Source organism: Tardiphaga alba (assembly GCF_018279705.1).
GTDB classification, from domain to species: domain Bacteria; phylum Pseudomonadota; class Alphaproteobacteria; order Rhizobiales; family Xanthobacteraceae; genus Tardiphaga; species Tardiphaga alba.
This window is the reverse complement of the sequence record NZ_CP036498.1, coordinates 1801987-2032672: the sequence shown is the minus strand read 5'-3', so window position 1 is coordinate 2032672 and position 230686 is coordinate 1801987. Positions and strand designations below refer to the sequence as shown.

At 62.5% G+C, this 230686-nt stretch carries 216 protein-coding genes, 1 other RNA gene, 3 pseudogenes and 1 riboswitch (2 of these 221 running past the window's edge); of the genes and pseudogenes, 101 read left to right on the top strand and 119 right to left on the bottom strand.

The window, feature by feature from the left end; genetic code table 11:
- The 3 genes from RPMA_RS09570 to RPMA_RS09560 all read right to left on the bottom strand — a co-directional run.
- Window positions 1–464: the 5' portion of a TRAP transporter small permease gene (locus RPMA_RS09570; protein ID WP_211912588.1), read on the bottom strand. Its footprint begins 148 nt before the window's first position; 464 of the gene's 612 nt are visible here — the first part of the coding sequence; it begins with the start codon at window positions 462–464; its stop codon lies off the left edge, out of view.
- Window positions 465–615: 151 nt separating this feature from the next.
- Entirely contained in the window at window positions 616–1632 is a 1017-nt protein-coding gene (locus tag RPMA_RS09565; RefSeq protein WP_211912587.1) for a TRAP transporter substrate-binding protein, read from the bottom strand.
- 192 nt (window positions 1633–1824) lie between these two features.
- Window positions 1825–3393 (bottom strand): 2-isopropylmalate synthase, encoded by a 1569-nt coding sequence (locus RPMA_RS09560; RefSeq protein ID WP_211912586.1) that lies wholly within the window; start codon window positions 3391–3393, stop codon window positions 1825–1827.
- Window positions 3394–3818: 425 nt separating this feature from the next.
- Here RPMA_RS09560 and RPMA_RS09555 point away from each other — a divergent pair, with 425 nt between their 5' ends.
- On the top strand, window positions 3819–4712 hold the full coding sequence (locus RPMA_RS09555) for a dihydrodipicolinate synthase family protein (protein WP_211912585.1): 894 nt from the start codon (window positions 3819–3821) through the stop codon (window positions 4710–4712).
- A gap of 220 nt (window positions 4713–4932) precedes the next feature.
- On the opposite strand, the gene RPMA_RS09550 is transcribed toward RPMA_RS09555, so the two are convergent.
- From RPMA_RS09550 to RPMA_RS09540, 3 genes are all read right to left on the bottom strand, one after another.
- Window positions 4933–5886 carry a polyphosphate kinase 2 family protein gene (locus RPMA_RS09550; RefSeq protein WP_211912584.1) on the bottom strand — a complete coding sequence of 318 codons (954 nt, stop codon included), beginning with the start codon at window positions 5884–5886 and terminating at the stop codon, window positions 4933–4935.
- Between the two features lie 132 nt (window positions 5887–6018).
- Window positions 6019–6723 (bottom strand): NUDIX hydrolase, encoded by a 705-nt coding sequence (locus RPMA_RS09545; RefSeq protein WP_211912583.1) that lies wholly within the window; start codon window positions 6721–6723, stop codon window positions 6019–6021.
- Between the two features lie 33 nt (window positions 6724–6756).
- Window positions 6757–7809, bottom strand: coding sequence for an ABC transporter substrate-binding protein (locus tag RPMA_RS09540; RefSeq protein WP_211912582.1), 1053 nt, complete (start codon window positions 7807–7809; stop codon window positions 6757–6759).
- Between the two features lie 128 nt (window positions 7810–7937).
- Here RPMA_RS09540 and RPMA_RS09535 point away from each other — a divergent pair, with 128 nt between their 5' ends.
- A complete protein-coding gene (locus RPMA_RS09535) occupies window positions 7938–8387 on the top strand; it encodes a cupin domain-containing protein (protein ID WP_211912581.1) in 450 nt (149 codons plus the stop codon).
- Between the two features lie 50 nt (window positions 8388–8437).
- On the opposite strand, the gene RPMA_RS09530 is transcribed toward RPMA_RS09535, so the two are convergent.
- Both RPMA_RS09530 and RPMA_RS09525 read right to left on the bottom strand, forming a co-directional pair.
- Window positions 8438–9226 carry an ABC transporter permease gene (locus tag RPMA_RS09530; RefSeq protein ID WP_211912580.1) on the bottom strand — a complete coding sequence of 263 codons (789 nt, stop codon included), beginning with the start codon at window positions 9224–9226 and terminating at the stop codon, window positions 8438–8440.
- Entirely contained in the window at window positions 9223–10047 is an 825-nt protein-coding gene (locus tag RPMA_RS09525) for an ABC transporter ATP-binding protein (RefSeq protein WP_211913588.1), read from the bottom strand. The genes RPMA_RS09530 and RPMA_RS09525 overlap by 4 nt, the downstream gene beginning before the upstream one ends.
- A gap of 200 nt (window positions 10048–10247) precedes the next feature.
- Here RPMA_RS09525 and RPMA_RS09520 point away from each other — a divergent pair, with 200 nt between their 5' ends.
- Window positions 10248–11030: an ATP-binding cassette domain-containing protein gene (locus RPMA_RS09520; RefSeq protein WP_211912579.1), complete on the top strand. Its 783-nt coding sequence runs from the start codon at window positions 10248–10250 to the stop codon at window positions 11028–11030.
- On the top strand, window positions 11027–12583 hold the full coding sequence (locus RPMA_RS09515; protein WP_211912578.1) for an ABC transporter permease/substrate-binding protein: 1557 nt from the start codon (window positions 11027–11029) through the stop codon (window positions 12581–12583). The genes RPMA_RS09520 and RPMA_RS09515 overlap by 4 nt, the downstream gene beginning before the upstream one ends.
- A 171-nt stretch (window positions 12584–12754) precedes the next feature.
- Here the strand turns inward: RPMA_RS09515 and RPMA_RS09510 are convergent, their stop codons facing one another.
- From RPMA_RS09510 to RPMA_RS09455, 12 genes are all read right to left on the bottom strand, one after another.
- Window positions 12755–14371 carry a sulfatase-like hydrolase/transferase gene (locus RPMA_RS09510; RefSeq protein WP_456243461.1) on the bottom strand — a complete coding sequence of 539 codons (1617 nt, stop codon included), beginning with the start codon at window positions 14369–14371 and terminating at the stop codon, window positions 12755–12757.
- Window positions 14372–14784: 413 nt separating this feature from the next.
- A complete protein-coding gene (locus RPMA_RS09505) occupies window positions 14785–16017 on the bottom strand; it encodes an ABC transporter substrate-binding protein (protein WP_211912576.1) in 1233 nt (410 codons plus the stop codon).
- A 91-nt stretch (window positions 16018–16108) separates the two neighbouring features.
- Window positions 16109–16852, bottom strand: coding sequence for a FadR/GntR family transcriptional regulator (locus RPMA_RS09500; protein ID WP_211912575.1), 744 nt, complete (start codon window positions 16850–16852; stop codon window positions 16109–16111).
- Window positions 16853–16905: 53 nt separating this feature from the next.
- Window positions 16906–17763: an SDR family oxidoreductase gene (locus tag RPMA_RS09495; RefSeq protein ID WP_211912574.1), complete on the bottom strand. Its 858-nt coding sequence runs from the start codon at window positions 17761–17763 to the stop codon at window positions 16906–16908.
- A gap of 81 nt (window positions 17764–17844) precedes the next feature.
- Complete coding sequence (gene ilvC / locus RPMA_RS09490) at window positions 17845–18864, bottom strand: ketol-acid reductoisomerase (protein ID WP_211912573.1); 1020 nt, start codon at window positions 18862–18864, stop codon at window positions 17845–17847.
- Window positions 18865–19014: 150 nt separating this feature from the next.
- Complete coding sequence (locus RPMA_RS09485; RefSeq protein ID WP_211913587.1) at window positions 19015–19617, bottom strand: LysE family translocator; 603 nt, start codon at window positions 19615–19617, stop codon at window positions 19015–19017.
- Window positions 19618–19622: 5 nt separating this feature from the next.
- Window positions 19623–20495, bottom strand: a complete 873-nt coding sequence (locus tag RPMA_RS09480; RefSeq protein WP_211912572.1) for an EamA family transporter — start codon at window positions 20493–20495, stop codon at window positions 19623–19625.
- A gap of 9 nt (window positions 20496–20504) precedes the next feature.
- Window positions 20505–20882 carry a type II toxin-antitoxin system PemK/MazF family toxin gene (locus RPMA_RS09475; protein WP_211912571.1) on the bottom strand — a complete coding sequence of 126 codons (378 nt, stop codon included), beginning with the start codon at window positions 20880–20882 and terminating at the stop codon, window positions 20505–20507.
- Window positions 20869–21231, bottom strand: coding sequence for an AbrB/MazE/SpoVT family DNA-binding domain-containing protein (locus tag RPMA_RS09470; protein WP_211912570.1), 363 nt, complete (start codon window positions 21229–21231; stop codon window positions 20869–20871). The genes RPMA_RS09475 and RPMA_RS09470 overlap by 14 nt, the downstream gene beginning before the upstream one ends.
- Window positions 21232–21286: 55 nt before the next feature.
- Complete coding sequence (gene ilvN, locus RPMA_RS09465) at window positions 21287–21829, bottom strand: acetolactate synthase small subunit (RefSeq protein WP_211912569.1); 543 nt, start codon at window positions 21827–21829, stop codon at window positions 21287–21289.
- A gap of 195 nt (window positions 21830–22024) precedes the next feature.
- A complete protein-coding gene (locus RPMA_RS09460) occupies window positions 22025–23803 on the bottom strand; it encodes an acetolactate synthase 3 large subunit (RefSeq protein ID WP_211912568.1) in 1779 nt (592 codons plus the stop codon).
- Window positions 23804–23988: 185 nt separating this feature from the next.
- Window positions 23989–24366 (bottom strand): hypothetical protein, encoded by a 378-nt coding sequence (locus tag RPMA_RS09455; RefSeq protein ID WP_211912567.1) that lies wholly within the window; start codon window positions 24364–24366, stop codon window positions 23989–23991.
- An 8-nt stretch (window positions 24367–24374) separates the two neighbouring features.
- On the opposite strand from RPMA_RS09455, the gene RPMA_RS09450 reads away from it, so the two are divergent.
- A complete protein-coding gene (locus RPMA_RS09450; protein ID WP_211912566.1) occupies window positions 24375–25475 on the top strand; it encodes a tyrosinase family protein in 1101 nt (366 codons plus the stop codon).
- 67 nt (window positions 25476–25542) lie between these two features.
- Here RPMA_RS09450 and RPMA_RS09445 read toward each other — a convergent pair whose 3' ends face one another.
- From RPMA_RS09445 to miaA, 3 genes are read right to left on the bottom strand one after another with little or no spacing between them, the layout of a single operon-like run.
- Window positions 25543–25851 carry a HigA family addiction module antitoxin gene (locus tag RPMA_RS09445; RefSeq protein WP_211912565.1) on the bottom strand — a complete coding sequence of 103 codons (309 nt, stop codon included), beginning with the start codon at window positions 25849–25851 and terminating at the stop codon, window positions 25543–25545.
- A gap of 8 nt (window positions 25852–25859) precedes the next feature.
- The gene (locus RPMA_RS09440; RefSeq protein WP_211912564.1) at window positions 25860–26156 is read right to left on the bottom strand and encodes a type II toxin-antitoxin system RelE/ParE family toxin; all 297 of its coding nucleotides are present in this window, start codon (window positions 26154–26156) and stop codon (window positions 25860–25862) included.
- Window positions 26157–26208: 52 nt separating this feature from the next.
- Window positions 26209–27132, bottom strand: coding sequence for a tRNA (adenosine(37)-N6)-dimethylallyltransferase MiaA (gene miaA / locus RPMA_RS09435; protein WP_211912563.1), 924 nt, complete (start codon window positions 27130–27132; stop codon window positions 26209–26211).
- Window positions 27133–27135: 3 nt separating this feature from the next.
- Between miaA and serB the strand changes: the two genes are divergently transcribed.
- Entirely contained in the window at window positions 27136–28038 is a 903-nt protein-coding gene (gene serB / locus RPMA_RS09430) for a phosphoserine phosphatase SerB (RefSeq protein ID WP_211912562.1), read from the top strand.
- Between the two features lie 210 nt (window positions 28039–28248).
- Here the strand turns inward: serB and RPMA_RS09425 are convergent, their stop codons facing one another.
- From RPMA_RS09425 to RPMA_RS09375, 11 genes are all read right to left on the bottom strand, one after another.
- The gene (locus tag RPMA_RS09425) at window positions 28249–29763 is read right to left on the bottom strand and encodes a Do family serine endopeptidase (protein ID WP_211912561.1); all 1515 of its coding nucleotides are present in this window, start codon (window positions 29761–29763) and stop codon (window positions 28249–28251) included.
- Window positions 29764–29950: 187 nt separating this feature from the next.
- Window positions 29951–30151: a DUF2065 domain-containing protein gene (locus RPMA_RS09420; RefSeq protein ID WP_211912560.1), complete on the bottom strand. Its 201-nt coding sequence runs from the start codon at window positions 30149–30151 to the stop codon at window positions 29951–29953.
- A gap of 151 nt (window positions 30152–30302) precedes the next feature.
- Window positions 30303–31193 carry a protease modulator HflC gene (hflC, locus tag RPMA_RS09415; RefSeq protein ID WP_211912559.1) on the bottom strand — a complete coding sequence of 297 codons (891 nt, stop codon included), beginning with the start codon at window positions 31191–31193 and terminating at the stop codon, window positions 30303–30305.
- Window positions 31190–32341 carry an FtsH protease activity modulator HflK gene (gene hflK / locus RPMA_RS09410; RefSeq protein WP_211912558.1) on the bottom strand — a complete coding sequence of 384 codons (1152 nt, stop codon included), beginning with the start codon at window positions 32339–32341 and terminating at the stop codon, window positions 31190–31192. The genes hflC and hflK overlap by 4 nt, the downstream gene beginning before the upstream one ends.
- A gap of 151 nt (window positions 32342–32492) precedes the next feature.
- On the bottom strand, window positions 32493–33026 hold the full coding sequence (locus tag RPMA_RS09405; protein ID WP_211912557.1) for a dihydrofolate reductase: 534 nt from the start codon (window positions 33024–33026) through the stop codon (window positions 32493–32495).
- On the bottom strand, window positions 33023–33817 hold the full coding sequence (locus RPMA_RS09400; protein ID WP_211912556.1) for a thymidylate synthase: 795 nt from the start codon (window positions 33815–33817) through the stop codon (window positions 33023–33025). Before RPMA_RS09400 ends, RPMA_RS09405 begins: the two co-directional genes overlap by 4 nt.
- A gap of 165 nt (window positions 33818–33982) precedes the next feature.
- A complete protein-coding gene (locus RPMA_RS09395) occupies window positions 33983–34966 on the bottom strand; it encodes a tripartite tricarboxylate transporter substrate binding protein BugD (RefSeq protein WP_211912555.1) in 984 nt (327 codons plus the stop codon).
- 127 nt (window positions 34967–35093) lie between these two features.
- Window positions 35094–36659 carry a tripartite tricarboxylate transporter permease gene (locus RPMA_RS09390; protein ID WP_211912554.1) on the bottom strand — a complete coding sequence of 522 codons (1566 nt, stop codon included), beginning with the start codon at window positions 36657–36659 and terminating at the stop codon, window positions 35094–35096.
- 13 nt (window positions 36660–36672) lie between these two features.
- Window positions 36673–37173, bottom strand: a complete 501-nt coding sequence (locus RPMA_RS09385) for a tripartite tricarboxylate transporter TctB family protein (RefSeq protein ID WP_211912553.1) — start codon at window positions 37171–37173, stop codon at window positions 36673–36675.
- Window positions 37174–37264: 91 nt separating this feature from the next.
- Complete coding sequence (locus tag RPMA_RS09380; protein WP_211912552.1) at window positions 37265–37801, bottom strand: chromate transporter; 537 nt, start codon at window positions 37799–37801, stop codon at window positions 37265–37267.
- Complete coding sequence (locus RPMA_RS09375) at window positions 37798–38373, bottom strand: chromate transporter (protein ID WP_249225605.1); 576 nt, start codon at window positions 38371–38373, stop codon at window positions 37798–37800. The genes RPMA_RS09380 and RPMA_RS09375 overlap by 4 nt, the downstream gene beginning before the upstream one ends.
- A gap of 283 nt (window positions 38374–38656) precedes the next feature.
- Here RPMA_RS09375 and RPMA_RS09370 point away from each other — a divergent pair, with 283 nt between their 5' ends.
- The 4 genes from RPMA_RS09370 to RPMA_RS09355 all read left to right on the top strand — a co-directional run bounded on the left by RPMA_RS09370 (window position 38657) and on the right by RPMA_RS09355 (window position 41434).
- A complete protein-coding gene (locus tag RPMA_RS09370) occupies window positions 38657–39166 on the top strand; it encodes an SspB family protein (protein ID WP_211912550.1) in 510 nt (169 codons plus the stop codon).
- 96 nt (window positions 39167–39262) lie between these two features.
- Entirely contained in the window at window positions 39263–40678 is a 1416-nt protein-coding gene (gene fumC, locus RPMA_RS09365; protein ID WP_211912549.1) for a class II fumarate hydratase, read from the top strand.
- A gap of 307 nt (window positions 40679–40985) precedes the next feature.
- Window positions 40986–41174 (top strand): DUF4169 family protein, encoded by a 189-nt coding sequence (locus RPMA_RS09360; protein ID WP_211912548.1) that lies wholly within the window; start codon window positions 40986–40988, stop codon window positions 41172–41174.
- On the top strand, window positions 41171–41434 hold the full coding sequence (locus tag RPMA_RS09355; RefSeq protein ID WP_211912547.1) for a ribbon-helix-helix domain-containing protein: 264 nt from the start codon (window positions 41171–41173) through the stop codon (window positions 41432–41434). The genes RPMA_RS09360 and RPMA_RS09355 overlap by 4 nt, the downstream gene beginning before the upstream one ends.
- Window positions 41435–41494: 60 nt before the next feature.
- Here the strand turns inward: RPMA_RS09355 and RPMA_RS28410 are convergent, their stop codons facing one another.
- The 6 genes from RPMA_RS28410 to RPMA_RS09340 all read right to left on the bottom strand — a co-directional run bounded on the left by RPMA_RS28410 (window position 41495) and on the right by RPMA_RS09340 (window position 48243).
- Window positions 41495–43111, bottom strand: a complete 1617-nt coding sequence (locus tag RPMA_RS28410; protein ID WP_328516574.1) for an AsmA family protein — start codon at window positions 43109–43111, stop codon at window positions 41495–41497.
- Window positions 43090–43569 (bottom strand): hypothetical protein, encoded by a 480-nt coding sequence (locus RPMA_RS28405; RefSeq protein WP_328516573.1) that lies wholly within the window; start codon window positions 43567–43569, stop codon window positions 43090–43092. The genes RPMA_RS28410 and RPMA_RS28405 overlap by 22 nt, the downstream gene beginning before the upstream one ends.
- Before the next feature lie 128 nt (window positions 43570–43697).
- A complete protein-coding gene (locus tag RPMA_RS28400; protein WP_328516572.1) occupies window positions 43698–44147 on the bottom strand; it encodes a hypothetical protein in 450 nt (149 codons plus the stop codon).
- Window positions 44147–45148 carry an AsmA family protein gene (locus RPMA_RS28395; protein ID WP_328516571.1) on the bottom strand — a complete coding sequence of 334 codons (1002 nt, stop codon included), beginning with the start codon at window positions 45146–45148 and terminating at the stop codon, window positions 44147–44149. Before RPMA_RS28395 ends, RPMA_RS28400 begins: the two co-directional genes overlap by 1 nt.
- Before the next feature lie 176 nt (window positions 45149–45324).
- Entirely contained in the window at window positions 45325–46641 is a 1317-nt protein-coding gene (locus RPMA_RS09345) for an MFS transporter (RefSeq protein ID WP_211912546.1), read from the bottom strand.
- Window positions 46642–46827: 186 nt separating this feature from the next.
- Window positions 46828–48243 carry an FAD-binding oxidoreductase gene (locus RPMA_RS09340; protein ID WP_408056517.1) on the bottom strand — a complete coding sequence of 472 codons (1416 nt, stop codon included), beginning with the start codon at window positions 48241–48243 and terminating at the stop codon, window positions 46828–46830.
- An 82-nt stretch (window positions 48244–48325) separates the two neighbouring features.
- Here RPMA_RS09340 and RPMA_RS09335 point away from each other — a divergent pair, with 82 nt between their 5' ends.
- Complete coding sequence (locus RPMA_RS09335; RefSeq protein WP_211912544.1) at window positions 48326–48832, top strand: thioesterase family protein; 507 nt, start codon at window positions 48326–48328, stop codon at window positions 48830–48832.
- Between the two features lie 122 nt (window positions 48833–48954).
- On the opposite strand, the gene RPMA_RS09330 is transcribed toward RPMA_RS09335, so the two are convergent.
- The gene (locus tag RPMA_RS09330; protein WP_211912543.1) at window positions 48955–49131 is read right to left on the bottom strand and encodes a DUF1328 domain-containing protein; all 177 of its coding nucleotides are present in this window, start codon (window positions 49129–49131) and stop codon (window positions 48955–48957) included.
- 282 nt (window positions 49132–49413) lie between these two features.
- On the opposite strand from RPMA_RS09330, the gene RPMA_RS09325 reads away from it, so the two are divergent.
- The 6 genes from RPMA_RS09325 to RPMA_RS09300 all read left to right on the top strand — a co-directional run bounded on the left by RPMA_RS09325 (window position 49414) and on the right by RPMA_RS09300 (window position 54465).
- A complete protein-coding gene (locus RPMA_RS09325; protein WP_211912542.1) occupies window positions 49414–51852 on the top strand; it encodes an ATP-dependent helicase in 2439 nt (812 codons plus the stop codon).
- Window positions 51853–51854: 2 nt separating this feature from the next.
- Entirely contained in the window at window positions 51855–52136 is a 282-nt protein-coding gene (locus RPMA_RS09320) for a type II toxin-antitoxin system HicB family antitoxin (RefSeq protein WP_211912541.1), read from the top strand.
- Between the two features lie 52 nt (window positions 52137–52188).
- Window positions 52189–52383 carry a type II toxin-antitoxin system HicA family toxin gene (locus RPMA_RS09315; RefSeq protein WP_211912540.1) on the top strand — a complete coding sequence of 65 codons (195 nt, stop codon included), beginning with the start codon at window positions 52189–52191 and terminating at the stop codon, window positions 52381–52383.
- Between the two features lie 8 nt (window positions 52384–52391).
- Window positions 52392–52682 (top strand): type II toxin-antitoxin system HicB family antitoxin, encoded by a 291-nt coding sequence (locus RPMA_RS09310; protein WP_211912539.1) that lies wholly within the window; start codon window positions 52392–52394, stop codon window positions 52680–52682.
- A gap of 99 nt (window positions 52683–52781) precedes the next feature.
- Window positions 52782–53702, top strand: coding sequence for an ABC transporter ATP-binding protein (locus RPMA_RS09305; RefSeq protein WP_211912538.1), 921 nt, complete (start codon window positions 52782–52784; stop codon window positions 53700–53702).
- A gap of 1 nt (window position 53703) precedes the next feature.
- Complete coding sequence (locus RPMA_RS09300; RefSeq protein ID WP_211912537.1) at window positions 53704–54465, top strand: ABC transporter permease; 762 nt, start codon at window positions 53704–53706, stop codon at window positions 54463–54465.
- Window positions 54466–54522: 57 nt separating this feature from the next.
- On the opposite strand, the gene RPMA_RS09295 is transcribed toward RPMA_RS09300, so the two are convergent.
- Window positions 54523–54849, bottom strand: a complete 327-nt coding sequence (locus tag RPMA_RS09295; RefSeq protein WP_211912536.1) for a hypothetical protein — start codon at window positions 54847–54849, stop codon at window positions 54523–54525.
- 270 nt (window positions 54850–55119) lie between these two features.
- Here RPMA_RS09295 and RPMA_RS09290 point away from each other — a divergent pair, with 270 nt between their 5' ends.
- Entirely contained in the window at window positions 55120–55908 is a 789-nt protein-coding gene (locus RPMA_RS09290; protein ID WP_211912535.1) for a L,D-transpeptidase, read from the top strand.
- Here the strand turns inward: RPMA_RS09290 and RPMA_RS09285 are convergent, their stop codons facing one another.
- Complete coding sequence (locus RPMA_RS09285; protein ID WP_211912534.1) at window positions 55909–58188, bottom strand: spermidine synthase; 2280 nt, start codon at window positions 58186–58188, stop codon at window positions 55909–55911.
- 184 nt (window positions 58189–58372) lie between these two features.
- Between RPMA_RS09285 and RPMA_RS09280 the strand changes: the two genes are divergently transcribed.
- Together RPMA_RS09280 and RPMA_RS09275 are read left to right on the top strand one after the other, a co-directional pair.
- On the top strand, window positions 58373–59974 hold the full coding sequence (locus RPMA_RS09280; protein WP_211912533.1) for a phytoene desaturase family protein: 1602 nt from the start codon (window positions 58373–58375) through the stop codon (window positions 59972–59974).
- A gap of 204 nt (window positions 59975–60178) precedes the next feature.
- Entirely contained in the window at window positions 60179–61078 is a 900-nt protein-coding gene (locus tag RPMA_RS09275) for a 50S ribosomal protein L11 methyltransferase (protein ID WP_211912532.1), read from the top strand.
- A gap of 91 nt (window positions 61079–61169) precedes the next feature.
- Here RPMA_RS09275 and RPMA_RS09270 read toward each other — a convergent pair whose 3' ends face one another.
- Window positions 61170–61346: a hypothetical protein gene (locus tag RPMA_RS09270; protein WP_211912531.1), complete on the bottom strand. Its 177-nt coding sequence runs from the start codon at window positions 61344–61346 to the stop codon at window positions 61170–61172.
- Window positions 61347–61538: 192 nt separating this feature from the next.
- Here RPMA_RS09270 and RPMA_RS09265 point away from each other — a divergent pair, with 192 nt between their 5' ends.
- Together RPMA_RS09265 and RPMA_RS09260 are read left to right on the top strand one after the other, a co-directional pair.
- On the top strand, window positions 61539–63377 hold the full coding sequence (locus tag RPMA_RS09265) for an aminopeptidase P family protein (protein ID WP_211912530.1): 1839 nt from the start codon (window positions 61539–61541) through the stop codon (window positions 63375–63377).
- A gap of 85 nt (window positions 63378–63462) precedes the next feature.
- The gene (locus RPMA_RS09260; RefSeq protein ID WP_211912529.1) at window positions 63463–64722 is read left to right on the top strand and encodes a multidrug effflux MFS transporter; all 1260 of its coding nucleotides are present in this window, start codon (window positions 63463–63465) and stop codon (window positions 64720–64722) included.
- 179 nt (window positions 64723–64901) lie between these two features.
- Here the strand turns inward: RPMA_RS09260 and ligA are convergent, their stop codons facing one another.
- The 8 genes from ligA to RPMA_RS09220 form a co-directional block, all read right to left on the bottom strand.
- Window positions 64902–67052: an NAD-dependent DNA ligase LigA gene (ligA, locus tag RPMA_RS09255; protein ID WP_211912528.1), complete on the bottom strand. Its 2151-nt coding sequence runs from the start codon at window positions 67050–67052 to the stop codon at window positions 64902–64904.
- A 100-nt stretch (window positions 67053–67152) separates the two neighbouring features.
- On the bottom strand, window positions 67153–68826 hold the full coding sequence (gene recN, locus RPMA_RS09250) for a DNA repair protein RecN (RefSeq protein ID WP_211912527.1): 1674 nt from the start codon (window positions 68824–68826) through the stop codon (window positions 67153–67155).
- A gap of 13 nt (window positions 68827–68839) precedes the next feature.
- Window positions 68840–69733, bottom strand: a complete 894-nt coding sequence (locus RPMA_RS09245) for an outer membrane protein assembly factor BamD (RefSeq protein WP_211912526.1) — start codon at window positions 69731–69733, stop codon at window positions 68840–68842.
- Between the two features lie 259 nt (window positions 69734–69992).
- Window positions 69993–70967, bottom strand: coding sequence for a UDP-3-O-acyl-N-acetylglucosamine deacetylase (gene lpxC / locus RPMA_RS09240; RefSeq protein ID WP_211912525.1), 975 nt, complete (start codon window positions 70965–70967; stop codon window positions 69993–69995).
- A gap of 359 nt (window positions 70968–71326) precedes the next feature.
- The gene (gene ftsZ / locus RPMA_RS09235; protein ID WP_211912524.1) at window positions 71327–73084 is read right to left on the bottom strand and encodes a cell division protein FtsZ; all 1758 of its coding nucleotides are present in this window, start codon (window positions 73082–73084) and stop codon (window positions 71327–71329) included.
- A gap of 99 nt (window positions 73085–73183) precedes the next feature.
- On the bottom strand, window positions 73184–74512 hold the full coding sequence (ftsA, locus tag RPMA_RS09230) for a cell division protein FtsA (RefSeq protein ID WP_211912523.1): 1329 nt from the start codon (window positions 74510–74512) through the stop codon (window positions 73184–73186).
- Entirely contained in the window at window positions 74509–75513 is a 1005-nt protein-coding gene (locus RPMA_RS09225; RefSeq protein ID WP_211912522.1) for a cell division protein FtsQ/DivIB, read from the bottom strand. The genes ftsA and RPMA_RS09225 overlap by 4 nt, the downstream gene beginning before the upstream one ends.
- Before the next feature lie 376 nt (window positions 75514–75889).
- Window positions 75890–76861, bottom strand: coding sequence for a D-alanine--D-alanine ligase family protein (locus RPMA_RS09220; RefSeq protein WP_249225603.1), 972 nt, complete (start codon window positions 76859–76861; stop codon window positions 75890–75892).
- 222 nt (window positions 76862–77083) lie between these two features.
- On the opposite strand from RPMA_RS09220, the gene RPMA_RS09215 reads away from it, so the two are divergent.
- The gene (locus RPMA_RS09215; RefSeq protein ID WP_211912521.1) at window positions 77084–77893 is read left to right on the top strand and encodes a bestrophin-like domain; all 810 of its coding nucleotides are present in this window, start codon (window positions 77084–77086) and stop codon (window positions 77891–77893) included.
- A 7-nt stretch (window positions 77894–77900) separates the two neighbouring features.
- On the opposite strand, the gene murB is transcribed toward RPMA_RS09215, so the two are convergent.
- The 3 genes from murB to RPMA_RS09200 all read right to left on the bottom strand — a co-directional run bounded on the left by murB (window position 77901) and on the right by RPMA_RS09200 (window position 81550).
- A complete protein-coding gene (gene murB / locus RPMA_RS09210; protein ID WP_211913585.1) occupies window positions 77901–78782 on the bottom strand; it encodes a UDP-N-acetylmuramate dehydrogenase in 882 nt (293 codons plus the stop codon).
- A 46-nt stretch (window positions 78783–78828) separates the two neighbouring features.
- Window positions 78829–80232: a UDP-N-acetylmuramate--L-alanine ligase gene (gene murC, locus RPMA_RS09205; RefSeq protein ID WP_211912520.1), complete on the bottom strand. Its 1404-nt coding sequence runs from the start codon at window positions 80230–80232 to the stop codon at window positions 78829–78831.
- Between the two features lie 145 nt (window positions 80233–80377).
- Window positions 80378–81550: an MFS transporter gene (locus RPMA_RS09200; RefSeq protein WP_211912519.1), complete on the bottom strand. Its 1173-nt coding sequence runs from the start codon at window positions 81548–81550 to the stop codon at window positions 80378–80380.
- Between the two features lie 118 nt (window positions 81551–81668).
- On the opposite strand from RPMA_RS09200, the gene RPMA_RS09195 reads away from it, so the two are divergent.
- The gene (locus tag RPMA_RS09195; protein WP_211912518.1) at window positions 81669–82574 is read left to right on the top strand and encodes a LysR family transcriptional regulator; all 906 of its coding nucleotides are present in this window, start codon (window positions 81669–81671) and stop codon (window positions 82572–82574) included.
- 131 nt (window positions 82575–82705) lie between these two features.
- Here the strand turns inward: RPMA_RS09195 and murG are convergent, their stop codons facing one another.
- From murG to rsmH, 9 genes are all read right to left on the bottom strand, one after another.
- Window positions 82706–83806, bottom strand: coding sequence for an undecaprenyldiphospho-muramoylpentapeptide beta-N-acetylglucosaminyltransferase (gene murG / locus RPMA_RS09190; protein ID WP_211912517.1), 1101 nt, complete (start codon window positions 83804–83806; stop codon window positions 82706–82708).
- Window positions 83806–84954 (bottom strand): putative lipid II flippase FtsW, encoded by a 1149-nt coding sequence (gene ftsW, locus RPMA_RS09185; RefSeq protein WP_211912516.1) that lies wholly within the window; start codon window positions 84952–84954, stop codon window positions 83806–83808. The genes murG and ftsW overlap by 1 nt, the downstream gene beginning before the upstream one ends.
- A gap of 285 nt (window positions 84955–85239) precedes the next feature.
- Window positions 85240–86637, bottom strand: coding sequence for a UDP-N-acetylmuramoyl-L-alanine--D-glutamate ligase (gene murD / locus RPMA_RS09180; protein WP_211912515.1), 1398 nt, complete (start codon window positions 86635–86637; stop codon window positions 85240–85242).
- Window positions 86638–86641: 4 nt separating this feature from the next.
- A complete protein-coding gene (gene mraY, locus RPMA_RS09175; RefSeq protein WP_211912514.1) occupies window positions 86642–87724 on the bottom strand; it encodes a phospho-N-acetylmuramoyl-pentapeptide-transferase in 1083 nt (360 codons plus the stop codon).
- Window positions 87725–87734: 10 nt separating this feature from the next.
- On the bottom strand, window positions 87735–89171 hold the full coding sequence (locus tag RPMA_RS09170) for a UDP-N-acetylmuramoylalanyl-D-glutamyl-2,6-diaminopimelate--D-alanyl-D-alanine ligase (protein WP_211912513.1): 1437 nt from the start codon (window positions 89169–89171) through the stop codon (window positions 87735–87737).
- Window positions 89168–90625, bottom strand: coding sequence for a UDP-N-acetylmuramoyl-L-alanyl-D-glutamate--2,6-diaminopimelate ligase (locus RPMA_RS09165; RefSeq protein WP_211912512.1), 1458 nt, complete (start codon window positions 90623–90625; stop codon window positions 89168–89170). The genes RPMA_RS09170 and RPMA_RS09165 overlap by 4 nt, the downstream gene beginning before the upstream one ends.
- Before the next feature lie 91 nt (window positions 90626–90716).
- The gene (locus tag RPMA_RS09160; RefSeq protein ID WP_211912511.1) at window positions 90717–92477 is read right to left on the bottom strand and encodes a peptidoglycan D,D-transpeptidase FtsI family protein; all 1761 of its coding nucleotides are present in this window, start codon (window positions 92475–92477) and stop codon (window positions 90717–90719) included.
- Window positions 92474–92869, bottom strand: a complete 396-nt coding sequence (gene ftsL, locus RPMA_RS09155; protein ID WP_211912510.1) for a cell division protein FtsL — start codon at window positions 92867–92869, stop codon at window positions 92474–92476. Before ftsL ends, RPMA_RS09160 begins: the two co-directional genes overlap by 4 nt.
- Before the next feature lie 2 nt (window positions 92870–92871).
- Window positions 92872–93864 carry a 16S rRNA (cytosine(1402)-N(4))-methyltransferase RsmH gene (gene rsmH, locus RPMA_RS09150; protein ID WP_249225602.1) on the bottom strand — a complete coding sequence of 331 codons (993 nt, stop codon included), beginning with the start codon at window positions 93862–93864 and terminating at the stop codon, window positions 92872–92874.
- A 495-nt stretch (window positions 93865–94359) separates the two neighbouring features.
- Here rsmH and RPMA_RS09145 point away from each other — a divergent pair, with 495 nt between their 5' ends.
- Window positions 94360–95184: an N-acetylmuramoyl-L-alanine amidase gene (locus RPMA_RS09145; RefSeq protein WP_211912508.1), complete on the top strand. Its 825-nt coding sequence runs from the start codon at window positions 94360–94362 to the stop codon at window positions 95182–95184.
- A 14-nt stretch (window positions 95185–95198) separates the two neighbouring features.
- On the opposite strand, the gene RPMA_RS09140 is transcribed toward RPMA_RS09145, so the two are convergent.
- Together RPMA_RS09140 and RPMA_RS09135 are read right to left on the bottom strand one after the other, a co-directional pair.
- Complete coding sequence (locus RPMA_RS09140; protein WP_211912507.1) at window positions 95199–95576, bottom strand: hypothetical protein; 378 nt, start codon at window positions 95574–95576, stop codon at window positions 95199–95201.
- Window positions 95576–95908 (bottom strand): hypothetical protein, encoded by a 333-nt coding sequence (locus RPMA_RS09135; RefSeq protein WP_211912506.1) that lies wholly within the window; start codon window positions 95906–95908, stop codon window positions 95576–95578. The genes RPMA_RS09140 and RPMA_RS09135 overlap by 1 nt, the downstream gene beginning before the upstream one ends.
- A 51-nt stretch (window positions 95909–95959) precedes the next feature.
- Between RPMA_RS09135 and rnpB the strand changes: the two genes are divergently transcribed.
- An RNA gene (rnpB, locus tag RPMA_RS09130) (RNase P RNA component class A) lies at window positions 95960–96450 on the top strand.
- A 161-nt stretch (window positions 96451–96611) separates the two neighbouring features.
- Here rnpB and RPMA_RS09125 read toward each other — a convergent pair.
- Complete coding sequence (locus tag RPMA_RS09125; protein ID WP_211912505.1) at window positions 96612–98201, bottom strand: DHA2 family efflux MFS transporter permease subunit; 1590 nt, start codon at window positions 98199–98201, stop codon at window positions 96612–96614.
- 12 nt (window positions 98202–98213) lie between these two features.
- Window positions 98214–99434 (bottom strand): HlyD family secretion protein, encoded by a 1221-nt coding sequence (locus RPMA_RS09120; RefSeq protein WP_211912504.1) that lies wholly within the window; start codon window positions 99432–99434, stop codon window positions 98214–98216.
- A gap of 175 nt (window positions 99435–99609) precedes the next feature.
- On the opposite strand from RPMA_RS09120, the gene RPMA_RS09115 reads away from it, so the two are divergent.
- Window positions 99610–100233, top strand: coding sequence for a TetR/AcrR family transcriptional regulator (locus RPMA_RS09115; RefSeq protein ID WP_211912503.1), 624 nt, complete (start codon window positions 99610–99612; stop codon window positions 100231–100233).
- Window positions 100234–100242: 9 nt separating this feature from the next.
- On the opposite strand, the gene RPMA_RS09110 is transcribed toward RPMA_RS09115, so the two are convergent.
- Complete coding sequence (locus RPMA_RS09110; protein WP_211912502.1) at window positions 100243–101499, bottom strand: extensin-like domain-containing protein; 1257 nt, start codon at window positions 101497–101499, stop codon at window positions 100243–100245.
- A 176-nt stretch (window positions 101500–101675) separates the two neighbouring features.
- Window positions 101676–103079, bottom strand: coding sequence for an aldehyde dehydrogenase family protein (locus tag RPMA_RS09105; protein WP_211912501.1), 1404 nt, complete (start codon window positions 103077–103079; stop codon window positions 101676–101678).
- 558 nt (window positions 103080–103637) lie between these two features.
- Here RPMA_RS09105 and RPMA_RS09100 point away from each other — a divergent pair.
- The gene (locus RPMA_RS09100) at window positions 103638–104333 is read left to right on the top strand and encodes a L,D-transpeptidase (RefSeq protein WP_211912500.1); all 696 of its coding nucleotides are present in this window, start codon (window positions 103638–103640) and stop codon (window positions 104331–104333) included.
- Between the two features lie 72 nt (window positions 104334–104405).
- On the top strand, window positions 104406–105956 hold the full coding sequence (locus tag RPMA_RS09095; protein ID WP_211912499.1) for a DUF4403 family protein: 1551 nt from the start codon (window positions 104406–104408) through the stop codon (window positions 105954–105956).
- 195 nt (window positions 105957–106151) lie between these two features.
- Here the strand turns inward: RPMA_RS09095 and RPMA_RS09090 are convergent, their stop codons facing one another.
- From RPMA_RS09090 to RPMA_RS09080, 3 genes are all read right to left on the bottom strand, one after another.
- Window positions 106152–106700 carry a PRC-barrel domain-containing protein gene (locus tag RPMA_RS09090; protein WP_211912498.1) on the bottom strand — a complete coding sequence of 183 codons (549 nt, stop codon included), beginning with the start codon at window positions 106698–106700 and terminating at the stop codon, window positions 106152–106154.
- A 115-nt stretch (window positions 106701–106815) separates the two neighbouring features.
- Window positions 106816–107193, bottom strand: coding sequence for a PRC-barrel domain-containing protein (locus RPMA_RS09085; protein ID WP_211912497.1), 378 nt, complete (start codon window positions 107191–107193; stop codon window positions 106816–106818).
- Window positions 107194–107291: 98 nt separating this feature from the next.
- Window positions 107292–107855, bottom strand: a complete 564-nt coding sequence (locus RPMA_RS09080; RefSeq protein ID WP_211912496.1) for a hypothetical protein — start codon at window positions 107853–107855, stop codon at window positions 107292–107294.
- A 185-nt stretch (window positions 107856–108040) separates the two neighbouring features.
- On the opposite strand from RPMA_RS09080, the gene RPMA_RS09075 reads away from it, so the two are divergent.
- Complete coding sequence (locus RPMA_RS09075; protein WP_211912495.1) at window positions 108041–108778, top strand: response regulator; 738 nt, start codon at window positions 108041–108043, stop codon at window positions 108776–108778.
- Between the two features lie 2 nt (window positions 108779–108780).
- Complete coding sequence (locus RPMA_RS09070; protein ID WP_211912494.1) at window positions 108781–110094, top strand: ATP-binding protein; 1314 nt, start codon at window positions 108781–108783, stop codon at window positions 110092–110094.
- 82 nt (window positions 110095–110176) lie between these two features.
- Here the strand turns inward: RPMA_RS09070 and RPMA_RS09065 are convergent, their stop codons facing one another.
- Entirely contained in the window at window positions 110177–111640 is a 1464-nt protein-coding gene (locus RPMA_RS09065) for a hypothetical protein (RefSeq protein WP_211912493.1), read from the bottom strand.
- Between the two features lie 215 nt (window positions 111641–111855).
- On the opposite strand from RPMA_RS09065, the gene RPMA_RS09060 reads away from it, so the two are divergent.
- From RPMA_RS09060 to RPMA_RS09025, 8 genes are all read left to right on the top strand, one after another.
- Window positions 111856–112374 carry a lytic transglycosylase domain-containing protein gene (locus tag RPMA_RS09060; protein ID WP_211912492.1) on the top strand — a complete coding sequence of 173 codons (519 nt, stop codon included), beginning with the start codon at window positions 111856–111858 and terminating at the stop codon, window positions 112372–112374.
- Window positions 112375–112439: 65 nt separating this feature from the next.
- A riboswitch (TPP riboswitch) is annotated at window positions 112440–112595 on the top strand.
- The gene (locus RPMA_RS09055; protein ID WP_211912491.1) at window positions 112583–113629 is read left to right on the top strand and encodes an FAD-dependent oxidoreductase; all 1047 of its coding nucleotides are present in this window, start codon (window positions 112583–112585) and stop codon (window positions 113627–113629) included. (Overlaps the previous riboswitch by 13 nt.)
- On the top strand, window positions 113620–113817 hold the full coding sequence (thiS, locus tag RPMA_RS09050; RefSeq protein ID WP_211912490.1) for a sulfur carrier protein ThiS: 198 nt from the start codon (window positions 113620–113622) through the stop codon (window positions 113815–113817). The genes RPMA_RS09055 and thiS overlap by 10 nt, the downstream gene beginning before the upstream one ends.
- Before the next feature lie 156 nt (window positions 113818–113973).
- Window positions 113974–114756 (top strand): thiazole synthase, encoded by a 783-nt coding sequence (locus RPMA_RS09045; RefSeq protein ID WP_211912489.1) that lies wholly within the window; start codon window positions 113974–113976, stop codon window positions 114754–114756.
- Window positions 114743–115351 carry a thiamine phosphate synthase gene (locus RPMA_RS09040; protein ID WP_211912488.1) on the top strand — a complete coding sequence of 203 codons (609 nt, stop codon included), beginning with the start codon at window positions 114743–114745 and terminating at the stop codon, window positions 115349–115351. The genes RPMA_RS09045 and RPMA_RS09040 overlap by 14 nt, the downstream gene beginning before the upstream one ends.
- A 27-nt stretch (window positions 115352–115378) precedes the next feature.
- Window positions 115379–117307 carry a phosphomethylpyrimidine synthase ThiC gene (thiC, locus tag RPMA_RS09035; protein ID WP_211912487.1) on the top strand — a complete coding sequence of 643 codons (1929 nt, stop codon included), beginning with the start codon at window positions 115379–115381 and terminating at the stop codon, window positions 117305–117307.
- A 676-nt stretch (window positions 117308–117983) separates the two neighbouring features.
- Window positions 117984–118919, top strand: coding sequence for a YiiG family protein (locus RPMA_RS09030; protein WP_211912486.1), 936 nt, complete (start codon window positions 117984–117986; stop codon window positions 118917–118919).
- A 128-nt stretch (window positions 118920–119047) separates the two neighbouring features.
- A complete protein-coding gene (locus RPMA_RS09025; protein WP_211912485.1) occupies window positions 119048–119356 on the top strand; it encodes a helix-turn-helix domain-containing protein in 309 nt (102 codons plus the stop codon).
- Window positions 119357–119394: 38 nt separating this feature from the next.
- Here RPMA_RS09025 and RPMA_RS09020 read toward each other — a convergent pair whose 3' ends face one another.
- Window positions 119395–119589 carry a hypothetical protein gene (locus RPMA_RS09020; protein ID WP_211912484.1) on the bottom strand — a complete coding sequence of 65 codons (195 nt, stop codon included), beginning with the start codon at window positions 119587–119589 and terminating at the stop codon, window positions 119395–119397.
- A 105-nt stretch (window positions 119590–119694) separates the two neighbouring features.
- On the opposite strand from RPMA_RS09020, the gene RPMA_RS09015 reads away from it, so the two are divergent.
- The 3 genes from RPMA_RS09015 to RPMA_RS09005 all read left to right on the top strand — a co-directional run bounded on the left by RPMA_RS09015 (window position 119695) and on the right by RPMA_RS09005 (window position 120908).
- Window positions 119695–119979 carry a hypothetical protein gene (locus tag RPMA_RS09015; RefSeq protein WP_211912483.1) on the top strand — a complete coding sequence of 95 codons (285 nt, stop codon included), beginning with the start codon at window positions 119695–119697 and terminating at the stop codon, window positions 119977–119979.
- A gap of 57 nt (window positions 119980–120036) precedes the next feature.
- Window positions 120037–120258, top strand: coding sequence for a type II toxin-antitoxin system RelE/ParE family toxin (locus RPMA_RS09010; protein ID WP_211912482.1), 222 nt, complete (start codon window positions 120037–120039; stop codon window positions 120256–120258).
- An 89-nt stretch (window positions 120259–120347) separates the two neighbouring features.
- A complete protein-coding gene (locus RPMA_RS09005) occupies window positions 120348–120908 on the top strand; it encodes a collagen-like protein (RefSeq protein WP_211912481.1) in 561 nt (186 codons plus the stop codon).
- 168 nt (window positions 120909–121076) lie between these two features.
- Here RPMA_RS09005 and RPMA_RS09000 read toward each other — a convergent pair whose 3' ends face one another.
- Window positions 121077–122144 carry an alpha/beta fold hydrolase gene (locus RPMA_RS09000; protein ID WP_211912480.1) on the bottom strand — a complete coding sequence of 356 codons (1068 nt, stop codon included), beginning with the start codon at window positions 122142–122144 and terminating at the stop codon, window positions 121077–121079.
- A 263-nt stretch (window positions 122145–122407) separates the two neighbouring features.
- Between RPMA_RS09000 and RPMA_RS08995 the strand changes: the two genes are divergently transcribed.
- The 4 genes from RPMA_RS08995 (at window position 122408) to RPMA_RS08980 (ending at window position 124548) form a co-directional block, all read left to right on the top strand.
- Window positions 122408–122653: a DUF2188 domain-containing protein gene (locus tag RPMA_RS08995; protein ID WP_211913583.1), complete on the top strand. Its 246-nt coding sequence runs from the start codon at window positions 122408–122410 to the stop codon at window positions 122651–122653.
- Window positions 122650–123108 carry a DoxX family protein gene (locus tag RPMA_RS08990; protein WP_249225601.1) on the top strand — a complete coding sequence of 153 codons (459 nt, stop codon included), beginning with the start codon at window positions 122650–122652 and terminating at the stop codon, window positions 123106–123108. Before RPMA_RS08995 ends, RPMA_RS08990 begins: the two co-directional genes overlap by 4 nt.
- A 129-nt stretch (window positions 123109–123237) precedes the next feature.
- Window positions 123238–123861, top strand: a complete 624-nt coding sequence (locus RPMA_RS08985; protein ID WP_211912479.1) for an MSMEG_1061 family FMN-dependent PPOX-type flavoprotein — start codon at window positions 123238–123240, stop codon at window positions 123859–123861.
- Between the two features lie 117 nt (window positions 123862–123978).
- Window positions 123979–124548 (top strand): hypothetical protein, encoded by a 570-nt coding sequence (locus tag RPMA_RS08980; RefSeq protein WP_211912478.1) that lies wholly within the window; start codon window positions 123979–123981, stop codon window positions 124546–124548.
- A 79-nt stretch (window positions 124549–124627) separates the two neighbouring features.
- Here the strand turns inward: RPMA_RS08980 and bfr are convergent, their stop codons facing one another.
- Together bfr and RPMA_RS27975 are read right to left on the bottom strand one after the other, a co-directional pair.
- Window positions 124628–125113, bottom strand: a complete 486-nt coding sequence (bfr, locus tag RPMA_RS08975) for a bacterioferritin (protein ID WP_211912477.1) — start codon at window positions 125111–125113, stop codon at window positions 124628–124630.
- A gap of 144 nt (window positions 125114–125257) precedes the next feature.
- Window positions 125258–125547: pseudogene (locus RPMA_RS27975) on the bottom strand ((2Fe-2S)-binding protein).
- Window positions 125548–125901: 354 nt separating this feature from the next.
- Between RPMA_RS27975 and RPMA_RS08970 the strand changes: the two are divergent.
- Both RPMA_RS08970 and RPMA_RS08965 read left to right on the top strand, forming a co-directional pair.
- Entirely contained in the window at window positions 125902–126222 is a 321-nt protein-coding gene (locus RPMA_RS08970; protein WP_211912476.1) for a hypothetical protein, read from the top strand.
- Window positions 126223–126430: 208 nt separating this feature from the next.
- Window positions 126431–126724 (top strand): hypothetical protein, encoded by a 294-nt coding sequence (locus RPMA_RS08965; protein WP_211912475.1) that lies wholly within the window; start codon window positions 126431–126433, stop codon window positions 126722–126724.
- A gap of 94 nt (window positions 126725–126818) precedes the next feature.
- Here the strand turns inward: RPMA_RS08965 and RPMA_RS08960 are convergent, their stop codons facing one another.
- From RPMA_RS08960 to ettA, 4 genes are all read right to left on the bottom strand, one after another.
- The gene (locus RPMA_RS08960) at window positions 126819–128012 is read right to left on the bottom strand and encodes a lytic murein transglycosylase (protein WP_211912474.1); all 1194 of its coding nucleotides are present in this window, start codon (window positions 128010–128012) and stop codon (window positions 126819–126821) included.
- A 50-nt stretch (window positions 128013–128062) separates the two neighbouring features.
- Window positions 128063–128677, bottom strand: coding sequence for a TIGR00645 family protein (locus RPMA_RS08955; RefSeq protein WP_211912473.1), 615 nt, complete (start codon window positions 128675–128677; stop codon window positions 128063–128065).
- A gap of 112 nt (window positions 128678–128789) precedes the next feature.
- Window positions 128790–129560 carry a trans-aconitate 2-methyltransferase gene (gene tam / locus RPMA_RS08950; RefSeq protein WP_211912472.1) on the bottom strand — a complete coding sequence of 257 codons (771 nt, stop codon included), beginning with the start codon at window positions 129558–129560 and terminating at the stop codon, window positions 128790–128792.
- A 14-nt stretch (window positions 129561–129574) separates the two neighbouring features.
- On the bottom strand, window positions 129575–131224 hold the full coding sequence (gene ettA, locus RPMA_RS08945) for an energy-dependent translational throttle protein EttA (protein ID WP_211912471.1): 1650 nt from the start codon (window positions 131222–131224) through the stop codon (window positions 129575–129577).
- 231 nt (window positions 131225–131455) lie between these two features.
- Between ettA and RPMA_RS08940 the strand changes: the two genes are divergently transcribed.
- Window positions 131456–131653 carry a hypothetical protein gene (locus tag RPMA_RS08940; protein ID WP_211912470.1) on the top strand — a complete coding sequence of 66 codons (198 nt, stop codon included), beginning with the start codon at window positions 131456–131458 and terminating at the stop codon, window positions 131651–131653.
- A 114-nt stretch (window positions 131654–131767) separates the two neighbouring features.
- Window positions 131768–132727 carry a D-2-hydroxyacid dehydrogenase family protein gene (locus RPMA_RS08935; RefSeq protein WP_211912469.1) on the top strand — a complete coding sequence of 320 codons (960 nt, stop codon included), beginning with the start codon at window positions 131768–131770 and terminating at the stop codon, window positions 132725–132727.
- Window positions 132728–132803: 76 nt separating this feature from the next.
- Here the strand turns inward: RPMA_RS08935 and RPMA_RS08930 are convergent.
- Window positions 132804–134125 (bottom strand): annotated as a pseudogene (locus RPMA_RS08930) (L,D-transpeptidase).
- 358 nt (window positions 134126–134483) lie between these two features.
- On the opposite strand from RPMA_RS08930, the gene RPMA_RS08920 reads away from it, so the two are divergent.
- The gene (locus tag RPMA_RS08920; RefSeq protein WP_211912466.1) at window positions 134484–135281 is read left to right on the top strand and encodes a hypothetical protein; all 798 of its coding nucleotides are present in this window, start codon (window positions 134484–134486) and stop codon (window positions 135279–135281) included.
- A gap of 11 nt (window positions 135282–135292) precedes the next feature.
- Here the strand turns inward: RPMA_RS08920 and sseA are convergent, their stop codons facing one another.
- The 3 genes from sseA to RPMA_RS08905 form a co-directional block, all read right to left on the bottom strand.
- Complete coding sequence (sseA, locus tag RPMA_RS08915; protein ID WP_211912465.1) at window positions 135293–136147, bottom strand: 3-mercaptopyruvate sulfurtransferase; 855 nt, start codon at window positions 136145–136147, stop codon at window positions 135293–135295.
- Window positions 136148–136248: 101 nt separating this feature from the next.
- On the bottom strand, window positions 136249–136659 hold the full coding sequence (locus tag RPMA_RS08910; protein WP_211912464.1) for a rhodanese-like domain-containing protein: 411 nt from the start codon (window positions 136657–136659) through the stop codon (window positions 136249–136251).
- Window positions 136656–137837, bottom strand: coding sequence for a vWA domain-containing protein (locus RPMA_RS08905; protein WP_211913580.1), 1182 nt, complete (start codon window positions 137835–137837; stop codon window positions 136656–136658). Before RPMA_RS08905 ends, RPMA_RS08910 begins: the two co-directional genes overlap by 4 nt.
- Window positions 137838–138140: 303 nt before the next feature.
- Between RPMA_RS08905 and RPMA_RS08900 the strand changes: the two genes are divergently transcribed.
- From RPMA_RS08900 to RPMA_RS08885, 4 genes are all read left to right on the top strand, one after another.
- Window positions 138141–138599, top strand: coding sequence for a PDC sensor domain-containing protein (locus RPMA_RS08900; protein WP_211912463.1), 459 nt, complete (start codon window positions 138141–138143; stop codon window positions 138597–138599).
- Complete coding sequence (locus tag RPMA_RS08895) at window positions 138500–140053, top strand: sensor domain-containing diguanylate cyclase (protein ID WP_211912462.1); 1554 nt, start codon at window positions 138500–138502, stop codon at window positions 140051–140053. The genes RPMA_RS08900 and RPMA_RS08895 overlap by 100 nt, the downstream gene beginning before the upstream one ends.
- Before the next feature lie 154 nt (window positions 140054–140207).
- Window positions 140208–140450: a GlsB/YeaQ/YmgE family stress response membrane protein gene (locus RPMA_RS08890; RefSeq protein WP_211912461.1), complete on the top strand. Its 243-nt coding sequence runs from the start codon at window positions 140208–140210 to the stop codon at window positions 140448–140450.
- A gap of 83 nt (window positions 140451–140533) precedes the next feature.
- Entirely contained in the window at window positions 140534–141376 is an 843-nt protein-coding gene (locus RPMA_RS08885) for an AAA family ATPase (protein WP_211912460.1), read from the top strand.
- A gap of 33 nt (window positions 141377–141409) precedes the next feature.
- On the opposite strand, the gene RPMA_RS08880 is transcribed toward RPMA_RS08885, so the two are convergent.
- Window positions 141410–142549, bottom strand: a complete 1140-nt coding sequence (locus RPMA_RS08880) for an MFS transporter (protein ID WP_211912459.1) — start codon at window positions 142547–142549, stop codon at window positions 141410–141412.
- A gap of 198 nt (window positions 142550–142747) precedes the next feature.
- Between RPMA_RS08880 and RPMA_RS08875 the strand changes: the two genes are divergently transcribed.
- Window positions 142748–143305: a TetR/AcrR family transcriptional regulator gene (locus RPMA_RS08875; protein ID WP_211912458.1), complete on the top strand. Its 558-nt coding sequence runs from the start codon at window positions 142748–142750 to the stop codon at window positions 143303–143305.
- 96 nt (window positions 143306–143401) lie between these two features.
- Here RPMA_RS08875 and RPMA_RS08870 read toward each other — a convergent pair whose 3' ends face one another.
- A complete protein-coding gene (locus RPMA_RS08870) occupies window positions 143402–143995 on the bottom strand; it encodes a GNAT family N-acetyltransferase (protein WP_211912457.1) in 594 nt (197 codons plus the stop codon).
- Window positions 143996–144126: 131 nt separating this feature from the next.
- Complete coding sequence (locus tag RPMA_RS08865) at window positions 144127–145062, bottom strand: SMP-30/gluconolactonase/LRE family protein (RefSeq protein ID WP_211912456.1); 936 nt, start codon at window positions 145060–145062, stop codon at window positions 144127–144129.
- Between the two features lie 186 nt (window positions 145063–145248).
- On the opposite strand from RPMA_RS08865, the gene RPMA_RS08860 reads away from it, so the two are divergent.
- The 3 genes from RPMA_RS08860 (at window position 145249) to RPMA_RS08850 (ending at window position 148888) form a co-directional block, all read left to right on the top strand.
- On the top strand, window positions 145249–146070 hold the full coding sequence (locus tag RPMA_RS08860) for an enoyl-CoA hydratase/isomerase family protein (protein ID WP_211912455.1): 822 nt from the start codon (window positions 145249–145251) through the stop codon (window positions 146068–146070).
- 226 nt (window positions 146071–146296) lie between these two features.
- On the top strand, window positions 146297–147520 hold the full coding sequence (locus RPMA_RS08855; RefSeq protein ID WP_211912454.1) for an ABC transporter substrate-binding protein: 1224 nt from the start codon (window positions 146297–146299) through the stop codon (window positions 147518–147520).
- Between the two features lie 150 nt (window positions 147521–147670).
- On the top strand, window positions 147671–148888 hold the full coding sequence (locus RPMA_RS08850; protein WP_211912453.1) for an ABC transporter substrate-binding protein: 1218 nt from the start codon (window positions 147671–147673) through the stop codon (window positions 148886–148888).
- 7 nt (window positions 148889–148895) lie between these two features.
- Here the strand turns inward: RPMA_RS08850 and RPMA_RS08845 are convergent, their stop codons facing one another.
- Window positions 148896–149258, bottom strand: coding sequence for a hypothetical protein (locus RPMA_RS08845; protein ID WP_211912452.1), 363 nt, complete (start codon window positions 149256–149258; stop codon window positions 148896–148898).
- Between the two features lie 113 nt (window positions 149259–149371).
- Between RPMA_RS08845 and RPMA_RS08840 the strand changes: the two genes are divergently transcribed.
- Window positions 149372–149581 carry a hypothetical protein gene (locus RPMA_RS08840; protein WP_211912451.1) on the top strand — a complete coding sequence of 70 codons (210 nt, stop codon included), beginning with the start codon at window positions 149372–149374 and terminating at the stop codon, window positions 149579–149581.
- 273 nt (window positions 149582–149854) lie between these two features.
- Here the strand turns inward: RPMA_RS08840 and RPMA_RS08835 are convergent, their stop codons facing one another.
- Both RPMA_RS08835 and RPMA_RS08830 read right to left on the bottom strand, forming a co-directional pair.
- On the bottom strand, window positions 149855–150958 hold the full coding sequence (locus RPMA_RS08835; RefSeq protein WP_211912450.1) for a helix-turn-helix transcriptional regulator: 1104 nt from the start codon (window positions 150956–150958) through the stop codon (window positions 149855–149857).
- A 221-nt stretch (window positions 150959–151179) separates the two neighbouring features.
- A complete protein-coding gene (locus RPMA_RS08830) occupies window positions 151180–152352 on the bottom strand; it encodes an MFS transporter (RefSeq protein WP_211912449.1) in 1173 nt (390 codons plus the stop codon).
- 63 nt (window positions 152353–152415) lie between these two features.
- On the opposite strand from RPMA_RS08830, the gene RPMA_RS08825 reads away from it, so the two are divergent.
- Complete coding sequence (locus RPMA_RS08825; protein WP_211912448.1) at window positions 152416–153213, top strand: AraC family transcriptional regulator; 798 nt, start codon at window positions 152416–152418, stop codon at window positions 153211–153213.
- Window positions 153214–153441: 228 nt separating this feature from the next.
- Here the strand turns inward: RPMA_RS08825 and RPMA_RS08820 are convergent, their stop codons facing one another.
- The 4 genes from RPMA_RS08820 to RPMA_RS08805 form a co-directional block, all read right to left on the bottom strand.
- Window positions 153442–153915, bottom strand: a complete 474-nt coding sequence (locus tag RPMA_RS08820; protein WP_211912447.1) for a RidA family protein — start codon at window positions 153913–153915, stop codon at window positions 153442–153444.
- 30 nt (window positions 153916–153945) lie between these two features.
- Window positions 153946–155610 (bottom strand): benzoate-CoA ligase family protein, encoded by a 1665-nt coding sequence (locus RPMA_RS08815; RefSeq protein WP_211912446.1) that lies wholly within the window; start codon window positions 155608–155610, stop codon window positions 153946–153948.
- A gap of 145 nt (window positions 155611–155755) precedes the next feature.
- Window positions 155756–156571 (bottom strand): alpha/beta hydrolase, encoded by an 816-nt coding sequence (locus RPMA_RS08810; RefSeq protein WP_211912445.1) that lies wholly within the window; start codon window positions 156569–156571, stop codon window positions 155756–155758.
- 11 nt (window positions 156572–156582) lie between these two features.
- Window positions 156583–157083 carry a MarR family winged helix-turn-helix transcriptional regulator gene (locus RPMA_RS08805; RefSeq protein WP_211912444.1) on the bottom strand — a complete coding sequence of 167 codons (501 nt, stop codon included), beginning with the start codon at window positions 157081–157083 and terminating at the stop codon, window positions 156583–156585.
- A gap of 348 nt (window positions 157084–157431) precedes the next feature.
- On the opposite strand from RPMA_RS08805, the gene RPMA_RS08800 reads away from it, so the two are divergent.
- The 6 genes from RPMA_RS08800 to RPMA_RS08775 all read left to right on the top strand — a co-directional run bounded on the left by RPMA_RS08800 (window position 157432) and on the right by RPMA_RS08775 (window position 162529).
- A complete protein-coding gene (locus RPMA_RS08800) occupies window positions 157432–158604 on the top strand; it encodes an ABC transporter substrate-binding protein (protein WP_211912443.1) in 1173 nt (390 codons plus the stop codon).
- A 90-nt stretch (window positions 158605–158694) separates the two neighbouring features.
- Entirely contained in the window at window positions 158695–159615 is a 921-nt protein-coding gene (locus RPMA_RS08795; RefSeq protein WP_211912442.1) for a branched-chain amino acid ABC transporter permease, read from the top strand.
- 12 nt (window positions 159616–159627) lie between these two features.
- Window positions 159628–160611, top strand: coding sequence for a branched-chain amino acid ABC transporter permease (locus tag RPMA_RS08790; RefSeq protein WP_249225600.1), 984 nt, complete (start codon window positions 159628–159630; stop codon window positions 160609–160611).
- A complete protein-coding gene (locus RPMA_RS08785; RefSeq protein ID WP_211912441.1) occupies window positions 160608–161360 on the top strand; it encodes an ABC transporter ATP-binding protein in 753 nt (250 codons plus the stop codon). The genes RPMA_RS08790 and RPMA_RS08785 overlap by 4 nt, the downstream gene beginning before the upstream one ends.
- Window positions 161360–162058, top strand: a complete 699-nt coding sequence (locus tag RPMA_RS08780; protein WP_211912440.1) for an ABC transporter ATP-binding protein — start codon at window positions 161360–161362, stop codon at window positions 162056–162058. Before RPMA_RS08785 ends, RPMA_RS08780 begins: the two co-directional genes overlap by 1 nt.
- A gap of 12 nt (window positions 162059–162070) precedes the next feature.
- Window positions 162071–162529 (top strand): cupin domain-containing protein, encoded by a 459-nt coding sequence (locus RPMA_RS08775; protein ID WP_211912439.1) that lies wholly within the window; start codon window positions 162071–162073, stop codon window positions 162527–162529.
- Window positions 162530–162734: 205 nt separating this feature from the next.
- Here RPMA_RS08775 and RPMA_RS08770 read toward each other — a convergent pair whose 3' ends face one another.
- From RPMA_RS08770 to RPMA_RS08750, 5 genes are all read right to left on the bottom strand, one after another.
- Window positions 162735–163985 (bottom strand): flavin-dependent oxidoreductase, encoded by a 1251-nt coding sequence (locus RPMA_RS08770; protein WP_211912438.1) that lies wholly within the window; start codon window positions 163983–163985, stop codon window positions 162735–162737.
- Window positions 163986–164043: 58 nt separating this feature from the next.
- Window positions 164044–166395, bottom strand: a complete 2352-nt coding sequence (locus RPMA_RS08765; RefSeq protein WP_211912437.1) for a bifunctional salicylyl-CoA 5-hydroxylase/oxidoreductase — start codon at window positions 166393–166395, stop codon at window positions 164044–164046.
- 288 nt (window positions 166396–166683) lie between these two features.
- Complete coding sequence (locus RPMA_RS08760) at window positions 166684–167535, bottom strand: enoyl-CoA hydratase family protein (protein ID WP_211912436.1); 852 nt, start codon at window positions 167533–167535, stop codon at window positions 166684–166686.
- Window positions 167536–167573: 38 nt separating this feature from the next.
- The gene (locus RPMA_RS08755; RefSeq protein ID WP_211912435.1) at window positions 167574–168332 is read right to left on the bottom strand and encodes an SDR family NAD(P)-dependent oxidoreductase; all 759 of its coding nucleotides are present in this window, start codon (window positions 168330–168332) and stop codon (window positions 167574–167576) included.
- A 221-nt stretch (window positions 168333–168553) separates the two neighbouring features.
- Window positions 168554–169579, bottom strand: coding sequence for an AraC family transcriptional regulator (locus RPMA_RS08750; RefSeq protein ID WP_408056516.1), 1026 nt, complete (start codon window positions 169577–169579; stop codon window positions 168554–168556).
- 234 nt (window positions 169580–169813) lie between these two features.
- On the opposite strand from RPMA_RS08750, the gene RPMA_RS08745 reads away from it, so the two are divergent.
- On the top strand, window positions 169814–170263 hold the full coding sequence (locus tag RPMA_RS08745; protein WP_211912433.1) for a cupin domain-containing protein: 450 nt from the start codon (window positions 169814–169816) through the stop codon (window positions 170261–170263).
- A 100-nt stretch (window positions 170264–170363) separates the two neighbouring features.
- The gene (locus RPMA_RS08740; RefSeq protein WP_211912432.1) at window positions 170364–171896 is read left to right on the top strand and encodes a flavin-containing monooxygenase; all 1533 of its coding nucleotides are present in this window, start codon (window positions 170364–170366) and stop codon (window positions 171894–171896) included.
- Window positions 171897–172027: 131 nt separating this feature from the next.
- Here RPMA_RS08740 and RPMA_RS08735 read toward each other — a convergent pair whose 3' ends face one another.
- Window positions 172028–173203: an acyl-CoA dehydrogenase family protein gene (locus RPMA_RS08735; protein WP_211912431.1), complete on the bottom strand. Its 1176-nt coding sequence runs from the start codon at window positions 173201–173203 to the stop codon at window positions 172028–172030.
- A 351-nt stretch (window positions 173204–173554) separates the two neighbouring features.
- On the opposite strand from RPMA_RS08735, the gene RPMA_RS08730 reads away from it, so the two are divergent.
- From RPMA_RS08730 to RPMA_RS08710, 5 genes are all read left to right on the top strand, one after another.
- Window positions 173555–174382 carry an alpha/beta fold hydrolase gene (locus RPMA_RS08730; protein WP_249225599.1) on the top strand — a complete coding sequence of 276 codons (828 nt, stop codon included), beginning with the start codon at window positions 173555–173557 and terminating at the stop codon, window positions 174380–174382.
- Window positions 174379–175656, top strand: a complete 1278-nt coding sequence (locus RPMA_RS08725; RefSeq protein WP_249225598.1) for an acyl-CoA dehydrogenase family protein — start codon at window positions 174379–174381, stop codon at window positions 175654–175656. Before RPMA_RS08730 ends, RPMA_RS08725 begins: the two co-directional genes overlap by 4 nt.
- Window positions 175657–175764: 108 nt before the next feature.
- Entirely contained in the window at window positions 175765–177279 is a 1515-nt protein-coding gene (locus RPMA_RS08720; RefSeq protein ID WP_211912430.1) for a class I adenylate-forming enzyme family protein, read from the top strand.
- A gap of 100 nt (window positions 177280–177379) precedes the next feature.
- A complete protein-coding gene (locus RPMA_RS08715; protein ID WP_211912429.1) occupies window positions 177380–178474 on the top strand; it encodes an NAD/NADP-dependent octopine/nopaline dehydrogenase family protein in 1095 nt (364 codons plus the stop codon).
- Complete coding sequence (locus tag RPMA_RS08710) at window positions 178471–179454, top strand: 3-hydroxybutyryl-CoA dehydrogenase (protein WP_211912428.1); 984 nt, start codon at window positions 178471–178473, stop codon at window positions 179452–179454. The genes RPMA_RS08715 and RPMA_RS08710 overlap by 4 nt, the downstream gene beginning before the upstream one ends.
- Before the next feature lie 82 nt (window positions 179455–179536).
- On the opposite strand, the gene RPMA_RS08705 is transcribed toward RPMA_RS08710, so the two are convergent.
- From RPMA_RS08705 to RPMA_RS08665, 9 genes are all read right to left on the bottom strand, one after another.
- Window positions 179537–180298, bottom strand: a complete 762-nt coding sequence (locus tag RPMA_RS08705; protein ID WP_211912427.1) for an ABC transporter permease — start codon at window positions 180296–180298, stop codon at window positions 179537–179539.
- Between the two features lie 10 nt (window positions 180299–180308).
- Complete coding sequence (locus tag RPMA_RS08700; RefSeq protein WP_249225597.1) at window positions 180309–181106, bottom strand: ABC transporter permease; 798 nt, start codon at window positions 181104–181106, stop codon at window positions 180309–180311.
- On the bottom strand, window positions 181106–181942 hold the full coding sequence (locus RPMA_RS08695; RefSeq protein ID WP_211913574.1) for an ABC transporter ATP-binding protein: 837 nt from the start codon (window positions 181940–181942) through the stop codon (window positions 181106–181108). Before RPMA_RS08695 ends, RPMA_RS08700 begins: the two co-directional genes overlap by 1 nt.
- Before the next feature lie 118 nt (window positions 181943–182060).
- Window positions 182061–182312, bottom strand: a complete 252-nt coding sequence (locus tag RPMA_RS08690) for a DUF3297 family protein (protein ID WP_211912426.1) — start codon at window positions 182310–182312, stop codon at window positions 182061–182063.
- Window positions 182309–182785 carry a glutathione peroxidase gene (locus tag RPMA_RS08685; RefSeq protein ID WP_211912425.1) on the bottom strand — a complete coding sequence of 159 codons (477 nt, stop codon included), beginning with the start codon at window positions 182783–182785 and terminating at the stop codon, window positions 182309–182311. Before RPMA_RS08685 ends, RPMA_RS08690 begins: the two co-directional genes overlap by 4 nt.
- A gap of 7 nt (window positions 182786–182792) precedes the next feature.
- Window positions 182793–184196, bottom strand: a complete 1404-nt coding sequence (locus RPMA_RS08680) for an amidase family protein (RefSeq protein ID WP_211912424.1) — start codon at window positions 184194–184196, stop codon at window positions 182793–182795.
- A gap of 747 nt (window positions 184197–184943) precedes the next feature.
- On the bottom strand, window positions 184944–185510 hold the full coding sequence (locus tag RPMA_RS08675) for a c-type cytochrome (RefSeq protein ID WP_211912423.1): 567 nt from the start codon (window positions 185508–185510) through the stop codon (window positions 184944–184946).
- A gap of 81 nt (window positions 185511–185591) precedes the next feature.
- The gene (locus tag RPMA_RS08670; RefSeq protein WP_328516570.1) at window positions 185592–187049 is read right to left on the bottom strand and encodes a PQQ-dependent sugar dehydrogenase; all 1458 of its coding nucleotides are present in this window, start codon (window positions 187047–187049) and stop codon (window positions 185592–185594) included.
- A gap of 132 nt (window positions 187050–187181) precedes the next feature.
- Window positions 187182–187436 carry a DUF6894 family protein gene (locus RPMA_RS08665; RefSeq protein ID WP_211912422.1) on the bottom strand — a complete coding sequence of 85 codons (255 nt, stop codon included), beginning with the start codon at window positions 187434–187436 and terminating at the stop codon, window positions 187182–187184.
- Between the two features lie 257 nt (window positions 187437–187693).
- Here RPMA_RS08665 and pqqA point away from each other — a divergent pair, with 257 nt between their 5' ends.
- The 16 genes from pqqA (at window position 187694) to RPMA_RS08585 (ending at window position 204039) form a co-directional block, all read left to right on the top strand.
- The gene (gene pqqA, locus RPMA_RS08660; RefSeq protein ID WP_089267584.1) at window positions 187694–187774 is read left to right on the top strand and encodes a pyrroloquinoline quinone precursor peptide PqqA; all 81 of its coding nucleotides are present in this window, start codon (window positions 187694–187696) and stop codon (window positions 187772–187774) included.
- A 98-nt stretch (window positions 187775–187872) separates the two neighbouring features.
- On the top strand, window positions 187873–188802 hold the full coding sequence (gene pqqB, locus RPMA_RS08655) for a pyrroloquinoline quinone biosynthesis protein PqqB (protein WP_211912421.1): 930 nt from the start codon (window positions 187873–187875) through the stop codon (window positions 188800–188802).
- An 18-nt stretch (window positions 188803–188820) separates the two neighbouring features.
- A complete protein-coding gene (pqqC, locus tag RPMA_RS08650; RefSeq protein ID WP_211913572.1) occupies window positions 188821–189576 on the top strand; it encodes a pyrroloquinoline-quinone synthase PqqC in 756 nt (251 codons plus the stop codon).
- A 9-nt stretch (window positions 189577–189585) separates the two neighbouring features.
- Window positions 189586–189903 (top strand): pyrroloquinoline quinone biosynthesis peptide chaperone PqqD, encoded by a 318-nt coding sequence (pqqD, locus tag RPMA_RS08645; protein WP_211912420.1) that lies wholly within the window; start codon window positions 189586–189588, stop codon window positions 189901–189903.
- On the top strand, window positions 189900–191111 hold the full coding sequence (gene pqqE, locus RPMA_RS08640; protein WP_211912419.1) for a pyrroloquinoline quinone biosynthesis protein PqqE: 1212 nt from the start codon (window positions 189900–189902) through the stop codon (window positions 191109–191111). The genes pqqD and pqqE overlap by 4 nt, the downstream gene beginning before the upstream one ends.
- A complete protein-coding gene (pip, locus tag RPMA_RS08635) occupies window positions 191101–192081 on the top strand; it encodes a prolyl aminopeptidase (protein ID WP_211912418.1) in 981 nt (326 codons plus the stop codon). The genes pqqE and pip overlap by 11 nt, the downstream gene beginning before the upstream one ends.
- A gap of 101 nt (window positions 192082–192182) precedes the next feature.
- On the top strand, window positions 192183–192866 hold the full coding sequence (locus RPMA_RS08630; protein WP_211912417.1) for a DUF4286 family protein: 684 nt from the start codon (window positions 192183–192185) through the stop codon (window positions 192864–192866).
- A 133-nt stretch (window positions 192867–192999) separates the two neighbouring features.
- Window positions 193000–194982 (top strand): cache domain-containing protein, encoded by a 1983-nt coding sequence (locus RPMA_RS08625; RefSeq protein ID WP_211912416.1) that lies wholly within the window; start codon window positions 193000–193002, stop codon window positions 194980–194982.
- A 90-nt stretch (window positions 194983–195072) separates the two neighbouring features.
- The gene (locus RPMA_RS08620; RefSeq protein WP_249225596.1) at window positions 195073–195696 is read left to right on the top strand and encodes a hypothetical protein; all 624 of its coding nucleotides are present in this window, start codon (window positions 195073–195075) and stop codon (window positions 195694–195696) included.
- 5 nt (window positions 195697–195701) lie between these two features.
- On the top strand, window positions 195702–196151 hold the full coding sequence (locus tag RPMA_RS08615) for a DsrE family protein (RefSeq protein ID WP_211912415.1): 450 nt from the start codon (window positions 195702–195704) through the stop codon (window positions 196149–196151).
- A 218-nt stretch (window positions 196152–196369) separates the two neighbouring features.
- Window positions 196370–199222, top strand: a complete 2853-nt coding sequence (locus RPMA_RS08610; protein WP_211912414.1) for a bifunctional transaldolase/phosoglucose isomerase — start codon at window positions 196370–196372, stop codon at window positions 199220–199222.
- Window positions 199223–199286: 64 nt separating this feature from the next.
- Window positions 199287–200306: a phosphogluconate dehydrogenase (NAD(+)-dependent, decarboxylating) gene (gene gnd, locus RPMA_RS08605; RefSeq protein WP_211912413.1), complete on the top strand. Its 1020-nt coding sequence runs from the start codon at window positions 199287–199289 to the stop codon at window positions 200304–200306.
- A 14-nt stretch (window positions 200307–200320) separates the two neighbouring features.
- On the top strand, window positions 200321–201835 hold the full coding sequence (gene zwf, locus RPMA_RS08600) for a glucose-6-phosphate dehydrogenase (RefSeq protein WP_211912412.1): 1515 nt from the start codon (window positions 200321–200323) through the stop codon (window positions 201833–201835).
- Window positions 201836–201972: 137 nt separating this feature from the next.
- On the top strand, window positions 201973–202710 hold the full coding sequence (pgl, locus tag RPMA_RS08595) for a 6-phosphogluconolactonase (protein ID WP_211912411.1): 738 nt from the start codon (window positions 201973–201975) through the stop codon (window positions 202708–202710).
- 25 nt (window positions 202711–202735) lie between these two features.
- Window positions 202736–203215, top strand: a complete 480-nt coding sequence (locus tag RPMA_RS08590; RefSeq protein ID WP_211913570.1) for a gluconokinase — start codon at window positions 202736–202738, stop codon at window positions 203213–203215.
- Window positions 203216–203226: 11 nt separating this feature from the next.
- Window positions 203227–204039 carry an HAD family hydrolase gene (locus RPMA_RS08585; protein WP_211912410.1) on the top strand — a complete coding sequence of 271 codons (813 nt, stop codon included), beginning with the start codon at window positions 203227–203229 and terminating at the stop codon, window positions 204037–204039.
- Window positions 204040–204230: 191 nt separating this feature from the next.
- Here RPMA_RS08585 and RPMA_RS08580 read toward each other — a convergent pair whose 3' ends face one another.
- Both RPMA_RS08580 and malQ read right to left on the bottom strand, forming a co-directional pair.
- Complete coding sequence (locus RPMA_RS08580; protein WP_211912409.1) at window positions 204231–206030, bottom strand: glycoside hydrolase family 15 protein; 1800 nt, start codon at window positions 206028–206030, stop codon at window positions 204231–204233.
- A 24-nt stretch (window positions 206031–206054) separates the two neighbouring features.
- A pseudogene (gene malQ, locus RPMA_RS08575) lies at window positions 206055–208003 on the bottom strand (4-alpha-glucanotransferase).
- Between the two features lie 246 nt (window positions 208004–208249).
- Here malQ and RPMA_RS08570 point away from each other — a divergent pair.
- Genes RPMA_RS08570 through treY form a run of 6 tightly spaced genes read left to right on the top strand, consistent with a single transcriptional unit; the run spans window position 208250 to window position 222217 of the window.
- Entirely contained in the window at window positions 208250–210166 is a 1917-nt protein-coding gene (locus RPMA_RS08570) for an alpha-1,4-glucan--maltose-1-phosphate maltosyltransferase (RefSeq protein WP_211913569.1), read from the top strand.
- Window positions 210167–210177: 11 nt separating this feature from the next.
- A complete protein-coding gene (gene treS / locus RPMA_RS08565) occupies window positions 210178–213486 on the top strand; it encodes a maltose alpha-D-glucosyltransferase (RefSeq protein WP_211912408.1) in 3309 nt (1102 codons plus the stop codon).
- Entirely contained in the window at window positions 213483–215624 is a 2142-nt protein-coding gene (glgB, locus tag RPMA_RS08560; RefSeq protein WP_211912407.1) for a 1,4-alpha-glucan branching protein GlgB, read from the top strand. The genes treS and glgB overlap by 4 nt, the downstream gene beginning before the upstream one ends.
- A 3-nt stretch (window positions 215625–215627) precedes the next feature.
- Window positions 215628–217706, top strand: coding sequence for a glycogen debranching protein GlgX (glgX, locus tag RPMA_RS08555; protein WP_211912406.1), 2079 nt, complete (start codon window positions 215628–215630; stop codon window positions 217704–217706).
- Window positions 217703–219454, top strand: a complete 1752-nt coding sequence (treZ, locus tag RPMA_RS08550; protein WP_211912405.1) for a malto-oligosyltrehalose trehalohydrolase — start codon at window positions 217703–217705, stop codon at window positions 219452–219454. Before glgX ends, treZ begins: the two co-directional genes overlap by 4 nt.
- Window positions 219455–222217, top strand: coding sequence for a malto-oligosyltrehalose synthase (treY, locus tag RPMA_RS08545; RefSeq protein WP_211912404.1), 2763 nt, complete (start codon window positions 219455–219457; stop codon window positions 222215–222217). It begins immediately after the preceding gene.
- A 210-nt stretch (window positions 222218–222427) separates the two neighbouring features.
- Here treY and RPMA_RS08540 read toward each other — a convergent pair whose 3' ends face one another.
- Window positions 222428–222736 carry a polyhydroxyalkanoic acid system family protein gene (locus RPMA_RS08540; protein ID WP_211912403.1) on the bottom strand — a complete coding sequence of 103 codons (309 nt, stop codon included), beginning with the start codon at window positions 222734–222736 and terminating at the stop codon, window positions 222428–222430.
- 146 nt (window positions 222737–222882) lie between these two features.
- Here RPMA_RS08540 and RPMA_RS08535 point away from each other — a divergent pair, with 146 nt between their 5' ends.
- A complete protein-coding gene (locus tag RPMA_RS08535; RefSeq protein ID WP_209842552.1) occupies window positions 222883–223047 on the top strand; it encodes a DUF3309 family protein in 165 nt (54 codons plus the stop codon).
- A 63-nt stretch (window positions 223048–223110) separates the two neighbouring features.
- On the opposite strand, the gene ligD is transcribed toward RPMA_RS08535, so the two are convergent.
- The gene (gene ligD / locus RPMA_RS08530) at window positions 223111–225813 is read right to left on the bottom strand and encodes a DNA ligase D (protein ID WP_211912402.1); all 2703 of its coding nucleotides are present in this window, start codon (window positions 225811–225813) and stop codon (window positions 223111–223113) included.
- 97 nt (window positions 225814–225910) lie between these two features.
- On the opposite strand from ligD, the gene ku reads away from it, so the two are divergent.
- Window positions 225911–226795 (top strand): non-homologous end joining protein Ku, encoded by an 885-nt coding sequence (gene ku, locus RPMA_RS08525; RefSeq protein WP_211912401.1) that lies wholly within the window; start codon window positions 225911–225913, stop codon window positions 226793–226795.
- Window positions 226796–226797: 2 nt separating this feature from the next.
- Window positions 226798–227055: a hypothetical protein gene (locus tag RPMA_RS08520; protein WP_211912400.1), complete on the top strand. Its 258-nt coding sequence runs from the start codon at window positions 226798–226800 to the stop codon at window positions 227053–227055.
- A gap of 109 nt (window positions 227056–227164) precedes the next feature.
- Here the strand turns inward: RPMA_RS08520 and RPMA_RS08515 are convergent, their stop codons facing one another.
- A complete protein-coding gene (locus tag RPMA_RS08515; protein ID WP_408056515.1) occupies window positions 227165–227479 on the bottom strand; it encodes a DUF6496 domain-containing protein in 315 nt (104 codons plus the stop codon).
- 148 nt (window positions 227480–227627) lie between these two features.
- On the opposite strand from RPMA_RS08515, the gene RPMA_RS08510 reads away from it, so the two are divergent.
- Entirely contained in the window at window positions 227628–227894 is a 267-nt protein-coding gene (locus tag RPMA_RS08510) for a hypothetical protein (RefSeq protein ID WP_211912399.1), read from the top strand.
- Between the two features lie 8 nt (window positions 227895–227902).
- Window positions 227903–228841: a 4-hydroxy-tetrahydrodipicolinate synthase gene (gene dapA, locus RPMA_RS08505; RefSeq protein ID WP_211912398.1), complete on the top strand. Its 939-nt coding sequence runs from the start codon at window positions 227903–227905 to the stop codon at window positions 228839–228841.
- A gap of 11 nt (window positions 228842–228852) precedes the next feature.
- On the opposite strand, the gene RPMA_RS08500 is transcribed toward dapA, so the two are convergent.
- From RPMA_RS08500 to RPMA_RS08490, 3 genes are all read right to left on the bottom strand, one after another.
- Complete coding sequence (locus RPMA_RS08500) at window positions 228853–229116, bottom strand: hypothetical protein (RefSeq protein ID WP_249225595.1); 264 nt, start codon at window positions 229114–229116, stop codon at window positions 228853–228855.
- A 137-nt stretch (window positions 229117–229253) separates the two neighbouring features.
- Window positions 229254–229511 (bottom strand): hypothetical protein, encoded by a 258-nt coding sequence (locus RPMA_RS08495; protein ID WP_211912397.1) that lies wholly within the window; start codon window positions 229509–229511, stop codon window positions 229254–229256.
- Window positions 229512–229599: 88 nt separating this feature from the next.
- On the bottom strand, window positions 229600–230686 hold the 3' portion of the coding sequence (locus tag RPMA_RS08490; protein WP_211912396.1) for an OFA family MFS transporter. It continues 572 nt past the right edge of the window; the window shows 1087 of its 1659 coding nt (coding positions 573–1659); the start codon falls outside the window, past its right edge; it ends in the stop codon at window positions 229600–229602.

Here is a 230686-nt window from a genome sequence, read left to right as displayed (position 1 = left end):
GGAATACAGAGATAGACGATCCAGCTCGGAATCTCGAGATCCGGCGAGGTCTGGTCGGTCTCCGACAGGCCGACGACGAAATTGGCGCCCATCGTGCCGATGATGCCGGTGAACAGCGCGCCGCACAGAAGGCCGAACAGGATGGTCGCCTTGCGCCAGCGCGGATTGAGTTTCAGCACCAGCACATCGACGCCCACATGGATGCCGGTGCGCACGCCGTAAGCGGCGCCGAACTTCGCCATCCAGACGAACATGTAGATGCAGGCTTCCTGCGCCCAGGAAAGGTGAATGCCGGCAAGGAACTTGTAGACCGCCATGGCGCCTGGCAGCGTGCGGTTGGAGACCACGAAATCCGTAGTGTAGCGATGCGCCACCGCGATGAAGATGACAAATGTCGCAGCGCCGATCAGCGTCGCGATCAGGGTCTCCTCGAGACGATCGAGGATGCGTAACAAGAATTTCAAGCTCGGTCCCCTTCCCCACACTCCCACCCTCATGGTGAGGAGCGCGCCACTTTGGCGCGCGTCTCGAACCATGAGCGCCACACGCTCACCCTTCGAGACGCGGCCCAAGTGGGCCGCTCCTCAGGATGAGGGTCTTAGCTCCGGGCCAACCTCAGTTCGTCTTCGCGTTCGCCTCCTTCTGGAAGTCCGCGATCAACTGCTTGCCGACGCGCGAGGCCATGTCGGCCGTGACAGGCTCCATCGCCTTCATCCACTCGGCGCGCTCTTCCGGCTTCAGCTCGTAGAAGGTCGTGGTGCCCGCCTTCTTCATGGCAACGATGGCGTCGTCGTTTTCCTTCTGCGACAGGCCGTTGGCATAGGCGGTGGCCTCGTCCATCGCCTTCTCCACCTGCGGCTTCACATCCGCGGGCAAACCGTCCCAGAATTTCTTGTTCACGATCACGGCGTAGCCGATGTAACCGTGATTGGAGAGCGTCATGTGCTTCTGCACTTCGTGCATCTTCTGCGTATAGACATTGCTCGGCGTATTCTCGTTGCCATCGACCACGCCTGTCTGCATGGCCTGGTAGACTTCCGAGAAGGCCAGAACCTGCGGAATGGCGCCGAGCGCACGCATCTGGGCTTCCAGCACCTTGGACGACTGGATGCGCAGCTTCATGCCCTGGAAATCGGCGACCTTGTGCATCGGCTTGTTCGAGGTCATGATCTTGAAGCCGTTGTCCCAGTAGGCGAGGCCCTTGATGCCCTTGGGCTCCAGCTTCGCCAGCAGGCCCTTGCCGATCGGGCCGGTGGTGATGCGCTGCAGAGCGGCCTTGTCCGGCAGGATGTAAGGCAGGTCGAACACCTCGAATTCCTTGACGCCGAGCGGGCCGAATTTCGCGAGCGACGGCGCCAGCATCTGCACGGCACCGAGCTGCAGCGCCTCGACCTCTTCCTTGTCCTTGTAGAGCTGCGAGTTGGGATAGACTTCGACCTTCACCTTGCCGTTGGTATATTTCTCGGCAAGCTCCTTGAACTTGTCGGCGCCCTGCCCCTTCGGCGTGTTCGGCGCGACGACATGGCTGAACTTGATGACGATGGGCGACTGGGCCTGGGCCGGCCCGACAAGGGCAAGTGCTGCGACGGAAGCTGCGGCAGCGATGAATTGGCGCGTGGTGAGATGGCGCATGGTTTTCTCCCTGATGGCCGCGCGGACTGGTTCAAATCGCCGCTGCGCTTGGATGCCACAGGCAGATGTAGCGCCATCAGAAGGCGATGACCACTGCTCCATTGGTCAGGGGTTGCAGGAACGGCTTCACTGCAATGCAAAAACGCGGCGCACGTGAGGACGCCGCGTTTCGCGAGGCGGGAAATACGAGCATCAGCTCGCCGCGGCCACCGGCGCCGGCTTGTCGCGCTCGCGCTTCATGACGATCTTGTTCAGCGCGCCGAGATAGGCCTTGGCCGAGGCGACCAGCGTGTCCGGATCGGCGGCACGGGACGTCATCGAGCGGCCGTCATGGGCGAGACGCACCGAGACTTCGGCCTGCGCGTCGGTACCTTCGGTGACGGCGTGGACCTGATACAGTTCCAGCGTCGCTTCATGCGGCACCAGCGCCTTGATGCAGTTGAACACCGCATCTACCGGGCCGTTGCCCTCGGCTTCCTCGATCTTGTTTACGCCCTCGATGTTCAGCTTCATGGTCGCGCGTTGCGGACCGTGGGTGCCGGCGATCACCGTCAGCGAGCTCAGCTTGATGCGATCGTGGGCCTGGATGATTTCCTGATCGACCAGCGCCTCGATATCCTCGTCATAGATATCCTTCTTGCGGTCGGCCAGGGCCTTCATGCGGATGAAGGCGTCCTCGATCTGGTTCTTGCCCAGCTTGTAGCCCAGTTCCTCCAGACGATGCACGAAGGCATGACGGCCGGAATGCTTGCCCAGCACGATGGACGAATGCTTCAAGCCGACCGAGGCCGGCGTCATGATCTCATAGGTCGAGGCGTCCTTCAGCACACCATCCTGATGGATGCCGCTTTCATGGGCGAAGGCGTTACGGCCGACGATGGCCTTGTTGTACTGCACCGGGAACGAGGTCGCAGCCGACACCACCTTCGACGCACGCGTCAGCGTGGTCGGATCGATGTTATTCCAGTACGGGAATTTGTCGTTGCGCACATTGATGGCCATCACGACTTCTTCCAGCGCCGCATTGCCCGCGCGTTCGCCGATGCCGTTGATGGTGCATTCGATCTGGCGCGCACCGCCATCCAGGCCGGCCAGCGTATTGGCGACCGCCATGCCGAGATCGTTATGGCAATGCACCGAGAAGATCGCCTGATCGGAATTCGGCACGCGCTCGCGGATGGTGCGGAACATGCGGGTGTATTCTTCCGGCGTGGTGTAGCCGACGGTGTCCGGCAGGTTCACCGTGGTGGCGCCGGCCTTGATGACGGCTTCGGTGATGCGGCACAGGAAGTCGATGTCGCTGCGGGTGGCATCCTCCGCCGACCATTCGACATTGCTGACCATGTTGCGCGCGCGGGTGACGCCGGCCACCGAAGCGTCGATCACCTGCTCCGGCGTCATGTTCAGCTTGACGCGCATATGCAGCGGCGAGGTCGCGATCACCATGTGCACGCGGGCACGATCACCGGCGGGCTTCACCGCTTCGGCGCAGCGATCGATGTCCTTCGGATTGACACGGCCGAGGCCTGCGATGACGGCCTTCTTCGAGCGCTTGGCAATCTCGTGCACGGCTTCAAAGTCGCCTTCCGACGAGATCGGGAAGCCGGCCTCGATGATGTCGACGCCCATATCGTCGAGCATCTCGGCGATTTCCAGCTTCTCTTCGAACGTCATGGTGGCGCCGGGGCACTGCTCGCCGTCGCGCAGGGTGGTGTCGAAAATGAAAACGCGGTCCTTCTCGGACTTCGGGGTGGTGGTCATGGGATCTTCCTTAAAAATCGGGGCGCTGTCTGTGGGGGGCGCCGGAGGTTTGCTGTGTTCGGTTCGCATCCCCTAAGTGCCCAGGCATGACTGCCCAGCCGGCGCTCAGGGGCCGATAAGGAGAAGCAGACCGCCGAGAAGGAGGGCTGGAGACGACGCAATGGCGCGCGGGGCAGCGGAAACCGCTCCCGTCGTGTCGCCAGCAATGTCAGTCCGGTTCAGCATCGTATCCTTCGAGGTCACGTTTCAGTGTCGGCGGAAACCATTGACGGTTCCTTGCCGGACGCGACGGGTTTGTTCTAGACGCAAATGCTGCCGCGTCGCAACGTCTAAGAGGGTCAGGAGAGCTGACCTAATCGGCCATTTGCCTTGCGCTCCACTTATGGGCAGGCGACAAATTTTGCTGCAACTGCGAGGACCCAATCATGAGCTTCACCAAAGGCCTGTCCGCCTTCCCCATCACGCCCATGAATGCAAACGGCCGGGTGGATACGCCGGCCTTGCAGCGCCTCGTGGCGCCGCTGGCGGCGGCCAAGGTGGATTCCATCGGCCTGCTCGGCTCCACCGGCTCCTACCCATTCCTCACCCGCGACGAACGCCGCCGCGCCACCGATGCCGCGATCGCGGAAGTGAATGGCCGGGTGCCGGTGCTGGTCGGCATCGGCGCGCTGCGCACCGATGAGGTGGTCCATCTCGCCCGCGACGCCAAGGCGGCGGGCGCTGCCGCCGGCCTGCTGGCGCCGGTGTCCTATACGCCGCTGACGGGCGACGAGGTCTATGAGCTGTTCAAGATCATCGCCGGCGAGACCGGCCTGCCGCTAGTCATCTACGACAATTTTGCCACCACGCATTTCACCTTCACGCCGCAGCTTGTCGGCCGCATCGCACGCATTCCCGGCGTCGCCACGCTGAAGGGCACCGCGCCCGATGCCGATGCGATCGCCGATCACCTGAAGCAGCGGCGCGCGGCAGTGCCGGCCGGTTTCCCCATCGGCTATGCCGGCGACTGGAACGTGACCGAAGCGCTGCTGGCCGGCGGCGACGCCTGGTACTCGGTCGCGGCGGGACTTTTCCCGCAAAGCTGCCTCGCCCTCACCCGCGCGGCGCTGGCCGGCGATGCGGCCGAGGCCCGGCGGCTGAACAGCGCACTGCAGCCGCTGTGGGATCTGTTCAAGCAGTATTCCAGCCTGCGGGTGATCTATGCCGCGGTGGATACTCTCGGCATCTGTGATGCGAAGCCACCAAAGCCGGTGCTGCCACTGCCCGATGCCGCGCAGGACAGAGTGGCAAAGGTGCTGAAGGAGCTGGCGCTGAGCTGAGCTCTTCTCCCTCCCCCAAGCGGCGAAGCCGCGCCGTGGGGAGGGTGGATCGACGGCGAAGCCGTCGAGACGGGTGGGGTCTCTCCCCACGTGACGTCCGTGCGTGAGGAGAGACTCCACCCGGCGCTACGCGCCACCCTCCCCACTGCGCGGCTTCGCCGCTTGAGGGAGGGAGGCCATCGGCCGCCGCGCGTCGCGACGACCTCTCTCTTCCTTGCCGCTACGCCTTCGCTGCCTTCTTCGCCCGCACGCGGGACGGGGCTTTCTTCACGACGGGGCCGCCCTCTTTCTCCAGGGCTTCGCGGACCATCTTGAATTCCTTGAGGTCGTCGCCGTCTACCGTGGGGAATTTCAGGTCGAGCTTTTCCAGCGCATGCACGATGGCCGAGCCGATCACCACGCGCGCGAACCATTTGCGATCCGCCGGCACCACATGCCAGGGCGCATGCTCCGTCGCCGTGTGGCCGATCATGTCCTGATAGGCCTCCTGATACTGATCCCACATGGCGCGCTCGGAAATGTCGGCCATGGAGAACTTCCAGTTCTTCGAAGGCTCGTCGAGACGCGACAGGAAACGCTCGCGCTGTTCGTCCTTGGAAACGTTGAGGAAGAATTTGAGCACCACGGTGCCGTTGCGTGCGAGATATTTCTCGAAGGCCGTGATGTCCTCGAAACGCTCCTTCCAGATATGCTTGCCGACCAGCTCCTGCGGGATCTTTTGCTTGGCAAGGATATTTGGATGCACGCGCACCACGAGGCATTCCTCGTAATAGGACCGATTGAAAATACCGATCCGCCCGCGCTGTGGCAGCGCCACGGTGTGGCGCCACATGAAATCGTGATCGAGTTCGTTCGACGACGGCTGCTTGAACGAATGCACCTCGCAGCCTTGCGGATTGATGCCGTCAAACACGGCCTCGATGGCGCTGTCCTTGCCGGCGGCATCCATGCCCTGGAAGATCAGCAGCAGCGACCACCGGTCCTGCGCATAGAGCTTCTCCTGCAGCTCCTGCAACCGGCGAGCATTGACTTCGATCATGCGCTTGCCGGTATCCTTGTGGAGACCACCCGACGCATCGGTGTCGTGATCCTTCAGACGAAAGGGCTTCGACCCGTCGATGCGATAGGGATCGACATAGGACTTCAGGGTGGCTTTGGCGGATTTGACGGACATCGGGCACTCCAAGAGCAATTGCGCCAATGTAACCCGAAATCTGTAGGGTGGGCAAAGGAGCGCAGCGACGTGCCCACCTTCAAGTGCTCGGCTGGTACAGGCGGGCACGGCGCAAGAGCGCCTTTGCCCACCCTACATGGCAGCGAATTGCGCTTGCAGAAATGCCGTGACGAAAACCGGCATGGTGGCGGTGAAATCGGCCGGACTGCGCACGAGATGAATATCGCTCAATTCCGGCTCGGCCTGCGCAGCGAGATTGGCCTTGAGTTTTTCGCGCAGCGCTTCGCCTGACAGATCGGATGTCAGCACCCGCATCATCGCCAGCGCATGATCGGTGACTACGCAGCACCAATCGTCAGCAATGAGATAGTCCGCCTCGGTCAAGCCCAGCTCTTCCTCGACCTCGCGGATCACGCTGCCGGCGACATCGACGACACCGTCGCGCAGATCGCTGAGATCGGGCGTGCCCGATGCGAAATAGATGCGCCCGGCATTGGCCGTATGCGCGCCCATCTCGCCGAGCACGAACGCACCATCGGCACTGCGGAGCGCGCCCATGCCGAAACCGTTGAACACGTCACGATCGGGAAAGCCCCAATCGCGCCAGGCGAGAAAGCTGGCAAAATCCGTTTCGAAATAGTCGCTGGAAAGCCCCTCGCCCGTGAACAGCGGATGGCGCGCGAGCAATACGCGACCGTTGAACATCTGCGGCTTCCCGGCGCGTTGTTCCGCGAAATACGCATCGATATCGGCGCGCCGTTCATCGGCGAACGGCCAGCGCCAGTCGGTGCGAGTGAGGTCGAGCCGGGCAACGCGGTGAATGGCGGGAGCCGTCATGCGGCGGACTGCCTGCGTTTTCGGTTAGACGCCTTACTTCGCATTCGTCCCCGTCTTGTTGTACTGCTCGACATATTTGTTCGTGTAGGTCTTGCTCACATCGATATTGGCCTTCGCCACCTCGGGCGAGCCCTCGCTGAAGACTGCCAGCACCGCCGCCGCACCTTTCGGATCCATCAGGCCGGTTTCCGAATACATCGGGATCGTGTTCTTGAGCGCTGCGAGATACAGCTCCTTGTCCTTGCCGACCATGGTCTCTGGCATCTTCGCCATGATCTCTTCCGGCGAATGGGTGTGGATCCATTTCAGCGTGTTCATGATCGCCGTGGTGAGCGCCTGCACTTCCTTGTCGTGGCCCTTGATCCAGGCCGTCGTCGTATAGAGCGCCCCACCGGGATATTCGCCGCCGAACACATCCAGCGTGTCCTTCTGGGTGCGGGTATCGCTGAGAATCGTGAGGTCTTTGTGACTGCCCTGCAGCACGGTGACGGCGGGATCGAGCATCACGGCGGCGTCGATCTGGCCCTGCTGCATCGCTGCCACCGCGGTGGCGCCAAGGCCGATGCCGATCACTGCGGTGCCCTGGGGATCGAGGCCGTTTTTCTTGAGCTGATATTTCAGGAAGAAGTCCGTCGATGACCCCGGCGCGCTGACGCCGACTTTCTTGCCGGCGAGATCCTTGATCGAGGTAATCTTGCCCGTTTGTTTGGGCGACACCACCAGCACGAGGCCGGGATAGCGGTCATAGACCACAAAGCTCTGCAACTCCTGCTTCTTCGCTGCGAGATTGACGCAGTGATCGAAATAGCCGGACACGACATCGGCGCTGCCGCCGAGCACCGCCTTCAGCGCATCGGAGCCGCCCTTGAGATCGACCAGCTCGACAGCGAGCCCGGCCTTCTCATATTCGCCGAGCTGCTTGGCAAGGACGGTGGGCAGATAGCACAGGCACGCACCGCCACCGATGGCGATGGTCACCTTGCTCTGCGCTGCAGCGGGATGGATGGCGAACAGCGACAGGACAGCGGCGAGCAGGACACGTCCCAGGAATAAACGGCGCGATCCGGTTTTGATGTTTGTTGTCATTGCTTCCTCCGCTGCATTGCGGCGGAGGATAGATGAGCCTCGGCCGGTTGGAAAGCCGGTGCTGGTCAACGCGATCAGACGCGCCTAGCATCTCACCACTAACAAAAATTCATTTCGGGGAAACATCCATGTCTCGCATCACCACGGCCCTTCTGCTCGCCTCCACCTTCGTAGCCGGCGGCATCGCCACCCATCTCGTGCCGAAAGCCTTCGCCGCAGAGAACATCACCGCACAGGTGATTTCCGTGCCGGAACTGACCGGCGACGCGCTCGGGCCGGCCGCGCAGTCCGGCTTCCGCTCAAAAATGTTCGTGGCCGCCGACGGCGTCACCATCTCGGTTCAGGACGGCAATGTGCCCAAGCACATGCATCCCAACACCAACGAGATCCAGTACATCCTGGAAGGCACCGGCACGGTCTGGCTCGGCGACAAGGAAGTGAAGGTGAAGGCCGGCGACATGATCGTGATCCCGAAGGGCACGCCGCATGGCGGCACCAAGCCCGACGGCAAGCCGTTCCGCGCCATCGCCATCAAGACGCCCCCGCAGGCGCCGGACGATACGAAGCAGCTGCCGTAAGCGGCTCGCACACACGTTACACCGGGGGCACGCCCCCGGTGTAACTGCGATTACCCGCGCCCGTCATTCACATCCGGCTTCCACACCAGCAGCCGCTTCTCGACCACGGTCACCAGCATGTCGATGGCGATGACGAACACCGCCAGCACGAACATGCCCGCGAATACGCCGGCGACATCGAAGGTGCCTTCGGCCTGCTGGATCACATAGCCGAGCCCGGCCGCCGAACCGAGATATTCGCCGACCACGGCGCCCACGACCGCAAAGCCCACCGAGGTGTGCAGCGACGAGAACATCCAGGACAGCGCCGACGGCCAGAACACATGGCGCATCAATTGCCGCTCGCTCATGCCGAGCATGCGGCCATTGGCGAGCACCGATGGCGAGACTTCCTTGACGCCCTGATAGACGTTGAAGAACACGATGAAGAACACCAGCGTGACGCCGAGCGCCACCTTCGACCAGATGCCGAGGCCGAGCCACAGCGCGAAGATCGGCGCCAGCACCACGCGCGGCAGAGCATTGGCCATCTTCACATAGGGATCGAAGATTGCAGCCAGCAGCGGCTGGCGCGCGAACCAGAAGCCGATCAGCACGCCAAGCGTCGAGCCGATCACGAAGGCGAGCAGCGACTCCAGCAGCGTGATGCCGAGATGTTTCCAGATCATGCCCGAGGCGAACCAGGACACCACCTGGCTGAACACATCCACCGGCGTGGAAAAGAAGAATGGCGGCAGCAGCACGCGGCCGAAGATCTCCACGCTGGTGAGCAGATGCCACAGCGCGATGCCGACGACGGCGACCATGATCTGACATGTCAGCAAGACCGGGCGGTTCATGCGGCACCTCCCGTGCCGGACGCCTGCGCATAGGTCGTCATCACCTCGGCCTTCAGCACGCTCCAGATCTCGCGATGCAAAGCGTGAAAATCCTTGTCGAGACGGACCTCGAAAATATCGCGCGGCCGGGGCAGCGACACGCGCCAGTCGCCGATGATGCGCGCGCTCGGGCCGGCCGACATGATCACGACACGATCGGCAAGCGCGATGGCCTCTTCGAGATCGTGGGTGACGAACAGCACCGCCTTGCGATCCCGCGTCCACAGATCGAGCAGCAGATTGCCCATCACCTGCCGGGTCTGCGCATCCAATGGCCCGAACGGCTCGTCCATCAGCAGAATTTTCGGATTGCGGATCAGCACCTGCGCCAGCGCCACGCGCTTGCGCTGACCGCCGGACAGCATATGCGGATAGCGGGCTGCGAAGGCGCCGAGGCCGACGGCATTGAGCCAGGTTTGCGCGCGCTCGACCGCCTCCTCCCGCGCGACGCCGGCCACCTCGAGCCCGATGGCGACATTGTCGCGCGCGGTCTTCCACGGGAACACTGCGTCGGCCTGGAAGAGATAGCCGGCCTGTGTGTTGAGACCGCGGAGCGGCTGATCGAAGATACGGACATGGCCGGAGACCGGCTGCAGCAGACCGGCGGCCACATTGAGCAGCGTGGATTTTCCGCAGCCGGTGGGGCCGACAATGGCGACGAATTCGCCATCCGCGACACGCAGCGTCGCCTGCTCCACCGCCGTATAGACTTTGCCGCCGGCGACATCGAATGCCACCGTCGCGTCATCGAGCGCCACCGCCATCGATGCCGCGGCTTCCATTGCCTGCACGCGCGTTCCCCCGGAGCTTGTAATTGCCGATCTGGCTTAGCGTTGCGAGGCGAGGAATTCAACGCTGCGAATTTGGTGCGCCTGCGCCCGGCATGTTAGCGTTGTGCCATGAGTTTGCATGGCACAACAGCATCGACGCGCGATCACCCTCCCCTGCAGGGGAGGGTTGGAGATCGCTGGCGGCAACACGCATGACGTCACCGCTCATCAGCTTCAGGCACGCCACCAAACGCTTCGACAATGACCGTGTCACCGCCGTCGATGACGTCTCTCTCGACGTCGCCGCAGGCGAATTCCTGGCGGTGGTCGGCGGCTCCGGTTCGGGCAAGACCACGCTGCTGCGCCTCGCTAACCGGCTGATCGTGCCGGATGGCGGTGAGGTCCATGTGGCGGCCAAGAATATCTCCAATGTCGATCCGATCGCGCTGCGCCGGAGCATCGGCTATGTCGTGCAGAGCGGCGGCCTGTTCCCGCATATGACCATCGCCGACAATATCGGCATCACGCCGCGGCTGATGGGCATACCGGCCGGCGAGATCGCGGCGCGTGTCGATGAGCTGCTCGATCTCGTCCAGCTCGACCGCACCGCGCATCGCGACCGCTATCCGCACGAACTCTCCGGCGGCCAGCGCCAGCGCGTCGGCGTGGCGCGTGCTTTGGCAGCGAAACCCGAGATCGTGCTGATGGACGAACCATTCGGCGCGCTCGATCCGCTGACGCGCGACGCGCTCGGCGACGAGTACCAGGCGCTGCATCGGACGCTCAAACTCACCACGATCATGATCACCCATGACATGACCGAGGCGATACTGCTTGCGGATCGGATCGCGGTGATGAAATCGGGGCGCCTGATTGCCGCCGGCACGCCGGCCGAACTGTCCGCGAGCAAGGACGCCTATGTCAACGAACTGCTCGGCACCCCGCGCCGACAGGCCGAGCGGCTGAAGCACCTGATCGCGGGGGATGGCGCATGAACCTCCTCGACGATCCCCGCTGGAGCGCGGCGCTCGGCCACCTGCCCGATTATCTCGGCAGCCATGTGCGTGTCAGCCTCGCGGCATTGGCGCTCGGCCTCATCATCAGCCTGCCACTGGCGGTTTTCGCGCGACATCGGCCGGTGTGGCGCGGCGCATTGCTTGGCGTGGCCAGCGTCGTGCAGACCGTACCGGGCCTCGCGCTGCTGGCGCTATTCTATCCGCTGCTGCTGGCGCTGGCGGCGCTGTCGCTGAACTGGTTCGGCGTCAGCTTCTCGGCTTTCGGCTTCCTGCCCGCGGTGCTGGCGCTGGCGCTGTATTCGATGCTGCCAGTGCTGCGCAACACCATTACGGGCCTCAACGGCGTCGATCCCGCGCTCCTCGAGGCCGCCGAAGGCGTCGGCATGACGCCGCGGCAGACGCTGACCATGGTAGAACTGCCGCTGGCGCTGCCGGTGATCATGGCGGGCATCCGCACCGCGGCGGTGTGGGTGATCGGCACCGCGACGCTGTCGACCCCGATCGGACAGACCTCGCTCGGCAATTACATCTTTGCGGGATTGCAGACGCAAAACTGGGTGCTGGTGATTTTCGGCTGCGTGGCAGCGGCCGTGCTGGCGCTGGCGGTGGATCAGCTGCTAGCACTGATCGAAAGCGGCATGCGCCTGCGCAGCCGCCTGCGCATGATGGCCGGCGTGATTGGCATCGCCGCGCTGGTGATCGCGACACTGGCACCGAGTTTTGCACGCTCCGGCACCCGTATCGTGGTGGGCGCCAAGACCTTTACCGAGCAATATGTGCTGGCCGCCCTGATGTCGCAGCGCCTGCAGGCGGCGGGGCTGGCAACGTCAACGCGGCAGGGCCTCGGCTCCAGCGTCATCTATGATGCCCTCGCCTCGAACGATATCGATGTCTACATCGATTATTCCGGCACGCTGTGGGCCAACCAGTTTCACCGCAGCGAAATTCTGCCGCGCGAGCAATTGCTGGCGGAGCTGAAGACGACGCTGGCGAAGGCCGACATCACGCTGCTGGGCGAACTCGGCTTCGCCAATGCCTATGCGCTGGTGATGCCGCGCGCCAAGGCGGACGCGCTGGGGATCAAGACCGCCACTGATCTCGCCGCGCGCGCCGGCAGCATGACGATTGCGGGCGACTATGAATTCTTCTCGCGGCCGGAATGGGCAGGCTTGCAGAAGAGCTACGGCCTGTCGTTCAAGGCGCAGCGCGTGATGCAGCCGGACTTCATGTATGCGGCGGTGGCGTCCGGCGAGGTCGACGTGATCGCCGGCTATACGAGCGACGGGCTGATCGCGAAATATGATCTGGTGGTGCTGGATGATCCCAGGCACGCGATCCCGCCTTATGATGCGATCATGCTGCTGTCACCGAAGCGCGCGGGTGATGAGAGGCTGCGCGGCGCGCTGCAGGTGCTGCTAGGCAAGATCGATCTGCCGCTGATGCGCGAGGCAAATCTGCGAGCCGCGGGGAACGATGCGACGAGTTCGCCGGAGAGTGTGGCGCGGTGGATGTGGGAGAGGATTGGGAAATGACCCAATGCTTGTCGTCACCCGGCCGTGCGCGCAATTGCGCGCCAGGACCGGGTGACCCAGTAGACACTGGCGGTGATGATAGAAATGCGTCGGCGGTGTTTACTGGATCCCCGCTCCGCGCGCGCCTTCGGCGCGCTAGGCGGGGATGACAGCAGCCACCGCAATTAGCCTCTACAAATTCTTGATCATCCCCGCGTCGATCAAAATCCGGTTGAACCGGCTTGCTTCGTCCCCGCCCTTGCAGCCGTAGAATACGCCCTTGCAGCGCTGCATGATCTTCTTCTGCTCGACGAAGGACGGATCGAGCGGCACGCGGGCGGCTTCCTGGATCATCAGCGGCAAATAGGCGGCATCGAGGGTCGGCAGCGCCGATGACAGCTCCGGCCGGTAGTTCAGCGCATCGATCGCGTAATAGGTCGTGTAGTAGCGCGGATCGTGATTCATGATGCGGTCGGCGCGCTTGGCCTGCTTGATATCTGGCTCCAGCAGTTTCTGCGCAATCGCCGGCTGGTGATCGCCGAAGCGCACCAGCAGGAACGGCTCGTTCGGATGATCCTTCTTCAGCTGGGAGACGAAGGCATTATAGTCCGACGCCGTCATCGCCTGGCGGCGGATATATTCGTCGACCTCCGCCGTATTACCCGGCGCCTGCCAGCCTGATGGCGTGAGATCATCGCGATAGGTCGTGGTCCACGGGAAATGATTGGCGGTGAGATAGACCAGCACGAAGATCGGCTGATCGGGCTTGCTCTCGCGCGCAATCAGATCCTTCGCCTGATCGAAATAGAACTTGTCGGGCTGCATGTCCTCGGTGACGCCCATGTCAGCCATGTCGATGAAGCCGTCGATCCCGGCGCCCTGCTGGAAACTGCGGGCGCTGAGGAAATTGCCGAAAGTCGGATACAGCGAGAAGGTCCGGTAACCGCAGCGCTGCAGCGCCTGCGGCAGGCCGCGCGAAATCTTTCCGGCAGCGATGCGGGTGACGTAGAATTTCATCGCGCCGAAGGAGCGCGCGGACAGGCCGGTGAAGATGTTGAATTCGGTGTACCAGGTCGGCCCGCCCGAGGACTCCGTGATCAGCTTACGCTGCTGGCCGTCAGCCGACGTGAAGAAGTCCTGATAGCCGGCGGGCACCTTGATGCCCGGCGCCGCGGAGATGTCGAACGAGGACTCGTCCAGCACCATCACGATATTCGGCCGCTTCACGCCCGGCTCGCATGCGGTCATCGGCGCCGCTTGCGCGGAGCCGACGAGGCTCTTGGCGTCCGCCTCGATCCAGCCCGTGGCCGTCAGATGCGAGACGGCGACGACGCCGGAGCGCGCGAGATTGGAAATGTGGTTGACGCCCTGGAACGGCTCCCACGGCTTCTCGGGATTGGCGGCCGACATGCCGATGATCCCGAGCACGCAGGCGCCGGCACAGCCAAGCGCAGTGCGACGGCGCAGGAAAAACGGATCGGCGCGCCAGATCACCCACAGCACCGGCAGGGCCACCGCCGCCGCGATCAGCAGCCATGTCCGCAATTGCGGGAAGATCGACTGCATGAAGGAGATGGTGTCGCGGTCGATGATCAGGAAATCGAGGAAGGTCAGCGTCAGCTGGGTGATGCCGTATTTGAACTGCGACAGCACGATCAGCGCCGCGACCAGCAGCAGCGCCAGTATGGCGCTGACGCCGGGGCGCTTGAAAACGGCGAGGAACAGGAAATTCAGCAGTGCCCAGGTCAGCAGCGCCAGCGTATTGGCGAAGGGACCATATTCCACCGAGGCCAGGACATAGACCGCCATGCCATGAATGGCGGCAATCAGCGCCGTGCGCAACGGCGCCGCACGTGCGACACCCCAACAGACCGCAAGCCCCGCTTTGAGGCTGCGGCCGGCGCGTGCCGGCAGAGATTGGGCCGACAAGGTTGGGATCGACGACGGCAGCATGACTTGCCTGCGAACACCCGGCAAGGAAGCTGCCCTGCCCGGCCAACGCCGGTGGGCTCATGCCGCAACCGGACCCGCAGCATGTCACAAAACCGTAATCTCGGTGTCATGAACAGGCAATGAACCTTTCGACGCAGGCGGCGCGTCCGGGCGCTGCCTGCGTCGATATCCAACCGTCTTGGCCGGGCTTATCCCGGCCATCCACGTCTTGGTCCTCGGCAAAGACGTGGATGCCCGGCACGAGGCCGGGCATGACGGAGTTTTGAGGGTTACCGTCCAGCCACCGTCGGTGCTTCGCCCTTGATGATGTCGCCGAACCGCTGCCAGCGCTCGCCCTTGAAGCTCATCATCTGGAACTGGTCGATGGGCGAGTAGTCGGTCGCGGAGGTGTTCACAGTGACGCCCGGCAGCAGGCCATCCAGTTCCAGGCCCTTCAGATTGGCCGCCTGCTTCATCAGGTTCTCGTGGGTGAGATCGTCGCCGCACTGCTGCAGCGCGGCCACCATGGTTTGGGCGATGCTGTAGCCGGTCAGCACGGTGCTCTCTGTCGCCTTGCCCTCGGGAATGTACTTCTCGACATAGGCATGGAATTTCTTCATGCCCGCATCGTCCTTCCACTGCGGATCGGTGGGATCCTTGGCGAAGGTCGCCGACGTCACGTCCTGCGCATTCTCGAAACCGGCCGGACGGATTACGCTGCCGAGCGACGATGAGGCATTCGGAATGATATGCAGCGGCTTCCAGCCGAGCTCGGCGACTTTCTTGATCGACTGCGCGGCGAACTTGCCAACGGCGAAGGAGAACAGCGTGTCGGCACCAGATGCCTTCAGCTTGACGATGTGGGAGTCCACGGTCGGCTCGGAAACTTCATAGCTGGTCTCCATCACGATCATCGACGATGCCTTGTCGCCAAGACCTTCTTTCAGCCCCTTCACATAGTCCTTGCCGAAATCGTCGTTCTGGAAGAACACGCCGATCTTGGCGTTCGGCTTTTCCTTCAGGATATACTTCGCATAAGCGAGCGCCTCGGCGTGGTAGCTCGGCAGCCAGCCCATGGTCCACGGAAACTGTTTTGGATCGTTCCAGCGCGTGGCGCCGGTTGCGAGGAAGAGCTGCGGCGTCTTCTTGGCGTTGAGATATTTCTGGATCGCCGCATTGGCCGCCGTGCCGACATTGCCGACGATCGCCATCACCTCGTCGCTCTCGACGAGCTTGCGGGTCTGTTCGACCGTCTTCGGCGGCGAGTAGCCGTCGTCATAGCTGATGAAATTGATCTTGCGGCCATTGATGCCGCCCTGCTCGTTGATCAGCTTGAAATAGGCCGCGTAGGACTTGCCGAGAATGCCATAGGCAGAGGCCGGGCCGCTATAGGGCACGGTGTTGCCGATCTTGATTTCGGTGTCGCTGGCGCCAGGGCCGTATTTCTTCTGCGCCAGCGCAGGACTTGCGGCCATCATGCCGGCAGCCGCAAGCACGGCAATGGAGATCGTGGAGATACGCATTTTCTAATCCTTCTTTTGCGTTTCCTGGGATGCGGACCTTGCCGCGTGAGGTCTGGGCCTTCCCGTTGATCGGGATTTGTCGGCGAGCCCGTCAGGTAGTCCTGTCTGGTATTCCTGCGTCCTGCGCTTCGGCGGCGGCTTCGTTCAGCGCTTGAATGTCGGCAGCGGCCGTATGCACGTGGTGGTGCACGAGCTTGATCACCGTGGCCTCGTCGCGGGCCTCGATGGCGGCGAAGAACGCGCGGTGGTCATCCAGCGAGCGCTGGCGCAGCTCGGCTGATGCAAAATAGCGGCGGCGCCCGCGCGTGCTCATCAGCATGAGGGGCGTGATGGTGCGCACGAGAATACGGTTCTGGCTCGCAGCCGCCACGGCGAGATGGAATTCGACATCCTCGTCGGCCATGTTGCGGTCATTGGCGGCGAGCACCGCATAGGTGTCGAGCAATCCGGCGAGCTTGGCGAGATCGGCCTCGGTGCGGCGCTGGCAAGCCAGCCGGAATGCCTGCTCCTCGCAGATGATGCGCGCCTCGATGGCATCGCGCGTCAGCTGTGCATCGAAGGCCATGCCAAGATCGGCCTGCAGCACCAACGCGTCGAGCCCGCCGTCTTCCGGCGAGGTGCGCAGGAAGATGCCGGACTTCGCCTTGCGCTCGGTGATCCGCATGGAATCGAGCACCGCCAGCGCCTCGCGCACGGAGCTACGGGTGACGCCGAAGCGGTCCGACAGATTGCGCTCGGACGGCAGCCGGTCACCCTTGGCGAGGCGATGATGCCGGACATATTCCAGCGTCTTGCGAACGGTATCGGAGGTTTCGGAAGTCAGGGTCGTGATCATGGAGATGACCCTACCAATCTGGCCCTACCAGATCAAGTCTTGACGGCTGCGGCTCATGGGCGCGGTTTGGGGGACAATCCGAGCTGTCCGGCAACGAGCCGGTCGGCCCAGCGCCGCGGCAGCAATCCGGCGATAAAAGTCTGGATCGGCTCCGGCGATGCCACCACGCGGGCGCGGGGCTTCGCATCGGTCAGCGCGCGATGAACCAGCGCCGCGATCCGCTCCGGCGGCAGCCCCCTCTCCGCCATCTGCGCCAGCATGCCACGCAACTTCGTTAGCGTTGGAAGATACGGCGAGTTCGCAAAGCGCGCGATGTCGAGCGCCTCCGCCTTGTCCCAGATCGGCGTCCTGACTGGGCCCGGCGCGATGGTGATGACGTCGATGCCGAACAGCATCAGCTCGCGGCGCAAGCTCTCGCTCAGCCCTTCCAGCGCGAATTTCGAGGCACTATAGGGCGACAGCAAGGGATTGCCGAACTGGCCGGAGACCGAGCTCATCATCACGATGCGACCGGGCGCGCCGTTCAGCATGGTGTCGGCGCCGAGCAATGGCAGAAAGGCCTTGGTAGCAATCACCGGGCCCATCACATTGATTTCCATCTGCGTACGGAATTCACTGACATCGAGATCGAGCAAGGCGCCGGGGACGACGACGCCGGCATTGTTGACCAGGCCAGCGAGCGTTTCTTCATTGAGCGTCGCGCGGACCTGATCAGCGGCCGCCCTCACCGCAGCTTCGTCCGTGACATCGAACAGCAATGGCGTGAAGTGAGCGCCGAACTCCGCTTGTAAGCGCTCGGCATCAACCCGCTTGCGGACGCTGCCGAATATGCGGAAGCCGCGGGCGAGCAACAGCTTTGCTGTGGCGTAACCGATGCCGGTGGAAACGCCGGTGACGACGACGGAGCGCATGAGATCACCTCGGACAGAGACCCAATGAAAAACGGGACCGCGTTGCCGCGGTCCCGTTGATAGCTACGACGAATGTAGCGCTTAGTTCTTGGTCTTGTCGACCAGAGCCTTTTCCTTGATCCACGGCATCATGTCACGGAGCTTGCCGCCCACTTCCTCGATCGGATGTGCGGCAGCGCGGGCGCGGGTCGCCTTGAACGAGGCCTGGTTGACCTTGTTTTCCAGCATCCAGTCGCGGGCGAACTTGCCGGACTGAATGTCGGTGAGGACGCGCTTCATCTCGGCCTTGGTCTCCGAGGTGACGATGCGCGGGCCGGTGACGTATTCGCCGTATTCCGCGGTGTTCGAGATCGAGTAGTTCATGTTGGCAATGCCGCCTTCATAGATCAGGTCGACGATCAGCTTCAGTTCGTGCAGGCACTCGAAGTAAGCCATTTCCGGCGCGTAGCCGGCTTCCACCAGCGTCTCGAAGCCGGCGCGGATCAGCTCGACGGTGCCGCCGCACAGAACGACCTGCTCGCCGAACAGATCGGTTTCGCACTCTTCCTTGAACGAGGTCTCGATGATGCCGGCGCGGCCACCACCGACAGCCGAAGCGTAGCTCAGGCCGAGGTCATGGGCGTTGCCCGACACGTCCTTATGGATCGCGATCAGGCAGGGCACGCCGCCGCCGCGCTGATATTCCGAACGCACGGTGTGGCCGGGGCCCTTCGGCGCGATCATAAGCACGTCGAGGTCTTCGCGCGGATCGAGCAGGTTGAAGTGCACGTTGAGGCCGTGGGCGAAGACGAGCGCAGCGCCGTTCTTCATGTTGTCATGCAGGTGCTCGCGATAGATGTCGCCCTGCAATTCGTCCGGGGTGAGCATCATGACCAGGTCGGCCCATTTGGCGGCGTCGGCGACTTCCATCACCTTGAAGCCGGCAGCTTCCGCCTTCTTGGCCGAAGCCGAGCCCTTGCGGAGCGCGATCACGACTTCCTTGACGCCGGAATCCTTCAGGTTCAGCGCGTGGGCATGGCCCTGGCTGCCGTAGCCAACGATGACGACCTTCTTGCCCTTGATCAGGTTCAGGTCGGCGTCGCGATCGTAATAAACACGCATGGGTCGTTCCTCTGTTCGGCAACTTTATTTCAAGCGCCCGGTCGAAAGGTCATTGCCGGCTGGCAGATGACCGTGAATTGCCGCCGGTTTCTAGGGCGACGGATGCCGCGAGACAAGCCCGCGACGGTGATTTTGCTGGCCAATTCTCTCTCATATCTCGGCCAGCACGGGATAGAGCGAAGCGAGCAATAATATTGCCATGGTGACGTTGAAGATGCGGACTGCGCGGGCCGACTTGACCAGCGGTTGCAGTGCGGTGCCGCACAATACCCAGGTCACCGAGGACATGGCACCGATCAACAGCGACACCAGCACCTGCAGCGCGACATTCCACGGATAGGCCGAGATCGCCGCATAGGCGGTGATGATGCTGATGGCCATTACCCAGCCCTTGGCATTGACCCACTGAAACAGCGCCGCCCCGATGAAGCTCATGGGCCGCCGCCGCTCCGCCTCCCCCGGCTCCGGCGGGCCCGAGCGGGCGATGGCATAAGCGAGATAGACCAGATAGGCCGCGCCGGCATATTTCAGCGTCGTCTGCAGCCAGGGCAGCGAAGCGAAGACGGCGCCGAGGCCGAGCCCGGTGACGCCGATCATGAAGGCATAGCCGCAGGTGACGCCCACCACATGGGGCAGCGTGCGGCGGAAGCCGAAATTGAGCCCGGAGGCGAGCAGCATGATGTTGTTCGGGCCGGGGGTGAAGAACATCACGACAGCGAACACCAGAAATGCCCAGAGCAAATGCAGCGACAGCTCCATCACGCCACCTCGCGCATAACAGGCGGACGGCGCGACAGCAGCATTACGGCGATGCCGAGTACGACCACGATCATGCCAGACAGACGCAACGGACCGAAGGTCTCGCCGAATGTGAGGCTGGACGCGGCGGCGCCGATGAACGGCACCAGCAGCGCGAAGGGCACGACCTGCGCAGCCGAGTAATCACGCAGCAACCGGCCCCAGATCCAGTAGCCGAGCGAGGTGCCGCCCAGCGCGAGGAACAGCACGCAGGCGATCACTTTCAGCGAGACATGGGTGAGCGAATGCCACGTCGTCGCAGCGCCATCGACGGTGAACAACACGACCAACAGCGGCAGCATCGCAACGAGGCTGATCCATGAAAACAAATCGAGCATCGGCACGCCCTGCGCGCGGCGCAGCAGCAGGTTGGAAAACGCAAAGCTGATCGGCGCCGTCATCAGGACGATGAACGGAAACACGCTGAAGTCATAACCGACGGTGAAGCAGATCATCATGAGCCCGCCCATGGCGACAACGATGCCAATCACCTGTTGCCGCGTGGGCAACTCCTTCAGCAGCAGCGCCGCGAGCGCAACCGTGAACAGCGCCTGGCTCTGCACGATCACCGCGGTTAGCCCCGCCGGCACGCCGTGGGCCATGCCATAGGTCTGCGCCAGAAACTGCGCCACCAGCAGCCAGCTCGTCGCGACCACGAGCTGCCACGACAGTTTCGGCCGCGCGAGCAACAGACATGGCAGTGCCGTGATGCCGAAGCGCAGCGTCGTCAGCAGCGTCGACGACATCTCCTCGACCGCCATCCGGGTCAGCACGAAGCCAACGCCCCAGATCACGGCGACAGCGATCGCCAGGAAGATGTCGAGAGGTTTCATGAGGTCATTTCAAGCGCGTTCAGGCCTGCCCGGTGTTTCGACCAAAACGCCAAAATCCATCCCGAGCATGACGGCAACCTTGATCCTCACATCTCGCAGGGTTTTGGCAGGCGCTTTCTCGACAATCGCGAACATACGCTCCGTACGATCAATAGAGCGGATCTGATCGACCATGATCTCGCCCGCAATCTCCAAGCCGGCCGGCAACACGACGTTTGTCGGCCAGTTGCGAATCTTCAGTGTGATGGGACAGATCACCGCGCGTCGGGACGTTTCATGAAACTCCCGTGATGTCAGAACGAGCGCAGGACGCCTCCCGGCCTGCTCCGTCCCGCGGACATCATCCAGATCGACCCATGCGATATCGCCGGCATCAGGAAGGATCATTGCGCTTTCCAGCCCGACGTTTCACCGACGACGCGCTCACCCTCACAGGCTTGCCATCCGGCCCCGGCACGATCAGCCCGCGCGAATAATCGTCGTCGATGATTTCGGCGCCCCGGTCCGGTCCCCAATCCACCGTCTCCGGCTCGTTCTCGGGCCCGAGCCGCTTCATTTCGGCGATCATTTCGGCAAGCAGTTGCGCAGATGTCTTACCGACCGCACGCAGCCGCAAACCATCGCGCTCCACTGTGAGAACGAGTTCGCTTCCTTCAGCGACGCCGATACTATCGGCGGCACTTCGCGGCAGCCGGACACCGAGGCTATTTCCCCATTTGGCGACTTTGACTTTCATCGGTCCGCTCCTTGTTGGGATATACAATGTATATCCCAACAATCTCCCCGTCCAGTTACATCCCCTCCGCGCCGCGGGTGATGGCGGCGACGCCGGTGCGCGAGATCTCGACCAGGCCGAGCGGGCGCATCAGGTCGATGAAGGAATTGATCTTCGACGACGAGCCGGTGATCTCGAACACAAAGCTCTCGATCGACGCATCGATGACGCGGGCGCGGAACGCTTCGGCGAGGCGCAGCGCTTCGAGGCGCTGCTCGCCGATGCCGCGGAGTTTCACCATCGCAAGCTCGCGCTCGATGGCGCGCCCGGTCAGCGTCATGTCGACCACGCGATGCACCGGGATCATGCGATCGAGCTGATGCTTGATCTGGGTGATGACCATCGGCGTGCCGGTGGTGACGATGGTGATGCGCGAGACGTGCTTGTCACTCTCGGTCTCCGACACCGTGAGACTTTCGATGTTGTAGCCGCGGCCGGAGAACAGGCCGATGACGCGCGCAAGCACGCCCGGCTCGTTGGCGACCAGCACCGAGAGCGTGTGCGTCTCGTTAGGATCGTGACGCTCTTCGATGAAATAGGCGGAGGCAGGCTGTTCCATTGTCGTTTCCTGTCGAAGTCTCGATCGGCTTTCGCCGCAAAATCTCTGTCGGCGCCCTACTCTTACTGTCATCCCCGCGAAAGCGGGGATCCAGTAAACACCGGCCATGCAGCTCCATCACTGACGCTGAGGGTTACTGGATCGCCCGGTCAAGCCGGGCGATGACAGTGAGGTGTGAGGCTCGTTCTCAATCCGTCAAACCAGCGCCTTGCCGCCGGCGAAGGCCGCGGCAGTGGCTTCGTCATTGGCTTCGAGCGGCAGCAGCATTTCGTTATGCGCCTTGCCCGACGGGATCATCGGGAAGCAGTTCTCCAGATTGGCCACGCGGCAATCGAACAGGACCGGCTTCTTCACCTTGATCATGTCCTGGATCGCACCATCGAGATCGCCCGGCTTCGAGCACTGGAAGCCGACGCCGCCATAAGCTTCGGCGAGCTTCACAAAATCAGGCAGCGCTTCCGAATAGGAATGCGACAGGCGGTTGCCATGCAGCAGCTGCTGCCACTGGCGCACCATGCCCATATACTGGTTGTTGAGGATGAAGATCTTGATCGGCAGTTCGTGCTGAACCGCAGCCGACAATTCCTGCATCGTCATCTGCACCGACGCATCGCCGCCGATATCGATCACCAGCGAATCCGGATGCGCGACCTGCACGCCCAGCGCCGCCGGCAATCCATAACCCATGGTGCCGAGACCGCCGGAGGTCATCCAGCGATGCGGCTCCTCGAAGCCGTAGAACTGCGCCGCCCACATCTGATGCTGGCCGACTTCGGTGGTGATGTAGGTGTCGAGATCTTTCGTGTTCTCGAACAGCCGCTGGATCGCGAATTGCGGCAGGATCACATCGTTGTTCTTCTTGTAGGCCAGCGAATTGCGCGCGCGCCAGCGCCCGATCTCGAACCACCACGGATCGATCGCCGGCTTCTTCGCTTCAGCCTTGAAGACCTGCAGGATGTCACCGAGCACATTGGCGCAGTCGCCGATGATCGGCACATCGACGCGAATGTTCTTGTTGATCGAGGACGGATCGATATCGATGTGGATCTTCTTCGAATTCGGCGAGAATGCATCGGTGCGGCCGGTGATACGGTCGTCAAAACGCGCGCCGACGCAGAGCATGACGTCGCAATCATGCATCGCCATATTGGCTTCGTAGGTGCCGTGCATGCCCAGCATGCCGAGCCAGTTCGGCCCGGATGCCGGATAGGCGCCGAGGCCCATCAACGTCGAGGTGATCGGGAAGCCGGTAACGTCCACCAGCTCGCGCAGCAACTTCGACGCACCGACGCCCGCATTGATGACGCCGCCGCCGGAATAGATGATCGGCCGCTTCGCATTGGCCAGCATGGAGACGGCCTTGCGGATTGCTGCCGCATCACCCTTCACGCGCGGCGCATAGGAGACATGGACGTCGGACTTGCGCGGCGGATGATACGTGCCGGTGGCGAACTGCACGTCCTTCGGCACGTCGACGACAACCGGGCCGGGACGGCCGGTGGTGGCGACATAGAAGGCTTCATGCAGGACTTTTGCGAGATCGTTGACGTCACGGACCAGCCAGTTGTGCTTGGTGCAGGGCCGCGTGATGCCGACGGTGTCGCATTCCTGGAACGCGTCATTGCCGATCAGGTGCGTCGGCACCTGGCCGGTGATGCAGACCAGCGGGATCGAATCCATCAGCGCGTCGGCCAGCGGCGTCACCATATTGGTGGCGCCGGGGCCCGAAGTGACCAGCACGACGCCCGGCAGGCCGGTGGAGCGGGCATAGCCCTCGGCCGCGTGGCCGGCGCCCTGCTCGTGGCGAACGAGAATGTGCTCGACCTCCTCCTGCTGGAAGATCTCGTCATAGATCGGCAGCACGGCCCCGCCGGGATAACCGAAAATGTGCTTCACGCCGTGATCCGCGAGCGCGCGCACGATCATCGCGGCGCCGGTCATCTGGTTGGGATCGTGGGGAGTGCTGTCGCTCATGGTCGGCTCCGGATGCGCGCTGGGCGCTTTGGTCGATGAGGTCTGGTTGGTTCGTTGTGGCTATGGTTCAGGCAATAAAAAAGGGCCCCGTTCAGGACCCTGTGCGCACCGCTCGGATCGTGGGTAGCCGTCAGCTACCCCCGGCGATGCGCCAGGGTACCACGATAATAAGAAGATTTGTAACTTTATTGCGCATGACTTGGTCGTTTGAGTTCGAAACTTGCGCGGGTTATATGCGACTGGTAGCCTCTGTCAATTCCTGATTGTTCAATTTTCCTCGGAGGCATGCAATGCAGTCTCGCAGAAAATTTTTGACCGGAGTAACAACTACGGCGTTTGTTATATCGATCAACACCTTTTCCTTGAGCCAAGCCAATACTAAAATCCGCCGAAACGTCGTCGACTTTGAAAAGGACGAAGGCGCCCTGCAGGCCTTTCGCGATGCGGTCGATGTGCTGAGGAAGCGCGATGACTACAGCAAGCGTCCGGCGATCGACGGCTGGGAATCGCTTGCGATCAACCACAATCTCTGGTGCTTCGGCCAACCGGATTATGAAATTCATTTCGGGTGGTGGTTTTTCTACCTTGGCATCGCGCCTATCTCATCCATCTCGAGAAGGCCCTGCAGGCCGCGATCCGCGAACCGCAACTCCGTTTGCCCTATTGGAACTGGATGCAGCGCGCGACGCTTCCTGCCAGCTTTGCCGAACCGACCTACACCAAAGGCAGCCAGACCAGAAACAATCCCCTGTATGACGCCACGCGTTTTGGTCCGGTCGGGCAAGGCAAGCCCATCAACTATCAAGACATGGGCGTTCCGAGTAAAAGCGAAGCCGCATTGATATCCGTGACACGCTTCGAGCAATTCGGCGGAAAAGCGCCTGCTCCTAACGCCCGCAATTCGGGCGCTCTGGAATCCGGCGCTCACAACTATATCCACACCGCCATCGGATATGACGACGCCACCGACAAAGTCGGCAATATGGCGATCGGACTCTCGCCGCGTGATCCCGCCTTCCTGCTACACCACGGCAATATTGACCGGTTGTGGGAAGTCTGGCGAAACGCAGGGCAGCGTCGTGCCAATCCACCCGATTCAACGTGGTTGAACCACCACTTCGCTTTCCCGCGCAGCAACGATTTTGAATTCGCTGACTACAAGGTCGCAGACCTCCAGAATACGGTGACGTCGCCGGGAGACTATCGCTACGACCGCGAGCGCCTCGAAGAACAGGTCGTCGCGACGGTCTCCGATCAGGTCTTGCGGAGATTTACGCTGCCGCTCAGCACATCGATCTCCCGCGAGATTTCGGGGCCAGGTCTGGCGATCGAACTACCGGGCAATCTGCAGGACTCGCTCTCGAAACTCCCCGCCCAGACGCAGGGCAGCGCGGTGGTCGTCCTCGAAGGCGTACCGATTGCGGATCGGCCGGCCACGATCAACGTCATCGCAAAGGCCAATGGCGGAGCGAGCGTTGCTTTGGGGGCTTTCTCGACGCTCCCCGTCATGAAAGGCAATGCGACGGAGAAACAGAATATCACGCTGCCGATCGATGACGCCGCGCGCCAGTTTCTCAGCAACAACAAGAACGTCACGATCGTCGGCGAAGCCGCCGGATCACGTCGGGGGCAGATTACAATCGACAGTTTCTCTGTCGAGGTCGCGCAGTAGCATCGCGCGCCACATTAAAATGCCGTGAATACGGTGGGCACGCTGCGCTTTGCCCACCTATCGCTTATCACGCCGCCTTCACCAGCGGTTTGGCGCGTTCGATCCGGGCACGTTCTTCGGGGGAATGCATCGCTTGCCAGAGATCATTTCGGCGCTGAACGTTCAGCCAGAAGTCCGGACTATTGCCAAATACGCGCGCGAGAATGAGCGCGGTTGCGGCTGTCACGCCGCGGCGATCATTGCATAGCTCGTTCACATGCTTGCGCTGTACGCCCATGGCATCAGCAAGCGCGCCCTGCGTCAGGCCGAGCGGCTGCATGAATTCCTCAGAGAGAATCTCGCCAATCGTCGCCGGCTTGCGCTTGGTCATGAGCATGGGTCACCTCACCTATAACTATGATCGTCGAGATAAACACCAGCGGCCTCACCTCGGGCGCCGTCCCAGCGGAAAATCAGCCGCCACTGATCGTTGACACGGATCGAGTAAAAGCCAGCAAGCGTGCCCCGCAGCTTCTCGAAATGATTGCTCGGCGGCATGCGGAGATCCAGGTCGGTGACAGCGTCATCGATCATCTGAAGTCTACGAAACAGCCGACTTTCGAGGTCGCTCGGAATATGGCGAGAACGTACATCGTCCACGAAGAAGGATTGCAGCCAGCCATCGCGAAATCCTACGATCATCGCCAACGCCCCATGAGGCAATGTACCACTCTATGGTACACACCGCAACATATTAGGCAAAAGCAGTGTCCAGCTTCGCCCCCGCCGCCTCCGGCGTCATCCATTCGAACTCCGGCAGCTGGTGCCGGAACCAGGTAAATTGCCGTTTGGAATAATGGCGCGTATCCGCCTGCCCGATGACACAGGCCTCCTCGCGCGAAATCTCGCCGCGGAGATATCTGATCAGGGCCGGCACGCCATGGGCCTTCATCGCCGGCAGCAGCGGATCGAGCCTGCGCGCGGCGAGCGCTTCGACCTCGTCCAGCGCGCCCTCGTCCAGCATGCGCACGAAGCGCGCATCGATGCGGGCGTAAAGCTCATCGCGATCCGGCGCGAGAAACACCGCCGTCACGCCATCCGGCGGCAGCAGCGGCGGCAGCGCGTCACTGTGCCAGTCGGTCAGCGCGCGGCCGGTGCCTTCGATAACTTCGAGCGCACGGGCAATGCGGGTGCGGTCGCGGAGATTGAGTTTTGCCGCCGACACCGGGTCACGCGCTGCCAGTTCAGCATGGAGGGCTTCCGGGCCGAGGCGTTCGAGCCGCACACGGACGTCGTCACGCACCGCGTCGGGGACCGGCGGCACGGCGGAGAGGCCGCGCGTCAGCGCCTTAAAATAAAGGCCGGAGCCGCCGATGAAGATCGGCAGCTTGCCCTGCTCCCTCACCTCGGCAAGCACGTCGCGCGCCGCGTCCACCCATGCGCCGGCCGAAAAGTTCACCGCGGCGTCTACGGTGCCATAGAGGCGGTGCGGGGCCATGGCCTGCTCGTCCGCTGTCGGCCGGGCCGTCAGCACGCGGAGGTCGCGATAGACCTGCATGCTGTCGGTATTGATGACCACACCGTCCCGCGCGCGCGCCACCGCCAGCGCCAGCGCCGACTTGCCGCTCGCGGTCGGCCCTGCGATAAGCAGCGCTCTGTTATCCGGCCTGGAACTCACGTCATGTCTCTCGTTGCCACCCTGATCTGCAACCCCGCTGATCCCGCTCTCGATAGCACGGTGATCGATGGTCTGCGTGCGCTTCTGCCCGGCGATACCGAACTGCACTGGCTGAGCGACGGCGTCGCCGCCGACATCCTGTTCACAAGCGACAAGACCGGCGCCACCGACCAGATCATTTTTGCCGACCGCCTGCGCGCCGCGCGGGGCGACATGCCGATCGATGTTGTGGTGCAGCCTCAGGCCAATCGACGCAAGAAGCTTTTTCTCGCTGACATGGATTCCACCATGATCGGCCAGGAATGCATCGACGAACTCGCGGATTTTGCTGGCCTCAAGGCCCATGTGGCTGCGATCACCGAACGCGCCATGCGGGGCGAGATCGAGTTCGAGCCGGCGCTGCGCGAGCGCGTGGCGCTGCTGAAGGATCTGCCCGTCACGGTGATCGACGAGACGCTGGCCGAGCGTATCACGCTGACGCCGGGCGGCCGCGAACTGGTACAGACCATGCGTGCGCATGGGGCTTACACCTGTCTCGTCTCAGGTGGCTTCACGCTGTTCACTGCAAAGGTCGCGGAGCTGGTCGGCTTCCAGGAAAACCGCGCCAACGAGCTGCATGTGAAGGACGGCAAGCTCACCGGCACCGTGGCGGAGCCGATCCTCGGCAAGGCGGCGAAGCTGGCGACGCTGGTCGAGCTGCGCGAAGCCGCCGATCTCGACCAGATCGACACGATGGCGGTTGGAGATGGCGCCAACGATCTCGCAATGATCGGCGATGCCGGGCTTGGCGTCGCGTTTCATGCGAAGCCGGCCGTGGCGGCAGCCGCGCATGGGCGGATCGATTTCGGCGATCTCAGCGCGCTGCTGTATGCGCAAGGGTATAAGCGATCAGAGTTTGTGAGCTAGCGCTATCGACGTAATCTCCGTCCCCGGAGCGTAGCGAATGGGGTCCGACGGACGAATTTGTCCGTCGTAGTCCGCCGATAGGCGGGGGTGGGGTCTCTCCCCACGTGACGTCCGAGCGTGGGGATAGACCCCACCCGTCTCGAACGCTTCGCGTTCGATCCACCCTCCCCGCGTCGCGCGGCTACGCCGCGCTAGGGGAGGGAGAAGAGACTACTGCAAGCTCAGCGCGACGAACCGCAGCTCGCCCTCGCCGTTCGACACCAGCATCAGGACCGACTTCTTGCCGTCCTTCTTCACGGCATCGATGCGCTTCTTGACGTCGGCAGCGTTGGTCACGGCTTCCTGCGCGACCTCGACGATGACATCGCCGGCTGCGAGGCGCTTTTCGGCAGCATCCGAACCACTGTCCACGCCGGTGACGACGACGCCCTTTACGCTGTCCTTGATCTTGTACTTGGTGCGCAGGTCCTTGCTCAGCGCCGTGAGATCGAGACCGAGCGCCTTCTGCGTGGCCGGCTTCTCCGCTTCCGGTGCTGCCTTCAGCGAGGCCTGAACCGGCTTGTCATCCTCCATGCGGCCAAGCGTAACCTTCTTGGTCTCCTCCTTGCCCTTGCGGATGATCTGCACATCGACGGCCTTGCCGACTGCAGTGCCGGCAACGATGCGCGACAGGTCCTTCGGCTCCTTGACGTCCTTGCCGTCGAACTTGACGACGACGTCGCCGGGCTCAAGGCCGGCGGGCTTCGCCGGGCCCTTGTCATCGACGCCGGCGATCAGCGCGCCGCGCGCGGGCTTGATGTTGAGGCTCTCGGCGATCTCGTCGGTGACCGGCTGGATACGAACACCAAGCCAGCCGCGGCGCACTTCCTTGTATTCGCGCAGCTGCTCGATCACGCCGGCGACCGTCTTCGACGGCACGGCAAAACCGAGACCGATCGAGCCGCCGGTGGGCGAGATGATCAGCGTGTTGACGCCGACCACTTCGCCATCGAGATTGAACAGTGGGCCACCGGAATTGCCGCGATTGATCGAGGCGTCGGTCTGGATGTAGCTGTCGAACGGGCCGTTATTGATCTCGCGGTTACGCGCCGAAACGATGCCGGCAGTGACGCTGCCACCGAGCGAGAACGGATTGCCGATGGCGATCACCCATTCGCCGAGCCGCAGCTTGTCGCTGTCGCCGAACTTCACCGCGGTCACCGGCTTTACCGGCGTGAACTTGAGCAGCGCGAGGTCGGTCTTCTTGTCGACGCCGATCAGCTCGGCCTTGATCTTGGTGCCGTCATTCATGATGACGGTGATCTCGTCGGCGCCGTCGATGACGTGGTTGTTGGTGACTACGAAGCCCGACGCATCGATGATGAAACCGGAGCCGAGCGAATTGGTCTTGCGCGGCTGCATGCCGCCGCCCTTCTCGCCGCCACGGCCTCCGCGGTTCTTGAAGAAGTCCTCGAAGAATTCCTCGAACGGCGAGCCGGGCGGCAATTGCGGCGTTGCACCCCGGTTGCCACCGCCCTCGCCGCTGTTCTTGGCCTCGACGGTCGAGGTGGTCGAGATGTTGACCACCGAGTCGATCACCTTCTCGGCGACATCGGCAATGCCATCCGGACCGCGTGCGGCGGCAGGCACCGACGCGCCGGCGATAAAGCTGCCGACGGCGAGCGCTGCAATCAGCGGACGCAGGGCGCGGCGCGTGGACGAGAGAACGGGAGTCGCGATGGACATATGAGAAATGTCTCCTGACGAGAGTCGGCAATTGGCGCTCAGAGTGCGCCCGAACCGCGGGATTGCGCAAGCCTCACGCGGAACCCGTGCGGTCACGATGCTGCAGGCAGCAGAGCGTCAAATTGCGGCGAAATGCCGATGTGGCGAAACGCGAAGCCGTTGAGCTTACTCGGTTTTCAGGAGCGCCTCAGCGCCTTATGAACCAGATCAGGATCAGGCCGCCGACCGCCGAGATAATACCGGCGAGGCGCAGGATGTTGTCGGGCGAGGCCAGCGCGCTCTTCATGGCGCGGCGCATCCAGCTCGGGAATGCCAGGAACAGGATGCCCTCGAACACGAGCAGAATTCCGAGGCCGATGAGGAAGTCGGCGAACGCTATGGACCCCACCGGCATCAACTCCTAAACGTTCGCACCCTGTGTGCAGTTTCTTGCTTTTGGAAAGCAAATGAGGCGCATCGTGTGACGATGCGCCTCATCCTTAGATCAGAGTGGCGACGAACGCAAAACGGGGATTCCGTTTGCGCCGCGCAACCTGCCGTTATGGCTTCGCCGCGGCAGGCTTGCCCGATGGATTGGCGAAGAAGCGGAAGAACTCCGAATCCGGCCGTAGCAGGTAACGGGTGTCGCCCTGCTTCAGGCCGTTCTCATAGGCCGTCATCGACCGGTAGAAGGCGAAGAAGTCGGCATCCTTGTTGTAGGCCTCAGCGAACAGACGGTTGCGCTCGCCGTCGCCGGAGCCCCGGATCGACTCAGCCTGTCCATTCGCATCTGCGATGATGACCGTCGCCTCACGATCCGCCTTGGAGCGGATTTCCTGAGCCTTCTGGCCACCCTGCGCACGGAACTCGGCCGCTTCGCGCTGACGTTCGGTCTGCATGCGCTGATAGACCGCCTGGCTGTTGGCATCGGGCAGATCGGCGCGGCGGATACGCACGTCGATCACCTGAATGCCGTAACCGTCGGCCTCGCGGTCGAGCTGATCGCGGATCTTGTTCATCAGGCCTTCGCGGTCGTCACGAACGATCTGCAGGAAGTTGACCTCGCCGAGCACACGGCGCATCGCCGCGTTGAGCAGCGTCGTCAGCTGGATGTTGGCCGCCTGGATGGTGCCGATGCTCTGATAGAAGCGCAGCGCGTTCTTGATGCGATAGCGCGCGAAGGCATCCACCACCAAACGACGCTGGTCGTTGGCGATGACTTCCTGCGCGGGGTTCTCAAGATCGAGAATGCGCTTGTCGATGGTGATCACGCTGTCGATGAACGGGACCTTGAAGTTCAGGCCCGGATCGGTGACCACGCGGATGGGCTCACCAAGGCGAACCACGAGGGCCTGCTGCGTCTGCTGCACCGTGTAGAGCGAGCCGAAGCCGAGGATGACCAGCACCAATATGACGATCAGTGCGACGATACCTGAGATACCGGTTTTCATCGGGTGACCCCACTCTGCTGAGGCTGACCAGATGTCGCCGGTGGCTGACGGCGCGGCGTCAGTTCATTCAAGGGAAGATAAGGCACAACGCCCTGCGAGCCTGCGCCCTGGCCGGGATCGCTGATCAGCTTCTCGGCGCCATGGAGGATCTTTTCCATGGTTTCGAGATAGAGACGCTGACGGGTCACGTCCGGCGCCTTCTTGTACTCTTCATAAACTTTCAGGAAGCGGTCGCTCTGACCCTTGGCTTCGGCAATCGCCTGTTCGCGATAACCTTCGGCAACCTGCAGGATCTGTGCAGCACGACCGCGCGCATCGGGGACGATGCGGTTGGTATAGGTCTGCGCTTCGTTCTGCAGACGCTGGGCGTCGGCCTGCGCCGCCTGGACGTCACGGAACGCGTCGATGACCTGTGCGGGCGGATCGACCTTCTGCAGCTGCACCTGCTGGACCAGCACGCCGGCGCCATAGCCGTCGAGCGTCTTCTGCATCAGTTCCTGCACCCGGCTTTCCGTGGTGGTGCGCGCGCCGGTCAGGATCGGCTGGATGTCAGCGCGGCCGACGACTTCACGCATCACGCTCTCGGCAACCGCCTTCACGGTGCCTTCCGGGTTCTGGATGTTGAACAGGAAGTTGCCCACGCCATCCGGCTTGATGCGCCAGAGGACGGTGAAATCCACATCGACGATGTTTTCGTCACCGGTGAGCATCAGGCTCTCTTCCGGCACGTCACGCACGGTGCGGCCACGGCGACCGCTATCCTCGAGGATCGACATGCCGACCGACAGCGTCGACACACGCAGCGCCTTCGGCAGCAGCACGGTCTCGATTGGATATGGCAGGTGATAATTCAGACCTGGCTGAACGGTGCGGACATGCTTGCCGAAGCGTAGCACGACGCCGAGTTCTTCGGACTGCACGCGGAAGAAGCCGGACAGCCCCCACACCGCCAGCGCGACGATCAGGACGAGCGTGATGCCCATGCCGCTGATGAACCCGCCGGGGAGCATCGACTGCAGACGGTCCTGCCCCTTGCGCAGAAGATCCTCAAGATCAGGCGGCCTCGGTCCGGACGATTGCGGACCCGATCCCCAGGGTCCTTTCGGGCCGGGACCCCACGGGCCTCCGCCTTGATTCTTCCACGACATTCAAACTCTCCTCTGCGCGGCCGGAGTTGTCCGGTCTCGCCACGTGCATGGCTTTATAGGGGACGCCCCGGGGTCTTACAACGCGGGGTACATGACCGTGGAAGCTAAGCGCAACGCGCTGTTTTTCAATGTTAATGGGCGAAAAACGGGGTTAACGGACCGCTCTCCGGCAATATGTCACATAGGAGAAATCGACGCTGTCCTCGCCGGCCGCCGGGTGCCGAACGCGCATCGTTTCTTCCCAGATCGCAAGATCGACCGCCGGCATCGTGGTATCGCCGACCGGGTTGGCATGTACCTCGGTGACCTCCAGGCGATCGGCATGCGGCATCCATAGCGTGTAAATCTCGGCGCCGCCGATAATGGCGATCTCGCTGCCCCCACGCCGCAACGCATCGCCGGTCGCGGCCGCGCGCGCAGCATCGAGCGATGTGACGACCACCGCCCCGTCGGCCGTGTAATCGGCATTGCGCGTGATCAAGATATTGGTGCGCCCCGGCAAAGGCCGACGCGGGAACGACTCGAAAGTCTTGCGGCCCATGACGATGGGCTTTCCGATGGTCAGCGCCTTGAAACGCTGCATGTCGGACTTCAGCCGCCACGGGATCGCGTTGCCATTGCCGATGACGCCGTTTTCAGCGATGGCGTAAACGAGGACGATTTCGAGCGAGACCTTCGCGGTCACACCGCGACCTCGGCCTTGATGTGCGGATGCGGGTCGTAGCCTTCGAGTGCGAAGTCTTCGTAGCGGAAGGCGAAGATGTCCTTCACATCCGGATTGACCTTCATTACCGGCAGTTTTCGCGTTTCGCGCGTGAGCTGCAGGCGCGCTTGGTCGAGGTGATTGGAATAGAGATGCGCGTCGCCGAGCGTATGCACGAAATCGCCGGGCTTGAGGCCGGTGACCTGCGCGATCATCATCGTCAATAGTGAGTAGGATGCGATGTTGAAGGGCACGCCCAGAAACACGTCCGCCGAGCGCTGGTAGAGCTGGCACGACAGCTTTCCGTTGGCGACATAGAACTGGAACAGACAATGGCACGGCGGCAGCGCCATCTTCCCGATCTCGGCGGGATTCCACGCGGAGACGATCAGCCGGCGCGAATCCGGATTGCGCCTGATCATATCGACGACATCAGCGATCTGATCGATGCTGCGGCCATCGGGCGCCGGCCAGGAGCGCCACTGCGAGCCATAGACGGGCCCGAGGTCGCCATTGGCGTCAGCCCATTCGTCCCAGATCGAGACGCCGTGGTCCTTGAGATATTTGATATTGGTGTCGCCCGCGAGGAACCAGAGCAGTTCGTGAATGATCGCCTTCAGCGACAGCTTCTTGGTGGTCAGGACGGGAAAACCGTCGTTGAGCTTGAAGCGCATCTGGTGGCCGAACACGGACAGCGTGCCGGTGCCGGTACGGTCGTGTTTCTCCACACCGTCGCTGAGGATGCGTTCGAGCAGGTCGTGATACTGGTTCATGGTCGATCTTGCGGGCTGTGAGCCGACGAACTTATCGCTCCAGCCGGCGGCCGGACATGGCGATTCCCGGATTATACCCGGAAATCTAGGCCCTTGCCCGCAAACGACAAGAGCCGGATCCGCGAAGGATCCGGCTCTGAAATCAAACCGTTAGACGGTTCCCGCTTACTGGGCGGGCTTCAGAACGGCCGACCATTTGGCGACTTCGTCCTTCACCAGGGTGCCGAGGGAAGCCTGGGTGCGGGCTTCCGGCTTCGGAATGTCCGAGCCGAGGTCGAGGAGGCGCTTCTTCACGTTCTCGTCGTCCAGCGCCTTCGCCGCGGCGGCATTCAGCTTGGCGGTGATCGCAGCAGGCGTGCCCTTGGGTGCGAAGATCGCATTCCAGGCCGAGGCCTGATACTTCTCGAGGCCGGCTTCCTTCGTCGTCGGGACGTCCGGCAGCGACGGATTGCGCTCAGGCGTTGCGATCGCATAGGCCTTGATGGTGCCGCCCTTGATCTGCGGAACGGCATTGACGATCTGGTCGCACATGTAATCGACCTGGCCACCGACCAGCGCGTTCATCGCGGGGCCGGTGCCGTTGAACGGCACGCCGATCGGCTTGATGTCGAGCACCGACGACAGCAGTTCGCACGACGAGTAGGACACCGAGCCGACGCCGGCATGGGCCATGTTCAGCTTCTCGTTATTCGCCTTCACATAGGTGACGAATTCCTTGAGGTCCTTCGGCGCAAAATCCTTCTTTGACAGGATGAGGATCGGCGTGCCGGCCAGCAGCGCGACGGGCTCGAAGTCCTTCTCCGGATGATAAGCGAGCTTCGGATACAGCGGCACCGCGGCGGCATGGGTGCCCATGTGACCAGTGATGATGGTGTAGCCGTCATTGGCGGCCTTGGCAGCGCGGGTCGCGCCCGTGGTACCGCCGGCGCCGACAACGTTCTCGATGATGATCTGCTGGCCCAGCGTCTTCGACATGTCGGACGCCACGATGCGCGCGATCACGTCGGTCGGGCCACCTGCGGCGAAAGGCACGATCATGGTGATCGGGCGGGTCGGATATTCCTGTGCCTGCGCCTTGGTCGAAACAGCGCCGAGACCGGCGAGCGCCGCCAGGCCACCGATCGCAAGCATGCGGTTAAATGACTTCATAAGAGTGCCTCCCAGATCAAAATTTGCGCGCCGATATGACGTATTGCGCGGGACTGAATAGAAGCAACGGCCCGAAGTCCATTCGACTTCGGGCCGCGGCGGAGTGACGCAGTAATTGACGAGCCTGCTAACTCTCGGATTCGACGAAGACCTCGTCGCGTTTCTTTCGCAGTGCAGGAAGCACGGCGAGAAGCAGCAGGAAGGCCGAGATCGCCATCAAGGTGGCCGACAGCGGACGGGTGAAGAACACCGTGGCATCGCCGCGCGAGATCAGGAGCGCACGACGCAGGTTCTCTTCCATCAGCGGACCAAGCACCATGCCGAGCAGCAGCGGCGCCGGTTCGAAGTCGTGCTTGATCAGCCAGTAGCCGATCAGACCGAAGATGCCCGCAAGCACGACGTCCATCGGGGCGTTGTTCACCGAATAGATGCCGATCGAGCAGAACACGACGATCGACGGGAACATCAGGCGATACGGCACGCGGAGCAGACGCACCCAGATGCCGACCATCGGCAGGTTGATGACGAGCAGCATCAGGTTGCCGACCCACATGGAGGCGATCATGCCCCAGACGAGATCGGGCTGCTTCTGCATCACCTGCGGACCCGGAACGATACCGTGAATGGTCATCGCGCCGACCATCAGCGCCATCACCGCATTCGGCGGAATGCCGAGGGTGAGCAGCGGGATGAACGAAGTCTGTGCAGCCGCGTTGTTGGCACTCTCCGGCGCCGCAACGCCTTCGATTGCACCACGGCCGAACTTCTTCGGGTTCTTCGAGAGCTTCTTTTCGAGGGTGTAGGCCGCGAAGGACGCGATGACCGCGCCGCCGCCTGGCAGAATGCCGAGGATCGAGCCCAGCACCGTGCCGCGCAGGATCGGCGGCGTCGATGCAATAAGGTCTTCCTTGGTCGGCATCAGGCCGGTGACCTTCGACTGCACCAGCTGACGATCTTCTTCGCTGCCGGCATCGAGGTTGCGGATGATTTCGGCGAAGCCGAACAGACCCATCGCGACGGTGGCGAAGCCGAGGCCGTCAGCGAGTTCGGGAATGTTGAACGACATGCGCGACGCACCGGTCTCGATGTCGGAACCGACCATGGAGAGCAACAGGCCGAACACGATCATCGCGATCGCCTTCAGCACCGACCCCTTGGCGAGCACGACGGCGAAGATCAAGCCGAGCACCATCAGCGAGAAGTATTCTGCCGGACCGAAAGCGAGCGCGAGCTTGGTGAGCGGAGCACCGAGCACGGCGATCAGAACGGTGGCGACGCAGCCCGCGAAGAACGAACCGATGGCGGCGATGGCGAGTGCCGGACCGGCGCGGCCCTGCTTGGCCATCTGGAAACCGTCGAGCGCGGTGACGACCGAGCCGGCTTCACCGGGAATGTTGACAAGGATCGACGTGGTCGAGCCACCATACTGCGCGCCGTAATAGATGCCGGCGAGCATGATCAGTGCGCCGACCGGCGGCAGGCCGAAGGTGATCGGCAGCAGCATCGCCACGGTGGCGATGGTGCCGATGCCCGGCAACACGCCGACCAGCGTGCCGACCAGTGCGCCGACCAGACAGAGCAGGATGTTCATCGGCAGCGGAATGCTTACCCCGCCTAGCCACGATGGTGCCCACTGCACGAATTGGAAGACAGTCGCGAATCCGAGACCGAGATTGGAAAAAAGATCGCCCATAACGCCCTCGTCCTTAGCGCATCAGGAAAGTCGGCCACATCTGCAGCGGCAGACCCAGCGCGTACGGGAACAGCAAGGCGCAGAACGTCGTAAGACATGCGCCGACAATGGCGGTTTCGATCCACTTCGTTTCGGTCGAGCCCATCGCTGCGATCAGGAAGCTCGACATCGCCGAGAAGATCATGCCCATCGGACGAATGCAGAAAGCGAAAGACAGGATGGCGAGCATGACAAAGAACGGTCCGCGCCAATGAAACTTCTGCAGTGCAGGACCTTCGGTGAAGATACCGACACACATCACTGCAGCGCCAAGGCCGAGCAGCAGAATGCCGAACATCCGCGGCGCGGTACCTGCGCCGAACGAGAAGCCATGCATGCCTTGCAGATCACTCGATGCCCACAACGCAAATGCAGCAATTGCCACCAGGGCAAGACCGCCGATGAAATCCTGCGGGCCCTTGACCCAACTCGGCAAGATAGATTTCTCCGGCGCGTGGCTCGGCGCATCACTCATTGGTACGTCCCTCTAGTCATGAGCTTGTAACGGCTCAACGTCGTTCAGAGCCCGCCCAGGCTCCGTGGTCCAGTCTGCCTAGCCATTTTCATCAGAGAATGCCAGCGAAACCAAGTAACCCGCCGGCAACTAACAACCATAACGGGTTGAGCCGCGTTGCAAAGGCCAGAACGGCCGCAACCGCGGTGACGGAATACGCTGCTATAGAAGTGTCTGCTGATATCATCACGATCAGGCCACTCGCGCTCATTAGACCAATGGATAATGGGACAAGTGCCGCCTGCACAATTCCTGGCCACGTCGCATGCGTCGATCGCGCCAGCAAACGGCTTACATAATAGGCGACAACCGCAGTTGGCCCACACATGGCCAAGGTCGCAACCAGTGCGCCGAGAATACCAGCGACCTGATATCCAATCAGGGTCACGATCAAAACGTTAGGGCCCGGGGAGAGTTGAGATATCGCAAATATGTCTGCGAATTGCTTGTCCGTGAGCCAGTGATTGACGTCTACCGCAATGCGGTGAATCTCCGGGATCGCCGAATTGGCGCCGCCGACGGCGAACAGCGACATCACCCCGAATGTCCAGGCCACTGTCCAAAGGGAGCTGCTACCAGTTTGGTTCAAGCCGCCCTCCGTCGGATGATGACGGTGAGCAGAATGCTGACCGGAATGGAGACCAACAATACGGTCGGCAGTGGCCAGCGCATCAGGCCGACTGCGACGAACACAGCCAGCAACACCAGCAAGCTCAGCGGTTCGCGCTTTTTCAGCAACGGCAGCATCATCCGCGCGATCACCGCGAACAGCAGTCCGACCGCCACGCTTGAGACACCACCTAGTGTGCGGCGCAGCGATTCCAAATCGCCGTAGCGCGCATAAAGAATGGCAAGGAGCGTGACAATCAGCACGGGCGGGCCGAGCAGCCCCGCAAACGCGGCGATTGCGCCGGGAATCCCCCGAATGCGGGCCCCGAACACGACCGACAGATTGACGATGTTCGGCCCCGGCAGGAAATGGCAGAGCGCAAAGGTCTCGTTGAACTCGTCGGGTGTCATCCAGCGATGTTGCTCAACGATCGCCCGGCGCGCCCAGACCAGAACGCCGCCGAACCCCGCCAGCGACATCTTGGCGAAAGCCAGGAACAGCGTCCCTAGCCCCACTGGCGAGCGGGTTGCAGGCACCAATCGCTCATCCATGGGTGGAACGTCCGTCTCGGGCATGCCCGGATTTAGGCTGAACCCTGGCCCAGACCAACCATTTTATGCGGATTCCCCCGGTCCGGTACATGAACGGTGTTCCGTCTGTATCGCGGCGCTCTGCAGTCCTATATAGAGGTCAGGTCTTTGTGCGCCTGCCGACTCGGGCACGCCGCAGTGCGGCACGGGACATGTGGCAAGCCATAGGCCGGCGTCGACCAGCCCTCAACTTCGCCACAACGACAGATGCACCCTCTATAATGAAAAGCGACGGGACCGACCGATGCCTACCGATCATATTCGATACGATGTGCTGGCGCGCGACGCCCTCCGCGGCGTGCTGCGCAAAGTCCTGATCGACGCCGCCGAGCATGGGCTGCCCGGCGAACATCATTTCTTTATCACCTTCATCTCCACGGCTGACGGCGTGAAGCTGTCGCCGCGCCTGCTGGCGCAGTATCCCGAAGAAATGACCGTGATCCTGCAGCACCAGTTCTGGGATCTCACCGTCACCGAGGAGCGCTTCGAAGTGGGCCTGTCGTTCAACGGGATTCCGGAACGCCTGACGGTGCCCTTCGCCGCGATTAAAAGCTTCTACGATCCGTCCGTGCAGTTTGGCCTCAGCTTCGAAACCGATGCCGCCGCCGAGGCTCCTGCTGCGAGCCCCGCCAGCACCCCGGCACAAAGCCTGGCAGCGCCTCCCACCCCTCCCCAGCCTTCGGCGGAAGACGAAGCCCCCAAAACCGGCGAAGGCGCGGAAGTCGTCCGTTTAGACCGCTTCCGAAAAAAATAATCGCAAGTCCGTGTACAGTCATGGGGCCGCGTTTACGCGGCCCCATTTCTTTTGTGCCGCATCGCCCGTGATGCGCCACAACGCAAGGACTGCATCATGGCCAAATCGTCGAAGACCGCTGCTTCATCCACGCGTACCGAAACCGACAGTTTCGGCCCGATCGAAGTTGCAGCTGATCGCTATTGGGGAGCTCAAACGGAACGGTCGCGGCAGAACTTCCGCATCGGTCAGGACCGCATGCCGATGCCGATCGTGCACGCACTGGGGATCGTGAAACTCGCTGCAGCAGAGACCAATCGCGAACTTGGATTGTTGCCGGCCAAGCTTGCGAAAGCCATCGTGCAGGCCGCACGCGAAGTCATCGATGGAAAGTTCGATGATCACTTCCCGCTTGTCGTCTGGCAGACCGGCTCCGGCACGCAGACCAATATGAACCTGAACGAGGTGATCGCCAATCGCGCCAATGAGCTGCTCGGTGGCGAACGCGGCGCCAAGAAGCCGGTGCATCCGAACGACCATGTGAACATGAGTCAGTCGTCCAACGATTCGTTTCCGACCGCGATGCATATCGCAGCGGCCAAGGGTATTACGCAGGACCTCATCCCCGCTCTGAGTGAACTACTTGCCGCATTGCGCAAGAAGGAAAAAGCGTTCGCCAAGATCGTCAAGATCGGACGGACTCATACGCAAGATGCGACGCCTCTCACGCTCGGCCAGGAATTCTCCGGCTACGCATCGCAAGTGGAGAGCGGCATCGCACGCCTGCGCAGTGCAACGAAGGAACTTCATCAACTCGCACAAGGTGGCACCGCAGTCGGCACGGGGCTCAATTCGAAGCCGGGATTTGCCAAGCTGTTTGCTAAGAATGTGGAGAAGATCACAAAGCTGCCGTTCATCACCGCGCCGAACAAGTTCGAAGCACTGGCGTCCAACGACGCTTATGTCTTCACACACGGCGCGATAAACTCTATCGCGACAGGCCTATTTAAGATTGCAAACGATATTCGACTGCTCGGATCCGGACCACGCTCGGGACTTGGCGAACTCATTCTGCCGGAAAACGAGCCTGGATCTTCGATCATGCCCGGCAAGGTCAATCCGACCCAATGCGAAGCGATGACGATGGTTTGCTGTCAGGTATTTGGGAACCACACTGCAATCACGGTTGCCGGAAGCCAGGGCCACTTCGAGCTTAACGTGTATAAGCCCGTGATGGCACATTGTATGATGCATTCCATACAATTAATCGCCGACGTTGCGCGATCCTTCACTGAGCATTGCGTCGATGGCATCAAAGCGGATGAGAAACGTATTCGCGAACTCATGGAACGATCGCTCATGCTCGTCACTGCTCTCGCGCCGAGGATCGGCTACGACAATGCAGCAAAGGTCGCAAAAGAAGCGCATGCCAACGGAACAACACTGAAGGAAGAAGCTATACGTTTGGGTCTGGTGGACGCGGCGGAGTTCGACAAACTCGTTCAACCGGTCAAAATGATACACCCAGGCTGAGCAAAATTTTTTCTCACAGCTTGTTGAGAATATCTCCAAGACGAAATAGTTATAATTCATATCGGCTAAATGGCTAGAATGCCTGCCTCCCGCCAACGGTTTTTTGCCGTGTCATGGCGAGAGGCAGCAACTAGAGTGATTGAATTACGTTTCGTAAGTGAGTCTGTTTACTACGAAGCATTGTTATTGAGACGGAGAGCATTTTTGGATGGATTTCGAAACCTCAGTAACCTTCATCTCGTAACGGTGCTTGATGGTGTTACTCGGGTGTCTCGCTCCATCATTTCATTTAACGACAGGAGCGATCGTGGGTGACCTGATCAATCTGAATCGCTTCAAGAAGCGCACCACACGAGAAGAGTCGGCTCGACAGGCTGACGTAAACCGTGCCCGCTTTGGCCGCACCAAATCCGAACGCATTTCACAGGAGCAACGCACTGCCCGTGCGAACACCATGCTTGACCAGCACAAAATCGATAGCGAGAGCGCATCATGAAGTCGCCCGTAGTTAAACGATCGATCGTCGTTGCTGGACACAAAACCAGCGTAAGCCTTGAAGAGGCTTTCTGGAACGGCATGAAGGAGATTTCCAATCTCCGCGACATGACGCTCTCGGAACTGGTCGGCGAGATTGATACGAACCGGCAGCAGGGTAACCTGTCCTCTGCAATCCGGCTGTTCGTGCTCGATTACTTCCGGACCCGCGCTGTTCCGCAGCAGCATGGATCGGATCGCAGCTCGACGATGACGACCTGATCTCGGCACACCGGCGGCGTTTCTCTTGGCCGTCGGCCGGGAATGCTTCGAATATGACTGTCAGAATGTCGGTCGTGCCGAAGGCGCAGCTGTTGGCGGTGTCAGCACGAGCGGACCTGATGGCCGAGGGCGTGGTGCACGCGCCGCGCCGGGAGCCGGTTTGACGTCGATCGGTGCCGGGAGTGGCGCCATTTGCTGACTTGAAACGGAAGGTGCTGCCGCGGCACTTGGAGGCCGTGGGGCCACAGGCTTCACTGGCGCACGACGCGGATCTTTTCCAGGCAACGGAACATCCTGCAAGTTCGGCGCGGACGATGTCGTCAAGTCGTTGATCGACGGCGCGCTATCCGCCGGCGGTGCAACGATGATCGACGCAGCAGGCCCGCGCTCGAGCTGATCCAGCCGCCGCGTTTCACGGTCGATGGCGCGCACGGCTAGCCAAGACGACAACGCCCCGACATCCACGGTGCGGTCCAGCCTGTCGGGGGGCCCTACCAGAAACAGCTGGATTTCCGGCCGCGCGCTGGACGCGCCGCCTGCGGGGCGGGAAAGGTTGGCGCGAATGTCGGCCTGTTCGGCAACGATGTCATAACCTCCGGACACGATCGCCTGTGCGCCATCGGCTTCGAGCGAGGTCGCGCCGACGCGAAGCCGACTATCCTTGATGCTGAACGGGATCTGCGCCGAGGCCACGGCGAACGCGCCCCGCCCGAGCTCGGTCTCCACGATCTGACGCAGCTTTGCATCATCCGTCGCCTGGCCCGTATCGCTGGCACGAATGGCAGTATCGAACACCCGCGGATCCAGCCCTGCAATACGCAACTGATCGATGGTCACAAGACCATCGCCCGAAATCGCACCGGCGAGCGCAGAGGCACTACGGCCCTGACTCGATAGCGTCATTCTGAATGAAGTCTTGCCGGCCGGCATCGCCAGGGATTGATAACGCAGCGCGGCACCATCGACGCCGGCAAGCTGGGCACGCACGCCCAGTGTGTAGCCCGTCGTGGCAGAGCGGGTGAGATCGATATCGGCGGTGACGTCGCCTCCACCGATCTTGCCGGTGATGGCATCGAGCGTCAGTGCATTCCCGTTGTTTCTGACGATCGTGTTGAAGGGCCGGATCTCCGAGCCGCCGGGCAATACGGCACTCAGCGCCTGAAATGCCAGTTGGCCACGCCAACCCTGCAGCAGATCGCGGGAGAGCGGTTCGCTCGCATCCTGTCCGCGCGCGCCGATTGCAAAACCGAATGCAGACGCGAGGTCGATACGATCGGCACCGAGCTGCCCATCGATCGACTTCTCCGCGCCGAGCGTCAAAGCGAGACGGCCGCGCATCCGCGAGCCGTCGAGCGTGCTGTCGATATCCTCAAAGCTCAGCTTCTCGCCATTCAACGAGACACGTGACGACAGGCTGATCCGCTGAGCCATGGCATCCGCAGGCTTGAGGCCGAATAGCGGCGTTGCATTTGCCGCGCGAATGGCGAGCGCCAGACTGGCTTTCGGCACCGCAGCCAGAAGCTCGGTACTGCCCTGCACATCCGCGTCGAGCTCCGTCCCGCTCAACTTCGCCTTTACCTGCATGGACGCACGCCAGGCGCCGGTGGCGTTGCCCTCAAAGGTCAAAGGCGCATCACCGGCCGCGACCACACCGTTCAAGCCGAGCAACGCCAGCAACGTCCGCCCTGCCCCGTTAGTCGCGCATCCCAGAGGAGTTCGCTGCCAGACAAAGCCGCAACATCGAAGCCGCGCAGCGCCACCAGCGTCGGAGACACCTTGCTACTGATGCTCCCTTTCATTTGCGGTGCATCGATATCCAGCACGGCAGACGCATTGGCGCGATCCGACGACGGAGAAGCTTTCGCGACATCCAGGCCGAGCTTGAATTTGACTGCTCCAGCCACCGCCGGCATCGCCCTGAGCCGCTCGGCGAGCCTTGGCGCCACAGGAGAGACGACATTGATCGCCTGCGCCAGCGACGATGCACCGGCGCTCAGCATCAGCTTTCCCGTTACGTCGTTTCGATCGAATGACCCGCTTCCGTCCAGCATCAAGCCGGTCGGTTCGCCGACTTTGAAGCGATCAAGCGTCAGCGTCTTCGGATCGTAGCCAACCTGCACCGAGAATGGCCGCATCTCCTGCCCGGCAGAGATCGCACGGCCGACATCGAGAGAAAGTGCTGCTGCATTCGGCCACTCGGCTTGTGATCCGACGAGCGAACGGACAAGCGCTGTCGCAGCATCGAGATTTAACCGATCCGCCTTCAGGTTCGCATCGAGCCGCGAGCCGCCTGCCGCAGATGGATAGGCCAGCGCGATACGCCCTCCAGCACGCCACCATCGATCTCCGCAATCAGTTTATCGACCGAGAGATGATCATTGGTCGATGCAAAATGCCCGCGAATGCGCAATGGCTTCTGATCGCGCAGCCTTGTGTCGCTGCGCCCCTTGAGCCAGCCGACAAGGACGTCAGGATCGGAGGAATCGACATTGATCGCGCCGCTGAAACTATTGGCGACGTTCGACTGCGACGCGCCGCTGGCGACGACGCGCGTGGCGCCGGGCGCCTGGAATTCAAGGCGCTCCACGGCCCACGATTTGGCGCTGCCGTGCAGATCGACGCCGACATTCTGGATGGCGCGTCCGCCCAGCATGATCTGGTCCGCGCTCATCTGCAGCTGCGTGGCGATCGAAGCCGGCGGGACGATTGCCATCAATCTCCGAAGCAGCGCAATCGGCGTCGCGCTGTCGTCGGACCCTGCCCCTTGGCCAGAAGCCGATCGATATCGATCTGCTTGGCGCCGAGGACAGCCGTCAATAATGGCGCGCTGCCAAACCGCACATCGGCGATGCCGGAAAATTTGAGAGCGACATTGTCGTGACCGTAGCTCGCTTCCAGCGCCTCGAGACGAGCCTGCGCAGGAGCGAGCTTCAACTTGCTTGCAACGCGCCAGGGCGCTGATCCCGGCTTATCAGATTGCGCCGGCACGTTGGCCGCAACCGTCATCGTTCCTTCGAAACTCGGCGCACGATTGTCGAAAGCAAGTACACCATCGAGATCGACACCCAACGGCTTGTCGCCGGGCTCGATGGTCAATCGCACACGCGTGCCGAGGCCATCGCTTGTTTGCCCCGACGACAACCGGAACGGATAGCGCATGCCCGACAGCATGAAATTGCCATCGCCGCGCAAGGCACCGGCAGCCAGTGAGCGAACGTCGCCGCTGAATGCGATATCGTTGAGCTCCAGAGAACTGCGACTGGCCGCTTCATGCAAGGCCACACGGCCCGTGACGTTGAGACGATCGATCGCGAGGTCACCGAGATTGAACGGCCCGGTGGCTGCAGGAAGGTCGAGACGCCCCTCCGCGTTGAGCCCCAGATCCACAGCAACGCCACCGATGCTCAGTTCCGTCGCGCGCCATTCCCCGCGCATGAGCGAACCAAGACTGAATTCGACAGCGAGCTTCTGTGCACGCATGCGACCGAGATCATTCGCCCCGCCGACGGTGATGCCATGCAATTGCAACGACGGCGCCGGCAGCAGCCGGGCATCCAAGGCGCCGCTGACACGCACGGGCGCCCCGACGATGCGGGTTGCTTCAGCTTCAAATTGCGGCCGGAACTGGTTCCAGTCGATGAAGAACGGCCCCACCAGAGCAGCAGCCAGCGCAAGAATGAAAGCAATCGCCAAGCCGAGCAGCGTCGTCTGCAAGGAAACATCCCCTCAGGGTTCAACGACATCCCGCATGCTGGCCGCGCATGGTCAGATCGGAATGCGTATGAGTCCGTCCATGTATAAAGGGAACTGTGGCGAAGTCACAGCATAACCCACATGTCAGCCGGTGCGGCCCGGTTGCGGCAAATTGCCGGCCGGCAGGCGCTCCGGGATCATCCCTGAGACGTCTGCTGCAGGGCTTCCCGGGCCGCGTGGGATCGATGCAATCGACCGGCGACAACGCGCACCTTGCGCGGCGATGCCATCCAGATCGCAATGGTCGCCAGCACGGACACCACGATGCCGAGCGCGAATGCGACCGTGTAGGTCCCGCAATGATCGTGAAGCACGCCGGTCACCAGAGGCCCTGCCGCGCCGCCCGCCAGCGCAGCCAGCATCAGCGTGCCGAAAATGCTACCGAAATGCTCGCCCTGGAAAATTTCGAGTACGACCGCGCCCATGATCGACGTCACGCCATAGCCCAGCAATCCCTGCGAGATCACCATGACATAGACCAGCACCAGGCTGGGCGTGAATTCTAGCGCGATCAACGCGGCAAAGCAGATCCCGAATCCGACACCGCTCACGGTCCAGATCCATTCGCGCCCGATCCGGTCGGACAAATGACCGAGGAAGATCTGGCCGGGTACGCCGAACAGGCTGACCATCCCGAGCGACCAGGCGGCCACGGCCGGCGAGAAACCGATATCCAGCAGGTATTTCGTCTGATGGACCTGGACGGCGTACCAGGCATAGAGGCCGCCGAACAGACCGAGCGCCAGCCACCAGAACCGTGCCGTCCGCATCGCGCGCGCCAGTGTCCAGTCGATGCTAGCCCAGACGGGATCGATCACATTGGACATCGGCTTCGCCGCCGCGTGAGCGGCTGTGTCACCGTCCGGAAGCAGGCCCATATCCTGCGGCCGCTTCCTGAGCAGGAGATTGATCGGCACCAGGACGACCAATACGACGAGTCCGACAGCCGTGCAGGCCGTGCGCCAGCCGGTCTGTTCGATCATCACCTGCACCCAGGGCAACACCGTCACCGAGCCGATGCCGACGCCGGCGAAAGCAAGCCCGATGGCGAGGCCACGCTTGCGGCTGAACCAGTTGGGCAGGAAGAGCGATTGCCCGGAATAGCCCAGACAGACGCTGCCTGCGCCGACGAGAACACCGATGGTGAGATAGAGGTGCCACGGCTGCGTGGTCAGTGGCGCCAGCAGGAGACCGGCGGCCATCAGGGCCGTGCCGAGTTCCATCACAGCACGCGGACCGCCCCGGTCCATCAGCTTGCCCATCAGCGGGCTCATGATGGCTGAGACGAGAAAGCCGAACGAAAAGGCACCGGCGGTGACGCCGCGATCCCAACCGAACTCCGAAATGATGGGCGGAAAGAACAGCGAAAACGACGTCCGCGCATTTACGCCGATCGCCATCGATACGAATGTAACGGCTACGATCACCCAGCCATAGAAGAACGGCAGCCGCATCGGCCGATGCCTTTTCTTGAACGCTCGCGCGTCGGGTTTGCGCTGTCCGCGAAACAATGCGCGGACACAATCCATGCAGGAAACATCACCTATATGCACTTTATAGGTGTTTAGAAACCGTTAATACCGTTACAGCGGGTGGTATTTTGCGCGTAAGGCAGCGTCAAGCGTCGCTGCCGACACACGTCAGGCTGGCGGCAGTATCTTGCCGGGGTTGAGGATGTTGTCTGGGTCGAATGCGCGCTTGATCGCCCGCATGGCATCGAGGGCTTCGAGGCCCAATTCGTCCTTCATGTATTTCTGCTTGCCTTGGCCGATGCCGTGCTCGCCGGTACAGGTGCCGCCCATGGCCTGGGCACGCTTGACGAGGCGGTGCATGAACTCTTCTGCGCGGGCGATCTCGGCGGGATCGTTGCGATCGCAGACCAGCGAACAATGGAAATTGCCGTCGCCGACATGGCCGACGATCGGCGATAGAAGATTGAACCGCTTGAGGTCGTCCTCGGTCTCGCCGACGCATTCGGCAAGTTTCGAGATGGGAACGCAGACGTCGGTCGCGGCCACTTCGGAGCCGGGACGCAGGCTCTTCACAGACCAATAGGCATCATGGCGGGCTTGCCAGAGTTTGGTGCGATCTTCTGGCTTCGTGGTCCAGCTGAAATCGCCGCCACCGCATTCGAGCGCGATCTCGCGAAAATTCTTCGACTGTTCGGCGACGTCGGCTTCGCTGCCATGGAATTCCAGCAGCAACAGCGGCGTCTCCGGCAGCGTCAGCTTCGAATAAATATTGCAGGCGCGCACCTGCGCTTCGTTGAGCAATTCGATACGCGCGACGGGGATGCCGGTCTGGATTGCCAGAATGGTTGCCTGGCAGGCGCCCTGCACGCTGTCGAACGAGCAAGACGCCGCGGCGATCGTATCCGGAATGCCACGCAGCTTGATGGTGAGCTCGCTGATGATGCCGAGCGTTCCTTCGGCACCGACGAACATATGTGTGAGGTCGTAGCCGGCCGACGACTTCTTGGCCCGCGTGCCCGTCGAGATGATCTCGCCATCCGCACGGACGACTTTCAGCGCCAGCACGTTTTCACGCATGGTGCCGTAGCGGACCGCATTGGTGCCCGATGCCCGAGTCGAGGCCATGCCGCCGAGCGAGGCGTCGGCGCCGGGATCGATCGGGAAAAACAGGCCCTGATCGCGCAGATGCTCGTTCAGCGCCTTGCGGGTGACGCCGGGCTGGATGACGCAATCGAGATCCTCGGGGTGGACCGCCAGAATCTTGTTCATGTCGCGCATGTCGATGCAGATGCCGCCGGCGGGCGCGTTGACCTGCCCTTCCAGCGAGGTGCCCGTCCCGAACGCGATCACCGGAACCTTGTTGGCGGCGCAGATACGCACGACGTCCTGAATATCGGCCGTTTCCTGCGCAAACACGACGCCATCCGGCGGCTGGTTCGTCAGCCACGTGGTCGTGTGGCCATGTTGTTCGCGGACCGCCTGCGAGGTCACGAGCTTGTTGCCAAAGCGCGCTGCCAGCGCTTCGAGTGCGGCCGCTAGAGCTTTCGGCTCGGGGCGCGTCAGATTCGATTCGATGTGACCCACGGTTGTCCCTTTCAACGGGGTGCGACCGTCGCAAAGCTTGTATAAGCGGTCAAGAGAGACGTGATGTGGAAATGGGATGGGAATGACCGAGATCAACGAAAGCCTGCGCCGCCCCGCGCTGTTCAAATCCTCGATCATGCAGATCGACCCGCAATGGATCGACTATAACGGCCACCTCAACATGGCCTATTACAACGTCCTGTTCGACCGCGCCGTGGACGAACTCTGGCTGCAGATCGGGATCGGACCGGGCTATCTGAAGGAGCGCGACAACTCATCCTTCACCGCCGAATGCCATGTCCGCTACATCCGGGAAATCCATCTCGGCGATCCCGCGCAGGTCTCCATTCTCGTCGTCGCCGCGGACGAGAAGCGTATTCACACCTTCAAGGAACTGCGCCACGCCACCGAGGGCTGGCTGTCGGCCACCTCTGAAAACATGACGCTGCATATGGATATGACGGCGCGGAGGGTGGCGGCGTTTCCGCCAGACATCAACGCCAATGTTCAGGCGCTGGCAAAGGCACATTCCGGACTGGAGCGGCCCGAGGGAATCGGCCGCAACATCGCGATGCCAGTGAAGAAGTAGCGGAAACGATACATCGTCATTGCGAGGAACGTAGCGACGAAGCAATCCAGCTCTTTGCTCTGGATTGCTTCGCCCAAACGAATTGCGACGCAATTCGTTTGGGCTCGCAATGACGGCGAATACTACAGACTGTTACCGCGACCGCGGACAAGGCCAACAACGGCCGAGATCAGGAACAGCACGATGGCGATGAAGAAGATCGCCTTGGCGATTTCGATGGAAGCGCCGGCGACACCGCCGAAGCCGAGAACACCGGCAATCAAAGCGACGACGAGAAACGTTACGACCCAGCTCAGCATGACACGTACCTCAGTTTACGGTTGTTCGGTTTGTCGTTCTCTGCGCGAGTTCTGACGTCGCGCTGGATGTCAAGACAAGCCGGACCAAAACCGAAAGTTCCGCAGACAATACCGCCGCCGATCAACGAAATGAGAGCGGCCCGCGGGCTGTCGATCGTCGCGATGGCGTCCATGCGGGGATAAGTCTATCGCCGGGGGCGCTCAGGCCCTATATGGCCCCAATCCCTGTTAAGAAGTCCCTTCTGAGGCCCCACGAGTCCGTGCGGGCGGAATTCGATTCGCATGACCGAAGCACGCAAAATGCCCGCCAACGACCTTCCCGCCTATCAGCCCGTGGCGGGCGGCATTGCTGCGCGCGCCCGAGCGGCCGCCGCACCCGCGCCCTATCTCGACAATCTCAATCCCGAGCAGCGCGACGCCGTCGAGACGCTGGACGGCCCCGTTCTGGTGCTCGCCGGCGCCGGCACCGGCAAGACCAAGGTGCTGACCTCGCGCATCGCGCATATTCTCTCCACCGGCCGTGCACGGCCCGGCGAGATCCTGTCGGTGACCTTCACCAACAAGGCCGCGCGCGAGATGAAGCATCGTCTCGGCATCATGCTCGGCCAGGCCGTCGAAGGCATGCCGTGGCTCGGCACCTTCCACTCCATCGGCGGCCGCATCCTGCGCAGCCATGCGGAGCTGGTGCAGCTCAAGTCGAACTTCACGGTGCTCGACACCGATGACCAGATCCGCCTGCTCAAGCAACTTTTGTCGGCGGAGAATATCGACGACAAGCGCTGGCCGGCGCGCATGCTGGCCGGGCTGATCGATGGCTGGAAGAATCGCGGCCTCACGCCTGCGCAGGTGCCGGCGGGCGAAGCCGCGGTGTTCGGCAATGGCAAGGGCGGCAAGCTCTACAAGGACTATCAGGAGCGGCTGAAGACGCTGAACGCGGCGGACTTCGGCGATCTGCTGCTAGAATGCATCCGCCTGTTCCGCGAACATCCGGATGTGCTGCGATCGTATCAGGCGCGGTTCAAGTTCATCCTGGTGGACGAGTATCAGGACACGAATGTCGCGCAGTATCTGTGGCTGCGGCTGCTGTCGCAGGGCGCCGCGCGTGCGCCTTCACCGGGCGAGGACAATGCCATCGCCACGCAAACCGCCGCCACGCGAAACATCTGCTGCGTCGGCGATGACGACCAGTCGATCTATGGCTGGCGCGGCGCCGAGGTCGATAACATCCTGCGCTTCGAACACGATTTCCCCGGCGCCAAGGTGATCCGGCTGGAGCGCAATTATCGTTCGACAGGTCACATCCTTGCCGCTGCCTCGCATCTGATCGCGCACAATGAAGGCCGGCTCGGCAAGACGCTGCGCACCGAAGATGTCGACGGCGAAAAGGTCACCGTCACCGGCGCATGGGACTCCGAGGAGGAAGCCCGCGGCGTCGGCGAGGAGATAGAGCAGCTGCAGCGCGAGGGCCACAAGCTCAACGATATCGCCATTCTCGTGCGTGCCTCGTTCCAGATGCGCGAATTCGAAGACCGCTTCGTCACCCTCGGCCTGCCCTATCGCGTCATCGGCGGCCCGCGTTTCTATGAGCGTGCGGAAATCCGCGATGCGCTGGCTTACCTGCGCGTGATCAATTCACCGGCCGACGATCTCGCTTTCGAACGCATCGTCAATGTGCCGAAGCGCGGCCTCGGCGATGCCACCGTGCAGATGCTCCATGACCATGCACGCCGCCGCCGCATCCCGCTCTCGGAAGCAGCGCGACAAGTGATCGAGACCGACGAGATGAAGCCGAAGGCGCGCGGTTCGCTGCGCGACCTGATGCTGAGCTTCGAGCGCTGGCGCAAGCAGATGGAAGTCGTCTCGCATACGGAGCTGGCGGAGGTCGTGCTCGACGAGAGCGGCTATACCGAGATGTGGCAGAAGGATCGCTCGGCCGACGCCGCCGGCCGGCTGGAAAACCTCAAGGAGCTGGTGCGCTCCATGGAGGAATTCGAGAATCTGCAAGGCTTCCTCGAACACATCTCGCTGGTGATGGATCGCGAAGGCGCAGCCGACGAGGATGCGGTGTCTGTGATGACGCTGCATTCGGCCAAGGGGCTGGAATTCGACAATGTGTTTCTGCCCGGCTGGGAGGAAGGCCTGTTTCCGCATCAGCGCGCGCTCGACGAGCAGGGCCGCGCAGGGCTGGAAGAAGAGCGCCGCCTCGCCCATGTGGGCATCACGCGTGCCCGCAAGCGCGCAAAACTTTACTTCGCCACCAATCGCCGCATTCACGGCACCTGGAACACGACGATCCCGTCGCGCTTCCTCGACGAACTGCCGGCGGCGAATGTGGAGATCACGGAATCCAAGGGCGGCAACGGCTGGGGCGGCGCCGGCGGCTATGGTTCGTCGCGCTTCGACAATCTCGAAGCTTTTGGCTCGACCTATTCGACCCCAGGCTGGCAGCGCGCGCAACAGCAGCGCGGGCGCAGCGGTGGTGGGTATGGTGACAGTTTTGGCGGAAATAGTGGCGGCGCGAAAAAGCGACCGATGGTCATCGAAGGCGAGCTGGTGGCAAAATCCACCGGCACCGATTCAGCCTTCTCGCTCGATGATCGCGTCTTCCACGAAAAATTCGGCTACGGCCATGTCACCAAGATCGATGGCAACAAGCTCACCATCGATTTCGACAAGGCCGGCGAGAAGAAGGTCGTCGATAGTTTCGTGAGGGCAGCCTGACCATGCCGGTCTATCTCGCAGTCATCCGCAAGCATGACGACGGCAGCTTTCGCGTGAGCTTCCCCGACCTGCCCGGCCTCGCCACGTCAGGCGACACGCTGGACGAAGCCATCGACGAAGCCGTCGAGACGCTGGAGGACGTGGCCGAGAACTGGGTCAATGCCGACGGCTCGACCACGCTGCCGAAGCCGCGGACGATCGACGAACTGAGCGCCGACCCTGCTTTTGCGGATGCGGCGGATGGCGCGACGATTGCGGAGATCGACTACGAGCCGGCGGGATAGCTGGTCGTACTACACTTTTTGCGATAGGCTCCACCCGCTTGGGGGAGCTGTCATGCTGACGAATAGTCGCGACATCATTCGACGTCTCGAAAGCGACGGCTGGATCGAGACGCGCGTCGCCGGATCCCATCACGTTTTCAAGCATCCTAAAACGGGGGAAACACTCGTCATCCCGCATCCCAAGAAGGACTTGGGCAAAGGGCTGGTTCGTGCCATCTATAGGGGAGCAGGCTGGAAGCCTGATTGAGGTTCGCTATGGCCTACTATGTCGCCATCATCGAAGAAGCAGGACCGGATCTGGCCGTTGGTGTCTGGTTTCCCGACCTTCCCGGTTGCACGTCGGCAGGCGATGACATTGACGAAGCCCTGCGCAACGCCCCCGATGCCCTGCAGCTTTATGCCGAAGGTGTCGCCTCGGAAGGCCGGTCTCTCCCGGCGCCACGTACCTTCACCGAATTGAAGGCCGATCCTGAGGTCGCGGACGATCTGGACACCTACATGGTGGCCCTCGTCGAGCTACGCGCCCGCGCTCACGCCGCCGAATAAAAGCAAAATCTTCTCTGCGACGATTGCGGGGGAGCAGGTGCGTTCCTATCTGTGTCATCCCGCCGCACAGTTCCCATTGCCATCGCACTGATTGCCTGCATGTCACCCATCATATCCGTATCCGGCCTCACCAAGAGCTATGCCTCCGGTTTTACCGCGCTGAAGGGCATCGATCTCGACATCAACCGCGGCGAAATCTTCGCGCTGCTCGGCCCCAATGGTGCCGGCAAGACGACGCTGATCTCCATCATTTGCGGCATCGTCAATGCGACCAGCGGCACAGTGTCGGTGGATGGCCATGACACCCAGACGTCCTATCGCGCCGCGCGCTCGCTGATCGGCCTGGTGCCGCAGGAGCTGCATACGGATTCCTTTGAGACCGTCTGGGCCACCGTCAGCTTCAGCCGCGGCCTGTTCGGCAAGCCGAAAAATCCGGCGCTGATCGAGAAGATTCTCAAGGATCTCTCGCTGTGGGAAAAGAAGGACAGCAAGATCATCGAACTGTCCGGCGGCATGAAGCGCCGCGTGATGATTGCCAAGGCACTGTCGCACGAGCCGCAGGTGCTGTTCCTCGACGAACCCACCGCGGGCGTCGATGTGGAGCTGCGCAAGGGCATGTGGGAAGTCGTGCGCGAGCTGCGCGCCAAGGGCGTCACAGTACTCCTGACCACGCATTACATCGAGGAAGCCGAGGAGATGGCCGACCGGGTCGGCGTCATCAACAAAGGCGAGATCATCCTGCTCGAGGAAAAAGCAAAACTGATGCAGCAATTCGGCAAGAAGCGCCTGAAGCTGCATCTGCAGAACAAGATCGATGCAGTCCCGGCTTCGCTCGCCCCCTACAATCTCGAACTCGGCAAAGACGGCATGGAACTGGTCTACACCTACGACACCAAGAGCGAGCGCACCGGCATCACCAGCCTGCTCGGCGATCTGCGCGAAAACGGCATCCGCTTTGCCGATCTCGATACGCAGCAGAACTCACTGGAAGAGATATTTGTCAGCCTGGTGAGGAAGTAACATGAATTACCGGGCTATCGCCGCCATCTACAAATTCGAAATGGCGCGCACCTGGCGGACGTTGCTGCAGAGCATCGTTTCGCCGGTCATTTCCACATCGCTGTATTTCGTGGTGTTCGGCGCCGCCATCGGCTCGCGCATCGCCAATGTGGAAGGCGTCAGCTACGGCACCTTCATCGTGCCGGGCCTCGTGATGCTGTCGGTGCTGACGCAGAGCATCGCGAATGCGTCCTTCGGCATCTATTTTCCAAAGTTCATCGGCACGATCTATGAGCTGTTGTCGGCGCCGGTGTCACCGCTGGAAGTGGTGATCGGCTATGTCGGCGCCGCCGCCACCAAGTCGATCATTCTCGGCCTGATCATTCTCGGCACCGCCGGCCTGTTCGTGCCGCTGCACATCATGCACCCCGTCTGGATGCTGGCCTTCCTGGTGATGACGGCAATAACCTTCAGCCTGTTCGGCTTCATCATCGGCATCTGGGCCGACAGCTTTGAAAAGCTGCAGGCGATCCCGCTGCTGGTGGTGACGCCGCTGACCTTCCTCGGTGGCAGCTTCTATTCGGTGAACATGTTGCCCTCGGGCTGGCGCACCGTGACCCTGCTCAATCCGATCGTCTATCTGATCTCGGGCTTCCGCTGGAGCTTTTATGAGATCTCGGATGTCAGCATCGAGGTCAGCGTCGCCATGACTGCAGCTTTCCTGCTGATCTGCATGGCCATTGTCTGGTGGATCTTCAAGACCGGCTACAAGCTGAAGAAATAACGCGGATACGAAAACGGCCCGGACATTGTCCGGGCCGTTTTGCTACGGGCTCTGCGCTCAGCGATAGCAGCGGAACTTGCCTTGCTTGTTGTAATAGCCGCGGCACTGGGTGCGGCGGCCTTCGGGAATGCCGAGCACGCCCTTCACGCCACCCACGGCGGCGCCGACGCCGAGACCGACGGCGCCGCCAACCACACCGCCGACCGGCCCGGCCACACGGTTACCGTCACGATAACCCTGATTGGCGCCCTGCTCACCGCCCCGGAACACGCCCTGGGCATGGGCGAAGTTCGGCATCGCCGACAACGCCAGCACGGTGGCGGCGAGCGCCAGTTTGACCTTCAGCGAGAAATGGGTCGGAACGGAAGCTGTCTTAACTTTCATGATGATCCCCGGCGCCTAGCGCGATTTGGTCGCAATCCTTGTGTGACATACAAACGTCGCAGGGGCGGAACCGGTTCCATTGGAAGGTGTTGAATTGCGCATTCCGCATCGCAGCAAGCCCGTTAAGCAGTTGCGATCTCAGACCTGGCCGTGAACCGCGACCAGTTAAGGATGCACGAAACTGTCACTGGCGAGGTGCCGGGCCCGGAGGCATATTGGAACCGGGATGGCGAGCGATGAATGGGCGAAGCCCGGAGGCGAAAAGGTAACATGCGTGCGTTTGTCATGACCCTGCTGGGTCTCTCCATTCTCGCCGCCGGCAGCAGCGCCGAAGCCAAGATCAACATCACCGTCGACAAGGACAGCCAGACGATGACCGTCGTGCAGGACGGCGTCGAAAAGTATCGCTGGCCGGTGTCGTCGGGCCTGCCGTCCTACGAGACGCCCAACGGCAGCTTCCAGACCTTCCGCATGGAGGAGGATCACTACTCCAAGGAATTCGACGAAGCGCCGATGCCGAACGCCATCTTCTTCACCAAGCGCGGCCATGCCATCCACGGCACAGACTCCGTGAGCCGTTTGGGCTCGCCGGCCTCCCATGGTTGCGTCCGCCTGTCACGTGCAAACGCCGCGACCTTGTTCGCGATGGTGAAAGCCGATGGCGTGCTGAACACCACCGTCAATCTCACCGGCTCGTCGCAAGTTGCTCTCGCCCGTAATCCGCGCCCATCGAAGAACGCGAATGCCGCGCGCCGCGAGGTGGCCACCGCTGCGCCGTCCTACGATGCCTATGACAATCCGTCGGAGATCGCACCGCAGGCAGTGCCGAGCAATCGCCGCATCATCCGTCAGGCGGCGCAGCCGAGCTATGACGATCGTTACATCTATCCCGCCGATGGCGACGATGGCCGCCAGTATCCGGCGCCTCCCGGCTATCGCCGCATGACGGAAGCCGAGACCCAGCAATATTATGCAAACCGTGGCTACAATGCTCGCGGCTACCAGCAGCCGCAGGTCTATTTTGCGCCGCGCATGCGCAGCCCGTTCAGCGATTACTGATCAGGTATCGCCGTCGCGCAGACGGCGCCACACGGCCCCGAGGATGTTGGAATAGTCATCGGTCCATACCCGCCGATCCGGCTTCGCCGGCGTCAGCGTCCATTGCGATGACGGCAGCGCGATGCTGCCGACATCGGCGGCATCGCGCGCCGAGATCACCACATTGGTCGAGAAGATATATTCGGCATCACGGCCGGCATCCTCGTTGAACACCCAACTCGTCAGCCCATTGGCATCCGCAATGCCGGTCACAACGCTGCCGAGTTCGAGGTGGCGATTGGAGACATGCATCACCACCGCGCCGCCCGGTGCCAACTTGGCCTTGTAGATCGCCATGGCCTCCTGGGTGGCCAGATGGATCGGGATCGCATCCGATGAATAGGCATCGACAATGATGAGATCATACGCGCCATCGACTTCCTTGGTGAAGGTCAGCCGTGCATCACCGATGACGGGTTTGATGTCCGGCTGGCATTTGGAGATGAAGCTGAAATATTTCGGATCACGCGCCGTATCGACCATGGTCTGGTCGATCTCGAAGAATTTCCAGTTTTCTCCCGGCGCCTGTGCACAGACCAGCGAGCCCGAACCGAGGCCGATCACCGCCGCCTTCAGCGGCGCGCCTTTGCGCGCGCGCATGGCGGCAATCGCCTGCCCCATGCCGCCGTCCTTGTAGTAATACGAGATCGGCTCCGGGCGACCGGTCACCGGCGTGCCATCGTCGTTGAGATATTTTTCAGCGCCGTGAATGGTCGTGCCGTGCAGCAGCACATGATACTGGCCGTTGGAGGTCACCTGGATCTTGTGAACGCCAAAGAAGCTGCGCACCGTCTCAACGCGCCCATCATCGGGTGGATAGATCCGCAGCAGCGCCAGTGCCAGCACGGCGACGGCCACAAGTTTCAGACGATCGGCCCGCAGCAGCAGCGCGACGATCATGCCGGTCGCAGCCACGCCGCTGATTACATAGACGCGCCGCGTATCGAACCAGTCGAACCATTTCCCGGTGGTGAAACTAGGCGCGATCAGCACCACCGCGGTGACGAACAGCAGCAGCCAGTAGATGCCGGCCCAGCGCGAAAAACGCTCGGACTGTGCTGGACGACACAGCACCGCAAGCGCGATCAGGATCGGATATTCAGCGATCCACGAAAACGTGTACGGCGCAATCAACCCTGCAAACAGGCCGCCCACCATGCCGCCGAAAGACAGCGCGACATAGAAGCCGGTGAGATAGCGCGCCGCCGGACGGGTGCGCGCGAGCTCACCATGGCAGGCCATGGCGATGATGAAGAATGCGAGCTGATGGCCTCCCAGCGTGAGCAGGAGGTTCTGCTCGCCACCGATGGCGAGCAGCACGATCACGCCAGCGATGGCCAGCGGCTGCAACAGCAGCATGAACCAGTGCGGCAGCAAAGGGCGCGATTGGAACACCAGCACCCAGGTCAGCAGGTAGAGCGACAATGGCAGCACCCACAGCAGCGGTGCGGCGGCGACATCCGTGGAGATATGCGCGGTCACGGCGATCAGCAGGCCCGATGGCACGGCTGCAAGGAAGATCCAGTGCAGGCGCTGCAGCCAACTCGGTGCGGGCACGGTGGTCTCATTCGCTTCAAGCGTCCCGATGGCCCTGGCCGGCGAGCGCATCAGCAGGACACCACATGTGGCGATCAGCACGATCAGGAGGCCATAGCCCGATGTCCAGATCAGGTTTTGCGTGCGCAGTGAGAACATGGGCTCCAGCAGAACCGGATAAGTGAGCAGCGCGAGGAAGCTGCCGATATTCGACGACGCATAAAGAAAATAGGGATCGCGGCCATCCGGATGCCCCGTGCGCACGAACCAGGCCTGCAGCATCGGATTGTTGGCCGCGAGCGCAAAGAACGGCAGGCCGATGGAGACGGCGAACAGGCCGAGCAGCCAGAAGGCGTAGCCGCTTTCCGGCGGCTCGCCCCACCCGGTTGCGATGGCCAGCGGCAGCGTCAGCAACGCCACGACCAGCAGCACCACATGGATGACCACCGGGAGCACACGGCTGCGGAGTTGCATCAAATAATGCGCATAGGCGTAACCGCCGAGCAGCAGCGACTGGAAGAACACCATGGCCACGGACCACACCGCCGGGGAGCCGCCGAGCCGCGGCAGGACCATCTTGGTGAACAGCGGCTGCACCGAGAACAGCAGCAGCGCGCTGACGAAAATCGCGGCCGTGTAGACCATCAGCAGGAGGCGATTGCGAGAGGCCGAGTTTGGGGCGGCGGACGGCTGCGACGAACTCATGAACACTCCGGCTGAAACGGCGGCATTAGGAGCCACCGGGCAGCCGGCGGCGCGCGACTGGAGCATAGAGTACCCATTCGGGCAATCCGGCTAACCATGGAACCGAATTAGTGTCCCATGGCCTTGTGCCGCAGGGCCGCCTCTTCGATAAGGGGGCGCTCTATCAGATGGTATTGAACCGGACATGTCAGACCACGACGTTGTGATCATCGGTGCCGGCCATAACGGCCTCACTTGTGCGGCCTATCTGGCCATGGCCGGGCTGCGCGTGAAAATGGTCGACCGCCGCAGCGTGGTGGGCGGCGCCGCGGTGACGCAGGAGTTTCATCCCGGTTTCCGCAATTCGGTGGCGTCCTACACGGTCAGCCTGCTCAATCCGCAGATCATCGCCGATCTCAAATTGCATGAGCACGGCCTGCGCATTGTCGAGCGCAAGGCACAGAATTTTCTGCCATCACCGGACGGTTCCTATCTGCTCACCGGCGAAGGCCGCACGCAGGCGTCCGTCGCAAAGTTAAGCGCTCACGATGCCGAGCGGATCGGCGCCTTCTCGCAGCAGCTCGAAGTGATCGCTGACGTGTTGCGCGCTTTCGTGCTGCGCGCGCCCCCGAATGTGGTGCAGGGCTTTGGCCTCGGAACCATTTCCGAAGCGATCAACGCGCTCGGCACCGCGAAGATCCTGAACGAACTCACCATCGAGCAGCAGCGCATCCTGCTCGATCTCTTCACCTGCTCCGCCGGCGAGATGCTCGACGATGTGTTCGAGCATGATCTGGTCAAGGCGCTGTTCGGCTTCGATGCCGTGGTCGGCAATTATGCGAGCCCTTATGCCGCGGGCTCGGCCTATGTGATGCTGCATCACGCCTTCGGCGAGGTGAATGGCAAGAAGGGCGTGTGGGGCCACGCCATCGGCGGCATGGGCGCCATCACGCAGGCCATGGCCGCCGCGGCGCGCAGCCATGGCGTGGAGATCACGCTCGGCAATGGCGTGAGCGAAGTGCTGGTGGAGCGCGACCGCGCCATCGGCGTGGTGTTGGAGAATGGCGAGACCATTCGCGCGAAATATGTGATCTCCAACGTCAATCCAAAGCTGCTCTATACGCGGCTGACACCGGCCGATGCGCTGCCCACGGCTTTCCGAGAGCGCATGGCGAACTGGCGCGGCGGCTCCGGCACGTTCCGCATGAATGTGGCGCTGAGCGAACTACCCTCATTCACGGCGCTGCCCGGCACCGGCGATCACCTCACCGCCGGCATCATCATCGCGCCGAGCCTCGGCTATATGGAGCGCGCCTGGCTGGATGCGAAGCAGGATGGCTGGAGCAAGCAGCCGATCGTTGAGCTTCTGATCCCCTCCACGCTCGATGACAGCCTCGCGCCGGCCGGCCAGCATGTCGCCAGCCTATTCTGCCAGCATGTGGCGCCGGAGTTGCCGGGCGGCATGGCCTGGGACGACCACCGCGACACTGTGGCCGATCTGATGATCCAGACGGTGGACAGCTACGCCCCCGGCTTCAGGGCCAGCGTGATCGGCCGGCAGGCCCTGTCGCCGCTTGATCTGGAGCGGGATTTCGGCCTGATCGGCGGCGACATCTTTCACGGGGCGCTGAGCCTGAACCAGTTGTTCTCCGCACGTCCGATGCTGGGCCATGCCGACTACCGGGGGCCGTTGAAGGGCCTCTATCACTGCGGGTCCGGCGCCCATCCCGGCGGCGGCGTTACGGGCGCCCCCGGCCACAATGCAGCCAAGACGGTGCTGCGGGATCACCGGTCGCTGTTTGGATAACCCTGTGGACAGGTTTGTGGATAAGCCTGTGCATGGCCTGTGATCCGGGACTGGATAAACCTGTCGGTAAGTCCTGGATAGCCGGTGCACGGCTCCCATATAAATCGGCATCATTCCGGTGCATCAGCCGGGTATCATCGCCGGGATAAACCCTGTACGAAACGCGGATAAACCCGTGCATTTCCTGTTCACGACGGATCCGCGATGACCACGACCGCCACCAGTTCTGGCACCAGCCGCGCCACCTTTGCCGTCGGCGATGAATTCAGCGCCAAGCGCATTGTCGATCTGCTCACGGAGAGCTTTGAAGAAGGCGAAGCAGCCATTGCGGCTTTCGAGAATCCGGAAGGCCGCTGGGATGTCACCGTGCATTTTGCCGATCCGCCGGACGAGGCCTCGATCCGCAACCTCGTTGCGCTTGCCTCCGACGACACCGTGGCCGGCAGCATCGTGTTCGATACGATCGAGGCCAAGGACTGGGTGAAGGAAAGCCTCGAAGGCCTGGTGCCGGTGCGCGCCGGGCGCTTCATTGTCCATGGCAGCCACGACCGCGACAAGGTGCGCGACAACCAGCTCGGCATCGAGATCGAAGCGGCGCTGGCCTTCGGCACCGGCCATCACGGCACCACCCGCGGCTGCCTTGTCTATCTCGATTACGTGCTGCGCTCGAAGGCGCCGAAGCGCATTCTCGATCTCGGAACCGGCACCGGCGTGCTCGCCATCGCAGCCGCCAAGGCCACGAAGAAACATGTGCTGGCCACCGATATCGATGCGATGTCGGTCAAGGTCGCGCATGAGAACATGAAACTGAACGGCGTCGGCAATCTCGTTGAGACCGTCTGCGCCACCGGCTTCTCGTCGCCGGCCATCGCCAAGCATGCGCCGTTCGACCTTATCCTCGCAAACATTCTGGCCAATCCCCTGCGCGCCATGGCCACCGACATGGAGCGGCACATGGCGAGCAACGGCATGGTCATTCTGTCCGGCCTGCTGCCGCATCAGGCAACCAGCGTAATCGTCGCATATCGCGCGCGAGGCTTGGTGCTGCTGAAGCAGCAGATCATCGAAGGCTGGAGCAGCTTGTTGATGCAGCGCGCGGGGTAACGGGACTGTAGGGTGGGCAAAGCGCAGCGTGCCCACCTCTCCGTCCACAGCACTTGATGGTGGGCACGCTTCGCTTTGCCCACCCTACAAATCACTTCTGATGTTGCGATCCATCATCCTCACGCACACGCGCGATAACAAAGCGACCAAGGACCTGAATCACATTGTCCCGCTGTTGCGGCGACGGGCTTTGTGGCGTGGGCTGCGGATGAGAGGCATGCGCGCTGTGGCGCGGTGGGGAAATCTTCTCGAACGTAAAAGCGGGCATGGTGTTTTCCCTCTTCGTTGAGTTGAACACAAAGACCGAACCAGCGGTCTCCGCGAGGGCAACCAACCGCAGCACCGGATGGTTCCGCGAACGTAGCCCGTTGCCCGAAATTCAAGCATAACTTGTGCCAGCTTTTCGCAACCCTGCCCCTCGATTGCCCGCGTGAGAGCTCACTCATAGGATGCGCATACGATGTTCGAAGCTCATTTCCAGACCTTTGAAGAGCCCGAGGGCGGCGTCGCGCTGACTGCGCGACTGGCTGCATTCCGCGAGGAATTGCTGCGGCGGAAGCTGACCGGCTTCGTGATTCCCCGCGCCGACCAGCAGCAGAACGAATATGTGCCGCCCGCCGACGAGCGGCTGGCCTGGCTCACCGGCTTCACCGGCTCGGCCGGCATGGCGGTGGTGCTCTTGCAGGACGCCGCCGTGTTCGTCGATGGCCGCTACACCGTACAGGCGCCCAAACAGGTCGATACGAATGCCTGGAGCATCCAGTCGCTGGTCGAGCCGCCGCCGGAAAGCTGGCTTGCCGATCGCCTGAAACCGGAAGATCGCCTCGGCTTTGATCCATGGCTGCACACGACAGCGGCAGCCGAGCGCCTGAAAGCCGCCTGCACGAAAGCCGGCGCGGAGCTGGTAGCGGTCGACACCAACCCCGTCGATGCGGTCTGGCATGAACGCCCGGCACCGCCGCTCGGTGCCGTCACGATCCACCCGATGGAATATGCCGGCGAGAGCGAAAGCGACAAACTCGAGCGCATCCGCGAGGAGATCGCGCGGCTCGGTGTCGATGCCATCGTGCTGTCGGATTCGCACGCGGTGGCTTGGACCTTCAACATCCGTGGCGCCGACGTCTCGCATACGCCGCTGCCGCTGTCCTATGCGCTGGTGCCGAAGGACGGCCGGCCGCGGATCTTCATCGATCACCGCAAGCTGTCCAACAGTTCGCGCAACCATCTCGAAGCCGCCGCCGATGTGCAGGAGCCGGATGCGCTCGCCACGTCGCTGCGCGACCTCGCCGCATCAGGCGCGTCCATAGCGCTCGACGGCGCAACGGCAGCGGATGCGCTGAGCCGCCTCATCACCGACGCCGGCGGCAAGCCTGTTCGATCAAGCGATCCCATCGCCATGCTCAAGGCGATGAAGAACAAGGTCGAGATCAAGGGCACCGTGACCGCGCATCGCCGTGATGCCGTGGCGCTGGCCAAGTTTCTGGCATGGGTCGATCGGGAAGCGCCGAAAGGCGGCCTCACCGAGATCGACACGGTGGAAGCGCTGGAAACGTTTCGTCGCGGCACCGGCGCGCTGAAGGATGTGTCGTTCCCGACCATCGCCGGCACCGGGCCGAATGGCGCCATCGTGCATTATCGCGTCACCCGAAAGAGCAACCGCCGCATCGCGCCGGGCGATCTGCTGCTGATCGATTCCGGTGCACAATATGAAGACGGCACCACCGACGTCACCCGCACCATCGCCATCGGCGAGCCCACCGACGAGATGCGCGACCGCTTCACCCGCGTGCTGCGCGGGCATATCGCGATTGCACGCGCGGTGTTTCCCGATGGCACGACAGGCGCACAGATCGATTCCTTCGCGCGCCAATTCCTGTGGCATGCCGGACTGGATTTCGCCCATGGCACCGGACATGGCGTCGGCAGCTATCTGTCGGTGCATGAAGGCCCGGCGCGCATTTCCAAGCTCGGCACCACGCCGCTGAAGCGCGGCATGATCCTGTCCAACGAGCCCGGCTACTACAAAACCGACGCCTTCGGCATCCGCATCGAGAATCTCGAACTGGTGGTGGAAGCCAGGATTGAGGGCGCCGAACAGCCGATGAACGAATTCGAGACGCTGACACTGGCGCCGATCGATCGCCGCCTGATCAACGCGCATCGGATCAGCAAGCGCGAGCTGAGCTGGATCAACGACTATCACGCCCGCGTCCGCCGCGAGATCACGCCATTGCTCGATGACGAGGAAACGCGCACCTGGCTGCATGCGGCGACCGAGCCGCTGGTTTCTTCCGAATGATCCGTCATTGCGAGGAGCAACGCGACGAAGCAATCAAGAGGCCGCGAGTGAAGGCTGGATTGCTTCGTCGCAAGGGCGCCTCGCAATGACGACAGAAAACGTGGATCCCACGCGCTCACGCGTCATGCTGCTTCTGCTGGTCGTAATGACCGGCATCGCGCCGATCACGCTTTACATGCTGGTCCCTGCGCTGCCAGAACTGGCTCGCACTTTCGACGCCGACATCTCCATCGCGCAGATGACGGTGTCACTGTTCATGGTCGGGCTGGCCTTCTCTCAGCTCATCATGGGGCCGCTGTCGGATCGGTTCGGTCGCAAGCCGGTGCTGCTGGCCGGGCTCAGCCTGATGGTGATTGCCGGCATCGGATCGAGTTTTGCGACCACGCTACCGCAGTTGATCGCGGCGCGTTTCTTCCAGGCGCTCGGCGGCGCCACGGGCATGGTGATGAGCCGTGCCATCATCCGCGATCTCTATCCCCGTGAACGCGTGGGGCCGATGATCAGCCTCGTCATCGCCGTCATGATGATCGCGCAGATGCTGTCGCCGCTGGCCGGCGGCTTGCTCGAAACCGGTTTCGGCTGGCGCGCGATCTTCTACACGGTGACCGCGGCGTCGCTGATCGTAACCCTGGCGATCGCCGTCCTGCTGCCGGAGACACGCAAGCGCGCAACCACTGATGCCGGCAGCAGCGGCTTTGTCGCCGATTCAAAAGTGCTGTTCGGCAGCCGCGCCTTCATCGGCTATCTCTTCTGCTATGTGATGGCCTCGTGGATCATCTTCACCTTCGCCGGCGGAGGGCCCTATGTCGTCGTCAACCAGATGGGCCGCAGCTCTGCCGAATATGGCGCATGGTTCGCAACCTCCGGCCTTGCTTACCTTGTCGGCAATCTCGCTTGCGTGCGCTTTGCGCCGCGCCGGTCCATCGAGCAGCTCATCTGGTTCGGCCTCGCACTGCAATTCGGCGGCGCGCTACTGAATGTCGTGTGGGGGCTGACCGGGCTCAATCAGAGCCCGTTATGGCTGTTCCTCACCCATATGATCGTGATGTTCGGCAATGCCTTCGTGATGTCGAACGGCGCGGCCGGCGCGCTCAGTATTCGCCCGCACGCGGCCGGCACGGCATCGGGCATGATGGGTTTCATGCAGATGGGTTTTGGCTCGCTGTGCTCGCAGGGCGGTGCCTGGCTCGGCGGGCATTTCGCAACGCCGGTCGCGCTGAATTTGTCGCTGGTCGTGCTGTCCTGCGGCTGCGCGGCGGCGATGATCTTTCTCGTGCCACGGCGCAAGGTGGTCGTGACGGAGAAGATGGTGGAGAAGGCGGAAGAGAAGAGCGGGCTGATGTAGTTGTCTTCTCCCTCCCCTAAGCCGCGCAGCGGCGCCGTGGGGAGGGTGGATCGACCGCGAAGCGGGCGAGACGGGTGGGGTGTCTCGCCACACTCCGACCTCACATGGGGATAGCCCCCACCCGGCGCTACGCGCCACCCTCCCCATTCGCTTCGCTCCGGGGAGGGAGACCACAGACGTCATCCCCCGATCAGCGCCAACCACTCGTCTTCCGTCAGCACCGCCACACCAAGATCCCGCGCCTTGGTCAGCTTCGATCCGGCATCCTCGCCGGCGACGACATAGTCCGTCTTCTTCGATACAGAGCCGGCAACCTTCGCACCCAGCCGCTCGGCCGACGCCTTCGCTTCGTCGCGGGTGAACTTCGTCAGCGAGCCCGTGAAGACCACCGTCTTGCCAGCGACCGGCGTGTCGGTCTTCGCCTGCGCGACGTCGAGCACCTCGATCTCGCCTAGCAACTCGTCCAGCGCTTTCACGTTGCGTGCCTCGGCGAAGAACTCGACGACTGCATCGGCCACGATCTCGCCGACGCCGCCGATATTGTTGAGATCCTGATAGGCTTCCGACGTGTTGCCTTCCTCACCCTGCCCGGCCGCTGCCGCCAGCATCGCATCGCGGAACGCGGCAAACGAACCGTAGTGGCGGGCGAGCAGCTTTGCATTACCTTCGCCGATATGGCGGATGCCGAGCGCGAAGATCAGGCGATTGAGTTCGATCTTCCGGCGCTCGTCGATGGCGGCAAACAGGTTGCGCACCGAGACTTCGCCATAGCCTTCGCGGTCTCGCAGCTTCTTGCTGTTGCGCTCGTCGCGTTTCGCCAGCGTAAAGATATCGACGGGGTGCATGATGATGCCCTCGTCGTAAAATTCCTGGATCTGCTTGTCGCCGAGACCGTCGATGTCGAAGGCCAAGCGCGAGACGAAATGCTTGAGCTTCTCTACCGCTTGAGCGGGACAGACCAGCGCGCCGGTGCAGCGGGTGACGACCTCATCATTTTCGCGGATGGCATGGCTGCCGCAGACCGGGCACTTGTCGGGGAAGGCGTAAGGTTTTGCCGTTGTCGGGCGCTTGTCGAGAATGACATTCACGACCTGCGGAATGACGTCGCCCGCGCGCTGCACGATTACCGTGTCGCCCTCGCGGATATCGACGCCGTCGCGCAGCGTCTGGCCGTCATTGCCAATGCCCTTGATGTAATCGGCGTTATGCAGCGTGGCATTCGACACCACGACGCCGCCGACGGTGATCGGCACGAGCCGCGCCACCGGCGTCAGCGCGCCCGTGCGGCCGACCTGGATGTCGATCTTTTCAAGCACCGTCGTCGCCTGCTCGGCCGCAAATTTATGCGCGATGGCCCAGCGTGGCGCGCGGCCGGCGAAACCAAGCCGCGCTTGCCAGTCGATACGATCGACCTTGTAGACGACGCCATCGATGTCATAGCCGAGCTTGGCCCTGATCTCGCCGATGCGACGATAGAAGGTCAGCGCGTCATCGACGCTTTTGCAGAGCGTGATCTCGGGATTGACGGTGAAGCCGGCTTTGTGGAGCCAGTCGATCATGGCGTGCTGGGTCGGCTCCGGCATCGGATAGTCCGACATTTCACCCCAGGCATAGGCGAAGAATTTTAAGGGACGCGACGCGGTGATCGAGACGTCCTTCTGGCGCAGCGAGCCAGCTGCGGAGTTACGCGGATTGGCGAAGACCGTGTCGCCGGCTTCTTCCTGCTTCTTGTTGAGCGCGAGGAAGTCGCTCTTGAGCATATACACCTCGCCGCGCAGCTCGCAGCTCGCGGGGATGTGCTTGCCTTTCAGCTTCTCGGGAATGTCCTTGATGGTGCGGACATTGGCGGTAACGTCCTCGCCCGTAAAACCATCGCCGCGAGTGGCGGCATGGATCAGTTCGCCATTCTCGTAACGCAACGACAGCGAAAGGCCGTCGATCTTCGGCTCGGCGACGAGCGCGGGAATTTCATCGAGCTTGAGGAAGCGCTGGATGCGCTCCACGAATTCGGTGACGTCCTCGTCGCTGAACGCGTTGCCAAGCGACAGCATCGGCACCGCGTGCTGGATTTTGGCGAAGCCGCGTGCAGGCGCAGCGCCAACGGTCTGCGTCGGCGAGTCCGACTGCACGAGATCGGGGAATTTCGCTTCAATCGCTTCGACCCGCTGACGCAGTGCGTCGTAGTCGGCGTCGGAAATCGTCGGCGCATCGTCCTGATAATAGCGCTTGTTATGCGCCTCCATCTCCAGCGACAGCCGCATCAGCTCAACCTTGGCCTTCGGCTTGGTGAGCGTGGAAATGTCGGGGGGAGTTTTCGGAGATTTTGCCATGCGCCATTCTCGTCGGTAGCCCGGATGAAGCGAAGCGCAATCCGGGAACCGGCGCTTCAACGGACTCGACATCCCCGGATTACGCTGCGCTCCATCCGGGCTACGCGGCGCCTTTCAACAATCGATCCGCGGCCGCCCTTGCTTCGGCGGTAATCTCCGCGCCCGCCAGCATACGTGCAATTTCCTCGCGGCGGTGGTCGTCGGCCAGCGTGTTGACGTTGGTGGCGACGCGCTTCCCCTTGTCGAGGGCGGCTTTGGAGATCAGCAGATGCTGGTCTGCCCTTGCTGCCACCTGCGGCGCATGGGTCACGGCCATCACCTGCACCTTGCCGGCCAGGCGGCCGAGCCGTGCGCCGATGGCGTCCGCCACCGCGCCGCCGACACCCGTGTCGATCTCGTCGAACACCAAAGTCGGCGCCGAGCCCTTGTCGGACAGCACCACTTTCAACGCCAAGAGGAAACGCGAAAGTTCGCCGCCGGAGGCGACCTTCATCATCGGGCCCGGACGCGTGCCGGGATTGGTCTGCACCCAGAATTCGACGCGGTCGATGCCCTGCGGGCCAGGCGCGGCCGCATCGGTATCGACCTGGGTGATGAACTTGGCGCGCTCCAGCTTGAGCGGCGCGAGCTCGGCGATGACAGCCTTGTTGAGCTTCTCGGCCGATTTGATGCGCGCCGCCGAGAGTTTTGCGGCGGCAGCAGCGTATTTCGCGTCGGTCTCGACCGCGGCCTTTTCCAGCTTCGTAAGCTGACCGGCACCGGCATCGATGCTGGCGACATCGGCGTAGAACTTCGCGGCCAGCGCGGCCAACCCATCAACAGGCGTCGAGAATTTGCGGGCCGCAGCGCGCAGCGCAAACAGGCGTTCCTCGATGCGCTCGAGTTCGGCAGGGTCGAAATCGGCGGCGATCAGCGCAGCGGACAGATGCTGGTCGGCCTCCTCCAGCGCATTGATGGCGACGTCGATGGCCTTCACCGCGGGCTCGACCAAAGCTGGCGACGAGCCGGCACGGCGCTCCAGCCGCCGCACGGCGGCGGCCAGCGCCGAGATCGGCGAATTCGGGCCGGACACCGCTTCCTGCGCCTCGCGCAGATCGGAGGCAATTTTCTCCCCCTGCATCATGCCAGTGCGGCGCTCGGCGAGCTGCGTCTCCTCACCATCCTTCGGATTGAGCTTCTTCAGCTCATCGGCGGAATGGCGGAGATAATCGGCGTCGCGGGCGGCGCGCTCCATATTGGCGCGATGGGTTTCGAGCGCCGTATAGGCGGTCTTGCGGGCATCCCACAGCGTTTCCAGCGCGGCGACATCCTTGTCTAGCCCGGCAAAAGCATCGAGCAGGCGGCGATGGGTGGCGGCGTCCACGAGGGCGCGGTCATCATGCTGGCCGTGAATTTCGACCAGTGCGGCGCCGACCGCCTTGAGGGTCTGCACACTGACGGTCTGGTCGTTGATGTAAGCGCGGGTGCGGCCGTCAGCGAGCTGTACGCGGCGCAGTATCATCTCGCCACTGTCGTCGTCGAAGCCATTGGCCTTGAGGATGGAGAGCGCGGGATGGCCGGGGGCGAGATCGAAGGCGGCGGTGATCTGGCCCTGCTCCACGCCGTGGCGGACCAGGCCGGCATCGCCGCGGCCGCCAAGGGCCAGCGCGAACGCATCAAGCAGAATGGATTTGCCGGCGCCGGTCTCGCCGGTGAGCACCGCGAGGCCGCGCGCGAATTCGATATCGAGCCGCTCGATCAGGACGATGTCACGGATCGACAGACGGGCGAGCATGCGAAGCTTGATCCTAGCCGAGGCCGATTCGCTTGAAGGCCCTTGAAATATAGGAGCCTTTGTTCTCGCTCGGTTCGAGACCGCCCGACTTTACTATATTGTACGCGTCTTGGTACCACTTGCTGTCAGGAAAGTTGTGGCCAAGCACGGCGGCGGCGGTCTGCGCCTCGCCGACCACGCCAACGGTCATATAGGCCTCGGTCAGGCGCATCAGCGCCTCCTCGACATGGCGGGTGGTCTGGTACTGCGTCACCACGGTCTTGAAGCGGTTGATCGCCGCCGTGTAGTCGCGCTTCTTCATGTAATAGCGGCCGATATCCATTTCCTTGCCGGCCAGCTGGTCCTTCGCGCCTTCAAGCTTCTGCTTGGCGGAGGTCGCATATTCCGAGGTCGGATATTTGCGGATGACTTCCTCGAGCGCGGCCATCGCCTTTTCGGTACGGCCCTGGTCGCGCGAGATGTCCGGGATCTGGTCGTAATGCGAAGCGGCGATCAGATATTGCGCATAGGCCGCATCCGGGCTGCCGGGATGCAGCGTCACGTAGCGCGTGGCCGAGCCGATGCAGGTGTCGTAGTCGGCGGACTGATAGGCGGCGTAAGCGGACATCAGCAGCGATTTGCGCGCCCATTCCGAATACGGATGCTGGCGATCGACTTCCTCGAACTTCTTCGCGGCGGCCTTGGTGTCCTTGCTCTGGTTCATGAGGTACAGGCCCTCATTATAGAGCTTGTCCGCGGGTTCATCGACGAACTGGTCGTCCTTCTTGGCGAACTTATCCCAGAGCGCACCGGTGCCGCAGCCGGCCAGCGGCACGGCAAGCACGATCAAGCCAACAGCGAGCCGCAACGGGCGCTTGAGGCGGGAGAGTTCATCACGAAAGGAAAGCGCGAAACGCTGTGCCGACATCTATTCTGCCTGACGCCTTTTTGCGGGACCTGTACGGTGCCCTGACTGCGGTGCCTGCGCGCAAACCGCGCCCCAATACGGACCAGTCGAAACACGCCCGTGGCCACTGCTTCGACCAAGCGCCTGTTTACCTGAAGGATATCCGTTAACCAACCGGATACGGATGCATTTCGCCGGGAATGTGGCGAAATGGGCGTTGATACAGATGGTTATGGTTACCGGCGGTGTCCGACCATGGAACGCGTCAAAACGGGAGGGGTCAGGACACGTCCGGCCCGAATGCCGGAGCGAGGCCGCCCAGCACGCCGCTGCTGACATCGGCGGTGGCGCGGCCACGGCGCGCAGGCGCCTGAACGGACACGGCGTCGGCTTCGACGATCTTCCAGGCCGAGCGATCGGCCAGCAGCGCTCTCAGGACTTCGTTGTTGAGCTTGTGGCCGCCACGCACCGAGCGGTAGGCACCGAGGATCGGCAGGCCAGCCAAAGCGAGATCGCCAATCGCATCCAGCACCTTGTGGCGGGCACATTCGTCGGCGTAGCGCAGGCCTTCGGCATTGAGGAGCTTGGTGTCGTCGAACACGACCGAATTTTCGAAGGAGGCGCCAAGCGCATAACCGGCGCTGGAAAGGCGGGCCACGTCATTCACGAAGCCGAAGGTGCGGGCGCGGGCAACGTCACGGCGGAAAGTCTCGGGATTGAGATCGAGCACATAGCTCTGACGGCCGATGACGGGATTGTTGAAGTTGATTTCGATCTCGGCGCGGAAGCCGGCAGCATGGGAGCGGAATTCACCGAAACTATCGCCAATGGCGAGTTGAACCGGCTTCAGCACCTGGATGAAGCGGCGGCGGGCGCCCTGCTCCACCACGCCGGCCTGATCGATGGCGGCGACGAAAGCTGCTGCCGAACCATCCATGATCGGCACTTCCGGGCCATCCACTTCGATGGTGGCGTTGTCGATGCCCATACCACGCAGCGCGGCGAGAACGTGTTCAGCGGTGGAAACGATTGGACCGTCCTGATCGCCGAGCACGGTGGCAAATGCAGTGGCGATGACGGATTTGGCAGTGGCCTGAACTTCGCGATCCGGACCTTCAAGCCCGGTGCGGACGAAGATATAACCGGCATCGACGGGAGCGGGGCCGAGGGTCAGGTTGACAGGTTTTCCGGAATGGACGCCGACACCGGTCACGGTGGCTTGCGCTCCAAGCGTGGTCTGTCGGCTGAAAGTCATATGTTACCCACCCAAATAGACCTCTCGTCATGAGAGGGACTCACTCGGTCGTACCTTGCAAAGTTGCCCTTGCGGCCTTCCGAGCCCCCGAGTCGCAGTCACATTAACCCTTGCCACAAAGTGCGCCAACTCACGCTTTCTAACCGATTGTTACCCAACCTCTGCCGCAATCCGGCCAGCCGTTAACCAAGGTTTCTGGCGAACTCCGCATAGACTGACTGGGTCACCATCCTCAGAAATCAAATATACTTCAATAAAATCAACCGATTAAATATTCGTGACGCATTTTCCGGCACGCTCACGAAAAAGCCCCGGTCACATGACCGGGGCTTCATCTTCGTGACGATTGTTACAGTCGATCAGTTCGACTGGCGGCGCAAAAAGGCCGGGATATCCAGATGATCGTCGCCCTGTGGTGCCGGGGCCACAGGCGCCGGACGACCGTGCGAATCGAGGCCCTGCGGGGCCGGACGGCGCGCATATTCGGACACCGGCGGCTCGTTACCCATCTGCTGAGCGACCGAGCGCTGCGGCTTGCGCTCCGGCAGCGGCGGCATAGGGGCCATGGCGGGAGCCTGTGCACGACCGGACACCGGGGCTTCCGATTCTTCATCGCGGCGGCCGAGGCCGACATTGGCGAGGCGCTGCAGCAACGACAGGCGCTGCTTCTGCGGTTCCTCATCGGCGTCGCCGCGGGCCTGGCGGATCTCGGCCTGGGCCGGCATCGGCAGTTCCTCGAACTTCGGCATGCGCGGGGCACGAACCGGAGCGCGTTCAGCCGGCTGCGGGATGAACTGCTCCGGAAGCGGAGCCTCCATCTGCACTTCATGGCGCGGCGCTTCCGGGAACAGCGACGGCTTCTGGGCGATCGGGCGGACCGTCACGTCACCATAGGTGTTGCCCTGCTGCGCTTCCGGCGCAACCGCGGCAGCGATGGCGGCGAGGGCGGCGCGTTCGTGATTGTTGGACGGTGCGCGCGGAGCGGACGGCGCCGGCGCGGCGGCGACTGGCGCGCCCTTGGCGGCGGCAGCAGCGGCGATGCGCTGGTTGTCGGCGCGCAGGCGGGCGGTCAGGTCAGCGAGACGGGTGTCCGGCTGCGCGGCGACGGCTGCGACCGGCGCCGAAACCGGGGCCGGTGCGCGGGCCAGCTGGGCCTGCTCGATGCCGGTGGCGACCACCGACACGCGGATCACGCCATCGAGGCTCTCGTCGAAGGTGGCGCCGACGATGATGTTGGCGTCCGAATCCACCTCTTCACGAATACGGGTGGCGGCTTCGTCGACTTCGAACAGCGTGAGGTCCTTGCCGCCGGTGATGGAGATCAGCAGGCCCTTCGCACCCTTCATCGACGAATCGTCGATCAGCGGGTTGGCGATGGCAGCTTCGGCGGCGGTCAGCGCGCGCTTCTCACCGGTGGCTTCGCCGGTGCCCATCATCGCCTTGCCCATCTCCTTCATCACCGCGCGCACGTCGGCGAAGTCGAGATTGATCAGGCCTTCCTTGACCATCAGGTCGGTGATGCAGGCGACGCCCGAATACAGCACCTGGTCGGCCATCGCGAAGGCGTCGGCGAAGGTGGTCTTCTCGTTGGCAACCCGGAACAGGTTCTGGTTCGGGATGATCAGGAGGGTATCGACGACCTTGTGCAGCTCGTTGATGCCGGCTTCGGCGGTGCGCATGCGGCGCTGGCCTTCGAAGTGGAACGGCTTGGTGATCACGCCGACGGTGAGGATGCCCATGTCGCGCGCGGTCTTGGCGATGACCGGCGCAGCGCCGGTGCCGGTGCCGCCGCCCATGCCGGCGGTGACGAACACCATGTTGGCGCCCGTGAGGTGATCACGGATTTCGTCGATGACCTCTTGCGCAGCGGCTGCGCCGACATCCGGCTGCGAACCGGCGCCCAGGCCCTGGGTCACCTGGGTGCCCATCTGCACGATGCGCTGCGCCTTCGACATGGTCAGCGCCTGCGCATCGGTGTTGGCGACGACGAAGTCGACGCCCTGCAGACCGGCGGTGATCATGTTGTTGACGGCGTTGCCGCCGGCGCCGCCGACACCGAACACGGTAATACGGGGCTTCAGCTCGCTGATATCAGGAACGTTGAGATTGATGGTCATGAGGTTGCCTCTCGTATTAAGCGCGAATTGTGTGGTCTTGCCGATGGCCTACAGCCGGTGGCGTCGAAATTGGAATGTGCACTGTCTGGAAACGTCTCATCAGAAGCCCTCGCGTAGCCATCGACCGACCTTTCCGAAGTATCCGCCGCCATCGGTCCCTGTCTTGAGCTGCCGCGTATGGCGCGGCTCGACATGTTCGAGGTGGGCGAATTGCGGATAGACTAGGAGGCCCGACGGCACGGCGAAGGATGCACTCTTCGCCTCCACCGGCAGACGGCCGAAGCCGAGCGGGCGCGCGACGCGCACCGAGCGACCGAGAATCTGCGAACCGAGTTCGGCAAGACCGGTGAGCTGCGACGCGCCGCCCGACAGCACCACGCGTGCGCGCGGCTCTGCAGCGAAAGGCGAATCCGCAAGCCGATCCCGGATCATTTCGAAAATCTCCTCGGCACGCTGGCGCACGATATTGGCGATCGTGGCGCGGGACACGGCCTGCGGATAGTCGCGGTCGTTGTCACCAGCCGTGGGCACGTTCATCATCTCACGCGCATCGGAGCCACCGGTTAGTACGGTGCCATATAACGTCTTGATTCGCTCGGCATCCGCAATGCAGCAACCCAGGCCGCGCGCGATATCCATCGTGATGTGTTGCCCGCCTACCGCAAATCCCGAGGCGTGCACGATGCGACCACCGGAATAAGTAGCAATCGTCGTGGTCCCTGCCCCCATCTCGACGACGGCAGCACCGAGATCGGTCTCGTCATCGGTGAGCACCGAGAGTCCTGCGACATAGGGCGCAGCCGCCATCGCTTCCACGTTCAGATGGCAACGCTCGACGACCAGCATCAGGTTGCGCGCGACCGTCGCGTCCGCCGTGATGACATTCATGTCGACGCCGAACTGCGACGCGACCATGCCCTTGGGATCGCGAATGCCCTTCACGCCATCGAGCGAGTAGCTCACCGGCAACGCGTGCAGCACGGTGCGGCCGGGTGGCGTCGCGTGGCGCATGCCGGTGGAGGTGACGCGGGCCATGTCGGACGCGCTGACCGCGCCGCCCTTGATATCGGCCGACGCTTCGATGAGCTGGCCCTGCAGACGGCCGGCCGAGACCGACAGCAAAACGGATTCGACGCGCACCTTGGCCATGCGCTCGGCGAGACCGACAGCCTGGCGCACCGACTGCTCGGCCTCGCCCATATCGACCACCGCGCCGGACTTCACGCCACGCGACTGGATCTGGCTGTAGCCGATGAGTTCGACAGCATGCGTGCGGCCACGCAGCGCTTCATTCGGCGCGCACGGCCGCAAGCGCGCGATCATGCACGCAATCTTGCTGGTGCCGACATCGAGCGACGCGACCAGCGCCGTGCGGTTGGCCGCCATCTGACGCGTCTTCGGCGCCTGGTTGCGATCCAGCCCGCTCATGCTGCGCCCGCTTTCTTCTTGGCTTTGTCCTGTGCCTTGAACTGCTCGTCGCGGGCCTTGGCGGCCTCCTCCGACAGACGCACGGTCAGGCGATCCGGCAGGCGCATGTCGATGGCGACGATGTCGCGCGAGAACAGGCGATCGTCGCGATCGAGCTTGCTCAGCATGGCCAGCGCATTGCCGACATCGTTCTCGGGCAGACGGACATCGAGATTGTCATTGAGGCGCAGATTCCAGCGGCGCTCGCCGACATAAATCGCAGCCTTGGTGACGGCGCGCACCTGCGGATAGCGATCCAGCAGCGCGATGAAATCTTTCGCTGCAACATCAGCGCCCTTGCCCACCACCAGCGGCAGCTTGACGAAGCGGCTCGGCACGAAATTTTCGAGCACGGCGCCATCGTCGGCGATGACGGCGAGCTTGCCGTCTTCCTGCCAGAGCGCAAAAGCGGTGCGTTCGGTGACGTCGATCTGCAGACGATCCGGATACAGCTTCAGCACATTGGCGTCGGCGATCCATGGATTGGCCTTGAGCTTTTCACGCACGGCGGCGGCATCGACGAACAGCAGCGACGAACGGCCATTGATGCCGCCGATGGCCAGGATCTCGTCCTGGGTCAGCTGTTTGCGGCCATTGAGAATGACCGAGGAAATCCGGAAGCCGGCCGCATTGGCCGCGGCGTTGCGCGTGTCCTGGAAGGCGGCCACGAGTTCATCGACATGCTCGCCCTTGACGACACCGAAGCCGACGCTGCCGGCCAGCATCAGCAACGTCGCGGCAATGCCGACGCGGCGCGGAACGTAACGCTCGATGAAGATGACGAGTTTGTTGGTGCTCGGCTCGCGCGCGGGTGCCTTGCGGTTCTTCAGGGCCGTGACGGAACGCTCGAGCGGCGCCAGCCGCTCGCGCAGCAGGATGCCTGCCCCCCGGGCCGCCATCTTGAGGTCAGCTTGGGGCCTCAGCGATCCAACCGACCGAGAGAGGCGTCCTCCACCATCCATTCCACGAGCTCGTCACAAGTTGTGCCCGCATTGTCGCGGGTCAAAAGCGCTGATGACCTCTCGGCAGACCGGAACGGATCAAGTGTCTGAAAAGACAACATTTCCATCGTTACGCGACGATACGGAACGCCCGCACAGCTCACGCCTCGGCAGCCAAGCGCAACATGCGCCGCCAGCGTTAACCTTCGGATGTCCTGGTAAACAAAACGTAAAGGGGAAGGAATCAGGGGGCATTTTGCCCCGGATTCTGAAGACTTTAGCGGAAGTGTTGCAGCCGGGCGTTAAGGAACCATGGCAGGGCAGCAATGGCGGCGTTCGGTCGCAGATCGCGGCCCGTAGCCCGGATAGAGCGTAGCGTCATCCGGGCTTCGGAGCATCAGCCGTTCGCCGGTCCCCGGATTGCGCTACGCTTCATCCGGGCTACGCCCAGCTCGATCTGCCCGTTCAGGAACTCGACAAAGCTGATCCCCTGGGCGTTCAGCGCTTTCGGGTAGAGCGACGCCTTGGTCAGCCCCGGCAGCGTGTTGGTTTCGAGATAGACAAGGCCATTGGCCGACACGATGAAGTCCGACCGCGAATAGCCCGTGCAGGACAGCGCCTTGTGGGCGCGGACGGCGAAATCCTGGAGCTGCGCCGTCACCTCCGGTGTGAAGCGGCCGGGGCAGATTTCCTGGGTCGATTTGGCGAGATATTTGGCTTCGTAATCAAAACCACCGCCCGCAGGGACAATCTCGATCGGCGGCAGCGCGATCACCGATCCATCGGCCTGCTCCAGCACGGCGCAGGTCGCCTCGATGCCCGCAACAAAAGGCTCTATGACATAATCCTCGACCTTGGCAGCGTTGCGGACGGCCACGAGATCCTGCTTCGCATTCACGAACATCAGCCCGTAGCTCGAGCCATCGCGCGCCGGCTTGGCGATCAGCTTGCCGTATTCATCGAGCGCCGCTTCCATATCGGCGAGCGCGATGCCGGCAGCGATCGGCACGCCGAAGATCGCGGCGAAACGCTTGGCTGCCACCTTGTCGAAAGCGAGATTGGATGAGGCCGAGCCGGAACCGGTGAAAGCGACGCCGCGCAGTTCGCACATCGCTTGCACTTCGCCATTCTCGGCGGCGCCGCCATGCATGCCGAGCACCAGCACGCGGCCATCGGCCCTGGCGGTGTCGAGCGCCTGCGGCAGCGTGCCGAGCGATCTGCCGTCGGCCTTGAACGGATTTTCGAACGGCCGCTCGTGGCCGAGCAGTGTTGCGCCCGAGGTTTCATAGACCCGATCGTCGGCATCCCAGAACCACAAGGCAGCCTCAGGCAGCGCCGAATGAAGCGCCTGCGCCGAGGCGACAGACACCAGCCGCTCCTTGTTCAGCCCCCGAACACGATGGTGATCAGGTTTGGGGCGATCGAGGCAGTCATTATCGGGTCTCCATACGAATCATCGCATCGTAACCATACAAGCAAGGCAATGGCACGCGGCGCCGCGAGTCATATAATGCCTTGTACGACGGCAATGCGCGAGGGCGCAGCAGAGATCGCGCAGATGCGCGGCCGAAATCAACGGACGAGACGCGCAATGACCAGAGCCTGGCTCGAACTGAACACCTTTGGCATCTTCGCGACACTGTGCGTGCTCTATTACGGGGCAGCGCTGTTTCTCGTGTTTCTCTGCTTCGGCTCGCCGCTGCGCAAGCAGATCCAGAAGTCGAACGGCATCGTGGCGCCGTTCTTCTCGTCGGTCGCCATCCTGTTCGGCCTGCTGACCGGCTTTCTCGCCAGCGATGTCGGCGAGCGCGGCCGGCACGCGGTGCGCGCCATGCAGGCCGAGGCCAGTGAAATCCGCAATGTCTATGCATTGAGCGTCGCTTCGGTGTCCGACATGACGGACATCCGTACGGCGCTGAAGGTCTATGTGAATTCCGTGCTGACGGACGAATGGCCCGCAATGATGCGCGACCAGCCCTCCCCGCGCACAGGCACTGCCTATGATGACGTCCTGCGCGAGGTCAGCGATCTCAGCGTCGGCCGCGACTCCGGCACGCCGGTGCAGGTGGCACTGCTCAGCGCCGTGATCCGCGCAGGCACCGCGCGCAGCGAGCGGCTCAGCATAGCCGCCGACCAGACCAACGACCTGAAATGGGTGTCGGTGCTGATCCTCGGCCTGCTCACGCAGGTCGGTCTCGCGCTGGTGCATATGGACCGGCCACGCGCGATGCTAACGGCGCTGACGGTGTTCGGCAGCGCTGCGATCGTGGCGCTCGGCCTGATCGCGCTACAGGAACATCCCTATGACGGCGCCTTCCGTGTCTCGACCGCGCCGCTGCAACATCTGATGACGCTGCCCGATCTCGGGCCGGCCTCGGCGCTGCCGCAGCCACCGAAGTAACTCAAACCTACGACGCTTCCCCGATCCGCTTGATCTCCCAATGGAGATCGATGCCGGATTGCGCCAGCACGCGTGCGCGCACGGTGTCGCCGAGCGTTTCGATATCATGCGCTGTGGCGTCGCCGGTATTGATCAGGAAATTGCAGTGCATCTCCGACACCTGCGCGCCACCGACACGCAGTCCGCGGCAGCCAGCAGCATCGACCAGCTTCCAGGCGGAATGACCCGGCGGATTCTTGAAGGTGGAGCCACCGGTCTTTTCACGGATCGGCTGCGCCATTTCGCGATGCGCCTGCACCTCGTTCATGCGCACGCGGATCGCGGCGGGATCGGAGATCTCGCCACGGAATTTCGCTGACGTGAAGATGATCGACGGATCGACACCGGAATTGCGATAGACGAACTGCATGCCGGCATTGTCGAAGACATGCTTCGTGCCGTCGCGGCCGATACCGATGGCCTCGATCAGAACGTCCTTCGTCTCGCCGCCATTGGCGCCGGCATTCATGCGCAGTGCGCCGCCGATCGAACCGGGAATGCCGAAATAGAATTCGAGCCCGCCGATATTGGCGGCGGCCGCCGCTTCCGCCACGCGCTTGTCGAGCGCGGCAGTGCCGGCCGTGAGTGTGTCGCCCTCGACCGTGACCTGACCGAAACCGCGTGGCGAGAGGCGGATGACGACGCCTGCAATGCCACCGTCGCGCACGATCAGATTGGAGCCGACGCCGACGACGGTGACGGCAATGTCGCTCGGCAGCTTCGACAGGAAGTAAGCGAGATCGTCTTCATCCGCCGGCGTGAACAGCACCTGCGCGGGACCACCGACGCGAAACCATGTCAGCGGCGCGAGGGACTCATTCGCGAGCAGCCGCCCGCGAAGTTTGGGCATCGCGGATGTGAGATCGGGGGTGATGTCGGGGAAGCCACTCACGGTCTTATCCGAGCGCCTTCAATTCGGCGGGCAGCGCATAGGCCCATTGGGTGATGTTGCCGGCGCCGAGGCAGACGACGGTGTCGCCGCTCTTCGCCACACCGGCGACAAGGCCGGCCAGCGCGGAGGATTCCGGCAGCGGGATCACTTCGCGATGGCCGTGCGCGCGCAGGCCGAGAACGTAGTTGTCGCGGTCGATGCCGGGGATCGGCGCTTCGCCGGCCGCATAGACGTCGGCGACGATCACCGTATCGGCATCGTTGAAGCAGGTGCAGAATTCCTCGAACAGCGACTGCAGGCGCGTGAAGCGATGCGGCTGCACCACGGCGATCACCTTGCCTGCCGTGCTTTCGCGCGCCGCGCGCAGCACGGCGGCGATTTCGACGGGGTGGTGGCCGTAGTCATCGATGATGGTGACGCCGTTCCACTCGCCGGTTTTGGTGAAGCGGCGCTTCACGCCGCCGAAGGACGAGATCGCCTTGCGGATCTGTTCGTCGGAAATACCGAGCTCATGGGCGACGGCAATCGCGGCCGTGGCGTTCAACGCATTGTGGCGACCGGGCATCGGCAGCAGCAGGTTATCGATCTCATGGGTCGTGCCGGCCTTGCGATCGCGGAACGCGACCTTGAAGCTGGAGCCGCCATTCGCCGGCTTGAGATCGACGAGGCGCGCATCGGCCTGCGGGTTCTGGCCGTAGGTGATGATGCGGCGATCCTCGATCTTGCCGACGATGGTCTGAACCACGGGGTGGTCGATGCACATCACCGCAAAGCCATAGAACGGCACGTTCTCGACGAAGTTGCGGAACGCGTCCTGCACATTGTCGAAGGTCTTGAAGTGGTCGAGATGTTCGGGATCGACATTGGTGACGATGGCGACATCCGTCGGGAGCTTCAGGAAGGTGCCGTCGCTCTCGTCGGCTTCGACCACCATCCACTCGCCGGCACCGAGACGCGCATTGGTGCCATATGCGTTGATGATGCCGCCATTGATGACGGTGGGATCGAGCTCACCGGCATCGAGCAGAGCCGCGACCATCGACGTCGTGGTGGTCTTGCCATGGGTGCCGGCGATGGCGACGCAGCTCTTCAGGCGCATCAGCTCGGCCAGCATCTCGGCGCGACGCACGACGGGAATGCGCTGGGCGCGCGCAGCCATCAGTTCGGGATTGTCGCGCTTGATGGCGGTAGAGACCACAAGCACGTCGGCACCGGAGACGTTCTCCGCGGTGTGACCGACATGAATGGTGATGCCTTTTTCGCGCAGGCGATTGACGTTGGCGTTTTCGGACGCGTCCGAGCCCTGCACGGTGTAGCCGAGATTGCACAGCACTTCGGCGATGCCGCTCATGCCGATGCCGCCGATGCCGACAAAATGAATGGGTCCTATCTCGCGCGGCAGTCTCATGGGGGCGTCTCGTCTTTCGTCACGCCCGACGCAGCACCGGGCACATGACTCCTTCAAACAGACGGACGTGGCCGGGACAAGCCCGGCCACTGCGAAAAAGACGGATATTTGGCTTGCGGATGCGGCAAATCCCGCCGAATCGCCCTTATTCCGCAGCCATGGGAACCGGTGCCTGCGCGCTGCCCAGACGCTGTGCGCCAACAACCACAACCACCGCTGCGACCGGCGCCAGCGCCGCAATCCACGGCACGGCTGCGAGGCCCATCTGCGCGATGACGGCGCCGCCGAGCCAGGCGCCGATGGCATTGCCGAGATTGAAGGCCGCGATGTTGAAGCTCGAAGCGAGGCTCTGCCCTGCTCCACTGGCGTGACGCAGCACGGCCATCTGCAGCGGCGCGGCGGTGGCGAAGGCTGCCGCACCGAGCAGCGTGACGGCGATGACCACAGCGACCTGGCTCTGGGCGGTCACGGCGACCAGACCCAGCACGACGGCCAGCAGCAGAAGCGTGCCGAGCACGCTGCCGGTCGGCCAGCGATCCGCGAAGTGGCCGCCGAGCAGGTTGCCGACGATGGCGCCGCCGCCGAACAGCAGCAGGATCGGCGACACCGCGGCATCGGAGAAGCCCGACATGCGCGTGAGGATCGGCGCGATATAGGTGAACAGCGCGAAGATGCCGACCCAGCCAAGGATGGTGGTGAGCAGGCCCAGCAGCACCTGCGGACGCATCAGCACCGCGAGATCATCGGACAGGCGCGTATGCTCCCTGGGCATCTCGATCTTCGGCACCAGCAGCGCAACGGCCGCCATTGCGAACAGACCGACGACGGTGACCGCCGCAAAGGTCGATCGCCAGCCATAGGCCTGACCGAGCCATGTGCCGAACGGCACGCCGAGAATGGTCGCCACCGTAAGACCCGCGAACATCACCGAGATCGCGGACGCCTTCTTGTTCTCCGGCACCAGGCTTGTCGCGACCACCGAGCCGACGCCAAAGAATGTGCCGTGGGCGAAAGCCGTCAGCACACGCGCCGCCATCAGGCTCCAGTAATCGGGCGCGACGGCGCAAGCGAGATTGCCGATGGTGAAGATCCCCATCAGCACCAGCAAAACCATCTTGCGCGGCCAGCGGCCGGTGGCGACCGTCATGATCGGCGCGCCGACCACGACACCGAGCGCATAGCCGGAGATCAGCAGGCCGGCGGCCGGGATGGAGACGCCGAGATCGCGGCCGACCTCGATCAGGAGGCCCATGATGACGAATTCGGTGACGCCGATTCCGAAGGCGCCGGCGGTGAGCGCGTAGAGGGCGAGGGGCATGACAAAGTCCGTGCGTAGAGGAGTCGATGCCTCCGATATGGACCGCCCGGTATAGATGAGATAGACATGCATCAGGAACAATATTTGTGAACTGAATTCACATACGGACTGGGAGCCCATGTCTCGCCTCGACATCAACCGCTCCGGCGAAATGGACGTGTTCACCCGGGTGGTCGAACTCGGCGGCTTCTCCATGGCGGCGCGAGCTTTCCAGATGACGCCATCCGCCGTCAGCAAGCTGGTGGCCCGGCTGGAGGCTCGCCTCGGTGTGCGGCTGATCAACCGTTCGACGCGGAAACTGCAATTGACGCCGGAAGGCACCGCCTTCTACGAGCGCGCCTTGCGCATCCTCGACGAGATCGCCGCGGCCGAGCGCGAGGCAGCCGTGGGCGCGACACCGACCGGGCTGCTGCGCGTCAACACCAGCGTGCCCTTCGGGCTGCATCGCCTGCTGCCGCTGCTGCCGGACTTTGCGAAACGCTATCCCGACATCAAGGTCGAGGTGACGCTCACGGATCTCGTCGTCGATCTGCTGGAGCAGCGCGCCGATGTGGCGATTCGCATCGGCGTGATGCGGGAATCGCGCCTGCTTGCGCGCAAACTGGGCGAAAGCCGCATGGTGGTGGTCGCCTCGCCAGCCTATCTCGCCGAGCGCGGCATGCCGGCAACGCCGGACGACCTCGCCCGGCACAATCTGCTCGACTTCGGCTTCGCCAAGTGGAAGGGCGGCTGGCCTTTCACGATGCATGACGGCGAGACCATCACCGTGCTGCCGTCAGGCAATGCGCTGGTGAGCGATGGCGAAGCAATGCATCAGATCGCACTCGCCGGCATGGGCCTCGCACGGCTGGCGCGTTTTCATGTGGAAGCCGACATCGTTGCGGGTCGCCTCGTCCCGGTGCTTGAAGATTTCAACCCCGGCGATATCGAACCGATCCATGCGGTGTTCGTCGGCCATGGCGGACAATTGCCGGCACGGGTGCGGGCGTTCCTGGATTATCTGGTGGAGCGGGTGAGGATCTGACATGTGATCCCCGCGAAGGCGGGGATCCATAGCCTCTGTAGAAAAAGATTACACAACGGAGCCGCGGCGATCGTGCGTCAAAGCGTTGATCGTGTGTATGGGTCCCCGCCTTCGCGAGGACGACAGCTGAGTCAGACCTTCGCGACCTTCATCACCAGATCGGCCAGCCGATCGGCGGCGTCGAGGTGGCCGACTTTCTGCGCATGGCGCGCCATCTCGTTGAGGCGCGCGGGCTCGCCGGCGAGTGCGGAGATTTCCGAGGCCAGACGCAGCGGCGTGAATTCGCTTTGCGGGATGCGGATGGCGCCGCCGGCGTCCGCAAGCACGCCGGCATTGGCATGCTGGTCCTGATCGATGGCGCCGGGCAGCGGCACCAGGATCGACGGGCGGCCGATGGCGCCGAGTTCGGCGACCGTGCCGGCGCCCGAACGCGAGATCACGAGATGGCTGGAGGCCAGACGTGCCGGCAGGTCCGAGAAGAACGGCGCCAGCTCGGTCTTGATCTTGAGCTGGTCATAGATCGCGCGAACCCGCGCCATGTCCTCGTCGCGGACCTGCTGGGTGAGGATCAGGCGACCCCACAGCGACGGCTCCAGCTTCTCGATGGCCGGCGGCACGATATCCGACATGATGCGCGCGCCCTGACTGCCGCCGACGACAAGCAGACGGAACGGCGCGTTGAGGTCAGGCGCCGAGTATGGCACCGCCGCGGCCGCGAGGATGGCGGGACGCATCGGCGTGCCCGTGGTCGTGGTCTTCTGCGCGAGTTCGGGGTCGCGGTCGAGCACGCCGGGCAGCGAGGTGGCGATCGCACTGACCTTCTTCGACAGGAAGCGATTGGCACGGCCCATCACCGCATTGGAATCGTGGATGATGGTGGGGACGCCGAACAACCTTGCCGCAAACAGCGGCGGCAATGTCGGATAGCCGCCGAAGCCGATCACCGCGGCGGGCTTCTGGCGCAACATCAGATTGACGGCCATTGCGGTGCCCGCCGCCAGCATGACGCCGGTGCGCGCCAGCGACAGCGGATTGCGCGACCGTACCGTCTCGCTCGGCACCACATCGATCATGTCGCGCGAGAACAAGCCGCTATATTTCAGCGCACGCGCATCGGTGACCAGGCGCACGCGCAGGCCGCGCTTCATCAGCGCGACGCCGAGGGCTTCCGCCGGAAACAGGTGGCCACCAGTGCCACCCGCAGCGAGCAATATGAGAGGTGCGGTGCTCATCACGCGTAAGTTCGCGCGACATGCGCATCGATGGCTTCGACCTCGGTGCGCGGGCGCATGCGCGTGAGCGCGAGCAACATGCCGACGCTGTAGGCCAGCGAGATCATGGAGGAGCCGCCATAGGAGATGAAGGGCAGCGTCATGCCCTTGGCGGGGATGAGATGCAGGTTCACCGCCATGTTGATGGCGGCCTGCACGCCGAACAGGATGGCAAGGCCGGAGGCCGCGAAGCGCGAGAACAGATCTTCGGTCGCATAGGCCCGCGACAGCGCGCGGATGACGATGAAGGCAAACAGCGCCAGCAAAGCGAGGCAGAGCAGGATGCCGAACTCTTCCGCGCCGACGGCGAAGACGAAGTCGGTGTGGCTGTCCGGCAGGCTGCGCTTGGCGATGCCCTCACCCGGCCCGAGGCCATACCAGCCGCCATTGGAGAAGGCTTCCATGGCGGTATCGACCTGGAACGTGTCGCCCGAGGCGGGATCCATGAAGCGCTTGATACGGCCGGCGACGTGCGGGACCATGAAATAAGCGAGGAACAAGCCGCCCGCGGCAGCGCCGGCGAGTCCGGCCACCCACACCATGCGCATGCCGGCGATGAAGAACAGCGAGCCCCACGCCATCAGGATCAGCATGGTCTGGCCGAAGTCGGGCTGCAGGATGAGCAGCGACACCAGCATGATCAGCATCACCACCGCCATGGACGTGGCGGGCATGCCGGGCTTGCGAATGGATTCGGAAAACAGCCAGGCCGCGATGACGATGAAAGACGGCTTGGCCGCTTCCGAGGCCTGGATGTTGACGCCGACGATCGTGATCCAGCGCTTGGCGCCCTTCACCTCAGGCCCGAAGGCGAGCGTCGCCAGGATCAGCAGCACCGCCAGCGCGAACACCACCAGCGCCGAGCGGCGGATTTGCCGCGGCGACATGAAGGAGACGCCGATCAGCACGACGATCGAGGGCACCAGGAACAGGATGTGGCGGTTGAAGAAGTGAAACGGATCGAGGCCGATGCGGGTCGCCACCGGCGGCGACGCGGCCAGCGACAGGATCACGCCGGCCAGCATCAGCGCGATGATCGCCGCCAGCAGCAGGCGGTCCACGGTCCACCACCATTCGCTGAGGGGGGTGCGATGTTCGCGAGTGATCATGGGGGCGCGTCCTGCGGATCGATAGACCCCTATCGATGCGGCATTACGGTTGCCAGAGGGTTAAGAGATCGTGAAAAATTGGAGTTACCTTCTCCCTCCCCCAAGCCGCACCGCGGCGCCGTGGGAGGGTGGATCAAAGCGAGCGTTCAGCGAGCTTTGAGACGGGTGGGGTGTTTCCCCACACTCTGACATCACGCGGGGCGCCCCACCCGTCCGCGCTTCGCGCGGCCACCCTCCCCACGGCGCGCAGCTGCGCTGCGCTTGAGGGAGGGACAGAAAGCGACCTCAGACCTTCTTGATCCCATCCAGCGCCAGCACCAGATCCCTGAAGCGGTCGCCGCGGATCTCGAAGTTGCGGAACTGGTCGAAGGACGCGCAGGCCGGCGAGAGCAACACCACCGGCGATGCCAGCCCCGCTTCCGCTGCATCGCGCGCGGCGTTGGCGACGGCGACATCGAGGGTGACGCTGATCTCATACGGCACCTTGCCGTCCAGCGTGCGTGCAAAGTCGTTGGCGGCTTCGCCGATCAGATAGGCCTTTTTGACGCGCGGGAAGAATTCGGCGAGCGGCGCGATGCCGCCCTCCTTCGCCTTGCCGCCGGCGATCCAGAAGATGTCGGTGAAGGACGACAATGCCTTGGCCGCGGCGTCGGCATTGGTACCCTTGCTGTCGTTCACGAACAGCGTGGTGCCGAGATGGCCGACCTGCTCCATGCGATGGGCAAGGCCGGGGAACGAGCGCAGGCCGTTCTGCAGCACGTCGCGGCTGACGCCGAGCGCACGCACGGCAGCCGAAGCGGCAGCGGCGTTCTGCGCGTTGTGGAGGCCACGCAGGGAACCGATATCGGCGAGATCCGCGACAATGCCCTGTCCACCGCCGGCATTATCGACGATGTCGGTGCCCTTGATGGTGAGGCCATCGGCGAGCGGATGTTCGACCGAAATCCGCACCACGCGCTTGCCGGCCTGATCGAGACGGTCGGCGATCTTGCTGCACCAGTCGTCATCGACGCCGACGATGGCGGTGCCATCAGCCTGCACACCGGCCACGAGACGCTCTTTCACCGCGGCATAGTGCTCGATCGTCCCATGACGATCGATGTGATCCGGCGTGACATTGAGCAGGATGCCGACGGTGGGTTCGAGCGAGGGCGTGAGGTCGATCTGATAGGACGACATCTCGATCACATGGACGCGACCGGTGCGCGGCGGCTCCAGCGACAGGATGGCGGTGCCGATATTGCCGCCCATCTGCGTGTCGAAACCGGCCTCGCGCACGAGATGCGCGATCAATGCCGTCGTCGTTGATTTGCCGTTGGTGCCGGTGATGGCGATGAACGGCGCGTCTGGCGCATGCGCCTTGCGCTCGCGGCAGAACAATGCGACATCGCCGATCACTTCCACGCCCGCTTCGCGCGCGGCAAGCACGGTCCAGTGCGGCGCCGGATGCGTCAGCGGCACGCCGGGGGTGAGCACGAGGGCTGCGAAATTCGCCCAGGACACAGTGCGCAGATCGGCGGTGATGAATCCGGCGCGCACGGCTTCGGCCATCTTGTCGGCGCTGTCGTCGCAGGCGATGACTTCGGCGCCACCGGCTTTCAGCGCGTGGCACGATGCGAGACCGGAGCCGCCGAGCCCGAACACGGCGACGGTCTTGCCAGCGAATGAGGTGACGGGGATCACGCGATCACCGCAGCTTCAGCGTGGAGAGGCCAGCCAGCGCCAGGATCACAGCGATGATCCAGAAGCGGATGACGATCTGCGGTTCGGTCCATCCCTTCTGCTCGAAGTGATGATGGATCGGCGCCATGCGAAACACGCGTTTGCCGGTGAGCTTGAACGACGTCACCTGCACGATGACCGAGACGGCCTCGAGCACGAACAATCCGCCGATCACGGCGAGCACGATCTCGTGCTTCACCGCCACCGCGATCGAGCCGAGCATACCGCCCAGCGCGAGCGAGCCGGTATCGCCCATGAAGATCGAGGCCGGCGGTGCGTTGAACCACAGGAAGCCGAGACCTGCCCCGAGCACCGCGCCGCATAGCACGGCGAGTTCGCCGGTGCCCGCCACATAGTTGATCTGCAGGTAATCCGAAAACACGGCATTGCCGGCGAGATAGGCGATAAACCCGAAACTCGCCGAGGCGATCATCACCGGCACGATGGCGAGACCGTCAAGACCGTCGGTGAGGTTGACCGCATTGCCGGCCCCTACCACGATGAAGGCGCCGAAGATGACGAAGAACCAGCCGAGATTGAGCACCACATCCTTGAGGAACGGGATCACCAGCGAGCTCGACAAGGGATCGCGGCCGAGCCGCATGAAAGCGTAGCAGGCGGCGCCAGCGATGATGAATTCGATCAGCAGGCGCGTGCGGCCGGCAAAGCCCTTGTGGCTCTGCTTGGTCACCTTGAGATAGTCGTCATAGAAACCGACAAAGCCGAAGCCGAGCGTCACTGCCAGCACGATCCAGACATAGGGATTGCGCGGATTGGCCCACAGCAGCGTCGATACCACGAGGCCGGACAGGATCATCAGCCCGCCCATGGTCGGCGTGCCGACCTTGACGAGATGCGACTGCGGTCCATCGGTGCGGATCGGCTGGCCCTTGCCCTGACGCAGGCGCAGATTGTCGATGATCCACGGTCCGAACAAAAACACGAACAGCGCGCCGGTGATCACGGCGCCGCCGGTGCGGAATGTGATGTAGCGGAACACATTGAACACCGGAACGGTGCCCGCGAAATCGATCAGCCAGTAGAACATTCAGTCCGCCTTATACCGCAGCGTCATCAAGCGCGGCGTTGCCGGGAAAGCGTTTCGCCAGAGCGGCGACGATCGGCCCCATCTTGGAGCCCTTCGAGCCCTTGACCAGAACCGCGTCACCGGCCCGGATCGCACTCACCACCTGCGATTCGAGCGCCTTTGCATCCCCGGCATAACCGCCCCGCTTGCTGCTGGGAAGGGCATCCCAGAGGTTGCGCATCAGGGGACCACAGCAAAATACGAGATCGATTGCGTTGGAGGTCACAGCCTCCAGCAAGCCGGCATGCAACTCACCGCCACGCGGGCCAAGTTCGAGCATGTCGCCGAGCACGGCGATGCGGCGACCCTGCGCACCGATTCCGGCGGCGCCCAGCACATTGAGCGCCGCAGACGTCGATGCCGGATTGGCATTGAAGGTCTCGTCGATCAGCAGCGCCTCGCCGCCACCAATCTGCAGCAGCTGGCGCGTACCGCGGCCTTCCGCCGGCACCACCTGCGACAATGCCAGCGCGGCAAGCGCGAGATCGGCGCCGATCAGCGAGGCCGCCGTCAGAACGGCCAGCGAGTTCATCGCCATATGGCGGCCGGGCATGCCGAATTTATACGTGATGTCCTGGCCCAGCACATTGGCATGGACGGCCGAGCAGGTCGGATGCAGGGCGACGTCGATCAGCCGCGCATCGGCTTTCTTGTCGGTTCCGAACGAGACGACACGCGACACGCCGGCCTTCTTCGCGCTCTTTGCCAGCCGTGCGAACTGATCATTGTCGCGATTGAGAATGGCAACGCCCTCAGGCTCCAGCCCGAGGAAAATCTCGGCCTTGGCATCGGCAATCGCCTCGATCCCGGCGAAGAATTCCAGATGTACCGTTTCCACCGTGGTGATGACCGCATAATGCGGCCGCACCATCTTCACCAGTGGCTCGATCTCGCTGGCGTGATTCATGCCGATCTCGAAAATGGCGAAACGCACATCGGCCGGGCAACGCGCCAGCGTCAGCGGGACGCCCCAGTGATTATTGAACGACGCCACCGAGGCATGGGTCGGGCCTTGCGCGGACAGGACACGCAGCAGGGCTTCCTTGGTGGAGGTCTTGCCGACCGAGCCCGTCACGGCGACGACCCGGGCGCCGAGGCGCGCACGCGCGGCTTTGCCGAGCGCGACCAGACCATCGAGCACATCATCGACGACGAGCAGCCGCGCATCGGCGCCAAAATCCTCGCATTGCGCAGCTTCCACCACTGCCAGCGCAGCACCGTTCTTCAGCGCGGCATCGACGAAGCGGTGACCGTCATGCACATCGCCCAGGATCGCGAAATAGGCTTCGCCGGGCTTGATGGTGCGGCTGTCGATGGAGATGCCCGTGACGCCGGCGGGAAGATCGCCATGCATCTCGGCGCCCATCGCCTCCGCCATCGCTGCCGGTGTCCAGAGAAAGTCGCTCATGAAGTCCTCACAGCAAGCGCCGCCTGTGCGGCCTCGTGATCGCTGAATGGCAGCGTCTTATCGCCGACGATTTGTCCGGTCTCGTGGCCCTTGCCCGCGATGAGCAGCGCATCGCCGGGCTGAAGGCTTTGCACGGCGACGCGAATGGCTTCGGCGCGATCGCCGATCTCGGTCGCCCCCGCCGCCGCCGCGAGAATGGCAGCGCGAATGGTCGCGGGATCTTCGCCGCGCGGATTATCATCGGTGACGATCACCGTGTCGGCATTGTCGGCAGCAATCTCGCCCATCAAAGGCCGCTTGCCGGCATCGCGATCACCGCCGGCACCAAACACGACGACGAGCTTTCGCTTTGCATAGGGCCGCAGCGCCTGCAGCGCCTTGGCCAGTGCGTCGGGCTTGTGTGCGTAGTCCACGAACACCGGCGCGCCATTGTGATCGCCGACGCGCTCCAGCCGCCCCTTCGCGCCTTCGAGATGTTCGAGCGCCGCGAAACTCGCATCTGCATCGCCACCACTGCCGATGACGAGGCCCGCAGCGACGAGCGCATTCTCGATCTGGAATTCGCCGACCAATGGCAGCCGGACGGCGCGCATCTTGCCGCGATGTTCCAGCGTCAGCTTCTGCTCGAAACCATCGACAACCGCATCGACCAGACGAATGCCCTCACCTGCGCCGTCACCTTTGCGGCCGACGGCCATGACACCAAGCTTTCGTGCATGTGCGGCCGCGATCACCTCCGCGGAGCAGTCATGATCGGCCACGATGACGGCAGGCCCGCCATCGGCCACGAGATCGCGAAACAGGCGCAGCTTTGCATTGAGGTAATGCGCGACGTCCGGATGATAGTCCATGTGGTCGCGCGACAGATTGGTGAAGCCGGCGGCGGAGACGCGCACGCCATCGAGCCGGAACTGATCGAGGCCATGCGACGAGGCTTCGAGCGCCAGATGCGTGACGCCTTCGCGCGTGATCTCGTCGATCTGCTTGTGGAGCGAGATCGGGTCCGGCGTCGTCAGCGAGCCATAGATGGTGCGCTTCGGCGAAACGAGGCCGATGGTCCCGATGCTGGCAGCGGCATCACCGAGACGCCCCCAAATCTCGCGTGTGAAAGACGCCACCGAGGTCTTGCCGGAGGTGCCGGTGACGGCAGCAATGACGGCAGGCTGGCGCGGATAGAATTTCGATGCGGCGAGCGCCAGCGCGCGGCGGGCATTGCGCGATGTGACGAATGGCAATGCGATGTCGGCCGGCGCGTGTTCGCCCGCGACCGCCACCGCGCCGGATGCAATCGCTTGTGCGATGAAACGCGCACCATCGGTCTTGGTGCCGGACAGCGCAAAGAACAGATCGCCCGGCTTCACCGCGCGGCTGTCCACAGCGAGACCGGTGACGACGATCTCAGCAGTCTGCGGTGCCATGACGGCATCACGATCGAAAAGGTCGCCTAGTTTCATGCTGCTCCGGACAGGGCAAATCAGGACGGACGGGTTCCGCAGATGTCACGCAAACCGCATTTTGCCGCCGCTGTAAAGCGCGGATGCGGCGTTACTGAGTAGCCCTTGATGTCGCAAGAATAAGGCGGTCGGACGGCGCCAGATCGAAGCGCGGCTCCAGGCCGAGCAGCGGTGCAATGCGCGCAATGACCGCGCCACCGGTCGGCACCGCATTCCAGCCCGAGGTAATGAAACCATGGGTTTCCGGCAGCGCTTTCGGCTCATCCAGCATGATCAGCACCTGGAATTGCGGATTGTCCATGGGCAGGACCGCGGTGAACGAGTTCAGCACCTGCTTCTTGGAGTAGCGGCCGTTGACGACCTTTTCCGAGGTGCCCGTCTTGCCGCCGAGATAATAGCCCTTGGCCAGCGCCTCCGCCTTGCGCGCCGATCCGACTTCGGCGTTGAGGCGCATCATGTAGCGGACCTTGTCGCTGGTATCCTTCTTGATCACGCGCTTGGCGACCGCGAGCGCTTCTTCTTCTGTGCGCTTCATGAAGGTTGGCGGAATGAGATTTCCACCATTGACCATCGCATTGACCGCCATCACGGCCTGCAGCGGCGCCACCGCGATGCCGTGGCCGAAGGAGATGGTGATGGTGTTCAGATCGCCCCAGCGCTTCGGCACGATGGGCATTGCGCTTTCCGGCAATTCGGTGCGCAGACGATCGAGCTGGCCAACCTTCTTCAAGAAGGCCTTGTGCGCCTCGACGCCCTGGCCGAGCGCAATCTTTGCTGCGCCGACATTCGACGAATAGGTGAACACTTCGGCGAGCGAGATCGGACGCGGCACCGGATGGGTGTCGTGGATCTTGAACTTGCCGTAGCTGAGCGGATAGCGCGCATCGAACATGCTGTTGAGATTGACCTTGCCGCTGTCGAGCGCCATGGCCAGCGTCAGCGTCTTGAAGGTCGAGCCCATTTCATACACGCCGGTGGTCAGGCGGTTGATGCGGTCGGGATCGTGGACTTCTTTCGGATTGTTCGGATCGAAATCCGGCAACGACACCATGGCGACGATCTCGCCGGTGCGGATATTGGACACGAGGCCGGACGCCGCCTTGGCGCTGAACTTCGCTTTCGCTTTCAACAGTTCGTCACGCAGCGCGTGCTCGACACGCGTATCGAGCGCGAGCTCGACGGGATTCTGCATGCGGTCCGACGCGAAGCCGGCGCGATGCAGGTCTGCGAGACCATTGTTATCCAGCCACTTCTCGATGCCGGCGATGCCCTGATTGTCGATATTGGTCAGGCCGATCACATGCGATACCGTCGATCCATTCGGATAGACGCGCTTGTTCTCACGCAGGAAGCCGATGCCGGGAATGCCCAGGCGATGGATGTCGCGCTGCTGCTGCTGCGTGATATCGCGCTTCAGCCAGGCAAAACCCTTGCGGCTGTTGATGCGCTCGCGCACCTCGGCGCCGTCGAGATCAGGCAGCGCGCCGGTGAGCAGCTCCGCGGCCTCGTCCTTGTCGATGATGCGGCGCGGCTCGGAGAACAGCGACGGCGACTTCACGTCAGTCGCGAGGATCGTGCCGTTACGGTCGAGAATATCGGGACGCGCAGTCGCAATCGCATCGCGCGATGCACGCCGTTCCGCATGGCTGTCGCCATTGACGGCGAATACGACGAGACGCACCGCGATGATGCCATAGACAGCGCCGAAGGCGAGCATGGCGAGACCGACACGCGCACGCGCCTTGGCAGCACGGTCGGTGTTCTTCCCGTAAAGCAGCGTGCGGATCAACCGCTGACGCCAGGGCTCCGGCGGACGCTCGATCGGTGTGTTGGCTGGCGGCTGATGGTTCATTGCCGATCCTCCGGCCGATCAGCCTTGTCGGGCACAGATCCGGTCACGACGACGTCGGGATCGATGCTGTTGAGCATGGCGCCGATGGGATCGGGCGTGCCCGGCCGTGCGAAATTCGGCGGGCGATCGGGAAGCTTCTTGAGATTGTCGAACTGCTGCGCCGTCATGGGCTGCAGCTTGAGGTGACGCTCGGCGAGGCCCTGCAGGCGCATCGGCGCATCCAGCTTGGCCCATTCGGCGCGCAGGGACGCGATGGCGTCGCGCTGCTCGCGGATATCGGCATGCAGGCGCAGCACCTTTTCGGTGCGCACCGTGGATTCCATCTTGATGCGATAGACATAGGCGGCTGCGAAAACCAGAACACCGATGACGAGGAGATGGATGATGCGCATGCTCAGCCTCCCCGCAACACGGTTGCGAGCGTCGGCCAGTGCGGCAACGGCCCGGCATCCTGCGCCGGCGCATCGGTGCGCTCGGCGCCGCGCAGCTTCGCGGATCGGGCGCGCGGATTCGCCTTGGTTTCCTCGTCGCTGGCGACGATCGGACGCTTGTTGACGAGCTTGAAACGCGGCTTGGTCTGCGCGATCTCGGGCAGATGGCGCGAACCGCCACCGGTCTTGCTGCGCTCGGCGATGAAGTTCTTGACGATGCGGTCTTCCAGCGAATGGAACGACACCACCGACAGCCGACCGCCGGGCTTCAGCACCTGTTCGGCGGCTGCGAGCGCCATATGCAACTCATCGAGTTCAGCATTCACGAAAATGCGCAGCGCCTGAAACGTCCGTGTCGCCGGATGGATCTCGCCGGGCTTCGCCCAGACCACCTTGGAGATGATCTCGACGAGCTGCTTGGTCGTGGTGATCGTCGCTTCCTTGCGCGCAGCGATGATCGCGCGCGCGACGGAGCGCGAGTGGCGCTCTTCGCCGAAGATATAAATGATATTGGCGAGATCGGCTTCGGACGCCTTGGCGACGACATCCGCAGCGCTCGGACCATCCTGCCCCATGCGCATGTCGAGCGGACCGTCGAAGCGGAACGAGAAGCCGCGCTCCGCCTGATCGAGCTGCATCGAGGACACGCCGACATCCATGACGACGCCATCGACGAGCGGTTCGCCCTGCGCCGCGCAGACATCAGCAAGATTGGAGAAGCGATCCTCGACCAGCGTGAGGCGGCCGTCAGAGGAATCGACCAGATTGAAACCGCCAGCGATGGCGGTCCGGTCGCGATCGATCGCGATCACGCGGGTGCCTTCGGTGGCCAGGATCATGCGCGAATAGCCACCCGCACCGAAGGTGGCATCGACATAGACGCCACCGGCGCGCGGCGCCAGCATCTCGACGGCTTCCGGGCCAAGCACGGAGATATGTCGGGCGTCGATGGTCATACGCGCACACGAACGGGCAACAAGTTCCGTTCCTTCGTTGCGAGACGCCGAGCCGAACCGGTTGGCGATCGGCCCATGGCGCCTCAGATGTCGTCGCGCCGCGCGGTTTGTCCGCTGCGTCGCGCAGTGATCGGTCCGCCTCGACGCGTCATTCACGCGGTTCGACGGGATGAGCATTCGTCCGCATGGAAGATGGTGGAAAGCCATGGGATTGGGCGTCAAAATGGAACTTTGGCCGCCCTCAACGGAGGTCAGCGCTTCACCCTTCAGTAACGTCACTTAGCGTTAAGAAAGCGTTGCTCCGCCGTTCACGAAACGACTCAATTACTGTTCGACGGTTGTATCGTAGTGCTGGTGCACCGACCCCACAGCCATGAAATAAAAGGGCAAAACCGGCTCATCGTCGTTGCGCAACCGCGTCCCTATCGGGATATTGCCCTCCCCTTGCGACAGCCTCCGCGCATGTGGCCATGATGCCCCGACGAGTTTGAAAGATTGACCGGAACCGAAAAGCGCCAACGCCCCCTGCCCATTCCCAAGGGCGTCGCGAACCTCCCGACCTTCACGCCGGACTCCTCCGTCGTGTCGGACGTGATCCCGTCGCCCAATTTCGGTGAGCGGAACAAGGGCCTCGTGCCCAACATGATCGTGCTGCACTACACCGGCATGCCCGACGCGGAAGGTGCGATCACGCGGCTCTGCAGCGACGGCACTGACGTCTCCGCCCACTACATCGTGCTGGAAGACGGCCGCATCATCCAGACCGTGCCGGAGTCGCAGCGTGCATGGCATGCCGGCTCTTCATTCTGGGCCGGCGAGGACGATATCAATTCCTGCTCGATCGGCATCGAGATCATCAATCGTGGCCATGACTGGGGCTATCCCGACTATCCGAGCCGGCAGATCGCCGCGGTGACCGCGCTCTGTCGCGGCATCCTGCTGCGTCACGACTTTCCGACCCAGCGCGTGCTCGGCCATTCCGACGTCGCACCGGCGCGCAAGAAAGATCCCGGCGAGAAATTTCCGTGGCATCTGCTCGCCAGTTCGGGCGTCGGTCACTGGGCTCATCCCGCACCCATCACGCCGGGCGAGGGCATGAAGGTCGGCGCCGAAGGCGACGAGGTGCTCGCACTCCAACAGGCGCTGGCCGCCTATGGCTATGGCATCGAGACGAGCGGGGAATACAACGCCGCCACGATGGAAGTGGTCACCGCATTCCAGCGTCACTTCCGGCCGGAGCGGATCGACGGCATCGCCGACCGTTCCACGATCCTGACCTTGCAGGCGTTGTTGAGCAGTTTGCCCAACGGCAGCACGTAAATCGCGGCGGGTGATCAGCCGCGGATCATGCGGCGCAGATCCTGCGTCTGCCTGACGATACCGGCGACGACCAACATGACTGCGGCCACGACTCCGAAATAGGTCAGCAGCAACGCCAGATAGCGAAACGATGTGCCGAAGCCATGCGGCATGTCGCTGCGCGTCATCATGTCGGCAGCAACTTCGAACAGAACTGCAATAGCGCCGATCGATACGAACAAAATCGATGCAGCCAAGGCATGGGCGATCACGGGAATGCGGGCGGGACGAAAGAACAGCTTGGCGTCACGCGCGATGAACAAAACGATCGACGATAAAACACCTCGCCATCCGGAAGCGCTCCGGCGCTTCTGCGCAGCGACTTGAAATCCAAGATAGTCCTGATCTGCCATCACTGCCTCTTGAACGATCTCCAGACTTCCCTGCCGAATTTCAACACCTCTACCGTCAAAAAGAATATCAGAAAGACGATGTCAGAAGCGAAAATGTAGTAAGCGGCGGCGTGACACCCGATCGACAGGACGGCCGAATAGTGACGCGCTTCGATCCAGTCCGCGAGCGTTTCGAGCGTGACCGCAGCAGCGGCGATGCAGATGAATAGCACGGTCGCCGTGAGGATATGCGCCAGAAACGTCTTGAACAGGGTCAGGTCCCGACTATTCGCCACATGCAACCCGCCAGCATTATACATCTTTAGATTGCACGACTCCGACATGGTGGTCAATGTTCGGCCCGCGACTTGACGGCGGCCTTCCCAGACTTCATGCCTTCCGCGTCAGTCGGCCGGACGGCCGCTCCTGCAATGGTCGAAAGGCTGCGGGGGAGGAAAGTCCGGGCTCCAATGACATACGGTGCCAGCTAACGGCTGGCGGGGGCGACCCCAGGGAAAGTGCCACAGAGAACGAACCGCTCGCCTTCGCAGCTACGCTGCTTCGGCGTAGCAAGCCCCCGGGCTCGCTGCGCCGTAACCCGAAGGGTGAAGGCGAGTAAGGGTGAAAAGGTGCGGTAAGAGCGCACCGCGGATCCGGCAACGGAGACGGCAAGGTAAACCCCACCGGGAGCAAAACCGAATAGGGACGGCATGGCAGTCAGTTCATTCCCAGGCGCAAGCCCGCGAACGATAACACTGCAGGGTGATGTCAAACCCGCTGTCCGGGTAGGTTGCTTGAGGCCGCATGCGAATGCGGTCCCAGAAGAATGGTCGTCACGTATCGTCACGCAAGTGGCGGTGCCTTACAGAACCCGGCTTACAGGCCGGCTGATACTGAACAACGAGGGGCTCGGCGCAACACGCCGGGCCCCTCACCAGTTTGGCCTCTTCATTGGCAGTGTAGGGTGGGTAAAGCGCAGCGTGCCCACCATCACATGAACCGCACTCGATGGTGGGCACGGCGCAAGAGCGCCTTTGCCCACCCTACAGGTCCTGCTCAGTGTCCGCCGCCGCCTGCAGCCGGATTGTTCGGCTTGCTCAGCAGCAGCACCATCACGCTGAGGCCGATATAGAAGCAGGACAGCAGGAAGAACGCGTCGCCAAATCCCATCACCACGGCCTGACGATGGGTGATCTGCGAGAGCTGCTTCAACGCCATGCGCGAGGCATCGCCCATGCCCTGGAATTTCTGGGTGAACATGTTCAGCGTTTCGACCGCCTTGGCATTGCCCCATGTCACCTTGTCGTGCAGGCGCGAGATGTGAAAATCGGTGCGGTGATCGAGCACGGTGTTGATCAACGCGAGACCGAGCGCACCGCCGAGATTACGCGTCAGGTTGAACAGGCCGGACGCATTCTTCAGCATTTCCGGCGTCAGCGTGCCGAGTGCGATATTGTTGATCGGCACCATGGCCAGCATCATGCCCATGCCGCGCAGGATCTGCGGATACAGCAATTCGTAGAAATCGAAGTCGCGCGTGATCCACGTCATCATCCACGTGCCCGACGCGAACAGCACGAGTCCGGTGGCGATCAGTATGCGCAGATCGACCTTGGTCATCAGGCGCCCCACGACCGGCGCCATCAGGAACATGGCGATGCCCGACACGAACATGGTCTCGCCGATCATCAGCGCGCTGTAGCCGCGCACCTGGGCGAGATAGAGCGGGTAGATATAGGTCAGGCCGTACAGGCCGATGCCGATGCAGAACGAGAAGGTGGAGCCCAGCGCGAAATTGCGATTGGTGAAGGCGCGCAGATCGACGATGGGCTCTTTCGCGGTCAGTACCCGCCAGAAGAATGCGATCGCGGACAGCGCGCAGATCACCGCAAAGATGGCGATGGCTTCATCTTCGAACCAGTCGTTGCGCGGCCCCTCTTCCAGCACATATTCGAGCGAGCCAAGGAAGCCGGCCATGAAGCCGAGACCCCACCAGTCGAAATGATCGAGCAGCTCAAAATGCGGCTCGTCGAAATCCACCAGCGCCAGCACGCCGAGGGTGATGCCGATGCCCGGCACGACATTGATGAAGAACAGCCAGTGCCATGATAAAGCGTCGGTGATGTAACCGCCGACGGTCGGACCTATGGTCGGCGCCAGCGTGGCGACAAGACCGATGATCGGCGCAACGATGTGAAATTTCGAGCGCGGGAAAACGGTATAGGCCGAAGCGAACACCGTGGGGATCATGCCGGCGCCGAGGAAGCCTTGCACCGCGCGCCACAAGATCATCTGCTCGATGGACGATGTGAAGCCGCACATCAGGCTGGCGAAAGTGAAGCCCGCGGCCGAGATCGCGAAGAGCAGCCGCGTGCCGAGTGCACGCGACAGGAAGCCTGACAACGGGATCGCGATGACTTCCGCGATCAGATAGGCGGTCTGCACCCACGAGACTTCGTTCGACGATGCCGACAGGCCCGCCTGGATGTCGGCCAGTGACGCCGAGACGATCTGGATGTCGAGGATCGACATGAACATGCCGAACACCATGATCAGGAAGGCGATCAGGCGCTTTGGCGGAATCCGGTCGGCATCCACCGGCGCGGCCGGCGGTGCTCCCGACATGGTTGAGGAGGCCGAGGACATCAGCGCGATCCGTTACTGCGCGGGTTTCGCGTCCGGCTTGGTGTTGATGCGGACATAGACCGACATGCCTGCGCGCAGGATATTCTGCTTCGCGACATCGGCGGGCACGCGAACACGGACCGGCACGCGCTGCACGATCTTGGTGAAGTTGCCCGTGGCGTTGTCCGGCGGCAGCAACGTGAAGACCTGACCGGCGGCCGGCGACAGGCTCTCGACGGTGCCATCGATGACGCGGCTGGTGTCGGCATCGAGCTGGATCGAGACGGGCTGGCCGGGCATCAGGCGACGCAGCTGCGTTTCCTTGAAGTTCGCATCGACATAGACATCATCGAGCGGCACGATATTGGCGAGACGCTGGCCGGTGGTGATGAAGTCACCGAGATTGACCATGCGGTTGGAGAAGATGCCATCCACCGGCGCCTTCACATCGGTGAAAGCCAGATCGCGCTCCGCTTTGTCGAGCGAGCTCTGCAGCTCCTGCAATTGCGCGCGCGCTTCGGCCTGCTGTGCCTTGGTGACTTCGACCGCGCTCGTGGCGGAATCGACGGCGGCCTTGGCAGCCTTGACCGCAGCTGCAGTCTGATCGCGATTCGACTGCGAGGTCTCATAGACCGAGCGCGAGGCAAAGCCCTGCTTGCTCAACGTTTCCTGGCGATCGAATTCGAGTGACGCACGATTGGCAGCGGCATCGGCCGAGGCAAGCTGCGCCTGTGCCTGCGCGACCGAACTCTGCTGCGCCTCGACCTGACGGCCGATACGCTCGATCGTCGCCTGCTGCGTGTCGATCTTGCGCTTGGCCGCATCGACGGAGATCTTGTAGTCACCGTCATCGATCTTGAACAAGACCTGCCCGGCCTTCACCTCGGTATTGTCGCCCGGAACGATCTGCGCGATATGGCCGGAGACGCGCGCACCGAGCGTCGAGTTATTGGCGCGCACATAGGCGTCATCGGTCGAGACCATGAAGCGCCCAACCAGATAGTAGTTCACACCGAAATAGACGGCGGCGATGGCTGCGAGTGCGCCGATGCCGAGCAGGACGCGCTTCTTGCGCGGCGACTGCGGTGCGGCGGGCTTGGCCGCGGCCGGTGTTTCAGTTGGCTGCTCATGTGCCGGTGCTTCCGCCGGGCCGCGCGCTGCGGGCTCTTCGGCAAGCGGCACCACGCGCGCTGCGTTGCTGTCGTCTTCGCCATCGGCACGAAGGATACGGGCAGCCTGGTCGCGTCCGGCCATTGCGGCCTCCTGAAAAATGATCGCGCGAAACCTCTTCCGGGTTCCGGCCTAATGCGACAATATGTAAATTGACCGAACGGTTCGGTCAAGATACATCAAGCGTATCCCAAGCTGTTTTGGGATGATTCTGAATGCCGGCCTCTCCGGTATCCTGGTGACTTCGATAGGCTGAACAATGGTTGCGACCCACGCTTTGCCGGTCGGCGAGGAAGACAGCGCCAAGCGCCGACAGATCCTCGACGGCGCGCGCAAGGTGTTCATGACGCTGGGCTTCGATGGCGCCAGCATGGGTGAGATCGCACGAGCGGCCGGCGTGTCGAAGGGTACGCTCTATGTCTATTTCACTGACAAGAACGCGCTGTTCGAATCCATCGTCGAGCAAGAGAAGCTCGAACAGGGCAAAGCGGTCTTCAATTTCGACACTGCCCGCGACGCCGAGGCGACGCTGGCCGAATTCGGGCGCGGCTATATCCAGCTGCTGTGCCGCCCCGGCGGCGGATCCGCCATTCGCACGGTGATGGCGATCGCGGAACGGATGCCGGATGTCGGCAAGCGCTTCTATGAGGCGGTGCTCGCGCACAGCATCCGGCAACTTGCCGCTTATCTCGATGCCCGCGTCAAAGCCGGTGAATTGAAGATCGACACCACCGAGCTCGCCGCGGCGCAGTTCATGATGTCGTGCCAGGCGACGCTGTTTCAGCCGTTCATCTTCCAGGCCAAACCGACGCCATCTCCCGAAGAAATCGATCGGGTTGTCGACAGCGCGCTGCGGATGTTCCTTGCCGCCTATCGCGCCTGACGACCGTCGCTACTCGTTCTCGTAGAAGTCCTCGTCGTCGGGCGTCTTGCGCCCCGACTTAGCGGCAGGCTTCTTGATCGAGCCGGTCGGCCCGTCAAAGCCGCGTCCGGTATAGCTCCGCCCCATGGCGCGGGCAGCGACTTCTTCGCCTGACACAGCCGCCGGTTTGCAGATCGACGGACGCTTCGGCCGGCGCATCAGGTCCACATGGATGTGGTCGTAGTGATAGATGTTGGAGCCCGGCGCCAGCACCGTCGTAAAATACTGGCAGGCCCCGCCCTGCACGTCGCGCAAAAAGCCCTGCTCTTCCGGCAAGCCCTTCCAACCATTCTTGATCGACATGTTGCGACCATCGGCAAAGGTGAAGGCCGCGATGTCGAGCGCATTGCCGAACGCGTGTTCGGAAATATGTGCGCGCGAATTGCCGTTCATGCCGCGGCACGAATAGGCGGAGATCTGGCGGATCGACACCACGCGCTGACCGAACCAGCGCATCGCCGCCGGCTGCACGACTTCAGCGAACCATTTATCGAGCTGCGACACGATCGGACAGGCCAGCGTCGCCGTCGGCTTGACCGTGACGGGGCCCACCGAGCCGGTGACATTGCCGGCACCAGGGCCGAGACGTGGCTGCGCGTAATCCTGCTGCGGCTGGCTCTGCACGACGCCGGAGCTGTAACGGCCGTAAGGCGCGCGCGGCTGCGGCGCGCTCTGCGGCATCGCCTGCTGCGACGTGCCATCCGGCGGCAGATCGATGTCGTCTTCCGCCTCATGCACGCCCGGCGCGTTCAATGACACCGGGCCATTATTTGCCGGCGCATTGCCATAGCCGGTATTGTAGCCGCCGCCATAGGACGGCTGCTGCTGCGCAGGCGCGGTTTGCGGATAGGAATTCGGATAGCTGCTGGTGGCGCGCACCATCGGCTGTGACGGCGTCGGCTGCACCGGCCAGCGTTGCGGACCACCGCCTCCGCCCACACTGCCGGGCGGACGCAGGCTCTCATTGGCAAAGCCGAGGCTGCTACTCGGCTCGCCGAGGGCTGCCACCTTCAACGGGAATTCGGCGCCGCAGACACCAGGGCCTGAAATAGGCTCGATGCGAACCAGGTCGGCGCTTTCGCGTACCGCACCCGATTTCATGCATGCGACCTCGGCCTCGGCTCGCCAGGGGTCGCGCGTTTCGGTTTGAAACAAACCTTTGCCGCAACCTGCCATCGAGACAAGGACGAAGGAGCCGACGAGATACAAACGAACTCCGCGCGTCATGCGCGCAAGTTGAATTAAATGTTTTAATGACTCTTCAACGCGCCGGCTTTTGCGCGCTGGAAATGCGCGTATCTGCGCGCGATCTCGCGTTATTCGGTACGGCCAAAATGTGGCGGAGCGTTCTCGTCCATCGCCTAGACAAAAACGCTCCTCTCACGAGTTCCATCAGCAGATCGTCAGCGCGCCGCGTTGATGATCTGCAGCTGGGTAAATTCGGCGAGGCCCTCCTCGGCGAATTCGGTGCCGATGCCCGACTGCTTGGCGCCGCCGAACGGGATGTGCGGCGCCATGTCGAGATGCTTGTTGATCCACACCGTGCCGGCCTCGATCTGGCTGGCGACCTTGTGGGCGCGGTCGGTGTCCGACGACCAGACCGAGGCGCCGAGGCCGTAATTGGTGGCATTGGCGCGACGGATCACGTCGTCGTGATCCGAATATTTGATCACGGGGAGCACCGGGCCGAACTGCTCTTCATCCACCAGCTTAGTGCCCTCGGCGATGTCGCGCACGATGGTCGGCTGGATGAAATAGCCGGGCCGGTCCATGGCCGCACCGCCCGCGATGACATTGCCGTTCTTGCGCGCATCTTCGAGGAAGCCCTTCACCTTCTCATATTGCATCTTGTTTTGCAGTGGGCCGAGCTTGGTGCCTTGCTTGGTACCGTCATCGACCACGGTGTTGTTAGCGATCGCGACCAGCTCCTGGCAGATCTCGTCATAGACGCTCTCATGCACATAGAGCCGCTTGATGGCGAGGCACACCTGCCCGCTGTTCTGGAACGCGCCTTCGAAAATCCCCGGCGCCACTTTCTTCGGATCGACATCGTCGAGCACGATCGAGGCATCATTGCCGCCGAGTTCCAGCGTGATGCGCTTCAGCGTTGCAGCTGCGCTGGTCATGACCTTCTGACCTGTCGCGGTCGATCCCGTGAAGGAGATCTTCCGGATATCCGGATGCTTGGTCATGGCATCGCCGAGATCATTGGCGTCGGTGATCACATTGAGCACGCCCTTCGGCAAAATGCCCTGCACCAGTTCGGCAAATCGCAAGGTCGAAAGCGGCGTGGTCGGCGCCGGCTTCACCACCAGCGTATTGCCCGCCAGCAAGGCCGGCGGCAGCTTGAAGCCGAGGATCAGCAACGGATAATTCCAGGGAATGATGCAGCCGACCACACCGAGCGGACGCCGATGCGCCTCGACGCGACGATCGCCTGAGTCCTCGATCACCTTCATCGGCAGGTCGAGCGAGGCGAGATAGCGGAAGAAGCCGCCCATTCCCATCACTTCCGCAGTCGCGTCCGTGAGTGGCTTGCCCTGCTCACTGGTCAGGATATGCGCGAGCTCATTCGCATTGGCCTCGATCGCATCGGCCATCTGCACGATATATTTGCGACGTTCACCGAGCGGCGTCGCGGCCCACGCAGGATAGGCGGCTTTCGCAGCGGCGACGGCTGCATCGAGCTGCTCATTGGATGCCCGCGGGCATTGCGCCACGACATCTTCGGTGGCGGGATTGAGAACCGGCATCTGCATGGCGCCGGGCACCATCTTCCCGTCGATGAGAAGATTGTAAGTCGTCATGGACGTGAACTCCCTGTTCAACGGGCGTCGTTGCTGCGCCTCGTTATAGCGGAGTGTATATCACGCGCTTCACACTGCAAGTTCGGCAATTTTGACGAATTTTGGTTTCTGCAGTGCGGTAGCCGGAGCTACAGGCGCAGCGCATGAGATGCTCGCCGGCATCGCCGCGGCTGACATCGAGAACCTTTGAATACGCAGCCAAATGTACCGATATCTCCATTTTCGTCTGGCGTGCGGGAACGCAATCCCGGATTCCACGTTGCCCCGCGCTGCGACATGTAACAGGGAGGCATCGCCATGACAGGTTTCGTCAGTCAACTGAGCATCGTTGCTGCCTATGCCGCCATGGCCTTTGTCGGCGCTATCGTGCTGGGTGTGCTGTAGATCCCCATACTCGCGGGGCCTCTCGGCGACGAAGCATCGACGACACAATTCTCCCGCCGCACGAAACGCTTTTGCCGATCGCGCGCAAATCTCCTGAAACCGCTGCTGGATACTCCTGACGCCAACGAAGCGCCGAACGGGCGCTCATCATCAGGCGCTCAAATGGAGAATCCCATGCTCACCCTCGCTCGCTTCGAAATGAAAGTCCGCCGCGCTGCCGTCGCTGTCAGCGCGATCCTTGCCGGCGCATTCGCCTTTGCCGGTCCGGCCAAGTCGGCCCCGCTGCCGCTGTTTCCGTTTTTCATGTCCCCGCCGGTCGCCGCCGAACCGGCGCCCTATTATCAGGCGCCGCAGCTCGACGACAAACGTCCAAGCATCGAGCAGCCGTCGCGCTTCAAGCGCCAGATCGTGAACTATGCGACCCGCGAGGCGCCCGGCACGATCATCGTCGATACGCCCAACACCTATCTGTATTATGTGCTCGGCGGTGGCCAGGCGATCCGCTACGGCATCGGCGTCGGCCGCGATGGCTTCACCTGGGCCGGCGTGCAGACCGTGACCCGCAAGGCCGAATGGCCGAGCTGGACGCCGCCCGCCGAAATGATCGCGCGCCAGCCCTATCTGCCGCGCCACATGGCCGGCGGCCCCGGCAATCCGCTCGGCGCCCGTGCCATGTATCTCGGCAACACGATCTATCGCATCCACGGCACCAATATGCCGGAGACCATCGGCACCCAGGTCTCGTCGGGCTGCATCCGCCTCACCAACCAGGACGTGTCGGATCTCTATTCGCGGGTCACCGTCGGCACCAAGGTCATCGTGCTGCCGATGGACCGCCGCGCCGACAATACGACGGGCAAGCGCGGATAGGCCGGCCTGCGCCTTACTTTGCCCATGTGATCGCTTGATGTACTGTCCCCGCATATTGCATGCGGGGACATCATGCGTCTGAAGACAATTCTGATCGGCATCGTGCTGATCGCCGTATTTTTCGTAGCTGCGCTGAAGGTCATGGACTATGTGGCGCCGCGCGGCTCCGGTGCCGCGCCGACGCTGGTGGAGCTGCCGCCACTGCCGCCGTCCCCGCCGCGCAGCTCCACGATCGTGGCCCCTGTCGCCGTGGCGCTGACGGCGATTCGCGATGTGGCCGACCGCGGCGCGCCGCGCAATTTCTCCGGCACCGCGGACAATCCGGCCCAGCAGATTCTCCAGAATGCCGACATCAAATGGTCGGCCGCGCGCGGGCCGATCGCTGCCACCGGCGCGCAGGACACGCTCACTTTGACCACGCCCTTGAACGGCACGCTCAATGTGAGCGGAGAACTGTCGTCGAATGTGCGGGATGCGCTGGGCGGCGCCCTCGGTAATCTGCTTGGCGGCAATGTCGCGAAACAACTCGGCAATGTGAATATCAAGAACGTCAACGCCAATGCCGACATCCGCGGCAATGTCGTGGTGTCGTCACAGCCGCGCTTGACGCCGAACTGGCGGATCGAGCCCAACCTCGCTGCGCAGGTCTCGCTTGGTGATACCAGCGCCTCGATCAGCGGCATTCGCATTAATGTGCCCGCGCAAGTGAAGCCGATGATCGACAATGCGGTGAACGAGCAGATCGCCGCCGTGCAGCAGCGCCTGCGCAACGATCCCGCCTTCGAACAGAATGCCCGGCGCGAATGGAGCAAACTGTGCCGCTCGATCCCGCTGCAAGGCGCGAGCGCCGGACAGAATCTGTTTCTCGAACTGAAGCCGACGCGCGCCATCGCGGCGCAGCCGCGGATCGATGGTAGCAATGTTACGCTCACCCTTGGCGTGGAGGCTGAAACCCGGGTGACCGGCACGCAGACCACACCGAACTGCCCCTTCCCCGCAACGCTCGCCATCGTGCCGCCGGGGCCGGGTAAACTGACGATCGGCGTGCCCGTGGACATGCCGTTCGTGGAACTCAACAAGATCATCGAGGCCCAACTGGCCGGAAAGACATTCCCGGAAGATGGCTCGGGCTCGGTGGCCGTCACGGTGAAGAAGGCCACCGTTCGGGCCTCCGGCGACCGGCTGCTGATCTCGCTGCTCGTCAATGCGAAGGAAAAGTCGAGTTGGTTCGGCCTTGGCGGCGAAGCCACCGTGCATGTCTGGGGCAAGCCAGCGCTTGATCAGGCCAACCAGATCATGCGCTTTACCAATCTCGAATTGGCGGTGGAATCCGAGGCCGCATTCGGCCTGCTGGGCGCAGCCGCCCGCGCGGCGATGCCGCTGCTCGAGCGCACGCTGGCCGAGCGCGCAGTGATCGATCTAAAGCCATTCGCATCCAATGCGCAGCGCAAGATCGCGGGCGCGCTTGCCGATTTCCAGAAGAACGAGGATGGCCTGCGCGTCGGCGCCGACATCACCAGCCTGCGCCTTGGCGGCATAGCCTTCGACTCGAAGACCTTGCGCGTCATCGCCGAAGCCGATGGCGCCATCCATGTGACGGTGACGAAGCTGCCGAATCTCTGACCTGTAGGGTGGGCAAAGCGCAGCGTGCCCACCTCAACCAGCCGTGCACCTGAAGGTGGACACACTGCGCTTTGCCCACCCTACAAAAACGACCGATCGCACACGAAAAAGGGCGCGTCCTGCAGGAGCAGACGCGCCCTCTTCGTCAGATGACATCGCCACCACGCGACACCACCTGTATCGGCTTCGACCCGATTAGGTCGAATACTTGAACTCCGGCATCGCCTTCAGCTGATCCTTGCTGGCGCCGCTCAGCACCGCATGATCCGGATACCAGGGGTTAGCCTTGGGCGGCGTTGCCGTTGCACCGGCCGATCCACCCGAGGTCGCTGCACCCGTGGTCATGCCGCTCGATGTCGACTTGGCCATGCCGTCCGATCCACCCGTTGCAGCGGCGGTCTTCACCGGCTCGGTAGAGAACTTGATCTTGTCAAACGGCACCGCGATGAGGCGCTCGCCGACACCGAGGAAACCACCCACGCCGATCACCACGGCTTTGATGTTGCCTTCCTTGTCGGTCAGCAGATCGTTGATGGAACCAAGGCTCTCATTGGCTTCGTTATAGACACTCAAGCCGACGATCTTCGACGAGCGCCAGTTGCCGTTGAATGTCGTGTCAGACGGAGCGGCCGGCGCCGCAGCGGGGGCCGTGGTCGTGGTCGTGGTGCTAGGGCTCTGCGCGAAAGCAGCGGTTGCGAGCAGAGCCGAACCAACGATACCAGCCGTCATATATTTCTTGAACATATGTTCCTCCTGTTGTTGCCACCTGTATGAACGCAACGCGAGGATTTGACGGCAGTTCCGGTTCCATTCTGAAATTGTAGCTGCGCTAATGTCGCAACTGGTATCAAAAGTGTAGTTAAAACTCACCCCAATAGGGCGCGACGCCGTAATGGCGATGCAGCGCCGTTTCCTCCGCGTGATCGCCCCAATCGAAATCGCGCTTCTCTGTGAAAGAAGGCGCGCTTTTCAGGTCTTCCTCATCAATATCGAGCTGATAGGCATCAAGTTCGCGATTGTAAGCGAGCAGCGCCCACGGCACCGGCAGCAGATTCGATCCAATGCCGAGGAAACCGCCGAAGGACATCACGGCATACGACACTTTGCCGCTGACCTTGTCGATCATGAGCCGCTCGATATGACCGATGCGTTCGCCGTTGGCGCGTCTTACAGCCGTTCCTTCGATACGGTCGCTGGCGATCAGCGTGTGCGGTCTGGTCATGACATCGAGAGCCATCATTGCCTCCGTTCGTATTGGGAGAGACAATGACGACAAACGTGACTGGTTCCGATGCCGTCACCGATGTTGCCATGCGAATGACGGCATCAATATTGTTAGCTCCTGTAGTCGAGCAGAAGCGCGGTGAACGATGTCGTATTTCCCGAGGCCGAAACGCCGCTGGCGCTATAGGAGCTCGACGACGCCTCCAAAGACTGTTTCAGCGATTCAAGGAATTGCTGCATGATATCCTTGATGTCCGTCGTACTATCGGTGTCGTCGCTCTCATCGGCACTATCTGACGGCGGCGGGCCACCGGCACCACCGCCGGGCGGCGGACCACCCGCGCCCTTGGCACCACCGGGGCCATCGGCGAACGCGGCTTCGAACACACCCTTGAGTTCTTCCGCCTGATCCGAGGTGAGATTGCCGCTCGACACCTGTGCGCTGATGAGGTCGTCGATTTTGGACTTCATTTCGTCCGGGGACGGGCGCGTGCCGCCGCTCGCGCTGCCGCGATCGGCCCGCATCGACGAATCGATACTGTCCAAAGCAGCCGACAACGCATCCTGGTCGCCGCTGCTGATCTTTCCCGAGGTGAGCTCGGCCTGCAGCTCCTGCTGCAGCTTCTGGAGAGGAGATTGGTAACTGCTGCTGGACGCAGCTGAAATGGACGTCATGATCTGCTCCGAGAGGCTTGGCCCGATGTTGCTTGCATCGCGGTTCCCATCTCGGTTTGGCTACGTTAACGAGGCCTTGCGGCCGGCTTGCCAAGATATTGCAGGCGGTTACGCTCTCCGGCACAGCAATCAACCGAAACAAATTTTCCCTGCAATTGACGCCAATCCCGGCCAAAAGGGTCCGCATGGCAAACCCACCCCATATTCTCGTCGTGGAAGATGACCGCGAAACCCGCACGCTGATCGCGAAGTATCTGCGTACCAACTCCTGCAACGTCACCGTCGCCGCCGATGGCCGCGAGATGGACAAAGCGCTTGCGGACAACCGCATCGACCTGATGATCCTCGACGTCATGCTGCCCGGCGAAGACGGCCTCAGCCTGTGCCGCCGCGTGCGCGCGGACTCGCAGGTCCCGATCATCATGCTGACCGCCCGCGGCGAGGATGTGGACCGCATTCTCGGCCTCGAAATGGGCGCCGACGACTATCTGCCGAAGCCGTTCAATCCGCGCGAATTACTGGCGCGCATCAATGCGGTGCTGCGCCGGCAGGCCAGCGCCATGAATGCCAGCGCGACACCGGATGCCACCGCCCTCGCTTTCCTGGGTTGGCAAATGGATTTTCGCCTGCGTGAACTGCGCAACCCCGAAGGCGCGCGCATTGCCATGACCTCGGCCGAATTCGACCTGCTACGCGCCTTTGTCGAACGCCCCGGCCGAGTATTGTCGCGCGACAGCCTGCTCGATCTCACCCAGGGCCGCAATGCCGGCTCGTTCGAGCGCAGCATCGACGTGTTGGTGAGCCGCATCCGCCGCAAGATCGAAGCCGATCCGCAGGATGCCCAGCTCATCAAGACGGTGCGCTCCGGCGGCTACATGTTTACGCCGGATGTGAACGCCATCGCGATGGCACAGCCGACCTGATCATGAAGCTGCTGCACGTCCTCAATCTGCGGCGGATCAGCGGCCAGATTGCTGCGCTGGTGGTGATGTCCATCATCGCCATTCACGTCATTATCGGTGCCGGTTTCGCACTGCTGCGTCCGGACCAGCCGGTGACGCCGGATCGCGGGCATGGCGAACTCGCGGCGTTCGCAAAGCTCTTGGCAGCGACACCCGCGAGCGACCAACCGGCATTTTTCGCGCGCATGGCGGAAACCTTCCCGGCCTTCGACCTGCGCATGGAAGCCGGCGATTTCATCGAGAGTGCGGATGCGAAGGAGCGCAGCGACGCGTTTCCGTTTCGCCGCATGAGCCGCATGCTGGCCCCGACCATTCGCGCTGTCCCGCTTGCAGGCCCGCGCGTTGGCATCGTGATGCCTGACGGCCAGAAGTTCTCGGTGAGCGACATGCCGGAACGCCGCCCGCGTCCGTTCTGGGGCGGGCCGGTATTCATCACCTTTGCATTCGCCGTGATCACGCTGACGCTGCTCGGCCTGTGGGCGGCCCGCATGCTCGCCGAACCGCTGTCATCCTTCGCCAGAACGGCAGAAGAATTCAGCCTCAGCGGAACATCATCGCCGCTCCCTGAACGCGGCCCCGAGGAAATCCGCGCGGTGGCGCGTGCACTGAATCGGATGCGCGAGCGCATCACGACTTTGATCGACGACCGCACCAAAATGCTGGCCGCCATCAGCCATGACCTGCGCACGCCGATCACCCGCCTGCGCCTGCGCTCGGAATTCATCGAGGACGAGAACAGCCGCCGCCATATGCTGCGCGACCTCGACCAGATGCGCGCGATGCTGGAGGCGGTGCTGTCATTCCTGCGCAATGATCGCCGCCTGGAAGAACTCACGCTCACCGACATCGCCACCACGCTGCAATTGATCGCCGACCAGTTCGCCGATATCGGCCAGCTCGTGACCTATCAGGGTCCGTCCCATGCCATGGCGATGGCACGTCCGGACGACCTGCACCGCGCGGTGACCAATCTCGTCGAGAACGCCGTGAAATTCGGCGGCGACGCGACGATCACGCTGACGATGTCCGAACAAGGTGCCGTGATCGATGTCGCCGACGGTGGCCCCGGCATTTCCGATGCGCAGAAGAACGCCATGCTGCAACCCTTCGTACGCGGCGATGATGCGCGCAACATGGATGACGAAACGGCCGGTTTCGGGCTGGGCCTGTCCATCGCCCGCGCGATCGCGCTGGCGCATGGCGGCGAGCTTACATTGCGGGATCGTCAGCCACAGGGATTGATCGTGCGGATTACACTGCCTGCGGCGCGAGCGTAGCCTGGATGGAGCGCAGCGAAATCCAGGGACCGGCGTTTCAGTTATATCTGCTGTCCCCGGATTACGCTTCGCTCCATCCGGGCTACTCCTCCCTCACCTTCTCGCTCGCCCCGCCTTTCCGCAGATGGATGGTCGCGAGATCGTCGCTATAGACCTTCTCCCAGCCATCCATGCGATCTAGCAGTTTTGTCGCGGCACTTTCGGTGCGCATGAAGGTGGCCTCGATATTGTAGTCCTTCAGCAGCCGGAACAGGTTGTCCGGCTCGGCGAGACCGCTGGCATTATTGTGATCGACCATCAACTTCTCACCGAACAGTTCGGTGCGGCCATCGATGAAGGTCGGCACGCCGCGCCAGATCAGATAGCCGCCGAAATCATAGTCGTTGAACACCCGGCCGAGATTGAGCTTCTTCAGCGCATCGACCGCGGCGACTGGCGCCGCGCGCTCCGATGGCGCGTACTGGCGCACGGAGGCGACGACAACCGTTCCCGCCAGCACGCATAATGCGATGCCGGCGAGCAGCCATCGGTTCGGCGACGTGGTGTCGTCTTCGACGTTGCGCCCAAGCTGTTCGCCGACTGGCTTGGCCAGCACCAGCGGCGCCAGCAGAGCCAGCACTTCGGCATTGCGCACGTGGCTGAGCGCCATATAGGTGAAGCCGAGCACCAGCACGATGCGCATCGGCGGCAGCGTGATGCCACGCCACAGCACGAAGGCGAAAGCCGCGAGGACCGAGAGTTCGAGCGGGCCGGCATGGCCGAAATTCGCAGGCCGCCATTCACCGATCAGCGCCAGCGCGGCACCGAGGCTGAGAATGCGCCGGGCAGCCAGCAACGCTTCCCAGCCGTAAGGCGTGATGCAGCTCGCCGCGAGCGCGGCGAGACCGAACAGCGCCCAATGCAGCAACATGCGTGTCTGTTGATTTTTCGGCGCGTGCCAGATCGCATCGAGTGCGATCGGTCCGATCAGCGCGAGACCGAGCACGAAGCCGCCGTGGAGATTTGCCCACAGCGCCATCAAGGACAGCAGCCAGAATGACGGCACGGTTTTGCGATCCATCGCACTGACGAGGCCGGCGACCCAGGCCACCATCACCGGCATGGCCAGCAGATGCGGGCGCGCCACCATGTGAGCGGCCATCAGGGCCAGCGTCGCAGCGAGAATGACGAGCGTCGCCGTGCGCGGCAGTCGCGCATCGAGGAAACCCGCCAGCAATGCGATGGCCAGTGACGCCGATGCGGCCGCAAGCACTACCGGACCGGCCCAGCCGGCCACGCCGTAAGCCAGCGCATAGGCAACCTGCGCCAGCCATTGCGTGGAGATCCATGGCTGGCCATGCATCGTGAACGAATAGATATCGACACGCGGCACGGCCTGATGATCGAGCATCCATTGCCCGAGCGTAATCTGCCAATAGGTGTCGGGATCGTTGAGCAGCCCGCGGCCGACGGCCAGCAGCAGCGCATAGACGCCGATGCCCACCCAGAGCGGCAACAGGCCCTGCAGCGGGCTGCGCGTGGCGGTTCGGGCAATGGACATCGTCATGCGGAATGCCTGGCAGGAAAGTCACAGCAATGCGGAATACCGACGAGGGAACCACAGCCGGGCATAATTTGAGGTAAATCGCTGCCGGAACCGGGCCGTGCAGCCCCGAGAAAGACTCAATTCACGCCTCAAACGACAAGAATTGAACGAGATGGTTTAGGCCATCTGAAAGACCGACCAGTTACACGCGGCCGATGCACTTTTTGAGACCATTGATGACCCGTATTTCGACCGTCCTGGCCTTGGCCTTCGCAGCTTCCTTGGCCGCCATCCCGTCTTTCGCCCATGCGCAGCAGCGCGCCGACTATCAGGCCATGGCGGCATCCCATGCCCAGGCCAATGGCGTGCCGGAAGCGCTGGTGCATCGCGTCATCATGCGCGAGAGCAAGTATCAGCCGCATCTGATCGGCCGCGGCGGCACCATCGGCCTCATGCAGATCAAGCTCGCGACGGCGCGTGGTGTCGGCTACACCGGCAATGCCGAGGGCCTGCGCGATCCCAACACCAATCTCACTTACGGCATCAAATATCTCGCCGGCGCCTATCGCGCCGCCCATGGCGACCACAACCGCGCGGTGAGCTATTATGCCGGCGGCTACTACTACGCGGCCAAGCGCCAGCGTCAGCAAGTCTCTGCACCGCCGCATCAGCCGATCTTCGCCAAGGATGCGGAGCGCCTGAAAAAACAGGACGTCACGCAGGCCCAGGCCAGCATGTCGGCACCGAAGCCCTGAGCCAGACACGACTGTGACCATCCGGTGAAGGCGCGTTGACACGCCCGGCCGGAGGTTTAAATTAGAGACGTTCCGAGGGGGGCTCCGACGAGGAGCTGAGATACCGCTAGCTTGCATGCTCAATCGTCCAGATGCTGGAAGAATGGGCGATGCGATACCGCGGTGACCCTTTGAACCTGATCCGGGTCATGCCGGCGAAGGGACAGGGATGAATCAGACGACGCATGCGTCGCGCGGCGAATCTGCCGTTGCGAACTCTCCACTATCTATCATTGGCGCAGGTATCGCTGGTGCGTGGCAGGCTTTGTTGCTTGCCAAGGCTGGGCACAGCGTCACGCTCTATGAGCGTGACACTGCCGAGATGCGCGAAGGCACGACCCATTGGGGCGGCGGCATGCTGGCGCCCTGGTGCGAGGCCGAGGTCTCCGAGCCCATCATCATGCGGCTCGGCCTGCGCGCGCTCGATCTGTGGCGTGAAGAACTTCCCGACACACCGTTCAATGGCTCGCTGGTGGTCGCGCATCCGCGTGACCGCGCCGATTTCGAGCGCTTTGCCCGGATGACCGAAGGCCATACACGGCTCGATGCAGCCGGCCTGGCCGAGATCGAACCATCGCTCGAAGGCCGCTTTCGCGAGGGCCTGTTCTACCCTGCCGAAGGCCATGTCGAGCCGCGCCGCGTGCTGCCTGAATTGCACAAGCGCATCATCGCAGCGGGCGGCACCATCAAGTTCAATTGCGAGGTCATGCCCGACGACCTCGATGGCCTCGTGATCGATTGCCGTGGCGTCTGGGCACGTGACGACGAGACCCCGCTGCGTGGCGTCAAGGGCGAGATGATCCTCATCGAGACCGATGAAGTGCAGCTGTCGCGCCCGATCCGCCTGATGCATCCGCGCTGGCCGCTTTATGTGATCCCGCGCGCCGACAATCGTTTCATGCTCGGCGCGACCTCGATCGAAAACGAGAGCAGCGGCGTCAGCGTGCGTTCCGCGCTGGAATTGCTGGGCGCCGCCTATGCCGTGCATCCGGCCTTTGCCGAAGCGCGCATTCTCGATCTCGGCTCGGGACTTCGCCCGGCCTTTTCCGACAACCTGCCGAAAATCATGCTTTCCCGGCCGACGCCCGGCAAGAACACGATCGCGGTGAACGGCCTTTATCGCCACGGCTTCCTGCTGGCGCCTGCGCTGGCGGAGCTCACGCTGAACTATGTGCAGCGTGGGGCGATCGATAATGAGGTGATGCAATGCAAGTGACCGTCAACGGCGAAGCGCGCGAGATCAAGTCGTCGCATGTGACCGCCCTGCTCAGCGAGCTCGACTACGAGGGCACGCACTGCGCCATCGCCATCAATTACGACGTGGTGCCAAGAAGCCAGTGGGCGGAGACGACGCTGAAGGCGGGCGACGAGATCGAGATTATTACGCCGCGGCAGGGAGGCTAGTATGCGTGTAGCCCCACACTCCTCCGTCATCCTGAGGTGCGCGCTCTTCGCGCGCCTCGAAGGATGGCCGCATGCGCTGAACATGCATCCTTCGAGGCTCGCCGAAGACGGCGAGCACCTCAGGATGACGACGGAGATTTTGGGAGGACAATCCCGATGGTGAACTTCTACGGCAAGACCTTCTCCTCTCGCCTGCTGATCGGCAGCGCCCTGTATCCGTCGCCGAAGACGATGCAGGATTCCATCCGCGCGTCAGGCGCCGGCATCGTCACCGTCTCCGTCCGCCGCGAGACCGCGGGCGGCAAGACCGGCGATGCGTTCTGGTCGCTGATCCGTGAGCTCGATGTGGCCGTGCTGCCCAACACCGCCGGCTGCCGCAGCGTGCGTGAAGCCGTCACCACCGCAAAACTCGCGCGCGAATTGTTCGACACGCCGTGGATCAAGCTGGAAGTGATCGCCGACAACGACACGCTGCAGCCCGATGTGGTCGGCCTGGTCGAAGCCGCGAACATCCTCGTCAAGGACGGGTTTGAGGTCTTCCCCTATTGCACCGAAGACCTTGGCGTTGCGATGCGCCTGGTCGATGCCGGCTGCAAGGTGGTGATGCCATGGGCGGCGCCTATCGGCAGCGCGCGCGGCATCATCAATCGCGATGCGCTGAAACTGCTGCGCGACCGCCTGCCCGATATCACGCTCGTCGTCGATGCCGGCCTGGGCGCGCCCTCGCATGCGGCGGAGGCACTGGAGCTCGGCTATGACGCCGTGCTGCTCAACACCGCGGTGGCCAAAGCCGCCGATCCCGTCGCCATGGCCAACGCCTTCCGCCTCGCCGTCGAGGCCGGCCGCACCGGTTTCGAAGCCGGGCTGATGGGCGAACGTGATTTCGCTTCTCCTTCCACTCCAGTCATCGGGACACCGTTCTGGCATGCCGTATCCTGACCGTTTTTATCCCGTCGTCGATACCGTGGAATGGGTGAGACGCCTCACCGCACTCGGCGTCGGCACCGTGCAATTGCGCGCCAAGGATCTCGACGATGCGTCGGCGATGATCCTGTTTCGCGCCGCGCTCGACGTGACCAAAGGCACGAGCACAAAGCTGGTGGTCAATGACTACTGGCGCGTCGCCATCGAGCTGAAAGCGCAGCATCTGCATCTCGGCCAGGAAGACCTCGCCGAAGCCGATGTCGACGCCATCAAGAAGGCCGGCATCACGCTTGGCCTTTCCACGCATGATGAAGACGAACTCGAAACCGCACTGCGCGCCGAGCCTGATTATATCGCGCTCGGGCCGATCTTCTTCACCACGCTGAAGTCCATGCGCTTCGAACCGCAGGGCATTCCCAAGATCACGACGTGGAAGAAGCGCATCGGCAAACTCCCGCTGGTCGCCATCGGCGGCATCAAGTTCGAACACGCCGCGGAGATCTTTGCCGCGGGCGCCGACAGCATCGCTGTGGTCAGCGATGTCACCCAGAATTCCGATCCGGATGCCCGCGTGCGGCAATGGCTCGGCCTTTCCGAACAAGTAGCTTAATCGCCAATCATAACGGAGGATCGTCCCATGAACATCCGCTCCAATCCCGACACCACCCTTCCCGCCGTCACCACCGGCAGCCTGCCGTCCTCGCGTAAATTCTATTCTGTCCCTGATAGCGCACCGGACCTGCGTGTGCCCCTGCGCGAGATCATTTTGTCCGAAGGCGCCGGTGAGCCAAACTTGCCGGTCTATGACACGTCGGGGCCTTATACCGATCCGAACGTGCTGATCGATGTGAATAACGGCCTCGCCCGCACCCGCCAGGACTGGGTGAAGGAGCGCGGCGGCGTCGAGGAATATGAAGGCCGCGACATCAAGCCGGAAGACAATGGCAATGTCGGCGCCAAGCATGCCGCCGCCGCCTTCAAGGCGCATCACAAGCCGCTGCGCGGTGTCGGCGACAACATGATCACCCAGCTCGAATTCGCCCGCGCTGGGATCATCACCAAGGAAATGATCTATGTCGCCGAGCGCGAAAATCTCGGCCGCAAGCAGCAGCTGGAGCGCGCCGAAGCCGCGCGCGCGGACGGCGAGAGTTTTGGCGCCGAAGTGCCGCTGTTCATCACGCCGGAATTCGTGCGCTCGGAAATCGCGCGCGGCCGTGCGATCATCCCGTGCAACATCAACCACGCCGAACTGGAGCCGATGATCATCGGCCGCAACTTCCTCACCAAGATCAATGCCAATATCGGCAACTCCGCCGTGACGTCGTCGGTGGAAGAGGAAGTCGACAAGATGGTGTGGGCGATCCGTTGGGGCGCGGATACCGTGATGGATCTCTCCACCGGCCGCAACATTCACACCACGCGCGAATGGATCATGCGCAATGCACCGATCCCGATCGGCACCGTGCCGATCTATCAGGCGCTGGAAAAGTGCGATGGCGATCCGGTCAAGCTGACCTGGGAGCTCTACAAGGACACGCTGATCGAGCAGTGCGAACAGGGTGTGGATTATTTCACCATCCATGCCGGCGTGCGCCTGCAATATATCCACCTCACCGCCAACCGCGTCACCGGCATCGTCTCGCGCGGCGGCTCGATCATGGCAAAATGGTGCCTCGCGCATCACCAGGAAAGCTTCCTCTACACCCATTTCGAAGAGATCTGCGACATCATGCGCAAGTATGACGTCTCGTTCTCGCTCGGCGACGGCCTCCGTCCCGGATCCATCGCCGACGCCAACGACCGTGCGCAATTCGCCGAACTGGAGACGCTGGGCGAGCTGACGCAGATTGCCTGGAAGAAGGGCTGCCAGGTGATGATCGAAGGCCCCGGCCATGTGCCGCTGCACAAGATCAAGATCAACATGGACAAGCAGCTCAAGGAATGCGGCGAAGCCCCGTTCTATACGTTGGGGCCACTGACCACCGACATCGCGCCGGGTTACGACCACATCACCTCGGGCATCGGCGCCGCCATGATCGGCTGGTTCGGCTGCTCCATGCTCTGCTATGTCACGCCGAAGGAGCATCTGGGCCTGCCCAACCGCGACGACGTGAAGGTCGGCGTGATCACCTACAAGATCTCGGCGCATGCGTCGGATCTCGCCAAGGGTCATCCCGCCGCCCAGCTGCGCGACGACGCGCTCTCCCGCGCCCGCTTCGATTTCCGCTGGCAGGACCAGTTCAATCTCGGCCTCGATCCGGAAACCGCGGTCGCCTATCACGACGAGACGCTGCCCAAGGAAGCCCACAAGGTCGCGCATTTCTGCTCGATGTGCGGACCAAAATTCTGCTCGATGAAGATCACGCAGGATGTGCGCGAGTACGCGGCGACGCTTGGCGACAACGAGAAGGCAGCGCTGAGCCTCGGCGGCAAAGCGAGCATCGGCATGTCGATGAGTGGCGTGATCGAGGACGGCATGGCCAGCATGAGCCAGAAGTTCAAGGACATGGGCGAGCAGGTCTATGTTCAGGCACAGGCCGTGAAGGATAGCAATAAGGCGCTGTGACGAGCATCGTCTCTAACAGCTTCAAATTATATAAATGGCCGGACGTTGTCCGGCCATTTCTCGTTTCTACTTTGCTCGCAAGCGAGCTTGGTCTGCGGGACTAGGCTGAGCGATCCGTCCGCCAAAGGACTTGATTGCCATAGTATTCGATGCGCGCTTGTGCTCCACAGTATAGGGTGAACCAGTAGACATCGCCCCATAGACTCTTGGTCCCGCGCGTCAGGCCTTCGATCTCCCAGACTGAATCGGGTCCAAGTTCGACAACCTCAACGTTCCACGTCATCTGGATTCCGGACATCGTAACCTCGATAACGTTATTGTCGCCATCGGGCGTGTATGTGAGGCTGTATTCGCCTTCTGGGCCTGAGAATGCGACGGTGAATGCGGCGGGACTATCCATGGGTGGTACCTGTTAGGAGCCACAAATGCGGGCGGAACTTGTCAAGCTTCGCCCATTCGAGGCGTTCATGTCACGCCCTGTAATTCATGATTTGTTGCGGATATGTGCGTGACGGATATGAACATCACCGTGTGAACCGTCACGCCATCCGTTGCGTCTAACGCCACAGCGGCAGCATAGCGTCATGCGCGGCCCACTCTGGCCGAGTGCGCTCCCCTCCCCTATCTTCGCCGCCGCTACGAAGCACGCCGCGGTTCGGCGTTGGAGACCTGATCGATGATTTCATTTCGCGCATTCGTTGTGGCCGCTGGTGCGACACTCGCACTGACTTCGGCGCACACACCCGCCGCTGCGCAAAAATCCACCGAGGTTGAAAAGCTCAATGCCTATGTGGGCTGCATCAATCGGCTGTCGTCGCGCAGCCGTGAATCGGAATCGCGCTATTTCAGCTGGGCGCCGAAGTCCGGGCCGACTGGCAAAGAGCGGATCATCTACGGCACCTATACGATTTATGACACCGACGACTGCAAGAAGAATGTCGAGGCCGCCAATCAGCTGGAGCCGCGCGATGCGGCGCTGGAGACGGCCGCCTCCGCCTATGTCAATGCGGTGACGACACTCGGGCCGCTGCTGAAGGAAGCCGACGATTATTACACGCAGGAGAACTACAAGGACGACAAGATGGCCAAGGGCAAGGCCATGCATCCAAAGCTGGTCGCCGCCTGGAATGACTTCTCCGTCGCCGATAAGATGCTGCGGGCCAATGTCGATGTGATCAATGACAAGCGCAAGCTAGAAGCGCTCAAGGAGATCGAGGCCAAGGAAGGCAAGAAGACGCGCTATTATGTCGAGGCGATCATGATCGATGCCAAGCGCGTGGTGCGCCTGCAGGACACCGACAAGCCGGACATCGAGGCGATCACCAAGGCGGTGAGCGACTATGAAGCCAGCGTGAAGGGTTTTGAGGACGCCAATGCGGCCGATAGCGGCAAGGTCTCGTCGATGTTCACCAGCAATGCGAAATCGGTGCTGGTGACGGCGAAGCAGCTGATGCGCCGCATTCGCGACAAGGTTCCCTACACGTCTGGCCAGAAGATGATGATGCAGCCGGGCAGCGAATGGATGGTCGAAGGCTCGCCGGGCCGACTGCTGCGCGATTACAACCAGCTGGTGGGTGCCTATAACAGCATCGCCAAATTCGGGATGCGCTGAACCGCGGCGACCCACGTTAACCTCTCGTTAACCAAACGCGCCCACCCTGTCGGTACCGGCTGGGGGGCTGTTCAATCTCGAGTGTGTGCTTTGCGCCAGCAGAGCCTGCGTCGATCGGGAGGTTGCCGATGTCCCAGAGTTTCACCAGCGACGATTATTCCGCGCAGGACGGCGCCGACGCTTATTCCGACGACATCCCCGATGCCGCGTTCGAGGCCGATGCGCTGGTGCCGGCGTCGGAACCGAGCGACGTCGTGCCGATGCTGGTCGGCGCCACCGTCGAGGCGGTGGAGCGCGAGCTGATGCTGCAGACACTGGCGCGCTGCGACGGCAACCGCACCCATGCGGCGCGCGTGCTCGGCGTCTCCGTCCGCACCATGCGCAACAAGATCAAGCAATACTCAGCCGATGGCATCGAGGTGCCGGCGAGCGGCTAGCGTCTCTCCCGCGCCTGCCCCATGATCGAAAACGCGCGCTAGTGCTCGGGCACGCGACCACGCGCGATATATCCGCGCATCAGCCAGTACCAGCCATAGCCGGCCGCGGCGCCGCAGGCTGCGAGCAGGATGGCGTTGACGACCGTGTAAGTCCCGCTCCACCAGAACATGCCGAGCGCCCAGAAGGCGCCGAACAGCGACGAGGCGAGCTTCAGACGTGTCGAGGGCAGCATGGCTTGTCTCCCTGTGAGCCGCCCCTTTGACGCAGGCAAAGCGAGATGGGTTCGCATCACGCGCAAAATCTCGACTTTTGAAGGTATCGCGCATAGTCTGTTGCCATGAACACCATCCGCCGCAGCTTCGATATCGATCCGGATACGGACGCGCGTCTGCGTGTGATGGCCGCCGAGCGCGGACAGGACGAAAGTGCTGTGCTCGCAGAAGCATTGGCACTGCTGGATTCCGTCATCGATCTGGATGGCCCCGACCTTGCCGAGGACGTGCGCCGCCTTGAACAGTTCAGGGCAGACGGCCTCGCAGTTCCACTGGATGATGTCAAAGCCTGGGTCGAGAGCTGGGATACACCTGACGAATTGCCTGCCCCGATACCGCGGAGGAACTGATGATCCGCGTTTCGCCCGACGCCGTCATGGACGTCGAGCGACTGCGCACTTTTCTGGATGCGCGAAATCCTGCGGCAACCCGGCGTGCTGCGTGAGATATTCAAGGCCCTGCCCCATCTACAGACCTTCCCGCATCTGGGTCGGCAAACCCAAGCGACAGGCATTCGCCAGATCAACGTCAAGTTTGGCGGCTCGGGCTATGTCATCCGATATAGCGTCGAGCCGACCAGTGACATCGTCATTACTCGCATCTGGCATGCACGCGAAGCGCGACCATAGGTGGCGCGGGCTACGTTCCGCAGAATTGATGCCGTCATCCTTCCCCTGTTAAAAGCGCCACAATTGGAATCACGAACGGAGTTGAGAGCGTGGCGAAAGAAACGATCAGCCGAGAAGGTCTGCGCGGCCCCCGCGGCGAGCCGGGCGCACCGGGACCGCAGGGTCATCCGGGCCGTCCCGGCCCTGACGGCGCACGCGGCAAGCCCGGCACTGACGGCAAGCCAGGCGCCCTTGGCAAGCCCGGCCCGAAAGGCGCCCGCGGCGATCAGGGACCGGTCGGCAAGGCCGGTCCTGCAGGTCCGCTGGGCAAAGCCGGTCCGCAGGGACCGCGCGGCGAGCAAGGCCTGCAGGGGCCGATCGGCATCCAGGGCGAGCAAGGCCCGCGCGGCGAACAGGGCCCGCCCGGCACGCTGCCGTCGTTCGAGCAGATCGTGCCCTGGCTGCACATGATCTTCGATGCGTGGGAAGACCACCGCCAGACGCGCGAACGCGAAGAAGCCGAGCGTGAAGCCGCATTGCTGCGCGAGCAGCAGGAAATGGCCGAACGCGTCGCCGCGATGATCGAGACTGAAGCTGCGATAGCAGAGCCGGTCGAGGACGAAGACGACAGCGGCAAGAAAAAGAAGAAGCGGAAGAAGAAGGACGACTGAGAGTCTGCCCCTTCGCAACCATTTACATTTGTCATCACCCGCGAAAGCGGGTGATCCAGTAAGCGCTATCGTCGCCGCTTCTCACGAATAACGGCGTCTACTGGATCGCCCGGTCCGAGCGCGCAATTGCGCGCACGGCCGGGCGATGACAGCAGAACAACCTTCTCCTCACATCGTCTTTAGCGGCGCGGTCTGCAGCAGTTCCTGCAGCTCTTTCCTGTAGAATTTTGCCGAGCCCGTGGTGAGATGCCCGCGTGTCTCGGTGCTGGCCGGGATCAGCAGCATCTTCGCCTGCTTGATCCGCTTCATCGCGGCATCCATCAGCCCGGTTTCCGGCGGGTTGCGCTCGTCGTCCGCGGCATTAATGGCGAGAACCGAGGCCTCGATTTTTTCCAGCGCTGCCGATGCATTATAGTCGCGTGACGACTCCCACTGATAGACGAAGTCGTTAGCATCGGCGACAAACGGCGCCTTCAACCGGTCATCGACATTCTTGTCGGCGGCGGCTGCGGTCGGCGCGAGCGATTGATAGGCCAGCGTTCCGCCGGCCGTGCCGATGCCGAACATGATCGAGGCGTATTTCATCATGCCGGGCTGCGCGGTGTAGTTGCCGCCCTTGTAGTCGGGATCGGCGCGCACCGTCTCGATCATCATCCGCCGCATCATCCAGTTGCGCGCGCTCATCTCGGTCGGCTGCGCAGCCATCGGCACAACGGCATCCATCGCCTTCGGATATTTGCTGCTCCAGATCCAGGCATGCATGCCGCCCATGGAATTGCCGATCACGAGCCGGAGATGCTTGATGCCGAGCCCCTCGGTCACCAGCCGATGCTGCGCATCCACCATGTCGTCGTAATTGTATTTCGGAAACGCGGTCTTCAATCCGTTCGATGGCTTCGACGATTTGCCGTGGCCGATGCCGTCGGGAATGATGATGTAGTATTTTGTCGCGTCGAGCGGCTGTCCGGCACCGAACAGCTCGCCGGCGAAGTTTGGCGTCAGCATGCTCAGCGCCGATCCCGCCGTGCCGTGCAGAACGAGCACGGGCTGCCCGCTCGGCTCACCCACCGTGGTGTAATGCAGCTTGAGCTCCGGCATCACATGGCCGGTATGGAATTTGAAATCCTTCGCGATCCAGTCGGCTTCCTTCGGCGCGGGATAGTCTGCGGCAAACGCCCATGCGGACGACAGCAGCGAGACCGTGGCAATGATGAGCGCCTGCGCGACATGCGGCATGATGATCCTCCCCTGCGGCCGCTTTTCTCGAAGCCGCTTGACATAGATGCTAACACGATGCACTGGCATGCCAATATCCTGCGCAGGTGCTGACGATTTCGCAGTGCAGCGACTGCCTCGCTACGGCTTGCGACCATCCTGTCGGCGACGTGGCCATGTGATATATTCGCCATCGCATTGCCATCGTCATCAGCAGTGTCTGTCGATGCTGCGTGATGGCTGGTGCGCATGTCAGCGCTGGCGCCGAGAGGAGCGAGAGGACCATGGTGGAAGTCACCTATGTGATCGTCGAACATGACGGCGGCTGGGCCTACAAGGTCGGAGCGGTCTTTTCGGAGCCGTATCCCACGCGCGATCGCGCGCTTGCCGCGGCGCGCCGCGCGGCCGCCGAGCAACGCACGCCGGGGCGCACCGAGGTGATTTCCTACGAGGACGAAAACGGCAAGTGGCATGAGGAAACGGCCGCCGGCAATGATCGTCCGAATACCAGCATTGTCGACAAGACTTGAGCCGCGCGATTACCGGGCACCAGCCGAGTGGATCTGACGACCGGTCGCGTGGCGTGCTGCGCTGGATCCTTGCGGCGTTCTACACAGCGGCAGGAATCGCGCATCTCATGGTGCCGGACAAGTTGCTGCTGATCACCCCCGCATGGGTTCCGTTCGCGCGCGAGGTCATCATCGTCACCGGCGTGTTCGAGATCGCAGCGTCGATTGCATTGGTGTCGCGCACACCGCTGCGCTGGTGGGCAGGCGCCACCTTGGCGCTCTATGCGCTCTGCGTCTGGCCCGCGAACATCAAACATGCGCTCGACGGCATCGAGATGCCGGTGATCGGCAATAGCTGGTGGTACCACGCACCGCGCCTCGCCTTTCAGCCGGTGATCATCTGGTGGGCCCTGTTCTGTGCGGGCGTGATCGACTGGCCGCTCCGCAGAGAGCCGGGCGATCACGCCCGCGAGTGATCCGCACGCCAACAAGATCCGCGCCGCTGCCGCCGTTGCCTATATTTGAATCGCTCGATGGTTGGATCATGCGCTTTCCGGCATCAGGACTGCATGTTATTTGTCGCAAAATTCTTCCGGAGAGCCGATGTGACCGACGTAACCGCCGAAAAGCTGCGGGAGATCTATCCGACGCCGCATCCGCGCGTGATCGCGAAGGCGCGGCCGACGCTGGATGCGCATTCGCGGAAGTTCATCTCGCTGTCGCCGTTCTGCGTGCTCGCCTCCTCCGGGCCTGACGGCACCGTCGATGCCTCGCCGCGCGGTGGCGGTGTTGGCTTCGTGCACATCGCGTCGGACAACGAGCTGCAGCTCCCGGATCGTCCCGGCAACAACCGCATCGATACATTCCAGAACGTGCTGAACGGCTCCGGCCATGTGCAGCTGATCTTCTTCGTGCCGGGCATCGACGACACGCTGCGTGTCAGCGGCGTCGCAAAGCTCTGCAAGGATCCGGCGCTGATGGCGACCATGGAGGAATTCGGCAAGCCTCCGCGCGCCGTTCTCTGCATCCAGGTGACCGAAGCCTATTTCCATTGCGGCAAGGCACTGATGCGCTCCAAACTGTGGTCACCCGAGGTTCAGGTGAAGCGCGACGTGATGCCGTCGATCTCGGAAATGGTTTTCGACCAGACCAAGGCCGACACCAAGCCCGAAGGCGACAAGCCGATGAGCCAGGGCGAGATCGAAGTCGCCTATCGCAAGAATCTGTAGCCGGGGCAGCCTCAACGCCGCTGCAGGACACCACAACTGATCTTGTCTTCATCATCTTAAAGTTGTATATTGGCAACGCTTGGGGAGAGCGTTGTGCGTGGCGTTGCGTCAATCAGCATGATGTTGGCTGCTGGCTTTGCCTTGTGCGGATGCGTGCGCGCGCCTTTCGTCACGGAACAAGGCGAGACGCGCGCTAGCGAATGGTGGATTCCGCATCAGATCGATCGCGTGACCGGCTTGGAGCTGCCGAGTGCGTTCGTCTATGCCGAAGCGTCGAACAGCAACTACCTCTATCCAAGGGTCTCGTCGCTGCTGCTGACCTGCCTGGAGGGCAAACAGCCACTGGTCCGTTTCGCCTTCGATTTCAGGATCGGGACTAATCACAACACGTCGCTGGGTTATCGCTTTGACGACCTGCCCGGCCATGAAGACGTCACGATGCGGGTGCTGCGCAACAGCCGGATCGTCGTCATCGAGGATCGCGACGTCATTGCCCGCTTCATTGCGGAGCTCGAAAAGTCAGCGATGCTTCATGTGAGGGTGCGATCGATCGACGGCGGGCGGACCGTGGTCGATTATCCCGTATATGGCGCATGGGCGGCCATCCGGGCGGCATTCGTCAGGTGCGATATGCCGGCGCCAGCCCGGCTTGATCCCGGCCGGGCGAAGCTGCCCGGCATCTATTGATGACGCCGGGCTGCATTTTCAGGGGAGCTCGATCCTGCTGAATAGCCGGTTGCGGCTTCGCCGGATCATGCGCGCAAGCTTAGTGCTCGCCTTCGAGACCACCCATATGCTTCTGGGTGTAGAGCTCGATGCCGATGCGCTCGATGAGGTCGAGCTGGGTCTCGAGGAAGTCGATGTGACCTTCCTCGTCCTTCATCAGCGCTTCGAACAGGTCCTTCGAGACGTAGTCACCGACGCTGCGGCAGTAGGTGGCAGCTTCCTGATAAAGGGTGCGGGCGCCGATTTCGGCGGCCAGGTCGCACTCGATGATTTCCTTCACGTTCTGGCCGATCTTCAAGGGATCCAGCACCTGCATGTTCGGGAAGCCGTCCAGGAACAGGATGCGGTCGGTGAAGCGGTCGGCATGGACCATCTCCTCGATGGACTCCTTGCGCCACATCTTGGCCATGTCGAGAAGGCCCCAGTGGTTCAGCAGACGGAAATGCAGCCAATACTGGCTGATGGCCGTCAGCTCGCTGCGCAGACCCTTGTTGAGATAATCGATGACCTTCGGGTCGCCCTTCATGGTGCTCTCCTTTGCCGGGCCACCTATCGGCCCGAAACTCAATTTAGAATACTTCTAAATCAGTTTTCGACGGAGAACAACCCTCTTCCGCTGGCATAGCCGCGAAATGGGGAAAACGCAAAATTTCAATGCAATCAGAGGGCTTTAGGCCGCAACCCCGACCGACGGCGAGGCCGCGACATCGATCGACGCATGAACATCGGCGGCAGGAGCAGCACCGTGAGCCGCCTCATGGGGGCAGCCGGCGCAGCACGATTTCGCGCAGGCACCGAGAGCTTCGTCCATGATTTTCTTGATGGTCCGCGCGCACCGCCCGCACTGGGCGCTGCAGCCCAGGCAGCCATAGACCTGCCCGGGCGTCCGCGGGGACGCTCGCCAGACACAGCCTTGCGGATGTCATGGTCAGAAAAGACGTTGCAGGAACAAACGATCATCAGATGAAAGCGCGCTCACAGGTCGGTACACCAACTGGATATGGAAGCGCCCGCCCGGATGCAAAGCCAAAACGCTCAACTTCAAGCAATTCCAAACTACTGATCCGACAGCGAAAATTTGGAAAGAGTCTAAACTGATGAAATAGCCGGCTCGTCGGTTGCTATCGGTACGATGCAACCGGACAACGCGAATGCCATGAACCTGCTGCTTCCACAGCGCGTCCAATCACTGCCAGCAGGCAATTTGCGACCAAGCCAGCGCGGTTCCGTTCATTGAACATTCAAGTCGGATATGAAACTTTTCGTCGCAGGCTGCGCTATTTGGGAAGCGCAAATCTTGAAAGAGGTGATGCCATGAAGAAAACCCTGTTGGCCTTGGCCGCGGTTGCCACGCTGGCGGTATCCACCGTCGCGATACCAACATCAGCCAGCGCACAGCACTGGCGCTATCATGGCGGCGGCGCGGGTGCCGGCGTGGCTGCAGGCCTGATCGGCGGCGCCATCCTCGGCGGCGCAATCGCTGCGGGCTCCGGTTATTACGGCCCGGGCTATGGTTATTACGGCCGCCCGGCCTATGTGGCCGGCCCCGGCTATTACGGTGACTGCTTCTGGCAGCGCCAGCGTTTCTGGGACGGTTATGGCTGGCGATTCCGCCGCGTCCGGGTGTGCGGCTAAGCCATTTCCCGCATGATTACGCATGGCGGATTGGATGAATTCCGCCGTGCACGACTTGAAGTGGCGCGAAAAAACCGCTTTTTCGCACCATTGCTTCGAGAGTATTTACGCAGGATTGATTGTTAGGCAGTTGAAATGCCGTCAGTTCGAATCGCGTGAGCCCTTTCAACCGCGCGTCGCTAGTGGCGCAGTTCTGGAGAGACTTGAGATGAAGAAGACAATTTCCGCCTTGCTCGCCGTCGCGACGGTTGCCGGTTCGCTGGCCGCTACTGCTCCTGCGCAGGCCGATGGTGGCCGCATCGCCGCCGGCGTGGCCGGTGGCCTGATCGGTGGCGCGCTGCTCGGTGGCGCGATCGCTGCGAGCCGTCCGGCTCCGGCCTACGGCTATGGCTACGCGCCTGCCCCGGTTTATGTGGAGCCAGCCTGCCGCGTCGTGCGTCAGCGCGTCTGGGACGACTATCGTGGCGTCTGGCGCTACCGCCCGGTCGAAGTTTGCGATTGATCGCAGCCGACTTCACGGTCTGATATCAAAAACGTCTGATATCAAAAGCCCGGCTTCACAGCCGGGCTTTTTTCTTTGTCGCTGTCAGTTGCAGCTACCGCGCATTCATCGCGCGCAGCACCGCCTCGCTCGGCCAGCAGTCGAGCTTGAACCTTGCGGATTTCTGGAACGCGCCGAGCGCCGCACGGGTCTTCATGCCCGCCTTGCCATCGACCTTGTCGCTGTAGAGCCCGAGCGACGTGAGGTGCCGCTGCATGGCCTCCACGTCGGTGCTTCGCAACTGCTTCGTCGCGGACCACGGCGTCGCGAAGGGCTGTCCGTTGGCGATGCGATCCGCGACATGGCCGACGAACAGCACATAAAGGTCTGAGAAATTGTATTCCTTGATCACGAAGTAGTTCTTCGTCGTGAGGAAGGCCGGGCCGTAGGTCCCCTCCGGCTGCAGCAGCGACGCCGGCTGGGCCTGCTCGGCCGCGCTCAGCTTCTCGCCACGCACCGGCATGAAGCCGGCGCGGATCCATTCGCCGATCGGCCGCGTCACCTCGGGCACGCCCATGGTACAATCGGCATTGGCAGGCGCGCGCACCTCATAGGCCCAGCGCAGCCCGCGTTGCCATCCCTTGTTGACGAGTTGCTGCGCGGCGGACGCCAATGCGTCCGGGACAGACTTCCAGATGTCGACCTTGCCGTCGCCGTCGAAATCGACGCCGTGTTTTTCAAGCTCGGCCGGCAGGAATTGCGTGAGGCCGGTGGCGCCGCCCCATGACACGCGCAGATCCTGCCGTGACACCACACCACTCTGGATGAGTTTCAGCGCGGCGATGAACTCACCGCGATACTGATCCTTGCGGCGACCGACATAGGCCTGCGTCGCCAGCGTGCGGATGCCATCATAGGGAAGACGATGGCGGCCATAGTCTGTCTCGCGGCCCCAGATCGCCAGGATGATCGTGCCGGGCACGCCGGTCTGCTGCTCGATCGCCTGCAGCGTCTTGCGATGCTGATCGTAAAGACGCCGTCCCTCGGCGGCGAGGCGCGCGATGCTGGCTTCCTTCAGATAATCGGCCGGCACCTGCACAAACTCCGCCTGCGATGGCGCGCCGGTCGCCGGACGACCTGGCAGAAGGAGATCGCGGAGCTTGTAGTCAGGCTCGAGCCCACGCGTCGCATCGTCGAATGTTTTGCGCGAGACACCGGCCTTCTGGGCTTCAGGCCAAAGCGAGGCGACGAAGCTGGTGAAAGCTGCGTCCGCGGCAGAAGCAAAGGATGCGGGCAACGCGAAGTTCATCAGAACGCCGCAGAGCAGCGCGCGATATATTGATCGCTTGCCCTGCGCCCTCAATGCCCGTGCGCTCCGTGATCAGCCTTGTGCTTGCCGTGGCTGACATCGGCGCTGTTCGACAGCTTGTCGACATAGGCGATGCCGACGGCCGAGAGGATGAAGACCACATGAATGATGGTCTGCCACATCACGCCGGTTTCGGTGAAGCTGGTGGTGCGCGAACCGGTATTGCCGAGACCGCCGGCCTCGATGAAGGTGCGCAGCAGATGGATCGACGAGATGCCGATGATCGCCATCGCCAGCTTGATCTTCAGCACGCTGGCATTGACGTGGCTGAGCCATTCCGGCTCATCCGGATGGCCGCGCAGATTGAGGCGCGACACGAAAGTCTCGTAGCCACCGACGATGACCATCACCAGCAGGTTCGAGATCATCACCACGTCGATCAGCCCGAGCACGACCAGCATGATCTGCTGCTCGCTGAAATCGAACGAATGGGTGACGAGATGCCAGAGCTCCTTCAGGAACAGAACGACATAGACGCCCTGCGCGATGATCAGGCCGATATAGAGCGGCAATTGCAGCCAACGCGATCCGAAGATCAGGACCGGGATCGGACGCATCGTGTGCGCCTTCTTCGGCGGCAAAGGCGTTTCAGGCGTCATGGACATGCGGGAGGTCTCGTTGTCGGGGGAATCTTCGGTGCGGTCTGCAATGCGGACTTATAGCGAGCGGTTCCCGACGTCATGATGTCCGGCCGCGCGGCAACTGGCCGCATCAGCGCTACTTTACAGCAACAATAAAGATTCGCGGGAAGCGCAGCAGCACCTTGCCATCGGCATGCGGCAGATAGGTCGCCGCGATGCGTGCAGTGTATTCGGCGATATAGGCTTTGCGATCGGCGCTTTCGAGCGGATCGACGAAGGGACGCAGGCCGGTGCCCTTCACCCATTCCACGATCGCCGACGCATCCGCCAGCGCGTGATTGTAGACGGTGTGCCAGATCTCGACGCGCGAACAGATCGGCTGCAGCGCATCGTAATAGACGCCGGGCTTCGGCAGGGAATCGCGCAACTCGGCCGCCTTGGAGAGCTGCTTGCGCCACGGCTCCATATGCGCGACTTCGCGCATCAGCACATGGCTTGGCTCATCGAGATTGTCGGGCATCTGCACCGCGAGGACACCGCCGGGCGGCAAACCGGTCGCGAGGCGCTTGAGCTGCTTCAGATGATCCGGCACCCACTGGAACACGGCATTGGCAAACAGCAAGTCGCTGCCGGCCGGCGGCACCCAATGGGCGATATTGGCCTCGATGAAGGTCTTGCCCGGCAGGCGCTCGCGCGCCTGACGGAGCATGTCGGCCGAGGTATCGACGCCAACCACCGCCGCTTCCGGCCAGCGATTGACGAGGAGCTCGGTGGAATTGCCGGGGCCGCAGCCGATATCGACGACCTTTCGCGCTTCGGCCAGCGGCACCTGCGCGAGCAGATCCCGCGCCGGGCGAGTCCGCTCATCCTCGAATTTCAGATATTGCTGCGCGCTCCAGTCCGACATCTCGCGATCTCCCCTCAGCGCGTCAGTTTCTTGTACTTCACGCGATGCGGGATGATGCTGTCCTGGCCGAGCCGGCGCATCTTGTCCTTCTCGTAGTCCTGGAAGTTGCCCTCGAACCATTCGACATGGCTGTCGCCTTCGAAAGCGAGGATATGCGTGGCGATACGATCGAGGAACCAGCGATCATGGCTGATGATCACGGCGCAGCCGGCAAAATCCTCCAACGCCTCTTCGAGCGCACGCAGCGTATCGACGTCGAGGTCGTTGGTCGGTTCGTCGAGCAGCAGGACGTTGGCGCCTGACTTCAGCATTTTTGCAAGATGCACGCGATTGCGTTCACCGCCTGACAGAGAACCGACCTTCTTCTGCTGGTCGCCGCCCTTGAAATTGAAGGCCGAGCAATAGCCGCGTGAATTGACTTCCTTCTTGCCGAGCAGGATCAGCTCGTTCTTGCCGGAAATCTCTTCCCAGACGGTCGCCTTGTCATCCAGCGCATCGCGCGACTGATCGACATAGCCGAGCTGCACGGTCTCGCCGACGGTGATGGTGCCGCCGTCCGGCTGCTCCTGCTTGGTGATCATCTTGAACAGCGTGGACTTGCCGGCGCCGTTCGGGCCGATCACGCCGACGATGCCGCCCGGCGGCAGCTTGAAGGTGAGATCGTCGATCAGCAGGCGATCGCCAAAGCCTTTGTTGAGATGCTCGAAATCGACCACGTTGTCGCCGAGGCGCTCGGCCACCGGGATGATGATCTGCGCAGACTGACTCTGCTTCTCGCTGGCCTGCTTGAGCAGGTCCTCATAGCGCTGGTAGCGCGCCTTCGACTTGGCCTGGCGGGCCTTGGGGGATGACGCGATCCACTCCTGCTCGCGGGCCAGCGTCTTCTGATGCGCAGCGTCCTCGCGGCCTTCCTGCTCGAGGCGCTTCTGCTTCTGCACCAGCCATGACGAATAGTTGCCCTCGTAAGGAATGCCGCGGCCGCGATCGAGCTCGAGGATCCAGGAGGTGACGTTGTCGAGGAAGTAGCGATCGTGGGTCACGATCAGGATGGCGCCAGGATAGTTGCGCAGATGGCCTTCCAGCCACGACACGGATTCGGCGTCGAGATGGTTGGTCGGTTCGTCGAGCAGCAGCAGTTCCGGCGCATCGAGCAGCAGCTTGCAGAGTGCTACGCGGCGGCGTTCACCGCCCGAGAGCTTGCTGACATCGGCATCGTCGGGCGGGCAGCGCAGCGCGTCCATCGCCTGATCGACCTTGCTGTCGAGATCCCATAGGCCCTGCGCCTCGATCTCGTCCTGCAGCTTGGTCATCTCGTCGGCGGTCTCTTCCGAGTAATTCATCGCCAGTTCGTTATAGCGATCGAGGATCGCCTTCTGCTTGGCGACGCCGAGCATCACATTCTCGCGCACCGTCAGCGAGGCATCGAGCTGTGGCTCCTGTTCGAGGTAGCCGACGCGGGCGCCCTGGGCGACCCAGGCTTCGCCGGTATATTCCTTGTCGAGGCCAGCCATGATTTTCAGCAGGGTCGATTTACCGGCGCCGTTGACGCCAAGCACGCCGATCTTGGCGTCCGGGTAGAACGACAAATGGACGTTATCCAGCACCTTGCGGGTCGGATAGGCCTTGGTGAGACCCTGCATGAAATAGACGAACTGGCGAGCCATCGTGATCCTTGAATCCGGAGCGTGAGCTTGAAAATCGGGTTGCCACCGATGTAGCGGCCATGCCCCCAAAGGGCAACGGGGGGTCTTAAGCAATTGGTAACGCTAGCGTCCGGAGGATTCCGGATCATGACAATTCGAACCGGTTTTTAATAACTGGCGACCACTGTGCTGACAGGGCGATTCCTCACGCCCGCCGCGGCCGGAGCCGCGGGCAGACAGGCGGAGCCCGTCATGGCGACTATGGCATCAGCACCTTCCAACGCGCGCACCGAGGCATCCTCGGCGCAGCCCGGATTGCTGCGCGAGATTCGCCAGTTCTGGCAGACCTTCTTCGTCGCCGCGTTCAATCCTTACCATCCGGAACAGCATTATATGCGCGGTCCCGGTCCGGCCTGCCGCGCCAAGGAAACGGCACCTACCTCACATTAAGCTGATCGCCCCGGAATTGCGGCCCGCGGCGCTTGCACGCTCCCGCGCGTCGCGCGATGTCTCCATCCCCTGACGGCACCTGCCTGCTGTCACCTGACCGGATGGATCGACCTCATGACGCGGCTGCGCTGTGCAATCCTCGACGACTACCAGAATGTCGCCCTCAAGCTGGCCGACTGGTCCGTGCTTGAGGATCGCATTGATGTCACTGTTTTCGACAAGCCGTTCATCTCACGTGACGAGGCCGTCGCCGCGCTCAAGGATTTCGAAATCGTTTGCGCCATGCGCGAGCGAACACCGTTCCCCCGAGACATGCTGGAGGCATTGCCGAAGCTGAAGCTCCTGATCACGTCGGGCATGCGCAATGCCGCGATCGATCTCGAAGCGGCCAAGGCGCATGGTGTCACGGTGTGCGGCACGGCAATGGTCGGCAATCCGACAGCGGGGCTCACCATCGGCCTGATGCTGGAACTGACCCGCAAGATCGGCTTCGAACATGCGCGCATGAAGGCCGGCGAGCCGTGGCAGGTGACCCTCGGCGAGGATGTCGAGGGCAAGACGCTGGGCATCATCGGGCTCGGCAAGCTCGGCACCAAGGTCGCGAAGATCGCGCAGGCGCTGGGCATGAAGGTACTGGCATGGAGCACCAATCTCACGCCGGAAGCCTGCACAAAGGCTGGCGTCAGTTATGCCGCGAAGGACGAGCTGTTCGCGAAGTCCGACGTCATCACCATTCACGTCGTGCTGAGCGATCGCTCGCGCGGCCTGGTGGGGCGCGAGGATCTCGCCCGCATGAAACCGACGGCTTATCTGATCAACACGGCGCGCGGTCCGATCGTGGATGAAACAGCGCTGCTCGAAACCCTTCAGGCAAAGAAGATCGCCGGCGCCGGCATCGACACTTATTCGCATGAGCCGCTACCGACCGACAGCCCGCTACGCAAGCTCGACAATGTCGTGATCACGCCGCATCTCGGCTATGTCACGGCGGAAAACTACAAGCGCATCTATGCCGAGATGATCGAGGGCATCACTGGCTTCCTGAAAGGCGAGCCGGTGCGTCCGCTGAACTGAACGACCAATCCCACAACGCAAAACGGGCGCAGTGCTTTCACACTGCGCCCGTTTTGTTTGAACATGCGTACCTAAATCAGCGCACCGTGACCGGAGCCGGCAGCGGCTGGATCGAGGACGGCTGCGTTCCCGGCAGGGGCGCGACATTGGCGCTGGGCATCGGGGCTGCGTTAGCGCTCGGACCCGGAACCGGCGCAGCCGATGCGGTGGTCGCCGGGGCCTTGCCCGGCCATACCACGACGCGGGTGCCGACCTTGGCGCGCTCGAACAGATCGGCGACGTCGTCATTCAGCATGCCGATGCAGCCCGACGACACCGACTTGCCGATGGTGGATGGCTGGTTGGTGCCATGGATGCGGTACACGGTGGAGCCGAGATACATGGCGCGGGCGCCCATCGGATTGCCTTCGCCGCCGGCCATGAAGCGCGGCAGATAAGGCTGGCGCTCGATCATTTCCGCCGGCGGATGCCAATCCGGCCACTCGGCCTTGCGGCTGATCTTCTGCACACCATTCCATGTGAAGCCGTCGCGGCCCACGCGCACGCCGTAACGCATGGCGCGGTTGTTACCGAGCACGTAATACAGATGGTAGTTCGGCGTATCGACGATGATGGTGCCTGCCGGCTCCTTGGTCACAAAGTTCACTTCCTGCTTGCGCAGGTTTGGCGGCAACTGGACCGGGCCGGCGTCGGGCTGCTCTTCCGGCGGCAGCGACGCCACCATCACCGAGCGGCCATTGGCGCCCATGTTCTGGCCACCTTGCGGCTGAACCGAACCGGTCACCGGAGCGCCCTGCGGCGCGCCGTAACCCTGATTGGCATAGCCACCCTGACCACCAACGGCCTCCGGCGGACGCATACCATTGTCGGCCGGACCACGATAGACCTCGGCAGGGCCTTGAGAGGAATAGGTCGCCGGCGGCTGCGCCATCGGGCGGCCGTAGCGCGGATCATCGGGCGACATCACGGGCCCTGCGGCGCGCGATCGGAATATTGCGGGGCGCCGGTGCCAGCCGGCGGAGCCAGCGGCGACGGTGGCGGAAGATCGGGATTGTAGGCAGTCCGCGGAGCCTGGGCCGGGCGGCCATAACGCGGATCATCCGGCGACATCACCGGGCCCTGATTGGTGGCATAGCCGGGCGCCGACAGGCCACCCTGCGGACGGCCATTGCGCGACGGGGTGTCATCCTCGTCCAGCGAGTCGAAATCAGGCATCGCATCCATGGCGTTGCCACGGGCATTGGCCGGATAGCCGCCTGGCTGATAGCCGGGTTCGGCGGGGATCGAGTAGCCGCTGTTCGAAGCTGCCGGATAGCCCTGCGCAGCCGCGAGCGAAAGCCCGGCGGCGCTGCTGAGAGCCACAGTCGCGAACGTCGTCAGAAAACGCTTGATCATCATTGCCCTTGTCGAAGATTCGAGCACAATATCGGATTGAAAGATTGACGATTGAGATCGCGCAGGATCACGGCGCATTCAAGACAAATCCGGGAAAAAGCCCCGCATTTTGGTCACATTCGCGCTTGTAACACGTGATCTTGCGCCAGAGTGACCAACTTGCCGCACTTCATGCGGCATCGTTACCCAGCACAACACCGTCGTTTCTGCCGCGCATCTTTTAACAAACGGTTCGCGGGCGGCTGCGGTATTGTCGGAACGGCCTGATTCGCGCTGGTGCGACACGGGCCTCCTGATGTGTGCCCACCGCGTTCCCCTGGTTCGAGAGCCTTCGCAGCCTGCCGAAGGCGGAACAGCTGTCATGCTTCCCGGCATTCGTTTCCTGTGCGCCGCCGTCATTCTCGCGGTCTCCCTGGTCGTGTTCGGCATGGGTGCCGCCGCACTGCTGCGCAGCGCCCATGAGGAATTTGCCAGCCTGCCGAACCGGCGCCCGCCGCCGGCCACGGTCTTCAGCCGTCAGCCGGAGCCGACACCCACGCTGGCGATGCTGCGGGTCGAGCCACGCCTGCCGGAGGTGACCGCGCCAGCCGCGCCCGAACAAACCGCCGTACCGGTGACCGAGGTCAAAGAACCCACGCCCGCACCAGAGCGGGTGGCAACCGCAGTGGCTCCCGTGCCAGAGCCCGAGGTGACGGCAGCTCAGCCGCCGGCCGCAGAGCCGGAAAAGCCGGCAGCCGTCGAAGTCGCCGTGGCGAGGCCGAGCGAGGCCGATGCTGTCGTTGCAGCTGCGCCGGTCGAGACACCCCTGCCCGCCGAAGTCGCACCGCAAACGCCGCCTGCGTCCGAACCGGAGACGACGGCCAGCATCTCGCTGCCATCGACAGCGACGATCATGGACATGCCGAACGCGACGCTCACGGCAGAAGACGCCAAACTGTCATCCAGCAAGGTCGCCGTACTCGGCGGTCCGCCGATCGATACCGAACCGGTGCCACTGCCAAATGCACGACCGACCGCAGAAACGCCGAAGGCGAAGCCGGTTCAGAAGAAGGTGGTGAAGAAGCCGGCCGTGAAACGCCGCCCGGTCGCCCAGCGCGCAGCTCCTGTCACCGCCGCTGCGCAGCCCAATGATCCGTTCGGGCTGTCGCAGCTTCGTTAAGTCTTGCGCCGTTACGCGGCCCCGGTCGCGACCGGCGGGCCGTTCTGCATGCCCCATTCCGACCACGAGCCGTCATAGAGCGCGGAGCCGCGGACGCCGAGGCGATAGAGCGCCAGTGTCAGCACGGCGGCGGACACGCCGGAGCCGCAGGTGGTCACCACCGGCTTTGCGATATCGAGACCGGCTTTGTCGAACGCCGCCCGCAAGGCGTCGAGCGGCTTCATGGTGCCGGTCGCCGCATCGATCAGCTCGTTGTAAGGCAGGTTGCGGCTACCCGGGATGTGGCCGGAGCGCAGGCCCGGCCGCGGCTCGGCGACACTTCCCTCGAAGCGATTGGCGGCACGCGCATCGATGGTCTGTTCAGTGCGACTATCGAGATTGGCCACGAGCTGCGCTTTGCTGCGCACATAGGATGGATCAAATTTTGCGCTGAACTTGCCCGGCTGCGGCGTCACCTTGCCGGCATCGACAGGGCGACCTTCGGCACGCCACTTCTTCAAACCACCGTCGAGGATCCTGACATTGGTGTGGCCGAAGGACAGAAACATCCACCACGCGCGCGGCGCGGCGACCCAGCCACCGGCGTCATAGAGAACGACCGTGTCATCGGACGAGATGCCGAGCCCGCCGATATCGCGCGCGAACTGCTCTTCGCTCGGATACATATGCGGCAAGTCCGATCCATGATCCGACACCGCATCGACATCGAAGAACACGGCGCCGGGAATATGCGCAGCGAGATAGTCGTCGATCGGCAGCGGCAGCACGCCGGGCATCTTGAAGGATGCATCGACGACCTTGACCTTGGGATCGCCGAGATGCGCGGCCAGCCATTCGGTGGAGACGAGCGGATCAGTGGTGGTCATTGCATATCCTCTCTGACGTCATTGCGAGCGAAGCGAAGCAATCCAGAAAACGGGTGAAGAAAGACTGGATTGCTTCGTCGCTACGCTCCTCGCAATGACGGTTACTTCGCCTTCGGCTCGACCTTCTCCACCGTGCCGCCGGCATTGCGCCAGGCCGTAAATCCGCCGCCGAGATGCGCGACCGGCTTCAGGCCCATATCGGCCGCGGTCTTCGCCGCCAGTGCCGAGCGCCAGCCTGAGGCGCAATGGAAGATGAATTTCTTGTCTTCCTGGAAGATCGGCTTGCCATAGGGGCTCTCCGGATCGATCCAGAATTCCAGCATGCCGCGGGTGCAGGAGAACGAGCCCGGGATCTTGCCTTCGCGTTCGATCTCGCGGGGATCGCGGATATCGACGATGACGACATCGGGGCTTTGCGCCGCCTTGATGACATCCTCGACGCTCATGGTCTCGATCTGCGCATTGGCTTCATCGAGCAGCGCCTTGTAGCCGCGGGTGATCGTCTGGGTCATGCTTTCCTCACCAATTCCTTCATCGCTCCTTCCAGGCCTTCGATGGTCAGCGGATACATCCGCTCGGACAACAGACGACGAATGATCGTCGTCGATTCCGAGTAATCCCAGTGCCGCTGCGCCACCGGGTTAAGCCATACCGTGTTCGGATAGGTCTGCGTCACGCGCTCCAGCCACACTGAACCGGCCTCTTCATTCACATGCTCGACGGACCCGCCGGGCACCATGATCTCATAGGGTGACATGGAGGCATCGCCGACGAACACCACCTTGTAGTCATGCGCGTATTTATGCAGCACGTCCCAGGTCGGCGTGCGATCGGTGAAGCGGCGCTTGTTCTGCTTCCACACGCCTTCATAGAGACAGTTGTGGAAGTAGAAATACTCCATGTGCTTGAACTCGCTCTTGGCGGCCGAGAACAGCTCCTCAACCTGTTCGATATGCGAATCCATGGAGCCGCCGATATCGAAGAAAACCAGCACCTTCACCGCATTGCGCCGCTCCGGCCGCATATGGACGTCGAGATAACCGTGATTGGCGGTCTCGCGAATCGTGGTGTCGAGATCGAGTTCATCGGCCGATCCCGTGCGCGCAAATTTGCGCAGCCGGCGCAGCGCCACCTTGATGTTGCGGATGCCGAGCTCGACATTGCCGTCGAGATCCTTGAACTCGCGCTTGTCCCAGACCTTCACGGCGCGCTGGTTGCGGCTCTTTTCCTGGCCGATGCGGATGCCTTCGGGATTGTAGCCCTGGGCGCCGAAGGGCGAGGTGCCGGCGGTGCCGATCCACTTGCTGCCGCCCTGATGGCGCTCCTTCTGCTCTTCGAGGCGCTTCTTCAGCGTCTCCATGAGCTTGTCCCAGCCCATGGCCTCGATCTGCTTCTTCTCTTCGTCGGTGAGATATTTCTCGGCGAGCTTGCGCAGCCACTCTTCCGGAATCTCCGCCTTCTCCATGGCGTCGAGCAGATTCTCGAGGCCCTTGAAGGTCGAGCCGAACACCCGGTCGAACTTGTCGAGGTTGCGCTCGTCCTTCACCAAAGCGGCGCGGGAGAGATAATAGAAATTCTCGACCGACTGATCCGCCAGATTGGCGTCGAGCGCTTCCATCAGCGTGAGATACTCACGCAGCGTGACCGGAACCTGCGCATCGCGCAGCGAAGTGAAAAATTGCAGGAACATGATTGACAGATTGCCCGAGCCCCGGCGTCCGTCAAGGCTGCTGGCGGTAGATATTTCCACATGACCCTGCCGCACCTTGGCCAGCGCCGTGGCGAATTGGCCAATTTCGTCAAGCCACACCGCGGAATTCCGCAAAACGGCATGGTGAAGCAATGATCTGCGAGATTGCAGGTATTTGTTTCAACACTTCCGGCCGCGGTAACCACATGAGAGAGTGTCACGCCTAGACTGCCTGTTCTTAGCTATCGTGCAAGCAAGACGGGACCATGCTGATGGCCCGATCGCATCGCAGACACGGCAAGCATGGCCACACCGACCAACACGAGCACAAGCTATCCAAGCCGGCTCTCGGCACCGGGCGTCATCGTCACGGTGTTCGTGCTGGCGATGAGCGCGTGCGTGCTTGGCCTTGTGCTCTGGAAGGCTGTCGATGCACGACGGAGTGCGCTGCTGCAAAGCGAGGTCGATATCCGCAACCTCGCGCATTCGCTGCAGGAGCATGCATCGCATACGTTTCAAGCCGCGGACGTCGCCATGAGTGGCATGGTCGACCTGCTCAAATACCAGAACCCGCGCGCCGACCGTTTCAACCAGTTTCTCGCCAACACCGCAAAATCATTGCCGCAAATCCGCGAATTCGGCGTGCTCGATGCGACTGGCGAATGGCGCTACTCGTCGCTTCCCGACAATCCCGCCACAACAACTATGATCGTCCCTACTTCACCTATCACCGCGAACACGATGACCCGTCGCTGCGCGTGAACACGCCGCTGCAGTCGCGCCTGACGGGACAGATGACGATCCTGCTCTCCAGGCGGATCAGCAATCAGGATGGTAGCTTCAACGGCGTGCTGGTCGCCGCCATCGGCAGCGACTACTTCAACAACTTCTTCAAGAGCTTCGACCTCGGCGAGCAATCCGGCATCAGCCTGCTGCGCAATGACGGCATCGTGCTGGCGCATTCGCCATCCCAGAACGTCGGCAAGGACCTGTCCGACACCCAGCTCTTTCGCAGCAAGATCAAGGAAGCACGTAACGGATTCTACCGGGTCGCATCGCCATTCGACGGGGTGACGAAGTATTTCGGCTACGAGCAAAGCGCGGACTATCCGGTGATCGTCACTGTCGCCGTGCCCGAAGAAAAGGTGCTCGCCGACTGGCGCGGCAATCTTCAATCGGACATCGCCGTCGCCGCGGTCCTGCTCTGCAGCGTCATTCTGCTGGCGGCCCTGCTCTCGACCCAGTTCCGCTTCCGGATGAACATGGAGAATGCGCTGCGTGAGCGCGAGTCGCGCTATCGGCTGCTTGCCGACAATATCGCTGACGTCGTCATCCTGCTCGATCGCGCAGGCAACTTCCTCTATGTCTCGCATTCGGTCGAATTCGTCCTCGGATTGGACCCGAAGGCGCTTCTCGGCCGGTCCTGCCTCGACCTCGTGCATCCCGACGACCTCGCCGCCGTCCGCGCCGCCAGCGCGCGCCTGATCGATAGGGTCACAACTCAGAATGTCGTGTTCAGAACCTATCGTGACGACGAATCGGTCGCGTGGGTCGAGATCAATTTCAAGCTTGCCGAACGGGCGGAAGATGCCGACGACAAGATCGAAATCGTGGGCGTGCTCCGCGACGTTACCCAACGCAAGCTGATGCAGGACGAGCTCACCGCACTGAATGCGCGCCTCGCCGAACTCGCGACCACCGACGGCCTCACAGGTCTCGCCAACCGTCGCACGCTCGACAGCTTTCTGACCCGCAGCTTTGCGCAGAACGACAAGCTTGCGGTGCTGCTGATCGATATCGATCATTTCAAGGGCTACAATGACAATATGGGCCACCAGGCCGGCGACGACTGCCTGAAGCGGGTCGCCACGGTCCTGGCCGACGCCACGATCAACACGTCCGCTTTGTCTGCCCGCTATGGTGGCGAGGAATTCGCCATCATCCTGCCGGACGTGTCCGAAGCAGACGCGCTACGCGTTGCCGATGCTGTGCGTTTGAGGGTACGCGCGCTGGAGATTTCCAATCCCGCCGCACCACGCGGCTATCTGTCGATCAGCGTCGGCGTCGCCAACCGGCATGCCCAAACGCCGAACGAGGCCGTCCTGCTCGGCGAGGCCGACATTGCGCTCTATGAGGCCAAGCGGCGCGGGCGCGATTGCGTGATGACGCATTCCGACTTCGAGCGCGACTATTTCAGCGCCGGGTTCAGCCAGTAAGGCGCCAACCGCTCCGGAATGGTATGTTCCGCGTCATGGCATATGTATCGCTATGCATGCCGAGCCGGCTGGACCTGCCCGATAATTCAATTAAACTTCATCCAGATGCATTGTCGCAGCGTCATTTCGCAGTGACGCCATGAAGGATTGACCGATGGGAATTCTCGCAGCACTGCTGATTGGCGCCATCGCCGGCTGGCTTGCCGGACTGATCGTGCGCGGCGCCGGATTCGGCCTGATCGGCAATATCGTGATCGGCATCATCGGTGCCCTGGTCGCGAGCTGGCTGTTTCCCCGGCTCGGAATCAGTCTCGGCAGCAGCGGCATCCGGGACATCGTCAACGCCACCATCGGCGCCGTCATCGTACTGGTCATCCTGTCGCTGATCAGACGCTAGCCCCTTTCTCCACGCGGCGATCATCGCCCTCTCCATCGCTCAAGCGCGCTGCCGCGCCACAAGAAGAACAAGGCAATCTCTCGATGAAGTTTACCGGTACCAAAGACTACGTCGCCACCGATGACCTCAAGGTCGCCGTCAATGCCGCCATCGTGCTGGAGCGCCCGCTGCTGGTGAAGGGCGAACCCGGCACCGGCAAGACCGTGCTGGCCGAGGAAGTGGCCAAGGCGCTCGGCTCGCCGCTGCTGACCTGGCACATCAAGTCCACCACCAAGGCGCAGCAGGGCCTGTATGAATACGACGCGGTCTCGCGCCTGCGCGACAGCCAGCTCGGCGATCCCCGCGTGTCGGATATCGCCAACTACATCAAGCGCGGAAAATTGTGGGAAGCTTTCACCCATGCCGAGCGTCCGGTGCTGCTGATCGACGAAATCGACAAGGCCGACATTGAGTTCCCGAACGATCTGCTGCTCGAACTCGACCGTATGGAATTCCATGTCTACGAGACCGGCGAGACTATCAAGGCCAGCAAGCGCCCGGTGGTGATCATCACGTCAAACAATGAGAAGGAATTGCCGGACGCTTTCCTGCGCCGCTGCTTCTTCCACTACATCAAGTTCCCCGAAATGGAGACGATGAACGCGATCGTCGAAGTCCATTTCCCGGGCATCAAGCAGCGCCTGGTCGCCGAAGCCATGCGCATCTTCTTCGAGGTGCGCGACGTGCCGGGCCTGAAGAAGAAGCCATCGACCTCGGAACTGCTCGACTGGCTGAAGCTGCTGGTCAATGAGGACATGTCGCCGGAGCAGCTGCGCGAACGCGATCCGCGCAAGCTGATCCCGCCGCTGCATGGCGCGCTGCTCAAGAACGAGCAGGACGTGCACCTGTTCGAGCGGCTAGCCTTCCTGAACCGCCGCGAAGTCTGAGATACCGGAGGGCGGCCATTTTGCCGCCCTTTTCTATTCTGAACTCCGCAGTGAGGCGATCAACGACACGATCGCGAGCACGATGACGACGGCGCCATAAACATAAGCGACGACGGCCAGCCCGACGAACGGCACCGAGACGCCGGCCGCCAGCGCTGGCAGGCTGAAGGCTAGATACGAGATCACATAGAACGTCGCCAGCAGGCCCGCGCGCTGATGCGCTTCGGCGGTCGGCAGCAATGTGCTGAGCACGCCTGCGAAGGACGATCCGAAGCCGATTCCGGAAATGGCCGTTCCGAGGAAGAGTGCCATGGTGCTGTGCTGCTGGATGCCGAGCAGCGTGACCGCTACGCCGATGGACAAAGTGACAGTTCCGATCAGCAGCAACCGGCGTGCCGGCAGATGGCGCAACGCCCCTACCGACAACGCGCCCGACAGCATCAACACCGCGACGACGACACCGCCAACCCATGGTGCACTGACTCCCATGGTGACAGCAACGATGGTCGGCATCAGCGACAGATAGAAACCGCCAAGCGCCCAGCTCGCAATCGTCGCCGGCGCCACCATCAACAGCGCCGCGCGCGACTGCGCGGGCACCCGCATATTCGGCCGGAGCGATGCGAGAGCACCCGACTTGCGTGACACCGTTTCGGGCATGAACCACAACAGCACGATCAGCACAGCGGTGATCGCGAACAACACTTCATAGACGAGATGAAACGGATCAGGCGCGAAGGTCACCAGCAGCCCGGCGCCGAGCGCGCCGACCATCAGGCCGATGAAGGCGCTGACGCTGTTGAGCAGCGGTCCACGTATACGGTCGCTGTCGAGAATGGCAGCACCGAGCGTCGTCGTCGAGGCACCGACACAGAGCCCCTGAACGGCGCGGGCAAGGATGAGGTCGCCGACATCGGTGGCATAGGAGAACAACATCATGGCCACGGCATTGACGATCAGGCCGCCCAGAATGACCGGACGCCGACCGACATAGTCCGATAGTCCCCCAACCGTGAGGAGCGCCGCAAGCAGACTGATCGCATAGACCGCGAAGACCAGCGTGATCATCAGCGGCGTGAGATGCATGCTCTCCTGATAAAGCCGATAAAGCGGCGTCGCCGCGCTGCTGCTGCCGACCACCGTGCCGGCGGCTACAAAGCTATAAGCCGTCATGACCCAAAGCGGGGCACGCTTTGCGGTCGCCGCGCCTGATGATGCAGAGACGCAGGTCTCCCCGGAGCTTCCTTGCATGGCGGCCTCCTAAAGGCTAATTATTTGCTTTAGTGAAGCTAGGACGCCTCACCGCTTAATGCAAATCTTTTGCGTTAAGAGATGGCGGCATTTTAGCATGGCTTGTCTTCGGGAGACGACGTGGCGGCGAAAGAACGAACCAGGACGGGCGGTCGAAGCGCGCGCATTCAGGGCGCCGTGCATGATGCTGTGCGCAAACTGGGCGGCCTTTCCACCCGAAACCAGATCACGGTGCCGCAAATTGCTGCCGAGGCCGGCGTCACGCCCTCCACCATCTACCGCCGCTGGGGTGACCTGCAATCGCTGCTGGCCGACGTTGCCGTGGCGCGGTTGCGGCCGATCGGGGAGCCCGACGACACCGGCGCCGTTGAGACCGACCTGCGGGCCTTCATCGAGCAATATGCCGAGGAAATGTCATCGCCGGTCGGCCGCGCGCTGCTGCGGGACGGGACGCTGGACGCGGCGGACGGACAGGCCTGTGTCTGCTGCAGCTTCACCAACGACCATCTCACGACCCTCACCGAGCGGGCCAAGGCGCGCGGCGAGACGCCGTTCGATATCGAAGAAGTCATCGATCACATCGTTGCGCCCATCGTCTATCGCATCCTGATCAGCCAGGAGCCGCCAACGCCGGACTATTGCGGGAAACTGATCGACCGGATTTATCCGAAGAAGTGAGTCCGTAGCTGGATGAAGCGAAGCGCAATCCAGGAATCAGAGCCTCAGCACATCGCCGGTCCCCGGATTGCGCTTCGCTCCATCCGGGCTACGCGATCACCGCGCCTTCTCATCCAACTGATAAGTCAGATGCGCCTTCACCGTCGGCCATTCGCCGGGGAGAATACTATACACCACCGTATCACGCAGCGTGCCGTTCGGCGCGATCTGGTGATTGCGCATGATGCCGTCCTGCTTGGCGCCGAGACGCTCAATGGCGCGGCGGGACTGGTGGTTGAAGAAATGCGTGCGGAATTCCACCGCGATACAATCGAGCTTCTCGAAGGCGTGCTCCAGCAGCATCAGCTTGCATTGCGTATTGAGCGCGGTGCGCTGGACCCATTTGCCGTACCAGGTCGAACCGATCTCGACCCGGCGATTGGCGGCATCGACATTCATGTAGGTCGTCATGCCGGCGATCTTGCCGGTGGCATCCTTCACCGTCCAGGGCAGCATCGCGCCCGCCGCCTGCAGCGACAGGCGCCGGTCGATCTCGGCGTCCATCTTTTCCGGCGCCGGGATCGCGGTGTACCAGATCTTTGAGAGATCGCCGTCCTGCGCGGCCGCGATCAAGCCGTCGCAGTGGGATTTGGCGAGAGGCTCGAGCCGGGCGTGAGGTCCGCTAAGGGTGACAGGTTCAAGCCACGGCATCTTGTATCTCTCTTTCGTCATTGCGAGCCCAGGCAAAATTGGCTTTTGCCAATTTTGCCTGGGCGAAGCAATCCAGTTTTCTTCGCACGGCCCCTGGATTGCTTCGTCACTATCGCTCCTCGCAATGACGACTACTTATTCAAGAAATTCAGCGGCAGGCCACCGCGCGGCCAGTCCATCGCGATCAGCTCGCCCTTGCCCGACAGCGTGATGTAGGCCGTCTTCAGCTCCGGTCCGCCAAACGCGATATTCGTCGTCACGCGATCGCCCGTCTCGACTTGTTCGACCAATTTGCCGTCCGGCGCAATCACGGAAATGCAGCCGCTCACAAGCGTGGCGACGCAGACATTGCCGGACGCTTCCACCGCCAGCGAGTCGAACATCTGATAGCCGCCGAGGCCGCAGATCGGCCGCCCGCGTTCACCGCGATAGATCGTATCAGCCGCAACCACTTCGCCGGGCGAGCCGACATTATAGGCCCACAACCGGCCGGTCGGCGTCTCGGCGATATACATGGTCTTCTCGTCCGGCGAGAGACCGATGCCGTTGGCCGGCAGCACGCCGATCACCTGTTCGGTGATCTCGCTCATGCCCGGCTTGATATAATAGGCCCCGCCCACATCCATGTCGCGCGCGCGGCGCTTGCCGAGTTCGCTGAACCACAGCCCGCCCTGCTTGTCGAAGACGAGATCGTTGGGGCCCTTGAGATTGTGCTCGCCGCATTTGGTGAACAGCGTCTCGACCTTGCCCGAGGTGAGATCGACGCGCTGGATCGCGCCGCCGATATATTCATGCGGCTCCGGCGCATGGGGCATCAAGGTGCCGCGCGACGGCACCCAGCTGAAGCCGCCATTATTGGTGATGTACATCTTGCCGTCCGGCCCGAGCGCTGCGCCATTCGGGCCGCCCGGAATCTTGGCCACGACTTCCTTGCGGCCATCGGGATAGACCCGCGTCAGTTGCTGCGCGCGGATTTCCACCAGCACCACGGAGCCATCCGGCATCACCACGGGGCCTTCGGGGAATGCGAGATCGGTGGCGAGAACGCGGATATTTGGGCTGGACATGGACAGGCCTCCCTCGGCTTTTTCTTGGATCGCCGATCGATGTCGGCGCGCGAACGAAGGAAGTAGATCAAACCGGTCTCAGCCTGCCAAGGCGCGCAAATGCATGGCCACTTGCACGCCGGCGCCATTCCGCCTTAGCTACGGTCACAAAAACAGAACGCCACAAGAAACGCCAAGAGGAAGCAGATGTCTGAGCCCGTCGCATCATCCACATCCGATGAAGTGCTTTATTCCGTCGCCGACAATATCGCGACGATCACGCTCAATCGCCCCGAGCGGATGAACACGATTTCGCGCGAGATGCTGGCACAGCTGAGCGCGCTTTTCCTCAAAGCCGACGCCGATCCCGACGTGCGTGTTGTCGTCCTGACCGCCGCCGGCCGGATGTTCTGCGCCGGGCTCGACATGGTCAGCGCCACCCAGGGCAAAGGCATCGGCTCGGCCAATGACGCCAACAGCTCGCGCACCACCCTCGACATGAAGTCCGCGCAGCCCATCGTGATGTTCAACATGGAGAAGCCGACCATCTGCCTGCTCAATGGCGCTGCGGCCGGCTATGGCATGGACATCGCGCTCAATTGCGACATCCGCATCATGGCGGAAAGCGCCAAATTCGCTGCCGCTTTCGTCAAGCGCGGCGTGGTGCCGGAATCCGGCGGCACCTGGTTTCTGCCGCGCATGATCGGCTGGGCCAAAGCAGCCGAGCTGATCTTCACTGGTCGCACGCTGTCGGCACGCGAGAGCCTCGACATGGGCCTGACCAACGAAGTTGTCGCTGATGCAGAATTGCAGGCGCGCGGTCGGGCCGTCGCCACCGAGATCGCCGCCAATGCGCCGCTTGCCGTGCAGGCCGCCAAGCGCATGATGCGCGCCGGCCTCTCGGAGAACTTCGGCGAACACGTCCATCACGTCTTCCTGCAATTGCTGCCGCTGTTTCGCACCGACGATTTTCGGGAGGGCATGGCTTCGTTCCTCGAAAAGCGTCCTGCCGATTTCAAGGGGCGCTAGAGCATGATCCCGAAAAGTGGACGCCAGTTTTCGGATAAGATCATGCTCTAACTCCAGCGCCTGTGCAGCGCGATACCGCGGCGCTTGTGCGCCGCGGCGACGATTGCCGGCGCATCTCGCTTTCCAAGTGTTAGGCTTGGTGCATACTCCCGCCATTCGAGCCGCATCATGCAAGCCTGCGCAGACAGGCGGTGCGGTTGATCGAACCACAGGGAGGACCATCGTCATGCATGACTGGAATGTCCTGCGAGCCATCACGCTCGCCAGCTTCGCTCTCGCGCTACCTGCCACTGCAAGCCACGCTCAGAAGAAATACGACACCGGCGCCAGCGATACCGAGATCAAGATCGGCAACATCATGCCCTATAGCGGGCCGGCTTCGTCCTACGCCACCATCGGCAAGACCGAGGCCGCCTATTTCAAGATGATCAACGAGAAAGGCGGTATCAACGGCCGCAAGATCACCTTCATCAGCTATGACGACGGCTACTCGCCGCCGAAGACCGTCGAGCAGGCGCGCAAACTGGTCGAGAATGACGAAGTGCTGTTCATCCTGAACCCGCTGGGCACGCCGGGAAACACGGCGATTCAGAAATACATGAACACGAAGAAGGTGCCGCAGCTGTTCGTGTCCACAGGCGCTGCAAAATGGGCTGATCCGAAGAATTTTCCATGGACCATGGGATGGCAGCCCAGCTACCAGGCCGAAGCACGGATCTATGCGCAATACATCATGAAGAACCATCCTGGCAAAAAAGTCGGCGTGCTCTATGCCAATGACGATTTCGGCAAGGACTATATCGTCGGCCTGCATGAAGGCTTCGGCGACAAGTTGAAGGACTACATCGTCACCGAAGTGCCCTATGAAACGGCATCACCGACAGTGGACTCGCAGATCGTCCAGATCAAGGCGGCCAATCCCGACATCTTCATCAACATCGCCACGCCGAAATTTGCGGCACAGGCGATCAAGAAGGTCGGCGAGATGGGCTGGAAGCCGGTCCATATCGTCACCAACGTCTCGGCATCGGTCGGCAGCGTGATGAAGCCGGCCGGCTACGCCAATTCGCAGGATGTACTGAGCGCCGCCTATATGAAGGATCCCAAGGACCCGACATGGAAGGACGACGCCGGCATGAAGGAATGGAGCGCCTTCATGGACAAGTATTATCCCGAAGGCGACAAGGACGACGGCGCCACCGTGTTCGGTTACGGCGTCTCGCAAGGTATCGTGCAGGTGCTCAAGCAATGCGGCGATGATCTCACCCGCGAGAATATCATGAAGCAGGCTGCCAATCTGAACATGGAGATCGGCATCTATCTGCCGGGCACCAAGATCAAGACCAGCCCGACGGACTTTAGCCCGCTCGAACAACTGCAGATGATGAAGTTCAAGGGCGAAAGCTGGGAATTGTTCGGACCTTTGATGTCCGGCGAGAAAGCTTCGTAAGCCTGTTCCACCATGCGAAACGCCCCTCTCCATTTCTGGAGAGGGGTTCTCCGCTGACGTCGCTATGCGCCCATGCGTGGACATGCATTACTTGCAATTAGCCGGTGGTCAGCGAATGCCCGCGGGCAACAAGAAACGTCAGAGGAAACAATGTTCGCTTCATTGCCCCGCAAGACTACCCTTGCGCTCGCCGTTTTTTTGATTGGCGCCTGCATTCTGCCCGCATCCGCGCAGAAGAAATACGACCCCGGCGCGTCCGATACCGAGATCAAAATCGGCAACATCATGCCGTATAGTGGACCGGCGTCGTCCTATGCCTCGATCGGAAAATCGGAAGCCGCCTATTTCCGCATGGTCAATGACCAAGGCGGCGTCAACGGACGCAAGATCAACTTCATCAGTTATGACGATGCCTACTCTCCGCCCAAGACCGTCGAGCAAGCAAGGAAGCTCGTCGAAAGCGATGAAGCCCTGCTGATCTTCAATCCGCTCGGTACGGCGACCAATTCAGCGATCCAGAAATACATGAACATGAAGAAGGTCCCGCACCTCTTCGTGTCGTCGGGCGCATCGAAATGGGCTGACCCGAAGCACTTCCCGTGGACCATGGGCTGGTCGCCCAGCTACCACAATGAAGGGCGTATCTGGGCGACATGGATCTTGAAGAACCATCCCGATGCCAAGATCGGCGTGCTCTTCCAGAACGACGATATGGGGAAAGACTATTTCAGCGGTGTGCGCGAAGGCCTCGGCGACAAGGCTGACAAAATGATCGTAACCCAGGCGAGCTTCGAGACCAGTTCGCCCACGGTGGATTCGCAGATCGTCCAGATCAGGACGGCCAATCCCGACATCTTCCTCAATATCGCGTCACCGAAATTCGCAGCCCAGGCCATCAAGAAAGTCGCCGAGCTGAATTGGAAGCCGGTGCAGATGCTGGTCAATGTCTCACAATCCGTCGGCTCGGTAATCAAGCCGGCAGGATTCGACAATGCACAGGGCGTGATCAGCGCAGCCTATATGAAAGATCCGACAGACCCGCAATGGAAGGACGATCCGACCATCAAGGAGTGGATCGCTTTCATGGACAAATACTATCCGGACGGAGACAAGAACGACATCTATACGCTGTATGGATTCGGGATCGCACGCACACTGGTCCACATCCTGCAGCAATGTGGCGACAACCTCACCCGCGACAACGTCATGAAGCAGGCCACCAGCCTCGATTACGAGGTCGGCATCTTCTTGCCGGGCACCCGCGTGAAAACCAGCGCCACCGACTACAGCCCGCTTCAGCAACTGCAGATGATGCGCTTTAAGGGCGAACGCTGGGAGTTATTTGGACCGGTGCTGAGCAGCGAGTAAGCAAGCGCTATTTGGCGCTTTCCTTGGCCGGCGCCGGCGCATCCTTCGCTGGAGTGGGCGTGTCCTTGGCCGGTGGCACAGTCTTCTTCTGTGCTGCCTGCAATTCCTCGACGGTCTTTTGCAGACTCGCCACTGTGGCTTTCAAGGCTTCGACCTGACGGTTGGCAGCGTCCAGTCTGGCTTGCTGCTCCAACCTGAGCTTGCCGACGGTCTGCTGCAGGAAATTCACATTGCTCTGCAGGCAACTGGTGCGACGCTCCATGGTCTTCTCGACCGTGCAGATTTCAATGCCGGGCACATCCTGCGCCACTGCCTTGGCGGCGCCCGAAATAGCCGCCAGAGTCACCGCAAGAAATGTCCAACCACGCATTGCATGTCCTTTCGCCGCAGATCACAGGTCAACCAAGCGATGTCATGCGGTGCTGTCAACCAGTAGCGACAGGAACGGCGCAGAGCATTGCCCGTTCCCGATCCGGAGTTTCAATGGCGACGCGCGAAAGGCGACTGGCGGAATTTGATGGCGAAGGCGTGCCGGCTCCCGGGCTTGCCGTGCAGGTTCTGTGCGAGGATCACAGCGGCACCTATCAGCTTCCATTCGCCTGCATCTATGTCGATGGCCAATGGGAGAATGCGGAGACAGGCGACCGTGTTGAAGCCCGGGTTGTCGGATGGCGGCGGATATCCGTGGAATGACGGCTCTATGACACCCCGCGGCGGAATAGTTCCGGCCCGCCGCGCAATTGAGACGCTCAGTCAACTTATTCGGCAGATTTCACCCAAATTGGTGACGCTGCGCCTTGCGAGATAGATTACGTCGGTACCGGGGGACTGGTTTGCGACTGCGTTTTGCAGTTTGGCGGTTCCAAATTACCGCTTCGGCGGACCATGTATTGACGACTGCAAGACTTTTCAGTGGGGATATTGAGGATCAGGCCGGCCTTTGTGCCGGCCTTTTTCTTTGCGCGATCACGAAAAGCTTGATCGTCCCGGGCGCTGTCCGAGCAACCGGACGAGATCGACCTGACGATCCACACCAGTCTTCACAAACACCGATTTGAGCTGCGTACGCACCGTATTCAGGCTGACGCTCTGAATTTTTGAAATCGAATCCACCGACTTGCCATCGATAACCAAACTGGCGATGCGGGCTTCTGCCGGCGTGAGGTCGAACAAAGCCTGCAGCAGCTCCGGCCCCGGGCTGCGCTGCTCGGTGACCGGCGTGAGAAACACGATGGACACCGCGCCGGCAAACAGATCGAGACCGGACAGGCGCAGCGGCAGCACATGCGCGATGAAGGGCGCATTGGCGTCGCTCCCTGCAACGGGGATCGAACGCCCGGTCTTGGTCAGCGTCGCGGGTTTGGTCAGCGCATCCTGAAAAATGGTTTGCGCGGCCTGCGATGAAAACTGCACCTGATCCTGAGCGCCGACATGGACCGCCGGCGCCAGCGCCAGGAAGCCCGCATTCGCCGCGACGGCCTTGCCGTTGTGCCGCACGGCCGCCGCCGGCAGCCCGATCATTTCGAGCGTGTTGACGGCGGTGCGCGCACGCTCGAAGCCGAGGCGCCCCGACAAAACGGCAGCGCGTGCCAGATGCGGACGCAGCACGTCCAGCTGCTCGGCGACCGCACGCGGCACCGGCCCTTTGGCATGCGCCTTCTCGACCGAGATCACCAGCGTATCGCCCGCTGGCGACCGGATCGTGGTGCCGACGCACCAGCCAAGTCCGCCTTTGCGAAGCACCTCCTCATAAAACGGCTCGTTATCGAGCTCCTCGATCGTGAAACGATCGAGGTCGGTAAGGAACCGTGCTTCGGTGTTCGGGACCAATCGCTCGCTACGCGGATTGCGCTGGGCAAAAGGCCCGCGCGTCCAGCGCTCGATCCGGTCATGAATGCTGGTAGAGGCGAGCCAGCGCGGCGCGCCGGGAGCAGCAGCGAAGATGAGCGCTCCTTCGCCTTCCGCAATTACGGACAAGCGATCCAGCAATCGCGGCCAGCGGTCAGCGACAACACTCGCCTCGTAGATCTCATCGACCAGTGTTTCAAATTCGACGGGTGAATTCAGCACAATAGGTTCCGACGGGCAGTATCACAGACGATATGGAGGCTTCGCCTATCGATGCAACACCGCAAACCGCGGCACATTCCCTCGCCATAAAGGAACTGCCAGCGGCAAAATGAATGGATGCGCGAAAAGCAACGCTTACAACCCGGCCCTCAGGCACACGGGACGAATGGCGGTTATCTATACCGCGGCATCGTGTTCGCCAAGCGAATTTCGTGGAACGCTCAGGTCTGTGTCTTGGCCGGGAGTTCCGGCGGCAGGATCAAGGCCGCGATGATGACCAGCACGGATAGCGCGGCGAAGGAATGCAACATCAGCATGAAGCCGCCGGTTTCATATAGCCAAGCCACCAGCCCGACCGAGGCGCCGGCCGCGGTGAAGCCGACGAAGTAGCGCACCGCATAAGCGCGCGAGCGCCATTCCTCTGCCGTGTATTTGCCGACGATCGTCTCGTTGACCGTGATCTGCCCGAACAGGCCGATGATGACGCCGATCGCAACCAGGATCAGCCCTTCATTCGACAGCGTGGCGGCGAAGTACAGAAACGGCGCCAGCAGCAGCGAGAGCGGCAGGCAAACGGCCTTCAACGAATAGCGATCGATCAGCCAGCCGATATTGTACTGCGTCAGCGCACCGAACACATAGACGCAAGCGGCGATGACGCCGAGCGTGGCCGGGCTTTGCGTAAGCTCCGTCAGGCGTTCGGCAAACAGCTTTGGCAGCGCAATGGTGATGGCATTGAACACGGTGGAGATCGCAATGACCGTCACCAGCAATGCGACGATGACGCGCCACATGTCCGACTTCGCCACGCGCGCCTGCGCGGCCGCTTGCTTGAAGCCGGAACGGTCTTCATGCGCGACCTGCTGCATGAACACGACGCCGGCCGCGATGGTCGCAAGCCCGGGAATGATGAAAGCCCAGCGCCAGCCGAGATACTGCCCGATCACGCCGGTGATCAGTGCAGAGGACGCGACGCCGAAATTGCCGAACACGCCATTGACGCCCATCGCGCTGCCGAGTTTGTCCGCATAGGACACGATCATCGCGGTGCCGACCGGGTGGTAGATCGAGGCGAACAGGCCGACCGCGAACAGCGCCGCGCCGAGTTGCAGCGGCGTCTGCACGAAGCCAACGGAAACCATCGACAGGCCGATGCCGTAGAAAAAGATCACCATCATATGGCGGCGGCTCCAGCGGTCGCCGAGCCAGCCGGTAAACAGCGATCCCGCGCCGAAAGCCACGAAGCCCGGCGTCGCATAGGGCAGAAGCTCCGTATAGGTCTTACCCATGGCCGGCCCCATCACCAGCACCGCCGCCGCGAAAATGAGCATGGCGTAGTGATCGATGAAATGGGCGACGTTGACGAGGGTAATGACGCGGGTTGGCGAGTTCATGAATCGATTTCCAAAGCGACCAGTGATGCCGTTATAAGGAGTGAGCGCAACGGGATGTCGCCAATGACTATCGTGGACACGCCAATCCTGCCCTTGTCCGACCGTCGTCGGTCGACGGCGGATGGCGTCCATATGCTGGCGACGCGCTATCCCAAAGGCACCCGGCTCGACACCCATGCCCATCGCGAGGCCCAGCTCGTCTATGCCGCCGCCGGCACCATGCAGGTGACGACACCGAAGGGACGCTGGCTGGTGCCGCCTGATCGCGCGGTCTGGGTGCCGGCCCACCTGCCCCACGCCATCGACGTGCTCGCCGATATCGAAATGCGCTCGCTCTATTTCAACACCGAGTGGCTGGCCCGCGCGCCGAACGACGATCTCGCATCCGAATTCGTCGTCCGTGTCTCGCGCCTCCTGCATGAAGCGATCCTGGCGCTATTCGACGGACGCAACGATCCCGCCCGCATCGACCTGCTGATCCGGCTGGCGATGCTGGAATTGCAGCAGGCCGGCGATCCCACCACCTTCATGCCGCTGCCGCAAGAACCACGCTGCCGCCGCGCGGCCGAGATCGTGCTCGCCGATCCCACGCGCAATTACGAGATCGAAACGCTGGCGCAGATGGTGGGGACCTCGACGCGCACGCTGTCGCGGCTGTTCTCGGTCGAGACCAAACTGAGCTTCAAGAGCTGGTGCCAGCGCGCCCGCATCGCCGCGGCGATCGAGCGCTTGTCGGTGAATGGCGGAGCTTCGATGAAGCAACTGGCGTCGGAGCTCGGCTATGCCAGCGTCCCGGCCTTCTCGCATGCATTCCGTCAGGTGACGGGAAAAAGCCCGACGGAGTTTGTCGCGACGAAGTGAGGTTGGTTCCTGTGTCGCCCCGGAGCGACGTTTTCTTTTCCCTCCCCCAAGCGGCAAAGCCGCGCAGTGGGGAGGGTGGATTGAAGCGAGCGTTCAGCGAGCTTCAAGACGGGTGGGGTCTATCCCCACGTGACGTCCGTTCGTGGGGAAACACCCCACCCGGCGCTACGCGCCACCCTCCCCAGTCGCTTCGCTCCGGGGAGGGAGACCATTCCCCTGGGCGAGCCATCAGCGCGGCACCACCGCCGTGGCTTCGATCTCGACACGGGCGGCGCGTTCGACCAGGCGGACCACCTGCACCAACGCCATCGCCGGATAATGCGCGCCAAAGATCTCGCGATAGGCTTTGCCGAGTTCTTTCAGGCTGCCCATATATTCTTCGATATCGACGACATACCAGGTCAACCGCACCAGGTGTTCGGGCTTGGCGCCGCCTTCAGCGAGGATGTCCTTGATGTTCTGCAGCGCCTGGCGGACCTGGCCGATGAAATCCGGCTGCAGCTTCTCTTCCACGTCCCAGCCGATCACGCCGCCGGTGACGACGATGCGGCCGTCCGCGGTCATGCCATTGGCGTAGCCTTTCGGCTTCGGCCAGCCGCTCGGCTGCAGCGTGCGCACGCCCGATGGCGCGCTGTCTGACTTTTCGTTGTCAGACTTGGCGCCTGGCACCACGGTCAATGTCGGCCCCTTTGGTGACGTCACCGGGCAATACTCCTCAATTCAAAATGGCGTTCAGGCCGCGGCGACGGATGCCGTCTCTGCAGCCAGCTTGCGCAGCGCAAAGCGCTGCAGCTTGCCCGTTTGGGTCTTTGGCAATTGCGACACGAATTCGATCGCACGCGGATATTTGAACGGCGCAATCTCACGTTTGACGTGGTTCTGCAACTCCGCCACCAGCGCATCGCTCGCCGCATGACCAGGTGCCAGGACCACATAGGCCTTCACGATCATGCCGCGATCCGCATCGGGACAACCGACGACACCGGCTTCCGCCACCGCTTCATGGGTGAGCAGCGCTGCTTCGACATCAGGACCGGCAATGTTGTAACCGGCCGAGACGATCATGTCGTCGGAGCGGGACTGGTACCAGAAGTAACCGTCCTCATCCATCACGAATGTATCGCCGGTCAGGTTCCAGCCGTTCTCCACATATTTGGTCTGGCGCGGATCGGCCATGTATTTGCAGCCAGTGGGCCCACGCACCGCGAGACGCCCCATGGACCCGGGCGGCACATCCCTGCCCTCGTCGTCCACGATCTTGGCTTCATAGCCCGGCACCGGCTTGCCGGTGGAGCCTGGACGTATCTCGTCCTCGATGGCGCAGATGAAGATGTGCAGCATCTCGGTGCCGCCGATGCCATCCATCAGCTTGATGCCGGTCGCCTTGTGCCAGGCATCGAACGTGCCCTTGGGCAGCGTCTCGCCGGCCGATACGCATTTGCGCAGTGAAGACAGATCGTACTGATCGATCTTGCTGAGAATGGCGCGATAGGCGGTGGGCGCCGTGAAGGTGACGGTGACCTTGTGCTTTGCAATTTCCTTGGCCAGATCGTCGGGCGTGGACTTCTCCGGCACGACGAAGGACGCGCCGATATGCAGCGGAAACAACACGCCGCCGAAGCCGAAGGTGAAAGCGAGTGGCGCCGAGCCGATGAAGCGATCGTCGGGAGAAGCACGCAGCACGTTGCGGGCAAAACCATCGCACACCGCGAGCATGTCGCGATGGAAATGCATGGTGCCCTTGGGATCGCCTGTCGTGCCCGAGGTGAAAGCGACGAGGCAGATGTCGTCGGCTGCGGTATCGACAGCTTTGAATTCAGTGCTGGCATCGGCGATCAGCGCATCCAGCGAGTCGTCCTTGCCGGTGCCCCAATAGACGGCACGCTTGAGCTCGGGCGCCGAGGCTGCGGCCTTGTCGAGTTCGTCCGACAGTTTGCCGTCGCACAAAGCCAGCGAGATCTTCGCTTTCTGGATCGGATAGATCAGCTCTTTCGCGCGCAGCAGCGGCATGGTGGCGACGCAGACGCCGCCCGCCTTGATGATGGCGAGATAGGCCGCGACCATCATCGGATTGTTCGCCGAGCGCAGCAGCACGCGACCACCCGGCACGAGGCCGAGCTTGCCGACCAGCACATTGCTGATCCTGTTCACCAGCTCATAAAGCTGGCGATAGGTGTAGCTCGCATCCGGCCCGATCATGCACATCGCATCGCCGCGCCCTTCCGCGACCCAGCGATCGAGAAACGGCACCACGCAATTGATGCGTTCGGGATATTGGAATTCGGGACGCGTGAAAATGAATTCCGGCAATTGATCAGCCGGCGGCATGTTGTCCCACGCGAAGGTGTCAACATGCGCGGTGTAGCGCTTCCCCGTCTGTGTATCGGCAGCGGCCATGACATGCTCCTGCGTCCGGACGCATCGAGGCGTCGTTGGAAATCATTTTAGACTTAAAACATATCGGCGCAACTGCGGAAATCGGGGGCACGGTGAAATTTTTGGCGCGGGTGCGCGTTTTGCGCGGATAGTTTGGGCAGACGGCCTAAACGGTGGCCAAAGCCTTCAGGCGCAGCACCATCGGCGATTCCGCATCAGCGAGCGGCGCAATGGCGGTGAAATGATTGGCGCCGGGAACCGTGCCGTAACGTGTGGAGATGGCTTTGCCCCAGGCCTCGACGATGCTGCGGCTCTGGCGGAAATACTCCGCACTTTCCTCGCCGCCGACGACGGCATCGAGGCTGCCATGGCCCGGCACCGGCCCGAACAGAGGGCTGACCGCACGCGCGCCAGCGTCATCGAGCTGCAGCGCGGTGTTGATCGAGGTCGGTACCAGCGGCGGCAGGTCGAACAGGCCGGAAATGGCGTAGGCCGCCCTCACCGTGTCTTGCGGCAATGCGGGATCGACAGCCTGCCAGTCCGTCGCCAGCATGCAGGCGGCGAGATGGCCGCCAGCGGAATGACCGGAGATCACCATCGAGCGGCCGAGCTTTGCGAGTTCACGCACCGCCGCACGCATCTGCGTGACGATATCGGCGACGGAGACCTGCGGGCACAGATCGTAGCTTGGCATCGCGACGCTGATGCCATGCTGGGTGAGGCCGCGGGACAGATGGCTGAAGAAGGAGGCATCGAGCGCCTGCCAGTAGCCGCCATGGATGAAGACCACGATGGGGCCTTGGTCGCCGGCTGCGAAGTAATCGATCCTGTTGCGCTCGCCTGCCCCATAGGACAGCACATCAGGCGTGCCATTCTGCTCCCGATAAGCCTTGGCATCGCGCGCCCATGCGGCGATCAGCTCGCCGCTTTCCGGCACGCGGGCGCGGTTGTTGTATTCGGCCTCGAGATCAAGTGCAGTCATATCGACGGGAGTCATGGCGCCTTGGATGCCTTTTGCCCGGCCTTCTGCGCGGACGACTTTGTCTTGGCGAGCAGACGCATCAACTCGCGCACATCCTTCGGCGTCAGATCGGTAAAAATTTCGGCGATCCAGGTCTCGTGCTCTTCCGCCATCCGGCGAAATTCTGCGCGGCCGAGCTTGGTCAGGCGGATCACCTGGACGCGGCGGTCGGTCTCCGAGGTGCGGCGATCCACATGGCCGGATTCGACGAGGCGCTCGACGAGGCCTGTCACATTGCCGTTCGACACCATCATGCGCTTGGAGACATCCGACAGGGTCATGCCATCCGGCACCTTGTCGAGTTGCGCCATCAGATCGAAACGCGGCAGCGTCACATCGAAGCGTTCGCGCAGGCGGCTGCGCACCTCGCCCTCGATCAACGTGGTGCAGGTGAGCAAGCGCAGCCAGAGCCGCAGCTCATCGCCGTGATCTTCGGGGAGTTCGACAGCCTTGGTCTCGGAGTCGAGAATCATGATGCAATCTTACCAGTCCGGCGATCCGGCAGCGGAGGTCGCCGCCATCCCATCCACAGTGTCATGCTGCAACCGCGATCTTTTGACCTTCAAGCAATTTTGGGACATGCGCAAGCCAAAACGCCGCAGGCCGACCCCGATCTTGATCTGTCACATTTCTTTAGGCTTCAAATAAATTGGCCTGCCCTTTGCATAGTCCCCGTCATCGCGTGTTTGCGCCCAAAGACTGAGCGACTTCGCTTGCGGCAGCCGCCGCGCTCAGCTTAAGCTGCGGGCAAAAGAACACAACTTGATTGGGTTGATGCGTTTATTCGGCCGCCTGTCGGGGCCGATCGGAGGAGGACGAACATGAAGAAGCATCTCAAATTGGCAGCGTTTGCTGCATTGATGAGCGCCACCGCCATGCCGGCGCTTGCGCAGGAGAAGATCAAGGTCGGCGTGATCGTGTCGCTGTCGGGCGCCGGCGCCGTGCTCGGCCAGCAGGCCCGCGACGGCTTCAATCTCGCCGTCAAGGATCTCGGCGGCAAGATGGGCGGCAAGGATGTCGAAGTCGTCGTCGTCGATGACGAATTGAAGCCCGACGTCGCCGTCACCAAGGTCAAGGGCCTGCTGGAGCGCGACAAGGTCGACTTCGTGGTCGGCCCCATCTTCTCCAACATCCTGCAGGCGATCCACAAGCCGGTCACCGAGAACAAGACCTTCCTGATTTCGCCGAATGCCGGCCCGTCCAGCTATGCGGGCAAGGAGTGCAATCCGTATTTCTATGTGACGTCGTATCAGAACGACCAGATCCACCAGATCCTCGGCAATGTCGCGCAGAAGCGCGGCTACAAGAAAATCTATCTGATCACGCCGAACTACCAGGCCGGCAAGGACTTTGTCGCCGGCGTGAAGATGGACTTCAAGGGCGACATCGTGGAGGAGAGCTACATGCCGCTCGGCACGCTCGACTTCCAGGCCGAGCTATCGAAGATCGCATCGATGAAGCCCGATGCCGTGCTCACCTTCATGCCGGGCGGCATGGGCGTGAATCTCGTCAAGCAGTACAAGCAGGCCGGCCTGCTCGACCGCATCCCGTTCCTCTCCACTTTCACCGTGGATGAATCCACGCTGCCCGCGCAGCAGGATGCGGCCATCGGCATGTTCGGCGGCTCCAACTGGGCGCCGAACCTAGACAACGCAGCGAACAAGAAGTTCGTGGCGGAGTATGAGAAGGCCTATAACAGCGTGCCGGCGACCTATGCCTTCCAGGCCTATGACGCCGCGCTTCTGATCAACAGCGCCGTCTCGTCCCTGAAGGGCGACCTGTCCGACAAGACTAAGGTGGCGGCGGCGCTTCGCAAAGCCGACTTCCCCTCGATCCGCGGCGGTTTCAAGTTCAGCAATAACGGCTATCCGATCCAGGACTTCTACCTGACCAAGGTCGCCAAGCGCGCCGACGGCAAGTTCCAGACCGAGATCGCCGAGAAGGTCTTCACCAACTACGCCGATCGCTACGCCAAGGATTGCGCCGCGCAGTAAACGCGCGACGCCGATCATCGTCACCGGGCCGTCTCTGCATGGGCGGGGCGGCCCGGTCTTTTACTTGATCCAAGGCCACAAGTTTTTCTGATGACCCTGACCCTCGCCCTCGTCCAGGTACTCAACGGCCTGCAGTTCGGGCTGATCCTGTTCCTGATCGCCGCCGGCCTCACGCTGGTGTTCGGCGTGATGGACTTCATCAATCTCGCCCATGGCGTGCAGTATATGGTGGGCGCCTATTTCGTCGCCGCCTTCACCGCCATGACCGGCAGCTTCTTCACTGGCCTCGCGCTGGCATTGCCCGCCGCGCTGATCTTCGGCCTGGTGCTGGAGCTGCTCATTTTCAGGCATCTCTATGATCGCGACCATCTCGATCAGGTGCTGGCGACTTTCGGCGTCATCATCTTCCTCAATCAGGCCGTCAAATATGTCTGGGGCGCCGCCCCGTTGAATGTGCCGATCCCCGACGCGCTGTCCGGCGCCGTCGAGATCACCGATGGCCTGCTCTATCCGGTCTGGCGTCTCGTCATCATCGCCGTCGGCATCCTGGTCGGCATCGCGCTCTATGTGGTCGTCAATCGCACCAAGCTCGGCATGCTGATCCGCGCCGGCGCCAGCAATGCCGCCATGGTGTCCGCGCTCGGCATCAATATCCGCCTGCTCTTCACCATCGTGTTCGGCGTCGGCGCCATGCTGGCCGGCTTTGCCGGCGCCATGATCGCGCCGATCCTGTCGGTGGAGCCCGGCATGGGCGACAATGTGCTGATCCTCGCTTTCGTCGTCATCGTGATCGGCGGCATCGGCTCGATCCGCGGCGCCTTCATCGCCGCACTCCTGATCGGCCTCGTCGATACGCTCGGCCGCTTCTTCGCCCCGGTGCTGCTGCGCGCACTGCTGGATCCCTCCGCCGCGAGCCAGACCGGCCGCGCGGTGGCGCCGATGCTGATCTATATCCTGATGGCTGCCGTGTTGTTCTTCCGGCCGTCCGGCCTGTTCCCGGCCAAGAAGTAACGGGAGCGCACCATGAACAATCTCGTCGATCTTGACGCCGCTCCGGCCATCGCCGCACCGCCGCGCATGGGCCGTGCGATCATCCTGCCGGTGCTGATCTTCGCGTGTTTCGCTGCCGTGCCGCTGGCGCTGCTGCTGGGGCCGCAGAGCTATGTGCTGGCTGTCGTCACCCGCATCATGATTCTGGCGCTTGGCGCCATGTCGCTCGATCTCCTGATCGGCTATGGCGCGATGATCTCCTTCGGCCATGCCGCCTTCATCGGCCTCGGCGCCTACAGCGTGGCCATCCTGGCCAGCCACGGTATCACCGATGGCTTTGTCCAGCTCGCCGCCGTGATCGCCACATCGATCATCTTCGCGCTCGTCACCGGCGCGATCTCGCTGCGCACCAAGGGCGTCTATTTCATCATGATCACGCTGGCCTTCGGCCAGATGCTGTTTTTCCTGACGACATCGCTGGCTGCCTATGGCGGCGATGACGGCCTGACACTGGCTGCGCGCAGCACGTTCTTCGGCGCAAAATTCATGAAGAACGATCTGGCGATGTATTACGTCACGTTCGGCATTCTACTCGGCGCCTATCTGTTGCTGCGCGCCGTGGTCGCCTCGCGCTTCGGCCGCGTGCTGCGCGGCATCCGCGAAAATCCGGTGCGCATGGAGGCGATCGGCTTTGCGCCCTACCGCTATCAGCTCACCGCCTATGTGATTGCAGGTCTCATTGCCGGCGTCTCCGGTTTCCTGCTCGCCAATCAGACCGAATTCGTCAGCCCCGCCTATACGGCGTGGCAGCGCTCCGGCGAACTGATTTTCGTGCTAGTGCTGGGCGGCCTCGGTTCGCTGCATGGCGCGATCCTGGGTGCTGCGGCCTTCACGCTGCTCGCCGATATCCTGTCGCATTACACCGAACACTGGGCGATGATTTTTGGCCCGATCCTGATCCTGATCGTGCTGTTCGTCCGTGGCGGCATCAACGGCCTGTTCGGGGGCAAGTCATGAGCAACGCCCTCCTGCAGCTGCAGAACCTCACCAAGAACTACGGCGCCTTGCGCGTCACCGATGATGTGACCATCAGTGTCGAACCCGGCGAGCTGCATGCCATCATCGGCCCGAATGGCGCCGGCAAGACCACGCTGATCCACCAGATCTCCGGTCACGCGCGGCCCGACAGCGGACGCATCATCTTCAACGGCGAGGACATGGTGCCGCTGCCGATGGCGACGCGGGCGCAGCGCGGGCTGGTGCGCTCGTTCCAGATCACCTCGATCCTGCCGCGCTTCTCGGCGCTGGAGAATGTCGCGCTCGCCGCCCAGGCGCGCGATGGATCGAGCTTCCGCTTTCTCGGCAATGCCGCCGGCGAGCGCGCGTTGAACGACACCGCAATGGCGCTGCTGACACGGTTTGGGCTCGGTGCGCGCGCACGCGTGCCGGCCGGGCAGATGTCACATGGTGAGAAGCGCCAGCTCGAAATCGCCATCGCACTCGCGGCAAAACCGAAACTGCTGTTGCTGGACGAGCCGCTCGCCGGCACCAGCCACGATGAATCGCAGCGGCTGATCAACATCCTGCAGGAGCTGCGCAAGGAATTGCCGATCATCCTGATCGAGCACGACATGGATGCGGTGTTCGCGCTGGCCGATCGCGTCTCGGTGCTGGTCTATGGCCGCATCATCGCCTGTGGCACGCCGCAGGACATCCGCGACAATGCGGAAGTGCGTGCCGCCTATCTCGGCGAGGAGGCCGCCTGATGCTCGCTGTTTCCAACCTGCAGGCCGCCTATGGCGCGGCAAAGGTGCTGTTCGATATCTCGCTGCATATCAATGCCGGCGAGGTCGTCACGCTGCTCGGCCGCAACGGCATGGGCAAGACCACGACCATCAATGCCATCATGGGCCTGCTGCATCCGACCGGCGGCACCATCACCTTCGACAACAAGCCGATGGCCGGGCAGCCCTCCTATCGCATCGCGCAAGCCGGCATCGGCCTGGTGCCCGAAGGCCGCCAGATTTTTCCGACCCTGACGGTGGAGGAGAATTTGATCGCCACCGCCGCCGTACGCCATCCACCGGCGCGCTGGACGCTGGAGAAGATCTACGATCTCTTCCCGCGCCTGAAGGAACGCCGCAACAATCTCGGCACGCAGCTTTCGGGCGGTGAACAGCAGATGCTGGCGGTCGGCCGTGCGCTGATGACCAATCCGAAACTGCTCATCCTCGATGAAGCGACCGAAGGCCTCGCGCCGCTGATCCGGCTCGAAATCTGGAATTGCCTGAAGAAGCTGAAGGCGGAAAAACAATCCATTCTGGTGATCGACAAGAATGTCGATGCACTCGCGGCTTTTGCCGATCGTCATGTGGTCATCGAGAAAGGCTGCGTAGTCTGGACTGGAACGTCCGAGCAATTGAAGAGCGATCCCACCGTGAAGGATCGCTTCCTGCATGTTTGACAAGGAGAGACCATGACAAAGACCGAAAGCGCCGGCATCACCCGTGCCAATGAGGGCATGCAGGGCATCACCTGGAACATCCTCGGCCAGACCTATGTGCCGAAGAACTGCACCGAGGATTCCTTCTCGTGGCACGCCACCTTCCCGCCCGGCACTTTCGTGCCGCCGCATATCCATCCGGACCAGGACGAGTATCTCTACATCCTCGAAGGCAAGCTCGACTTCTTCCTCGGCGGCAATGAGATTTCGGCGACGCCGGGCGATCTCGTGCGCCTCGAACGTGGCATCCCACATGGCATCTTCAACAAGTCGGACCAGACTGTGAAAGTGCTGTTCTGGGTCTCGCCATCGCGCCGGCTCTACGATCTGTTCTGGGCGATCCACAACATGAAGGAGCAGAAGCCCGAAGACGTGGTGGCGCTGGCCGCGGAATATAACATCCACTTCCTGCCGCCGCCTCCGGGGGCGTGAGCATCTTCAGCGATTGAAGCTGAAACGGAAGTGATCTCCCTCCCCGGAGCGAAGTGAATGGGGAGGGTCCGCCGATAGGCGGGGTGGGGTTTCTCACCACGTGACGTCGGAGTTTGGGGAAGCACCCCACCCGTCTCGACTGCTTCGCAGTCGATCCACCCTCCCCACGGCGCGCAGCTTCGCTGCGCTTGGGGAGGAAGAAGGATTACCCGTTCACGACCTGCAATCCCGGCTGCGCACCAAAGCCGGCCTTGTGCGCATAGCCTTTCACGATGGCCTCGCGCTGGGCGTAGCTCAGCACGTTCTCGACGTTATCAAAACCATCCGGCGCGATCTGCTCGACGGCATCGATGACGCCTTCCGGACCGCCGCGGCGGTTGGCGCGCACGATCTCGGCGGTCATCGGCAGGCGCTTGCGTTCATAGGCCATCAGCGCCTGGCGCGGATGTTCGGCATGGGCCAGCGCATCGGCCAACGCACGCGCATCGAGGATCGCCTGCGAGGCGCCGTTGGAGCCGACCGGATACATCGGATGCGCGGCGTCGCCGAGCAGCGTGACGCGGCCGCTCGTCCAATACGGCAAGGGATCGCGGTCGCAGCAGGGATATTCCCAGAATTCCGGCGTCGCGGTGATGAGCGCGGGCACGTCGATATACGGCACCTTGAAACGCGCCACATGCGGCATCAGCTCTTCGCGCTTGCCGACCCGCGACCAATCCTCACGACGCGGCGGCAACGAGCCGCCCTCGCCGGTCTTCACCAGCACGGCCCAGTTGGTAAGACGGCTGCTCGGCGACTCGCCCTCGGCGATCGGATAGACCACGACCTTGGCATGCAGGCCGCCGGCGACGATCATCGAATTGCCGGTGAGGAATGTCGGCCAGTCGCGCGCGCCGCGCCACAGCATCAGGCCGTTCCAGATCGGTCCGCCCTCATTCGGAAACAGCGTGTTGCGCACCTTGGAATGGATGCCGTCGGCGCCGATCAGGATGTCACCGCGCGCGGTCTCCACATGATTGTTGTTGCGATCGAAGAAATAAGCGGTGACGCCGCCTTCGTCCTGGGTGAAGGAGCCAAGCTTGCAGCCGGTGTGGATCGCCTCGGTGCCGAGACGTTCTTCGACGGCGCGATGGATGACGCTCTGCAGGCGGCCGCGATGGATCGAGAATTGCGGCACGTCGAAGCCGGCGCCATAGCCGCGCTTCTCGCGCCAGACTTCCTGGCCGTGGCGGTTGAGATAATGCAGTTCGTCGGTGCGGATGGCGATGGCGTCGAGCCTGTCGAGCAAACCGAGACCGGTGAGTTCGCGGATCGCATGGGTCAGCGTGTTGATGCCGACGCCGAGCTCGCGGATCGTGTCTGCCTGCTCGTACAGCTCGCAATCGATGCCGCGGGCCCGCAGCATCAGTGCCGTGGTCAAACCGCCAATGCCGCCGCCGACAATGATCGCCTTCATCCGCTCTACTCCGCCTGACGCAACGCCTTTGTTTTATCCGCTAAAGTGACATGCTCAGCTATTCGGCAGCAAGCGACTTTGCCGCTTCGGCACGCATTTCCGCGCGTGTCTTCGGCTTAGCCTTAATTTTCAGATCGTCGAAATCCTGCTTGTCACGCACGCTGTTGCGGAAGATCTGATCCTTGCCCGGCATATATTGTGGCGCGCAATAAGCGTCCTTTGCACCATACCAGGCCGCAGCCTTGATGGTGAAAGACGGGTCCGTCAAATGCGGGCGGCCAAGTGCCACGAGATCGGCGCGGCCGGCGGCCAGAATGGTGTTCACCTGATCCGCCGTGGTGATGTTGCCGACGCACATGGTGGCGATATCAGCCTCGTTGCGCACCTGATCCGAATACGGCGTCTGGAACATACGACCATAGATCGGACGCGACTCCTTCACCGTCTGGCCGGTGGAGATATCGGCGAGATCGACGCCGGCTTCCGCGAATGCACGCGCGAAGGCGACGGCATCGTCACCGGTGGTGCCGCCTTCGGCCCAGTCCGTCGCCGAAATGCGCACCGACATCGGCTTGTGCTTTGGCCATGCCTCGCGCATCGCCGTGAACACTTCGAGCGGGAAGCGCAGGCGGTTCTCCAGCGAGCCGCCATATTCATCGGTGCGGCTGTTGGTGAGCGGCGACAGGAAGCTGGCGAGCAGATAGCCGTGCGCCGTGTGCATCTCCAGCATGTCGAAGCCGGCGCGATCGCCGCGGATGGTGGCATCGACGAATTGCTGCTTGATGCGGTCCATGCCGGCGCGGTCGAGTTCGGCGGGCACCTGGCTATCCGGATAATAAGGCAGCGGCGATGCCGAGACGATGTCCCACGCACCGTCCTTGAGCGGGCGATCCATGCCCTCCCACATCAGCTTGCTGGCGCCCTTGCGGCCGGCGTGACCGAGCTGCAGGCAGATCTTGGCAGCGGACTGGCCATGCACGAAATCGACAATGCGCTTCCACTGCGCTTCCTGCTCGTCGGTCCAGATGCCGGCGCAGCCGGGCGTGATGCGCGCATCCTTGCCGACACAGACCATCTCGGTGAAGACGAGGCCCGCACCACCCATGGCGCGCGCGCCGTAATGCACGAGGTGGAAGTCGTTCGGCATGCCGTCTTTGGCAGAGTACATGCACATCGGTGAGACCACCGCGCGGTTCGCAAGCACCATGTCACGCAGCCTGAACGGCTGGAACATCGGCACTTCCGGCGTCTCCACATCAACGTCGAAGCCGCGCGCCTTGACCTGCTTTGCGAACACCTTGTCGACCTGCTTGACGAAACCGGGTGCACGCATCGCCAGATTGTCATAGGTGATCGCCTTCGAGCGCGTCATCAGGCCGAAGGCGAATTGCACGGGGTCGAAATCCCAGAACCGCTCGAGATGCTCGAACCAGACCAGCGAGACATCGGCGGAATGCTGGATCTTCTCGGTCTCCTCGCGGCGACCGGTTTCATAGGCCTGCAGCGCGGCTTCGACGGTCGGCGCCTTGCCCATGGCTTCATAGAGCGCGATGGCATCTTCCATCGCCAGCTTGGTGCCGGAGCCAATGGAGTAATGCGCGGTCGCCTTGGCGTCGCCGAGCAGGACCATATTGTCCTTCACCCAGCGCTTGTTGCGCATCATCGGGAAATTGCGCCACATGGAGCGGTTGATCAGCAGTTTGTGGTCGCCGAGGAAGTCCTTGAAGATCGCATGCATGCGATCGGCCGACTCCTGCTCGCCGAGGCCTTCGAGACCGGCGCGCTTGAAGGTCTCGGCATCGGTCTCGAAGATCCAGGTCGAGTGGCCGGCTTCATACTGATAGGCGTGGGCGATGAACGGGCCCCACTCGGTTTCCTGAAACAGGAAGGTGAAAGCATCGAGCGGCTTGGTCGAACCCATCCAGGTGAACTTGTTGGTGCGCAGATCGATCTCGGGCGCGAAGTGCTCGATATACTTGTTGCGGAAGTGGCTGTTGATGCCATCGGCCAGCAGCACCAGATCGCAATCGGCGAAACGTGCTTCATCGGTGATGTCGGCTTCGAACATCAGGTGCACCCCGAGTTCACGCGCGCGATCCTGCAGGATCAGCAGCAGCGTGCGACGCGAGCAGCCGCAGAAACCGTTGCCACCGACGCGATGCTGGGTGCCGCGGAAGTGGATGGCGATGTCGTCCCAGTAGGCGAATTCCTGGGTGATGCGCTGATAGCTCGGAAGATCGTATTTCTCGAACGTATCGAGCGTGGTGTCAGAGAACACGACGCCGAAGCCAAAGGTATCGTCGGGCCGGTTGCGCTCATAGACCGTGATCTGGGCCTGTGGCCGCTGCTTCTTCAGCAGGATCGCAGAATAGAGCCCCGCCGGTCCGCCACCGATGATCGCGATCTTCATGTCAGCCTCCGCAGTCTGCTTGATAGTTATGCCTGGCAGTCGTGCCTGATGCGAGATATTTTAAACCTAAAGTAATTTCTGGCAAGCCTGATCAATCAGCGTTTCGTTGGCTTTGATGCACATCAAAAGGTCAATGGCCGCTCATTTCAAGCCACCACCTCCACCGTCATCCTGAGGTGCCGCGCCCTTGCGCGGCCTCGAAGGATGGGCCGCAGGCGACGGCGCCCGGCGCCGCATCCTTCGAGGCCCGCCGAAGAAGGCGGGCACCTCAGGATGACGACGGGGGAGTTAGTTTCCCTCGAACACCGGCTTCTGCTTGTTCGCAAACGCATGATAGGCGCGCGCGAAATCCTCGGTGGTCATGCACAGCGCCTGCGCCACGGCTTCCGCCTCGATGGCTTCCTCGATGGACATCGCCCATTCCATCGACAGCATGCGCTTGGTCATGGTGTTGGCATAGGTCGGGCCTTCGGAGATCGACTTGGCCAGCGTCTGCGCCTGGGCCAGCACCTCGTCGGGTGCCACGATGCGGCTGAAGAAGCCCCAGCGCTCGCCCTCCTCCGCGCTCATGAAGCGGCCGGTATAGAGCAGTTCGGACGCACGGGCCTGGCCGATGATGCGCGGCAGGATCGCACAGGCGCCCATGTCGCAGCCGGCAAGGCCGACCTTGTTGAACAGGAAGCCGACCTTGGCGCCGGTGGCGGCCAGGCGCATGTCGGACGCCATCGCCATGATGGCGCCGGCACCGGCACAGATGCCTTCCACGGCGGCGATGATCGGCTGCGGGCAGGCGCGCATGGCTTTCACCAGATCGCCGGTCATGCGCGTGAACGCAGTGAGGTCACGCGTGTTCATCTCGATCAGCGGACCGATGATCTCGAACACGTCGCCGCCCGATGAGAAGTTTCCGCCCGCGCCGGTGACCACGATGGTGGTGACCTGATCATCCATCGCGCAGGCGCGGAAGAAATCGGTGAGTTCGCGATAGCTCTGGAAGGTGAGCGGGTTTTTCCTGTCTGGCCGGTTCAGCGTCACCGTGGCGATGCGGCCATCCACCTTGAGCAGGAAATGCTCGGGCTTGTAATCCGCAAGCGGCAGCGTGACGGGATTGGCGATCTTGTTCTTCACGAGTGCAGTCATGTCGTCTCCCTGTAGTGTTCGTATTTGTTGCGGCGAGCTTACACCTCGCCTCCGGCGACGGCGATGCTCTGTCCGGTAATGGAACCCGCCCCCGCGCCACACAGCCACAGCACGGCGTCGGCGACCTCCTCGGGCTTCACGAGGCGGCCCTGCGGATTGTGTTTGGCGAGTTCGGCAATGGCCTGCTCGCGCGTACGGCCCGTCTTGCTCATGATGTTGTCGATGGAGCCTTCGAGCAGATCGGTCTCGGTGAAGCCCGGACACACCGCATTCACCGTGACGTTCTTCGTCGCCACTTCCAGCGCCAGCGAGCGCACGAGGCCGACGACCGCATGTTTTGCTGCGACATAGGCGCTGACATAGCCGTAGCCCTTAAGTCCGGCGGTGGAGGCAACGGCGATGATGCGGCCGCTCTTGCGCGCGACCATGTCGGGCAGCACGGCATGGGTTGCATGCACGACGCCCATGAAATTCACATCCATCATGCGCTGGAACAGCGCGGTATCGGATTTGAGGAAGGGCGCGGATTCGGCGGCGCCGGCATTGGCGACGAGGATATCGATGGGCTGGCGCTTGGCGGCATCCGAAATCACAGCCTGCATCGCCGCCTGATCGGACACATCGGCGGCAATGGCGTGATGCGCGTCGCCCGCAGCCACCACCTCGTCCAGCACTTTGCGATTGCGGCCCATGATGGTGACGGTCGCACCGGCCTTCACCAGCGACGACGCGATGGCACGGCCGATGCCGCGACCGCCGCCGGTCACCAGAGCGTGGGAGGAACGGGACAAGGACATGGCAGACCTTCCAGCTTGGATGCGCCTGCCGGATATATTTTAAACTTCAAGCTTTTGCAAGAAAGCGCACTGCACGTATTGTCGTCACCCGACCGCGCGCAATTGCGCGCTGGGATCGGGTGCCCCAGTACAAACCGAAAGAGCTGAGTTTACTGGATCGCCCGGTCCTAGCGCGCAATTGCGCGCACGGCCGGACGACGACAAGGGAGTTGGATCTTCGCTCACCCGCCCCGCCGCAATGTGTCCGACGGGCTTTCGCCAAACCGCGCGCGATAGGCGCTGGCCATGCGGCTCGGATGGGTGAAGCCGAGATCGAAGGCGATGTCGGTCACCCGCTCGCAGGGCTGCGCGTCGCGCAGGCGCGCGTGCAGATGTGCGAGGCGGATATCCTGCAGCATCTGCGAGATGGAGGTGCCGAAATGCCGCTGAAAGCCGAGCTGCAGCGAGCGGATGCCGATGCCGGCGGCACGCGCCAGACGTTCCAGATCCAGCGGCTCGGTCGCATGGGCTTCGAGATAGTGCCGCGCCTTCCTGATCACGCCGGGCAATGGCGCCGGGCGGTGATCGACCTGCGCGATGGCATCGGTAAAGCTGTGACGCTGGCCGGTGAGCAACAGGCTGAGCGCGGCTTCGCGCAGCATCGCTGTCAGGGTTGGTGAGAAGGCCTGTTCCGGCCCGGCATGTTCGGCGAGATCGACGAGATAATCGAGCTGCGCGCGCAGGGCACGCCCGAATGGCGTCGTCAGATCGACCTCGGGATCGAATTCGATCACGCCATCGGCGCGCTCTGCCAGTGCTGCGGCGCGCTGCTCCACCACGCGGCGCTCCAGCAACAGGATCAACTGGGCGCAGTCGTCCTGCCACACCATCCGCGTCGGCATCGTCGGCGACAGCAGCGAGGCGGCGCGCGCCGCGCTGGCCGCGACCGTCCGTCCGCCGGTGCTGACGCGTGCGTGTCCGCGCAACGGCACCTGAAGCAAAAAGAAGCGATCGAGACAGCCGGGATCGATGCTGACCGATCCGCCATAGGACACGTAGTTGATCGAGAACTCGCCGAAGTCGGCGCTGTTGTGGTGCGCGTGGAAACCGGGGTCACTGCGCCCGGTCGGCGCCAGCCCATGCGGACAGAAGATGCGGCCGATCTCGTCGGCGGCCTCGTCGACATCCGTGGTGCAGACGCGGGAGAACGCCGCCAGCCTCGCAGGCGCCGCGCCGTCGCTCACTGAGACCGTTCCACCCATCAGCATGGTTCGTACCTGCACTGTCGGAATTGATACTAGTCAACTGTTTGCCGGCCAAACAAGCGGTCCGACCGCCGGAAATTTTGCCGCTCTGCACAACGAATACGCATGTGCATCGCAGCGCACTCGCCAAAACCTCTCGAATAATTTCGTCCACCGGACAGCGATTTCGTTCAACGGCTAGCGCCCGACGTGCAGCCGGCGCAGCATCCCGGCCAGCAATCAACGGAGGAGCGACACATGGCGGCACTGGAAAAGGGCATCACCGAAAACGGCACCGGATATGGCGGCACGACCTGGAACATTCTCGGACAGGTCTATTTCCCGAAAGCCGTGACGGACTCCACTTTCGCTTTCGAGACCAATAGCGATCCCGGCCAGTTCGTGCCCGTGCACATTCATCCGACCCAGGAAGAGTTCATCCTGGTGCAGGAAGGGACGCTCGACCTGAAGCTCGACGGCAAATGGGTGAAAGCCCATGCCGGTGATCTCGTCCGCATGCCGCGCGGCATTCCGCATGGTTATTTCAACAAATCCGACAAGCCGTGCCGCGCGCTGTTCTGGGTATCACCGGCCGCGAAGCTCGAAGCACTGTTCAAGAAGCTCGATAATCTCACCGACGTCGCCGAGATCGTGCGCATCTCCGCCGAACACGAGGTCGACTTCCTACCGCCGGAAGCGAACGACTAACACACGGCACCTCATCACCGCCGATCCCACGCGCAGGCCCTCGCATGCGCGCACGGAGATCCGCGTCCCGATTTCAGGCGAGACAGACAGGAGACATGTCATGGTCATGCAAAAGAACGTCTGCGTCATCGGTGCCGGCATTGCCGGTCTTGCGGCGGCCAAGGCCTTTGCCAGCCATGGCCACCGCGTCACCATCATCGAGCGCAGCGGCGATCTCGGTGGGGTCTGGGAGCCGGCACGCTCCTATCCGGAAGTCCAGACACAGAGCCCGAAGGAACTCTATCGTTTCACCGACCAGCCGATGCCGGCCAATTATCCGGAATGGCCGAAGGGGCCGCAGGTCCACGCCTATCTCACCGACTATGCGCGCCGCCATGGACTGCTGCCGCTGATGCAGTTCAACACGACCGTGACCGGCATGGCGCGGCGCGCTGACGGCAAGCCCGGCTGGACGCTGACGACCAGCGACAGCACAGGAGCGACACGCGAGACGGACTACGATTTCGTGTCGGTCTGCACCGGCCAATTCAACGAACGCAAGGAACTGCACCATTACGGCGAGGACGGCTTCAAGGCCGCCGGCGGCGTGATCCTGCATTCTGCGGAACACACCGATCCCTCACGCGTGAAGGGCAAGAAGGTCGTCGTGCTCGGCGGCTCGAAATCGGCCACTGACATCGCCGTCCATTTGGTCAAGGCCGGGGCCAGCGCGGTCACCTTCGTCTATCGCGAGCCGGTGTGGCGCATCCCCTATTTCGTCGGCGGGCTCATCAACTTCAAGCGCATCCTCTATATCCGTGCGCAGGAAGAGATGTTTCCGGGCTGGGGCCTGAGCGCGCTGTCGCGCCTCAAGCATGCGATCGCAAAGCCGTTCGTCTGGGCGCATTGGCGCGGACTGGAAAGCCTGCTCAAGATCCAGCTCAAACTCGACAAATGCGACATGGTGCCGGAAACGCGCTTCGAGGACGGCGTGAACTGCTCGGTGCCCATCGCCACGCCGGGCTTCTTCCCCATGGTCGCCGATGGCCGCATCAAAGCGATCCGCGGCACCTTCGACTGCTATAACGGCAAGACCATCGTGATGGCCGGCGGCCAGCGCGTGGATGCCGACATTGCGATCCTTGCCATCGGCTTCAAGCTCGACGTGCCGTTCCTGCCGCAGGCTTTTCGCGACAAGCTGATCCAGCCGGACGGGCAATACCGGCTCTATCGCGTGATCGCCAATCCCGACCTGCCGGAAATGGGATTTGTCGGCTTCAATTCGAGCTTCTGCTCGGTGCTGACGGCGGAAATGGCAGCGAACTGGCTGGTGCGCTACGCGGACGGCAAGCTCGCAAAGCAGCCGACGGCCTATGAGATGCAAAACAACATGGACATGATGCTACGCTTCAAGCGGACGGAGCGTCCGGCAGCGGGCGTCTATGGCGGGCTCTGCGTGGCGCCGTATCACTTCAAGCACTTTGACGAGTTGCTCGACGATATGGGCGCAACGGTGACGCGCCGCGGCGCGCTGGCGGAGAAGTTCTCGCCGCCGGATGCGGATGCCTATGCACGATTTCTGGCGTCGGCGCCGGGGTATCGGGCGGAGGCTGTGGTTGCGCCTGTCAGCACGATGGAAGCGGTGGTCGCCTGACCTCTCGGCCCTCTCCGCTTGTCATCGCCCGTGAAAACGGGCGATCCAGTATGCGGCGTAGTTCACGGGGCGTGCTGCCGCCTGCGTATACTGGATCCCCGCTTTCGCGGGGAATGACAGTCCGAGAGCAACTACAGCCCCGCCTGCGCCGACTTGATCAGATCCCGCCCGATCACAACCTTCTGCACTTCCGTCGCCCCCTCATAGATGCGCAGCGCGCGGATCTCGCGATAGAGCTCCTCGACCTTGACGCCCGACTGCACGCCGAGGCCGCCAAAGATCTGCACGGCGCGATCGATCACGCTCTGCGCGGCTTCGGTGGCATACATCTTGGCCATGGCGGCTTCGCGCGTCACGCGCGGCACGCCCTGGTCCTTGGTCCAGGCCGAGCGATAGACCAAGAGCGCCGAGGCATCGATGGAGGTCGCCATTTCGGCGAGACCGGCCTGGGTGAGCTGCAGGTCGCCAAGTGTGTGGCCGAACATTTTTCGCGTGACAGAACGATGCAGGCCTTCATCCAGCGCGCGACGGCCGAGGCCGAGTGCAGCGGCGCCAACGGTGGAGCGGAAGACATCGAGCGTCGCCATGGCGACCTTGAAACCCTCGCCGTCCTTGCCGATGCGGTTCTTCAGCGGCACGCGGCAATCCTCGAATTTCAGCGTGGCGAGCGGATGCGGCGCGATGACGTCGATGCGATCACCGATGGTGAAGCCGGGCGTATCCGCATCGACGACGAAAGCGCTAATACCACGGGCTCCCGCCTCGCCCGTGCGGACGAAGACCACATATTGGTCGGCAATGCCGCCATTGGAGATCCAGGTCTTCAGGCCATTGATACGCACATGGTCGGGACCATCGGGCACCGCCGTCGTGCTCATCGCTGCAACGTCGGAGCCGGCATCGGGCTCCGACAGCGCGAAGGCGGCGATGGCTTCACCCTTGGCGACGCGCGGCAGATAGCGTGCCTTGATCTCGTCGGAGCCATAAAGCGTAATCGGCCCGGTGCCGAGGCCCTGCATGGCGAAGGCGAAATCGGCGAGGCCGTTCTGATAAGCCAGTGTTTCGCGGATCAGACACAGCGCACGCACGTCGAAATTTTCATACAGCCCGCCGTAAGCAGCCGGCACGGCGGCGCGCAGCCAGCCGGCCTCGCCCAGCGCCTTCACCAGTCTGCGGCAGGAGCCATCGGTGTCGTGATGATCGACGAGACCGGCGACATTGTCGGCAGCCCAGCGGGAGAGATCCATCGCCAGCTTGCGGTGATGGTCTTCGAAAAACGGCCAGGTGAGAAATGTCGTGTCGGGCATGGCGTGCTCCCTTGTCTCGCGCGATGTCAGATTGTTTTAGACCTAAAGAATTTTCCGGCAAGGGCGATTTGTGATGCTCGACCAGCAGTGTCCCCTCTCCCGCCTGCGGGAGAGGGTCAGGGAGAGGGAGCTTCTACAAATTCCGAGCCCGCGGAGAGTCCCCTCTCCCTAACCCTCTCCCCGTAAGAACGGGGCGAGGGGACGACGGAGCCTGACATCAAACCGCTGAAAATTGGTGCTGCATTGCACGGACGCTGGGCAATTCTAGACACTTTAAGTCTAAAACTATCGCTTTTCATATATCTCGGCCGTGTTAGGATTATCACGTCCGATCGTACAGGAGGCCTCAACGTGCCGAACTCACAAGCCCTGACAACCAAGGACGGCCGCTTCGGCTATGAAGCCAAAGGCGATGCCTCGATGACGCCGCTGGTGTTTTTGCACGGCATTGGTGGCGCTGGGCGCGGCTGGCGCAACCAGATCGACACGTTTGGTGATCGCTATTTCACTATCGGCTGGGATGCGCCCGGCTATGGCGGATCGAAGCAGCTCGATGAGCCCAGCATTCCAAACTTCGCTGCCGCGCTGAAGGATTTTCTCGCCGAGGTCGGCGCGAAAAAGCCCGTGCTGGTCGGCCATTCCATCGGCGGCATGATCGTGCAGCGCTTCCTGCACGACTATCCCGATCTGGCGGGCGCGGCGGTGCTGGCGCAGACCACATCCGTGTTCGGCAGCTCCGATGGTGAATGGCAGAAGAACTTTATCGATGCACGCCTCGGCCCGCTGGATCGCGGCGAGACCATGGTGTCGATGGCGCCGAAGCTGGTCGCCGGCCTGATCGGCGATGATGCCGATGAAAAAGGCCTCGAGTTGGCACGCGACTGCATGGCCGCGGTGAAACCCGACACCTATCGCGCAACGATGATGTCCATGATCGGCTTCAATCTCCGCAACGAGATCGCCGATATCAAGGTGCCGACGCTGCTGTTGTCCGGCTCCAAGGACAACAACGCGCCCGCCAAGACCATGGCAAAGATGGCGAGCATGGTGTCCGGCGCGACCTATGTGGAGCTCGAAGGCGTCGGTCATCTCGTCAGCTTCGAGCGCCCGCGCGAATTCAACGACGTGCTCGCCGACTTCCTCAAGACTTATCACAACCTCTCGGGATCATCCTCATGAACGCGCCCGCCAGCAGCCTCGATGGCATCGTGCTCGACAAGCCGATGTTCGATCCAAAAGCCTTTCGCCTCAATGACGAACAGGTCGGCCTGATCACCAAGGCGCGCGAACTGGCGCAAACGAATTTTGCACCGCGCGCGGCGAAGTGGGATCGCGAGGCGATCTTTCCGATGGAAAATTATCGGGACATGCACAAAGCTGGCCTGCTCGGCATTTCGGTGCCGAAGGCCAATGGCGGTTCGGGCGCGGACTATCAGACCTATTCGCTGGCGGCTGCCGAGATCGGCCGCTATTGCGGCGCTACCGCGCTGACCTGGAACATGCATGTCTGCTCGACGCTGTGGTCCGGGCCGCTGGCCGATGACCTCGACATGGACCCGCAGATGCGCGCCGATCACGAGCGTCGCCGCGCGGTGCATTACAAGCGCATCCTCGAAGACGGCGCGATCTACGCGCAGCCGTTCTCCGAAGGCGGTGCGGCGGCTGCCGGCGGCGTGGCATTCGGCACGGAAGCGAAGCCGGTCGAGGGCGGCTGGCTTGTCAGCGGCAAGAAGATTTTTGCATCGCTGTCCGGTTCGGCCGATTATTACGGCGTGCTGTGCACCGAAGTCGCCGAAGGCGAGAAAGCCACGCGACGCAACACGCTGTATCTGGCGATCTCCGCGAAGTCCGAAGGCGTGTCCGTGGTCGGCGACTGGGATCCGCTCGGCATGCGCGGCACGGTCTCGCGCACGCTGATCTTCAAGGACGTATTCGTGCCGGAAGATTCCGCGCTGATGCCGCGCGGCGTGTATTTCCAGGCGGCGATGCGCTGGCCGCATATGTTCATGACGCTGTCGCCTACCTATATGGGCCTCGCGCAGGCGTCCTATGACTTCACCGTGAAATATCTGCGCGGCGAAGTGCCGGGCATGCCGCCGGTGAAGCGCCGCATGTATCCGACCAAGCAGATCGCGGTGGCGCAGATGCAGGTGAAACTGGAGCAGATCAAAGGCATCTGGTTCCAGGCCGTGACCGAAGCCCGCGCCAATCCCACCAAGGAACAGGTGCTGCGCGCCTATGCCGCGCAGTTCACCGTGATGGAAGGCGCCAACGAACTCGCCGCGCTGGCGATCCGCACCTGCGGCGGCCAGTCGATGCTGAAGACATTGCCGCTGGAGCGCATCTATCGCGACAGCCGCTGCGGCGCGCTGATGCTGCCCTGGACGGCCGAGCTCTGCCTCGACCGCATCGGCCGCGAAGCCCTGTATGAGCCGGGCGAGAAGGACGAGTAACACTCCGTCATTGCGAGCGAAGCGAAGCAATCCAGCTCTTTCTTCGCTCGCCGCTCTGGATTGCTTCGTCGCTACGCTCCTCGCAATGACGATAACGGACACCTGATCGTGGATCTCTCCAGCCTCATCGCCCGCAACGCGGCCTTCACGCCCGACAAGCCCGCGATTCATTTCGAGGGCGCGACGCTGACCTATGCCGCATTCCATGCGCGGATCGAGGCGGCGGCGAAGGCATTGAAGGCCGAATGCGGCGTGGGGCGCGGCGATCGCGTTGCGATCCTCAGTCTCAACCGGCCGGACTATCTCGTCCTGCTCTATGCCTGCGCAAGGCTCGGCGCGATCCTGGTGCCGCTGAACTGGCGGCTCGCCGTGGCCGAGCAGCTGTTCATTCTCTCCGATGCATCGGTGAAGGTGCTGGTGCTGGAAGAAGGCTTTGCAGCGATCCTGCCGCAATTGGCCACCGACCTGCCGGACACCCGCGTGGTCGCGCTCGATTTCGAGCCGCCTGCGCCGGCGCAGACATTCGAGGCGTTGCTTGCCAAAGCCTCGGGCGACGGCAGCAATCCGCATACCGACCTCTCCTGCCCGGTGCTGATCGTCTACACCTCCGGCACCACCGGCCGCCCCAAGGGCGCTGTGCTGCGCCAGGAGGCGCTGCTGTGGAACGGGGTGATGAGCCAGCACATGCATGGCCTCACTTCCGACGACCATGTGCTGACGGTGCTGCCGTTCTTCCATGTGGGCGGGCTCAATATCCAGACCACACCGGCGCTACATCATGGCGCCACCGTCACCATCCATGCGCGCTTCACGCCGGACTCCACGCTGGCGACGATCGCGAACGACAAACCGACGCTCACCGTTCTCGTGCCCGCGACCATCCAGGCGGTGAGTGAACATCCCGCCTGGAAGACTACGGACCTTTCCTGCCTGCGCGCGGTTTCCACTGGCTCCAGCATCGTGCCGCCGCATCTGATCGCGCGCTTCACGGATCGCGGGATTCCAGTGCTGCAGGTCTATGGCTCGACAGAGACGTGCCCGATTGCCGTCTATACGCGACTGGGCGGCGACCATACGCGGATCGGATCAACCGGCCTGCCCGGCCTCTCCTGCGAAGCCCGCATCGTGGACGACGCCGGCAACGAGCGCCCTGCGCACACAGCCGGTGAGATCGTCGTGCGCGGGCCGAACGTGTTCTACGAATATTGGGGCAACGAGGCCGCGACGCGCGACGCCTTGCATGACGGCTGGTATCGCACCGGCGATATCGGCACGCGCGATGCGGATGGCTATTTCTTCGTCCACGACCGCAAGAAGAACATGATCATTTCCGGCGGCGAGAATGTTTATCCCGCCGAGATCGAGCGCGTGATTCTTGAACATCCCGATGTGGCCGATGTCGGCGTGATCGGCATGGCCGATCCGAAATGGCAGGAAGTCCCGGTCGCCTATGTGGTGCTGCGGCCGGATTGTCAGTGCACGGTAGAGATCTTGAAGGCGCATGTGGCGACGCAGCTTGCGCGGTTCAAACATCCGCGGGATATCATTTTCGTCGCCGACCTGCCGCGCACCGCGCTCGGCAAGGTGCAGCATTTCAAATTGAAGCAGAATACGCCTTCGTAGGATGGGTAGAGCGTCTTCGCGAAACCCATCAATGACGTGCACAAGCGATGGGTTTCGCTTCGCTCTACCCATCCTACGATCAGAGTTTTAGGGGATACACATGAAGATCGCAGTACTCGGCGGCGGCAACGGCTCTTTTGCGGCCGCAGGCGATTTCGCGCTTCAGGGCCATGACGTCCGCCTGTGGCGCCGCGATGCCGACGCCGTCGCTGCCCACAAGGCTGCGGGCTCGCGCATCAAGGTCAAGAATGCGCAGGGCACCCATGACACTCAGCTTGCGCTCGTCACCACCGATATCGCTGCAGCCATCGATGGCGTCGAGCTGATCCTCTGCCCGGCCCCCGCTTTCGCGCAGCCGGATATCGCGAAACAGATTGCACCGCATCTGAAAGACGGACAGGTCGTCTATCTGCCGCCCGCGACATTCGGCGCGATAATCTTTGCCAAGGCGGCGCATGACGCCGGTAACAAGGCCAAGGTCGCATTTGCCGAGACCGGCACGCTGCCCTGGCTGGCGCGCAAACACGGGCCGTTCGAGGTTGCGATCACCATCCGCGCCAAGCGGCTGCCGACCGGCGTGTTCCCGCTCACACTGTCAGACCATGCCTGCGGGATCATTGACAAGGCGTTTCCCGGCGTGATCGAGCCGTGTGGCGACGCGCTGTCGGGCGCGCTGATGAATGCGGGGCCGATCATTCATCCGCCGCTGATCGTGATGAATGCCGGGCCACTCGAGCATTTCCCCAAATGGGACATCCACAAGGAAGGCACGCAGGTCTCGATCCGCCGCGTCACCGACCAGCTGGACGCCGAGCGCATCGCGATCCGCGAGGCGCTTGGCTACACCGGCCCGCATTTCCCGCTGGCGCATCACTATGCCAAGGAGGGCGAGGAATGGATGTATGGCCGCGGCTCGCATGACCGCCTCACCGACTCGGGCGACTGGCGCGAGAATATCGTGCTAACCGAGCATCGCTATATGCGCGAGGATCTGCGCACCGGCCTGTCCTTCTTCCTGTCCTGCGCGCAACTGGCCGGTGTCGAGACGCCGCTGGTGAAAGCTTTCCTTGCGATCGGCGGCGCCATCTGCGGCGAGAACTTCCTTGAAGGCGGCCGCACGCTGGCCTCGCTCGGCTTCGGCGATTATTCACGCGACGCCCTGCAGAAGCTGCTGCGCGAAGGTTTTGCCGCATGAGCGCGCGGCCGGTGATCGCCTGCCTCGGTGCGGGTCGCATGGGCCGCGGCATTGCCGTGGCGTTTGCCTATGCCGGACACGAGGTCGCCATCGTCGACTTCAAGCCGCGCGAGGCCGACAAGTTCAACGCGCTCGAAGCCGAGGCACTCGGCGAAATCCGCAAGACTTTTGCAAGCATGGCGCGCTTCGGCCTGCTGAAGGATGCGGATATCGAAACGCTGGTGGCGCGTGTTCGCATCGTGCCGGAAGCAGATGCGGGTGCTGCGCTGAATAGTTCCGCGATCATCTTCGAGGGCGTGCCGGAAGTGCTCGACCAGAAGCGCGAGGCGCTGGCACGCGCGTCGCAGCTCGCCGGGCCGGAGCCGATCATCGCTTCGACGACTTCGACCATTCTCGTCGATGATCTCTCCAGCGCCATCGACAAACCCGAGCGCTTCCTCAATGCGCACTGGCTGAACCCCGCTTATCTCGTGCCGCTGGTGGAAGTCTCGCCGGGCGCAAAGACCGATCCTGCGATCACCGCGAAGGTGAAGGAACTGCTCGAAGGCATCGGCAAGGTGCCGGTCGTGTGTTCGGCCTCGCCGGGCTATATCGTGCCGCGCATTCAGGCGCTGGCGATGAACGAGGCTGCGCGCATGGTCGAGGAAGGCGTGGCATCGCCGGAAGACCTCGACAAGGCGATCAAATACGGTTTCGGATTCCGCTTCGCGGTGCTCGGCCTGCTCGAATTCATCGATTGGGGCGGCGGCGACATCCTGTACTACGCCAGCAAATACATGACATCAGCGCTCAACAATGAGCGCTATGCGGCGCCGGAGATCATCGGGCGCAACATGGCCGAGGGCAAGATCGGCCTGCGCACCGGCGAAGGCTTCCTCAATTACGAGGGGCTCGATGTAGACGCCTATCGCGAGGGACGGTTGTCGGCGTTTGTGGATCTGCTGAAGCATTTTCAGCTGCAGAAGCCGCCGGTGCTTTGACGTCGTCATTGCGAGGAGCGTAGCGACGAAGCAATCCAGTTCTTGGCTTCTGGATTGCTTCGCTGCGCTCGCAATGACGGCGTTACACTTCCGGAAATCCACGCAACAGATAGCTGCGCAGCGTGTGCAGCAGGCTGTTCAAAATTAGACCAAGCAGCGAGATCATGATCAGGGGCACGAACATGTCCACGGTCTGGAACGTGCGCGCGGCCTGCACCAGCATGTGGCCGAGGCCATCGGTCGAGGTGATCATCTCGGCCAGAAAGACGACGATGCAGGAGATCACGAGGCCGATGCGGCAGCCGGTGAGGATCGACGGCATCGCGGCCGGCAGCACCACCTTGAACAGGATCTGCCAGCGCGGCGTGCCAGCTGCCATCGCCGACCAGATCAGCTTCTGCTCGACCATGGACGCGCCGTAATAGGTCGAGAGCAGGATCGGAAACAGCGCGTCGGCGGCGACCAGCGTCACTTTCGACGCATGATCGAAGCCGAGGATCAACAGCAGTGCCGGATACAGCGCCACTTTCGGGATCGGCGCCAGCACGCGCACCAGCGGCTTCACCACCGCATTGATCGCCGGGCTCACCGCGGCCGCAAGGCCGATCAGCACTCCCAGCACGACTGCGATGCCGAAGCCGGCAAACAGGCGGATCAGCGTGGCGGCGAGATCATGCAGGAAGTCGCCGGTGAAGAACTGCGACGCCAGACGGCCGAACACGGCGCCAGGCGGCGGCAACAGATTGGTCGGCGCATAGCCGAACGAAATCAGCGACTGCCACAACGCGAGGAACATCGCGATGGGCAGAATACCGAGAAGGATCGAACCGACGCGTTCGTTCATGTCCGTCCCCTCACGTAAAGCTCAGCGGCATGTCGTCGCGCGGCTGCGACCAGCGCACCAGCGACAGCCGGATCTTCTCGAACACCGCGTCGAACACGATGCCCATGGCACCGATGATCAGGATCATCGCGAACACTGTGTCATATTGCGCCATGTCCAGCGCATTGAAGAGGATGTTGCCGGCGCCGGACTGGCGCGCGATCATCTCCGACGTGATCATCGTGATCAGCGCCAGGACGAGCCCCGTTCGGCAGCCGGTGAGAATCTCTGGCAATGCGGCGGGCAGCACGATGCGCAGCATGCGCGTCGGCGCCGACATGCCCATGGCAGCGCCAGACCACAACATCTTCTCTTCCACGGCCTTGCTGCCCTGGAAGGCGTGATAGATGATCGGCAGCGAGACGCCGAGGAAGATCACCAGTGTCTTCGACATGTCGCCGACGCCGAGCCACAGCATGATGATGGGCATCAGGGCCGCTTTCGGCACGGGATAGATGATCATCATCAGCGGATTGAAGAACGCCGCCACTGCCTTGACGCGGCCCATCATCAGGCCGAGCGGAATCGCGAAGCAGACCGCAAGCGTGAGGCCGATGGCCATGCGGCGCATGGAATCGAGAATGTTGAGGATGGATTCCTTGTCCGTGAGGATCGAGGGCACCGCCTTCAACGTCTCGATCGCCGTGGGGAAGCTCTCCGTGTCCAGCCGCATCGCGGCGAGTTGCCAGACACAGAGCAGACCGATGCAGGCGAGGATCGGCGACAGCGCCTTCACGAAGCCGCGCGGACTCATCGACCCCGTCTGCATCACATGTCTTCCGGACGGTCGTCGATCATCTTTTCGATATCGACGATATGTTTCTGGAAGCGTGCATTCTGCAGCAGATCGGCGCGCTTGCGCGGACGCGGCAGATCGATGTCGATGACTTCCTTGATGCGGCCCGGCGAACGCGACATCACGACCACCTTGTCGGAAAGATAGACGGCCTCTTCCACCGAGTGGGTGACGAACAGCACCGTCTTGCGCTGGCGATCCCAGATATCGAGCAGATCGTTCTGCAGGCGCGTGCGCGTATGCGCATCGAGCGCGCCGAACGGCTCGTCCATCAGCAGCACGGCCGGATCGTAAGCGAGCGTGCGCGCAATGGCGACGCGCTGCTTCATGCCGCCGGAGAGTTCTTTCGGATAGAATTTCTCGTAGCCCTTGAGGCCGACCATTTCGAGCAGCTTGCGGCCGCGCGCATCCGCTTCGGATTTCTTCACGCCCTGCTGCAGCAGGCCATACATGACATTGCCGAGAACGGTCTTCCACGGAAACAGCGCGAATTCCTGGAACACCGGACCGCGATCAGGACCAGGTCCTGTGATCGCATGGCCCTTGACCTTGGCCACACCTTCGGTCGGCTTGACGAAGCCGCCGACGATGTAGAGCAGCGTGGACTTGCCGCAGCCGCTTGGTCCGAGGATCGAGACGAAAGCGCCTTCCTCGACGGACAGGCTGATGTCCGAGAGCGCGAGATGGCTCTGCCGACCCGACGTCTCGAAGCGCTGCGAGACGTGATCGATCTCGATCATCGCCTGCGCAGGTGCACGTGCAGTTTCCTGCATGGTCTGAGCGTCCGAGCGCAGCGTTGCCACTTTCATTCCCGGTCCTTCATTGGTCATGCCCAACTCCTGCAGCATAACGAGAACCGGCCAATATTTTAAGCTTCAAATTTAGCCGCACATCGCCTTTTTGCTAGTCAGCCGTGCTGCACTGCAATCAGTCGCGGTAATAGGCTTCGACCTCGCCGGATAGCTTGATGAGCAAGGGATTGCCGTGGCGATCCTTGGCGGCACCCGCGGGGACCCGCACCCAGCCTTCGCTGATGCAATACTCTTCGACATTGCTCTTCTCGACGCCCTTGAAGCGGATGCCGACGTCGAACTGCAGAACGGCCTCGTTGTAGAACGGGCTGCTCGGATCCACCGAGAGACGATCCGGAATGGCGGGTTGGGTGGTGTTCTCGGTCATAGCAGGGCCTCGATCTTGTCTCGCAGGGATTCGGGTTTGGTGGTCGGCGAAAACCGATCCACCACCCGGCCGGAACGGTCGACCAGGAATTTGGTGAAATTCCATTTGATCGCCGATCCCAGCAGGCCCGACTTCTCAGATTTGAGGAAATTATACAATGGGTGCGCCAGCGCGCCATTGACGTCGATCTTGGCGAACATCGGGAACGAGACGTCATAGGTCAGCTTGCAGAAACTGGCGATCTCGGCGGCATTGCCGGGCTCCTGCGCGCCAAACTGGTTGCAGGGGAAGCCGAGTACAGCAAATCCGCGCGCTGCATAATCCTGCTGCAGTTTTTCGAGGCCCTCATATTGCGGCGTGAAACCGCAGGCGCTGGCAGTGTTGACCACCAGCAGCACCTTGCCCTCGAAATCCTTCAGCGAGATCGGATCGCCTGTTAGCGAGTCCGCCTTGAAATCATAGATACTGGTCATCGCGGCCTCACGCAGTGATCGGATCGCAAGGCATCGGTGGCGTGCCACCGGCCTCGATGGCTTCGCCGGCGGCGAGGCAGAGATCCTCGCGATAGCGGCCGGCAACGATTTGCACGCCGGTCGGCGTGCGGCCCACGAGACCTGTCGCGACCGACAGCGCGGGCAAGCCCATGAAGGGAATACCGATCTGCGGCATTTGCGCCGCCCAGACGCGGGCAAAGCCCTCGTCGCCTTCCATGTCGAGATGGTCGGGGAATGGCAATTCGCCGGACATCGGCATCAGCACCACCGCGTAGCGCTGCAGGAACATCTCCCAGTCGCGCACGAAGGTCGAGCGGCGCACCAGCGCGCGCGACAATCCGCCATTGTCAAAATCCTTCAGCTTGTCCTTCTGGCCGCGCAGGCAGACCAGTGCGGCGGGATCGCCCTCGCGCTCGGCGGCATTCAGCATGCCCTGATAGCCGTCGCCGAACCAGATCGTGGTCTGCAGTGCTGCGGCCTCGCGCAGCGCCGGTGTGTTCTCAACTTCCTCCACGATCCACCCTGCCCGCTCCAGCCGCTTGCCGGCATCGCGCACGGCGCTTTCCACCGCTTTGGTGATTTCGAGACCATCCGGACGCAGGCACATGGCGACGCGCTTTTCGCGGGGCGCGCCGACCAGCGGCATTTGCACATACCAGGGATCGCGCGCATCGGGCTGCGACATCGCTTCGAGGCCGAGGCGAACATCCGCGATGGTGCGCGCGAGCGGGCCGGACACCGCCGTGATCTGGCCGGAAATAATGCGCTCGGGCAGCGCCTGATTATAGGCGGCGATGCGGCCCACCGTCGGACGCAGGCCGTGCACGCCGCAAGCATAGGCGGGATAGCGGATCGAGCCTGCGATATCGGTGCCATGGGCGATATGGCCGATGCCGGCCGCCACCGCGCTGCCTGCGCCGCCGCTGGAGCCGCCCGGCGTCAGCGAGGGATCGCGCGGATTCTTGGTGTCGCCATAGAGCTGGTTGGTGGTGAACCAGCGATAGGAGAAGGCCGGGCAATTGGTGCGGCCGAGAATGACGGCACCGGCCTTTTGCAGATTATCGATCACCGGGCTGTTGCTGGTGGCGATGATCTCGTTCTGGATCTTGACGCCATTCGATGTCGCGTAGCCCTTGTAGTCGATATTCACCTTCACGGTGACGGGCACGCCGGCGAGCGGGCCGACATTGAGGCCGCGCGCGAGCGCCGCATCCACGGCTTCGGCCTGCGCGAGAACCTCTTCGGGGCGATGATCGACCACGGCATTGATCGCGGGATTGGCGGAATCCAAACGCGCAAGACCGGATTGCGCGGCTTCCTTCGCGGACACCTTGCGGTGCTTGATGAGACCCGCGAGTTCAGAGGCCGACAGACGCCAGAGATCGTTCATGCAGTGCTCCCGTATTTGCGGTGAGGTTTATCGCAGCATGGGCGGGGAATGCCAATGCGGGTACGGCATTGCTGTCTCGCGGCGCCTGAGGCGTCCGAGGTGTGAGCAGTTTCCCCTCGAAGACATGAGGGGAGGCAGCACGCCGTAAGGCGCACATGGTGGGACTTGACGCGATCGGTTCACACTGGATCGCCAGTGCTGGCCGGCCGCGCAACGCCTTACGGCGCGCCACCGCGACGTTTTGCCAGTCGAAGGACCGTTCTTCCGGGTACTGGGCACTCCCGCGCAGGGAGTTTGATCCGACAGGTTTCTCTGCCTTCGCCCGCACCACGTCCAGCCGCGCTCTAGCGGCAGAGCCCCATAGTGGGCCCGGACGGCGCCCCCCGACCACCCGAGTGTGAAGGATACGTCCTCCTTCACCCGCAGGCGCCGCATCTATGTTCCGCTCAAAGACGCCTCATGAGAGCGCCCCTCACGAACAAGACAAGAGGGATATGGCGGACGATGGGAATTTTGTCAAGAACGAAATAGGAACGATTTCGCACGGGTGTTTTTCCCTCCCCGGAGCGAAGCGAATGGGGAGGGTGGATCGAAGCGAGCGTTCAGCGAGCTTCGAGACGGGTGGGGTCTCTCCCCACGGAAGGACGTCACGTGGGGAGAGACCCTACCCGTCTCGAACGCTGCGCGTTCGATCCACCCTCCCCACGGCGCCGCTACGCGGCTTGAGGGAGGGAAAAGCAAGCGCGCCTACTTCACCCTTGCGAGAAAATACGCCAGCTCCACGATCTGCGCATCGCTGATCGGCTGCATCACATCGGCCATCGTCGCATCGTAGCCGTGTCGCGAGTTGTCCTTGTATTCGCGCATGGTCTTGGCGAGATAATCCTCGCGCTGGGCGGCGATGCGCGGGATGTTGTCGCGGCCGGCGAAATCGGCGTTGTGGCAGCTGTCGCAGCGGAATTGCGAGGTCAGTGCTTTCGCCGCCTGCATGCGCGCGGGATCGCCGCCGTCCTGTGCAACGGGCTTCGGCAGCGTCGCGATGTAGTCCGAGAAGATACGCAAATCGTCGTCGGTGAGCTCCTTCGCCATCTCGTTCATCGGCTCGAAGATGCGCAGCTTCTCGCGAAACATGTAGAGCTGGATCAGTGTATAGGCCGGCTGCTGCGCGCCGAGCGACGGCGTGATGTCGGTTTCCGACGTACCCTTCTCGCCGTGGCAGGCCAGGCACGGCGCGATGCGCTCGGTGATGGGTTCGGCGGCGGAGAGTGGGGAGACGGCAAGCAACGACATCACGATGATGGCGAACGGGCGCATCGATATGTCTCTTTCAATTTCGCATGAGGCGGATCGCTCGCCGGACTGCTTTTCAGCGTGCCGGCGAGCGATAGTGTCGCGTTATTTCTTCCCCGCCACCTTCGGCTTGCCGTAGGTGATGCGATAGACAGCGCCGTTCCAGTCGTCGGAGACCAGCAACGAACCATCCTTCATCGGCAGCACATCGACGGGACGGCCGATATATTTGTTGTCCTCGATGAAGCCGGTCAGGAACGGCTCGATGGACTTCACCGTGCCGTCCTTGTTCAGCTTCGCGACGACGACGTCACCACCGAGCTTCTGCGACTTGTTCCACGAGCCGTGGCGCGCGATGAAGATCGCGTTCTTGTAGGCGGCGGGGAACATCTTGCCGTTATAGAAGCGCATGCCGAGCGCCGCGGTGTGCGCACCGAGCAGGCCGACCGGCGCGGTGTAGTCGGCGCAGGACTTGCCCCAGCCGAGTTCGGGATCGAGGATGTTGCCCTGGTGGCAGAACGGCGCACCAAAGTTTTCGCCGACCTTGGTGACGCGGTTGAGTTCGTCCTCCGGCACCGTCTCCGACATCCAGTCACGGCCGTTATCGGTGAAATACATCTGCTTGGTTTCGGGATTCCAGTCGAAGCCGACCGTGTTGCGCATGCCGCGCAGCACGACTTCCGCACCGGAGCCATCGAGATTCATGCGGCGTATCTGGCCGTGATCCTCGCTATGCAGCACGCTGTTGCCGGGCTGACCGATCGGGACATAGAGCTTGTTGTCCGGGCCGATGCCGATGAACTTCCAGCCATGGGCCTCGTCTTTCGGCAGCTTGTCGTAGATCATCGTCGGCTTCGGCGGATTGTCGAGATTGTCTTCCACCTTGTCGATCTTCGAGATTTTTGACAGTTCGCCGATGTAGAGCGTGCCATCCTTGAAGGCGAGACCGTTGGGGCGATAGAGGCCGGAGGCCAGCACCTTGACCTGACGCTTGCCGTCCTGATTGGCGACGGCATAGACCTTATCGACCAGGCGCGAGCCGACGAACACGGTGCCCTTGTCGCCTTCGCGCATAGAGCGCGCATTGGCCATGCCGGCGGCATAGACTTCGATATTGAAGCCGGCAGGAACCTTCAGCTTGGCGGTCGGCAGCTTGTCGGCAGCGGACGGGATCGGCGGCGGTGCGACCGGCGCCAGCCTGGCGGCGGCGGCATTGTCGGCGGGACGACCGATCAGCGGTGAACCCGGCGGCAGTGCTGGCGCGGCCGGTGCGGCAGCCGTCGCAGGAGCGGCTGGTGCGGCAGGTGCAGGTGCGGCGGCAGCCGCTGGCGGCGCTGCAGGCGCAGCCGGAGCAGCGGCTTGTGGTGCAGCTGGTGCCGGCGCGGCAGCCGCGGGGGCCGGGGCGGCAGGCGCAGGCGTCGCGGGCTCGGCAGCAGCCGGCGGCGCTGCCGCGGGCGGCGCGGCGGGGGTCGAATCGGATTGCTGGGCAATGGCGCCGGATGCAAAGACGCCGATAAACGCACCGGCAAGCAATGCCTGACGTGCGGAGGCATAAACAGTCATATCTCTCTCCCTGTCGAAGGAAGCCCTCTATCGACCGCGACAACACCTGTCGCGACGCCGGGGCTCTCCCGTCCGCAGTGTGAGATATTTGTCAATCGATGCGCAATGAAAACATCGACGGATATGCCCGCGTCAGTGTCGCGTGCTGGAATCCGCCGAATCGAGCAATGCTTCGCTGAACGGAAATTCGAGCACGACCTCGCCCTGCTCGTCGGTCACTTCCAGCACCGCTGCCAACAGGTCGCGCTGCGTCCCTTCCGAGCGCAGAAGCTGCATGATCATGGCGCGCGCGGTCTCCCAGGCGTGATCGGGATTGCGCAGCACCTCGCCATCGGGATCATCGACGACTTCGTCACCGAGGCGGGTATTGAAGAAATAGCGTGGCATGACGAATTCCGGACTTCCTGAAAAATTTTCGATCTATAGACGACGTTCGCCGCAACGACGCACCTGAAATTAAGGAACGCAGAAGGCTTTGCAATGTTGCATTGCGAGCGATTGTGCGACGCACGCAAACGTGATTTTTGCTACCGAATTTGCCGGGTCTGTCTCACAATGTGATGACGAAGCCATTGGCGAACCTTTGGGCAGCGACTAGACTTACCTTCATGCAGCATCAGCTGCGGATCGAGCGGGAGAGAGCTATGGCCTGGAAAGCACCGAAAATCGTCGAAGTTGCGGTCGGCATGGAAATCAACATGTACGCCTGCGCGGCGCGCAAGTAACACCCGACGCGACTGCCTTTCGGGCGCCTTGCCGGACATCCGGCAGGCGCCCTTTTCGGCTGTGTTTTGTTTCAGCTGCTGACGCTCAGGGCTATCTCATGTTGCGTGTCGTCGTTCTTGGAGCGGCAGCCGGCGGCGGTATTCCGCAGTGGAATTGCGGTTGCCAGATGTGCTGCGCCGCGCGCAGCGACAAACCGGAATTACAGAGCGGCCAGGCGTGCATCGCCGTCAGCGCCGACGATCGCAACTGGTTCCTCATCAATGCCTCGCCCGACCTGCGACAACAGGTCATCGACACGCCGCAACTGCATCCGCGCGACGGCGCACTGCGTCATTCGCCGATCGCCGGCGTGATTCTCACCAATGGCGAAGTGGATGCGGTGGCGGGCCTGCTGTCGATGCGCGAGGGCTCGCCTTTCACGATCTATGCGCATCAGCGCGTGCTGGCGATCCTGAAGGCGAACAGCATCTTCAACGTCCTGTCCGAGACGAATGTGGCGCGCGAGGCGATCGAGATCGATCGCAGCTTTACGCCGCGCCTGCAGGACGGCACCGCCTCCGGGCTGGACGTGTTGCCCTTCACCGTGCCCGGCAAAGGTGCATGGTATCTCGAAGGACAGGTGCATCCCGCCGGCGAAGATGGCGACGGCGATACGCTGGGACTGCGCATCAGCGAGCCCGCCAGTGGCAAGCATTTCTACTTCATCGCGGCCTGCGCGCGGGTGACGCCGGAGCTGAAAGAACGCATCCGCGGCGCACCGCTGCTGTTCTTCGACGGCACGGTGTGGCGCGACGACGAACTGATCGCGGCGGGGCTCGGCCAGAAGACCGGCCAGAGCATGGGGCATATCGCCATGTCCGGCAATGACGGCGCCATCGCATCGCTGGCCGATGCCGGCATCGGCCAGAAATTCTTCCTGCACATCAACAATTCCAACCCGGCTTTGCTGCGCGATTCCGCCGAGCGCGCGGCATTGACCACCACCGGCTGGAAGATCCCGCATAACGGGATCGAGATCACACTCTAAGGGAGTTGGGCTGTGAAACTGTCTGCGCTTTCGATCGATGCCAGCGTGCCGCTCGATACGGCCGAGCAATTGGAGGCGGCGCTGCGCGAGATCGGCGCCACGCGCTATCACAGCCTGCACCCGTTTCATAAGCTGCTGCATGGCGGCAAGCTCAACAAGGGCCAGGTGCAGGCCTGGGCGCTGAACCGCTATTATTACCAGAGCACGATCCCCATCAAGGATGCGGTGGTGATCTCGCGCTTCCGCGATCGTGCCACCCGCATCGAATGGCGGCATCGCATCGAGGATCACGATGGCGATATCGGCAACGAAGGCGGCATCGAACGCTGGCTGAAACTGACCGAGGGCCTCGGGCTCGATTCGGCCTATGTGGAATCCACCGAAGGCATCCTGCCCGCGACGCGCTTCGCCGTGGAGGCCTATGTGCATTATGTGCGCGACCGCTCGCCGCTGGAGGCCATCGCCTCCTCGCTCACCGAGCTGTTCGCGCCGAACCTGCATGAAGAGCGCATTTCCGGCATGCTGAAGCACTATGACTTCGTCAATGCGGACATCATGAGCTATTTCAAGCGCCGCCTGACCCAGGCGCCGCGCGATGCCGATTTTGCGCTCCAATACGTCAAGGAACACGCCACCAGCCCGGCGGAACGGCGGCTGGTGGCCAATGCGCTGATCTTCAAGACCAATGTGTTGTGGGTGCAGCTCGACGCGCTATATCATGCCTATGTGGATGGCCATGTGCCGCCGGGCGCCTTCGTGCCGGCGGCCAATTAGAGATCGATCATGACGGAGCCACGCAGCCGTCGCATGGAAGTCTCCGAGGCGAGCAAGCCGATCTTGCCGCGCCACGCCCGGCTGAAATTCGACGACACGCGAAAAGTCTGGGTGATCCTCGCACCGGAGCGCGTGCTCGCGCCGGACGAGATCGCGGTGGAGATTTTGCAGTTGTGCGACGGCGCACGCAGTGTCGCCGATATCGTCGATCTCATGGCCGCCAAATACAACGCGCCGCGCGATGACATCGGCAATGATGTCATCGCCATGCTGCAGGACCTCGCCGACAAGGGCTTTCTCACGCAAGCGCGGGAGAAGACGGGATGAGTCCGACGCTCACCGACGCATCACCGGTTGCCAATTCGCCGGTTGCCAATGACAGCCTCGCCGTGCTGGAGCGCACGCGCTCGACGGCGGAGACATTCGGCATTCCGCTGGCGGTGCTGGCCGAGCTGACCCACCGCTGCCCATTGCAGTGCCCGTATTGCTCGAACCCGATAGAGCTAGATCGCGCGAATTCTGAACTCACCACCGACGAATGGAAGAAGGTTCTCAGCGAGCTCGCCGAGATCGGCGTGCTGCAAATCCATTTCTCCGGCGGCGAACCAACCGCACGCAAGGATATCGTCGAACTGGTGCAGCATGCCAGTGATGTCGGGCTCTATACGAACCTGATCACATCGGCCGTGCTGCTGTCGCGCGACAAACTCGAAGCATTGGCAGATGCCGGTCTCTGCCATGTGCAGATCAGCTTCCAGGGCAATGAGCCCGTGGTGGCCGATCGCGTCGGTGGTTATCGCGGCGGACATGCGAAGAAGCTCGACGTTGCGCGATGGACGCGCGAACTGGACATGCCGCTGACGGTGAATGCGGTGATGCACCGGCAGAACCTGCATCAGCTCGCGGATATCATCCAGATGGCGGTCGATCTCGATGCGGATCGTCTGGAAGTGGCCAATGTGCAATATTACGGCTGGGCGCTGAAGAACCGCGCCGCCTTGATGCCGACGATCGAACAGATCGACGACACCACGCGCATCGTCGATGAGGCCCGCATCCGGCTGAAAGGCATTCTCGATATCGATTTCGTGGTGCCGGATTATTACGCGCTGCGGCCGAAGAAATGCATGGGCGGGTGGGGACGGCAGTTCTTCAACATCTCGCCGGCCGGCAAGGTGCTGCCCTGCCATGCCGCCGAGACCATCACCGGGCTCGATTTCGAAAGCGTGCGCAGCAATCACTCGATTGCCTGGATCTGGCAGAACTCCGAAGCCTTCAACCGCTATCGCGGCACCGGATGGATGCCCGAGCCGTGCCAGAGCTGCGAGTTCAAGGAAGTGGATTTCGGCGGCTGCCGCTGCCAGGCCTTTGCGCTGACCGGCGACGCCGGCAACACCGACCCCGCCTGCACCTTCTCGCCGCGGCATGAAGAGATTTTCAAGCTCGCCGAGATCGAATCCAGCGAAGGCGCCGATCGCTTCCTGTATCGCAACTTCAGGGGCGGCACGCTGGAAGACGACCCGCATGGCCGCTGATTCCCCTGCCCCCGTATCCGGCGATGCGTTCACGCCGCTCACATCCGAGCATCTCGATGTCGGCGATGGGCATTCCATCTATGTCGAGAGTGTCGGCTGCACGGATGGCATCCCGGCGGTCTACCTGCATGGCGGGCCTGGCTCCGGCTGCCAGCCCGACCATCGCCGGCTGTTCGATCCGCAACGTTTCCACACCGTGCTATTCGACCAGCGCGGCGCCGGCCGCAGCAAGCCGAAAGGGTTTCGCGAGGCGAACACGCTGCCGCATCTGATCGCGGATATGGAAACGATCCGGCGCAAATTCGGTTTCGACAAATGGCTGGTGGTCGGCGGCTCCTGGGGCGCGACGCTGGCGCTGGCTTATGCGCAGGCGCATCCGGCGCATGTCTCGGGCATCGTGCTGCGGGCGACGTTTTTCGGCACGCGCGAGGAGCTGCATGACGTTTTCAACGTGATCCTGCCGCGGCACTATCCGGGCCTGCACGAGGATTATCTCAGCGTGCTGCCGGAAGCCGAGCGCGCCGATCCGCTGCCGAACTTCTATCGGCGCATTCTGGATTCCGATCCCGCCGTGCACATTCCGGCGATCCGCGCCTGGGGCGGCACCGAGGCGATCCTGTCCGAAGTTGCGCCGAAGCGGACACGGCTCGATCGCGCGACGCTATCCAGCCACACGGGGCCGATGCCGGCGACGCCCGGCATGGAAGCGCATTACTTCGCGCATGACGCCTTCATGCGGCCGCAGCAATTGATGGACGATGCAAGCAAGCTCGACGGCATTCCCGGTGTCATCGTGCAGGGACGCTACGACCTGCTCTGCCCGCCCGTGAATTCGCATGCACTCGCCGCGCGCTGGCGCGATGCCGAGATCAGGATCGTCGAAGGCGCCGGCCACAGCCTTTACGATCCCGGCATCCGCGATGCCGTGATGAAGGCGATTGCGGACGTGGCGTCGAAACGGAGTTCGTAGCCCGGATGGAGCGCAGCGTAATCCGGGAACAGCCGAGATAATCGAAACGCCGGTCCCCGGGTTACGCTTCGCTTCACCCGGGCTACAGTTCGGAGAATGCCATGCCCATCGCCGGTTCAGGAATGTTGATGACGTCGATGGATATCGGCGCGGCGCATGAGCAGGAATTCAACCAGTGGTATGACCGCGAGCACCTGGCCGAGCGCGTCGCCATCGATGGCTTCCTCGAAGCCCGGCGCTATGTGGCCGTGAATGCCGCGCCAAAATATCTCGGCCTGTATTCCACAGCGACATTCGACGTGTTGGACAGCCCCGCCTATCGCACTGCGCTGGCCAATCAGACGGCGTGGTCTCTGGCCAATATCGGGCGTTTCAAGAACATGCTGCGTTCGGTGGCGCGCATCACCATCAGCCGCGGCATTGGACGCGGGGCAGCCCTTGGCCTCGTCCGCATTCAGCCGCCGGACGGCAATGTCGATGGCTTGCGGGAGGCCCTGCGTGCAGAGCTCGATCCCGGCATGATCCACGATATCATCGCGATGCATCTGATGGAGAGCGATCCCCGCCTGTCGAAGCCACTGACGGATGATCCCGATGCGCTCAACCCAGCCGCGCGCGACTGGTATGTGCTGATCGACGGCACCGATGCGGATGCCGTCAGCACGGTGATGTCCACGCGCTTCGATGCAGCAATTGCTGATGCGGGCGCAACGCTGATTTCGAGCGGGACCTATCGTTTGATGTGGGATCTGGCGAAAGCTGACTTAGGTCCGCGCGTCGATTGATCCAGATCAAATCCCCTATGAATAAAGGGGTTTTCGAACATTCGGGACAGCCAAGATTAACCGTATCGAAGTACCATGATGCGACCACCGTGTAGCCGCTCGTCCATTGAGCGAAGCTATTCGAGGCGAATCCATGAAGCACTTCCGGTTTTCAATCAGCCTGCGCATCTACTGCATCATAGGTCTGAGTTTTTGCGGGCTGATCGGACTGGCGGTCTTTCAGGCGAACAATCTCGCGTACGCATTGAAAGCGCAGCGACAGGCCGAGCTGCATCATCTCGGCGAACTCGCCCTCAGCATCGCGCAAGACGAGCATGCCAGTGCCAAGCAGGGACGCATCAGCGACGCGCAGGCGAAGCAGAATGCTGCCGCCCGAATCTCGAAGCTGCGCTACGACAAGGACAACTATTTCTGGATCAACGATTTCACGCCGCGGATGGTGATGCATCCGACAAAGCCGGAGCTCAATGGCAGCGACCTCGCCGGCATGAAAGATCCCGAAGGCAAGCCGATCTTCGTGGATTTCGTGACACTGGTTCGCAAGTCAGGCGCAGGTTATTACGACTATCAATGGCCGAAGCCCGGCGTGGATGAGCCGCAGCCGAAAATTTCCTATGTGGCAGGTTTCGCCCCATGGGAATGGGTGATCGGCACCGGCGCCTATGTCGACGATATCAATGCGCAGCTGTGGGACAACAACCGCAGGATCATCATCGTCGCGCTGATCGTGATCGGCCTGCTCGGACTGATCACCATCACTAATGCACGCGCGATGTCGCGGGCCATCATCGTCATGACTACCGCCGTCACCAAACTCGGCGAAGGCGATTTCGGGATTGCATTGCCGGGACTGAAGCGCGTGGACGAACTCGGCGACATGGCCAGATCGATCGAGCAGTTCAGGCTCAAATCGGCGCAGCAGGCCGATGAAAACATGCATCTCGAAGAACAGCGCCATCGCACCGCCAGCGAGGTGACGGCCAAGGCCTTGCAGACCATGGCCGAAACCGTGGAGCGCGAGACCAACAGCGCCGTCGGCGATGTCGCCATGGGCACCGAACGGATGACCGAACACGCCGTGCTGATGAGCGAAAGCGCCGTGACGCTCGGCCAGAACAGCAGCAATGTCGCCGCGGCCGCCGAACAGTCGCTGTCCAATGCGCGAACGGTCGCCACCGCATCGGCCCAGCTCAGCGCGTCGATCTCCGAAATTGCAGCGCAGGTGAATTCGTCGCGCGCGCTGACGCTGGAGGCCGTCGCCGCATCGGGCAAGGCGCAGGTCACGATCGGCAAGCTCTCGGAGGCCGCGAGCAAGGTCGGCGCTGTCACCAACCTCATCAACGAGATCGCCAGCCAGACCAACCTGCTGGCCTTGAACGCGACCATCGAGGCGGCGCGCGCCGGCATCGCCGGCCGCGGCTTTGCCGTGGTCGCATCCGAGGTGAAGTCGCTCGCCGAGCAGACCGCCAAGGCAACCAGCGACATCGCCCATCAGATCACCGAGATCCAGCAGGCCACGCAGGAATCGGTCACATCGATCGGCCAGATCGGCGAAGCCATCCGCAATGTGGAGACGGTGTCCTCGGTGATCGCGGCGGCGATCGAGGAACAAAACGTCGTTACCAGCGAGATTTCGCGCACTGTCGAGGAAACCTCGAACGCCGCACTCGAAGTCGCCCGGCAGATTGCGCGCGTGTCCGAGGAAGCGGTGGAGACCGGCCGCCGCGCATCGGACATCCGCGACGGCTCGGCGGAGATCGCCCACAAGGTGGATCACCTGCGCTCGACCTTGGTGAAGGTGATCCGGACCTCCACATCCGGCGTCGATCGCCGCCGCTCGCCGCGCGTGGACCTCAAGAGCGACGGCCTGCTCAAGATCCGCGGCCAGGAGGTGGACATCGTCGTGGTCAACCTGTCGGCGCAGGCCGCACTCATTACCGGCCTGGATCAGGCCAAGGTGGATGAAGCCGTGACCATCACCATTGCGGGCGTCCCCAGCCGCGTGAGCGGATACGTGGCCCGGCACGACAAGAGCGGCACGCTGATCAAGTTCGAGACCAGCCCGAAGATCGAACGCATGATCCGCGACCTGCTGGTGGACAAAAAGGCGGCCTGAGGGTCGCGCACCCCGTATTGAACGCCTGGTGGGCCTGACGCGACCAAATCGCACAGGCCCGCTGCGGGCCGCATCATTTGCGAGGCGCCCGTGACCCGCGTTTTGTCCATTGCCATCGTGACCACCGCCCTGATCGCCATGCAGGGCCTGGCACGCGCCGACGACGCCCCGGCGAAGATCGAGGCCGCACAATCCGACGCGTTCAAGCAGCGCCTGTTCGGATCGGCGGCCGGCCAGAAGGCCTATGCCTGCTTCACCCGGCGCTACGACGCCGAGCACCTGGCGCGCCATCCGCACCAGAAGGTCGCTAGCATGAAGCTGCTGGTGAAATTCGAGGCCGACGAGCAGCCTCACGCGATCCCCTATTCGTTCAAGCTTGGCCTGAAATACCGCCACCGCAAGGAGGCGCTGGAGACCGCCGGCACCTGTGCCCTGATGCTGGACGAGGCCACCGGCAAGGAGATCCAGATCGGCTGCAGCGTCGATTGCGACGGCGGCGGCCTCGGCATCGCCTTCGCCAAGGACCGGGATGCCATGGTCCTCAAGCTCGAGCGCGTCCGCGTCTGGCCGAGCGGCAAGGAGCCCGAGGAGAATTCGGAGGATCTGTCCGCCGGCATCGACGACAAATCATTCCGTCTCGACCGCGCCGATCTCAGCGATTGCGCCGGGCTGGTGGAGGACAAAGACGAGCGCCTCGCGCTGAACAGGAAGTGAGCGCCATGAACCGGCGCAACATGCTGTGGAGCGCCCTCGCCTCATTCGGCGCGGGCCTTGCCGTAACGCGCGCGCAGGCGGCCACAACGACCGCCCATCCGGACCGGCAGAAGGTCGTGTATCACCTCGCCGATGCGGACCGGGTGAATTTTGCGCTCGGCAATATCCAGAACCATCTGGATGGTGTCGGCGGGCCCGAGCATGTCAGCATCGTGCTGGTGGTGCTCGGCCCGGCGCTGCGCGCCTTCCATCGCGCCACCGCCAATCCGGACATCCGGCAGCGGCTCGGCAAATTCGCACAGGCCGGTGTCACGCTCGCTGCCTGCAAAAACACCATGGTGGCGCAGGAGGTGACGCTGGACGGGCTGTTGCCGGGCTTTTCCGTCGCGGACAAAGGCGGCGTGGTGCTCATCACCGAGCTGCAGATGCAGGGTTATGCCTATATCCGGCCATGATTGACGGTGCGTCTGGCGCCTGCCCGGCGTCGCGCGCATCCCGTTCGCACAATCGTCATGTGCCCGACATGCGCGCCTGACACGACATTGCGATCAGGCCTTCGTAACCAAAATGGAACCGTTCGCCTTGCCATGCGTAGGGCTTTGGGGCGATCATTGGAACCTGCCTGCGCATCATCGCGCGCGGGGCCTTTGACACATCAGAACCGAAGAGCATCATGAATCCCGTCAAAGCACTCGAATCCCATGGTCAGGCCGTCTGGCTCGACTTCCTCGCCCGCGGTTTCGTCGCCAAAGGCGACCTGAAGAAGCTGATCGACACCGATGCCGTGAAGGGCGTGACGTCGAATCCGGCAATCTTCGAAAAAGCCATCGGCTCTTCCGACGAATATGACGCGCCGATCGCGGCCGCGCTGAAGTCGGGCGACAAGTCGCCGGCCGATTTGTTCGAACACATCGCCATCGAGGACATCCAGAGCGCAGCCGATGTGCTGAAACCGGTGTTCGATGCGACCCGTGGCCGTGACGGCTTTGTCAGCCTCGAAGTCTCGCCCTATCTCGCCAATGACACCAAGGGCACGATCGCCGAAGCCGAGCGGCTCTGGAAGAGCGTCAAGCGCCCGAACCTAATGATCAAGGTGCCGGCCACGCCGGAAGGCCTGCCGGCCATCGAACATCTGATCGGTACCGGCATCAGCGTCAACATCACACTGCTGTTCGCGCAAATGGTTTATGTGGAGGTGGCGGAAGCCTATCTCCGCGGCCTTGAAAAATTCGTCGCCGGCGGCGGTGATCCCGCAGGCATCGCCAGCGTGGCGTCGTTCTTCGTCAGCCGTATCGACACGCAGGCGGACAAGCAGCTCGACGACAAGATCGCGCAGGCCAATGATCCCGCGGAGAAAGAACGTCTGAAGGCGCTGAAGGGCAAAGTGGCGATCGCCAATGCCAAGCTGGCCTATCAGGAATATCTGAAGCTGTTTGCCGGCCCGCGGTGGGACAAGCTCACCGCCAAGGGCGCGCAGCCGCAGCGGCTGCTGTGGGCCTCCACGGGCGTGAAGAGCAAGGACTATCGCGACACCATGTATGTGGAGGAGCTGATCGGCAAGGACACGGTGAACACCGTGCCGCCGGCCACGCTCGATGCCTTCCGCGACCACGGCGAAGTGCGCGACAGCCTGGAAGAAAACATCGACGCGGCGAAGAAGGTGCTGGCGGATTTCGCCAAGACCGGCATCTCGCTGGACGAGATCACTTCTGAACTCGTGATCGATGGCGTGAAACTGTTCGCGGATGCCGCGGACAAGCTCTATGGCGCCGTGGCGCATAAGCGCGCGACGTCGCTCGGCAAGGCGGTGGGCGCGCAGACGCTGGCGCTTGGCGACGTGCTGAAAAAGACCGTCGAGAAATCCACCGAGGAATGGCGCGGCTCGGCAAAGATCCGCCGCCTCTGGCACAAGGATGCATCCGTCTGGACCGGCAGCGATGAAGCGAGCTGGCTCGGCTGGCTGAACAGCGCTTTCGCCGAGAAGGCCAAGCTGGCCGACTACAGCGAGTTCGCGACGTGGGTGAAGGATCAGGGTTTCACCGATGCTGTCGTGCTCGGCATGGGCGGATCGAGCCTCGGCCCGGAAGTTCTTGCGGTCACCTTCCCGCATGTGTCGGGTTTCCCGAAACTGCATGTGCTGGATTCCACCGATCCGGCGCAGGTCGCGACCATGGCCAAGACCGTGACCATCGCGAAGACGCTGTTCATCGTGTCCAGCAAATCCGGCGGCACCACTGAGCCGAATGTGATGAAGAACTATTTCTTCGGCGAAGTGAGCAAGGCTGTCGGCGCGGACAAGGCCGGCGCGCATTTCGTTGCCGTCACCGATCCCGGCTCGTCGCTGGAAAAGGTGGCGAAGGAACAGAAATTCGCGCGCATTTTCCATGGCGATCCCGCCATCGGTGGCCGCTATTCCGTGCTATCGCCATTCGGCCTCGTGCCGGCTGCGGCTGCGGGTCTCGATCTCTCGAAGCTGCTCGAACACACGGTGTCCATGGTCCGCTCCTGCGGTCCGGATGTGCCGCCGTCGGAAAATCCCGGCGTGCAGCTCGGGCTTGCCATGGGCCATGCGGGCGTCGATGGGCGCGACAAGGTCACGATCCTGTCGTCGAAGAAGATCGCCGATTTCGGCGCATGGGCGGAGCAACTGATCGCCGAGTCCACCGGCAAGGATGGCAAGGGCCTGATCCCGATCGATGGCGAGGAGCTTGGCGCACCGTCCGTCTATGGCGACGATCGTTTCTTCATCGATCTGCGTACCGATGGCGAAACCGACAAGGCGCATGACGACAAGCTGGCCGCGCTGGAGAAAGCCGGCCATCCCGTCACGCGCATCACCCTGCCGTCCATCGATCATCTCGGCCAGGAGTTCTTCCGCTTCGAGATCGCAACTGCGGTGGCCGGTGCCGTGCTCGGCATCAATCCGTTTAACCAGCCGGATGTGGAAGACGCCAAGATCAAGACCCGCGAATTGACGTCGGCCTTCGAGAAGACGGGATCGCTGCCGCCGGAGACGCCGGTGGTGTCGTCGCCGGAAGCCGATCTCTATACGGATGACAGCAATGCCGACCTGCTGAAGAAGGCCGGCGCCGATGGCGATCTGGCCTCCTGGCTCAAGGCCCACTTCCGCCGCGTGACGCCTGGCGACTATGTGGCCCTGCTCGCTTATGTCGAACGCGATGCCGCGCATATCGACACGCTGCAGGGCATGCGGATGGCGGTGCGTGACAAGAAGAAGGTCGCGACCTGCGCCGAATTCGGCCCACGCTTCCTGCACTCCACCGGACAAGCCTACAAAGGCGGACCGGATTCCGGCGTGTTCCTGCAGATTACCGCGGATGATGCCAAGGATCTCGCGATCCCGGATTATCGTGCGAGCTTCGGCGTCATCAAGGCGGCGCAGGCCCGTGGCGATTTCGAGGTCCTCACCGATCGCAGCCGCCGCGCCCTGCGCGTGCATCTGAAAGGCGACCTGGAAGCGGGGCTCAAAGCACTCGATAAAGCCATCACGGCCGCACTGAATTAAACGACCCCACATGGCCCGGACATCGCTCCGGGCCATGTGCCATCAAAAACAAGGACATCGCAAAATGCAGCTCGGCATGATCGGCCTCGGCCGAATGGGCGGAAATATTGTCCGCCGCCTGATGAAGAACGGTCACACCGCGGTGGTCTATGACAAGGACGCCAAGGCCGTCAGCGGCCTCGCCGGCGAAGGCGCCGTGGGCGGATCGTCCCTCGCAGATTTCGTCAAGAAGCTCGACAAGCCACGTCATGTCTGGGTGATGCTGCCGGCTGGCAAGATCACCGAGACCACCATCGACGAGCTGACCAAACTGCTGGAGCCCGGCGACACCATCATCGATGGCGGCAACACGTTCTGGCAGGACGACGTTCGCCGCGGCCAGGCGCTGAAGAAACAGGGGCTGTTCTATATCGATGTCGGCACCTCCGGCGGCGTCTGGGGCATCGACCGCGGCTATTGCATGATGATCGGCGGCGAGAAGGAAGTGGTCGATCGCCTCGATCCGATCTTCAAGACGCTGGCACCCGGGATCGGCGACATTCCGCGCACGCCTGGCCGCGATGGTCGTGATCCGCGCATCGAGGAAGGCTATATCCATGCCGGGCCCGTCGGCGCCGGACATTTCGTCAAAATGATCCATAACGGCATCGAATATGGCCTGATGCAGGCCTATGCCGAAGGTTTCGACATTCTCAAGAACGCCAATATCGAGGCGCTGCCGGAAGCGCATCGCTACGATCTCAATCTGCCCGATATCGCCGAAGTCTGGCGCCGCGGCAGTGTCATTCCGTCATGGCTGCTCGACCTCACGGCATCGGCATTGGCCAAGAGCGGCGAGTTGAAAGAGTATTCCGGCTTCGTCGAAGACTCAGGCGAAGGTCGCTGGACAGTGAATGCGGCGATCGACGAAGCGGTGCCGGCGGAAGTGCTGACCGCAGCATTGTTCGCGCGCTTCCGCTCGCGGCAGGAACATACGTTTGCAGAGAAGATTCTATCCGCGATGCGCGCCGGTTTCGGCGGCCACAAAGAGCCCGAACAGCATCCGGATCCGAAGCGGCAGGACGCGCCAGATATCGTGAAATAAAAACGGAGTTGTCCGTGACCGCCAAAACCAGCGACACGACCAAGAAGCCCGATCCCTGCGCATTCGTGATCTTCGGCGTCACCGGCGATCTCGCACATCGCCTCGTGATTGCAGCACTCTACAATCTGCAGGCTGCCGATCTGCTGCCGGAGAAATTCTGCGTGGTCGGCATCGCCCGCAAGGGCATGACCGGCGATGCGCTGCGCGAGGATCTTCTGAAAGGCCTCAAGCAATATGCGACACGGCCGGTCGATGACGCCATCGCGCAAAAACTGCTGAACTGCGTCACCTGCATCGAGGCAGATCCGAAAGAGCCGGAGAGCTTCGATCATCTGCGCGACGAACTCGACAGGCTTGAAGCGGCTCGTGGCACCGGTGGCAACCGGCTGTTCTATCTCGCGACACCGCCCTCCGCCTTCGCACCGATCGCCGAACAGCTCGGCCGCACCGGCATGCTGAAGGAAAACGGGTCATGGCGCCGCCTCGTCGTGGAAAAGCCGTTCGGCACCGATCTGGAATCGGCGCAGAAGCTGAACACGAAACTGCTCAGCCTGATGAACGAGCAGCAGATCTACCGGATCGATCACTATCTCGGCAAGGAGACGGTGCAGAACATCCTGGTGCTGCGCTTTGCCAATGGCATGTTTGAGCCGATCTGGAATCGCAACCATATTGATCACGTGCAGATCACCGTGGACGAGAAGCTCGGCGTCGGCCATCGCGGTTCGTTCTACGATGCTACCGGCGCATTGCGGGATATGGTGCCGAACCATCTGTTCCAGCTGCTGTCATTGGTCGCCATGGAGCCGCCTTCGCGCTTCGAGGCCAATGCCGTGCGCTCGGAGAAGGCGGAGGTCCTCGCCGCCGTCACCACGCAGACGGAGGAAGAGGCGCTGAAGAACTCGGTGCGCGCGCAATATGTCGCTGGCCATGTCGGCAATGACGATATCGGCGACTATCTCAAGACTGAGGATGTCAAAGCGGGCAGCACCACCGAAACCTATGCGGCGCTGAAACTGATGATCGACAACTGGCGCTGGGCCGGCGTGCCGTTCTATCTGCGCACCGGCAAGGCGCTCGGCGTCAAGCGCACCGAAGTGGCGATCAAGTTCAAGCAGGCGCCCTTCGCCATGTTCCGGGACATGTCGATGGACAGCCTCGCCGAGAATTTTCTTGTCATCGCGGTGGAGCCGAATGAAGGCATCTCGCTGAAATTCAACACCAAGGTGCCCGGCCCGCTGGTAAAGATCGACGGCGTCGAGATGAAGTTTCGCTACAAGGATTACTTCCAGGCCGCGCCGGCCAATGGCTATGAGACCCTGATCTATGACTGCATGATCGGCGACAACATCCTGTTCCAGCGTGCCGATAGCGTCGAAGCCGGCTGGCGCGCGGTGCAGCCGTTCCTCGACGCCTGGAAGAAAGCCGGCAAGGACGGGCTGAAAACCTACAAGGCCGGCAGCGAAGGGCCGGAGGAAGCGGACGACCTGCTCAAGCGCGACGGCCGCAGCTGGCGTGTGCTGAGCTGAAGTCACACCCGTCATTGCGAGGAGCGCAGCGACGAAGCAATCCAGGGCCACAGGTATGGAAGACTGGATTGCTTCGCTGCGCTCGCAATGACGGAAGATGGGTTTGTGAATTGAATATCTATGTGAGGCGCCACATCATGGCCGAGCATCGCACCATCATCGAAGTCTCGGACGCGGTAGCATTGGCTGCGGCGGCGGCCGAACGGCTGATCAAACAGATCGAGGCCAACACCGAGCGGCCGGCAATCTGCCTGACCGGCGGTTCGAGCCCGAAGCGGCTGTATGAGCTCCTGGCCACCGATGCCTATCGCAAGCGCATTCCCTGGCAGCGCGCGCACTGGTTCATCGGCGACGATCGCTTCGTGCCCGAAAGCGATCCGCTGAACAATATGGCGATGGCCAAAGGTGCGTTCCTCGATGCCTGCGCACCCGTTGCGAATGTGCATGCGATCAAGACCGATGCAGCCAATCCGGATGAGGCCGCGTCGCTCTATGTGCGGGAGCTGCAGACCTTCCATGGCAGCGACAAGCTCGATGCCGCAAAACCGCTGTTCGATCTCGTCCTGCTCGGTGTCGGGCCGGACGGCCATGTGGCGTCGCTTTTTCCCGGCTATCCCGGCATCGAGGTGTCGGACCGCTGGGTGATCGGCGTGCCCGAGGCGCATGTGAAGCCATTCGTGCCGCGTGTCAGCCTGACACTGCCGCCCCTCGCCTCCTGCCATGAAATGCTGTTCCTGATGAGCGGTGCGGACAAGCGCGCCATTCTCGGCCGCGTGCTGGCCGGCGAGGATCTGCCCGCCAATCGTGCGCGCTCGCGCGGCGAAACCGTCTGGCTTTGCGACCGCGCAGCGCTGCCGGAGGGCGACAGTGTCTGATCCGGCACCGCAAGCGCTCATCGTGATGGGCGTCTCGAGTTCGGGCAAAAGCTCGATCGGAAAAGCCTTGGCGGACCGGCTCGGCTGGCGCTTTGCCGATGGCGATGACTTTCACCCGCCAGCGAATGTGGAGAAACAGCGCGCCGGCCAGCCGCTCACCGACGAGGATCGCTGGCCCTGGCTGCAGAGCATCGCCGACGAGATCGACCGCGTCACCGCCGAAGGCGGCAAGCTCGTCGTCGCCTGCTCGGCGCTGAAGCGCGTCTATCGCGAGCTGCTGGTGCATGGCCGGCACGATATTCGCATCGTCTATCTCGATGGCTCGAAAGAGCTGATCGCCATGCGGATGGCGGCACGAAAGAACCATTTCATGCCGTCCTCGCTGCTGGATAGCCAGTTCAAGACGCTGGAAGTGCCCGGGACCGATGAGCGCGTCATCGCCGTGTCCATCGATGATGACATTGTTGGCATCGTGGACGCCATCGCCAAGCAACTGCCGACCTGAAGGATTGCACCATGACCAAGATTGCGCTCGTCGTCTCCGATGTGGACGGCACGCTGGTGACCCATGACAAGCGGCTGACCGACAAGGCCAAGGCTGCCGTGAAAAAACTGGAAGACAACGGCATCGCCTTCACCGTCACGTCGAGCCGACCACCGGTGGGCATGCGCTTCCTGATCGATCCGCTGGGCATCACACTGCCGATCGGACCGTTCAATGGCTCATCCATCGTCGATGGCAACCTGAAGCCGATCACGCAACACCTGATCGGCGAAGCCGCTGCGGCAAAGAGCATCGCCGTGCTCGACAAATACGACGTGGATGTCTGGATTTTCACCAATGACGAATGGGTCATCAAGCGCGACGACGGCAAATATGTGCCGCATGAGCGCGACACCATCCAGCATGCGCCGCTGATGGTGGATGATTTCACGCCATATCTGGCGAAAGCCTGCAAGATCGTCGGCGCCAGCCCGGATTTTCCGCTGCTGGAGCGCTGCGAGGCGGAGATGCAGCAGGTGCTCGGCGACAGCGCCGTCGCGGTGCGGTCGCAACACTATTATCTCGACGTGACGCCGCCGGCGCAGAGCAAGGGCACTTTCGTGAAGGCGATGGCGGAACGGCTGGGGATCTCGCTGGATGCGATCGCCACGGTTGGCGACATGCAGAACGACCTGCCGATGTTCGCCGTCTCGGGCATGTCGATTGCCATGGGCAATGCGACGGATGCGGTGAAGAGCAAGGCGACGGATGTGACGACCTCGAATGAGGATGAGGGGTTTGCCGGGGCGGTGGAGCTGGTGCTGAAGAGGAATGCTGGGCAGTAGTCAGAACGCCGGTGCCAGTGGCCTCCCTCCCCAAGCGAAGCGCAGTGGGGAGGGTGGCGCGTAGCGCCGGGTGGGGTCTCTCCCCACGCGACGTCGGAGTGTGTGGAAACACCCCACCCGTCTCGAACGCTGCGCGTTCGATCCACCCTCCCACGGCGCGGCTGCGCCGCTTGGGGAGGGAGAAGAAAGAATTACTTCGCCCTTTCCTTCTTCTTCTCCTGCGGTTTCTTCGCGCCGGTGAGGTTATGCGCGACTGAGATCAGCGCGATATGCGTCAGCGCCTGCGGGAAATTGCCGGTCTGGCGCTTGACGCCGCTGTCATATTCTTCGGCCAGCAAGCCGACATCATTGGCGATGGCGACCACGCGCTCGAACAGCTCCTCGGCTTTCGCGATGTCGCCCATCTGGATGTAGACCTCGGCCAGCCAGAGCGTGCAGGCGAGAAATGCGCCTTCCGCCGGCTGGATCTCGCCGGTGACCTCGCGCGGATCATGGCGCAGCACAAAGCCGTCGCGCATCAGATATTTCTCGACGGCAGCCACCGTGCCCTTTACGCGCGGATCGTCCACCGGCAGGAAGCCCACTGCTGGAAGCAGCAGGATGGCGCCGTCGAGGACGTCCGAGCCGTAGGATTCGACAAAGGTGTTTTCGCGGGGATCAAAACCCTTCTCGCAGACATCGCGGTGGATCTCGTCGCGCAGCGCCTTCCATTTTTCCAGTGGTGCCTTGAGGTCGAACATCTCGGCGCTCTTGATGGCACGGTCGAAGGCGACCCAGCACATCACCTTCGACAACACATAGTGCTTGCCATTACCGCGGCGCTCCCAGATGCCGTGATCGGGCTTATTCCAGACCGAGGCCAGATGGTCGAGGATTTCGCCTTCCACCGCCCAGGTGCCGTCATCGAGATCGAGCCTGGCCACGCGGGTCTGATGGAAGCTGTCGATCAGCTCGCCATAGACGTCGAGCTGCAATTGCGCATGGGCGGCATTGCCGATACGCACCGGCAGCGCGCCGCCATAGCCGGGGAGCCAGTCGGCCTCCCATTCCAGCAGGCGACGCTGCCCCATGATGCCATACATGATCTGCATCTCGGCAGGCGAGCCGGCGACGGCACGCAGCAGCCAGCGATGCCAGGCCCGCGCTTCGTCGGTATAACCGCTGTTCATCAGCACCAGCAGCGTAAAGGTGGCATCGCGCAGCCAGCAGAAGCGGTAGTCCCAGTTTCTGCTGCCGCCGAGTTTTTCCGGCAGTGACGTCGTCGGCGCCGCGACGATGCCGCCGGACGGCGCATAGATCAGCGCCTTCAGCGTGATCAGCGAGCGCATCACCAGATCGCGGTGCTCGCCTTTATAGGTGCAACGGCCACTCCATTCGGTCCAGAAATCCTCGGTGTCCTTCAAGGCGTGATCGACATTGATCGCATCCGGCACCTTCAAATGTGAGGGGCCGTAAGTCAGCACGAACGGGATGCTGTCGCCGGCCTTGATCTCGAAGGACGCCACGGTGGTGAGATTTTCGCCATGGGTTTCGATGGGCGTGTGCAGCACCGTCATGTCCGGACCGCAAATGGCCAGCACGCCGCCATCCGTGTCGCGCTTTACCCAGGGGATGGCGGTGCCGAATCCGAACCGGATGATCAACTCCATCCGCATCTTCACCGTGCCGCGATCGCCGCGCACGATACGCACCACGTCGGACGCAGTCCCGCGCGGCGGCATGAAGTCGATCAGCGTGACGGCGCCGTCGTCGGTTTCCAGCGTGGTTTCGAGAATGAGCGAGTGACCGCGATAACGCCGCTTGCAGGACTTGATGGGACCATCCGGCGTGATCTGCCAGCGGCCATGATCCTTGGTGCCGAGCAATGCGGTGAAACAGGCGTCGGAATCAAAGGCCGGCCAGCACAGCCAGTCGATGGAGCCATTGCGGTTGACGAGAGCGGCGGTCTCACAATCGCCGATCAGGGCGTAATCTTCGATGTTGCTGTACAATGTCTCTCCGCCGACTGACTGGATTTATGTCGATGCGGACGCGCTCCTGTCCGCCGTTGCGTTGCGCAGCGCGTCGCGATCGATCGATGCGGCCATCGTTTCCACCGTGGCCGGCAACCGCTGCCGCCAGTTAGGGTGTTCGTCGATGGTGCCGGGAATGTTCGGCTGATCGCTGACGCCAAGCAGATCTTCCAACGCAATGGCCTCGATGCGGGTTCGCGTACGCGCGAGAAAGTGAGCGACGCCGAAGAAATCGGTGCGGTCGATGCCATTCTGTCGCAGCGCTTCATCGAGCATCTCGATGGCATAGCGCCGCGCATCGTCGCTCTCGCCGGGATCGATACCGATGGAGCGCTTCAACTGCAGATCATGATAGCTGCGCCAGCCGTGATAGGTCGGCAGGTCATGGGTGTTGAAGGTGACCAGCGCATTGGGCGCGTAATGGTCGACGCCGCGGAAGGCATAGCGGTCGTCGCGCTCGAACATCATCACGAGATACGACCAGATGCCCCATGCCTTGAGATGATCGCGAAACCCTTCCGGCACGGTGCCGAGATCCTCGCCGATGACGACGCAATTATTCTCGATGCTCTCCTGCGCGGTGACGGCGAGCAGCGCCTCCAGCGGCATTTTGACATAGGCGCCATTGTCCGGCCTATAACCATGCGGCACCACATAGAGGCGATTGAGCCCGAGCACATGGTCGAGCCGGATCGCGCCGGCATAGCGCATGGATGCGCTCAGCATGTCCTTGAACGGCGCGAAGCCCTGCACTTCGAGGCCCGCGGCATTGAAGCCGGCGAGGCCCCAGTTCTGCCCGGCAGGCTGCAGCGCATCGGGCGGCGCGCCGACCGACAGATGCCGCGAGATCGCCACCTGCTCGTTCCACGCATCGAAGCCGCCAGCCTGCACGCCGACGGCGACGTCGAGATAGAGGCCGACCGGCATCTTCAATTCATTGGTGAGATCGAAGCAGGCCTTGAGCTGCAGATCCGCATTCCACTGCACATATTCGACAAAGGTCACTTCGTCGCCATCGGGACCCGCACAGAGCTCGGCGCATCTGGCATCATCCGGATGCTGCCATTCGCTCCGCCAATCCCACCATGCCGTCTTGTAGCGATGGCGCAGCACTTCGAAACAGGCGAAGCGCGTCAGCAATGGCGCACGTGCGGCGCGGAAAGCCTTGAGCGCGGCCTGGCGCGGCGAATGGGGATCGGACTGGAAATGCGCGAAGGCTGCCCGCAGCGCGCGCCATTTGGCGGCGGCGACGGCGGGATAATCGACCAGCGTCGAGCGCCGCAGCGGCGCCAGTTCGCTATCGGCAGCGCCGGTGAATTCCGGCAGCGCCTCCACATCGATATAGAGCGGATTGAGAAACAGCCGGCTGTTCGGCGAATAAGGGCTGCATTCCGACGGGCGATCGTCGAACAGCGCATGCAGCGGATTGAGGCCGACACCGCCGGCGCCGAGGTTGGCACCGATGCGGATCAGGTTCTGCAGATCGGTGAAATCGCCGATGCCCCAGTTGCGATCGGAGCGCAGGCCGTAAAGCTGGACGGCAATGATCCAGCTGCGATCGAATGTCCCGGCATAGGCCTTGCCGGGCGCGACGACCAAAGCTGCCTCCTCGGAATACAGCGAGGCGTCCGCCAGCCGCAGCCGATGAACGCCGACCGGCAAATCGGCCGGCCATGCAATCTCTCGGCCATTGGCCGAGCCCTCGGCGATCATCTGATCGCCATCCCGGACTTCCCAGGTCAGCGGCGACGTCGCCGCATCGGTTAGCGTGGTGGTGCCCCCTCGCCTGCCCGCAATGCGACCACATGGTCGAGAAAACGGCGCGGGGCGCGCACCGGGAGAGCGTCGAGGATGATCTTCAGCGCAGCGGCGTCAGTGGTATGCCACTGGCCCTGTCCGTCATGAAAACCGGTCTGAATGCCGAGTTCGGCGGCTTTGTCGAAGAGATCCATTCGGCACGCACTTTGCAGGGCAGCAACCCAAGATTCACCACAAGTTGCTGCACAATTTCATGAGGTTACGGAAGAGGATAGCCGAGTTTCAACGCAATGACTTAAGCTCGGTTCCATGGGGAACCAAACCCCTGTCACGAGGCTTCTTATACAATTGCAGCGTCTTGTCTTCCCACGGGCGCAGACATCCCTCTTGTTGATGGCATCACCGTGAACAGAACATCCCAGACCACTGCAAGCACCGCCATGAGCGGCGCGTTCCACATCGAGGACATCTACCCCATCATTGACGGCGGTCGGTTTCCGGTCAAACGGATTGCGGGCGAGGCCATCGAGGTCTGGGCGGATATCTATCGCGACGGCCACGAGATCATCGACGCCGCCATTGTCTGGCGCCGCGAGCAGGACCGTGACTGGCAGCGCGCGCCGATGACCAAGGATGTCAACGACCGCTGGCACGGCACTTTCACCCCCAGTGACATCGGCCGCTACGTCTATGCCATCGAGGCCTGGACAGATGACTTCGCCACCTGGCGCCACGGCTTCGAACTGAAGCTCAAGGCAGGTCAGGATGTGACGCTCGATGCGCTCGAAGGCGCGGGGCTGATGACGAAGGCCCAGTCCGGCGGCGAAGGCGCATCGGCGCTGATCGTCAAGCAGTGCGAAGCCTATCTGCAGACTGGCGAGACCGAGCCCTTGCTGTCGCCTGAACTCGAACTTGCCATGTCGGAAGCGCAGCCGCGCCCGGATCTCACACGCTCCGCGCTGCTGCCGCTGATGATCGACCGCGAGCGCGCCCGCAACGGCGCCTGGTATGAGATGATCCCGCGCAGCCAGAGCAAGGTGCCGGGCCAGCACGGCACGTTTCGCGACTGCATCGATCGCCTGCCCGAGATCGTCGCCATGGGCTTCGACGTGCTGTATTTCACCCCGATCCATCCCATCGGCGAGACCAACCGCAAGGGCAAGAACAATGCGCTGACTGCCGAGCCCGGCGATGTCGGCAGCCCCTATGCCATCGGCGGCAAGGAAGGCGGCCATGACGCCATCCATCCCGATCTCGGCACGCTGGAGGATTTCCACGCCGTGATCGCGGCGTGCAAACAACACAATATGGAAGTGGCCATCGACGTGGCCGTGCAATGCTCGCCGGACCACCCCTGGATTAAGCAGCATCCGGACTGGTTCAAGCGGCGGCCGGACGGCTCGATGAAATATGCGGAGAATCCGCCGAAGAAATATCAGGACATCCACAATCCCGATTTCACCTGCGATGACGCCGGATCGCTGTGGAATGCGCTGCGCGACATGCTGCTGTATTGGTGCGACCAGGGCGTCAAGATTTTCCGCATCGACAATCCACACACCAAGCCGCTGCGGTTCTGGGAATGGGCGATCCATGAGGTGCAGCTGAAGCACCCGGATGCACTGTTTCTCGCAGAGGCTTTCACGCGCCCGAAGCTGATGAAAGGCCTTGCCAAGCTCGGCTTCTCGCAGAGCTATACTTACTTCACCTGGCGCACCGCCAAGTGGGAGATCGAGCAGTATCTCAACGAGCTCTGCGCCTATCCCGAGCGCGAATATTATCGGCCGAACTTCTTCGTCAACACGCCGGACATCCTGCCCTATCACCTGCAATCGGGTGAGCAGTGGATGTTCAAGTCACGCGTGGTGCTGGCGGCGATGTTGTCGTCGGTTTACGGCGTGTACAATGGCTTCGAGCTGCTGGAGCACGAGGCCATTCCGGGCAAGGAAGAATATCTCGACAGCGAGAAATACGAGATCAAGACCCGCGACTGGCACAAGCCCGGCAATATCATCCCGTATATCACCGCGCTGAACTTCGCCCGCCGCGCCAATCCGGCGCTGCAGCAGATTTCCAACCTGCGTTTCATGCCGGTGGAGAACGACAACATCATCGGCTTCGTGAAGACCTCGGTGGACGGCACCAACACCGTCGCCGGTGCCATCGCGATCTCGCGCGACCCCGCCGAACTCTGGCTTCCGATCGATACGCAGGTCCTGGTCGACGGCGAGAAGCGCAATGTCGCGGCCGTCGAGAACATCATCACCGGTGAACGCCACGGCGTCGAATGGGGCGGCATCCGCCTGCGCATCGACCCGCAACGCGATCCCGCCGCCCTCTTCCGCTGCCTTGCCTGAAAGCGCCCGCAATGAATGTGATGACCGACATCAAGTCCAAGACGGGCGTTGAACAGCCGAACAATGCGATCGATCCGCTCTGGTACAAGGACGCGATCATCTATCAGCTGCACGTCAAGACCTTTGCAGACAGCAACAATGACGGCATCGGCGATTTCGCCGGCCTCACCGAAAAGCTCGACTATCTGCAGGAGCTCGGCGTCACCACTATCTGGCTGATGCCGTTCTATCCGTCGCCTGGCCGCGACGATGGCTACGATATCGCCGATTACGGCTCGATCCATCCCGACTTCGGCACGATGAAGGACTTCAAGCGCTTCATCCACGAAGCCAAGCGCCGTGGCCTGCGTGTCATCACCGAGCTGGTCATCAACCACACCTCCGACCAGCACGACTGGTTCAAGCGCGCCCGCCGCAGCCCGGCCGGATCATCGGCGCGCGACTGGTATGTGTGGAGCGACAGCGACCAGAAATACGATGGCACGCGCATCATCTTCACCGACACCGAGAAATCCAACTGGACCTGGGACCCGGAAGCCAAAGCCTATTACTGGCACCGCTTCTTCTCGCATCAACCGGACCTGAATTTCGACAATCCGCGCGTGCTTTCCGCCGTGGTGCAGGTGATGAAGCGCTGGCTGGATGCCGGCGTGGACGGCTTCCGTCTCGACGCCATCCCCTACCTGATCGAGCGCGACGGCACCAATAACGAAAACCTGCCGGAGACCCACAAGGTCATCAAGCATCTGCGCGCCGAACTCGACGCCTATGCGCCGGGCCGCCTGTTGCTCGCCGAAGCCAATCAGTGGCCGGAGGACGTGCAGGAATATTTCGGCGACAGCGACGAATGCCATATGGCCTATCACTTCCCGCTGATGCCGCGCATCTATATGGCGCTGGCGCAGGAAGACCGCTTTCCCATCACCGACATCATGCGGCAGACGCCGGATATTCCGGACAACTGCCAGTGGGCGATGTTCCTGCGCAATCACGACGAACTGACGCTGGAAATGGTGACCGACGTCGAGCGCGACTATCTGTGGTCGACTTACGCCAACGATCCACGCGCGCGCATCAATGTCGGCATTCGCCGCCGCCTCGCGCCGCTGATGGACAATGACCGCCGCAAGATCGAATTGCTGGACTCGCTGCTACTGTCCTTTCCGGGCACGCCGATCATCTATTACGGCGACGAGATCGGCATGGGCGACAATATCTATCTCGGCGACCGCAATGGCGTGCGCACGCCGATGCAATGGGCGCCCGACCGCAATGGCGGCTTCTCCCGCGCCGATCCCGCGCGCCTCTACGCGCCGCCGATCATGGACCCGATCTACGGCTATGAATCGGTGAATGTGGAAGCGCAGTCGCGCAGCCTGTCGTCGCTGCTGTCCGCGACCAAGCGCCTCATCGCCGTGCGTAAATCCACGCTGGCTTTCGGCCGCGGCACCATGACTTTCATCCGGCCCGAGAACCGCTCGGTGCTGTGCTATGTGCGCCAATATGGCGACGAGGTGATCCTGTGCGTCGCCAACCTGTCGCGCGCCGCGCAGGCGACCGAACTCGATCTGTCGCCATGGAAGGAGCGCGTGCCGCTGGAAATGCTCGGCCGCACCAAATTCCCGCCGATCGGCGACCTGCCTTACATGGTGACGCTGGCGCCTTACGGTTTTTACTGGTTCCAGCTCGAAAAGCGCGATGTCTCCGAGCATTCGCAGCCCGCCGTGGTGCCGGAATTCGAGACGCTGGTGGTGCCGCTCGGCTCGACCTGGATGACGCTGGCCCGCACCCGCGGCGTGTTCGAGCATGATGTGCTGCCCGGCTTCCTGTCGCGCTCGCGCTGGTATCCGGAACGCAATGCCAAAGCGATCCAGCCGGTGCTGACCTCGGCAACGCCGTTCTGCCTGGTTGGGGACAACCGGCCTTGGCTGGTCTTCTTCGAGACCACGCAGCGCGGAGCCAAGTCGCGCTATGTGCTGCCGATGCAGATCGACTGGGTGCGCTTCGATCGCGACCGCTACAATCCGAAGGCTTTCGCCGCCGTGCGCCAGGGCGCGCGCGAGGGCACGCTGCTGGATGTGGCCACCGATGAAATCTTCATCTCGCTGCTGCTGTACAACCTGCGCAATTCAGTGACGGTCGAGGAAGTCGAGGGCATGAAACTCGAATTCCGCCCGACCAAGAAGCTCACCGACAAGCCGCAGCAGAAGCTGGACAACATTCGCGCGGTGGAAACCGAGCAGTCCAACTCGACGGCTCTGGTGGACAGCGACTATGTCGTCAAAATCTATCGCAAGCTGCAGACCGGCATCAATCCGGAGATCGAGGTGGGTCACTTCCTCACCGAGATCGCGGGCTTCGCCAATACGCCGGCGCTGCTTGGCAGCGTCGAACTGATCGAGGGTGACCAGCGCAGCGCCATCTCCATCGTCCATGCTTTCGTGCAGAACCAGGGCGATGCCTGGACCGTCTCGTCCGGCTATCTCGATCGCTTCGTCGAGAAGGAACGCCTGATCGCGGCCGATACCCATCACGAGATGAGCGAGGACCAGATCGCCTATCTCCGCTACATGACCCAGACGGGCCTGCGCGTCGCCGAAATGCAGATCGCCCTGGCGAGCCGTGATGACATCGCCGACTTCAAGCCGGAGCCGACGACGGACAACGACATCCGCGTCTGGACCGACGAGATCGTCAGTCGCGCCGAACCGGTGTTCAGCCTGCTGGCCCAGCGCCGCAATGCTGCACGCGACGGCGATCGCGGATTGATCGATGCGGTTCTGGCGCTGCGCAACAATCTGCGCGACACGTTGAACGGCCTGTTGCCGGACAAGATCGACGGGCTGAAGATCCGCCATCACGGCGACTTCCATCTCGGCCAAATGTTGATCGTCAAGGACGACATCTTCATCATCGATTTCGAAGGCGAGCCACGCCGCTCCATCGAGGATCGCCGCCGCAAGGCGCCGGCTGCCCGCGACGTCGCCGGCCTGATCCGTTCGATCGACTATTCGGCCACCGCAGCCCTCGAGCGCGCCGAACAGGTGGCACCGGACGAGAATGGCAAACTCGCCAACGCCCTCACCTCATGGCGTGACAGCGCAATCGACGCCTTTGTCTCGGCCTATCGTGAAGCGATGACCGACAAGCGGCTGTGGCCGGCTGATGCGAAAGCGGCCGACGACATGCTCAAATTCTTCCTGATCGAGAAGGCCTTCTACGAGATCGAATATGAGCTCGCCCATCGCCCGGATTGGCTGCGCGTGCCGCTGGCCGGTCTGTTGCGTATCCTGAACGGGGAGCCGAAGGAATCCGTATGACCCATCTTCCCGCCGAAGCTTATGCCATCATCGAAGGCCGTCACTCCGACCCGTTCCATTATCTCGGGCCACACAAGGAGAACGACCGCACGGTGGTGCGCGCCTTCCTGCCCGATGCCGTCAAGGTGGAGGCCGTCGACGATCACGGCGCCACCACGACGCTTGAGCGCGTGCACCAGTCCGGCCTGTTCGTCGGCGCGCTCGCAAACGGATCGACGAAATATCAGCTTCGCGCGAAATTCGGCGACCATGTGGTCGATCTCGAAGACCCCTATCGCTTCCCGCCGCTGCTGACCGATTTCGATCTCTATCTACTCGGTGAAGGCACCGACCAGAGGATCTACGACAAACTCGGCGCGCATCCGCGCGTCATCGACGGCATTGCCGGCGTCGCCTTTGTGGTGCTCGCGCCGAATGCCAAGCGTGTCAGCGTGGTCGGCGATTTCAACTTCTGGGATTCGCGACGGCACCCGATGCGGGTGCGTGGCGTCGGCTATTGGGAGCTGTTCGTGCCCGGCGCCATCGCCGGCAATCACTACAAGTTCGACATCATCGGCCCGCATGGCCAGGTGCCGCTGAAGTCCGACCCATTCGCCTTCTCCGCGGAAGTGCGCCCGTCCACCGCATCCATCGTGCTGGATGAAACCAAGGTCCCGCGTCCGCGCGCGGCGCCCGATGGCATCAATGCGCTGGGCAAGCCGATGTCGATCTATGAGGTGCATCTCGGCTCATGGCGCCGCAAGGGCGCCAATGAATGGCTGAGCTATCGCGACCTTGCGGAGACGCTGCCGAAATATGCAAAAGATCTCGGCTTCACCCATGTGGAATTCCTCCCCGTCAACGAGCATCCGTTCGATGGCTCCTGGGGCTATCAGCCCACCGGCATGTATGCGCCGACCAGCCGCTTCGGCTCGCCGGAGGATTTTGCGGCGCTGATCGATGCCTGCCACGCCGAAGGCCTCGCCGTGCTGCTCGACTGGGTGCCCGGCCACTTCCCTGACGATCCGCATGGCCTCGGCCAGTTCGACGGCACCGCGCTCTATGAACATGCCAACCCGCTGCAGGGCCGGCATATGGATTGGGGCACGCTGATCTATAATTACGGCCGCACGGAAATCGTCAATTTCCTGGTCTCCAACGCGCTGTTCTGGATGGACCGTTACAATATCGACGGCCTGCGCGTCGATGCGGTCGCCTCCATGCTCTATCTCGACTACAGCCGCGCGGAAGGCGCCTGGATTCCGAACAAATATGGTGGCCGCGAGAATATCGAGGCCATCGAATTCCTGCGCCGCTTCAACCGCGAAGTGTTCGGCAAATTCCCGAATGCCACCACGGCGGCGGAGGAATCCACCTCATGGCCACAGGTGTCGCGTCCGGTCGAATTCGGCGGGCTCGGCTTCGGCTACAAGTGGAACATGGGTTGGATGCATGACACGCTGAATTACATCAGCAAGGATCCGATCTATCGCAAGTACCAGCACAACGACATCCTGTTCGGGCTGCAATATGCCTTCTCGGAAAATTTCATCCTGCCGCTGTCCCATGACGAAGTCGTGCACGGCAAGCGCTCGATCCTCGGCCGCATGCCCGGCGACGACTGGCAGCGTTTCGCCAATCTGCGCGCCTATTATTCCTTCATGTACGGCCATCCCGGCAAGAAGCTGATGTTCATGGGCTGCGAATTCGCCCAGGAGCGCGAGTGGAATCACGATCATTCGCTGGACTGGCATCTGCTCGAACAAGAGAAGCATGCCGGCATCCACTCGCTGATCCGCGACCTCAACACGCTGTATCGCGACACGCCGGCGCTGCACGAACTCGACTGCGATCCGGCAGGCTTCGAATGGATGGTGACCGACGACGCCAACAACAACGTGTTCGCCTGGATCCGCAAGGGCAATACGCCGCGCGCCCAGTGCCTCGTAGTGGTGAACTTCTCGCCTAACGTCTATCGCGACTACCGCGTCCGCGTGCCGTTCACCGGCAAATGGCGTGAGGCGCTGAATTCGGATGCCGCGCATTATGGCGGCGGCAATGTCGGCAATTCTGGCGAGGTGACGGCCACCGGCCTCGTGCCCGAACTCAGCCTTACGCTGCCGCCGCTGGCCGCGATCTTTCTCGTACCGGAAGCCTGATCGATGCGCCTGTCAGCCGGAACGCCCTCCCGCCTCGGCGCCAGTTGGGACGGGCGGGGGACGAATTTTGCGTTGTTCTCCGCCAACGCCACCAAGGTCGAGCTCTGCCTGTTCGATGGCCAAGGCCGCCGCGAACTCGAACGCATTGAACTGCCGGAATATAACGAGCACGTCTTTCACGGCTATCTCAACGACGTCTCGCCGGGCCAGCTCTATGGCTATCGCGTGCACGGGCCGTATGAACCCGAGCAGGGCCATCGCTTCAACGCGCACAAGCTGCTGCTCGATCCCTATGCCAAGAAACTCGCCGGGCGCCTGGTCTGGAGCGACGCGCATTTCGGCTATCGCACCGGCTCGTCCCGCGAGGATCTCTCTTTCGATCGTCGCGACAATGCCCGTGGCATGCCCAAGGCCGTGGTGGTTGACGAAAGCTTCAACTGGGGCCGCCGCGAGGCGCGACCAAGCATTCCGTGGGAAGATACGATCTTCTACGAGGCGCATGTCAAAGGCCTGACCATGGGCCGCAAGGATGTGCCAGCGGGCTTGCGCGGCACCTATCGCGGCCTTGCCGCCCCCGCGATGATCGACCACCTCAAGCGGCTCGGCGTCACCTCCATCGAACTGTTGCCGGTACACGCTTTCGTGGACGATCGCCGTCTCGTTGAAATGAAACTGGTCAATTACTGGGGCTACAACACGCTCAGCTTCTTCGCACCGGAAGCACGCTACGGCGCCGACAATCCGCTCGATGCCTTTCGGACCACCGTAGCGCGGCTGCACGATGCCGGCATCGAGGTGATCCTCGACGTCGTCTACAACCACACCGCCGAGGGCAATCATCTCGGCCCCACCCTTTGCTATCGCGGCATCGACAACGCCTCCTATTATTGGCTGATGCCGGACAATGCGCGCTACTACGACGACTTCACCGGCTGCGGCTCGTCGCTGAACCTCACCCATCCGCGCGTGCTGCAGATGGTGATGGATAGCTTGCGCTACTGGGTCGAGGTCTGCCATGTGGACGGCTTCCGCTTCGATCTCGCCACCGAACTCGCCCGCGGGCCGAACGGATTCGATCGCAACAGCAGCTTCCTCACCGCGATCCGGCAGGACCCGGTGCTTGCCAATGCCAAGATGATCGCCGAGCCGTGGGATCTCGGCATGGGCGGCTATCAGGTCGGCGCCTATCCGTCGCAATGGTCGGAATGGAACGATAAATATCGCAGCGCCATGCGCCGCTACTGGGCCGGCGAAGGCTCGCTGATCGGCGAAGTGTCGAGCCGCATGACCGGCTCGTCCGACGTGTTCAACCATGACGGCCGCAAGCAGCGCTCGGGCATCAACCATGTCACCGTGCATGACGGCTTCCCGCTGGCCGATCTGTTTGCCTATAACGAGAAGCACAACGAAGCCAATGGCGAGGACAATCGCGATGGCTCCGGCGACAATCACAGCAACAATTTCGGTGTCGAGGGCCCGACCGACGATCCCCAGATCGTCGCGCTGCGCCGCCAGCTCCGCAAGAATCAGCTCGCCTGTCTCTATCTGGCCCAGGGCGTTCCGCTGCTGCTGGCCGGCGACGAGGTCGGCAATACGCAAGGCGGCAACAACAATGCCTATTGCCAGGACAACGAGATCGGCTGGGTCAGCTGGGACGGCCTCGGCGACAAGGATGACGACCTCACCGATTTCGTCGGCCACATGGCGCAGATGCGCAAGCGCTTCCCGCAGATCACGTCGCAGAAGTGGCTCGACGGTCGCCATGCCGATGGCAGCTTTGGCGTGCTGTGGCTGACGCCCTCCGCCGAGGAGATGACCGAAACGGACTGGGCTTTCCCGGACGGGCGGTTCCTTTCTTACGTACTCAGCTCGAACGAAAAGGGCGGCAACCCGTTGTTCATCGTCCTGAACGCGGCGCCTGAGGGCATTCCCTTCAAGTTGCCGAAACTCACCGAATTCAAGAGCTGGCGCCAAGTGCTGAACACTGCCGACGACAACCTCTCGATCGCCATCCTGCCGCCCGGCGCCGATGTGGACGCGCCGCCGCGCTCCGTCATCGCCTTTGCGGGGACGCCCGCATGAGCGCTCGCAGCTTTGGGCCGAGATTAACCGAGAGGGGCGCAACATTCAGGCTGTGGGCGCCTGCTGCCAGCCGTGTCGAGGTAATGCTCGACAAGCCCGTCGCGATGACCGCCGAGGACGATGGCTGGTACAGCGTGGATGTGCCTGATGTCGCCGCCGGCACGACCTATCGCTTCCGCATCGATGGCAAGCTGGAGGTGCCTGACCCCGGCTCGTCGTTTCAGCCCGAAGACGTCAACGGTCCCAGTGAGATCATCGATCACGCTGCCTATCCCTGGCGTGCTTCCGACTGGCGCGGCCGGCCGTGGGACGAGACGGTGCTGCTGGAAACCCATGTCGGCATCTTTACGCCGGGTGGCACCTATCGCGCCATGATCGAGAAGCTCGATCATCTCGTCAAAACCGGAATCACCGCGCTCGAACTGATGCCGCTGGCGGATTTCGCGGGCTCCCGCAACTGGGGCTATGACGGCGTGCTGCTCTATGCGCCCGATCACGTTTATGGGCGGCCCGACGATCTCAAGGCGCTGATCGACGAAGCGCATCTGCGCGGGATCAGTGTGTTTCTCGATGTGGTCTATAACCATTTCGGCCCGGAAGGGAATTACATCGGCGCCTATGCGCCGACCTTCTTCTGCGATGCGCAGACGCCATGGGGCTCGGCCATCGACTATCGCGTGCCCGAGGTTCGCGCCTATGCCATCGAGAATGCGCTGATGTGGCTGCGCGACTATCGCTTCGATGGCCTGCGCCTCGATGCCGTGCATGCCATTACCGAGCCCGGCGACGTGCCGATGCTGCACGAACTCTCCCGCGAGGTCGGCAAATTCGCTGCGGATAGCGGCCGTCTGATCCATCTCGTGCTGGAAAACGACGACAACCGCGCGACGCTGCTCGATCCCGCTACCAACCCGCCCCGCGGCCAATATCGCGCGCAGTGGAACGACGACTATCACCACGCCTGGCATGTGCTGCTGAGCGGCGAGGACAAGGGCTATTACAGCGACTACGCGCCCACGCCGATCGATCACGTGGTGCAGACGCTCGGATCCGGCTTTGCCTATCAGGGCCAGCCCTCGGCGCATCGCGGCGGCGAAGCGCGCGGAGAAGCGAGCGGCGCGCTTGCACCCACGGCCTTCGTGAACTTCCTGCAGAACCACGACCAGATCGGCAACCGCGCGCTCGGCGATCGGCTGGAGGCCATCGCCGATCCCGTCGCGATCGAAGCCGGGCTTGCCATTACGTTGCTGGCGCCGATGGTGCCGATGCTGTTCCAGGGCGACGAATGGGGCTCCAAGGTGCCCTTCCCGTTCTTCTGCGATTTCCAGGGCGATCTGGCCAATGCCGTGCGCAACGGCCGCAAAAAGGAATTCGCCAGCGCCTATGAAAAATATGGCGACGACATTCCCGACCCGCTCGATGCCAAGACCTTCGAACACGCGAAGATCGACTGGGAGATGCGCGACGGCGCCGGCAAGCGGCGCTGGGCGATGGTGCGCGATCTCTTGCGGATGCGGAAGCAGCACATCGTGCCCCGCATCGCCGGTGCCCGCTTCGGCAAGGTCGAACACAATAATGGCCTGCTGATCGCCAGTTGGAAGATGGGCGATGACAGCCTGCTGGTGCTGCGCGCGAATCTCTCCGACAAACCCGTCACAGCGCCGGCCTCGACCGGCACATTGATCTGGGGCCGGCAGGGCGATGCGCTGGCACCATGGGCGATCCAGTGGTGGATGGGAGACAAGTGAATGCCGCCGGCCATCCCCACCGCCACCTACCGCCTGCAGCTCACCAAGGAATTTGATTTCGACGCCGCCGCGCTGATTGCGCCTTATCTCAAAGCCATCGGCATCAGCCATGTCTATGCCTCGCCTTTCACCAAGGCGCGTGCCGGCTCCACCCATGGCTATGACATCGTCGATCACACCAAACTCAATCCCGAACTCGGCGGCGATGCCGGCTTCGAGCGCATGAGCGCAGCGCTGAAGAAGAACGATCTCGGGCTGATCCTCGATTTCGTGCCCAATCACGTGGGCGTGCACTATGCCGACAATCCGTGGTGGCTCGACGTGCTGGAATGGGGCCAGGCTTCGCCGCATGCGGTCTCGTTCGACATCGATTGGGAGACCCTGCCCTATCGCGCCCGCGGCGGATTGCTGCTGCCGATCATCGGCTCCAGCTATGGCCAGGCGCTGGAGAACGGCGAGATCGAACTCAAATACGATGCCAAGGAAGGCAGCTTCTCGGCCTGGTACTACGAACATCGCCTGCCGATCGCGCCGGAGCGTTACAGCGAGATGCTGCGGAGCATCGTCAAGGAAGCCGATGCCGGCGACACCGCGGCCGGTCGCGCCATCCTGACACTTGCCGGCAAGCACAAGGGCCTGCGCCATCCCAATCGCAGCGAGGCGCCTGCCTTCAAGCAGCAACTCGCCAGCATCGACAGCGCCGCCGATATCATCACCCGCGGCCTTGACGCCTATCGCGCCGGGCCGGATCGCCCCGCGCAGGTCCAGACGCTGCACATGCTGCTGGAGCGCCAGCACTACAAGCTCGGCCAGTGGCGCCTTGCCTCCAGCGAGATCAATTACCGCCGCTTCTTCGACGTCAACACGCTGGCGGGCCTGCGCGTCGAGGACGCCGGCACGTTCGAGGCGATCCACACCCAGGTGAAGCGCCTGATCGCCGAGGACAAGTTGCAGGGCCTGCGGCTCGATCATATCGACGGGCTGCGCGATCCCTCGCAATATTTCCAGCGCCTGCGGCGGTTGATCCGCGAGGCACAGGGCAAGGCCAGGCCGTTCTATGTGGTCGTCGAGAAAATCCTCGGCGAAGACGAGAAGCTTGTGCCATTTGCCGGCGTGCACGGCACCACCGGCTATGAATGGCTCAATGCCATCACCCAGGTCCTGGTCGCGGAGAAAGGCCTCGAGCCGCTCGGCGAGACCTGGCGACAGGTCAGCAACACGTCACCGAAATTCGCACCATTACTGGTCGAGGCCAAGCGCCGCGTGCTCGACACGCTGCTGCTGAGCGAATTCACCGTGCTGACGCGCCTGCTCGCGCGCATCGCCAATGGTCATTATTCGACGCGCGATTTCTCCGCCGATACGCTGCGCCAGGCTTTCGAGCTCTATGTGCTGCATTTCCCGGTCTATCGCACCTATCTGACCGCCGCCGGCCCATCCGCACTCGACCGCCAGCTCATCTCCGACACCATCGAGAAGGCGCGTGCCGACTGGTTCGGCACCGATGAAGGCCTTTTCGACTTCCTGCGCGATGCGCTGACCCTCGATTTGCTCAAGCCCGGCCGTCCCGCGCATAGCAAGCCGCGCGTGCGTCGCTTTGCCTTCAAGGTGCAGCAATTCACCGGTCCGACCATGGCGAAGTCGCTCGAGGACACCGCCTTCTATCGCTATCACAAACTGCTTGCGCTGAATGAAGTCGGCGGCGAACCGGCGGCCGAGGCGATGCCGGTGAAGCGCTTTCATGACCTGATGATCCAGCGCGCCAACGAATTCCCGCATGGCATGACGTCCACGGCCACGCATGACACCAAGCGCGGCGAGGATGCCCGGACGCGCCTGCTGGCGCTCGCGGAATTGCCCGGCGAGTGGGCGACGGCCGTGAGCCGGTGGAAGCTGCTGAATGCGCCACATGTGATCGTGGACGGCGACATGCGTTCGCCCTCGGCGCCATTCGAATACATGCTGTATCAGGCCCTGGTCGGCGCGTGGGAGCTGGATGCGCGCGACGAGACGTTCCTGGAACGTATGCAGGCCTACGCACTCAAGGCTGCACGCGAGGGCAAGGAGGAAACCAGCTGGCTCAATCCGCATGTCGCCTATGAAGATGGCCTGAAGGAGTTTCTAGCGCGCATTCTCGATCCCGAAAAGTCGAAAGAGTTCATCGAGCAGATCGACGCCTTTGCGCGCCGCATGGCGCTGATCGGCGCGCTGAATTCGCTCAGCCAGATCACGCTGAAAGCAACCATTCCCGGCATGCCCGATTTCTATCAGGGCATGGAATTCTTCGACACGTCATTGGTCGACCCCGACAATCGGCGGCCGGTCGATTTTGCCGAGCGCGTGGCCGTGCTGGAAAAGATCAGGAATCCGGACTGGGCTGCGCTGACACAGAACTGGACCAATAGCCACGTCAAATTCGCGTGGACGCGCGAACTACTCAAGCTGCGCAGTGACGCCGCCGATGTCTTCACCGATGGCGACTACGAGCCGTTGGATGTCACCGGCCCGCATGCGGCGCACATCATCGCCTTTGCGCGTCGCCATCAGCGCGATGCCGCCATCGTCATTGTCGGCCGCGCGCTGGCAGGTTTCACCGATGGCGGGCGCGCGTGGTTCGATGGGACAAAGCTTGATGCCACCGTGCATGCGCCGGGTTATGCCTTGGGCGACATCCGGGTGGCAGAGCACTTGAAGCATCTGCCGGTCGCGGTCATCCGCACGCAGGCAGCGCCGAAGAAGATGCGATCGACGAGATTGCAGTGACGCGCAGGCGATGAACCAAGTAGAAACGACAAGGCCGCCCGGGACTGATGCCGGACGGCCTGGCGGATGTCGTGCCGACTCAGAGATTCGGTTCCCTCCCTCCGCACCAGATCAGGTTTTCATCAAATTGTTTGCGAGAGGTTACCGCGTCCATACGTGTGCAGCGCACGCGGAAGCGCGCCAACTTATGCTGCAAAGCAATGCAACATCCTACTTCTTTTCCAGCAGTAGTTTCCCGCGCGATTTGATCGTTGCCTGCGCCACCTCCGCAAAACGCTGCAGCAGCCACGGCAGTGTCACCTCCACATCGACGCGGTCGTCACCCACATCCACGCGGCCCGACGCCACCTGCCCCATGGCGCGGACGCGCAGATCGAGATGGTCGCCATCCCAGCGCTCATCCTCGATCTTGACCATCGGCACATGGGTCGTGGCGCGCGCGAGCCCGCTCTTCAGGCGCCGCGCGGCTTCATCGCGGCCAAGTGCATGCGGAATGGAAACGGTGAGCGGTCGCGACATGGCAGACATCCTTGTGGTCGTCATTTCATAACGCCCATCCACCAGCAAAAGCTCCTTGCCGGTTTCAACTTTGGAACCTTGCGACAGACTGCGCGTTTTCACCGCAGCTAACAGAACGACAACTGACGAAGGCTGAGGAGAACCATATGTCGATAGGTACAATCATTCTGATCATCCTGATTATCGCCCTGCTCGGCGGCTTCAGCGGCATCGGCGGCGGGCCGTTCTACGGCACCGGCTATTATGGCGGCGGCGGCCTCGGCCTTGTGGTGGTGATCCTGCTGATCCTGCTATTGCTCGGTAAACTGTAAGCGAGATTTGAATTGAGGAGCGCGCGGTTCAAAACGAACCGCGCGTTTTTCGTGGACAGGCGCCTACTTCATCTTTCCGATCGCCGCCTTGATCGATGAGGCCGCCTTCTCGTAATTCGCCCACGCCTTGCTCTTACCGAGCAGCGCCGGCACGCTGCGCAGCGTGAACTTCTTCGGATCGAGATCGCCGCGCAATTGCGCCCAAGTCAGCGGCATCGACACGGTCGCACCCGCACGAGACCGCGGCGACAGGACGGCCACCGCCGTCGCCATGCGGTCATTGCGCAGATAATCCAAAAAAATCTTTCCGGTCCGCTTCGCCTTCGACATGTTGATCAGGTAGCGCTCCGGATCATCCGTGGCCATCTGCTGGCACACAGCCTGCGCAAAGGTCTTCGCGACTTTCCACTCCACCCGGTCGCGCGTGCCATGCTTGAGCGGCACCACCACATGCAGGCCCTTGCCGCCGGTGGTCTTGCAAAAGCTCTCCATGCCAAGCGCCGACAATCGCTCTTTCAACGCACGTGCGGCTGCGATCACCGCTGCGAATTTCACTTCGGGCGACGGATCTAGATCGAACACCAGACGGCCGGGCACGTCGGGCTCGCCCGGCGCGCAGTTCCACGGATGGAGTTCGAGCCCGCCCATTTGCGCGACGGCCGCGAGCCCTTCGATACGGTCGATTTGCAGATAGGGCTTTCGATCGCCGGAGACCTTGACGAGTTCGAGCAGGTTCGACGTCCCCGCCATGGCGTGACGCTGGAAGAATTGCTGCCCATCGATCCCATCCGGCGCGCGCACCACCGAGCATGGCCGGCCCTTCAGATGCGGCATCATCCAGTCCCCCACCGCTTCGAAATAGGCGGCGAGATCGCGCTTGGTGACCGGCTCGTCGTCCCCCGCATCCGGCCAAAGCGCCTTGTCGGGATTCGACAGCGCGACAGGCATGACGTCTGCTGATTTGGACGATGGTTTCGCAGTCTTCTTCGCCGCCTTCTTCGCCGCGCGCTTCGGCTTCGGCTTGGCGAGTGCGGTCGTCTGCGGCTCCTCCGCTTCGACCTCTTCCGCCGGCTTGTCCTTGCGCAATCCCTTGAACGATGCCTGCCGCACCATGCCTGCGCCGGTGAAGCCGGCAAATTCGATCTCTGCCACCAGCTCCGGCTTCAGCCAGTGCACGTCGCGACCTCCAGCCGGCGCGTTGTCGCCGCCGAATGGCGACTGCTTCGCGGCTGCTTTTTTGAGCGCAGGCATGATGCGCTTGACCTTGTCCGCGCCATAGCCGGTGCCGACAATGCCGACATAGACGAGATGATCGCCCTTGTGCATACCGACCATCAGCGAGCGGAAATTGCCATTGGTGGTTTTCCAGCCCCCGATCACCACCTCATGGCCGGCACGGCATTTGGCCTTGGTCCAGTTCTTCGAGCGACCGGACGCATAGGGCGCCGACAGTTTTTTCGAGACGATCCCTTCCAGTGACAGCTTGCAGGCCGATTGCAGGATGGCATCGCCACCGCTGGTGAAGTGATCGACATAGCGGATCAGCCCCTCCTTGCGGCGGCCGCGCATTTTCACCAACAACGCTTTCAGCCGCTCCTTTCGCTGTTCGAGCGGCAATTTGCGCAGGTCCTCGCCATCGGCGAACAGCAGGTCGAACACGAAGAAGATCAGCGTATCGGTCTCGCCATCGGAAAGCGCCGCCTGCAGCGCAGCGAAGTCCGGCGCGCCCGATGAATCGAGCCCGACGATCTCGCCATCAATGATGCAGTCCGGCAAGTCGGCCGCTTCCTCGGCAATGGCCGGGAAACTATCAGTCCAATCCAGCCCTTTGCGGGTTCTCAGCGTCGCAGCTCCGCTCTCGACGCGAAGCTGCATGCGATAACCGTCGAACTTGATTTCATGCGCCCAGCCCGCAGCAGACGGCGGGCGATCCACCGAGATGCACAGTTCCGGCGCGACGAAGCCAGGTATCGTCGCGGCTTTCCTTGGCGTGGCTTTCTTCGCTTTCGCGACGCGCTTGGCCGGCGCTTTTCTCGCGGCATTCGCCTTCGTCTTCACGTCCCTTTTCGCGCGCGCATCCGCGGCTTCACCTTCGCCGGAATCCCACACGGCGTCCTTCTTGATCTTCGCGGTTTTGCCAATCATGAACGGCTTTGGCGCACGGCCTTTGCCGTCCGCGATCGCCTCCATGCTGCGGCCGGAGGCCACCGAGGCATCCTCATCCAGGATCGCCGCGCCATCGCCGTCCACCGCATGTTCGTCGCGATGCTTGATCAGCAGCCAGTTGGTGCGCTTGCCGCCATTGCGGTCATGCTTCATCCGCACCAGCACAAAGCCGCCCTGCAGCTTTTCGCCGTCCAGCGTGAATTTGAGGTCGCCCTTCTTCAGACCTTTCGCGGCGTCTTCGGCATCGTAATAGCCACGGTCCCAGAGCTGCACCGTGCCGCCGCCATACTGGCCTTCCGGGATCGTCCCTTCGAAATCGCCATAGTCGAGCGGATGGTCCTCGACCTCCACCGCCAACCGCTTGTCGGCGGGATCGAGCGAAGGCCCGCGCGTCACCGCCCAGGATTTGAACACCCCGTCCATCTCCAGCCGCAGGTCGTAATGCAGCCGCGTGGCGTCGTGTTTCTGAATGACGAACCGCGGCCGTTTGGCCGGCGCAACGACGATCTTGCCGGACGGCTCCCGGGTCTGCGCGAAATCGCGCTTCTTGCGGTAAATCGATAGTTGGCGATCGGCCACGACGCATACTCCGGAGGCCATCAGGTGGGGACCGGAACCAAAACGGAGAGCCGTGGTTGAAGTTCCACGCGCGCAAGCGATTGGCGCAGCAAGCAATTTGTACCGAGTTGGAGGATGCATGGCCCCGCCCCGCGCCTATTGGAAAGGCTCCCTCAAACTGTCGCTGGTGACCTGCCCGGTGGTGCTGTACCCGGCCTCCACCACGGTGGAGAAAACCAAATTCCACATGATCAATCGCGACACCGGCAACCGGCTGAAGCAGCAGATGATCGATGCCGAGACTGGCGACGTGGTGGAAAAGGACCAGAAGACGCGCGGCTACGAGATCAGCAAGGGCGAATATGTGGAGATCGAAAAGGACGAACTCGAATCCGTCCAGATCGAGAGCAACCACACCATCGATATCGACAATTTCGTGCCGCGCGACGAGATCGACCGCCGCTATCTGAACAATCCCTATTACATCGCGCCCGATGGCAAGGCGGGCGCCGACGCCTTTGCCGTGATCCGCGACGCCATGAAGGATCAGGACCGCGTGGCACTGGCGCGCATTGTGCTCACAAATCGCGAGCATGTCATCGCCATCGAACCGCTCGGCAAGGGCCTGCTCGGCACCACATTGCGCTATCCCTATGAGGTGCGCGACGAGGCCGACTATTTCGACGACATCAAGAGCCCGAAAGTCTCCAAGGACATGATCGAGCTGGCGACGCATATCCTCGACAGCAAGGCGGCGCATTTCAATCCCGAAAAATTCAAGGATGAATATGAGACTGCATTGAAAACGTTGGTGAAGCGCAAGGCAGCGGGCAAGCCGATCAAGACAGCGCCGAAGGAGGAGAAAGACGACAATGTCGTCAGCCTCATGGACGCATTGAAGGCCAGCCTCAAGGGCGGCAAGTCCCCGACCAAGCGCGCCTCCGCTGCACGCCGGCCCGCGGCACGCAAGCGGCCGGCGAAAAAGGCCGGGCGCTCGGCGGCACGGCATCGCAAGGCAAGTTGAACATGATGACGAAATTGACATTTGCGGTGGTGATCACCGTGTTATCGACGATGCCGTCTGCGCAGGCACAACAGCTACAAGCACGCGAGTGCAATGCATCGAACATCGCCTTCGTCGCCGAGGCCATCGCGAAGATGCCGGAGGGCAAGCAGAAGAAGACCGCATCGGACGAGATCAGCGCCGCCAGCGAGAAGCTTGCGACAGGTCAGACCGATGAATGCAAGGATCACCTGCTGAAAGCGTCGTTGCAGACGAAGTGACGGACTCCCGTTTCCGTCATTGCGAGGAGCCTTTTGGCGACGAAGCAATCCATCTCTCAGAAAACTGGATTGCTTCGTCGCTATGCTCCTCGCAATGACGGGCGATAATTCATGATTTCTTTTTCGCTTTTCTCTCCTTTGTCTTCTTTTTCGTAGCAACCTTTTTGACTGTCTTCCCAGCAGATTTCTTCGCCGTCTTTTTCTTCGGCGCCTTCGGCACCTTCTTCCCTTCGGCACGCGCTTCCGACAGACCGATGGCGATCGCCTGCTTGCGGCTCGTCACCTTCTTGCCGGAACCTCCGCTTTTCAGCGTGCCCTTCTTGGCCTTCTTGACGGCACGCGCGACCTTCTTTGCAGTCGCCTTGGAATATTTCGCCATGACACGCTCCCTGACTTCGGCAGAAATTCCAATCGTCGCTGCCAATGATGGTTCCTCGCTCGCGCTCGCCACCTGCGACAATCCGGCATTTATGCCACGCCTATAACGCAGCGCTTCGCTCCATCTCGTTTTCAAACGCCCTGCCGATCATCTTGCAGCCACACGCCTGAGCGTGTTGTTGCAGGAGACCAATGTGACCAGCTTCGAACCTCCCTTGTATGGATCTGCCCTCGTCCTGATCGGCCAGAACAGCCGCGGCGAATGGGTCGCGCAGGAGCAGAGCGGCCTGTTCGGCGGTCTGTTCAAAACCCGCCACGCTGCCTTGCGCTATGCGCTGTTTGAAAACGGCCACCACCCCGACTCCATCGTTGAGACAGCGGGTCTCGTCGAGCTCGACATGAGCGCACCCTCATTTGCCGCGATGCAGCCGCTCGCACTGCCGCAGCGCCGCGTCGCCTGATCCCCGTCATGTCTGCACGCCCCCATCCGGCCCATGCAGCCTTTCATGCTCACGATTGGCTGCATGGCATCATTGCCGATCTCGCCACACCGTTTCATGCGCGTGGCGGCCTCGATCTCCTCACCTTTGCGCGGTTGTGCGAGCGCCAGGTCTGTGCCGGCGCCAGCGCCGTCGTGGTCGGCGACACCATCGGTGAAGGTGACACGCTCACCGAGGATGAGCGCATGACGCTGATCCGAACCGCCGTCGGCATCGCGCGGGGACGCCTGCGCGTCGTCGCCAGTGCTGGATCGAACTGTACGGCCCGCGCCATCGCATGGACGCGCATGGCGCAGGCGGCGGGCGCCGATGCGGCCATGTCGGTCGTGCCCTATTATAACAAGCCGACCGCGGATGGCATCGCTGCGCATTTCCACGCCATCCTCGATGCCACGACGCTGCCGGTCATCCTGCATGATGCACCCACGCGCTGCGTGCGGGCGCTGGCGGATGACACCATCATCGATCTCGCCGCCTCGTTTCGCGTCATCGGCTTGCGCGACGACAGCGGCGACGCATCGCGGCTCGCCCGCCTGCGACCGCTGCTGCCACCTGGCTTCCGGCTGCTCACGGGACAGGATGCGACATCCCTGCCCTATCTGCTCAGCGGCGGCGACGGCGTGGTGTCAGCTATCGCAAATGTCGCGCCGCAGCTCTGTCGCGGCATGTATGTCGCCGCACAAAAAGGTTGTCCGCGCTATGCGACGACGATCTCCGACATGCTGATGCCGCTGGCCGAGGCACTTTCGCCGGAGCAGGTGTCATCTGCCGTGAAACATGCACTCAGCCTGCGCGGGCTTGGACATGCGGCGGTGCGCCTGCCGCGGGTGACGCTGGATGATGCCGGGCAGCGCGTCGTCGAACGAGCGATGGAAGCGATCTGGGCCTGGCCGGATGAGGCGACGTGACAGGCACACCGCTATTTATTGCGGGAGACACGCGCCAGCTCATGTCGCGCCCGGCGCATCTTGTCGGCGACGACGGCCATATGCACGGCAGCGACCGCGCTCCGGATATGTTTCCACGTCTGCCGAATGGAGACGCGAAGCCGTTTCCACTGGATATCGCCGGAATGATGGACGATCGGCGCGTCGTTGCGGCTGATCAGATAAGCGCGATAAGCGCTGTCCGCAGAGAAATCATGCGCCTGCGTGTCGCGATTGAAGAACATTGTCATGGTCATTGTCCGTCTCATGAATGCGCCCGGCCAGACCCACCGGGACGCTTTCAAGATGCGGACAACGCCATAGGAATGCGAGACGGGACGCCATGCCGCGTCATAGGCGCGGCATAAAGACGGAGACGGTCCCGTCGTCAGGCTCAGCTCTTGGCCATGCAGTCTTCGATGTAGAACCAGCGATCATCGCCGGCGAGGCCCTTGGCCTTCACGTCCTTGCGGCAGGCTTTGAGCTTGCCCTTGTTGGCGCTCCACTTCGCCTTCATGTCCTTCAGGCTTTGCTTGGTGAGTTTCATCTTCGCAGGCGCCGGCGCAGCGGGCGCGGCTGTCTGGGCGGTGGCAATGGTGAGAGAAGCGACTGTGAAGGCAGCAGCCAGCAGGCCGGTCGTGATGCGTGTCATCGTTAACCCCCGAATGTTCTTTGTTGTGTGATGGGTGATATCGCAAAGAAAAAGGGACCGGAAGCTTTCGCTGCCGGTCCCTTCGATCTTACTGGAAGATCCTGACTGCGCTTTGCAGTGTCAGCCAGACACCCCACAGCAGCGGGATGCCCACGAACAGCCAGAACGCGCCAGCCTTGGCGTCGAGCCCGCCCTTGCCGATGCCGTAGGAGCCGCCACCGACGGACGCGGCTTCCGCGCCCTTGGCCTGCATGGCCGCGACCTCTTCCGGCTTCATGAACCAGTGGGCCGCGAGCGGCTTCACCAGCATGTTGCAGATCAGGCCCACCACCAGCATGCCGGCGAGGATATACATCGTGAAGTCATAGACCTGAGCGCGCGGCACGCCGGCGGCGATCTGGAATTCACGGATGTAGTTCACCACGACGGGGCCGATGATGCCGGCAGTCGCCCAGGCCGTCAGCAGACGGCCATGGATGGCGCCGACGAACTGGGTCCCGAAAATGTCGGCCAGATAGGCCGGCACCGTGGCAAAGCCGCCGCCATACATCGACAGGATGATGCCGATGGCAAACACGAACAGTACCTTGTTGCCCGTGGCCGCGAAGGTCGGCACCAGCGCGTAGAGAACGATGCCGAGGATGAAGAATGTATAATAGGTGTTCTTGCGGCCCATCTTGTCCGACAACGAAGCCCAGAAGAAGCGGCCACCGATGTTGAACAGCGAGATCAGGCCGGCGAAACCGGCGGCGATGCCGGCGATCGCAGTCTTCTGTGCGGCCGAGAGCTGGCTGAAGGTGACGTCGGGCGCGCCGATCAGCTTGCCCGCGAAGATTTCCTGCAGCATCGGCGAAGCCATGCCGATGACGCCGATGCCGGCGGACACATTGAGGCAGAGCACCAGCCAGATCAGCCAGAACTGCTTGGTCTTGTGCGCATTGTCGAGATGCACATGACCGGTGGTGATCATCTTGTTGGTGGTCGCCGGCGGGGTCCAGCCTTCCGGCTTCCAGTTCGGCGGCGTGATGCGATACGAGAACGCACCGATGGTCATGAATACGAAATAGATCACGCCCATGGCCAGGAAGGTCTGCCAGACGCCGACATCGGTGGGCGTCTTGAAATAGTTCATCAGGATGTTGGCGAGCGGCGAACCAATCATCGCGCCGCCGCCG

Coding starts and splice junctions, on each gene's coding strand:
- RPMA_RS08760 (WP_211912436.1), bottom strand. CDS start 167,535: ATGACTGCACTCGTGAAGAACAAGATCGCCAATCCCGTCACGCTGCCG.
- RPMA_RS08745 (WP_211912433.1), top strand. CDS start 169,814: ATGGCGGCACTGGAAAAGGGCATCACCGAAAACGGCACCGGATATGGC.
- RPMA_RS09310 (WP_211912539.1), top strand. CDS start 52,392: ATGGCCTACTATGTCGCCATCATCGAAGAAGCAGGACCGGATCTGGCC.
- treS (WP_211912408.1), top strand. CDS start 210,178: ATGAATGTGATGACCGACATCAAGTCCAAGACGGGCGTTGAACAGCCG.
- RPMA_RS09355 (WP_211912547.1), top strand. CDS start 41,171: ATGAAGTCGCCCGTAGTTAAACGATCGATCGTCGTTGCTGGACACAAA.
- RPMA_RS08765 (WP_211912437.1), bottom strand. CDS start 166,395: ATGAAGATCGCGATCATCGGTGGCGGACCGGCGGGGCTCTATTCTGCG.
- RPMA_RS09165 (WP_211912512.1), bottom strand. CDS start 90,625: ATGAAACTAGGCGACCTTTTCGATCGTGATGCCGTCATGGCACCGCAG.
- RPMA_RS08590 (WP_211913570.1), top strand. CDS start 202,736: ATGGGCGTCTCGAGTTCGGGCAAAAGCTCGATCGGAAAAGCCTTGGCG.
- RPMA_RS08940 (WP_211912470.1), top strand. CDS start 131,456: ATGGCGACTATGGCATCAGCACCTTCCAACGCGCGCACCGAGGCATCC.
- ftsL (WP_211912510.1), bottom strand. CDS start 92,869: ATGCGCATCATCCATCTCCTCGTCATCGGTGTTCTGGTTTTCGCAGCC.
- ligD (WP_211912402.1), bottom strand. CDS start 225,813: ATGGCCTCCGGAGTATGCGTCGTGGCCGATCGCCAACTATCGATTTAC.
- RPMA_RS08615 (WP_211912415.1), top strand. CDS start 195,702: ATGAACCGGCGCAACATGCTGTGGAGCGCCCTCGCCTCATTCGGCGCG.
- RPMA_RS09040 (WP_211912488.1), top strand. CDS start 114,743: ATGCCGTATCCTGACCGTTTTTATCCCGTCGTCGATACCGTGGAATGG.
- RPMA_RS08540 (WP_211912403.1), bottom strand. CDS start 222,736: ATGTCGCGACCGCTCACCGTTTCCATTCCGCATGCACTTGGCCGCGAT.
- RPMA_RS08960 (WP_211912474.1), bottom strand. CDS start 128,012: ATGAACTTCGCGTTGCCCGCATCCTTTGCTTCTGCCGCGGACGCAGCT.
- pqqB (WP_211912421.1), top strand. CDS start 187,873: ATGTTGCGTGTCGTCGTTCTTGGAGCGGCAGCCGGCGGCGGTATTCCG.
- RPMA_RS08630 (WP_211912417.1), top strand. CDS start 192,183: ATGCCCATCGCCGGTTCAGGAATGTTGATGACGTCGATGGATATCGGC.
- glgB (WP_211912407.1), top strand. CDS start 213,483: ATGACCCATCTTCCCGCCGAAGCTTATGCCATCATCGAAGGCCGTCAC.
- RPMA_RS08980 (WP_211912478.1), top strand. CDS start 123,979: ATGATGTTGGCTGCTGGCTTTGCCTTGTGCGGATGCGTGCGCGCGCCT.
- RPMA_RS09500 (WP_211912575.1), bottom strand. CDS start 16,852: ATGATCACGACCCTGACTTCCGAAACCTCCGATACCGTTCGCAAGACG.
- RPMA_RS08495 (WP_211912397.1), bottom strand. CDS start 229,511: ATGACACGCATCACGACCGGCCTGCTGGCTGCTGCCTTCACAGTCGCT.
- RPMA_RS09275 (WP_211912532.1), top strand. CDS start 60,179: ATGACCACGACCGCCACCAGTTCTGGCACCAGCCGCGCCACCTTTGCC.
- RPMA_RS09370 (WP_211912550.1), top strand. CDS start 38,657: ATGCCTACCGATCATATTCGATACGATGTGCTGGCGCGCGACGCCCTC.
- thiC (WP_211912487.1), top strand. CDS start 115,379: ATGAACATCCGCTCCAATCCCGACACCACCCTTCCCGCCGTCACCACC.
- RPMA_RS09170 (WP_211912513.1), bottom strand. CDS start 89,171: ATGAGCGACTTTCTCTGGACACCGGCAGCGATGGCGGAGGCGATGGGC.
- RPMA_RS09215 (WP_211912521.1), top strand. CDS start 77,084: ATGACCAGAGCCTGGCTCGAACTGAACACCTTTGGCATCTTCGCGACA.
- RPMA_RS08905 (WP_211913580.1), bottom strand. CDS start 137,837: ATGTTCCTGCAATTTTTCACTTCGCTGCGCGATGCGCAGGTTCCGGTC.
- RPMA_RS08900 (WP_211912463.1), top strand. CDS start 138,141: ATGGCCACACCGACCAACACGAGCACAAGCTATCCAAGCCGGCTCTCG.
- RPMA_RS08845 (WP_211912452.1), bottom strand. CDS start 149,258: ATGCGTGGTTGGACATTTCTTGCGGTGACTCTGGCGGCTATTTCGGGC.
- RPMA_RS08670 (WP_328516570.1), bottom strand. CDS start 187,049: ATGACTGTTTATGCCTCCGCACGTCAGGCATTGCTTGCCGGTGCGTTT.
- RPMA_RS09510 (WP_456243461.1), bottom strand. CDS start 14,371: ATGGCGGTCTATGTCCTGGCCTCGGTGGAATATGGTCCCTTCGCCAAT.
- pgl (WP_211912411.1), top strand. CDS start 201,973: ATGGCCGAGCATCGCACCATCATCGAAGTCTCGGACGCGGTAGCATTG.
- ftsA (WP_211912523.1), bottom strand. CDS start 74,512: ATGAGCGGGCTGGATCGCAACCAGGCGCCGAAGACGCGTCAGATGGCG.
- RPMA_RS09160 (WP_211912511.1), bottom strand. CDS start 92,477: ATGAACCATCAGCCGCCAGCCAACACACCGATCGAGCGTCCGCCGGAG.
- RPMA_RS08675 (WP_211912423.1), bottom strand. CDS start 185,510: ATGCGCCCGTTCGCCATCATCGTGATGTCGTTGCTTGCCGTCTCCCCA.
- RPMA_RS09505 (WP_211912576.1), bottom strand. CDS start 16,017: ATGCGTATCTCCACGATCTCCATTGCCGTGCTTGCGGCTGCCGGCATG.
- sseA (WP_211912465.1), bottom strand. CDS start 136,147: ATGACCACCACTGATCCGCTCGTCTCCACCGAATGGCTGGCCGCGCAT.
- RPMA_RS09270 (WP_211912531.1), bottom strand. CDS start 61,346: ATGCCCGCTTTTACGTTCGAGAAGATTTCCCCACCGCGCCACAGCGCG.
- RPMA_RS08735 (WP_211912431.1), bottom strand. CDS start 173,203: ATGCCCGACACGACATTTCTCACCTGGCCGTTTTTCGAAGACCATCAC.
- RPMA_RS09010 (WP_211912482.1), top strand. CDS start 120,037: ATGCGCGAAATCCTGCGGCAACCCGGCGTGCTGCGTGAGATATTCAAG.
- RPMA_RS08830 (WP_211912449.1), bottom strand. CDS start 152,352: ATGAACTCGCCAACCCGCGTCATTACCCTCGTCAACGTCGCCCATTTC.
- RPMA_RS09045 (WP_211912489.1), top strand. CDS start 113,974: ATGGTGAACTTCTACGGCAAGACCTTCTCCTCTCGCCTGCTGATCGGC.
- RPMA_RS08855 (WP_211912454.1), top strand. CDS start 146,297: ATGCATGACTGGAATGTCCTGCGAGCCATCACGCTCGCCAGCTTCGCT.
- RPMA_RS09325 (WP_211912542.1), top strand. CDS start 49,414: ATGACCGAAGCACGCAAAATGCCCGCCAACGACCTTCCCGCCTATCAG.
- RPMA_RS09020 (WP_211912484.1), bottom strand. CDS start 119,589: ATGCTGCCCTCGACACGTCTGAAGCTCGCCTCGTCGCTGTTCGGCGCC.
- RPMA_RS09265 (WP_211912530.1), top strand. CDS start 61,539: ATGTTCGAAGCTCATTTCCAGACCTTTGAAGAGCCCGAGGGCGGCGTC.
- RPMA_RS08785 (WP_211912441.1), top strand. CDS start 160,608: ATGAGCAACGCCCTCCTGCAGCTGCAGAACCTCACCAAGAACTACGGC.
- RPMA_RS09320 (WP_211912541.1), top strand. CDS start 51,855: ATGCCGGTCTATCTCGCAGTCATCCGCAAGCATGACGACGGCAGCTTT.
- RPMA_RS09455 (WP_211912567.1), bottom strand. CDS start 24,366: ATGAATTTCATAATCCGGTTGGCCGAAGCACCAGAGATTGTGGTTGAT.
- RPMA_RS08880 (WP_211912459.1), bottom strand. CDS start 142,549: ATGACGGCTTATAGCTTTGTAGCCGCCGGCACGGTGGTCGGCAGCAGC.
- RPMA_RS09280 (WP_211912533.1), top strand. CDS start 58,373: ATGTCAGACCACGACGTTGTGATCATCGGTGCCGGCCATAACGGCCTC.
- RPMA_RS08535 (WP_209842552.1), top strand. CDS start 222,883: ATGTCGATAGGTACAATCATTCTGATCATCCTGATTATCGCCCTGCTC.
- ilvN (WP_211912569.1), bottom strand. CDS start 21,829: ATGGAACAGCCTGCCTCCGCCTATTTCATCGAAGAGCGTCACGATCCT.
- RPMA_RS09480 (WP_211912572.1), bottom strand. CDS start 20,495: ATGAAACCTCTCGACATCTTCCTGGCGATCGCTGTCGCCGTGATCTGG.
- hflC (WP_211912559.1), bottom strand. CDS start 31,193: ATGAAAACCGGTATCTCAGGTATCGTCGCACTGATCGTCATATTGGTG.
- serB (WP_211912562.1), top strand. CDS start 27,136: ATGTCTCTCGTTGCCACCCTGATCTGCAACCCCGCTGATCCCGCTCTC.
- glgX (WP_211912406.1), top strand. CDS start 215,628: ATGCGCCTGTCAGCCGGAACGCCCTCCCGCCTCGGCGCCAGTTGGGAC.
- RPMA_RS28405 (WP_328516573.1), bottom strand. CDS start 43,569: ATGCGGCCATTCTCGGTGCAGGTTGGCTACGATCCGAAGACGCTGACG.
- pqqD (WP_211912420.1), top strand. CDS start 189,586: ATGACGGAGCCACGCAGCCGTCGCATGGAAGTCTCCGAGGCGAGCAAG.
- RPMA_RS08840 (WP_211912451.1), top strand. CDS start 149,372: ATGGCGACGCGCGAAAGGCGACTGGCGGAATTTGATGGCGAAGGCGTG.
- RPMA_RS09475 (WP_211912571.1), bottom strand. CDS start 20,882: ATGATCCTTCCTGATGCCGGCGATATCGCATGGGTCGATCTGGATGAT.
- RPMA_RS09560 (WP_211912586.1), bottom strand. CDS start 3,393: ATGACCACCACCCCGAAGTCCGAGAAGGACCGCGTTTTCATTTTCGAC.
- RPMA_RS09330 (WP_211912543.1), bottom strand. CDS start 49,131: ATGCTGAGCTGGGTCGTAACGTTTCTCGTCGTCGCTTTGATTGCCGGT.
- RPMA_RS08965 (WP_211912475.1), top strand. CDS start 126,431: ATGAAGAAGACAATTTCCGCCTTGCTCGCCGTCGCGACGGTTGCCGGT.
- lpxC (WP_211912525.1), bottom strand. CDS start 70,967: ATGACTTTCAGCCGACAGACCACGCTTGGAGCGCAAGCCACCGTGACC.
- RPMA_RS09400 (WP_211912556.1), bottom strand. CDS start 33,817: ATGAACCAGTATCACGACCTGCTCGAACGCATCCTCAGCGACGGTGTG.
- RPMA_RS09120 (WP_211912504.1), bottom strand. CDS start 99,434: ATGGCCGGACGCGACCAGGCTGCCCGTATCCTTCGTGCCGATGGCGAA.
- RPMA_RS09300 (WP_211912537.1), top strand. CDS start 53,704: ATGAATTACCGGGCTATCGCCGCCATCTACAAATTCGAAATGGCGCGC.
- RPMA_RS09390 (WP_211912554.1), bottom strand. CDS start 36,659: ATGGGCGATCTTTTTTCCAATCTCGGTCTCGGATTCGCGACTGTCTTC.
- RPMA_RS08815 (WP_211912446.1), bottom strand. CDS start 155,610: ATGGCCGCTGCCGATACACAGACGGGGAAGCGCTACACCGCGCATGTT.
- RPMA_RS09540 (WP_211912582.1), bottom strand. CDS start 7,809: ATGACAACAAACATCAAAACCGGATCGCGCCGTTTATTCCTGGGACGT.
- RPMA_RS09080 (WP_211912496.1), bottom strand. CDS start 107,855: ATGACGTCCATTTCAGCTGCGTCCAGCAGCAGTTACCAATCTCCTCTC.
- murB (WP_211913585.1), bottom strand. CDS start 78,782: ATGCCCAAACTTCGCGGGCGGCTGCTCGCGAATGAGTCCCTCGCGCCG.
- RPMA_RS09495 (WP_211912574.1), bottom strand. CDS start 17,763: ATGCGCTCCGTCGTCGTCACCGGCGTTTCCACCGGCATCGGTTACGCC.
- RPMA_RS09140 (WP_211912507.1), bottom strand. CDS start 95,576: ATGGCAGATCAGGACTATCTTGGATTTCAAGTCGCTGCGCAGAAGCGC.
- treZ (WP_211912405.1), top strand. CDS start 217,703: ATGAGCGCTCGCAGCTTTGGGCCGAGATTAACCGAGAGGGGCGCAACA.
- ku (WP_211912401.1), top strand. CDS start 225,911: ATGGCCCCGCCCCGCGCCTATTGGAAAGGCTCCCTCAAACTGTCGCTG.
- RPMA_RS09000 (WP_211912480.1), bottom strand. CDS start 122,144: ATGCCGCATGTCGCGCAGGCGCTCATCATTGCCACGGTCTCGCTGCTG.
- RPMA_RS09225 (WP_211912522.1), bottom strand. CDS start 75,513: ATGGATGGTGGAGGACGCCTCTCTCGGTCGGTTGGATCGCTGAGGCCC.
- RPMA_RS08870 (WP_211912457.1), bottom strand. CDS start 143,995: ATGCCGTGGCTTGAACCTGTCACCCTTAGCGGACCTCACGCCCGGCTC.
- RPMA_RS08705 (WP_211912427.1), bottom strand. CDS start 180,298: ATGAACGAACGCGTCGGTTCGATCCTTCTCGGTATTCTGCCCATCGCG.
- RPMA_RS09335 (WP_211912544.1), top strand. CDS start 48,326: ATGACCGAGATCAACGAAAGCCTGCGCCGCCCCGCGCTGTTCAAATCC.
- dapA (WP_211912398.1), top strand. CDS start 227,903: ATGTCTGCACGCCCCCATCCGGCCCATGCAGCCTTTCATGCTCACGAT.
- RPMA_RS09525 (WP_211913588.1), bottom strand. CDS start 10,047: ATGGAAGCCGCGGCATCGATGGCGGTGGCGCTCGATGACGCGACGGTG.
- RPMA_RS09095 (WP_211912499.1), top strand. CDS start 104,406: ATGCGTCTGAAGACAATTCTGATCGGCATCGTGCTGATCGCCGTATTT.
- pqqA (WP_089267584.1), top strand. CDS start 187,694: ATGGCCTGGAAAGCACCGAAAATCGTCGAAGTTGCGGTCGGCATGGAA.
- RPMA_RS08770 (WP_211912438.1), bottom strand. CDS start 163,985: ATGAAGGCGATCATTGTCGGCGGCGGCATTGGCGGTTTGACCACGGCA.
- RPMA_RS08520 (WP_211912400.1), top strand. CDS start 226,798: ATGATGACGAAATTGACATTTGCGGTGGTGATCACCGTGTTATCGACG.
- ftsZ (WP_211912524.1), bottom strand. CDS start 73,084: ATGACCATCAATCTCAACGTTCCTGATATCAGCGAGCTGAAGCCCCGT.
- RPMA_RS08810 (WP_211912445.1), bottom strand. CDS start 156,571: ATGACTGCACTTGATCTCGAGGCCGAATACAACAACCGCGCCCGCGTG.
- RPMA_RS09125 (WP_211912505.1), bottom strand. CDS start 98,201: ATGTCCTCGGCCTCCTCAACCATGTCGGGAGCACCGCCGGCCGCGCCG.
- RPMA_RS08795 (WP_211912442.1), top strand. CDS start 158,695: ATGACCCTGACCCTCGCCCTCGTCCAGGTACTCAACGGCCTGCAGTTC.
- RPMA_RS09470 (WP_211912570.1), bottom strand. CDS start 21,231: ATGAAAGTCAAAGTCGCCAAATGGGGAAATAGCCTCGGTGTCCGGCTG.
- RPMA_RS09565 (WP_211912587.1), bottom strand. CDS start 1,632: ATGCGCCATCTCACCACGCGCCAATTCATCGCTGCCGCAGCTTCCGTC.
- tam (WP_211912472.1), bottom strand. CDS start 129,560: ATGTCGGACTGGAGCGCGCAGCAATATCTGAAATTCGAGGATGAGCGG.
- mraY (WP_211912514.1), bottom strand. CDS start 87,724: ATGTTCTACTGGCTGATCGATTTCGCGGGCACCGTTCCGGTGTTCAAT.
- RPMA_RS08685 (WP_211912425.1), bottom strand. CDS start 182,785: ATGACCAGTATCTATGATTTCAAGGCGGACTCGCTAACAGGCGATCCG.
- RPMA_RS08740 (WP_211912432.1), top strand. CDS start 170,364: ATGGTCATGCAAAAGAACGTCTGCGTCATCGGTGCCGGCATTGCCGGT.
- RPMA_RS08805 (WP_211912444.1), bottom strand. CDS start 157,083: ATGATTCTCGACTCCGAGACCAAGGCTGTCGAACTCCCCGAAGATCAC.
- RPMA_RS08690 (WP_211912426.1), bottom strand. CDS start 182,312: ATGACCGAGAACACCACCCAACCCGCCATTCCGGATCGTCTCTCGGTG.
- ettA (WP_211912471.1), bottom strand. CDS start 131,224: ATGGCTCGCCAGTTCGTCTATTTCATGCAGGGTCTCACCAAGGCCTAT.
- RPMA_RS09345 (WP_211912546.1), bottom strand. CDS start 46,641: ATGCGGCTGCCGTTCTTCTATGGCTGGGTGATCGTAGCCGTTACATTC.
- RPMA_RS08895 (WP_211912462.1), top strand. CDS start 138,500: ATGGCGCTACTCGTCGCTTCCCGACAATCCCGCCACAACAACTATGAT.
- ftsW (WP_211912516.1), bottom strand. CDS start 84,954: ATGATCACTCGCGAACATCGCACCCCCCTCAGCGAATGGTGGTGGACC.
- RPMA_RS09105 (WP_211912501.1), bottom strand. CDS start 103,079: ATGACGACTTACAATCTTCTCATCGACGGGAAGATGGTGCCCGGCGCC.
- RPMA_RS09285 (WP_211912534.1), bottom strand. CDS start 58,188: ATGAGTTCGTCGCAGCCGTCCGCCGCCCCAAACTCGGCCTCTCGCAAT.
- ilvC (WP_211912573.1), bottom strand. CDS start 18,864: ATGCGTGTTTATTACGATCGCGACGCCGACCTGAACCTGATCAAGGGC.
- RPMA_RS08995 (WP_211913583.1), top strand. CDS start 122,408: ATGGTGGAAGTCACCTATGTGATCGTCGAACATGACGGCGGCTGGGCC.
- gnd (WP_211912413.1), top strand. CDS start 199,287: ATGCAGCTCGGCATGATCGGCCTCGGCCGAATGGGCGGAAATATTGTC.
- RPMA_RS09090 (WP_211912498.1), bottom strand. CDS start 106,700: ATGTTCAAGAAATATATGACGGCTGGTATCGTTGGTTCGGCTCTGCTC.
- RPMA_RS08610 (WP_211912414.1), top strand. CDS start 196,370: ATGAATCCCGTCAAAGCACTCGAATCCCATGGTCAGGCCGTCTGGCTC.
- RPMA_RS09195 (WP_211912518.1), top strand. CDS start 81,669: ATGTCTCGCCTCGACATCAACCGCTCCGGCGAAATGGACGTGTTCACC.
- pqqE (WP_211912419.1), top strand. CDS start 189,900: ATGAGTCCGACGCTCACCGACGCATCACCGGTTGCCAATTCGCCGGTT.
- RPMA_RS08935 (WP_211912469.1), top strand. CDS start 131,768: ATGACGCGGCTGCGCTGTGCAATCCTCGACGACTACCAGAATGTCGCC.
- RPMA_RS08920 (WP_211912466.1), top strand. CDS start 134,484: ATGCTTCCCGGCATTCGTTTCCTGTGCGCCGCCGTCATTCTCGCGGTC.
- RPMA_RS08500 (WP_249225595.1), bottom strand. CDS start 229,116: ATGACCATGACAATGTTCTTCAATCGCGACACGCAGGCGCATGATTTC.
- RPMA_RS08865 (WP_211912456.1), bottom strand. CDS start 145,062: ATGTCCAGCCCAAATATCCGCGTTCTCGCCACCGATCTCGCATTCCCC.
- RPMA_RS08955 (WP_211912473.1), bottom strand. CDS start 128,677: ATGTCCATGACGCCTGAAACGCCTTTGCCGCCGAAGAAGGCGCACACG.
- RPMA_RS08710 (WP_211912428.1), top strand. CDS start 178,471: ATGAGCGCGCGGCCGGTGATCGCCTGCCTCGGTGCGGGTCGCATGGGC.
- RPMA_RS08750 (WP_408056516.1), bottom strand. CDS start 169,579: ATGCTGATGGGTGGAACGGTCTCAGTGAGCGACGGCGCGGCGCCTGCG.
- RPMA_RS09260 (WP_211912529.1), top strand. CDS start 63,463: ATGACGACAGAAAACGTGGATCCCACGCGCTCACGCGTCATGCTGCTT.
- RPMA_RS09425 (WP_211912561.1), bottom strand. CDS start 29,763: ATGTCCATCGCGACTCCCGTTCTCTCGTCCACGCGCCGCGCCCTGCGT.
- RPMA_RS09055 (WP_211912491.1), top strand. CDS start 112,583: ATGAATCAGACGACGCATGCGTCGCGCGGCGAATCTGCCGTTGCGAAC.
- RPMA_RS08715 (WP_211912429.1), top strand. CDS start 177,380: ATGAAGATCGCAGTACTCGGCGGCGGCAACGGCTCTTTTGCGGCCGCA.
- RPMA_RS09200 (WP_211912519.1), bottom strand. CDS start 81,550: ATGCCCCTCGCCCTCTACGCGCTCACCGCCGGCGCCTTCGGAATCGGC.
- thiS (WP_211912490.1), top strand. CDS start 113,620: ATGCAAGTGACCGTCAACGGCGAAGCGCGCGAGATCAAGTCGTCGCAT.
- RPMA_RS08825 (WP_211912448.1), top strand. CDS start 152,416: ATGACTATCGTGGACACGCCAATCCTGCCCTTGTCCGACCGTCGTCGG.
- RPMA_RS08625 (WP_211912416.1), top strand. CDS start 193,000: ATGAAGCACTTCCGGTTTTCAATCAGCCTGCGCATCTACTGCATCATA.
- RPMA_RS08695 (WP_211913574.1), bottom strand. CDS start 181,942: ATGAAAGTGGCAACGCTGCGCTCGGACGCTCAGACCATGCAGGAAACT.
- RPMA_RS09375 (WP_249225605.1), bottom strand. CDS start 38,373: ATGGATGAGCGATTGGTGCCTGCAACCCGCTCGCCAGTGGGGCTAGGG.
- treY (WP_211912404.1), top strand. CDS start 219,455: ATGCCGCCGGCCATCCCCACCGCCACCTACCGCCTGCAGCTCACCAAG.
- RPMA_RS09110 (WP_211912502.1), bottom strand. CDS start 101,499: ATGACGCGCGGAGTTCGTTTGTATCTCGTCGGCTCCTTCGTCCTTGTC.
- RPMA_RS08790 (WP_249225600.1), top strand. CDS start 159,628: ATGAACAATCTCGTCGATCTTGACGCCGCTCCGGCCATCGCCGCACCG.
- RPMA_RS09295 (WP_211912536.1), bottom strand. CDS start 54,849: ATGAAAGTTAAGACAGCTTCCGTTCCGACCCATTTCTCGCTGAAGGTC.
- RPMA_RS09460 (WP_211912568.1), bottom strand. CDS start 23,803: ATGAGCGACAGCACTCCCCACGATCCCAACCAGATGACCGGCGCCGCG.
- RPMA_RS09245 (WP_211912526.1), bottom strand. CDS start 69,733: ATGTCGGCACAGCGTTTCGCGCTTTCCTTTCGTGATGAACTCTCCCGC.
- RPMA_RS09060 (WP_211912492.1), top strand. CDS start 111,856: ATGACCCGTATTTCGACCGTCCTGGCCTTGGCCTTCGCAGCTTCCTTG.
- RPMA_RS08680 (WP_211912424.1), bottom strand. CDS start 184,196: ATGAACGATCTCTGGCGTCTGTCGGCCTCTGAACTCGCGGGTCTCATC.
- RPMA_RS09555 (WP_211912585.1), top strand. CDS start 3,819: ATGAGCTTCACCAAAGGCCTGTCCGCCTTCCCCATCACGCCCATGAAT.
- RPMA_RS09385 (WP_211912553.1), bottom strand. CDS start 37,173: ATGAGTGATGCGCCGAGCCACGCGCCGGAGAAATCTATCTTGCCGAGT.
- RPMA_RS09315 (WP_211912540.1), top strand. CDS start 52,189: ATGCTGACGAATAGTCGCGACATCATTCGACGTCTCGAAAGCGACGGC.
- RPMA_RS09535 (WP_211912581.1), top strand. CDS start 7,938: ATGTCTCGCATCACCACGGCCCTTCTGCTCGCCTCCACCTTCGTAGCC.
- RPMA_RS09550 (WP_211912584.1), bottom strand. CDS start 5,886: ATGTCCGTCAAATCCGCCAAAGCCACCCTGAAGTCCTATGTCGATCCC.
- RPMA_RS08780 (WP_211912440.1), top strand. CDS start 161,360: ATGCTCGCTGTTTCCAACCTGCAGGCCGCCTATGGCGCGGCAAAGGTG.
- fumC (WP_211912549.1), top strand. CDS start 39,263: ATGGCCAAATCGTCGAAGACCGCTGCTTCATCCACGCGTACCGAAACC.
- RPMA_RS09065 (WP_211912493.1), bottom strand. CDS start 111,640: ATGACGATGTCCATTGCCCGAACCGCCACGCGCAGCCCGCTGCAGGGC.
- murC (WP_211912520.1), bottom strand. CDS start 80,232: ATGAGACTGCCGCGCGAGATAGGACCCATTCATTTTGTCGGCATCGGC.
- RPMA_RS09445 (WP_211912565.1), bottom strand. CDS start 25,851: ATGCTCATGACCAAGCGCAAGCCGGCGACGATTGGCGAGATTCTCTCT.
- RPMA_RS09545 (WP_211912583.1), bottom strand. CDS start 6,723: ATGACGGCTCCCGCCATTCACCGCGTTGCCCGGCTCGACCTCACTCGC.
- RPMA_RS08585 (WP_211912410.1), top strand. CDS start 203,227: ATGACCAAGATTGCGCTCGTCGTCTCCGATGTGGACGGCACGCTGGTG.
- bfr (WP_211912477.1), bottom strand. CDS start 125,113: ATGAAGGGCGACCCGAAGGTCATCGATTATCTCAACAAGGGTCTGCGC.
- RPMA_RS08970 (WP_211912476.1), top strand. CDS start 125,902: ATGAAGAAAACCCTGTTGGCCTTGGCCGCGGTTGCCACGCTGGCGGTA.
- RPMA_RS09530 (WP_211912580.1), bottom strand. CDS start 9,226: ATGAACCGCCCGGTCTTGCTGACATGTCAGATCATGGTCGCCGTCGTC.
- RPMA_RS09100 (WP_211912500.1), top strand. CDS start 103,638: ATGCTCACCCTCGCTCGCTTCGAAATGAAAGTCCGCCGCGCTGCCGTC.
- RPMA_RS08570 (WP_211913569.1), top strand. CDS start 208,250: ATGAGCGGCGCGTTCCACATCGAGGACATCTACCCCATCATTGACGGC.
- RPMA_RS08665 (WP_211912422.1), bottom strand. CDS start 187,436: ATGCCACGCTATTTCTTCAATACCCGCCTCGGTGACGAAGTCGTCGAT.
- RPMA_RS08860 (WP_211912455.1), top strand. CDS start 145,249: ATGTCTGAGCCCGTCGCATCATCCACATCCGATGAAGTGCTTTATTCC.
- RPMA_RS09075 (WP_211912495.1), top strand. CDS start 108,041: ATGGCAAACCCACCCCATATTCTCGTCGTGGAAGATGACCGCGAAACC.
- RPMA_RS08885 (WP_211912460.1), top strand. CDS start 140,534: ATGAAGTTTACCGGTACCAAAGACTACGTCGCCACCGATGACCTCAAG.
- RPMA_RS09030 (WP_211912486.1), top strand. CDS start 117,984: ATGATTTCATTTCGCGCATTCGTTGTGGCCGCTGGTGCGACACTCGCA.
- RPMA_RS09520 (WP_211912579.1), top strand. CDS start 10,248: ATGACGTCACCGCTCATCAGCTTCAGGCACGCCACCAAACGCTTCGAC.
- RPMA_RS28400 (WP_328516572.1), bottom strand. CDS start 44,147: ATGGCAATCGTCCCGCCGGCTTCGATCGCCACGCAGCTGCAGATGAGC.
- murG (WP_211912517.1), bottom strand. CDS start 83,806: ATGAGCACCGCACCTCTCATATTGCTCGCTGCGGGTGGCACTGGTGGC.
- hflK (WP_211912558.1), bottom strand. CDS start 32,341: ATGTCGTGGAAGAATCAAGGCGGAGGCCCGTGGGGTCCCGGCCCGAAA.
- RPMA_RS08800 (WP_211912443.1), top strand. CDS start 157,432: ATGAAGAAGCATCTCAAATTGGCAGCGTTTGCTGCATTGATGAGCGCC.
- RPMA_RS09025 (WP_211912485.1), top strand. CDS start 119,048: ATGTCCCAGAGTTTCACCAGCGACGATTATTCCGCGCAGGACGGCGCC.
- RPMA_RS09015 (WP_211912483.1), top strand. CDS start 119,695: ATGAACACCATCCGCCGCAGCTTCGATATCGATCCGGATACGGACGCG.
- RPMA_RS09305 (WP_211912538.1), top strand. CDS start 52,782: ATGTCACCCATCATATCCGTATCCGGCCTCACCAAGAGCTATGCCTCC.
- RPMA_RS08775 (WP_211912439.1), top strand. CDS start 162,071: ATGACAAAGACCGAAAGCGCCGGCATCACCCGTGCCAATGAGGGCATG.
- pip (WP_211912418.1), top strand. CDS start 191,101: ATGGCCGCTGATTCCCCTGCCCCCGTATCCGGCGATGCGTTCACGCCG.
- rsmH (WP_249225602.1), bottom strand. CDS start 93,864: ATGACCATCGACGCCCGACATATCTCCGTGCTTGGCCCGGAAGCCGTC.
- RPMA_RS08910 (WP_211912464.1), bottom strand. CDS start 136,659: ATGACCCAGACGATCACCCGCGGCTACAAGGCGCTGCTCGATGAAGCC.
- RPMA_RS09290 (WP_211912535.1), top strand. CDS start 55,120: ATGCGTGCGTTTGTCATGACCCTGCTGGGTCTCTCCATTCTCGCCGCC.
- RPMA_RS09070 (WP_211912494.1), top strand. CDS start 108,781: ATGAAGCTGCTGCACGTCCTCAATCTGCGGCGGATCAGCGGCCAGATT.
- RPMA_RS08850 (WP_211912453.1), top strand. CDS start 147,671: ATGTTCGCTTCATTGCCCCGCAAGACTACCCTTGCGCTCGCCGTTTTT.
- RPMA_RS09440 (WP_211912564.1), bottom strand. CDS start 26,156: ATGATCGTAGGATTTCGCGATGGCTGGCTGCAATCCTTCTTCGTGGAC.
- RPMA_RS08725 (WP_249225598.1), top strand. CDS start 174,379: ATGAACGCGCCCGCCAGCAGCCTCGATGGCATCGTGCTCGACAAGCCG.
- ligA (WP_211912528.1), bottom strand. CDS start 67,052: ATGGCAAAATCTCCGAAAACTCCCCCCGACATTTCCACGCTCACCAAG.
- recN (WP_211912527.1), bottom strand. CDS start 68,826: ATGCTCGCCCGTCTGTCGATCCGTGACATCGTCCTGATCGAGCGGCTC.
- RPMA_RS08755 (WP_211912435.1), bottom strand. CDS start 168,332: ATGTCCTTGTCCCGTTCCTCCCACGCTCTGGTGACCGGCGGCGGTCGC.
- RPMA_RS08700 (WP_249225597.1), bottom strand. CDS start 181,106: ATGCAGACGGGGTCGATGAGTCCGCGCGGCTTCGTGAAGGCGCTGTCG.
- RPMA_RS08890 (WP_211912461.1), top strand. CDS start 140,208: ATGGGAATTCTCGCAGCACTGCTGATTGGCGCCATCGCCGGCTGGCTT.
- RPMA_RS09515 (WP_211912578.1), top strand. CDS start 11,027: ATGAACCTCCTCGACGATCCCCGCTGGAGCGCGGCGCTCGGCCACCTG.
- RPMA_RS09395 (WP_211912555.1), bottom strand. CDS start 34,966: ATGAAGTCATTTAACCGCATGCTTGCGATCGGTGGCCTGGCGGCGCTC.
- RPMA_RS09115 (WP_211912503.1), top strand. CDS start 99,610: ATGGTTGCGACCCACGCTTTGCCGGTCGGCGAGGAAGACAGCGCCAAG.
- RPMA_RS09085 (WP_211912497.1), bottom strand. CDS start 107,193: ATGGCTCTCGATGTCATGACCAGACCGCACACGCTGATCGCCAGCGAC.